Origin of the sequence: Pseudomonas koreensis (assembly GCF_024169245.1) — a bacterium.
GTDB classification, from domain to species: Bacteria; Pseudomonadota; Gammaproteobacteria; order Pseudomonadales; family Pseudomonadaceae; genus Aquipseudomonas; species Aquipseudomonas koreensis_F.
The window spans coordinates 2290071-2520756 of the sequence record NZ_JALJWP010000001.1 but is presented as its reverse complement, the minus strand read 5'-3'; the positions used below and the strand labels follow the sequence as shown (position 1 = coordinate 2520756).

The 230686-nt window shown below is 59.9% G+C and carries 202 protein-coding genes and 1 pseudogene (2 of these 203 only partly in view); 85 read left to right on the top strand and 118 right to left on the bottom strand.

The window, feature by feature from the left end; all coding sequences use genetic code 11:
* A protein-coding gene (locus tag J2Y90_RS11260) for an efflux RND transporter permease subunit (RefSeq protein ID WP_253499531.1) crosses the window boundary here: on the bottom strand, nt 1-2522 show its 5' portion. 547 nt of this gene lie to the left of the window's left edge; only the first 2522 of its 3069 coding nucleotides appear in the window; it begins with the start codon at nt 2520-2522; its stop codon lies off the left edge, out of view.
* Between the two features lie 6 nt (nt 2523-2528).
* The gene (locus J2Y90_RS11255; RefSeq protein ID WP_253499528.1) at nt 2529-3629 is read right to left on the bottom strand and encodes an efflux RND transporter periplasmic adaptor subunit; all 1101 of its coding nucleotides are present in this window, start codon (nt 3627-3629) and stop codon (nt 2529-2531) included.
* 94 nt (nt 3630-3723) lie between these two features.
* Between J2Y90_RS11255 and J2Y90_RS11250 the strand changes: the two genes are divergently transcribed.
* A complete protein-coding gene (locus J2Y90_RS11250) occupies nt 3724-4359 on the top strand; it encodes a TetR/AcrR family transcriptional regulator (protein WP_253499525.1) in 636 nt (211 codons plus the stop codon).
* A gap of 107 nt (nt 4360-4466) precedes the next feature.
* On the opposite strand, the gene J2Y90_RS11245 is transcribed toward J2Y90_RS11250, so the two are convergent.
* Nucleotides 4467-5249, bottom strand: coding sequence for a class I SAM-dependent methyltransferase (locus J2Y90_RS11245; RefSeq protein ID WP_301291642.1), 783 nt, complete (start codon nt 5247-5249; stop codon nt 4467-4469).
* Nucleotides 5250-5341: 92 nt separating this feature from the next.
* On the opposite strand from J2Y90_RS11245, the gene J2Y90_RS11240 reads away from it, so the two are divergent.
* On the top strand, nt 5342-5962 hold the full coding sequence (locus J2Y90_RS11240; protein ID WP_253499522.1) for an energy transducer TonB: 621 nt from the start codon (nt 5342-5344) through the stop codon (nt 5960-5962).
* A gap of 3 nt (nt 5963-5965) precedes the next feature.
* Here J2Y90_RS11240 and J2Y90_RS11235 read toward each other — a convergent pair whose 3' ends face one another.
* From J2Y90_RS11235 to ppc, 7 genes are all read right to left on the bottom strand, one after another.
* The gene (locus J2Y90_RS11235; RefSeq protein WP_253499519.1) at nt 5966-6658 is read right to left on the bottom strand and encodes an extensin-like domain-containing protein; all 693 of its coding nucleotides are present in this window, start codon (nt 6656-6658) and stop codon (nt 5966-5968) included.
* Between the two features lie 2 nt (nt 6659-6660).
* Nucleotides 6661-7497, bottom strand: coding sequence for an isocitrate lyase/PEP mutase family protein (locus J2Y90_RS11230; protein WP_253499516.1), 837 nt, complete (start codon nt 7495-7497; stop codon nt 6661-6663).
* Between the two features lie 31 nt (nt 7498-7528).
* Nucleotides 7529-8389 (bottom strand): DUF72 domain-containing protein, encoded by an 861-nt coding sequence (locus J2Y90_RS11225; protein WP_253499514.1) that lies wholly within the window; start codon nt 8387-8389, stop codon nt 7529-7531.
* Nucleotides 8389-8697, bottom strand: coding sequence for a hypothetical protein (locus J2Y90_RS11220; protein ID WP_042606956.1), 309 nt, complete (start codon nt 8695-8697; stop codon nt 8389-8391). Before J2Y90_RS11220 ends, J2Y90_RS11225 begins: the two co-directional genes overlap by 1 nt.
* Before the next feature lie 258 nt (nt 8698-8955).
* On the bottom strand, nt 8956-9630 hold the full coding sequence (tsaB, locus tag J2Y90_RS11215) for a tRNA (adenosine(37)-N6)-threonylcarbamoyltransferase complex dimerization subunit type 1 TsaB (RefSeq protein WP_038357838.1): 675 nt from the start codon (nt 9628-9630) through the stop codon (nt 8956-8958).
* A 93-nt stretch (nt 9631-9723) separates the two neighbouring features.
* Entirely contained in the window at nt 9724-10374 is a 651-nt protein-coding gene (adk, locus tag J2Y90_RS11210; protein WP_039762420.1) for an adenylate kinase, read from the bottom strand.
* 300 nt (nt 10375-10674) lie between these two features.
* Entirely contained in the window at nt 10675-13305 is a 2631-nt protein-coding gene (ppc, locus tag J2Y90_RS11205) for a phosphoenolpyruvate carboxylase (RefSeq protein ID WP_253499511.1), read from the bottom strand.
* Nucleotides 13306-13517: 212 nt separating this feature from the next.
* Here ppc and J2Y90_RS11200 point away from each other — a divergent pair, with 212 nt between their 5' ends.
* The 3 genes from J2Y90_RS11200 to J2Y90_RS11190 all read left to right on the top strand — a co-directional run bounded on the left by J2Y90_RS11200 (nt 13518) and on the right by J2Y90_RS11190 (nt 15466).
* Complete coding sequence (locus J2Y90_RS11200) at nt 13518-13862, top strand: pilin assembly protein (RefSeq protein ID WP_253499508.1); 345 nt, start codon at nt 13518-13520, stop codon at nt 13860-13862.
* A 355-nt stretch (nt 13863-14217) separates the two neighbouring features.
* Nucleotides 14218-14622: a DUF4398 domain-containing protein gene (locus J2Y90_RS11195; protein WP_024011747.1), complete on the top strand. Its 405-nt coding sequence runs from the start codon at nt 14218-14220 to the stop codon at nt 14620-14622.
* A 55-nt stretch (nt 14623-14677) separates the two neighbouring features.
* Nucleotides 14678-15466 (top strand): OmpA family protein, encoded by a 789-nt coding sequence (locus J2Y90_RS11190; protein WP_253499505.1) that lies wholly within the window; start codon nt 14678-14680, stop codon nt 15464-15466.
* Nucleotides 15467-15699: 233 nt separating this feature from the next.
* On the opposite strand, the gene J2Y90_RS11185 is transcribed toward J2Y90_RS11190, so the two are convergent.
* The 13 genes from J2Y90_RS11185 to J2Y90_RS11125 form a co-directional block, all read right to left on the bottom strand.
* Nucleotides 15700-16029 carry a hypothetical protein gene (locus J2Y90_RS11185; protein ID WP_253499502.1) on the bottom strand — a complete coding sequence of 110 codons (330 nt, stop codon included), beginning with the start codon at nt 16027-16029 and terminating at the stop codon, nt 15700-15702.
* Nucleotides 16026-16931, bottom strand: coding sequence for an alpha/beta hydrolase (locus J2Y90_RS11180; protein ID WP_253499498.1), 906 nt, complete (start codon nt 16929-16931; stop codon nt 16026-16028). The genes J2Y90_RS11185 and J2Y90_RS11180 overlap by 4 nt, the downstream gene beginning before the upstream one ends.
* Nucleotides 16932-17082: 151 nt before the next feature.
* Nucleotides 17083-18333, bottom strand: coding sequence for a flavohemoglobin expression-modulating QEGLA motif protein (locus tag J2Y90_RS11175; protein ID WP_166554750.1), 1251 nt, complete (start codon nt 18331-18333; stop codon nt 17083-17085).
* A 195-nt stretch (nt 18334-18528) separates the two neighbouring features.
* Nucleotides 18529-19242 (bottom strand): TetR/AcrR family transcriptional regulator, encoded by a 714-nt coding sequence (locus J2Y90_RS11170; RefSeq protein ID WP_056783159.1) that lies wholly within the window; start codon nt 19240-19242, stop codon nt 18529-18531.
* A 105-nt stretch (nt 19243-19347) separates the two neighbouring features.
* On the bottom strand, nt 19348-20850 hold the full coding sequence (lysS, locus tag J2Y90_RS11165) for a lysine--tRNA ligase (RefSeq protein WP_042606948.1): 1503 nt from the start codon (nt 20848-20850) through the stop codon (nt 19348-19350).
* Nucleotides 20851-20959: 109 nt separating this feature from the next.
* Nucleotides 20960-22055 (bottom strand): peptide chain release factor 2 gene (gene prfB, locus J2Y90_RS11160; RefSeq protein WP_099758102.1). Its coding sequence is split into 2 segments (ribosomal slippage): nt 20960-21982 and nt 21984-22055, totalling 1095 coding nucleotides; the frame shifts between segments, so codons are not numbered across the junction.
* Nucleotides 22056-22256: 201 nt separating this feature from the next.
* Nucleotides 22257-23258 (bottom strand): response regulator, encoded by a 1002-nt coding sequence (locus J2Y90_RS11155; RefSeq protein WP_116658290.1) that lies wholly within the window; start codon nt 23256-23258, stop codon nt 22257-22259.
* A gap of 48 nt (nt 23259-23306) precedes the next feature.
* The gene (locus J2Y90_RS11150) at nt 23307-24317 is read right to left on the bottom strand and encodes a chemotaxis response regulator protein-glutamate methylesterase (protein WP_253499495.1); all 1011 of its coding nucleotides are present in this window, start codon (nt 24315-24317) and stop codon (nt 23307-23309) included.
* Complete coding sequence (locus tag J2Y90_RS11145; RefSeq protein WP_253499492.1) at nt 24314-26584, bottom strand: hybrid sensor histidine kinase/response regulator; 2271 nt, start codon at nt 26582-26584, stop codon at nt 24314-24316. The genes J2Y90_RS11150 and J2Y90_RS11145 overlap by 4 nt, the downstream gene beginning before the upstream one ends.
* The gene (locus J2Y90_RS11140) at nt 26581-27264 is read right to left on the bottom strand and encodes a chemotaxis protein CheW (protein ID WP_253499489.1); all 684 of its coding nucleotides are present in this window, start codon (nt 27262-27264) and stop codon (nt 26581-26583) included. Before J2Y90_RS11140 ends, J2Y90_RS11145 begins: the two co-directional genes overlap by 4 nt.
* Nucleotides 27261-28532 (bottom strand): CheR family methyltransferase, encoded by a 1272-nt coding sequence (locus tag J2Y90_RS11135; RefSeq protein WP_253499486.1) that lies wholly within the window; start codon nt 28530-28532, stop codon nt 27261-27263. The genes J2Y90_RS11140 and J2Y90_RS11135 overlap by 4 nt, the downstream gene beginning before the upstream one ends.
* Nucleotides 28529-29065 carry a chemotaxis protein CheW gene (locus J2Y90_RS11130; protein WP_253499483.1) on the bottom strand — a complete coding sequence of 179 codons (537 nt, stop codon included), beginning with the start codon at nt 29063-29065 and terminating at the stop codon, nt 28529-28531. The genes J2Y90_RS11135 and J2Y90_RS11130 overlap by 4 nt, the downstream gene beginning before the upstream one ends.
* Nucleotides 29065-30687 (bottom strand): methyl-accepting chemotaxis protein, encoded by a 1623-nt coding sequence (locus J2Y90_RS11125; RefSeq protein ID WP_253499480.1) that lies wholly within the window; start codon nt 30685-30687, stop codon nt 29065-29067. The genes J2Y90_RS11130 and J2Y90_RS11125 overlap by 1 nt, the downstream gene beginning before the upstream one ends.
* Before the next feature lie 746 nt (nt 30688-31433).
* Between J2Y90_RS11125 and J2Y90_RS11120 the strand changes: the two genes are divergently transcribed.
* From J2Y90_RS11120 to J2Y90_RS11080, 6 genes are all read left to right on the top strand, one after another.
* Nucleotides 31434-31949: an Hcp family type VI secretion system effector gene (locus J2Y90_RS11120; RefSeq protein ID WP_007949952.1), complete on the top strand. Its 516-nt coding sequence runs from the start codon at nt 31434-31436 to the stop codon at nt 31947-31949.
* Nucleotides 31950-32084: 135 nt separating this feature from the next.
* Nucleotides 32085-34127, top strand: coding sequence for a type VI secretion system Vgr family protein (gene tssI, locus J2Y90_RS11115; RefSeq protein WP_253499477.1), 2043 nt, complete (start codon nt 32085-32087; stop codon nt 34125-34127).
* Nucleotides 34117-34860, top strand: a complete 744-nt coding sequence (locus J2Y90_RS11110; protein WP_253505124.1) for a DUF4123 domain-containing protein — start codon at nt 34117-34119, stop codon at nt 34858-34860. The genes tssI and J2Y90_RS11110 overlap by 11 nt, the downstream gene beginning before the upstream one ends.
* Entirely contained in the window at nt 34857-39764 is a 4908-nt protein-coding gene (locus J2Y90_RS26615; RefSeq protein ID WP_367399436.1) for an RHS repeat-associated core domain-containing protein, read from the top strand. The genes J2Y90_RS11110 and J2Y90_RS26615 overlap by 4 nt, the downstream gene beginning before the upstream one ends.
* A gap of 13 nt (nt 39765-39777) precedes the next feature.
* Entirely contained in the window at nt 39778-40206 is a 429-nt protein-coding gene (locus J2Y90_RS11085) for a HEAT repeat domain-containing protein (RefSeq protein ID WP_253499473.1), read from the top strand.
* A gap of 581 nt (nt 40207-40787) precedes the next feature.
* Nucleotides 40788-41813, top strand: a complete 1026-nt coding sequence (locus J2Y90_RS11080) for a hypothetical protein (RefSeq protein WP_253499470.1) — start codon at nt 40788-40790, stop codon at nt 41811-41813.
* A gap of 142 nt (nt 41814-41955) precedes the next feature.
* Here J2Y90_RS11080 and J2Y90_RS11075 read toward each other — a convergent pair whose 3' ends face one another.
* The 4 genes from J2Y90_RS11075 to J2Y90_RS11060 form a co-directional block, all read right to left on the bottom strand.
* Nucleotides 41956-42678 (bottom strand): tellurite resistance TerB family protein, encoded by a 723-nt coding sequence (locus tag J2Y90_RS11075; protein WP_253499467.1) that lies wholly within the window; start codon nt 42676-42678, stop codon nt 41956-41958.
* 342 nt (nt 42679-43020) lie between these two features.
* The gene (locus J2Y90_RS11070; protein ID WP_253499463.1) at nt 43021-43422 is read right to left on the bottom strand and encodes a type II toxin-antitoxin system VapC family toxin; all 402 of its coding nucleotides are present in this window, start codon (nt 43420-43422) and stop codon (nt 43021-43023) included.
* Nucleotides 43422-43667, bottom strand: coding sequence for an AbrB/MazE/SpoVT family DNA-binding domain-containing protein (locus J2Y90_RS11065; RefSeq protein ID WP_253499460.1), 246 nt, complete (start codon nt 43665-43667; stop codon nt 43422-43424). The genes J2Y90_RS11070 and J2Y90_RS11065 overlap by 1 nt, the downstream gene beginning before the upstream one ends.
* A 196-nt stretch (nt 43668-43863) precedes the next feature.
* Nucleotides 43864-44049, bottom strand: coding sequence for a hypothetical protein (locus J2Y90_RS11060; RefSeq protein ID WP_016771524.1), 186 nt, complete (start codon nt 44047-44049; stop codon nt 43864-43866).
* A gap of 403 nt (nt 44050-44452) precedes the next feature.
* On the opposite strand from J2Y90_RS11060, the gene J2Y90_RS11055 reads away from it, so the two are divergent.
* Complete coding sequence (locus J2Y90_RS11055; protein WP_253499458.1) at nt 44453-46081, top strand: glucan biosynthesis protein D; 1629 nt, start codon at nt 44453-44455, stop codon at nt 46079-46081.
* Nucleotides 46082-46257: 176 nt separating this feature from the next.
* On the opposite strand, the gene J2Y90_RS11050 is transcribed toward J2Y90_RS11055, so the two are convergent.
* The 3 genes from J2Y90_RS11050 to J2Y90_RS11040 form a co-directional block, all read right to left on the bottom strand.
* Nucleotides 46258-47364: an NADH:flavin oxidoreductase/NADH oxidase gene (locus tag J2Y90_RS11050; RefSeq protein WP_253499456.1), complete on the bottom strand. Its 1107-nt coding sequence runs from the start codon at nt 47362-47364 to the stop codon at nt 46258-46260.
* 265 nt (nt 47365-47629) lie between these two features.
* Nucleotides 47630-49339: a single-stranded-DNA-specific exonuclease RecJ gene (gene recJ / locus J2Y90_RS11045; RefSeq protein ID WP_253499454.1), complete on the bottom strand. Its 1710-nt coding sequence runs from the start codon at nt 49337-49339 to the stop codon at nt 47630-47632.
* 54 nt (nt 49340-49393) lie between these two features.
* The gene (locus J2Y90_RS11040) at nt 49394-49936 is read right to left on the bottom strand and encodes a YaeQ family protein (RefSeq protein WP_186532859.1); all 543 of its coding nucleotides are present in this window, start codon (nt 49934-49936) and stop codon (nt 49394-49396) included.
* A gap of 146 nt (nt 49937-50082) precedes the next feature.
* Here J2Y90_RS11040 and J2Y90_RS11035 point away from each other — a divergent pair, with 146 nt between their 5' ends.
* On the top strand, nt 50083-51282 hold the full coding sequence (locus tag J2Y90_RS11035) for a CaiB/BaiF CoA transferase family protein (RefSeq protein WP_253499452.1): 1200 nt from the start codon (nt 50083-50085) through the stop codon (nt 51280-51282).
* 221 nt (nt 51283-51503) lie between these two features.
* On the opposite strand, the gene J2Y90_RS11030 is transcribed toward J2Y90_RS11035, so the two are convergent.
* From J2Y90_RS11030 to ffh, 12 genes are all read right to left on the bottom strand, one after another.
* Nucleotides 51504-51785 (bottom strand): DUF3509 domain-containing protein, encoded by a 282-nt coding sequence (locus J2Y90_RS11030; RefSeq protein ID WP_253499450.1) that lies wholly within the window; start codon nt 51783-51785, stop codon nt 51504-51506.
* A gap of 162 nt (nt 51786-51947) precedes the next feature.
* On the bottom strand, nt 51948-52355 hold the full coding sequence (locus tag J2Y90_RS11025; RefSeq protein ID WP_253499447.1) for a response regulator: 408 nt from the start codon (nt 52353-52355) through the stop codon (nt 51948-51950).
* 117 nt (nt 52356-52472) lie between these two features.
* A complete protein-coding gene (locus J2Y90_RS11020; protein WP_253499445.1) occupies nt 52473-53846 on the bottom strand; it encodes a transporter substrate-binding domain-containing protein in 1374 nt (457 codons plus the stop codon).
* 120 nt (nt 53847-53966) lie between these two features.
* Nucleotides 53967-55376: a threonine synthase gene (gene thrC, locus J2Y90_RS11015; protein ID WP_253499443.1), complete on the bottom strand. Its 1410-nt coding sequence runs from the start codon at nt 55374-55376 to the stop codon at nt 53967-53969.
* 106 nt (nt 55377-55482) lie between these two features.
* Nucleotides 55483-56787 (bottom strand): homoserine dehydrogenase, encoded by a 1305-nt coding sequence (locus J2Y90_RS11010; RefSeq protein ID WP_253499439.1) that lies wholly within the window; start codon nt 56785-56787, stop codon nt 55483-55485.
* Between the two features lie 131 nt (nt 56788-56918).
* The gene (gene dsbC / locus J2Y90_RS11005; protein ID WP_253499436.1) at nt 56919-57650 is read right to left on the bottom strand and encodes a bifunctional protein-disulfide isomerase/oxidoreductase DsbC; all 732 of its coding nucleotides are present in this window, start codon (nt 57648-57650) and stop codon (nt 56919-56921) included.
* A 250-nt stretch (nt 57651-57900) separates the two neighbouring features.
* Entirely contained in the window at nt 57901-58797 is an 897-nt protein-coding gene (xerD, locus tag J2Y90_RS11000) for a site-specific tyrosine recombinase XerD (protein ID WP_253499433.1), read from the bottom strand.
* Nucleotides 58798-58984: 187 nt separating this feature from the next.
* Nucleotides 58985-59335 (bottom strand): 50S ribosomal protein L19, encoded by a 351-nt coding sequence (rplS, locus tag J2Y90_RS10995; RefSeq protein WP_003175895.1) that lies wholly within the window; start codon nt 59333-59335, stop codon nt 58985-58987.
* Between the two features lie 45 nt (nt 59336-59380).
* Complete coding sequence (gene trmD, locus J2Y90_RS10990) at nt 59381-60133, bottom strand: tRNA (guanosine(37)-N1)-methyltransferase TrmD (protein WP_038860625.1); 753 nt, start codon at nt 60131-60133, stop codon at nt 59381-59383.
* Between the two features lie 2 nt (nt 60134-60135).
* Nucleotides 60136-60672 (bottom strand): ribosome maturation factor RimM, encoded by a 537-nt coding sequence (gene rimM / locus J2Y90_RS10985; protein WP_016771538.1) that lies wholly within the window; start codon nt 60670-60672, stop codon nt 60136-60138.
* A gap of 5 nt (nt 60673-60677) precedes the next feature.
* Entirely contained in the window at nt 60678-60929 is a 252-nt protein-coding gene (gene rpsP / locus J2Y90_RS10980; protein ID WP_003185073.1) for a 30S ribosomal protein S16, read from the bottom strand.
* Between the two features lie 310 nt (nt 60930-61239).
* Nucleotides 61240-62616: a signal recognition particle protein gene (ffh, locus tag J2Y90_RS10975; protein WP_007967791.1), complete on the bottom strand. Its 1377-nt coding sequence runs from the start codon at nt 62614-62616 to the stop codon at nt 61240-61242.
* Between the two features lie 210 nt (nt 62617-62826).
* On the opposite strand from ffh, the gene J2Y90_RS10970 reads away from it, so the two are divergent.
* The 3 genes from J2Y90_RS10970 (at nt 62827) to J2Y90_RS10960 (ending at nt 66477) form a co-directional block, all read left to right on the top strand.
* Nucleotides 62827-63639 (top strand): cytochrome C assembly family protein, encoded by an 813-nt coding sequence (locus J2Y90_RS10970; RefSeq protein ID WP_016771539.1) that lies wholly within the window; start codon nt 62827-62829, stop codon nt 63637-63639.
* A 12-nt stretch (nt 63640-63651) separates the two neighbouring features.
* Complete coding sequence (locus J2Y90_RS10965; RefSeq protein WP_253499430.1) at nt 63652-64893, top strand: transporter associated domain-containing protein; 1242 nt, start codon at nt 63652-63654, stop codon at nt 64891-64893.
* 267 nt (nt 64894-65160) lie between these two features.
* Nucleotides 65161-66477: an MFS transporter gene (locus tag J2Y90_RS10960; RefSeq protein WP_065615857.1), complete on the top strand. Its 1317-nt coding sequence runs from the start codon at nt 65161-65163 to the stop codon at nt 66475-66477.
* Between the two features lie 89 nt (nt 66478-66566).
* Here J2Y90_RS10960 and purT read toward each other — a convergent pair whose 3' ends face one another.
* From purT to J2Y90_RS10935, 5 genes are all read right to left on the bottom strand, one after another.
* Entirely contained in the window at nt 66567-67748 is a 1182-nt protein-coding gene (purT, locus tag J2Y90_RS10955) for a formate-dependent phosphoribosylglycinamide formyltransferase (protein ID WP_003221968.1), read from the bottom strand.
* A gap of 100 nt (nt 67749-67848) precedes the next feature.
* Nucleotides 67849-68316: a preQ0 transporter gene (locus J2Y90_RS10950; protein ID WP_253499427.1), complete on the bottom strand. Its 468-nt coding sequence runs from the start codon at nt 68314-68316 to the stop codon at nt 67849-67851.
* 132 nt (nt 68317-68448) lie between these two features.
* The gene (locus J2Y90_RS10945; protein WP_253499424.1) at nt 68449-68664 is read right to left on the bottom strand and encodes a DUF1289 domain-containing protein; all 216 of its coding nucleotides are present in this window, start codon (nt 68662-68664) and stop codon (nt 68449-68451) included.
* Entirely contained in the window at nt 68661-69185 is a 525-nt protein-coding gene (locus tag J2Y90_RS10940) for a gamma carbonic anhydrase family protein (RefSeq protein ID WP_253499421.1), read from the bottom strand. Before J2Y90_RS10940 ends, J2Y90_RS10945 begins: the two co-directional genes overlap by 4 nt.
* Nucleotides 69186-69224: 39 nt before the next feature.
* Nucleotides 69225-69824 carry a CoA pyrophosphatase gene (locus J2Y90_RS10935; protein ID WP_042606911.1) on the bottom strand — a complete coding sequence of 200 codons (600 nt, stop codon included), beginning with the start codon at nt 69822-69824 and terminating at the stop codon, nt 69225-69227.
* Nucleotides 69825-69971: 147 nt separating this feature from the next.
* On the opposite strand from J2Y90_RS10935, the gene J2Y90_RS10930 reads away from it, so the two are divergent.
* The 7 genes from J2Y90_RS10930 to nagE all read left to right on the top strand — a co-directional run bounded on the left by J2Y90_RS10930 (nt 69972) and on the right by nagE (nt 78705).
* On the top strand, nt 69972-70526 hold the full coding sequence (locus J2Y90_RS10930; RefSeq protein ID WP_253499418.1) for an NUDIX hydrolase: 555 nt from the start codon (nt 69972-69974) through the stop codon (nt 70524-70526).
* Between the two features lie 74 nt (nt 70527-70600).
* Nucleotides 70601-71116, top strand: a complete 516-nt coding sequence (locus J2Y90_RS10925; protein ID WP_253499406.1) for a L,D-transpeptidase family protein — start codon at nt 70601-70603, stop codon at nt 71114-71116.
* 282 nt (nt 71117-71398) lie between these two features.
* A complete protein-coding gene (locus J2Y90_RS10920) occupies nt 71399-72130 on the top strand; it encodes a GntR family transcriptional regulator (RefSeq protein WP_065615855.1) in 732 nt (243 codons plus the stop codon).
* Nucleotides 72131-72170: 40 nt separating this feature from the next.
* Entirely contained in the window at nt 72171-73277 is a 1107-nt protein-coding gene (gene nagA / locus J2Y90_RS10915; RefSeq protein ID WP_253499394.1) for an N-acetylglucosamine-6-phosphate deacetylase, read from the top strand.
* Nucleotides 73258-74280, top strand: a complete 1023-nt coding sequence (locus J2Y90_RS10910) for an SIS domain-containing protein (RefSeq protein ID WP_253499380.1) — start codon at nt 73258-73260, stop codon at nt 74278-74280. Before nagA ends, J2Y90_RS10910 begins: the two co-directional genes overlap by 20 nt.
* Before the next feature lie 142 nt (nt 74281-74422).
* Nucleotides 74423-76936 (top strand): phosphoenolpyruvate--protein phosphotransferase, encoded by a 2514-nt coding sequence (ptsP, locus tag J2Y90_RS10905; RefSeq protein ID WP_253499377.1) that lies wholly within the window; start codon nt 74423-74425, stop codon nt 76934-76936.
* A gap of 23 nt (nt 76937-76959) precedes the next feature.
* Nucleotides 76960-78705 (top strand): N-acetylglucosamine-specific PTS transporter subunit IIBC, encoded by a 1746-nt coding sequence (gene nagE, locus J2Y90_RS10900; RefSeq protein ID WP_253499370.1) that lies wholly within the window; start codon nt 76960-76962, stop codon nt 78703-78705.
* 51 nt (nt 78706-78756) lie between these two features.
* On the opposite strand, the gene J2Y90_RS10895 is transcribed toward nagE, so the two are convergent.
* Nucleotides 78757-79053: a hypothetical protein gene (locus J2Y90_RS10895; RefSeq protein ID WP_253499359.1), complete on the bottom strand. Its 297-nt coding sequence runs from the start codon at nt 79051-79053 to the stop codon at nt 78757-78759.
* A gap of 463 nt (nt 79054-79516) precedes the next feature.
* On the opposite strand from J2Y90_RS10895, the gene J2Y90_RS10890 reads away from it, so the two are divergent.
* A complete protein-coding gene (locus tag J2Y90_RS10890; RefSeq protein ID WP_253499344.1) occupies nt 79517-85246 on the top strand; it encodes a membrane-targeted effector domain-containing toxin in 5730 nt (1909 codons plus the stop codon).
* A 98-nt stretch (nt 85247-85344) separates the two neighbouring features.
* Here J2Y90_RS10890 and J2Y90_RS10885 read toward each other — a convergent pair whose 3' ends face one another.
* The 3 genes from J2Y90_RS10885 to purL all read right to left on the bottom strand — a co-directional run bounded on the left by J2Y90_RS10885 (nt 85345) and on the right by purL (nt 90809).
* A complete protein-coding gene (locus J2Y90_RS10885) occupies nt 85345-85707 on the bottom strand; it encodes a DUF6124 family protein (protein ID WP_253499331.1) in 363 nt (120 codons plus the stop codon).
* An 888-nt stretch (nt 85708-86595) separates the two neighbouring features.
* Nucleotides 86596-86907, bottom strand: a complete 312-nt coding sequence (locus J2Y90_RS10880; protein ID WP_253499320.1) for a YqfO family protein — start codon at nt 86905-86907, stop codon at nt 86596-86598.
* 5 nt (nt 86908-86912) lie between these two features.
* The gene (purL, locus tag J2Y90_RS10875) at nt 86913-90809 is read right to left on the bottom strand and encodes a phosphoribosylformylglycinamidine synthase (protein ID WP_253499309.1); all 3897 of its coding nucleotides are present in this window, start codon (nt 90807-90809) and stop codon (nt 86913-86915) included.
* A gap of 285 nt (nt 90810-91094) precedes the next feature.
* Between purL and mltF the strand changes: the two genes are divergently transcribed.
* Nucleotides 91095-92555, top strand: coding sequence for a membrane-bound lytic murein transglycosylase MltF (gene mltF / locus J2Y90_RS10870; RefSeq protein WP_253499306.1), 1461 nt, complete (start codon nt 91095-91097; stop codon nt 92553-92555).
* An 85-nt stretch (nt 92556-92640) separates the two neighbouring features.
* On the opposite strand, the gene pdxJ is transcribed toward mltF, so the two are convergent.
* The 8 genes from pdxJ to lptF all read right to left on the bottom strand — a co-directional run bounded on the left by pdxJ (nt 92641) and on the right by lptF (nt 100999).
* Nucleotides 92641-93387, bottom strand: a complete 747-nt coding sequence (gene pdxJ, locus J2Y90_RS10865) for a pyridoxine 5'-phosphate synthase (protein ID WP_016771560.1) — start codon at nt 93385-93387, stop codon at nt 92641-92643.
* Between the two features lie 39 nt (nt 93388-93426).
* Nucleotides 93427-94116, bottom strand: coding sequence for a DNA repair protein RecO (gene recO, locus J2Y90_RS10860; protein WP_064364395.1), 690 nt, complete (start codon nt 94114-94116; stop codon nt 93427-93429).
* A gap of 118 nt (nt 94117-94234) precedes the next feature.
* Entirely contained in the window at nt 94235-95137 is a 903-nt protein-coding gene (era, locus tag J2Y90_RS10855) for a GTPase Era (protein WP_007909024.1), read from the bottom strand.
* Nucleotides 95130-95819, bottom strand: a complete 690-nt coding sequence (gene rnc / locus J2Y90_RS10850) for a ribonuclease III (RefSeq protein WP_024011703.1) — start codon at nt 95817-95819, stop codon at nt 95130-95132. The genes era and rnc overlap by 8 nt, the downstream gene beginning before the upstream one ends.
* Nucleotides 95820-95989: 170 nt before the next feature.
* Entirely contained in the window at nt 95990-96844 is an 855-nt protein-coding gene (gene lepB / locus J2Y90_RS10845) for a signal peptidase I (protein ID WP_253499299.1), read from the bottom strand.
* Nucleotides 96845-96853: 9 nt separating this feature from the next.
* A complete protein-coding gene (gene lepA, locus J2Y90_RS10840; protein ID WP_016771564.1) occupies nt 96854-98650 on the bottom strand; it encodes a translation elongation factor 4 in 1797 nt (598 codons plus the stop codon).
* A gap of 173 nt (nt 98651-98823) precedes the next feature.
* Entirely contained in the window at nt 98824-99885 is a 1062-nt protein-coding gene (lptG, locus tag J2Y90_RS10835; protein ID WP_253499296.1) for an LPS export ABC transporter permease LptG, read from the bottom strand.
* Nucleotides 99878-100999, bottom strand: coding sequence for an LPS export ABC transporter permease LptF (lptF, locus tag J2Y90_RS10830; RefSeq protein WP_253499293.1), 1122 nt, complete (start codon nt 100997-100999; stop codon nt 99878-99880). The genes lptG and lptF overlap by 8 nt, the downstream gene beginning before the upstream one ends.
* 295 nt (nt 101000-101294) lie before the next feature.
* On the opposite strand from lptF, the gene J2Y90_RS10825 reads away from it, so the two are divergent.
* From J2Y90_RS10825 to J2Y90_RS10810, 4 genes are all read left to right on the top strand, one after another.
* Complete coding sequence (locus J2Y90_RS10825; protein ID WP_042607732.1) at nt 101295-102785, top strand: leucyl aminopeptidase; 1491 nt, start codon at nt 101295-101297, stop codon at nt 102783-102785.
* Between the two features lie 57 nt (nt 102786-102842).
* Nucleotides 102843-103271, top strand: a complete 429-nt coding sequence (locus tag J2Y90_RS10820) for a DNA polymerase III subunit chi (RefSeq protein ID WP_253499290.1) — start codon at nt 102843-102845, stop codon at nt 103269-103271.
* 8 nt (nt 103272-103279) lie between these two features.
* The gene (locus tag J2Y90_RS10815; RefSeq protein ID WP_253499287.1) at nt 103280-103669 is read left to right on the top strand and encodes a DNA polymerase III subunit chi; all 390 of its coding nucleotides are present in this window, start codon (nt 103280-103282) and stop codon (nt 103667-103669) included.
* 191 nt (nt 103670-103860) lie between these two features.
* A complete protein-coding gene (locus tag J2Y90_RS10810; RefSeq protein WP_041479508.1) occupies nt 103861-106707 on the top strand; it encodes a valine--tRNA ligase in 2847 nt (948 codons plus the stop codon).
* A 57-nt stretch (nt 106708-106764) separates the two neighbouring features.
* On the opposite strand, the gene J2Y90_RS10805 is transcribed toward J2Y90_RS10810, so the two are convergent.
* Nucleotides 106765-107184: a hypothetical protein gene (locus J2Y90_RS10805; protein ID WP_253499284.1), complete on the bottom strand. Its 420-nt coding sequence runs from the start codon at nt 107182-107184 to the stop codon at nt 106765-106767.
* Between the two features lie 214 nt (nt 107185-107398).
* Here J2Y90_RS10805 and rlmF point away from each other — a divergent pair, with 214 nt between their 5' ends.
* Nucleotides 107399-108418 carry a 23S rRNA (adenine(1618)-N(6))-methyltransferase RlmF gene (gene rlmF / locus J2Y90_RS10800; RefSeq protein WP_253499281.1) on the top strand — a complete coding sequence of 340 codons (1020 nt, stop codon included), beginning with the start codon at nt 107399-107401 and terminating at the stop codon, nt 108416-108418.
* A 193-nt stretch (nt 108419-108611) separates the two neighbouring features.
* Here rlmF and J2Y90_RS10795 read toward each other — a convergent pair whose 3' ends face one another.
* The gene (locus J2Y90_RS10795; protein WP_003221909.1) at nt 108612-108893 is read right to left on the bottom strand and encodes an HU family DNA-binding protein; all 282 of its coding nucleotides are present in this window, start codon (nt 108891-108893) and stop codon (nt 108612-108614) included.
* A 395-nt stretch (nt 108894-109288) separates the two neighbouring features.
* Between J2Y90_RS10795 and yejK the strand changes: the two genes are divergently transcribed.
* Both yejK and J2Y90_RS10785 read left to right on the top strand, forming a co-directional pair.
* The gene (gene yejK / locus J2Y90_RS10790; RefSeq protein ID WP_039759184.1) at nt 109289-110293 is read left to right on the top strand and encodes a nucleoid-associated protein YejK; all 1005 of its coding nucleotides are present in this window, start codon (nt 109289-109291) and stop codon (nt 110291-110293) included.
* A complete protein-coding gene (locus J2Y90_RS10785) occupies nt 110293-110643 on the top strand; it encodes a glutaredoxin family protein (protein ID WP_253499278.1) in 351 nt (116 codons plus the stop codon). Before yejK ends, J2Y90_RS10785 begins: the two co-directional genes overlap by 1 nt.
* 83 nt (nt 110644-110726) lie before the next feature.
* Here the strand turns inward: J2Y90_RS10785 and J2Y90_RS10780 are convergent, their stop codons facing one another.
* From J2Y90_RS10780 to J2Y90_RS10760, 5 genes are all read right to left on the bottom strand, one after another.
* Complete coding sequence (locus J2Y90_RS10780; RefSeq protein WP_253499275.1) at nt 110727-111662, bottom strand: glutathione S-transferase family protein; 936 nt, start codon at nt 111660-111662, stop codon at nt 110727-110729.
* A gap of 84 nt (nt 111663-111746) precedes the next feature.
* Nucleotides 111747-112049 carry a GIY-YIG nuclease family protein gene (locus J2Y90_RS10775; protein ID WP_253499273.1) on the bottom strand — a complete coding sequence of 101 codons (303 nt, stop codon included), beginning with the start codon at nt 112047-112049 and terminating at the stop codon, nt 111747-111749.
* A 40-nt stretch (nt 112050-112089) separates the two neighbouring features.
* Nucleotides 112090-112560 (bottom strand): nuclear transport factor 2 family protein, encoded by a 471-nt coding sequence (locus tag J2Y90_RS10770; RefSeq protein WP_253499271.1) that lies wholly within the window; start codon nt 112558-112560, stop codon nt 112090-112092.
* A gap of 189 nt (nt 112561-112749) precedes the next feature.
* Nucleotides 112750-114054 (bottom strand): CynX/NimT family MFS transporter, encoded by a 1305-nt coding sequence (locus J2Y90_RS10765; protein ID WP_253499269.1) that lies wholly within the window; start codon nt 114052-114054, stop codon nt 112750-112752.
* Entirely contained in the window at nt 114044-114703 is a 660-nt protein-coding gene (locus tag J2Y90_RS10760; RefSeq protein WP_253499267.1) for a FadR/GntR family transcriptional regulator, read from the bottom strand. The genes J2Y90_RS10765 and J2Y90_RS10760 overlap by 11 nt, the downstream gene beginning before the upstream one ends.
* A 166-nt stretch (nt 114704-114869) precedes the next feature.
* On the opposite strand from J2Y90_RS10760, the gene J2Y90_RS10755 reads away from it, so the two are divergent.
* Both J2Y90_RS10755 and J2Y90_RS10750 read left to right on the top strand, forming a co-directional pair.
* Nucleotides 114870-115181: a type II toxin-antitoxin system MqsR family toxin gene (locus tag J2Y90_RS10755; RefSeq protein WP_253499265.1), complete on the top strand. Its 312-nt coding sequence runs from the start codon at nt 114870-114872 to the stop codon at nt 115179-115181.
* Nucleotides 115178-115663, top strand: coding sequence for a type II toxin-antitoxin system MqsA family antitoxin (locus tag J2Y90_RS10750; RefSeq protein ID WP_253499263.1), 486 nt, complete (start codon nt 115178-115180; stop codon nt 115661-115663). Before J2Y90_RS10755 ends, J2Y90_RS10750 begins: the two co-directional genes overlap by 4 nt.
* A 54-nt stretch (nt 115664-115717) precedes the next feature.
* Here the strand turns inward: J2Y90_RS10750 and J2Y90_RS10745 are convergent, their stop codons facing one another.
* From J2Y90_RS10745 to J2Y90_RS10730, 4 genes are all read right to left on the bottom strand, one after another.
* Nucleotides 115718-116482 (bottom strand): amino acid ABC transporter ATP-binding protein, encoded by a 765-nt coding sequence (locus tag J2Y90_RS10745; protein WP_253499261.1) that lies wholly within the window; start codon nt 116480-116482, stop codon nt 115718-115720.
* A gap of 13 nt (nt 116483-116495) precedes the next feature.
* The gene (locus J2Y90_RS10740) at nt 116496-117590 is read right to left on the bottom strand and encodes an amino acid ABC transporter permease (RefSeq protein ID WP_042607719.1); all 1095 of its coding nucleotides are present in this window, start codon (nt 117588-117590) and stop codon (nt 116496-116498) included.
* Nucleotides 117591-117600: 10 nt separating this feature from the next.
* On the bottom strand, nt 117601-118782 hold the full coding sequence (locus J2Y90_RS10735; RefSeq protein WP_253499258.1) for an amino acid ABC transporter permease: 1182 nt from the start codon (nt 118780-118782) through the stop codon (nt 117601-117603).
* Nucleotides 118783-118847: 65 nt separating this feature from the next.
* Nucleotides 118848-119879 carry an amino acid ABC transporter substrate-binding protein gene (locus J2Y90_RS10730; RefSeq protein WP_090281876.1) on the bottom strand — a complete coding sequence of 344 codons (1032 nt, stop codon included), beginning with the start codon at nt 119877-119879 and terminating at the stop codon, nt 118848-118850.
* A gap of 468 nt (nt 119880-120347) precedes the next feature.
* Here J2Y90_RS10730 and J2Y90_RS10725 point away from each other — a divergent pair, with 468 nt between their 5' ends.
* From J2Y90_RS10725 to J2Y90_RS10705, 5 genes are all read left to right on the top strand, one after another.
* On the top strand, nt 120348-121004 hold the full coding sequence (locus J2Y90_RS10725) for an alpha/beta hydrolase (protein WP_253499255.1): 657 nt from the start codon (nt 120348-120350) through the stop codon (nt 121002-121004).
* 96 nt (nt 121005-121100) lie between these two features.
* Nucleotides 121101-122579: an ATP-dependent RNA helicase RhlB gene (gene rhlB, locus J2Y90_RS10720; RefSeq protein ID WP_253499252.1), complete on the top strand. Its 1479-nt coding sequence runs from the start codon at nt 121101-121103 to the stop codon at nt 122577-122579.
* A gap of 117 nt (nt 122580-122696) precedes the next feature.
* Nucleotides 122697-123650 (top strand): ornithine cyclodeaminase family protein, encoded by a 954-nt coding sequence (locus J2Y90_RS10715; protein ID WP_253499249.1) that lies wholly within the window; start codon nt 122697-122699, stop codon nt 123648-123650.
* Between the two features lie 131 nt (nt 123651-123781).
* Nucleotides 123782-124909 carry an NAD(P)/FAD-dependent oxidoreductase gene (locus J2Y90_RS10710; protein WP_253499246.1) on the top strand — a complete coding sequence of 376 codons (1128 nt, stop codon included), beginning with the start codon at nt 123782-123784 and terminating at the stop codon, nt 124907-124909.
* 91 nt (nt 124910-125000) lie between these two features.
* Nucleotides 125001-125627 (top strand): helix-turn-helix transcriptional regulator, encoded by a 627-nt coding sequence (locus tag J2Y90_RS10705; RefSeq protein WP_253499243.1) that lies wholly within the window; start codon nt 125001-125003, stop codon nt 125625-125627.
* 84 nt (nt 125628-125711) lie between these two features.
* Here J2Y90_RS10705 and J2Y90_RS10700 read toward each other — a convergent pair whose 3' ends face one another.
* The 6 genes from J2Y90_RS10700 to J2Y90_RS10675 form a co-directional block, all read right to left on the bottom strand.
* Nucleotides 125712-126488: an ABC transporter substrate-binding protein gene (locus J2Y90_RS10700; protein WP_253499240.1), complete on the bottom strand. Its 777-nt coding sequence runs from the start codon at nt 126486-126488 to the stop codon at nt 125712-125714.
* Nucleotides 126489-126744: 256 nt separating this feature from the next.
* Entirely contained in the window at nt 126745-127197 is a 453-nt protein-coding gene (gene moaE, locus J2Y90_RS10695; protein ID WP_253499238.1) for a molybdopterin synthase catalytic subunit MoaE, read from the bottom strand.
* Nucleotides 127198-127199: 2 nt separating this feature from the next.
* On the bottom strand, nt 127200-127442 hold the full coding sequence (locus J2Y90_RS10690) for a MoaD/ThiS family protein (RefSeq protein WP_253499236.1): 243 nt from the start codon (nt 127440-127442) through the stop codon (nt 127200-127202).
* Nucleotides 127439-127912: a cyclic pyranopterin monophosphate synthase MoaC gene (moaC, locus tag J2Y90_RS10685; protein ID WP_008080206.1), complete on the bottom strand. Its 474-nt coding sequence runs from the start codon at nt 127910-127912 to the stop codon at nt 127439-127441. The genes J2Y90_RS10690 and moaC overlap by 4 nt, the downstream gene beginning before the upstream one ends.
* Nucleotides 127913-128141: 229 nt before the next feature.
* On the bottom strand, nt 128142-129536 hold the full coding sequence (locus tag J2Y90_RS10680; protein WP_024011685.1) for a PhoH family protein: 1395 nt from the start codon (nt 129534-129536) through the stop codon (nt 128142-128144).
* 338 nt (nt 129537-129874) lie between these two features.
* Nucleotides 129875-130999, bottom strand: coding sequence for a polysaccharide deacetylase family protein (locus tag J2Y90_RS10675; protein ID WP_253499233.1), 1125 nt, complete (start codon nt 130997-130999; stop codon nt 129875-129877).
* Between the two features lie 250 nt (nt 131000-131249).
* Here J2Y90_RS10675 and yaaA point away from each other — a divergent pair, with 250 nt between their 5' ends.
* The 13 genes from yaaA to J2Y90_RS10610 all read left to right on the top strand — a co-directional run bounded on the left by yaaA (nt 131250) and on the right by J2Y90_RS10610 (nt 149493).
* Nucleotides 131250-132029, top strand: coding sequence for a peroxide stress protein YaaA (gene yaaA, locus J2Y90_RS10670; protein ID WP_253499230.1), 780 nt, complete (start codon nt 131250-131252; stop codon nt 132027-132029).
* A gap of 809 nt (nt 132030-132838) precedes the next feature.
* Complete coding sequence (locus J2Y90_RS10665) at nt 132839-134155, top strand: nucleotide sugar dehydrogenase (protein ID WP_186551312.1); 1317 nt, start codon at nt 132839-132841, stop codon at nt 134153-134155.
* Nucleotides 134156-134239: 84 nt separating this feature from the next.
* On the top strand, nt 134240-135721 hold the full coding sequence (gene alg8 / locus J2Y90_RS10660; RefSeq protein ID WP_162098720.1) for a mannuronan synthase: 1482 nt from the start codon (nt 134240-134242) through the stop codon (nt 135719-135721).
* Nucleotides 135722-135756: 35 nt separating this feature from the next.
* Nucleotides 135757-136926: an alginate biosynthesis protein Alg44 gene (locus tag J2Y90_RS10655; RefSeq protein WP_024011680.1), complete on the top strand. Its 1170-nt coding sequence runs from the start codon at nt 135757-135759 to the stop codon at nt 136924-136926.
* Nucleotides 136927-136935: 9 nt separating this feature from the next.
* Nucleotides 136936-138441: an alginate biosynthesis TPR repeat lipoprotein AlgK gene (gene algK / locus J2Y90_RS10650; protein ID WP_301291639.1), complete on the top strand. Its 1506-nt coding sequence runs from the start codon at nt 136936-136938 to the stop codon at nt 138439-138441.
* Nucleotides 138438-139919 carry an alginate export family protein gene (locus J2Y90_RS10645; protein ID WP_253499224.1) on the top strand — a complete coding sequence of 494 codons (1482 nt, stop codon included), beginning with the start codon at nt 138438-138440 and terminating at the stop codon, nt 139917-139919. The genes algK and J2Y90_RS10645 overlap by 4 nt, the downstream gene beginning before the upstream one ends.
* A gap of 26 nt (nt 139920-139945) precedes the next feature.
* Complete coding sequence (gene algG, locus J2Y90_RS10640; protein WP_253499221.1) at nt 139946-141517, top strand: mannuronan 5-epimerase AlgG; 1572 nt, start codon at nt 139946-139948, stop codon at nt 141515-141517.
* 11 nt (nt 141518-141528) lie between these two features.
* Entirely contained in the window at nt 141529-142995 is a 1467-nt protein-coding gene (locus tag J2Y90_RS10635; protein WP_253499218.1) for an alginate O-acetyltransferase, read from the top strand.
* Between the two features lie 8 nt (nt 142996-143003).
* Nucleotides 143004-144128 carry a mannuronate-specific alginate lyase gene (locus J2Y90_RS10630; protein ID WP_123418168.1) on the top strand — a complete coding sequence of 375 codons (1125 nt, stop codon included), beginning with the start codon at nt 143004-143006 and terminating at the stop codon, nt 144126-144128.
* Between the two features lie 285 nt (nt 144129-144413).
* Nucleotides 144414-145979, top strand: coding sequence for an MBOAT family O-acyltransferase (locus J2Y90_RS10625; protein WP_253499214.1), 1566 nt, complete (start codon nt 144414-144416; stop codon nt 145977-145979).
* Between the two features lie 10 nt (nt 145980-145989).
* Complete coding sequence (locus J2Y90_RS10620) at nt 145990-147162, top strand: alginate O-acetyltransferase (protein ID WP_253499212.1); 1173 nt, start codon at nt 145990-145992, stop codon at nt 147160-147162.
* Between the two features lie 14 nt (nt 147163-147176).
* On the top strand, nt 147177-147833 hold the full coding sequence (locus J2Y90_RS10615) for an alginate O-acetyltransferase AlgF (protein ID WP_253499209.1): 657 nt from the start codon (nt 147177-147179) through the stop codon (nt 147831-147833).
* A 208-nt stretch (nt 147834-148041) separates the two neighbouring features.
* Entirely contained in the window at nt 148042-149493 is a 1452-nt protein-coding gene (locus J2Y90_RS10610; RefSeq protein WP_186568165.1) for a mannose-1-phosphate guanylyltransferase/mannose-6-phosphate isomerase, read from the top strand.
* A gap of 81 nt (nt 149494-149574) precedes the next feature.
* Here J2Y90_RS10610 and J2Y90_RS10605 read toward each other — a convergent pair whose 3' ends face one another.
* Nucleotides 149575-152325 (bottom strand): RHS repeat domain-containing protein, encoded by a 2751-nt coding sequence (locus J2Y90_RS10605; RefSeq protein WP_253499206.1) that lies wholly within the window; start codon nt 152323-152325, stop codon nt 149575-149577.
* Nucleotides 152326-152496: 171 nt separating this feature from the next.
* Between J2Y90_RS10605 and J2Y90_RS10600 the strand changes: the two genes are divergently transcribed.
* The gene (locus J2Y90_RS10600) at nt 152497-152961 is read left to right on the top strand and encodes a multidrug transporter (RefSeq protein WP_253499204.1); all 465 of its coding nucleotides are present in this window, start codon (nt 152497-152499) and stop codon (nt 152959-152961) included.
* Nucleotides 152962-152996: 35 nt separating this feature from the next.
* On the top strand, nt 152997-153821 hold the full coding sequence (locus J2Y90_RS10595; protein WP_253499201.1) for an SDR family oxidoreductase: 825 nt from the start codon (nt 152997-152999) through the stop codon (nt 153819-153821).
* A 106-nt stretch (nt 153822-153927) separates the two neighbouring features.
* Here J2Y90_RS10595 and J2Y90_RS10590 read toward each other — a convergent pair whose 3' ends face one another.
* The 4 genes from J2Y90_RS10590 to J2Y90_RS10575 all read right to left on the bottom strand — a co-directional run bounded on the left by J2Y90_RS10590 (nt 153928) and on the right by J2Y90_RS10575 (nt 158826).
* A complete protein-coding gene (locus J2Y90_RS10590) occupies nt 153928-154794 on the bottom strand; it encodes an efflux RND transporter periplasmic adaptor subunit (RefSeq protein ID WP_253499198.1) in 867 nt (288 codons plus the stop codon).
* Between the two features lie 10 nt (nt 154795-154804).
* Entirely contained in the window at nt 154805-155005 is a 201-nt protein-coding gene (locus tag J2Y90_RS10585; RefSeq protein ID WP_041479478.1) for a DUF1656 domain-containing protein, read from the bottom strand.
* A complete protein-coding gene (locus tag J2Y90_RS10580) occupies nt 154995-157187 on the bottom strand; it encodes an FUSC family protein (protein WP_253499195.1) in 2193 nt (730 codons plus the stop codon). The genes J2Y90_RS10585 and J2Y90_RS10580 overlap by 11 nt, the downstream gene beginning before the upstream one ends.
* Before the next feature lie 139 nt (nt 157188-157326).
* Complete coding sequence (locus J2Y90_RS10575) at nt 157327-158826, bottom strand: efflux transporter outer membrane subunit (protein WP_253499192.1); 1500 nt, start codon at nt 158824-158826, stop codon at nt 157327-157329.
* A 282-nt stretch (nt 158827-159108) separates the two neighbouring features.
* Between J2Y90_RS10575 and J2Y90_RS10570 the strand changes: the two genes are divergently transcribed.
* The 4 genes from J2Y90_RS10570 to J2Y90_RS10555 all read left to right on the top strand — a co-directional run bounded on the left by J2Y90_RS10570 (nt 159109) and on the right by J2Y90_RS10555 (nt 163500).
* On the top strand, nt 159109-160077 hold the full coding sequence (locus tag J2Y90_RS10570; RefSeq protein ID WP_024011667.1) for a LysR family transcriptional regulator: 969 nt from the start codon (nt 159109-159111) through the stop codon (nt 160075-160077).
* 413 nt (nt 160078-160490) lie between these two features.
* Nucleotides 160491-160865, top strand: a complete 375-nt coding sequence (locus J2Y90_RS10565) for a DUF6124 family protein (RefSeq protein WP_253499189.1) — start codon at nt 160491-160493, stop codon at nt 160863-160865.
* A gap of 1002 nt (nt 160866-161867) precedes the next feature.
* Nucleotides 161868-162842 (top strand): 2-hydroxyacid dehydrogenase, encoded by a 975-nt coding sequence (locus J2Y90_RS10560; protein ID WP_253499187.1) that lies wholly within the window; start codon nt 161868-161870, stop codon nt 162840-162842.
* Between the two features lie 148 nt (nt 162843-162990).
* Nucleotides 162991-163500: a DUF2165 family protein gene (locus J2Y90_RS10555; protein WP_253499185.1), complete on the top strand. Its 510-nt coding sequence runs from the start codon at nt 162991-162993 to the stop codon at nt 163498-163500.
* An 18-nt stretch (nt 163501-163518) separates the two neighbouring features.
* Here the strand turns inward: J2Y90_RS10555 and J2Y90_RS10550 are convergent, their stop codons facing one another.
* Nucleotides 163519-164421 carry a DMT family transporter gene (locus J2Y90_RS10550; RefSeq protein ID WP_253499183.1) on the bottom strand — a complete coding sequence of 301 codons (903 nt, stop codon included), beginning with the start codon at nt 164419-164421 and terminating at the stop codon, nt 163519-163521.
* A 140-nt stretch (nt 164422-164561) separates the two neighbouring features.
* Here J2Y90_RS10550 and J2Y90_RS10545 point away from each other — a divergent pair, with 140 nt between their 5' ends.
* Complete coding sequence (locus J2Y90_RS10545) at nt 164562-165437, top strand: AraC family transcriptional regulator (protein ID WP_253499181.1); 876 nt, start codon at nt 164562-164564, stop codon at nt 165435-165437.
* A 199-nt stretch (nt 165438-165636) separates the two neighbouring features.
* On the opposite strand, the gene J2Y90_RS10540 is transcribed toward J2Y90_RS10545, so the two are convergent.
* From J2Y90_RS10540 to J2Y90_RS10515, 6 genes are all read right to left on the bottom strand, one after another.
* The gene (locus J2Y90_RS10540; protein WP_253499179.1) at nt 165637-168063 is read right to left on the bottom strand and encodes a TonB-dependent siderophore receptor; all 2427 of its coding nucleotides are present in this window, start codon (nt 168061-168063) and stop codon (nt 165637-165639) included.
* Nucleotides 168064-168259: 196 nt separating this feature from the next.
* Nucleotides 168260-169249, bottom strand: coding sequence for a FecR family protein (locus J2Y90_RS10535; RefSeq protein WP_253499177.1), 990 nt, complete (start codon nt 169247-169249; stop codon nt 168260-168262).
* Nucleotides 169246-169812 (bottom strand): RNA polymerase sigma factor, encoded by a 567-nt coding sequence (locus J2Y90_RS10530; RefSeq protein ID WP_253499175.1) that lies wholly within the window; start codon nt 169810-169812, stop codon nt 169246-169248. Before J2Y90_RS10530 ends, J2Y90_RS10535 begins: the two co-directional genes overlap by 4 nt.
* A gap of 1 nt (nt 169813) precedes the next feature.
* Nucleotides 169814-170140 carry a DUF3325 domain-containing protein gene (locus J2Y90_RS10525; protein WP_253499173.1) on the bottom strand — a complete coding sequence of 109 codons (327 nt, stop codon included), beginning with the start codon at nt 170138-170140 and terminating at the stop codon, nt 169814-169816.
* Nucleotides 170140-171723: a PepSY-associated TM helix domain-containing protein gene (locus tag J2Y90_RS10520; protein WP_253499171.1), complete on the bottom strand. Its 1584-nt coding sequence runs from the start codon at nt 171721-171723 to the stop codon at nt 170140-170142. Before J2Y90_RS10520 ends, J2Y90_RS10525 begins: the two co-directional genes overlap by 1 nt.
* The gene (locus J2Y90_RS10515; RefSeq protein WP_253499169.1) at nt 171720-172025 is read right to left on the bottom strand and encodes a DUF3649 domain-containing protein; all 306 of its coding nucleotides are present in this window, start codon (nt 172023-172025) and stop codon (nt 171720-171722) included. The genes J2Y90_RS10520 and J2Y90_RS10515 overlap by 4 nt, the downstream gene beginning before the upstream one ends.
* 146 nt (nt 172026-172171) lie before the next feature.
* Between J2Y90_RS10515 and J2Y90_RS10510 the strand changes: the two genes are divergently transcribed.
* The 3 genes from J2Y90_RS10510 (at nt 172172) to fecA (ending at nt 176108) form a co-directional block, all read left to right on the top strand.
* The gene (locus tag J2Y90_RS10510) at nt 172172-172702 is read left to right on the top strand and encodes a sigma-70 family RNA polymerase sigma factor (protein WP_253499166.1); all 531 of its coding nucleotides are present in this window, start codon (nt 172172-172174) and stop codon (nt 172700-172702) included.
* On the top strand, nt 172699-173631 hold the full coding sequence (locus J2Y90_RS10505; RefSeq protein WP_253499163.1) for a DUF4880 domain-containing protein: 933 nt from the start codon (nt 172699-172701) through the stop codon (nt 173629-173631). Before J2Y90_RS10510 ends, J2Y90_RS10505 begins: the two co-directional genes overlap by 4 nt.
* A gap of 143 nt (nt 173632-173774) precedes the next feature.
* Nucleotides 173775-176108, top strand: a complete 2334-nt coding sequence (gene fecA / locus J2Y90_RS10500; protein WP_253499160.1) for a TonB-dependent Fe(3+) dicitrate receptor FecA — start codon at nt 173775-173777, stop codon at nt 176106-176108.
* Between the two features lie 305 nt (nt 176109-176413).
* Here fecA and J2Y90_RS10495 read toward each other — a convergent pair whose 3' ends face one another.
* Together J2Y90_RS10495 and J2Y90_RS10490 are read right to left on the bottom strand one after the other, a co-directional pair.
* Entirely contained in the window at nt 176414-176821 is a 408-nt protein-coding gene (locus J2Y90_RS10495; protein WP_016771629.1) for an HPF/RaiA family ribosome-associated protein, read from the bottom strand.
* A gap of 200 nt (nt 176822-177021) precedes the next feature.
* Nucleotides 177022-177969, bottom strand: coding sequence for a LysR substrate-binding domain-containing protein (locus J2Y90_RS10490; RefSeq protein ID WP_253499157.1), 948 nt, complete (start codon nt 177967-177969; stop codon nt 177022-177024).
* 135 nt (nt 177970-178104) lie between these two features.
* Between J2Y90_RS10490 and J2Y90_RS10485 the strand changes: the two genes are divergently transcribed.
* Together J2Y90_RS10485 and J2Y90_RS10480 are read left to right on the top strand one after the other, a co-directional pair.
* Entirely contained in the window at nt 178105-179481 is a 1377-nt protein-coding gene (locus tag J2Y90_RS10485) for an L-serine ammonia-lyase (RefSeq protein WP_253499154.1), read from the top strand.
* Between the two features lie 264 nt (nt 179482-179745).
* Nucleotides 179746-180063, top strand: a complete 318-nt coding sequence (locus tag J2Y90_RS10480; RefSeq protein ID WP_253499151.1) for a DUF3509 domain-containing protein — start codon at nt 179746-179748, stop codon at nt 180061-180063.
* Here J2Y90_RS10480 and J2Y90_RS10475 read toward each other — a convergent pair.
* On the bottom strand, nt 180060-180560 hold the full coding sequence (locus tag J2Y90_RS10475; RefSeq protein WP_016771633.1) for a phosphate-starvation-inducible protein PsiE: 501 nt from the start codon (nt 180558-180560) through the stop codon (nt 180060-180062). The genes J2Y90_RS10480 and J2Y90_RS10475 overlap by 4 nt on opposite strands.
* 335 nt (nt 180561-180895) lie before the next feature.
* On the opposite strand from J2Y90_RS10475, the pseudogene J2Y90_RS10470 reads away from it, so the two are divergent.
* Nucleotides 180896-181150 (top strand): annotated as a pseudogene (locus J2Y90_RS10470) (YebG family protein); the annotation flags it as partial.
* Between the two features lie 156 nt (nt 181151-181306).
* On the opposite strand, the gene J2Y90_RS10465 reads toward J2Y90_RS10470, so the two are convergent.
* Complete coding sequence (locus J2Y90_RS10465; protein ID WP_253499148.1) at nt 181307-182326, bottom strand: Glu/Leu/Phe/Val dehydrogenase family protein; 1020 nt, start codon at nt 182324-182326, stop codon at nt 181307-181309.
* 185 nt (nt 182327-182511) lie between these two features.
* Between J2Y90_RS10465 and J2Y90_RS10460 the strand changes: the two genes are divergently transcribed.
* Nucleotides 182512-183315: a transglutaminase family protein gene (locus J2Y90_RS10460; RefSeq protein WP_253499145.1), complete on the top strand. Its 804-nt coding sequence runs from the start codon at nt 182512-182514 to the stop codon at nt 183313-183315.
* A 16-nt stretch (nt 183316-183331) separates the two neighbouring features.
* On the opposite strand, the gene maiA is transcribed toward J2Y90_RS10460, so the two are convergent.
* Genes maiA through hmgA form a run of 3 tightly spaced genes read right to left on the bottom strand, consistent with a single transcriptional unit; the run spans nt 183332 to nt 186592 of the window.
* On the bottom strand, nt 183332-183967 hold the full coding sequence (gene maiA, locus J2Y90_RS10455; RefSeq protein WP_253499142.1) for a maleylacetoacetate isomerase: 636 nt from the start codon (nt 183965-183967) through the stop codon (nt 183332-183334).
* Nucleotides 183968-183979: 12 nt separating this feature from the next.
* Entirely contained in the window at nt 183980-185284 is a 1305-nt protein-coding gene (fahA, locus tag J2Y90_RS10450) for a fumarylacetoacetase (RefSeq protein ID WP_253499139.1), read from the bottom strand.
* A gap of 3 nt (nt 185285-185287) precedes the next feature.
* The gene (gene hmgA / locus J2Y90_RS10445; protein WP_253499137.1) at nt 185288-186592 is read right to left on the bottom strand and encodes a homogentisate 1,2-dioxygenase; all 1305 of its coding nucleotides are present in this window, start codon (nt 186590-186592) and stop codon (nt 185288-185290) included.
* A 163-nt stretch (nt 186593-186755) separates the two neighbouring features.
* On the opposite strand from hmgA, the gene J2Y90_RS10440 reads away from it, so the two are divergent.
* Complete coding sequence (locus J2Y90_RS10440; RefSeq protein WP_253499135.1) at nt 186756-187544, top strand: IclR family transcriptional regulator; 789 nt, start codon at nt 186756-186758, stop codon at nt 187542-187544.
* A gap of 31 nt (nt 187545-187575) precedes the next feature.
* Here the strand turns inward: J2Y90_RS10440 and J2Y90_RS10435 are convergent, their stop codons facing one another.
* From J2Y90_RS10435 to J2Y90_RS10420, 4 genes are all read right to left on the bottom strand, one after another.
* Nucleotides 187576-191025 (bottom strand): dermonecrotic toxin domain-containing protein, encoded by a 3450-nt coding sequence (locus J2Y90_RS10435; protein ID WP_253499133.1) that lies wholly within the window; start codon nt 191023-191025, stop codon nt 187576-187578.
* A gap of 152 nt (nt 191026-191177) precedes the next feature.
* Nucleotides 191178-193733 carry a LuxR C-terminal-related transcriptional regulator gene (locus tag J2Y90_RS10430; protein ID WP_253499131.1) on the bottom strand — a complete coding sequence of 852 codons (2556 nt, stop codon included), beginning with the start codon at nt 193731-193733 and terminating at the stop codon, nt 191178-191180.
* Between the two features lie 138 nt (nt 193734-193871).
* Nucleotides 193872-195239, bottom strand: coding sequence for a DUF1329 domain-containing protein (locus J2Y90_RS10425; RefSeq protein WP_253499129.1), 1368 nt, complete (start codon nt 195237-195239; stop codon nt 193872-193874).
* Between the two features lie 23 nt (nt 195240-195262).
* Entirely contained in the window at nt 195263-197056 is a 1794-nt protein-coding gene (locus J2Y90_RS10420; protein ID WP_253499127.1) for a DUF1302 domain-containing protein, read from the bottom strand.
* Between the two features lie 712 nt (nt 197057-197768).
* Here J2Y90_RS10420 and J2Y90_RS10415 point away from each other — a divergent pair.
* The 3 genes from J2Y90_RS10415 to J2Y90_RS10405 all read left to right on the top strand — a co-directional run bounded on the left by J2Y90_RS10415 (nt 197769) and on the right by J2Y90_RS10405 (nt 198806).
* A complete protein-coding gene (locus J2Y90_RS10415; protein WP_253499125.1) occupies nt 197769-198128 on the top strand; it encodes a hypothetical protein in 360 nt (119 codons plus the stop codon).
* Between the two features lie 79 nt (nt 198129-198207).
* Nucleotides 198208-198546, top strand: coding sequence for a hypothetical protein (locus J2Y90_RS10410; RefSeq protein WP_253499123.1), 339 nt, complete (start codon nt 198208-198210; stop codon nt 198544-198546).
* Nucleotides 198546-198806 (top strand): hypothetical protein, encoded by a 261-nt coding sequence (locus J2Y90_RS10405; protein ID WP_253499120.1) that lies wholly within the window; start codon nt 198546-198548, stop codon nt 198804-198806. Before J2Y90_RS10410 ends, J2Y90_RS10405 begins: the two co-directional genes overlap by 1 nt.
* Nucleotides 198807-198849: 43 nt before the next feature.
* On the opposite strand, the gene J2Y90_RS10400 is transcribed toward J2Y90_RS10405, so the two are convergent.
* The 4 genes from J2Y90_RS10400 to J2Y90_RS10385 all read right to left on the bottom strand — a co-directional run bounded on the left by J2Y90_RS10400 (nt 198850) and on the right by J2Y90_RS10385 (nt 202274).
* A complete protein-coding gene (locus tag J2Y90_RS10400; RefSeq protein WP_253499118.1) occupies nt 198850-199761 on the bottom strand; it encodes an SDR family oxidoreductase in 912 nt (303 codons plus the stop codon).
* A gap of 201 nt (nt 199762-199962) precedes the next feature.
* On the bottom strand, nt 199963-200865 hold the full coding sequence (locus J2Y90_RS10395) for an alpha/beta fold hydrolase (RefSeq protein WP_253499114.1): 903 nt from the start codon (nt 200863-200865) through the stop codon (nt 199963-199965).
* Entirely contained in the window at nt 200865-201647 is a 783-nt protein-coding gene (locus J2Y90_RS10390; protein ID WP_253499111.1) for a class II aldolase/adducin family protein, read from the bottom strand. The genes J2Y90_RS10395 and J2Y90_RS10390 overlap by 1 nt, the downstream gene beginning before the upstream one ends.
* Nucleotides 201648-201818: 171 nt before the next feature.
* Nucleotides 201819-202274: a flavodoxin gene (locus J2Y90_RS10385; RefSeq protein WP_253499109.1), complete on the bottom strand. Its 456-nt coding sequence runs from the start codon at nt 202272-202274 to the stop codon at nt 201819-201821.
* A gap of 153 nt (nt 202275-202427) precedes the next feature.
* On the opposite strand from J2Y90_RS10385, the gene J2Y90_RS10380 reads away from it, so the two are divergent.
* Both J2Y90_RS10380 and J2Y90_RS10375 read left to right on the top strand, forming a co-directional pair.
* Nucleotides 202428-202904 carry a PAS domain-containing protein gene (locus J2Y90_RS10380; protein WP_253499107.1) on the top strand — a complete coding sequence of 159 codons (477 nt, stop codon included), beginning with the start codon at nt 202428-202430 and terminating at the stop codon, nt 202902-202904.
* Between the two features lie 54 nt (nt 202905-202958).
* The gene (locus tag J2Y90_RS10375) at nt 202959-203564 is read left to right on the top strand and encodes a hypothetical protein (RefSeq protein WP_253499105.1); all 606 of its coding nucleotides are present in this window, start codon (nt 202959-202961) and stop codon (nt 203562-203564) included.
* Between the two features lie 3 nt (nt 203565-203567).
* Here the strand turns inward: J2Y90_RS10375 and J2Y90_RS10370 are convergent, their stop codons facing one another.
* On the bottom strand, nt 203568-204527 hold the full coding sequence (locus J2Y90_RS10370) for a MerR family transcriptional regulator (protein WP_253499103.1): 960 nt from the start codon (nt 204525-204527) through the stop codon (nt 203568-203570).
* Nucleotides 204528-204738: 211 nt separating this feature from the next.
* Between J2Y90_RS10370 and J2Y90_RS10365 the strand changes: the two genes are divergently transcribed.
* The 5 genes from J2Y90_RS10365 (at nt 204739) to J2Y90_RS10345 (ending at nt 207244) form a co-directional block, all read left to right on the top strand.
* Nucleotides 204739-205308: an antibiotic biosynthesis monooxygenase gene (locus tag J2Y90_RS10365; protein ID WP_253499101.1), complete on the top strand. Its 570-nt coding sequence runs from the start codon at nt 204739-204741 to the stop codon at nt 205306-205308.
* Between the two features lie 58 nt (nt 205309-205366).
* Nucleotides 205367-206077 (top strand): dihydromonapterin reductase, encoded by a 711-nt coding sequence (gene folM / locus J2Y90_RS10360; RefSeq protein WP_253499100.1) that lies wholly within the window; start codon nt 205367-205369, stop codon nt 206075-206077.
* A 72-nt stretch (nt 206078-206149) separates the two neighbouring features.
* Nucleotides 206150-206521 carry a dihydroneopterin triphosphate 2'-epimerase gene (gene folX, locus J2Y90_RS10355; protein ID WP_016771653.1) on the top strand — a complete coding sequence of 124 codons (372 nt, stop codon included), beginning with the start codon at nt 206150-206152 and terminating at the stop codon, nt 206519-206521.
* 95 nt (nt 206522-206616) lie between these two features.
* Nucleotides 206617-206913: a DUF1244 domain-containing protein gene (locus J2Y90_RS10350; protein ID WP_253499099.1), complete on the top strand. Its 297-nt coding sequence runs from the start codon at nt 206617-206619 to the stop codon at nt 206911-206913.
* A complete protein-coding gene (locus J2Y90_RS10345; protein WP_253499097.1) occupies nt 206906-207244 on the top strand; it encodes a HopJ type III effector protein in 339 nt (112 codons plus the stop codon). Before J2Y90_RS10350 ends, J2Y90_RS10345 begins: the two co-directional genes overlap by 8 nt.
* 189 nt (nt 207245-207433) lie before the next feature.
* Here J2Y90_RS10345 and trxB read toward each other — a convergent pair whose 3' ends face one another.
* Nucleotides 207434-208396, bottom strand: a complete 963-nt coding sequence (trxB, locus tag J2Y90_RS10340) for a thioredoxin-disulfide reductase (protein ID WP_042607647.1) — start codon at nt 208394-208396, stop codon at nt 207434-207436.
* A gap of 312 nt (nt 208397-208708) precedes the next feature.
* Here trxB and cysZ point away from each other — a divergent pair, with 312 nt between their 5' ends.
* On the top strand, nt 208709-209461 hold the full coding sequence (gene cysZ, locus J2Y90_RS10335; RefSeq protein WP_253499095.1) for a sulfate transporter CysZ: 753 nt from the start codon (nt 208709-208711) through the stop codon (nt 209459-209461).
* Nucleotides 209462-209501: 40 nt separating this feature from the next.
* A complete protein-coding gene (locus J2Y90_RS10330) occupies nt 209502-210701 on the top strand; it encodes a glycosyltransferase family 4 protein (RefSeq protein WP_253499093.1) in 1200 nt (399 codons plus the stop codon).
* A gap of 127 nt (nt 210702-210828) precedes the next feature.
* Here J2Y90_RS10330 and J2Y90_RS10325 read toward each other — a convergent pair whose 3' ends face one another.
* From J2Y90_RS10325 to J2Y90_RS10315, 3 genes are all read right to left on the bottom strand, one after another.
* The gene (locus J2Y90_RS10325; RefSeq protein ID WP_253499090.1) at nt 210829-211932 is read right to left on the bottom strand and encodes an NADH:flavin oxidoreductase; all 1104 of its coding nucleotides are present in this window, start codon (nt 211930-211932) and stop codon (nt 210829-210831) included.
* 193 nt (nt 211933-212125) lie between these two features.
* Nucleotides 212126-212608, bottom strand: coding sequence for a glutathione peroxidase (locus J2Y90_RS10320; protein WP_253499088.1), 483 nt, complete (start codon nt 212606-212608; stop codon nt 212126-212128).
* 123 nt (nt 212609-212731) lie between these two features.
* Nucleotides 212732-213217 carry an FKBP-type peptidyl-prolyl cis-trans isomerase gene (locus J2Y90_RS10315; RefSeq protein WP_090281801.1) on the bottom strand — a complete coding sequence of 162 codons (486 nt, stop codon included), beginning with the start codon at nt 213215-213217 and terminating at the stop codon, nt 212732-212734.
* Between J2Y90_RS10315 and J2Y90_RS10310 the strand changes: the two genes are divergently transcribed.
* From J2Y90_RS10310 to J2Y90_RS10300, 3 genes are read left to right on the top strand one after another with little or no spacing between them, the layout of a single operon-like run.
* Nucleotides 213186-213512 (top strand): DUF3565 domain-containing protein, encoded by a 327-nt coding sequence (locus J2Y90_RS10310; RefSeq protein WP_253499086.1) that lies wholly within the window; start codon nt 213186-213188, stop codon nt 213510-213512. The genes J2Y90_RS10315 and J2Y90_RS10310 overlap by 32 nt on opposite strands.
* A gap of 51 nt (nt 213513-213563) precedes the next feature.
* Nucleotides 213564-215663 carry a phosphate acetyltransferase gene (gene pta, locus J2Y90_RS10305; protein ID WP_253499083.1) on the top strand — a complete coding sequence of 700 codons (2100 nt, stop codon included), beginning with the start codon at nt 213564-213566 and terminating at the stop codon, nt 215661-215663.
* Nucleotides 215664-216569, top strand: a complete 906-nt coding sequence (locus J2Y90_RS10300; protein WP_122610824.1) for an acyltransferase — start codon at nt 215664-215666, stop codon at nt 216567-216569.
* Between the two features lie 242 nt (nt 216570-216811).
* Here J2Y90_RS10300 and cysN read toward each other — a convergent pair whose 3' ends face one another.
* From cysN to J2Y90_RS10285, 3 genes are all read right to left on the bottom strand, one after another.
* Complete coding sequence (gene cysN, locus J2Y90_RS10295) at nt 216812-218710, bottom strand: sulfate adenylyltransferase subunit CysN (protein WP_253499080.1); 1899 nt, start codon at nt 218708-218710, stop codon at nt 216812-216814.
* 9 nt (nt 218711-218719) lie between these two features.
* On the bottom strand, nt 218720-219637 hold the full coding sequence (gene cysD, locus J2Y90_RS10290) for a sulfate adenylyltransferase subunit CysD (RefSeq protein ID WP_007912374.1): 918 nt from the start codon (nt 219635-219637) through the stop codon (nt 218720-218722).
* A gap of 243 nt (nt 219638-219880) precedes the next feature.
* Complete coding sequence (locus J2Y90_RS10285) at nt 219881-220639, bottom strand: Nif3-like dinuclear metal center hexameric protein (RefSeq protein ID WP_253499077.1); 759 nt, start codon at nt 220637-220639, stop codon at nt 219881-219883.
* Between the two features lie 104 nt (nt 220640-220743).
* Between J2Y90_RS10285 and algW the strand changes: the two genes are divergently transcribed.
* The 3 genes from algW to J2Y90_RS10270 all read left to right on the top strand — a co-directional run bounded on the left by algW (nt 220744) and on the right by J2Y90_RS10270 (nt 224829).
* Nucleotides 220744-221901: a Do family serine endopeptidase AlgW gene (gene algW, locus J2Y90_RS10280; RefSeq protein WP_016770590.1), complete on the top strand. Its 1158-nt coding sequence runs from the start codon at nt 220744-220746 to the stop codon at nt 221899-221901.
* Nucleotides 221902-221991: 90 nt separating this feature from the next.
* Nucleotides 221992-224097 carry a TonB-dependent siderophore receptor gene (locus J2Y90_RS10275; protein ID WP_253499074.1) on the top strand — a complete coding sequence of 702 codons (2106 nt, stop codon included), beginning with the start codon at nt 221992-221994 and terminating at the stop codon, nt 224095-224097.
* 12 nt (nt 224098-224109) lie between these two features.
* On the top strand, nt 224110-224829 hold the full coding sequence (locus J2Y90_RS10270) for a DUF4198 domain-containing protein (protein ID WP_253499071.1): 720 nt from the start codon (nt 224110-224112) through the stop codon (nt 224827-224829).
* A gap of 119 nt (nt 224830-224948) precedes the next feature.
* Here the strand turns inward: J2Y90_RS10270 and hisC are convergent, their stop codons facing one another.
* The 7 genes from hisC to J2Y90_RS10235 form a co-directional block, all read right to left on the bottom strand.
* A complete protein-coding gene (hisC, locus tag J2Y90_RS10265; protein ID WP_253499069.1) occupies nt 224949-226001 on the bottom strand; it encodes a histidinol-phosphate transaminase in 1053 nt (350 codons plus the stop codon).
* A gap of 3 nt (nt 226002-226004) precedes the next feature.
* A complete protein-coding gene (hisD, locus tag J2Y90_RS10260; RefSeq protein WP_253499066.1) occupies nt 226005-227342 on the bottom strand; it encodes a histidinol dehydrogenase in 1338 nt (445 codons plus the stop codon).
* A gap of 125 nt (nt 227343-227467) precedes the next feature.
* Entirely contained in the window at nt 227468-228103 is a 636-nt protein-coding gene (gene hisG, locus J2Y90_RS10255; protein ID WP_253499063.1) for an ATP phosphoribosyltransferase, read from the bottom strand.
* Nucleotides 228104-228231: 128 nt separating this feature from the next.
* A complete protein-coding gene (gene murA / locus J2Y90_RS10250; protein WP_186547252.1) occupies nt 228232-229497 on the bottom strand; it encodes a UDP-N-acetylglucosamine 1-carboxyvinyltransferase in 1266 nt (421 codons plus the stop codon).
* A 22-nt stretch (nt 229498-229519) separates the two neighbouring features.
* Nucleotides 229520-229759 (bottom strand): BolA family protein, encoded by a 240-nt coding sequence (locus tag J2Y90_RS10245; protein WP_042608750.1) that lies wholly within the window; start codon nt 229757-229759, stop codon nt 229520-229522.
* A 115-nt stretch (nt 229760-229874) separates the two neighbouring features.
* Nucleotides 229875-230180 carry an STAS domain-containing protein gene (locus J2Y90_RS10240; RefSeq protein ID WP_039759362.1) on the bottom strand — a complete coding sequence of 102 codons (306 nt, stop codon included), beginning with the start codon at nt 230178-230180 and terminating at the stop codon, nt 229875-229877.
* Nucleotides 230177-230686, bottom strand: partial view of an MlaC/ttg2D family ABC transporter substrate-binding protein gene (locus tag J2Y90_RS10235; protein ID WP_129999927.1) — the 3' portion only. The gene runs 144 nt beyond the window's last position; the window shows 510 of its 654 coding nt (coding positions 145-654); its start codon lies off the right edge, out of view; its stop codon occupies nt 230177-230179. The genes J2Y90_RS10240 and J2Y90_RS10235 overlap by 4 nt, the downstream gene beginning before the upstream one ends.

The window sequence follows — 230686 nt, the reverse complement described above, 5'->3', positions numbered from 1 at the left end:
GCACGAATCGGGTCAAGCGTCGGCATGATCTGCTTGACCAGCGTCGCCGGTTGCTCCTTGCCGTAAATGTCGGCGCGCACCGTCACGTTCGGCAGGCGGTTGCGGTGCCAGATGATGCCTTCCTCGAAGCCGTATTCCAGCGTGGCAATCTGCGACAACACTACACTGCGACCGTTATCCGTCGGCACCGCGAGGCTCGGCAATAACGACAACTCAGTGCGCTCATGCACCGTGCCGCGCAGCAGAATCTCGATCAATTCGTTGTCTTCGCGATACTGGCTGACCGTCGAACCGACCAGCGAACTCTGGAGGAATTTCGCCAGATTGGCCGTACTCACGCCAAGTGCGCGGGCGCGGTCCTGGTCGATGTTCAGATACACAACCTTGCTCGGTTCTTCCCAGTCCAGATGCACATTGACCACATGCGGATTCTCGCGAACCTTGGCCGCCACTTTGCGCGCCAACGCACGGACTTCTTCGATGTGTTCACCGGTAACGCGGAACTGCACCGGATAGCCAACCGGCGGGCCGTTTTCCAAACGGGTGACCCGCGAACGCAGCCCCGGGAACTGTTCGTTGAGGGTTTCGATCAACCAGCTGCGCAGCGCTTCACGCTCTTCGATGGTTTTCGCCAACACCACAAACTGGGCAAAACTCGCCGCCGGCAGTTGCTGATCCAGCGGCAAGTAGAAACGCGGCGAGCCGGTGCCGACATAGGCGACGTAATTGTCGATGCCGGCGTGCTCCTTGAGCAGCGCCTCGAGACGTTTGACTTCGCTGGTGGTATTCGCCAGCGAAACGCCTTCGGCCAGTTTCAGATCAACCATCAACTCCAGCCGGTTCGAAGCCGGGAAGAACTGCTGCGGGACGAAACGGAACAGCATCACCGAAGCGATGAACAGGCCGACGGTCAGTACGATCACCGTCTTGCGATGCGCCACGCACCACTCCACCAGACGCCGCACGCGCTGATAAAACGGCGTGGCGTACGGATCCGGCTGACCATCGCCAGTGCCGTGTTTTGCCGCGTGAATTTTCGCCAGATCCGGCAGGAGCTTTTCCCCCAGGTACGGCACGAACATCACCGCCGCCACCCATGAAGCGAGCAAGGCAATGGTCACCACCTGGAAAATCGAACGGGTGTATTCGCCGGTGCCGGACTGCGCGGTGGCAATCGGCAGGAAGCCGGCGGCGGTGATCAACGTGCCGGTGAGCATCGGAAACGCCGTACTGGTCCAGGCATAACTCGCCGCGCGAATGCGATCGAAGCCCTGCTCCATTTTGATCGCCATCATTTCCACGGCGATGATCGCGTCGTCCACCAGCAGCCCCAGCGCCAGCACCAGCGCGCCGAGAGATATCTTGTGCAAGCCGATGCCGAGGTAATACATGCAGGCGAAGGTCATCGCCAGCACCAGCGGAATGGTCAGCGCGACGACCATGCCAGTGCGCACGCCGAGAGAGAAGAAGCTCACCAGCAATACAATCGCCAGCGCCTCGACCAACACCTGAACGAACTCGCCGACCCCGGTTTTCACTGCGGCCGGCTGATCGGAGACCTTGCGCAGTTGCATGCCGGCCGGGAGGTTTTTCTGGATCCGCGAAAATTCGCCTTCCAGCGCTTTGCCCAGCACCAGAATGTCGCCGCCGTCCTTCATCGCCACGGCCAGACCAATCGCATCGTCACCCATGAAACGCATGCGTGGCGCCGGTGGATCGCTGAAACCGCGACGCACATCGGCGATATCGGAGATGCGGAACGTACGATCGGCGACGCGGATCGGAAAGTTCTTTATCTCATCGACTGTCTGAAAATTCCCTGAAACGCGTAGCTGCAAGCGCTCGCTGCCGGTCTCGAAGAACCCCGCCGTGGACACCGCGTTCTGTTCCTCCAGCGCCTGCTGCACCGCCTCTAGCGGCAGGCCCAGCGTGGCGAGTTTGACGTTGGACAGCTCGACCCAGATCTTCTCGTCCTGCAGGCCGAGCAGTTCGACCTTGCCGACGTCCTTGACCCGTTGCAGCTGGATCTGGATGCGGTCGGCGTAATCCTTGAGCACGGCGTAATCGAAGCCGTCGCCGGTCAGCGCGTAGATATTGCCGAAGGTAGTGCCGAACTCATCGTTGAAGAACGGCCCTTGAATTCCCGGCGGCAGGGTCTGGCGGATATCACCGACCTTCTTGCGCAACTGGTACCAGAGGTCGGGGATGTCTTTGGAGTGCATCGAGTCGCGGGCAATGAACGTGACCTGGGATTCGCCGGGGCGGGAGAACGACATGATGCGTTCGTACTCACCGGTTTCCATCAGCTTCTTTTCGATGCGTTCGGTGACCTGGCGCGAGACTTCCTGCGCGGTCGCACCGGGCCAGCGGGTCTGGATGACCATCGCCTTGAAGGTGAACGGCGGGTCTTCGCTCTGGCCAAGTTTGGTGTAGGACAACGCGCCGACAACGGCGAGCAAAAGCATCAGGAACAGTACGATCTGGCGATTACGCAACGCCCATTCGGAGAGGTTGAAGCGCATCGGGGCTTACTCCTTGTTCGCCAGATTGACCACACGGTTGGCGCGATCCACCGGCCGCACCTGCTGGCCGTCGAGCAACACGTGAACGCCGGCAGCCACCACCCAGTCGCCGGCGCTCAGGCCTTCGAGCACTACCACGCTTTTCTCGCCGAACGGGCCGACCCGCACCGGGGTTTTCTTCAACGAGTTGTTGCCGTTGACTACCCATACGTAGGTGGCGCCGTTTTCAGCGGTCAGCGCGGAAAGCGGAATGGACAGCGAAACACTGTCGGCCGCTTGCACGAACACCCGGGCGCTCTGCCCCAGCTCGGCCGGGACTTTGCCGCTGGTGAACGAGATGCGCGCGGCGAAAGTGCGCGAGCGCGGATCGGCGGCTGGCGACAGCTCGCGGATCTGCCCAGCGAAGCGTTGATTCTGCTGCGCCCACAACTCTACGGAGACCGGCTGACCGACCTTGAAGCGGCCGAAGCTTTGCTCCGGCAGGCTGATCAGGACTTCGCGCTCGCCGTCGGTAGCGAGAGTGAACACGGTTTGCCCGGCGGCGACCACCTGGCCGACTTCCACCGAACGCTTGGCCACCACGCCATCCTGTGGCGCACGCAGCACCGCGTAACTGGCTTGGTTGGTCGAAACGTTGAATTCAGCTTTGATTTGTTTAAGGCGGGCTTCGCCGGAGCGGTATAGATTTTCCGCGTTGTCGTAGGCCGAGCGGCTGACCATCTGCCGCTCCATCAGGGTTTTGTAGCGATCGCGCTCGGCGCGCACCAGGTTCAGATTGGCCTCGGCGGCGGCGACCTGAGCGCGGGTGGCCTCCAGTTGCAGGCGCACATCTTGCGGATCGAGTTCGGCCAAGGGCTGATCGGCTTTGACGCGCTGGCCTTCGTCGACCAGTCGTCGGCTGACTTTGCCCCCGATGCGAAACGCCAGATCAGGCTCATAACGCGCGCGAACCTCGCCCGGATAGCTTTCCATCGCCTGCGCCGAAGGCTCGGGTTGCACCACCATGGCCGGTCGCACGGTGACTTTGGTCACCTCTTCCTGACCACATGCCGATAACAGGAACGCCAGACTGGCTGGCAATGCAAAGGACAACGCATGGCGGAACATGGTGACGGACCTTTCGCGAATGAGGCTTGGAATATTTATACTGGCGGGTATGGTATTAATAGCAAACTCACCAGTCCAGTATTAAAAGCGAAGAATGTCGAACAATCTTTCAGCTCCAAACGGCCCGGGCCGACCCAAGGATCTGGCCAAGCGCCAGGCGATCCTCGACGCGGCGAAAACCCTGTTTCTCTGTCATGGCTACGCCAACACCAGCATGGACGCGGTGGCCAGCGAGGCCGGCGTGTCAAAGCTGACGGTCTACAGCCATTTCAACGACAAGGAGACGCTGTTTTCCGCCGCCGTCGTCGCGAAATGCGAGGAGCAACTGCCGCCGCTGTTCTTCGAATTGCCGGAAAATATCCCGGTGGAAAACGTCTTGCTGAACATTGCCCGGGGCTTCCATCAACTGATCAACAGCGACGAATCAGTGAACCTGCACCGCCTGATCATGGCGCTGGGCAGTCAGGACCCGAAGCTGTCGCTGATCTTCTTCGAGGCCGGCCCGGAGCGGGTGGTCAATGGAATGGAAGGTTTGCTGGCGAAGATCCATGCGACCGGCGCGCTGAGCATCGACCAGCCACGCAATGCCGCCGAGCACTTCTTCTGCCTGATCAAAGGCGCGGGGAATTTTCGTTTGCTGTATGGCTGTGGCGAGCCGCTGACGGGTGAGGCGGCGGAACGGCATGTGCGGGAGGTGGTGGGGTTGTTTATGCGGGCGTACAAACCCTGACAGTTTTGCGGTGCTTGTGCAGACCGCTTCGCGAGCAGGCTCGCTCCCACATCGGAATGCATTTCAACTGTGGGAGCGAGCCTGCTCGCGAATGAGGCGACTCGGTTTCAGGGCTTCAGCGCTTTCTTCGGATAAATGTCATACCGGCTCGATTTGCCATCCAGCGCATGGCTCGGTTTCGGCCCTTCGATGCACGGTGCCTTGCGCGGGCGCTTAACGACGACCCGGTGCGTGGCCAGGGCCAGCGCCGCTTCGAGCAAGGCCGGTGCATCCGGGTCATCGCCTACCAGCGGTCGGAACAGGCGCATCTCTTTCTTCACCAATGCGGTTTTCTCACGATGCGGAAACATCGGATCGAGATAGATCACCTGCGGCGGCTCCCCTTCCCAGCTGCGCATCACTTCGATGGAGTTGCCCTTGAGCAATTTCATCCGCGCCACGATCGGCGCCACGTCGAAATCTTCCGCCGCCCGCGCCAAGCCGTCCTCGAGCAGTGCGCCGATCAGCGGCTGACGCTCGATCAGGCTCATTTCACAACCGAGACTGGCCAGTACAAATGCATCCTTGCCCAACCCCGCCGTAGCGTCGAGCACGCGCGGGCGCACGCCTTGGGCGATGCCGACAGCTTTGGCAATCATCTGCCCGCTGCCGCCGCCATACAAACGACGATGCGCCGCACCGCCCTCGACAAAGTCGACCCGCACCGGCCCCGGGGCGTCCGGGCCGAGCTGCTGCAACTGCAAACCCTGCTCGCCGACCTGCAAGGCGAACTCACCGTCGGCCTCGCCGAGCGGCAGGCCGAGACGTTCGGCCCAGTGTTCGGCTTGCGTTTGAAACGCTGGGGCGAGGGCCTGGACATGGATGCGGCAGGCCGCGGGTGACTCGATCATGAAAAAACGCTCAAAAAAGTTAAGGATCGACAAAAACCGCCGATAAACCATTCAACGCGCATTTTGCCAGAGCTGAGCGTCAACCGAAAAAAATGTCAGGCATTCTTCCCACATCGATTGGCTACGTTTCGCCCCATGGCGACTTCAGCCGTCATAACACTCAAGCACTGAGCGGCGTCAGTCACCTGTGGCAGGATTTCTTTGCCCAGGCCCTGGCCGAACAGACGAGTGAAGTGGTGCCTGCCTGTGGCACGTTTCCACCGGTAGACCTGAACAGCCCGGAAGAACCGACCGTTGGCAGCGAACTGCACGCGCACATCGTCAGCCAGCGCGAGTGCGATGTGGTGGAAACCGAAGTTCGTCCGCCAGAGCCGCTGTTCCTGCCGATCGCCGAATTTGAAATGGAGCTGCTGGACAAGCCGTTCCCGCCGTTCCCGCCTGAAGAAATCAAAGCCCAGCAAGAGCAACAGGACTTCGACAGCAGTTGGGTGCGCCCGATCGTGATCAACAATGGCCAGCCGCTGCCTGAACCAGGCCCCGCTCCGCAGAAACGTCCACTGTACCTGCCGATCGCCGAGTTCGACCTGGACTTGCTGCAGAAGCCATACCCGCCGTTCCCACCGGAAGAAATCGTTGAACAGCAGAAAGCCCTGGACTTCGATAACGGCTGGGCTCGCCCTATCGTTCTGCAGAACCTGCGTCTCGCCGCCTGATCCTCAGCGACACACGCTCCAGCGCCCGACATCGACATGAAAGTGATTGCGATGGGCAGCGTTGTAATCCGGGCTCAACACCACACTGAATGACTCACAGGCGCCATCGCGCAGCTGACGCAGAAATTGTGCGTCCTGATTCTGTTTTGGCCAGTCCTTGAGTACGCTGATCGTGCGTCCGTCAGCGAGGCGGAAGCCGGCGATGTCCAGCGCGTCGGCACTGGCGTGTCGACTGAGCGCGCCGCTCTCACGGTTGTAGACATTGCGACAGGCAAAGCTGCCGAGATGGTCGACCCGCGTGATCTTCTGGCCGTAAACTGATTGCGCCGCCGGTTGCAGGGTGTGGTGTTCGAACATGGCGTACGAAACTGCGAGGGGGCAACTGGCGATGAAACTGCTGCTCAGCGCCACTTCACCGCCCTGCACACGCAGAGCGCCGATCAGCGGGCACTTGGCACCGGGGCTGTCGGCCTGGCGGCTGACGCGCAGATCCGAGCTGCCCAGCACCTGTGCGCACAGCTCAGGATCGCTGCGCAGGCGCATGAGTTTGTAACCGGTCAGCCAATTGGGCGCGGCTTTTACGTCCAGCGGTGCCCAAGGGTTCCACTGCGGCGGCACGTCCAGCCAGCCATGCCAGACACTTACCGCGCCACCAGCGATCGCGAGCAACACCCCCCAGAACAGCCAGCGCCCCATGCTCAGTCCTTGAAGAACTGATTGGCCTTGGCGTACGGCATCGACTGCGACGTAAAGCCAAAGGTGCCGGACTGCTGGATTTCTTCAGCCGCGCGGAAGAACTCGCCGAACGCCGCCAGCGCCAGCGCCGACCCGGTGCTGATCCGCCGTACGCCCATTTCCTCAAGCTGTTGCACCGTCAGTTTCAAACCACCGGACATCAATACATTGACCGGTTTCGGCGCCACCGCTTGCACCACTGCGCGCACTTCTTCGGCGGTGCGCAAACCCGGTGCATAGAGCACGTCGGCACCCGCCTCGGCGAACGCCTGCAAGCGGCGAATGGTGTCATCAAGATCCGGGTGACCGTGCAGGTAGTTTTCCGCGCGAGCGGTGAGGACAAAGGGAAACGGCAGCGTGCGCACCGCCGCGACGGCGGCTTCAATGCGCGCCACGGCGTGTTCGAAACAATAGATCGGCGCGTCCGGACGCCCCGTGGCATCTTCGATCGAACCGCCCACCGCGCCCGCCTCGGCTGCGCGTAAAAGACTCTGTGCGCAGACAACCGGGTCATCGGCAAAGCCGTTTTCCAGATCCACCGCCACCGGCAGATCCGTCGCTGCGACGATCGCGCGGACATTGGTCAGGGTCTCTTCGAGACTCAACGCGCCATCGGCCTTGCCCTGAGAAAACGCGTAACCGGCGCTGGTGGTGGCCAAGGCCTGATAACCCAGACTGGCGAGCATCTTCGCCGAGCCGGCATCCCACGGATTGGGAATCACAAAGATTCCCTGGCGATCATGCAGGGCCTTGAAGGCCTGGGCTTTACGCAGTTGCGCTTGACTGGCTTGGACGTTCATCGACGGGCTCCGGGGCAGAAAAAAACCCGCCTCAGAGCAAGCCAAGCTGCTCGGCGGCGGGTTCTCTGTATAGCTCAGGCAGCGCGGGCAAGCCAGGCAAACGTTGCATCAGCTGAGCGTGAAAACGTTGCGCCAGTTTCGCTGCCAACAGGTTGTCAGCGGTGTGCAGGAAGATGTACGGCGTGCGCCCCTCTTCGATCCATTCAGCAATCTTCGCCACCCACGGCACGAGAAACGCATCGTTGGCCTCAAGCTCGGGATGGCCGATGAAGCGCACCTGTGGAAACTGCGTGAACGCTGCCGGACGGGTCGGCACTCGCGGCTTCTTCGATTGCGCGTGGATCACCGAAGACTCAGTCGACAAGCAACTGAACAGCGCACGCGGGTCGAGGCAGATGCGCTCCACGCCGCGATCCAGCAGCAGACGATTGAGCAGGCGCTCGCTCTCGCCTTTGGCGAAGAATTGTTCATTGCGAACTTCCACCGCGAGCGGGCAATCCAGCGCATCGATGAACGCCACCAGTTCCGGCAGACGCTGCGGTGTGAAGCTTTTCGACAGTTGCAGCCACAGCGGCGAAACACGCTCACCAAGGGGTTTTAGCAATTGCAGGAAAGTTTCGGCAGCGGTCAGTTGCTCGCGCAGATCGCCGCTGTGGCTGATGTCGCCGGGAAATTTGGCGGTAAAGCGAAAGTGCGCGGGCATGATCTCGGCCCAGCGCTGCACAGTGGCTGGCGACGGACTGGCGTAGAAGGTGGTGTTGCCTTCAACCGCGTTGAACATCTGGCAGTAGAGAGCGAGAAAATCGGAGGTTTTTGCGTCTACCGGATACAGATACTCGCGCCAGGCATTTTCACTCCAGGACGGGCAGCCGAGGTAGTAAGGCAGATCCATCAGATATACAGATCGAGGCCCAGCACGTCCGCATCCCAATCGACAAAACCGGCGGTGCTCAGGTAGCTGGCCAAGGCCATCGCTACGCTTTTCTTCATTGCGCGGTGGTAGATCATGTCTTGCTGACGGGCAGGCAGGTTGCTCAGACGTTGCGCGGTGGCTTGGGCAGCACGAGCGGCCATTTGCTCTTCGCTCGGAAATTCCAGCTCGCCGTCGATGATGTCGACGGACTCATCCAGCGCCGCATTGCCTTTGCGCGGCTTGCGCTTGATGGGATAGGACTGAGTGGAAACGCCGTCTATACGCATAATGTCATGCCCGGTATCGATGATGGCAATTTAGCGGCACTTGACCGACTTAGCAAACCGCCGAGTGATAACTAGAACACAGAAAGCGCAAAAGGTTTTAAGCGAGGGGGTAGAAACTGACGATTGGCGATATTTGTATGTGACCAGCGAACCTGTGGGAGCGAGCCTGCTCGCGAAGAGTCCAGCACATTCAACATATGCATTGACTGACCAGAAGCCTTCGCGAGCAGGCTCGCTCCCACAGGAGAAAGTGTCGTGTCAGCGGGCTTTCGGGGTGGCGACTTTATCGCGCAGGTAAACCGGTTGGGCGTCATCCGCCGGGATCGATTCGCCGCGCTCCCAGGCGAAACGCGCCAGCGTCAGCAGGTCTTCGGCGTGGGGCAACATGCCGGCGTCGGAGCCGCTCAGATTGACCGCAATGCGCTCACCATAACCCCAACCGGTTCCGGCACCGAACCAATCGCCACTGGCGTCAGCCGGCAGCGCGGCGACTTCCGGCGGCAGCACGGCTTCGGCGCCGACCAGACGCATCTCCCCTGCCGTCTCGCGATAGCAGCCCCAATACACCTCATCCATCCGCGCATCAATCGCAGCCGCCACCTGGCTGACGCCATGCTCACGCAAGGCACGCTGCGCCAGCACCGCAAGATTGGATACCGGCAACACCGGACGATCCAGCGCAAAGGCCAAACCCTGCACCACACCAATGGCAATGCGCACACCGGTAAACGCGCCCGGGCCACGGCCGAAAGCAATCGCGTCGACCGCTTGCAGCGTGGTGCCGGCATCGGCGAGCAATTGCTGGATCATCGGCAGCAGCTTCTGCGCGTGCAGGCGCGGGATCACCTCGTAATGGCTCGTGACCTTGCCGTCATGCAGCAAGGCAACGGAGCAAGCTTCAGTCGCGGTGTCCAGGGCCAGCAAGGTGCTCATCGATGTTTCCAAAACAGGGGTGGGAAAAAGTGCGTCAGTATAAACAACAACGGCCCGCAAGCGGGCCGTGGATGATGCGTCTGTTCAGACTTTTCAGCTCAGCGCGGCCAGCACCTTGGCGGTGATCGCATCGACCGAACCCACGCCTGGAATGTGGCTGTACTTCGGCTTGCCGCCGTTCTTCGCGGAAAGGTTCTGGTAGAACTCCACCAGCGGCTTGGTCTGCGAATGGTAGACCGACAGGCGATGACGCACGGTTTCCTCGGTGTCGTCCTTGCGCTGCACCAGCTCTTCGCCGGTGATGTCGTCCTTGCCTGCCAGTTTCGGCGGGTTGTAGACGATGTGGTAAACGCGGCCGCTGGCTTCGTGAACACGGCGACCGGCGATGCGCTGGACGATTTCTTCGTCTTCAACAGCGATTTCCACCACAGCGTCCAGTTCGACACCGGCAGTGACCAGTGCTTCCGCCTGCGGAATGGTGCGCGGGAAGCCGTCGAAAAGGAAACCGTTGGCGCAATCAGGTTGAGCGATGCGGTCCTTGACCAGCGCGATGATCAGGTCATCCGACACCAGGCCGCCGGCATCCATGATGCTCTTGGCTTGCACGCCCAGTGGAGTGCCGGCCTTGACCGCAGCACGCAGCATGTCGCCGGTGGAGATTTGCGGAATGCCGAATTTCTCGGTGATGAACTTTGCCTGAGTACCTTTACCGGCCCCGGGAGCTCCCAGCAGAATGACGCGCATCGATGTGCTCCTCAATTTTTTATATAAAAGCTTTACAAAACAAAGGATTCGCTCGTAACCGGCGGATCCTGAAAATACGGGTCGTGGCCGCACAAACGGCCAAAGGCTGATCAAGATACACAGCAGGCTGCGCCCACACAAGACGCCAAAAGTCGGAGAAACCGACGCCCGCCGTGACCTCGCGACGCGGTAACCCAAGTCGCAACCCCAACATTAACTGTCGCCTCGCGGCACTTTCCTACGCCAAGCGTGGCGGCATCCGATCCTCATCGCGAATGCCGCCTGACGTGATCAGCAACCTTAGCCGGTATTGCGCAATCCGGCGGCAATCCCCGCCACAGACACCAGCAACGCCTGTTCCACCGGGCTGCCCTGCTCGACTTCCTGCTGCCGCGAACGCGCCAACAACTCCGCCTGCAACAGATGCAGCGGGTCGAGGTAGGTATTGCGCAAGCGGATGAATTCGAGAGTGTCCGGGCTGTGCGCCAGCAGCTGCGACTGCCCGGTCAGGCCGAGCACCACCGAGCACGCCTGCGACAATAGGTCGCGTAACTGCGCGCCCAACGGCAGCAGATCGGCCTCGACCAGACGCTCGTCGTAGGACTGCGCAATATCCGCGTCGGCCTTGGCCAGAACCATCTCCAGCATATCGATGCGGGTGCGGAAGAACGGCCACTGCTCGCGCATCTGCCCGAGCAATTCGCCCTCGCCGCGCTCCAGGGCCTTGCTCAGCGCTGTCTCCCAACCGAGCCACGCCGGCAGCATCAGCCGCGTCTGGGTCCAGCCGAAAATCCACGGGATCGCCCGCAGGCTTTCGATTCCGCCGGCACGGCGCTTGGCCGGACGACTGCCCAAAGGCAAACGTCCCAGTTCCTGCTCCGGGGTCGACTGACGGAAATACTCGACGAATTGCGGATTTTCCCTCACTACCTGGCGGTAAGCGCTGACCCCGTCGGCCGCCAATTCGTCCATCAGGTGCCGCCATTCAGGCGTCGGCGGCGGCGGTGGCAGCAAGGTCGCTTCGAGCACGGCGGCCAGATACAGATTGAGGTTTTGCTCGGCGATGTCTGGCAGGCCGAATTTGAAACGAATCATTTCGCCCTGCTCGGTAGTACGGAAACGCCCCGCCACCGAACCCGGCGGCTGCGACAGAATCGCCGCGTGCGCCGGGCCGCCGCCACGTCCCACGGTGCCGCCGCGACCATGGAACAACAATAGTTCGACTTGCTGTTCACGGCAGATTTCCACCAGCCGCTCCTGCGCGCGATATTGCGCCCAGGCCGCAGCGGTGGTGCCGGCATCCTTGGCCGAGTCGGAATAGCCGATCATCACTTCCTGCGGACCTTGCAGGCGCGCGCGATAGCCCGGCAACAGCAACAGACGCTCCATCACCGGCCCGGCGTTGTCGAGGTCGGCGAGGGTTTCGAACAACGGCACCACACGCATCGGCCGCAGCACGCCGGATTCCTTGAGCAACAATTGCACCGCGAGGACATCGGAAGCCGCGCCAGCCATGGAGATCACGTAGGAGCCCAGCGACGCAGCGGGCGCGGCGGCGATCTCCTTGCAGGTGTTGAGCACTTCAGCGGTATCCGCCGACGGTTTGAAATGCGCTGGCAGCAACGGACGACGGTTGTTCAGCTCCTCGGTGAGGAAGTTGATGCGCTGTTCTTCGTCCCAGTCCTCATAGCGGCCGAGGCCGAGGTAATCGGTGATTTCCGTCATCGCCGAGCTGTGCCGCGTGGAATCCTGACGCACATCGAGGCGCACCAGGAACAGGCCGAACGTCACCGCCCGACGCAGGCAATCGAGCAACGGCCCGTCGGCGATCACGCCCATGCCGCATTCGTGCAGCGAGTTGAAACACAGCTGCAGTGGTTCGAGCAGATCGCGATTGTCATTCAGCACATCGGCGGTTGCCGGGGTCGGCGCGGTCAACGCGGCGTGTGCCCAGTTGCGCGTGGCACGCAGGCGTTCGCGCAATTGCTTGAGCACCGCGCGATAGGGTTCGGCGCTGTCGCCAGCCTTGGCCTTGAGCGCGTCGCTGGCCTGTTGCATCGACAACTCGGCAGCAAGATGATCGACATCGCGCAGGTACAAATCAGCGGCCATCCAGCGCGCCAGCAGCAAGACTTCGCGAGTGACGGCGGCGGTGACATTGGGGTTGCCGTCACGGTCGCCGCCCATCCACGAGGCGAAGCGGATCGGCGCGGCTTCCAGCGGCAAGCGCAGGCCCGTCGCGGCGAACAGCGCCTGATCGGCCTTGCGCATGTGGTTGGGGATCGCCTGCCACAACGAATGCTCGATCACCGCAAAGCCCCACTTGGCTTCATCGACCGGGGTCGGCCGGGTGCGGCGGATTTCTTCGGTGTGCCAGGCTTCAGCGATCAGCCGTTGCAGTTTGGTCTGGATCTGCTCGCGCTCGGCACTGGTCAGGTCGCGATGATCCTGTGCGGCCAGTTGCGCGGCGATCGCGTCGTACTTCTGGATCAACGTGCGTCGCGCCACTTCGGTCGGGTGCGCGGTCAGCACCAGTTCGATTTCCAGCCGCGCCAGTTGCCGGGCCAGGGATTCGGCGCTGTGCCCTTCGCTGCGCAAGCGCGCGAGCAATTCCGGCAATACCCGCGACTCGAACGGCGCCGGCTGCGACTCCTCGCGGCGATGGATCAGTTGATACTGTTCGGCGATGTTGGCCAGGTTGAGAAACTGGTTGAAGGCCCGCGCGACCGGGAGCAATTCGTCTTCGCTCAATTGATTGAGGCTGGCGCTCAGTTCAGCGTCCATCGAGCCACGCCGGTCGGCTTTGGCGCCCTTGCGAATCTGCTCGATCTTGTCGAGGAACGCCTCGCCGTACTGGTCTCGAATGGTGTTGCCCAACAGCTCTCCGAGCAGGTGAACGTCTTCGCGCAAGCGTGCATCAATATCGGTCATCAGCAGTTCTCCAGCGGTAATCGGGGACAGCGCAGAAATGAATGCTTTGCCAGAGAGTGCCGCTCTGCGCCGCTTCTTACAAGCAGGCGACGAATCGACTTAAACCTTGCGCGCGAAAGCCAGTCTCAACAGTAAGCCGTACGACGGCCCGCTGCCGGCGCTGCCGGACACTCACCCAGGCCTGCGATCAGCAGGCGCGAAATGAGGTCATCATGAAAATTCGTGAACTCGCCCAGCATTGGGAAGAAAACGCCAAAGGTCGCCTGACCGACACCGGCTACACGATTTACCTGGATGTGGAATCCGCTGCTCGCCTGGCGGCGATTGCCGAGATGTATCCCAAGCGCCATCCCGAAGAACTGCTCGGCGAACTGATCGGCGCTGCGCTTGAGGAGTTCGAAGCGAGCCTGCCGTATGTGAAGGGCTCGACTGTGGTGGCGACGGACGAGGAAGGTGACCCGTTGTATGAGGATGTAGGCCCGACCCCGCGTTTTCTGGCCTTGTCGCGTCGACATCTGCATGACTTGTCCTCGGCTGAGAACAAGCAGAAGCACTGACCCGACACACATCAGACTGTAGGAGTGAGCCTGCTCGCGATGGCGATTTTCAGCTACCACATGTGTGGCTGACACGCCGCTATCGCGAGCAGGCTCACTCCTACAATGGATGGTGTACATCCTGAATATTTACCCCGCGCGTACCGCTTCCGACCGTCAAAGTTCCCGTCCCAGAGCCTTGTCCAAACGGTCAATTTAATTTTTGGCGATAGGCCATCTTTTCTGAACTTTTCAAAAAAGCCGCCGGTCGGAACTGGTAACCACGCCTGGAACGAGCGTTTCAATTCGCGTCAACAAGCGATGCTTTCGGCTCCTCTGCCAGGATGGATTCAGTTGTATTTTCAGGAGATGCCTAATGGAGTTGAAGACCATGAAAACCCAAACCTCGTTTTCCCACCTGCGCGGTCTGAAACTGGCCGCTCTGGCCATCGGCACCAGCTTCGTGCTGGCCGGTTGCGCGGGTAACCCACCGACCGAGCAGTACGCCGTGACCCAATCGGCCGTCAACAGCGCTGTCAGCGCTGGCGGTACCGAGTTCGCTGCTGTGGAAATGAAGCAGGCTCAGGACAAACTGAAACAAGCTGAAATCGCCATGCACGACAAGAAGTATGACGAGGCCCGTCGCCTGTCCGAACAGGCTGAATGGGACGCTCGCGTCGCTGAACGCAAGGCTCAGGCCGCCAAGGCCGAACAGGCTGTGAAGGATTCCCAGAAAGGTGTTCAGGAACTGCGTCAGGAAAGCCAGCGCACTGTGCAGTAAGCGCGCATCCCGACCGCAAAGCTGAAACTCTTACCGATAGAAAGGACGACAAATTATGCGTAAGCAACTGATGATTCCCGCTCTTCTGGCCGCAAGCGTTGCACTGGCTGCCTGCTCCACCCCGCCTAACCCGAACCTGGAACAGGCGCGCACCAACTACGCGGGCCTGCAGGCCAACCCACAGGCGAGCAAAGTCGCAGCACTGGAAACCAAAGACGCCAGCGATTACCTGGACAAGGCCGACAAGGCCTATCTGGATAAACAAGACGCGGCCAAAGTTGACCAGCTGGCTTACCTGACCAACCAGCGCGTGGAAGTGGCAAAGCAGACCATCGCTCTGCGCACCGCTGAAAACAACCTGAAAAACGCCGCTGCACAGCGCGCTCAGGCTCGTCTGGATGCCCGTGACCAGCAGATCAAACAGCTGCAGGACAGCCTCAACGCCAAGCAGACCGATCGCGGTACGCTGGTGACTTTCGGTGACGTGCTGTTCGCCACCAACAAGGCGGATCTGAAGTCCAGCGGTCTGGTGAACATCAACAAACTGGCGCAGTTCCTTCAGGAAAATCCGGATCGCAAAGTGATCGTCGAGGGTTACACCGACAGCACCGGCACCGCGAGCTACAACCAGTCGCTGTCCGAGCGTCGCGCGACTTCCGTGCAGATGGCTCTGATCAAGATGGGCGTCGATCCTTCGCGCATCGTCGCTCAGGGTTATGGCAAGGAATACCCGGTAGCGGATAACGGCAGCGTCTCGGGCCGTGCGATGAATCGTCGTGTGGAAGTGACCATTTCCAACGACAACCAGCCGGTCGCACCGCGTTCCTCGGTGAGCTCTAACTAAGCTTCACCCGGTAACGCAAAAGCCCCGCCTGAGTGATCAGGCGGGGCTTTTTTGTGAGTGCTGACATTGCAGCCCCTCACCCCAGCCCTCTCCCGAGGGAGAGGGAGCCGAATTGTGCCGTGTTCAAAACTTGTGTTCGACGCAATGGATCAGGTCGGCGTAGCTCAAACAAACACCTCGGTCAGTCCCCTCTCCCTCTGGGAGAGGGTTAGGGTGAGGGCTGGGCCTGCAGATCACTCCTCCAGCTTCTGCGGGCTCTCTTCGCCCATGCAACGCACGGCTTTCTTCTGCGCATTGACCAACACCCCGGTCAGGCCTTTCTGCTCGGTATCGAACAACACCAGCACACCATCAATACACTGCGCCACTTGCGGCGCCGGAGTCAGCGAGACTTTGTAGTCCTCGCCCGGCACGGTCTTGAGCATGGTGAATTCGCTGAGCAGCAACGCATCCTCCGGCTTGGCGAAATGCAGATAGCCGTAGTACCACAGCGCTCCGACGGTGCCGAGGATGCTGCAGATACCGGTGATGATCAGCGGGATGGCGTTGCGTTCTTCAGTCATTGCGGGGTCTCATCTTCATTATTCGGAGGCGGCGGATAGTTGGGGATTTCGCCGAGGCGGCGCAGGCCGTCGAAGTGCTCGGGATCGTCGAGATAGCGCAGCATGACCTGGCGCCACACCGGGTCGCCGAAGGTTTGCACATGACCACCACGGGTCAGTTGCAACACGCGCGGTGGCGGCGCTGCCTGATACAGACGAATGCCGTTGGCCATCGGCACCAGCGGATCGTCGATGCTGTGGAAGATCAGCTTCGGCACGCCAGTCAGCTGCGCCATCGAGTTGATTGCGCTGTCGCCGTCGGGTACCAGCCACGACAGCGGCACCTGCAATGGCCAGGTCAGCCATGAAGTGCTGAGGGCGAACTGGCCGACACTGCGATAACTGGCCGGCACGCCATCCAGCACCAGGGCCTTGAGCTGTTTTTGTCGCTCAGGATGCTGCGCCAGCCAATGCACTGACATGGCGCCACCGAGACTCTGCCCGAGCAGCACCAACGGTTTGCCTTTGACCTCGGGCGCGTTGTCGAGCCAGGCGAACGCCGCATCGATGTCCTGATAGATCGCCGGCAGGCTCGGCTTGCCCTCGGACAAACCGTAGCCGCGATAGTCAACCAGCAGCACCTGATAGCCGTTCTTCGGCAACCACCAGCTCCCACCCAGATGCATCGGCAGATTGCCGCCGTTGCCGTGCAGATGCAGGACCGTGCCTTTGACCTCGACGCCAGATTTGGCCGGCAGCCACCAGGCGTTGAGTTTCAGGCCGTCGGCGGTGGTCAGCGTGACAGTGCGGTATTCGAGTCTGGCTTTGTCCGGGGTAAAAATCTGGCCCGGTTCGGGGTAGAACAGCAGCGAACTGCAACCGCCGAGGGTCAAGAGCAGGCAAAGGATGCCGAGGATTCTCATCCGGTGAAACCTCGCAAAGAAGGTAGGGTTTCAGGTAGATCGTTCCCACGCTCCGCGTGGGAATGCATCCCGTGACGCTCCGCGTCACAGCGGACGCAGAGCGTCCATGGCGGCATTCCCACGCGGAGCGTGGGAACGATCAGCGGTAGGGTTAAAGGATATTGGAATAATCCGCCTCAATCCGGTCCAGGCTCAAATGGTTGAGGAAGTTGGAGAAACACATCCACGCCGACAACGCATTCAAATCGCGGAACTGGTCCGGCAGGTACTTCGGCGGCACCACCAGCCCTTCATCCACCAACTGGCGCAAAGTGCGCATGTCTTCCAGCGTGGTCTTGCCGCAGAACAACAGCGGAATCTGCTCGAGCTTGCCTTTGCGCACGGCCAACTGAATGTAGTTGTAAACCATGATGAAGCCCTTGAGGTAGGACAAGTCTTTGGTGAATGGCAGACCGGTCGGCGTCGAGCCACGGAAAACCCGGCTGGCGTTGCCGTAGCTTTCGGCCATCTCGAAACCCTGCTCGCGGAAGAATTCGTAGATCTGCAAGAAGTCCGCGCCCTCCTCGACCATGTGTATCGCACGGGTGCGGTTGGTCAGTTTGCGCAGGCGACTCGGGTAGGAGGCGAAGGTGATGATTTCCATCAGGATCGCCAGACCTTCCTGCGTTACCGTCGACGAGGGCGGGCCTTTCGACAGGAACGTACAGATCGGCTGGTTCAAACCGTTGAGCGTGGTGCCGACATGCACCAGGCCTTCGTGGACTTCCAGTGCGCGCACGTCGCGGTCATTGAACAGCGCGTCGGTGCGGATCTTGATGTAGTCGGCGCCCGCTGCGGCGTCGGCGACGATGCCGTCGGACTCGAACACGCGAATGGTTTCCTCGGCCTCGCCGAACACCTTGTTGAGTCGGGTTTGCAGCAGGTGCACCGCGTCTTTGGCGGTAAGGATTTTCGGCTCGTCCTTGAGGTCGCCGCGCCCGTCGATGTTGTTCAGGTAGTCGGACATCATCAGGCCGAGGTCGGCCAGGGTCGGGTCACCGGCGTGGAAGGCATCGGACGCCGCGCCGTACAGTTCTTGCGAGATCAGGCCGAAATCCTCGGTGCCGCGCGCTTCGAGCATGCGCACCACCATGCGGTATTCCTTGCACATGCGCCGCATGATCTGCCCGACAGGGTTGAACTGTCCCAGTTGGCGGGTGATATCGCGTTCAATGTTCTGGAATTCCAGCTTGACCTGGCTCGAATCGAATGACAGCGGACGGTTGAGGTAGTAGTCGCGATCCACCGCCGGCATTTCCTTGCCCTTGGCCTTGAGGAAACCTTTGCGCACGTTGTCGTCCCACTTGACCGCATCGAGCACGCGGATCGGCGTCTGCGCCAGCACAATGCGATCGGACAACATGCGTATCGTCTGCTGGTAATCGTCCACCCGAAACTCCTGTAGAAAACGTGACGCGTTGAATGACTGGGCGCGGACTCCCTGTAGGAGCTGCCGAAGGCTGCGATCTTTTGACCTTGGTCTTCTCAAAGCAGATCAAAAGATCGCAGCCTTCGGCAGCTCCTACAGTGTGATCGGCGTCAGACGGATGACATTGTGTTAGACCGACGCCAGCACCAGGTGCATATACCGCGTCAGAATCCCGAGCATGTCCTCTTCGGCCAAAGGCTCGGCGTCGTTAAGCAGGCCCTGATATTCCATCCGCCCGATAATCGCCGTCAACACCTTGGCATCCTGCTGCGGTTCGCGCGAGCCCAGTACCTGAAACAACTGGCAAGTGCCCTGCAACAGAATCTGCTGATGCGAGCGCACCAGAATCGCCAGGCGCGGGTTGAGCAGCGCCTCCTGGCGGAAAGCCTGTTCGGCCATCAAATGCTCGCGGCGGTTGATCAATTGCCGGTGCACGTAATCGGCCATCAGCCGCGCAATGTCATCGGCCAGTTGCGAGCGCGACTCCGGGCTGCCGTCGGCGCTGACCACCATTTCGCGCAACAGACCTTCGTTGTTGATCCACAACTTGGCCATGTACGCAGCGCTGCGCTCCACATATTGGGCGAAGGTATCGGTGAGCAGGTCATCGATATCCTTGAAGTAATACGTGGTCGCCGACAGCGGCACGCCGGCTTCCGCCGCGACCGCACGATGGCGCACGGCCCGCACGCCGTCGCGCACGACAATGCGCATCGCGGCGTCGAGAATGTCCTGGCGACGCTGCTCACTGCCCTGTCGGCTGGCCTTGCGGCCCTGGTACTGAACACTTTCAGCGACCGCAGTGGCGATACCCGCTGCACCTTCTTGAGCTATTGCACCCATCACGACAGCACTTCCTCTGCTATTTGCAAATTAACCAATTGATACATTTGTACCAGACAGGCAATAAAAAGCCGCCTGTTTTAGGCGGCTTTTCAACTGAAACGTTTACGCTTGCGGTCGCATGTGCGGGAACAGGATCACATCGCGGATCGACGGCGAGTTGGTCAGCAACATCACCAGACGATCGATGCCGATACCTTCACCGGCGGTTGGCGGCATGCCGTACTCCAGCGCACGGACGAAGTCGGCGTCGTAGTGCATGGCTTCGTCGTCGCCGGCATCCTTGTCGGCCACCTGCGCCATGAAGCGCTCGGCCTGGTCTTCGGCGTCGTTCAACTCGGAGTAGGCGTTGGCGATTTCACGGCCACCGATGAACAGCTCGAAGCGGTCGGTGACGTTCGGGTTGTCGTCGTTACGACGGGCCAGCGGCGACACTTCGAACGGGTACTGCGTGATGAAGTGCGGCTGCTCCAGCTTGTGCTCGACCAGTTCTTCGAAAATCATCACCTGCAGCTTGCCCAGACCTTCGAAGCCCAACACCTTGGCGCCGGCCTTCTTGGCGATGGCGCGGGCCTTGTCGATGTCGTTCAGGTCATCGGCAGTCAGCTCAGGGTTGTACTTGAGGATCGAGTCGAACACCGATAGACGCACGAACGGTTCGCCGAAGTGGAACACCTTGTCGCCATACGGCACGTCGGTGCTGCCCAGCACCAGCTGCGCCAGCTCGCGGAACAGTTCTTCGGTGAGGTCCATGTTGTCTTCGTAATCGGCGTATGCCTGATAGAACTCCAACATGGTGAATTCAGGGTTGTGACGGGTCGAAACACCTTCGTTACGGAAGTTGCGGTTGATCTCGAAGACTTTCTCGAAACCGCCAACCACCAGACGCTTCAGATAAAGCTCAGGGGCGATACGCAGGAACATTGGCAGGTCGAGCGCATTGTGGTGGGTCTCGAACGGCTTGGCCGCGGCGCCGCCGGGAATGGTCTGCAGCATCGGCGTTTCGACTTCGAGGAAGTCGCGCTTCATCAGGAAGCTGCGGATGTGCGCGATCACTTGCGAACGCACGCGGAAGGTCTGGCGCACGTCTTCGTTGACGATCAGGTCGACGTAACGCTGACGGTAGCGCTGTTCGGTGTCGGTCAGGCCGTGGTGCTTGTCCGGCAGCGGACGCAGCGATTTGGTCAGCAGGCGCACGCTGGTCATTTCAACGTAGAGGTCGCCCTTGCCGGAACGCGCCAGAGTGCCTTCGGCAGCAATGATGTCGCCCATGTCCCAGGTTTTCACCGCGGCCAGGGTTTCTTCAGGCAAAGTCTTGCGGTTGACGTAGACCTGGATGCGCCCGGTCATGTCCTGGATCACCATGAACGAGCCACGGTTGAGCATGATGCGACCGGCTACCTTGACCGGGATTGCAGCCTCTGCCAGCTCTTCCTTGGTCTTGTCCGCGTACTGTTTCTGCAAGGCATCGCAGTAGTTTTCGCGGCGGAAGTCGTTCGGGAAGGCATTGCCCTTGGCGCGCTCGGCAGCAAGCTTTTCCTTGCGCAGGGCGATCAGGGAGTTTTCTTCCTGTTGCAGGGCTTGCGGGTCGAGTTGTAGGTCGCTCATGTCTTTAAGTATTCCATCAGGTTCGTTGCCCCCGGGCCCTGCGGCCCGGGGATCGCCAGCAGGCTGGCTCCTACAGGGATCGAATCGCTCGATCCTGTGTTGGCGTCTGTTACAGGCCCGATTTCAGGCTGGCTTCCAGGTACTCATCGATGTCGCCATCGAGCACCTTGTCGCAATCGCTGCGTTCGATGTTGGTCCGCAGATCCTTGATCCGCGAGGCATCGAGCACGTAAGAGCGGATCTGGTGACCCCAGCCGATGTCCGACTTGGTGTCTTCCAGCGCTTGCGAGGCGGCGTTGCGCTTCTGCATTTCCTGCTCGTACAACTTGGCCCGCAGCATTTTCATCGCGGTGTCCTTGTTGGCGTGCTGGGAACGTTCGTTCTGGCAGCTGACCACGGTGTTGGTCGGTACGTGGGTGATACGTACGGCCGAGTCGGTGGTGTTTACGTGCTGACCACCGGCACCGGAGGAACGATAGGTGTCGATCCGCAGGTCTGCCGGGTTGATTTCGATTTCCACCTTGTCATCGATCTCTGGCGAGACGAAAACGGCGGAGAACGAAGTGTGGCGACGGTTGCCGGAGTCGAACGGGCTCTTGCGCACCAGACGGTGCACGCCAATCTCGGTACGCAGCCAGCCAAAGGCGTATTCGCCCTTGATGTGCACGGTCGCGCCCTTGATCCCGGCGACTTCGCCGGCGGACAGTTCCATGATGGTCGCGTCGAAACCGCGTTTGTCGGCCCAGCGCAGGTACATGCGCAGCAGGATGTTGGCCCAGTCCTGCGCTTCGGTACCGCCGGAGCCGGCCTGGATGTCCAGGTAGGCGTTGTTCGGGTCCATTTCATGGCTGAACATGCGGCGGAATTCCAGCTTGGCCAGATTTTCCTCGAGACGGGCCAGCTCGGCGACGACATCGCCCACTGCGCCTTCGTCGTTCTCTTCGACGGCCATGTCCAGCAGGTCACGGCAATCGGCCAGACCGCCGTTCAGTTCGTCGAGGGTGTCGACGATCTGCGCCAGCGCGGCACGCTCGCGGCCCAGTTCCTGGGCGTATTCAGGTTTGTTCCAGACACTCGGATCTTCAAGCTCGCGATTGACTTCGGTCAGACGCTCATGCTTTTGATCGTAGTCAAAGATACCCCCGAATAGTTTCGGAGCGCTCGGACAGGTCCTTGATGGTGTTCAGGATCGGGTTAATTTCCATGACGGGCAGCACTCGTTGGCGAACTTTTGAAAGCCGGCGAGTATAACGTAAACAGGCTGTCGCGGCAGCCCGTGTGGCGGGTGTGGGGGTGATTCACTTGACACATTCTCACTGTAGGAGCTGCCGAAGGCTGCGATCTTTTGATTTTGCTTTCAAGATCAAAAGATCGCAGCCTTCGGCAGCTCCTACCAGGATCGCGGGCTATTCGATCCCGACCTGATTGCGTCCATTGTTCTTCGCCAGATACAAGCCGCGATCCGCCGCCGAAATCAGCAGCCGGCAATCACTCCCCGCCTGCGGCACCATGGTCGCCAGACCGATGCTGATGGTCAGACTGGAGCCTTCGGCCGGTGTGTTATGCGGGATCTTCAGCGCCGCCACGGTCTGGCGCAGCTTCTCCGCCAACAGCCGCGCGCCGCCCGGTGAGGTGTTCGGCAGGACCAGCACAAACTCCTCGCCGCCATAACGCGCCGGCAGATCCGACGGTCGCGCGCTGGCCTCGCGGATCGCCGTGGCAACCTTGCGCAACGCTTCGTCGCCTTCCACGTGGCCAAAACTGTCGTTGTACGACTTGAAGTAATCGACGTCGATCATCAGCAATGACAGCTGCGTCTGATCGCGCAGCGAACGGCGCCACTCCAGTTCAAGGTACTCGTCAAAGTGGCGGCGGTTGGACAGGCCCGTCAGGCCGTCGGAGTTCATCAGCCGTTGCAGCACCAGATTGGTGTCGAGCAATTGCTGCTGGCTGACCCGCAGCGCGCGATACGCCGCGTCGCGCTGCAGGAGGGTCATATAGGAACGCGAGTGGTAGCGGATCCGCGCAACCAGTTCGATGGTGTCCGGCAGCTTCACCAGATAATCGTTGGCACCGGCAGAGAACGCCGCGCTCTTGATCAGCGGGTCTTCCTTGGTCGAGAGGACGATGATCGGGATGTCCTTGGTTGCCGGGTGATTGCGGTATTCACGCACCAGGCTCAGGCCATCGAGGCCGGGCATCACCAGGTCCTGGAGGATCACCGTCGGTTTGATCCGCACCGCCTGGGCGATGGCCTGCTGCGGGTCGGAGCAGAAATGGAAGTCGATGTTTTCCTGATCCGACAGCCCACGGCGCACCGCTTCGCCGATCATCGCCTGATCATCCACCAACAACACCATAGCGGCGTTCTCGTCGGTTTTAATGTCGTCGATCTGTAAATCATTCATGAGCGGTCACCTGAGTACTGCGGGGGCCTGGATTGCCGATCAACCTGTTCATTTGGGGAAAATCTCCAGCAATCGTGGCGCTATCTTTTCCAGCGGGCGGATTTCCACCGCGGCATCGATCGCCGCGGCAGCCTTGGGCATGCCGTACACCGCACTGCTGTGCTGATCCTGGGCGATGGTCAAATAACCCTGCTGGCGCATGAGCTTAAGCCCTTGCGCACCATCGCGCCCCATCCCGGTCAATAAAACCCCGACGGCGTCACCGTTCCAGTAACTGGCCACGCTCTCGAAAAATACGTCGATCGAGGGCCGGTAGATCTCGTTGACCGGTTCGGCGGTGTAGGCCAGCGTGCCGTTTTTCAACAGGCGAATATGGTGATTGGTCCCGGCCAGCAACACTGCGCCACTCTGCGGCGGCTCGCCTTCACGGGCCAGACGCACATCGAGGCCGCTGGCGCTGGCCAGCCATTCGGCCATGCCGGAGGCGAACACCTGATCGACATGCTGCACCAGTACGATCGCCGCGGAAAAATCCTTCGGCAGGCCTTTGAGCAAAACCTCCAGCGCCGCCGGCCCACCCGCAGACGAACCGATCGCCACCAGCCGCTGGCGTGACGGCGAACTGCGCGGCGAACTCGGCGTGGGGCGCGAACGCGGCGCCTTGTCGCCGATCAGCCAGCCGATGTTGAGTATCTTGCGCAGTAACGGCGCCGCCGCCTCCTGAGCATTGCCGGCGCCGATCGCCGGGGTATCGACCACGTCCAGCGCGCCGTGGCCCATGGCCTCGAACACGCGGTGCACATTCTGCTGACGATCCACCGTCACGATGACGATTGCACACGGCGTCTCGGCCATGATCCGCCGCGTGGCTTCGACGCCGTCCATGATCGGCATGATCAAGTCCATCAGAATCAGGTCCGGGGTGTTTTCGGCGCAGCGTTGCACCGCCTCGGCGCCGTTGCCGGCAACCCAGATCACCTGATGCGCCGGCTCGAAAGCCAGCGCTCGGCGCAAGGCCTCCACCGCCAGGGGCATGTCGTTGACGATTGCGATCCTCATGCCCGCGCTCCCCCAATGAGCTCGACCACTGCATCGAGCAGGGCGTCGTCATGAAAACTGGCTTTGGCTAGATAATAGTCGGCGCCGGCGTCCAGTCCACGGCGGCGGTCTTCTTCGCGATCCTTGTACGACACGACCATCACCGGCAGCGATTGCAGACGGTTGTCGCGGCGCAACAGGGTGACCAGCTCGATGCCGTCCATGCGCGGCATGTCGATGTCGGTGATCAGCAGATCGAAGTTCTCCGAACGCAGCGCGTTCCAGCCGTCCATGCCGTCCACCGCCACCGCGACGTCGTAGCCGCGATTGAGCAGCAGTTTGCGTTGCAGCTCGCGCACGGTCAGCGAATCGTCGACCACCAGTACCCGTTTGCGCGCCGCTTCTGCGGCCTGGTTGCCGTGGCGAGCAATGCGCTCCAGACGCCCGGTATTGAGCAGCTTGTCCACCGAACGCAGCATGTCTTCGACATCGACGATCAGCACCACCGAACCATCATCGAGCAGGGCCCCGGCGGAAATGTCCTGAACCTTGCCCAGACGCTCATCCAGCGGCAACACCACCAGCGTGCGCTCACCGACGAAACGCTCGACCGCCACGCCGTAGATTGCCTCGCGCTCGCGGATCACCACGACTTTGAGGGTAGCGCCAGCGTTCTGACTGGCCGGGCGATTGAGCAACTGACTCGCCGCCACCAGGCCGACATGGCGGCCCTCGTGCCAGAAATGCTGGCGACCTTCGACCTGCACGATGTCTTCGGGGGCCAGATCGCACATGCGTTCGATGTGCGCGAGCGGGAACGCATAGGCTTCTTCGCCGACCTCCACCACGAGGCTGCGCACCACCGACAAGGTCAGCGGTACCTCCAGGTGGAAACGGCTGCCCTCGCCCGCCGTCTGTTCCAGCACCACGGCCCCACGCAATTGGCGAACCATGTGCTGAACAGCGTCCAGACCGACGCCGCGGCCGGACACTTCGGTGACTTTGTCACGCAAGCTGAAACCCGGCAGAAACAGGAATGTCAGCAGCTCCTCTTCGCTCAATTGCGCTGCGGTTTCGGCTGGGGATAACTGCCGCTCGACGATGCTGCGGCGGACTTTCTCCAGATCGACGCCATTGCCGTCATCGCTCAATTCCAGCACCAGCAGCCCGGCCTGATGGGAGGCGCGCAGGCGGATCAGACCCTCTTCGGGCTTGCCCTTGAGCAGGCGTTGTTCCGGGGTTTCGATGCCGTGATCGACGGCGTTGCGCAGCAGATGCGTGAGCGGCGCTTCGAGCTTCTCCAGCACGTCACGATCGACCTGGGTTTTCTCGCCTTCGATCTCCAGGCGCACTTGTTTGCCGAGGCTGCGACCGAGGTCGCGAACCATGCGCGCCTGTCCGCCCAATACGTCGGCGAAGGGGCGCATGCGGCAGGCCAGCGCGGTGTCGTAGAGCACTTGCGCGCGCTGACTGGCTTGCCAGGCGAACTCGTCGAGTTCGGCGTTTTTCTCGCTGAGCAGTTGCTGCGACTCGGCGAGCAGGCGTCGCGCATCTTCCAGCGCCTCCAGAGCTTCCGGGCTCAGCGCATGTTCTTTCAGGTGAACGTTGAGGTTTTCCAAGGCGCGCAGGCCGTTATTCTGCATGCGTTTGAGCCGCTGCATGGTCGCCAGGTGAGGTTTCAGCCGCTGGGTTTCCACCAGCGATTTACTCGACAAATCGAGCAGGCTGTTCAGGCGTTCGGCGGTGACGCGCAAGACGCGTTCGCCGCCTTCGGTGGTTCGTTTGTTTGGGCGCGGAGTCGGCTCGGCGGGCTCGTCAACAATCGGTGCAGATGTTGTTGGAGCTGGCTCGATCTGCAACTCGGCCATCGGCGGCGTGGCAACCACAGCGGCAGGTGCCGACGGATCGAGCAGACGCCCCATCAACGCCACATAGGCTTCAATGTCGGTGGGTTGCGGCGCGTTGGCCGGCGTGGCGATGCGCATTAGCAGGTCGGTGCCCTGCAACAACGCGTCGATGTGTTCGGGGCGCAGCAATAATCGGCCCTCCTGCGCGCTGACCAGGCAATCCTCCATGACGTGGGCGACGCTGACGCCGCTGTCGATACCAACGATCCGCGTCGCGCCCTTGAGCGAATGCGCCGCGCGCATGCACGACTCCAGTTGATCGGCCTGGGTCGGATTGCGTTCCAGCGCCAGCAGCCCGGCGCTGAGCACTTGAGTCTGGGCCTCGGCTTCGAGGCTGAACAGTTCGAGCAGAGAGGCGTCGCGCATTTGCTCGGGGGTCATGTCAGGCTCCGGGTCACGGCGGACAACAACTGTTCTTCGTCCAGCCAGCGCAGGCTGCGACCGCGATATTGCAGAACGCCACGGGTGTACCTGGCACTGGTCTGCGCACCGGGCTGCGACGCGGCATCGAGGATGCGTTCGTCGATGGCATGGATGCCGTCCACCTCATCCACCGGCACCACCACTGGCCCGCCGTGTGCGGCGATGATCAGCATGCGCGGCATGACTCGTCCGCCGCCGACCGGCGCAACGCTGCCGTCAAGGTCAAGCAATTCCACCAGCGACAGGCACGCGACCAGTGCGCCACGCACGTTGGCCACGCCGAGCAAGGCGCGCGAGCGCTGGTGCGGCAGCGAATGAATCGCCTGCAGCGGCGCGACTTCAACGAGGCTGCGCGTCGCCAGTCCGAGCCATTCCTCGCCGAGACGGAACATCAGCAAAGAGCGGGTCTTGACGTCGGTTTCGACCTTGCTGACCACCGCGTCGCGCTGGTCCTGCTGCAACGAATAGCGGTCGAGCAGGCGCGTGGCGGCGGCGGAATACACCGAGCAGTTGCGGCAATGGATGTGCTCTTCCAGCAACGGGCAGGACTTGTCGCCGTGGATGCCGATGCGGTTCCAGCAATCGTCTATCGCCTGGGCGTCTTCGTGGGTGACGTTCAAGGTGTCGGACCCGTTCATCGTTTACGCTCACTGTCGGCGGTGCGCCCGCTGCGGGCGGCGCGCTCCTGCAATCGTCGGGCACCCGCCGAGTCGCCCTGGGCCTGCAGCAACGCGGCCAGGTGCATCAGCGCTTCGGGGTGTTGCGGTTCGAGGTACAAGGCCTTGCGGTAATAACCCTGGGCTTCGAGGCTCAGCCCGGCGACATCGCTGAGCAGGCCGAGCCAGTAGAACACCTGCGCCACCGGTTCATGACTGCGCAGATACTGTTCGCACGCGGCACGGGCCTCGGCGCTTTTGCCTTCGTTGGCCAGTGCAGCAATCTGCGCCAGCAATGTCGCGGCGTCCGGGTCGGCGGTTTTTTTCGTCACTGGCAAAGCGGTCACGGCGGCAAACGGACGGCTGCGCACTGGCGCTGGCGGCGTGCTGCGCAGTGGTTGGCTGACCGGCACGGCGAGCGGTTTGGGCGTCGGCAGCGGTTCGGGGTGCGGCTCGCTGTGACGGCTGAAGGCAAACGACTGCGCGATACCGATCGAGCGCATGCCCAAGCGCCCAAGCAGGCTGCCCTCCGCCGGGCCGATAAACAGCACGCCGTCGACATGGGTCAGGCGCTTGAGCACTTCGAACACCTGCTTCTGGGTCGGTTGGTCGAAGTAGATCAGCAGGTTGCGGCAGAACACGAAATCGAATGCAGGCTCGCTGGCCAACAGCGCCGGATCGAGCACATTGCCGACCTGCCAGCGCACTTGTTCACGAACGTATTCGTTGACCCGGTGGCCATCCTGCTCAGGCATGAAATGCCGCTCGCGAAACTGCAGATCCTGCCCGCGAAACGAATTCTTGCCGTAGACAGCGCGGCGCGCCTTGTCCACCGACAGCGGGCTGATGTCCATGCCGTCGACCTTGAACTGATGCGGTTTGAGCCCGGCATCGAGCAAGGCCATGGCGATCGAATAGGGTTCTTCACCGGTCGAGCACGGCAGGCTGAGGATGCGCAATGCGCGCATGTTGTTCAGTTCGGCGAGACGCTGGCGGGCCAGTTTGCCCAAGGTAGCGAAGGATTCCGGGTAACGGAAAAACCACGTCTCCGGGACGATCACCGCTTCGATCAGCGCCTGCTGCTCATCCCGGGAGCTTTGCAACAGTTGCCAGTATTCGTCGGCATGGGCAGCCTGGGACAGCGTGGTGCGCTGGCGCACGGCACGCTCGATGATCGCCGCCCCCACCGAGGCGACATCGAGGCCGATGCGTTCCTTGAGGAAATCGAAAAAGCGCTGATCACCATTCATGGCAGCGCCTCAAGCTGCGCCGGATCGCGCGGCGGATCGGGGAACAGCAAGCTGCGCACGGCGTCATCTAGCAGGTCATTGACCCGCACCCATTGCAGCAAGCCCTGCGCATCTTCGCGCACCGGGCCGAGGTACGGCGCCGCGCGGTTGTCGAGCCCGTAAGGCTGGAAGTCTTGTGGATGACAGCGCAGCGTATCGGTGGCCTGCTCGAGAATCAGTCCGAGCCATTGCATTCGCTGCGAGTCGTCCGGCTGGTAATTGACCAGCACCAGCCGCGTGCTGGTACGCGCCTCGGCGGGCTGGCCAAAAGTCAGCGCGCTGAGATCGATCACCGGCACCACCGCGCCGCGATAGGCGAACACCCCAGCCACCCAATGCGGCGCTTGCGCAATCGGCTTCAATGGCAGGCGCGGCAGCACTTCGGCCACTTCAGTAGCGCGCAGGGCGTAGCGTTCGCTGCCGATGCGAAACAGCAAAAACAGCGCCTGCTTCGCCACAGGCGCGGTGCCACGTTTGGCGATGATTTCGCTCATCAGACTTTGAATCGCGAAACGCCGCTGCGCAGGCCGACGGCCACCTGGCTCAGTTCGTCGATGGCGAAACTGGCCTGACGCAGCGATTCGACGGTCTGGCTGCTGGCATCGCCCAACTGCACCAGCGCATGATTGATCTGCTCGGCACCGGTGGCCTGGGCCTGCATGCCTTCGTTGACCATCAGCACCCGTGGCGCCAGCGCCTGAACCTGATGGATGATCTGCGACAGCTGCTCGCCGACCTGCTGCACTTCCGACATCCCCCGGCGCACTTCTTCGGAAAACTTGTCCATGCCCATCACCCCGGCCGACACTGCCGACTGGATCTCGCGGACCATTTGCTCGATGTCATAAGTGGCCACGGCGGTCTGATCGGCCAGACGCCGGACTTCGGTGGCGACCACGGCAAAACCGCGACCGTACTCGCCAGCCTTCTCGGCTTCGATCGCTGCGTTGAGCGACAGCAGGTTGGTCTGATCGGCGACCTTGACGATCGTCACCACCACCTGATTGATGTTGCCGGCCTTCTCGTTGAGGATCGCCAGTTTGGCGTTGACCAGATCAGCCGCGCCCATTACCGAGTGCATGGTGTCTTCCATGCGCGCCAGGCCTTGCTGGCCGGAGCCGGCGAGCACCGAGGCCTGATCGGCAGCGGTGGACACTTCGGTCATGGTGCGCACCAGATCGCGCGAGGTCGCGGCAATCTCGCGAGAGGTTGCGCCGATTTCGGTAGTGGTCGCTGCAGTTTCGGTGGCGGTGGCTTGTTGCTGCTTGGAGGTAGCGGCGATCTCGGTCACCGAGGTGGTCACCTGCACCGAAGAACGTTGGGCCTGGGATACCAGTGACGTCAGCTCGGTCATCATGTCGTTGAAGCCGGTTTCGACAGCACCGAATTCATCCTTGCGATCAAGGTTCAGGCGCGAACTGAGGTCGCCGGTGCGCATGATGTCGAGGATGGTCACGATGCGGTTCATCGGCGCCATGATTGCGCGCATCAACAGCAGACCACAGAGGCCGGCGGCCAGTACCGCGACGAGCAGGGAAATGACCATGCTGACTTTGGCCGTTCCGACCGCGTCGTCGATGTTGGCCATAGCGGTATCAGCGACGACTTTGTTTTCGCCGATGATGTCGTTGAGTTTCATCCGCCCCGAGTACCACGCCGGGGTCAGTTTTTCGTTGAACAGCTTGATGGCATCGGCTTCCAGATTGCGCTTGTGCAAGTCCAGCACCGCATCCTGAATCTGGATGTAGGTATCGTGGTACTTCTCGAACAGGGCGAATTCGGATCGGTCTTCATCGGTGGCCATGGTTTTGCGATAGTTGGCCATCTGCTCCTGCAGACGCGCCTCGAACGCCTTGTAGTCCGCCGCGTCTTCGCTGGAAATGCCCTGGCCTTCCTTGAGGCCGAGCAGCTCCTGGGTCTGCAAATAACTGTCGACCCACGCGCCGCGAATCATCGAGCTGTAATAGACACCGGGGATGGCGTCGTCGCGCACGCTGTTTTCACTGGCCTCTATCTTCAGCAACCGCGAATAGGACAGCACCACCATCAACAGCATGATGGCGATAATCACCGCAAAGCTCGCCAAGATGCGTTGGCGCAACGTCCAGTTCTTCACAGTGAATCCTCGTGCCTGATCGAAATGCGGGGAGTATAGCCGAGGGCGGTGTTTCATTTATAAGACGCTTTATAACCCGCGCCTCCGGCAGGTTTCGCGGACAAACTCGATTCGGGCAACGCACTGATCCCCTGTAGGAGTGAGCCTGCTCGCGATAGCGGTCTACCAGTCGCTGATGTTTTGCCTGAACGGACGCCTTCGCGAGCAGGCTCGCTGCCACAGGTTTCGCGGATGAACACGAATTCGGGGCAACACACAAATCCCCTGTAGGAGTGAGCCTGCTCGCGATAGCGGTGTATCAGTCGCTGATGTTTTGCCTGAACAGGCGCGATCGCGAGCAGGCTCACTCCTACAGGTTTCGCGCATGAACTCAGCTCTCAGGCAATCCATAAATCCTTGTGGGAGCGAGCCTGCTCGCGAAGCAGACACCTCGGTCCCGGCAAATGTCCAACTGCGCAAGAAGTTGCGCAGTAGGTCGTAATATTCCAGAGGTAAATTGTCCTGCAGCCCACGCCGGGCAAGCCCTGCAGCCAAGTGCGCAAGAAGTTGCGCAGTACTGCGCAACTTCTTGCGCACTTTCTCCCGGATCTCAGGGCGAAAAACCTGCCAATTCTCGATTCACTGCCTCAAAGCCCCCGTCCCCCGGGCACCTCTCCAAACCTGGCACGCTCCTTGATAACCCTCAGCCACCCACCGGGCGATTTCGCCTCCGGGCACCCTAACTTTATCCGCAAGGAGAGCACCCCATGGCAACACCAGCGTACATGTCGGTTACCGGCGAAAAACAAGGCCTGATCACTGCCGGCGCTTTCACCGCCGACTCCGTTGGCAACACCTACCAGGAAGGCCACGAAGACCAGGTTATGGTTCAGGCTTTCACCCACGACGTGATCATCCCGCGTGACCCGCAATCCGGTCAGCCAACCGGTCAGCGCGTGCACAAGCCAGTTGTGATCACCAAGGTCTACGACAAGGCTTCGCCACTGCTGCAAGCAGCTCTGACTTCCGGCGAGCGCATGAGCGAAATCGTTATCCAGTGGTACCGCACTTCGGCTCAAGGCACCCAAGAGCACTACTACACCACCAAACTGGAAGACGCGATCATCGTCGCCATCAACAACAAAATGCACAACTGCCAGGATCCAGGCAACGCGCACTTCACCCACCTGGAAGAAGTGCAGTTCACCTACCGCAAAATCACCTGGACCCACGAAGTATCCGGTACTTCGGGTTCCGATGACTGGCGTGCTCCAGTCGTTTAATTACGGCTGACCGTTACACGCATCGGCCAGCTCTGCTGGTCGATGTTGTTTACGCCCCTCCAGAATTTCGCGTACGTTGAGCCGCTTTTTTTGCGGTCGTCGACGAGCGCCGCTGTACAGCACGAGGAACAAGGGATGTTCGCGCCGGCCAATGAAACCCACTTTGCCCTGACCATCGAAGGGCTTTCCGCCGACTTTCAGGTGTTTACCCTGCAAGGCCGGGAAGCCATCAGCCAGCCTTTTGTCTTTGAGGTGGAACTGGTCAGTGAGCAGCCGTCGCTGGACCTCGAAACCCTGCTGCACAAACCGGCCTTTCTGCAGCTGTCGCCTGACGGCAGCGGCATCCATGGCCAGATCTACCGCGCCGCGCAAGGCGATTCCGGCAAGCGCTTGACCCGTTATTCGGTGACCTTGCGCCCGCAACTGGCGTACTTGGCGCACCGCATCAACCAGCGCATCTTCCAGAACCTCAGCGTGCCGAAAATCATCGGCATGGTGCTGGAAGAGCACGGTATTCAAGGCAACGCCTACGAATTCAAGACCGGCTCGATCTATCCCGAGCGCATCTACTGCGTGCAATACGACGAGTCTGATCTGCACTTCATCCAGCGCCTGTGTGAAGAAGAAGGCATTCACTTCCACTTCCAGCACAGCGCCAACGCGCACAAGCTCGTTTTCGGCGATGACCAGACGGTGTTCCCGAAACTGGCACCTGTGCCCTACCAGCAAGACTCCGGCATGGTCGCCAGCAACCCGGTGATCAAGCGTTTCGACCTGCGCCTGGAAACCCGCACCAGCCGCACCACCCGTCGCGACTACGACTTCGAAAAACCGCGCCTGACCCTGGAAAGCGAAAACCGTGGCGACGCCCTACCCGACCTCGAAGACTACGATTACCCGGGCCGCTTCATCGACCGCGAGCGCGGCAAGCACCTGGCCAAACGCGCCCTCGAACGCCATCGCAGCGACTTCCAATTGGCCGAAGGCAAGAGTGATCAGCCACTGCTGGTCAGCGGCCACTTCCTCGCCCTGACCGAACACCCGAAAGCCAAATGGAACGACCTGTGGCTGCTCACCGAAGTCCGGCACGAAGGCAAGCAGCCGCAGGTGCTCGAAGAGTCGGTGACCAGCGACACCACCGCGCTGAAAGATGATTTCCATCAGGGCTACCGCAACCGCTTCCAGGCCACGCCGTGGGACGTGCCCAACCGCCCACCGCTGCGCCATCCGAAACCGCGCATCCTCGGCAGCCAAAGCGCGGTAGTCACCGGCCCCAAAGGCGAAGAAATCCACTGCGACGAATACGGCCGGGTCAAAGTCCAGTTCCACTGGGATCGCGAAGGCCAAGCGGACGACAAGACCAGCTGCTGGCTGCGCGTCTCATCCGCCTGGGCCGGCGCCCAATACGGCGGCATCGCCATCCCGCGCATCGGCATGGAAGTGCTGGTCACGTTCCTTGAAGGCGACCCCGATCAACCGCTGATCAGCGGCTGCCTGTACCACAAGGAAAACACCGTCCCCTATCCACTGCCGGCGAACAAGACCCGCAGCACCTTCAAGACCCTGAGCTCAATGGGTGGTGGCGGCTACAACGAACTGCGCATCGAAGACAAAAAAGGCCAGGAACAGATCTACCTGCACGCCCAGCGCGACTGGGACGAAAACATCGAGCACGACCAGAAGATCCGCGTCGGCAACGAACGCCACGACACCGTCGAACAGAACAGCTACAGCGAATTCAAGGCCGAAGAACACCACACCGTTTACGCCGACCGCAAAGTCGAAACCCGCGCCAACGACCACCTCACCGTCGGCGTCAACCAGCACATCAAGATCGGCACCGGCCAGTTCATCGACGCAGGGCAAGAAATCCACCTGAGCAGCGGCATGAAAGTGGTGATGGAGGCTGGTGCGGAACTCACGCTGATCGGCGGCGGCAGCTTCATCAAGATCGATGCCGGCGGCGTGACCCTGAGCGGGCCAGTGATCAACATGAACTCCGGTGGTAGCCCCGGCAGCGGCACCGGCGCCGCCCCGCTGATGCCCGGTGTGTTGAAACAGGCGGATGCAGACAAGGCTGGCCAGGTCCTGACCCCGGCGCAAATCAACACCCTCAAACGCAACGCGCCGTTCTGTGAAGAATGCGAAAAATGCAAGGCAGGTGCCTGTGCCATCTGAACGAATCACCCCCAAGGACTGGCTGGCGCAACAGCCACTGCAAAGCGGCGAGCGCCTGTACCTGATCATCAGCGCCGCCAGCGACGCCGACGCACTGAAAACCCTGTACCTCACCGAACCCACCGCCCAGCTCCTGCCGATCTGGGGCGGCACGCCCTACTCCACCTGGCAACCGGTGATGCCCTACCTCACCGAACTCAAAGCCAACTCCGCCTTCCTGCCCTGGATCGCCGAAACTGATGCGCTGGACTGGGGCTGGCTGGCGACATCGCGTTCAGCACCGAACGAAGTGTTCGAACATCTGCGCAGCCTGACGCAGGTGAAGATGCCGGACGGCACTGAAGTGTTTTTCCGGTTTTGGGATGGGCGGCATATTTATCCGATTCTGCGGGGGCTTGGGGAGAAGGCTGGAGAAGTGCTGCCGGTGTTTGAGCGGTATCTGATTAATGGACAAGCGCTGGAAGTGGGCACGCGGGTGGTGCCGAAGGTCAGGGACTGGCCGTGGTGGGAGGTGCCGAAGGGGTTGTTGGAGGGGTTGATGGCAGAAAATCCATCCACCGTTATCGGCAACATGCTGCAGTGGTTGCAGGAGGAACACGCCGATCTGTATTTCTCCTTTCCCGAATCGAACCTGAAACAAAAAGTGGCGCGCTTTGTTAAACGCACGCCACTCACGGAAGAAAATTTTACCGGGCTGTTGAAGGCCTATCTGGAAAAAGAGGTGGTGGTATGACCCCATTGGATACGATTGCTCATGTCACCGCTCAACAGCCTGACTTCAACAAGGTCATTGCAGAGTTCAAGAACTGCCTGAAGGATTATCGGTCCACCGCCAGATTCATACCTGGCCTGGAAATGGAGCAGCAATTTCAAGTCGGTGACGAGGTTAAAAAACCCGTTGCGACGGGCGACAAAACCAAACCGGTTTACTTCGCCACTTGTCCCGAGAATGGAAAACTCACACTGATTCATAGTTTCGAATCGGCGCGATTTGTGCCGATTGGCAATACTCCAGTGGTTCTGACGCCTGTCGACTCGAAGAACAATCCCGTCGGGCAACCCATGCGCAAAACAATCGGCCCGACCGGGATTGAAGTCGTTAGCGACCTGAAGCCACGTCAGCTCTACCGAATTACTTTCTACCCCGACCTGACGAGCGCGGACAACGAGCGTCTATTCAAATCCTACGACGAAGTCATCGGCGATCTGAGCAAGTGGTTGTCCTCGGAATGGACAACTACATGCCTGCCTTTGTGGAAGGAGCATAACAACGCGTCGATAGCTGGCCGTCTCTGGCAACAATTGCAATCGGAGTGGGATGGTTTCTGGAAATTCGTCATGGGAATCTGGGGCGATATCAAGTCGCTGTTCAAGCTTGTTACTCACCCCCGTGAAAATTACGAAACACTCAAGGAGTTTTTCACCGACGAAAACATCAAGAAAATCTACAACTCCTCAACTGAAGCACTTCGCACCAGTTTCTTGATAGCGAGTGACGAGCCATTGTTGTGGGTTTATGTCGCTGCGGTTTGGGCATGGACGACTTTACTGCCACCGCAGACTCGCACAGAAGTGCTAGCCAGAGTGAAGTCTGAAATAAGTTATATCGTCCTCGGGATCATTTTTACCGGCGGGCTGGGGGTTGCATTACGCGCCAGTGCGAAAGCGGTCAAGGGCACATTGCAGGCGCAAAAAGCGATCAACCTGGTTGAGAAGCTAACGGCCAAGCTTATTGAGATCAGCAGGATACGCTCCAAGTCCCATGCGGATGCCGCTGCCGCGGTGAGATTTCATGGCAACGGCGTAACCAACTCGGGCAAAAAAGCAGTGGCGACTGTCGCCGATCACACGCCTGCACAAACGGCAACAGCTCCGAAGCGCCCTTCGCCTGCGACAGGAGGCAAAGTCGAAAACGACGCGCAAATTCACGCACGAAACAAAACCCAGAACGAAACGCGCCTGGAACAGCAGGAGAACATCGACAACGCGCCTAAACAGTCAAAAAACCCGGCTGATGAACCCGCACAATGCGTCGACAAAACCTGCTCCAACGGTGACCCCGTCTCCATGGTCACGGGTGAGGAGCTGCTGAAACTCACCGACGGCGAACTGGGCGGTCTCTTACCGCTGGAATGGACACGTCTCTACCGCAGCAGTGCTGTTGAAATCGACAACCGTATGGGGCCAGGCTGGAGCCACTCGTTGTCTCATCGCTTGCTTATCGATGACGAAGGCGTGCTGTGGACAGACAATGAAAACCGCCAGACCCGTTTCCCAAAGCCGACCGAGAAACGACCGGCCATCACCAATAGCCTCGCTCAAGCGGCCATTTTTCTGGGGAATGCACCCGGAGAGCTGGTTCTCACGCAAGCAGGGCCAAAGCCGCGGTTCTATCATTTCCGTGCAGAACGGCTGACCACCATCAGTGATTCGTATGAAAACCAGGTGCATATCAGCTATGACTTGGTCGGTCGCATTCAACGTATCGACAATGGCTCCGGTCGCGCCTTGCTGCTGCGTTACGACGACCGCCATATCATTGCCGTGGACCAACAGCAGCAACGCTCGGAGTATGACGATTCCGGTAGACGGCAGGATCCGTGGCTGACTTTACAGACACTGGTTTCCTACGAGTACAACGCTCGCCATCAACTGGTGTCGGCAACCAATGCTGCAGGCGAAACCGAGCATTACCGCTATAACGAACAACATGTAATCCTCGAGCGTCAATTGGCCGGTGGTGCCCGCTTCTTCTGGGAGTGGGCGCGAGAAGGCAAGCTGTCCCGCTGCGTCCGTCATTGGACAAACTACTTACCCTTGGAAACACGCTATGAGTGGGACGACAAAGGCACGGTCACGGTTCATAACGCCGATGGCAGTGAGCAGGTTTACATACACGATGAAAATGCGCGCCTGATCAGCGAAATCGGTCCGGACGGCGCAGAAACGCAGAAAGCCTACGACGATCAGGGTCGTCTGATTGCTGAAAAGAATGCATTGGGCGCCGTCACAGAGTATCAGTACAACAATGCCGGCCGTTTGCTGGCCGTGATCCCCCCGGAAGACGAGCCCACGCTTTACAACTACTACAATGGCCAACTGATTGAGGTCAGACGTGGCCAAGCGCGTTGGCAGTATGACTACAACCGACAAGGCGATATCACCCAACAAATTGATCCGTTGGGTAATGAAACCCAATACAACTATGACCCCCAGGGCCGCTTGGTAGAGATCCGTCACCCCGACGGCAGTCGTCATCACTTGGGCTGGAACAACCTCGGCCAGTTGTTGGAAGAGCGCCTGCCGGACGGCGGTCAACGAAAATACCGCTACGATGCCCTCGGCCGGCAAATCACTCGCCAGGACGAATTCGGCGCGATCACCCAATACCAATGGGATGCCGTCGACCGCCTCACTCAGGTCACCCTGCCCGGCGGCGCCACACGTGCGTTTACCTACAACCCGTATGGCCGCGTCACCGCAGAGCGTGACGAGCTCGGCCGCATCACCCGCTACGAATACGCCGACAACCTGCACCTCGTCAGCCGCCGCATCAATCCCGACGGCAGCCAACTGCGCTACCGCTACGACAACTCGCAACTCAACCTCACCGAGATCGAGAACGAGCGCGGCGAACGCTATCAACTCGATTACCACCCGAACGGCCTGATCCAGCAGGAAACCGGTTTCGACGGCCGACGCACCGCGTACGAATACGACCTCAACGGCCAACTGCTGAAGAAAACCGAGTTTGGCGAAGACGGCAGCGAACTGGTCACCGAATATCAGCGTGATGCCGCAGGCCGTTTGCTGGTCAAGACCTTGCCCGATGGTGAGGAGATTCATTACAGCTACGACGCACTGGGTCGCCTGGTCAACGTCGACGACGGCCATTGGCCGCTCGCTTATGAATACGACGTGCAAGATCGCTTGATCACCGAGCATCAAGGTTGGGGCACCACGCGTTACGCATACGACAACGTCGGCCAACTCAGCCACTGCCGTCTGCCGGATGGCTGCACGCTCGATTACCGTCATTTGTCCGGTGGACGCCTGAGCAGCATCGACCTCAATGGCTCACGCCTGACCAGCCACCAGTTCAACGCCGGTCGCGAACAACAGCGCCAGCAAGGTCTGTTACTCAGCCAATACCAATACGATGAACAGGGCCGCCTGCAAGCGCACAGCGTCAGTCAACGTGACAAAAATGTGCTCCAGCGTCGCTACACCTACGACGCCAACGGCAATCTCGCCGGCATCAATGACAGCCGTAAAGGCAATCGCAGCTACCACTACGATCCGCTGGATCGCCTGATCAACGTACGTGGCGCAACACCCGAAAGTTTTGCCCATGACCCTGCTGGCAACCTGCTCGGTCAAACCGATATACCTGTTGCCAACCTCGCCAACGTCAAAGGCAACCGTCTGCTGATGCAGGGCGACCGTCACTATGACTATGACGCTTACGGCAACCTGATCCGGGAGCGGCGCGGAGCCGGCCAGAAACTCGTCACTGAATACCGGTATGACTGCCAGCATCGCCTGGTCGGCGTAAGACTGCCGGGCGGCAGCACGGCGTCCTACAAATACGACGCCTTTGGCCGCCGCATCGAGAAAACCGTCGACGGCCATACCACTGAATTCCTCTGGCAAGGCGAACGATTGATCGCCGAAAGCGCACAAAATCGTTATCGCAGCTACATCTACGAACCGGGCACCTTCCGCCCGTTGGCAATGCTCGACGGCGAAGGCCCGCTAAAAGCGGCCCCGTTTTACTACCAACTCGACCACCTCGGCACCCCTCAAGAACTCACCGACTACAGCGGCGAAATCATGTGGTCCGCGAGGTACCGAGCGTACGGCAACCTCGCGGCGCTGGATGTCAGCGAAATCGATAATCCGCTGCGCTTCCAAGGTCAGTATTTCGACGCCGAGACAGGGTTACATTACAACCGCCACCGCTACTACAATCCGGGCACTGGGCGTTTTTTGACCCCCGATCCGATCAAGCTTGCGGGTGGGTTGAATAGCTACCAGTACGTGACGAACCCTACGGGGTGGGTGGATCCGTTGGGGCTGAACACCTGTCCTGGCGCAGGGGACGAACCTAAAGGTAAGAGGCCCGATGATTCGGAAAAAGCTGAACACGACGAAGGAAAAGCGCCACCTGATCCATATAATCGCCCATACGCCGGGGCACTGCCTGCCCAGATGCAAGATAAGATTCTGTTCGGCACGCGCAGCCCGAACAGTAATAAGCCGATTGGGGGGCATTCCTCTGAAGTTTTAAAATCCCCAAAACACGAAATGACCGTTGTACAGACAAACGCAGACGGTACGATAAAAGTTCAAGACTTCAAAATGGTTCTTGTACGAAAAGACGGTACCGTCGGTATGTCAGCCAAGAAAGGCGGAAAACATACACTAGCCCCAGAAACCTGGAGCAACGACAAGATACTTTGGGTTACAGATGAAGTAGCCGCTACACCCGGTGTATTCATGCGGGAAGTTGACGGCGTTACAACCACCCTACACACCAAAACGGTTGACGGTGTGAAGTGGCAGGTTTTAAAGGACGACGGAGTCATTACGTCTTCATTTCCTGCAGGCGACGCGCCTATGTCACCATCAACTTAAGTTGAGATAGCGAATGAACAGCAAAATTTACGAAGAGTACAATCACTGGCTTGGGCAGAATGAAGACTCCAATTGGAACGAGTACATAACGGAGCAAGTAGCTAAGGGAGTATTGAAAAAATTCAACGCGGAAGATTGGAAACTTTTGCACGACACTATTCTCTCTATGGAGCAATATTGGCAAGAGCGAAGTGCTGCGGCACTGGGTGAATTGCGGTCAGCAGATGCCATAGAGATTTTAAAACTACTTCTTGACTCCGAATCTATCGAGGTATCTATCGCCGCCGCCTCAGAGCTAGACTGGACAGAAACACCAATTGAAACAAAATATGCCGAAAAAATACAAAATATAATTGACCAACTGCCGCCAGAAGAAATCGACTATTATCCAGAGCTGTACAACCTTTTGGAAAAAGCTAAAAAATCAGATAAAAATCAATAAGAGCCAGTCTGGACATACAGGGACAGATTTATTTTCCATTGAAATAAATCCGCCCCCAATTGTCGCAATGCCCTATCAGAGAAAATAATGTTAGAAAAAAAAACAAAAAATCATACTGACTGGCGAAGATGCTCTGGAAGCACTCGCAAATATTGAATTCATCTTGATTTCTCTACATAAAATGGGAAGTTACTATAGCGACAAATCGGTTGAAGAATACCGGAAAGCTACAACTGAGTTCATTGACGATGAAAACGTAACTCAGCGACTAGCAAAAATCAGAACAATTATCAGCAAAAATTTTGACTCAACTCTTGGTGAGGATGACATGGATGACATAGAGCGTCATATGGAAGGAATTGAGTTCTGGAAGCCTTGACTGATTAGTTGTACGAAGAAATCTGCTGGGCCGCCTGATAAGCATGGAAGGCGCGATACTGAGACCTGCAAGGCCACTGTCAAATTAAAAATCCCCAATCAAGAATAATGAAAAAAAACAGAAAACTTACGCTCAACGCATAATCACCCGATCAAATCTCTGCGATCACTCTCACGGATTAAATAACCAAAGGACTGTTATCTTGAAACACTTGAGCCGCACTCTCGCCTTGCTTCTAGCCTTCACCTTCTCCCTGAGCGCAATCGCGCTGTCACTTCGATCCGAACAACGTCCCGACGGCACAACTGCCTTGTTGCTCACAAACGAAGCCAGTCCAGAACGGGCTTCCAAGCTCAACCAAGACCCGGCGGTTCGCTCTGCACTCGTTAATTTTTTTGGGTACCAAACCGGAAGTTACACCAATGACAATACGATGATCGTGCAGCAGGTTCTTGAAGCGCTCGACTCGCAGATGGCCACGTTTGTTGATGGCGTGCCTCCCGGCAGAAAAATGATCACCGCCATGGACGACGGTAACAACGGATTCGAGCGCGGCGCATTACTGTTGGACGACAAGGGGCATTTGCTCGCCGTAGGATTGGTCAATGGCCACTGCACCGTCAAGTCTCGTGAGGAAGCATTGACTTGTAACGATGCGCCGGAAACAGTGCTGACTATTTTCCAGCCAGAAGGCGCCAAGAAGGCTGACGCTGACTCTTTGGTCTCCTGGAGTAAGCAGTTGCCTCCTATGATGGCGCTGTGGGCGGAGAGTGATGACCCAGAACGCCGAGCCGCTGCGCAGAAGATTGCCCACGTTGAGTACATCGTGACTCAGCCGAAACAGGGAGCCTGGTCTGCGGCTCAATTACCTTCCGATTTTCCAAAAGCGATGCTGGCATTGCTTCCGCAGCGAGCTCACCTGATTGGCGCTGGCGCTCACGGTGTATTTACGACACCGGGTATGGAAGGCACACCAATTGACGGTGATTGGGACAAAATAGCCGGACGCCCTCAGCATGAATATGAGGTCATTCTCAGGACTTTTACCGAATACGCGGATGTTATCGACTTCTATCAGCAGCATGCGAAGGACGCGGAAGTCAGCGGCAACGAGCGCAAAGCACTGGTTGAGGGTCACATTGATGGTGGTACCTATAAAATAGAAATCACCAATAGAAAAGAAGCCGGCACAGTGATCACGTTCTCCGCTTGGCGGCAGGAGGTTTGATTCGCGCTTCCTGCAGCAGCCAGACAGCTGTGATCACAGGCGCAAAAAGCAGATCTTTCTAACCGCGCTCAACTGTCGCTTTCCTCCAGTCCGCAGGCAAAAAAATCGCAGCCTAACACTGCGATTTTTTTAAACGATAACTTTAAGCCCCCGCCAACCGCACCTGCCTCTCCAACTCCACCTTCAACCCCGGCTCCAATTTCAACTGCCGTGCCAGTTCATCCAGATAACTCTTCTCCATGAAATTATCCTCATCCACCAGCATCACACTGGCGATGTACATCTCCGCCGCCATTTCCGGCGTGCTGGCCGCGCGGGCGACGTCGGTGGGGTCGAGGGGTTTGTTGAGTTCGGCGTGGAGCCAGTGTTGCAGCTCCTGGTCGTTGTCGAGTTTGGTGAATTCGCCTTCGATCAGTTCGCGCTCGCGCTCGTCGATGTGGCCGTCGGCCTTGGCGGCGGCGACCAGGGCTTTGAGGATCGCCTGGCTATGTTCTTCGACTTGCGCGGGTGGCAGGCGGTCGAGAGTTTGTGGTTCGCGTTGTGGCGCGCTGCCTTTCTGGGCGTTGTAGTTGCCGTAGGCCTTGTAGGCCAGCACGCCCAGCGCGGCGAGGCCGCCGTAGATGGCGACTTTGCCGCCGACCTTGCGGACTTTTTTGTTGCCGAGCAGCAGGCCCATCGCGCCCGCGGCCAATGCGCCGCCGCCCGCGCCGGACAGCAGGCCGCCGAGGCCGCTGGAGCCAGACGAGCCACCGAGCAAGCCGCCAAGTCCGCTGGCAGCCGATTTGTTGGAAGCGCCGCCAGCCTTGTTCTGCAGCATTTCCTGCCCGGATTTGAGCAGTTGATCGAGCAATCCACGGGTGTTCATGTTCCGTCTCCAAACAAGGGTTATCCGGATCTAAGGCCCTCAGCCTAGTTCGAAAGTGCCCGAACCCGCCCCGCGAGTGTGCTTCGAGATGTTGCTCGCGCTCGGGATTGAACTGCGCAGCTGACCTGGGGAAAACCGATTTTGCACTTCAGTCCAGCGAAAAATGTCCGCCGCCGCGGTTATGGCAAGGACATGGCCATGTTTGGGCTGGCGTACAACACCACGGTTCGGCATGTGATGTTCAAGCGCTAAATGCATCGCGAGCAGGCTGACTCACATCAGGTACAGACATCCCAAACCGGGGGAGTTCCGCTGCTCGCGGTTGGCAACCGGGCTGAGCATTCAGGAGGGTGTGATTAACTGGACCGAGGGGAAGTAATTGCGATACCGCTTGGAATCCCGAGTTAACAACGGGAGCTTCTTTACCGCTGCATGTGCACCGATAAAGAAATCAGCCAGCACGTTGTGTTTTCCACCACCCACTTTTCGATAACGTACGAACGCCTTGCCGGCAAGAAAAAGCGCAGGTCGCGGAATTTCCTGGACGACCAGCCCTAGCTGGTTAACGACTTCATCCAAGGTTTCGAATGAAGAGAACGTCTGGGACAGTTCTGCGTAAACAACCGGGTTGATTACTAAATCGTGGATCAATGACTGAGACCGAAGCTGCTGAATCGACCATTCAGCCCACACGGGATCGTCCTCCAGAACATCGATCAATACGTTGGTATCGACCAATACCATCAATCATCCCCCCGGAGTAATGCCATCAAGTCATCCGTCCGCCATTTGATATCTGCCTTGCCACGAACTGCGTCAAACCGATCCGGTGTGTTTGGTTGACCTGGATCGTGTCTGGCGCTGTGCAAAACCACTTCACCCTGCTCATTGACGCTGAACTCAATAGCCGACCCCGGCGTCAGGCGCAAGGCGTCGCGTATGGGTTTGGGAATAGTGACTTGGCCCTTGCTGGTCATGGTTGTCGTCATATCGTGCTCCTTGAGTATTACTCGTGCCATCAACGTAATACCTGCTATCAGAATCCGCAACCGCCGCTTATCGTAGGATCATTCTCCTCGAATTGACGGAAACACCTTCTAAGAGGTCGCTCCATTGCACCGTGGTGTTCCACAGCATGTAGGACGTAGAAAAGGACGGACTTCACAGTCCGTCCTTTTTTTCAGGTTAAAACCGCGAAACACTGCGCATCGCATCCACCAGATAACGCATGGCGATCCGGTCACTCTCTGACAGCTCTCGATAACGCTCCACCAATTTCAATTCCTCGGAGTTGAGGCGGCGTCTTCTGCGCCCGCCGCCCAAGCAAGGGAAGATGCCCAACATTTCGGTGATGCCTTGTATTTTTGCCATGGACGATGTCCTTCTCTATTGAGTCAAGAAACTGCTGAACCTCACATCGCCCTGCCTCTTCGAGCAGCGTCGTGTGCCCCGCCGGCACGAAGGCTTGTATCCGGTCTTGCCCATAGAATAGGAATTAAATCGGCGTTGAAAAGTGGTTTTTAGAGTAATTAATCGAAAAAAGCAGATATGCCCTCTAAATCAGAGAGCCCTGTCAGAAAAATTACAGACATGTCTTGTTTCATTGCCAGATGACGCGATGCAAACAAGGCTTTTTGCCCGACAATCGAACCGATTAAGCTAGCGGGCATCTGTTTATAGTCCGTTGCGTTTGGCCGAAGGCATGACCGAACCGTAATTTCCGATCCGACACGTGCCAGGAACGGCGCGGGATTGCACACGACAGGTTGTATTTATGCACCGCAGGAATTTGCTCAAAGCGTCCATGGCCATTGCGGCCTATACCGGTCTTTCCGCGTCGGGCCTGTTGGCCGCTCGCGCCTGGGCGGCCAATGGTGGCGCCGCTGATGGCGAGGCCCAGGCCTTCGATTTCGAGTCGCTGAAGCGTCAGGCCAAGCAGCTCGCTGGCAATGCCTATCAGGATACGAAACAGGTGTTGCCGCCGACCCTGGCGTCTATGACTCCACAGAATTTCAACGCGATCCGCTACGACGGCGAGCATTCCCTGTGGAAGGAGAACAAAGGCCAGTTGGACGTGCAGTTCTTCCACGTCGGCATGGGCTTCCGTCAACCGGTGCGCATGTACAGCGTTGATCCGAAGACGCGCATGGCCCGCGAAGTACATTTCCGCCCGGCGCTGTTCAACTACGAGAACACTTCGGTCGACACCCAGCAGCTCAAGGGCGACCTGGGTTTTGCCGGTTTCAAACTGTTCAAGGCGCCGGAGCTGGATCGGCATGACGTGGTGTCGTTTCTCGGCGCCAGTTATTTCCGGGCGGTTGATGCCACTGGCCAATATGGCCTCTCCGCACGCGGCCTGGCCATCGACACGTACGCGAAGAAGCGCGAAGAGTTTCCCGACTTCACCAAGTTCTGGTTCGAGACGCCGGACAAGAACGCCACGCGCTTTGTGGTCTACGCCCTGCTCGACTCGCCGAGCGCCACCGGCGCCTATCGCTTCGACATCGATTGCCAGGCCGAGCGCGTGGTCATGGAAATCGACGCGCACATCAACGCTCGAACCACCATCGAACAACTCGGCGTGGCGCCGATGACCAGCATGTTCAGCTGCGGCACCCACGAACGACGCATGTGCGACACCATTCACCCGCAAATTCACGACTCCGATCGCCTGGCCATGTGGCGCGGCAATGGCGAGTGGATTTGCCGGCCGCTGAATAACCCGGCAACGTTGCAATTCAACGCGTTCGCCGACAAGGATCCGAAAGGCTTCGGCCTTGTGCAAACCGACCACGAATTCGCCAACTATCAGGACACTGTCGACTGGTACAGCAAACGCCCGAGCCTGTGGGTAGAACCTACAACCGCCTGGGGCGAAGGCTCTATCGATCTGCTGGAAATTCCTACAACCGGCGAGACGCTGGATAACATCGTCGCGTTCTGGACGCCGAAGAAACCCGTGGCTGCCGGTGATTCGCTGAATTACGGTTACAAGCTGTACTGGAGCGCACTGCCACCGGTCGGCACACCACTGGCACGGGTGCACGCAACGCGTTCGGGCATGGGCGGCTTCACCGAGGGCTGGGCGCCGGGTGAACACTACCCGCCGGTCTGGGCGCGGCGTTTTGCCGTGGACTTCACCGGTGGCGGCCTGGAGCGCCTGCCACAGGGCACCGGGATCGAGCCGGTGATCACCTGTTCCAACGGCAAGGTGCAGGACTTCAGCGTGCTGGTGCTGGATGACATCAAGGGTTATCGGATTCTGTTCGATTGGTACCCGACCAATGACAGCGTCGAGCCAGTGGAACTGCGCCTGTTCATTCGCACCAACGATCGCACGCTGAGCGAGACCTGGCTGTACCAGTATTTCCCGCCGGCGCCGGACAAGCGTAAATATCCTTGAGGTTATAAGGCGGCTGTTCTGGCGTCATTCGCGAGCAGGCTCGCTCCCACAGGGGTCCGCATTCCTATTGTGGGAGCGAGCCTGCTCGCGAAGAGGCCCGCCTGACAACGCAAGCTTGTGCCGAATAGAAAAGCCCCGACCATCACTGGTCGGGGCTTTTGCGTTCCGGCCTTCAATCAATCACGCAAATCCGACTCATGAATCGGCTGGTCGCGATGGGTCGCGCGCTGATACTGCGCCGGCCATACCGCTTTGCGCCCGCCCAGATCATCATCGGCGTGCAGCGGCCAGTACGGATCACGCAGTAGCTCGCGGGCGAGGAAAATGATATCGGCCTGACAGGTGCGAAGAATATGCTCGGCCTGCGCCGGCTCGGTAATCATTCCGACAGTGCCGGTGGCAATGCCTGACTCTTTGCGTACGCGCTCGGCGAAGCGCGTCTGATAACCGGGCCCGACCGGAATCTCCGCATTGGCCGCAGTCCCGCCCGACGACACATCGATCAGATCCGCGCCAAGGGCGTGCAGACGCCGCGCCAGCTCCACGGTCTCATCCGGATTCCAGCCGTCTTCAACCCAATCGGTCGCCGAGACGCGAACGAATACCGGCAGTTCTTCCGGCCACACCGCCCGCACCGCTTCGGTGACCTGCAGCACCAGACGGATACGGTTCTCGAACGAACCACCGTACTGATCGCGGCGTTGATTGCTCAGCGGCGAAAGAAACTGATGGAGCAGATAGCCATGCGCGGCATGCACCTCAACCACGCTGAAACCGGCCGTCAGCGCGCGTTTGGCCGCATCGACGAAGGCCTGGATCACTTCAGCGATCTGCCCTTCATCCAGCTGTTTCGGCTGCGTATGCTGCGGATCGAAAGCAATCGGCGATGGCCCGACCGGGGTCCAGCCGCCATCTTCAGGTTTGACGCTGCCATGCTTGCCAATCCACGGCCGGTGGGTGCTGGCCTTGCGCCCGGCATGGGCCAGTTGAATACCGGCGACCGCGCCTTGGGCGGTGATGAAGCGGGTGATGCGTTGCAGCGGAGCGATCTGTTCGTCATTCCACAGACCGAGGTCTTCGGCGGTGATGCGCCCGTCGGCGGTGACCGCCGTGGCTTCGGTGAAAACCAGCCCGGCACCGCCCACCGCGCGGCTGCCCAAGTGCACCAGATGCCAGTCGTTGGCCAGGCCGTCGACGCTGGAGTACTGGCACATCGGCGACACGGCGATGCGGTTAGGCAAGGTCAGTTGGCGAAGGGTAAAGGGTTCAAGCAGCAGACTCATGGGGCACCTCTCGAATCAGTGGGCAGGCTCCAGGGTTCTGTTTGAAAAGTCGACGAGTGACAGAAAAAGGGTGCAACACCCGCCCCCGCGGGCAAAAATTCGACAAGACGTCACAAGGCCAATCAAGCAGTGCTTAGAGCCTAGTCGACAACCGGGGATGAAGGAGGGTTCAGAGTAATTCAGTGTGTGAGGACGCTTCGCGAGCAGGCTCGCTCCCACATGTGGAGTACATTCCCTGTGGGAGCGAGCCTGCTCGCGAATGGCGTCAACGCGGTTGGATGTGAGCAATCATCAACTGCACAGTCTCGTTGCCGCGAAACTCGTTAACGTCAAGCTTGTAAGCCAGTTCAACCCATTGAATCGTCGGGTTCGGCCAGATATCCCGATCGATCCCAAACGCGATGCCATCGAGTTTCACCGAGCCGCATTCGCTTTTCAGCACCACTTTCAAATGCCGTTCGCCAACCACGCGCTGCTCGACCAGCTGAAACACGCCATGAAACAGAGGCTCGGGAAAATGCTGACCCCACGGCCCGGCGTGGCGCAAGGCGCGGGCCAGTTCGAGGTGGAACTCTTCGATGGCCAGCGTGCCGTCCGACAACATACGCCCGGTGAGGTCTTCCTCGCGAAGTTGCCTACGCACTTCGGCGTCGAATGCCTCGGCGAACAGCGGAAAATTCTCCTGCGGCAAGGTCAGACCAGCGGCCATCGCGTGACCACCATATTTGGCGATCAGGTTCGGATGCTGTGCCGCAACCACGCTCAGCGCATCGCGGATATGGAAACCTTGCACTGAACGCCCGGAGCCCTTGAGCAAACCCTCACCGGCATCGGCGAAGGCAATGGTCGGGCGGAAATACCGCTCTTTCATGCGCGAAGCGAGAATGCCGATCACGCCTTGGTGCCACTCCGGATCGAACAGGCACAAACCGAACGGCATCGATTCGACCGGCAGATCCTTGAGCTGCGCCAGCGCTTCACGCTGCATGCCCTGCTCGATGGATTTGCGATCCTGGTTCATGCCGTCCAGTTGCGCAGCCATTTCCCGAGCCAGATTGGCATCAGCGGTGAGCAGGCATTCGATGCCCAGGCTCATGTCGTCCAGGCGCCCGGCGGCATTCAGACGCGGGCCGACGATAAAACCCAGGTCGGTGGAAGTGATCCGCGCCGCATCACGCTTGGCGACTTCGAGGATCGCCTTGATCCCCGGCCGCGCCCGACCGGCGCGAATCCGCTCCAGGCCCTGGTGTACCAGAATGCGGTTGTTGGCATCCAGCGGCACCACGTCGGCGACGCTGCCCAAGGCCACCAAGTCAAGCAGTTCGCCGATGTTCGGTTGTGGTTTGCTCTCGTACCAGCCGAGGCTGCGCAGGCGCGCGCGCAAGGCCATCAATACATAGAAAATCACCCCGACGCCGGCCAGTGCCTTGCTCGGAAATTCGCAGCCCGGCTGGTTCGGATTGACCAGCGCATCGGCCTGCGGCAGTTCATCGCCGGGCAAGTGGTGGTCGGTGATCAGCACCTTCAGTCCGGCACGCTTGGCCGCCGCGACGCCTTCGACGCTGGAAATACCGTTGTCGACGGTGATCAATAATTGCGGTTCACGAGTCAGCGCAACTTCGACGATTTCCGGGGTCAGGCCGTAGCCGTATTCGAAACGGTTGGGCACAAGATAATCGACATGTGCCGCGCCCAGCAGGCGCAAGCCGAGCACACCGACGGTGCTGGCGGTGGCGCCGTCCGCATCGAAGTCGCCGACGATCAGAATGCGCTGGCGTTGCTCCAATGCCGTCACCAGCAGGTCAACCGCCGCATCGATGCCTTTAAGCTGCTGAAACGGGATCAAGCGCGCCAGACTTTTGTCCAGCTCCGCTTCCGATTGCACGCCCCGCGCCGCGTACAGGCGGGTCAGCAGTGGCGGCAGATCACCGAGGAAAGGCAGCGTGGCAGGCAGTTGACGAGGTTCGATACGCATGGGGCGACGGAGGCTTCTCTTTGATTCGTGGGAAATATCAGCGGTGTCGCGACCTCAGCCGCGCTCACCTTGCAACCATTGCAACTGGACTTCGTGCTGACCGCGGTCGTCGGTGACGAAGATCGTGCCTTCGCTGATCATCACGTCCCACTTGATGACGCGCGGCATGTCCTTGGCCAGGGTTTCCAGCACTTCTTGCGGGACGGAGGCGATGTTGACGTTTTTCAGGTTCTTGATTGCCGGGATCACCTTGGTTTCCCACACGCGCAGGCTGCCGTAGGCCAGCAGGCTGGTGCGTTCGGTACGGCGCGAGCACCAGGTCAGGCGGTCGGCATCCGGCTGGCCGACTTCGATCCAGTGCAGGACGCGGTCATCCAGGCTTTTTTCCCACAAGGCCGGTTCATCCACGTCTGACAGACCACGGCCGAACGACAGCTGCTCGTTGTACCAGAGGGCGTAGGCCAGCAGCCGCACGGTCATGCGCTCTTCAGTCTCCGAAGGGTGACGGGCGATGGTCTGCTTGACGCTCTCGTAGACACTGCGGTCGAGGTCGGTGAGGTTCAGTTCAAATTTGTACGTAGTGGACGGCTGGGCCATGAACGGGCTTCTTGATACGAGGAAAGTCGGCAAGTCTAACCGATGGCACAGGCAATCATCGAATTGATGGCAATCAAGCTGCGGCGTCTGACAGCCGGCTATGTTAAAAACCTGTATTCGCTCAGCCTTGTCCTACAGGATTTCGCATGCCGTTCACCAGCAAACCGCTCTCGGGTCTGAAAGTCATTGAATTGGGTACGCTGATCGCCGGGCCGTTTGCCTCGCGCATCTGCGGCGAGTTCGGCGCCGAAGTGATCAAGATCGAATCGCCGGAGGGCGGTGATCCCCTGCGCAAATGGCGCAAGTTGTACGAAGGCACCTCCCTGTGGTGGTTCGTCCAGGCGCGCAACAAGAAGTCGCTGACCCTCAACCTCAAACATCCCGACGGTTTGGCCATCCTGAAACAACTGCTGGGCGAGGCCGACATCCTCATCGAGAATTTCCGCCCCGGAGTGCTGGAAAAACTCGGCCTGAGCTGGGAAACCTTGCATTCGCTGAACCCGAAACTGGTGATGGTGCGCCTGTCCGGTTTTGGCCAGACCGGGCCAATGAAGGATCAGCCAGGCTTCGGCGCGGTTGGCGAGTCCATGGGCGGCCTGCGGTACATCACCGGTTTCGAGGATCGGCCGCCGGTGCGCACCGGGATTTCCATCGGCGATTCGATTGCCGCGCTGTGGGGCGTGATCGGTGCACTGATGGCGCTGCGTCATCGCGAGGTCAACGGCGGACTCGGCCAAGTGGTCGATGTCGCCCTGTATGAGGCGATTTTCGCGATGATGGAAAGCATGGTGCCGGAGTTCGACGTCTTCGGTTTCATCCGCGAACGCAGTGGCAACATCATGCCGGGCATCACGCCCTCTTCTATCCACACCAGCGCCGACGGCAAGCATGTGCAGATCGGCGCCAACGGCGATGCCATCTTCAAACGTTTCATGCAGGTGATCGACCGCGAAGACCTTGCCAATGACCCGGCGCTGGCGAGCAATGACGGGCGTGACAGTCGCCGCGACGAGCTCTATGGCGTGATTGATCGCTGGGTCAATTCGCTACCGCTGCAAGGCGTGCTCGACCTGCTCAACCAGGCTGAGGTGCCAGTCAGCCGAATCTTCAGCGCCGAGGACATGTTCAACGACCCGCAATACCTGGCTCGGGAAATGTTTCTGCATGCCAAGCTGCCGGACGGCAAGGACTTCAAAATGCCCGGCATCGTCCCGAAACTGTCCGAAACGCCGGGTTCGTCCGAGTGGGTCGGACCACAGCTTGGCGAACACAACGCGCAGGTGCTTGGCGAACTGGGCTACGACGCGGCGCAAATCGCTCGGTTGCGTGAAGACGGAGCCATTTGAGCACCACGGGCGCGCTGGTTTTCGAGCAAGCCGCTACGCAGTGAGCAAACGCCAGGCAAAAAGAAACCCCGAGAAGTGGGGAGACGACTCGGGGTTAAACGTGGTCTGCTTCGAGACCCGTAGCAGCAAGCGACAAGCACCGGAGCACAATGCTTGATCCTGCTGTTATGGGGTCTGACTGACAGGGATGCAGGAAGGTTCCCACAAAAAATATTTCATCTTTACAGGACAGGACGCTTGTCCAGAGCCGCATTGCGCAACGCCGCGATGACGCAGGGTTCCAGCCGTCCCTCGGCGATCATGACGTCACGGTGCAGCCCGTCCACCACGTCAGTCAGCAAGCGCTTGTCGCTCAACTGGGCCTGATTGAATTCGCGTTCCACTACAATTGCGCCGCTGCTGTTCTTCAGCGTCACCAGACATTCACCATGGCTGCCGCGAGGGGTCAGCGTCACCTGATACGGGCTCAGAGCCTCACCGAGCAATAGACTGATACTTTCCATCTCGATCTCCACTCAATAGTCCGAAAACACAGTGCCTGGGGCGTGTTCACATTAAATGACCACCGGCCCGAGAAGAAAGTTCTGCCTGTCGCGACCCAATCGTACGGGGCCGCGTCTGACAAAGCATGCACGGCGAAGATGACAGAAAAATAACCGCCGGGCTCAGGCCTCGACGAGCTCCGGCGGCGATATCAGATAATTGTCCAGCAGCGCTCTCATCAACACTGCCGAGACCGGCGTTTGCAGACGCCCCAGCAGGCGCAGGCGTCGTTGTTGCAGCACGGGCTCGAGGTCACTCAACAGGCTCTGCGCGACCGCGCCCAGCAGGATCAATGCACGCGCCTCGTGGTGCGCCGCCAGGTGATGAATCAGGGCCAGGCCATCACCTCCCTTGAGTTGCGGATCGCAGATAGCAATATCGACCGCACCGCGATGGCCCAGCGAACACAGAGCTGAGGCTAACGAAGGCGCGGTCAGCACGTCGTAGATACCGATGGCGTTGAGCATCTGATGCAACGCCATCAGCTGGAACGGGTTGGGTTCAAGAATCAGGACTTTAAGCGAGCGCATGGGCGACCTCTGGAGCGATCATCGCGGACTCTCACCGCAGTTGTCGTTCACTCTAGGGCAGGCGTCTTAAGCCTCCCATCAGAAAAGTAGCCGCGTCTTGCAGGACATTTCCCATCTTTACTGCAGACAGCGACACCCGCTTTCGGACTTGCGCTGCGTGATGTCGGTCCAGCCGCCCAACAAGCCGCGCAATTTACCGTCACCGCTGTAAAACGGCACGGTCCACTGATAGACCTCGCGCGGCCCGCCATTGAATACCAGCTGTCGTTTGCTGAAGCGCGACTTGCGGGTTTGCAACTGCGCGATGAATTCGTCGTGCAGCATCCGGGCGGTGGTTTCAGGAAATGCATCGACCTCGATCAGCAGGCGCCCCTGCATCTGATCCAGGCGCACTGACAACGCCTCCTCGTAACTGCGATTACAGATGATCAGGCGCCCTTGCAGATCCCGGACGAACACCGGATCCGGCATCGAATCGATCAGGGCGTGCTGGAACGCCAATTGATCGCCCAGTTCCTTTTCCGCTTCGCAGCGCAATTTGATCACGGCCGCCAGGCGCCTGTTCCAAACCAATGACAGTATTCCGAAAACGCCGATCACCCCCATCGCCCAGCATCCCCACTCGACCAGTTGCTGCCAGATCGATGGCACGGGCGCCGGCGAAATTCCTTCCAGCCATTTAAGACGGATCGCCCGTAACTCCGCAGCAGGGAAAGCCTCCAGCGCCTTGTTGAGAATACTCAGCAGCTCCGGCATGCCTTTTCGTACAGCGAGGTGATCGGCTTCCCACTTGCCCTCCACCAAGCCGCCGACCTTGAGCATGCCCAGCGGATAGAGCTGCGCGCCGATTTCGTTTTCGATCGTGGCGTAGGCCTCACCACTTTCGACCAATGCCCGGGCTTCGGCATAAGTCTTCACCGAGCGTATTTCGATCGCTGGATAATCGCGCCGAATCACATCTTCCAGCGCGTGGCGAGCCGGCAGCACTACGACGCGTTTTGCCAATTGCTCGAAAGACTCTATGGTCGGTGCACCGCCATGCCCGACGAAAACCCAGCCGGCGCCGCCGAACGCATGGCTGAAATCAAGAAACAGCTTGCGATCATCGCTCATGGCCAAGGTCGTGCTAATGTCCGCGACCCCGCTTTGCAGGCGTTCGAGCATATGATCGGTGGAGAATGATTCCTGATGCTCGAATTGCAAACCGGTCATCGCGCTGACGTGTTTGAGTACGTCGTTGTTCAGGCCGCTCCACTGTCCGTGCTCGTCCTGAAACAGGTACAGCGGATATTGCACCGACGCCACTGTTACTTTGGGGTTGTCACGGATCCATTGCCGCTCGTGCGCATCCAGTTCGACAGCCTGCACATTGACTGCCGCATTCGCCTGATCGAGCGCCATTTGCGCCGCCACTCCGTTGTGCATCCAGCCCAGCATCGCCAACAAAAACAACCAGCCCAGTGCCGGTTTCAAACCTCTGTAAAACAGCATTGCCATTTCCTTCGTGATCGACTCACCCGTCCTTCGTGGGTGAAAACCCGAGCAGTGTGGCAGCAGAAACAAAAAAGCCCGTCAGGAGACGGGCTTCAAAATGTGACAGCTTTTGCAGGCTTAGAGTGGCTTGCCACGGTTGCCATGCTGACTGACAAAGGCTTGCACGGCTTTCAGGTCGTTTGGTAGCACCGTACAGCGCTCGTTTCTCTCAAACAAATCAGAAAGATGTGCAGGTAGTTCGAGCGCTTTTCCTACACCCGCTTTCTCCACTGCCTCGGGAAACTTGACCGGATGGGCAGTCCCCAGAATCACCATCGGGATGTCCAGACTGCGACGGCATTCGCGCGCGGCTTTCACACCGATCGCCGTATGCGGATCAAGGACTTCACCGCTCTGCTCGTAGACTTCGGCAATGGTTTCGCAAGTCTGCGCATCGTCCACCGCCAGCGAGTCGAACAGTTTGCGCGCTTCGGTCCAGCGCTCTTGTTCGACGCTGAAGCTGCCGTCCTTTTTGAACGAGCCCATCAGGCTGGCAATCGCCGCACCGTTACGACCGTGCAGGTCGAACAGCAGTCGTTCGAAGTTCGACGAAACCATGATGTCCATCGACGGCGACAACGTCGCGTGCAGGGTTTCCTTGACGTACTGGTTGCCGCTCATGAAGCGGTGCAGGATGTCGTTGCGGTTGGTCGCGACGATCAACTGATTGATCGGCAGACCCATGTTGCGCGCAAGGTAACCCGCGAAGATGTCGCCGAAGTTGCCGGTCGGTACCGAGAACGACACCGAACGCGCCGGACCGCCCAACTGCAGGGCTGCATGGAAGTAGTAGACGATCTGGGCCATGATCCGCGCCCAGTTGATCGAGTTCACCGCCACCAGACGCGTGCCTTTGAGGAAGCTCTGGTCGGCGAAGCTGTTCTTGACCATTTCCTGGCAGTCATCGAAGTTGCCTTCGATGGCGATGTTGTGGATGTTCTCGCCGAAGATCGTCGTCATCTGCCGACGCTGTACTTCAGACACGCGCTGGTGCGGATGCAGGATAAAGATATCGACGTTTTCGCAGTGCTTGCAGCCTTCGATAGCCGCCGAACCGGTGTCACCGGAGGTGGCACCGACAATCACCACGCGCTCGCCGCGCTTCGCCAGCACGTAATCGAGCAGACGGCCGAGCAGTTGCAGGGCGAAGTCCTTGAACGCCAGGGTCGGGCCGTGGAACAGCTCCAGCACCCACTCGTTGCCGTTCAGTTGCCGCAATGGAGCAACGGCGCTGTGGGCGAACACACCGTAGGTTTCTTCGAGAATCTTTTTGAAATCGGCATCCGGGATGCTGCCGGTGACGAAAGGACGCATCACTCGGAACGCCAGTTCGTGATACGGCAGGCCGGCCCAGGAAGCGATCTCTTCCTGAGTAAAACGTGGCAGGTTTTCCGGGACGTACAGACCGCCATCGGTCGCCAGACCGGCCAGCAGGACGTCTTCGAAATTCAGGGCCGGGGCCTGGCCGCGAGTACTGATATATCGCATTTTTTTCAAACCTTCGGTTTGAGCTGCAAGCTGCAAGCTGCAAGTCGCAAGTAAAAGCCAGACTGCTTCTCTCTTGCCGCTTGCAGCTCGAAGCGTGCCGCTGCTTTTAGTTCAAATGTTCGACACGGATCCGTACAACCGGGCCGTCGACGCCAGCCAGTGCTTCCAGCGCAGTGATTGCATCATTGATACGCTGCTCGACCACGCGGTGGGTCAGCAGGATCATCGGCACCAGGCCGTCATGCTCTTCGACTTCCTTCTGCATGATCGATTCGATATTGATGCCGCGCTCCGACAGGATGCTCGCCACCTGAGCCAGCACGCCCGGATGGTCCTTGGCCTGAATGCGCAGATAATAAGCGCTTTCACAGGCTTCGATCGGCAGGATCGGATGCGCCGACAGCGAGTCCGGCTGAAAGGCCAGGTGCGGCACACGGTTTTCCGGGTCGGAGGTCATGGCGCGAACCACGTCGACCAGATCGGCGATCACCGAGGAAGCGGTCGGCTCCATGCCGGCGCCGGCGCCGTAGAACAGCGTCGAACCGGCGGCATCACCGTTGACCATGACGGCGTTCATCACCCCGTTGACGTTGGCGATCAGGCGATCGGCCGGAATCAGTGTCGGGTGCACGCGCAACTCGATGCCGGCGTCAGTGCTGCGCGCCACACCGAGGTGCTTGATGCGATAGCCCAGCGCTTCGGCGTAGTTGACGTCGGCAGTGGTCAGTTTGGTGATGCCTTCGGTGTACGCCTTGTCGAATTGCAGCGGAATACCGAAGGCAATCGACGCCAGAATGGTCAACTTGTGTGCGGCATCGATGCCTTCGACGTCGAAAGTCGGATCGGCTTCGGCGTAACCCAGGGCTTGCGCTTCGGCGAGCACGTCTTCGAACGTACGGCCCTTCTCGCGCATTTCGGTGAGAATGAAGTTGCCGGTGCCGTTGATGATCCCGGCAACCCAGTTGATGCGGTTGGCAGACAGGCCTTCACGGATCGCCTTGATCACCGGAATGCCACCGGCCACTGCTGCTTCAAACGCCACGATCACGCCTTTCTCGCGTGCCTTGGCGAAAATCTCATTACCGTGAACGGCTATCAGGGCCTTGTTCGCGGTGACCACATGCTTGCCATTCTCGATGGCCTTGAGTACCAGCTCGCGGGCAACGGTGTAGCCGCCCATCAGCTCTATGACGATGTCGATCTCAGGGTTCGTGGCCACTTCGAAGACATCGTTGGTAATCGCAATACCGGTCGTCTGGAACTGAGGCTTTGGCGTGCGCGTGGCAATTTGTGCCACTTCGATTCCACGCCCGGCACGACGAGCAATTTCCTCGGCGTTGCGCTGAAGTACGTTGAAGGTACCGCCACCGACGGTCCCTAACCCACAGATGCCTACTTTGACCGGATTCACTGTGAACTCCCCATGAAACGGCCGACGCAGGGTCGGCCGGAAAACAACCGCGTGCTCGCGGCTCTCTGTTGATGGCCCGGCGCTGTTGCTGCCGGACCACGATCGTCAACGGCTGCCCGCGACGATGCGAATTACTTCGCGCCCAGCGCCAGTTTGGCGACTTGTGGCGCAGGCTGGTAGCCCGGAATGACTTGTCCATCAGCCAAAACGATGGCCGGTGTACCGTTCACGCCGATCGACTGACCGAGCGCAAATTGCTTGGAAACCGGGTTATCGCACTTGGCGGCTTTGATTTCCTTGCCATCGACCATTTTGTCCATGGCGGCTTTCTTGTCCTTGGAGCACCACACCGCCTGCAACTGCTCGTCACCCGGCGAATTCAGGCCCTGGCGCGGGAACGCCACGTAGCGCACTTCGATGCCGCGCTTGTTCAGCTCGGGCACTTCAGCGTGCAGTTTGTGGCAATACGGGCAGGTGGTGTCGGTGAACACGGTGATGTGCGATTTGGTTTCGCCCACGGCCGGGTAGACCACGGTTTCGGCGACCGGAATGGCATTGATCAGTTTGGAAATGCCCAGTCGTTCGGTCTTCTCGGTCAGGTTGACCGGTTTACCGTTCTCGAGCTGGTACAGGTTTCCCTGAACGATGTACTGGCCATCGGCGCTGGCGTAGAGCACGCGGCTGCCTTTGAGTTTGACTTCGTACATGCCGGGCAACGGGCTGGCATTGATGCTTTCGACCGGAACCTCGAGTTCGAGTTTTTCCAGGCTTTGACGAATGGCTTTGTCGGCCGCGTCATCGGCGACGGCAAAGGTGCTCACCAGCGCAATGGCGGCGGTGACGAAAATCTGGGTCAGACGCATGAGTACTCCTGAGGGCGGGCCAATGAAACGATCAGAACGCCCGTGCGAAACACCGGGTCATAACCGTCCATCGTGCAAACCGGCAAAGCCTAACACATAAGGCCGCGAGGGCCGAATGCGCCTGACACAAGACATCGATCTCACTCCGTAGGAGCTGCCGAAGGCTGCGATCTTTTGATTCTGGCTTCTGTAAACGAAAGCAAGATCAAAAGATCGCAGCCTTCGGCAGCTCCTACACAGGGTTTCGTGTTCAGCCGCGAGGATGGTGTTTGGCGTGCAGGTCCTGCAAGCGGGCGCGGGCGACGTGGGTATAGATCTGCGTGGTGGACAGGTCGCTGTGCCCGAGCAACATCTGCACCACGCGCAAGTCCGCGCCGTGGTTGAGCAGATGCGTGGCAAATGCGTGGCGCAACGTGTGCGGCGACAGCGATTTGCTGATCCCGGCGACCTTGGCCTGGTGTTTGATGCGATGCCAGAACGTCTGCCGGGTCATCTGCTCGCCGCGCTGACTGGGAAACAGCACATCGCTGGGGCGCCCACCGAGCAATTCGCTACGGCCATCACGCATATAACGCTCGACCCAGACAATCGCCTCCTCGCCCATCGGCACCAGGCGTTCCTTGCTGCCCTTGCCCATCACCCGCAAAACGCCCTGGCGCAGATTGACCTGCTCCAGGGTCAGGCTGATCAGTTCGGTCACGCGCAAACCACAGGCATACAACACTTCCAGCATCGCGCGGTCGCGCTGGCCGATGGCGTCACTGAGATCCGGCGCTTTGAGCAGCGCTTCGACATCAGCTTCCGACAGCGACTTGGGCAAAGGCCTGCCGAGTTGCGGCATGTCGACGCGCAATGTCGGATCGACGTGGATCAGCTTTTCCCGCAGCAGATAGCGATAAAAGCCCCGCACCCCGGAGAGAAATCTCGCCGTCGAGCGTGGCTTGTAGTTTTGCTCCAGGCGCCAGGCCAAGTGATCGAGGATCAACTCGCGACCGGCATTGATCAGCTCGAGGTTCTTCTCCTGCAACCAGCCGTTGAACAGCGCGAGGTCGCTGCGATAGGCGTCGCGAGTGTTGTCGGACAGGCCTTTCTCCAGCCATAAAGCGTCGAGGAATTGATCAATCAGCGGATGGTCGATGGCAGGCATGGATGCTCGGGGCAGGCAGCTTTCGAGCTGCGCGCAAATGGACAGTGAAGGGGCGCTAGTCTTTCATAGCCGGCCAGTTCAAGAAACAGGCAGCTTCATTGAGCGCGGCGTGTGAGATTGAACCGGTAAATTCCAGGCAACAAAAAAGCAGCCCGTAGGCTGCTTTTTTCTGCATCGGAAGCTGGGCTTAAGCCAGTTTTTCCTTGATGCGAGCTGCTTTACCCGACAGGTCGCGCAGGTAGTACAGCTTGGCTTTACGTACGTCACCGCGACGTTTCACAGCCATGCTGTCGATCTGCGGGGAGTAGGTCTGGAAAGTACGTTCTACGCCAACACCGTTGGAGATTTTACGAACGGTGAACGCACTGTTCACGCCGCGGTTGCGCTTGGCGATTACAACGCCTTCGAACGCTTGCAGACGGGAACGATCGCCTTCCTTCACTTTCACCTGAACGACAATAGTGTCGCCTGGGGCGAAGGTAGGGATTTCTTTGGTCATCTGCTCTGCTTCGAGTGCAAGGATGATTTTGTTGGTCATGCTGTGCTCCTAAGGTAAATCGTTCGATCTACCATCGATACGTTGTTAACTATCGTCCCGCTCGCGGATGTATTCCTCGAGCAGCTTCTTCTCTTCTCCAGAAAGCGAGCGGCTTTCCAGAAGATCGGCGCGTCGTTCATAGGTCCGACCAAGGGACTGCTGTAAACGCCAACGCCGGATATGCGCGTGATTGCCACTCAGCAACACGTCGGGAACACGCTGATCCGCATACACCTCCGGTCGGGTGTAGTGCGGGCAATCCAGCAGACCATCCGTAAAGGAATCTTCCTCAGCGGAATCCGCATGCCCTAAAGCTCCAGGCAGCAGTCGTGTAACCGCATCGATCAGGACCATGGCCGGCAGCTCGCCGCCAGACAGTACATAGTCGCCAATCGACCACTCTTCATCGACATGAGCCTCAATAAAGCGCTCGTCAATGCCTTCGTAACGGCCGGCAATCAGGATCAATGCATCCGATTGTGCCAGCTCGCGTACCGCCGACTGAGTCAGTTGACGGCCTTGGGGGGACAGGTAAATCACCTTCGCCGCCTCCCCGGCTGCTGCCTTGGCCTGGGCCAGAGCATCTTCCAGGGGCTTGATCTTCATCACCATGCCCGGACCACCGCCAAACGGGCGATCGTCCACAGTGTGATGCCGATCCGTCGTGTAATCTCGCGGATTCCAACAGGTCAGCTGCAAAAGCCCCTGTTTGACCGCACGACTGGTGATGCCGTAATCGCCAATGGCGGAAAACATCTCGGGAAACAGACTGATCACTTCTACGCGCAAGTTAGCCACGTTCAGAAGTCCGCGTCCCAATCCACCTTCATCTCGCCCGCTTCCAGGTCGACGGCCAACACGCATTGCTCCGTATAGGGCAACAGGCGTTCGCGATCATCCAGGCTGCCAGCGCAAGGCTTGACGACCATTACATCATTGGCGCCGGTTTCCAGAAGATGATCGATTTTCCCGAGCAGTTGCCCAAGCGTGTCGATGACCTTCAGACCTTCCAGCTGGTACCAGTAGTACTCGCCTTCGGTCAATTCAGCGAACAGGTTGCGCGGCACGCAGATCTCATAACCGGCCAGAAGACGAGCTTCTTCACGATCATCGAGACCCTTGAGCTTGGCGACCAGGAACTTGTCGCTCCCGCGTCCACTGACCAGCTCGACCTGTTTGACATTGCCTTCGCGCTTGAGCGTCCAGGTTTTGTACTGCAACAGGTTTTCAGTCGGATCAGTAAAGGAATAAACCTTCACTTCGCCGCGAACGCCATGAACAGAATAAATTTTGCCAATAACGATCAAATCATCGGCAGGGGCTGGCGTCGCGTTCATATTGCTCAGGCCGCAGCCTTGGCAGATTCCTTCAACAACTGAGCAACGCGCTCAGAAGGTTGTGCACCAACGCTCAGCCAGTAGGCAACGCGCTCTTGGTTCACGGACAGACGGATTTCCTGACCACGGGCAACAGGGTTGAAGAAGCCAACCTGTTCTTTGTGGGAGCCGTCACGCGGGTTACGCGAGTCGGTTACGGTCAGGTGGTAAAACGGGCGCTTTTTGGAGCCGCCAAGGGCAAGACGGATTGTTAGCATGTGAACATCGTTCCTGTAGTCGGTGCTGCAAATCTAAATGCACAGCGGGCATGGGTGCCCGAAAGGCCGCATATTCTAAGGAATATCCGGACTTTTGCAAATGCCTTTTTCCGGCGCCCATGGCATGCCGTGCAGATTTGCATAGAGAGCCGTCGATGAAAACGGCCAGTCAGCTCCCGCCGAGTGCGGGTTTGCTGTTGATCCTGCTTCCTTGCAGGGTCTGCGCCGGTGCGACGACCGGCGCGGATCTTGTGCCCGCCTTACCCATTTCTCTCGCCATATATAAGAAGAATGGATCAGACAGAACGTCTTACATCTTCGGCATGCCGCCGCCGGGCAACATACCGCCCATGCCGCGCATCATTTTTGCCATACCGCCCTTGGCGGTGAATTTCTTCATCATCTTCTGCATCTGCTTGTGCTGCTTGATCAAGCGGCCGATGTCCTGCACCTGCGTGCCGGAACCCATGGCGATCCGGCGCTTGCGCGAACCGCTGATCAGCTCAGGGTCGCGGCGCTCGGCCGGGGTCATGGAATTGATGATGGCTTCCATCTGCTTGAACTGCTTCTCTGCGGCGTTCTGGGCATTGCCCATCTGCGACAGGTTGACGCCGCCGATGCTCGGCAGTTTGTCCATGAGGCCACCGAGGCCGCCCATGTTCTTCATCTGTTGCAACTGATCGCGGAAGTCTTCGAGGTCGAAGCCCTTGCCCTTCTTCAGCTTCTTGGCCAGTTTGTCGGCCTTGTCCTTGTCCAGCGTCGCTTCGGCCTGTTCGATCAGGCTGAGCACGTCACCCATGCCGAGGATCCGCGAGGCGATACGCTCAGGGTGGAACGGATCGAGCGCTTCGCTCTTCTCGCCCATACCGATGAACTTGATCGGCTTGCCGGTGATGGCGCGCACCGACAGCGCGGCACCGCCACGGGCGTCGCCGTCGACCTTGGTCAGGATCACACCGGTCAGCGGCAGCGCATCGCCGAAGGCCTTGGCTGTGTTGGCGGCGTCCTGACCGGTCATGGCGTCGACCACGAACAGGGTTTCGACCGGGTTGATCGCGGCGTGCAGCGCCTTGATCTCGCCCATCATCTCTTCGTCGATGTGCAGACGACCGGCGGTGTCGACGATGACCACGTCGATGAATTTCAGTTTGGCTTCTTTAATAGCCGCGTTGGCGATGTCGACCGGCTTCTGGCTCAGGTCGGACGGGAAGAACGTCACGCCGATGTCGTTGGCCAGGGTTTCCAGCTGCTTGATCGCCGCCGGACGGTAGATGTCCGCCGACACGACCATGACCGACTTCTTCTTGCGCTCTTTAAGGAAGCGCGCCAGCTTGCCGGCAGTGGTGGTTTTACCCGCGCCCTGCAGACCGGCCATCAGAATCACGGCGGGAGGAACGGCGCTCAGGTTGAGGTCTTCGTTGGCCGCGCCCATCAGGCTTTCGAGTTCGGCCTGGACGATCTTCACGAACGCCTGGCCCGGCGTCAGGCTGCGCGACACCTCGGTGCCGACAGCGCGCTCCTTGACCGAATTGACGAAGTCCTTGACCACCGGCAACGCGACGTCAGCTTCGAGCAACGCCATGCGCACTTCACGCAGGGTGTCTTTGATATTGTCCTCGGTCAGCTTCGCCTTGCCGGTGACATGGCGCAGCGTCTGCGAGAGACGGTCGGTTAAGTTTTCAAACATTGCGCGATCCTTTCAGGCCCTGTACGAACCGGGATAATGGCGGCCCAGACCGGAATCAACATGTGCCCGGCGAGCCTGCGGCGTGGGCAGGTCGCAGATTATAGCGAAGACTGCGGCCGGCGGACACCTCGCCGTCAGCTTGCGGAGTCTTTCGTGCCGTGGCGGTTCTATGCCAAACTCAGCGCCTTTCGGGCTCGCCTAACAGGATTTATGCTCCCCTTGTCACCCAGTTTGCTGACCACCCTCGCCGCCGCCCTGCTCTACGCCGCTGCGACCGTCTATCAAAGTACCCGCCTGGCCACCGGCGCCAAGGCGAACAAGCGCCTGCTGGTCAGCCTCGGCGTGTTCGCCGTGCTCGCCCACGGCGCCAGCCTGCTCACTCATTTATTGACGCCGATCGGCCTCGGCCTGGACTTTTTCAGTGCTTCGAGCCTGATTGCCGCCGCAGTCATTGCCCTGACCCTGCTCGCCTGCTCGCGAATCCCGGTGGAAAACCTGCTGGTGTTGCTGTTCCCGCTCGGCGCGATCACGGTACTGCTGGCGCAGTTCGCGCCGACCGGCACGGTGCAGATCATCGATGAAGAGCCGGGCATCCTCGCCCACATTCTATTGTCGATCCTCGCCTACGGCATGTTTACCATCGCGGTGTTCCAGGCGTTGCTGCTGTTGGTTCAGGACCATCAGCTCAAGCACAAGCACCCGTCCGGGCTGATCAAGAACTTCCCGCCGCTGCAAACCATGGAAAGTCTGCTGTTCGGCTTTCTCTGGGCCGGCTGGACGCTGCTGTCGCTGTCGCTGATTTCCGGCTGGCTGTTCGTCGAGAACCTGTTTGCCCAGCATCTGGTGCACAAGACCCTGCTGGCCTGTCTGGCGTGGATCGTCTTCAGCGTGCTGTTGTGGGGGCGCAACCGTCTCGGCTGGCGTGGCCACAAGGCGATTCGCTGGACCCTCGCCGGTTTCTGCCTGCTGATGCTGGCGTACTTCGGCAGCAAACTGGTTCGTGAATACATTCTGCACATCTGACGGGCGGCATAAATGGACGGTTTGCCCATAGGGCCGATGCTCGCGGTATTTGTCCTGCTGATTTTATGGTCAGGGCTGTTTACCGCCGTCGAAATCGCGCAGCAGCACCTGCTCGCGCAACGTGTTGCCTCGCGCGCCAGCGATAAGCCGCTGGCGAAGCTGAGCTTCCCGCTCGACAGCCTGATCCTCTGCAACACCCTGTGCCGCGCCCTTGCGGTGATCATCGCGACGCTGTTGGCGATTTTCCTCTGCGACGAAAACGGCCCCTGGGCGGCGTGCCTTGGCGCCGGCGCCATTCTGCTGGTATTTGCCGATTATTTTCCGCGCACTGTGGCCCGGCGCCATCCCGAAGCCGTGCTGGCGTTCGGCAATGCTTTGCTGATGGTGCCGATGAAAATCGTCTACCCGCCCGCCTGGCTGTTCAGCCGTCTCAGCGCTTTGCTGATGACGCCGTTCACGCGCAAGGCTCAGGTGGTGCAACAGAGCGAGGACGAGATGCCAGCCGATCACGATGATGATCCCGAACATCCGGTCCGCGCCCACCCGGTGTCGGGCATTCATGCGCTGGACAACATCACGGTCAACGACATTCTGGTGCCGCGCAGCGACGTCGATGGCATCAACCTCGACGACTCGATCGAAGAGATCATCGAGCAACTGCGCGAGAACAAGCGCACACGCCTGCCGGTGTTTCACAGTGATATCAATCAGGTCGAGGCGGTGCTTAACACCCGTCAGATCGGCCATTTGCTCAGTAATGGCGGACTGACCCGCGAGGCGCTGCTGGCCGCCAGCTACGAGCCGTACTTCGTCCCGGAAAGTACGCCGTTGCAGCTGCAACTGCTGAACTTCCACAAGCAGCAGCGCCGCCTCGGCATGGTCGTCGATGAGTACGGCGAAGTGCTGGGCATCGTCACCCTTGAAGACATTCTCGAAGAGATCGTCGGCGAATTCGAAAGCGAGCACAGCCTCGACAATCCGCATATTCATCCTCAGGCCGACGGGCGCATGGTGATCGATGGCGCCGCGTCGATTCGCGACCTGAACAAGTGCCTGGGCTGGCATCTGCCGAGCGACGGGCCGAAGACGCTGAACGGGCTGGTGACTGAAGCGTTGGAGACGATTCCTGAAAGCGCTGTCTGTCTGAAGATCGGGCGTTATCGCCTGGAGATTCTCGAGACCGAGGAGAACCGGGTGAGCAAGGTGCTGATCTGGCTGACTTCATCGGTGCCTGCTTTAGTGCCTGCCCGATAGAAGATCAAAAGATCGCAGCCTTCGGCAGCTCCTACCCTGCGATCTTTTGCGCTTGTTCGATTGTTAGCCCCCTTCCTATAATCGAGGCGCTTACCCAAGCGCCGTCGCTCCCTGTGCTTACCCGGCACTATCCGGATCCCGACTGTTTCCGCTGCAAACCGACGACTGTTCCTACTCGAAACAGCGCTCGCGCCCTACCCCACATCCCTGGGTGTTCGACCATAATAATTCGCTCCACTGGAGCTCATGACTGTCAGGGATCACCGCATGACGACCCATACCGCTTACAGCGAAACCGCGCCTGCCCAGCCGACCAATTCTGCCACCCGCGTGGCCACGGCCAGCTTTATCGGCACCGCTATCGAGTTCTACGACTTCTACGTTTACGCCACTGCTGCGGCGCTGGTGATCGGGCCGGTATTCTTTCCGCAGACCTCCGGCACGGCGCAGATGCTTTCGGCATTTCTCACTTTTGGTATCGCCTTCCTCGCCCGACCGCTGGGTTCGGCACTGTTTGGCCACTTCGGCGACCGCATCGGGCGCAAATCGACACTGGTTGCCTCACTGCTGTTGATGGGTGTGTGTACAACCTTGATCGGCGTCTTGCCGGGTTACGACAGCATTGGTGCCTGGGCGCCGATTCTGCTGTGTGTGCTGCGTTTCGGTCAGGGCCTGGGCCTCGGCGGCGAATGGGGCGGCGCGGCGCTGCTGGCCACGGAGAACGCGCCGAAGGGCAAACGCGCGTGGTTCGGCATGTTCCCGCAGCTCGGGCCATCGATTGGTTTTCTGGCGGCCAACGGCCTGTTCCTGACCCTGGCGATGACCCTGGATGACGAGCAGTTCCGCAGTTGGGGCTGGCGCATTCCGTTTCTGCTCAGCGCGGCGCTGGTGATGGTCGGCCTGTATGTGCGCCTCAAGCTGCATGAAACGCCGGTATTCGCCAACGCGATCGCCCGTCAGGAACGGGTGAAAGTGCCGCTGGTCGAGTTGTTCAGCCAGTATTGGGCGCCGACCCTGCTCGGTGCGGCGGCGATGGTGGTCTGTTATGCGCTGTTCTACATCTCGACAGTGTTCTCGCTGAGCTACGGCGTGTCCACGTTGGGTTACAGCCGCGAGACTTTCCTCGGCCTGTTGTGCTTTGCCGTGTTGTTCATGGCCGCAGCGACGCCATTATCCGCCTGGGCCAGCGACCGTTACGGGCGTAAACCGGTGCTGATCATCGGTGGCGTGCTGGCGATTCTGTCCGGATTTCTGATGGAACCGTTGCTGACCCAGGGTTCGACCTGGGGCGTGGCGCTGTTTCTGTGCATCGAGTTGTTTTTGATGGGCGTGACGTTCGCACCGATGGGCGCGCTGTTGCCTGAGCTGTTTCCGACCCATGTGCGTTATACCGGCGCTTCAGCGGCGTACAACCTGGGCGGCATCGTCGGGGCCTCGGCGGCGCCGTTCTTTGCGCAGAAACTGGTGGCGATGGGTGGGTTGAGCTATGTCGGCGGGTACGTGTCGGCGGCAGCGGTGTTGAGTTTGATTGCGGTGCTGTGTTTGAAGGAGACGCGCGGCAACGACCTGAATCGTGTCGCTTGATAGATAGCTATCGCGAGCAGGCTCACTCCTACAGGGGAACGCATTCCAAATTGTAGGAGTGAGCCTGCTCGCGATCGGCGCGACGCGGGTTACAGCTCTACAACAACCGCCTGAGCAGCACGAGTCGCCTTGGCACGCGCAGCCTCGATCGACTCATCCCGCGCCAGCGCCACGCCCATGCGGCGCTGGCCGTTCACTTCTGGCTTGCCGAACAGGCGCAGCGCCGTGTCCGGCTCGCTCAGCGCAGCGCCCAGGTTGGCGAAAGCGGTCTGGGTCGACTGCCCTTCCACCAGAATCACCGCCGAAGCCGACGGGCCGAACTGACGAATCAACGGTACCGGCAGGCCGAGAATGGCGCGGGCGTGCAGAGCGAATTGCGACAGGTCCTGAGAAATCAGCGTCACCAGACCGGTGTCATGCGGGCGCGGCGAGACTTCGCTGAACCACACCTGATCGCCTTTGATGAACAACTCGACACCGAACAGACCACGACCACCCAGCGCTTCAGTCACAGCTTTGGCAACGCGTTCGGACTCAGCCAGAGCAATCGGGCTCATCGCTTGTGGCTGCCAGGATTCCTGATAGTCGCCCTTCTCCTGTCGGTGACCAACCGGTGCGCAGAACGTTGTGCCGCCAATGTGGCGCACGGTCAGCAGGGTGATTTCGTAATCGAAATCGATGAAGCCTTCGATGATCACCCGACCTTTGCCGGCGCGACCGCCCTCTTGCGCGTAATCCCAGGCTTTCTGCACGTCATCGGCGCTGCGCAGCAGGCTCTGGCCCTTGCCCGACGAACTCATTACCGGCTTGACCACGCAAGGGAAACCCAAGTCCTGAACGGCTTTGCTGTAATCCTCGAAGGTGTCGGCAAAATGGTACGGCGAGGTCGGCAGGTCGAGCTCTTCGGCGGCCAGACGACGAATACCTTCACGGTTCATGGTCAATTGCGCCGCACGCGCGGTCGGGATCACGGTGAAGCCTTCGGCTTCCAGCTCGACCAGCGTGGCGGTGGCGATGGCTTCGATTTCCGGCACGATGAAATGCGGCTTCTCGGCTTCGATCACTGCACGCAGGGCAGCGCCGTCGAGCATGTTGATCACATGGCTGCGATGGGCGACTTGCATGGCCGGCGCGTTGGCGTAGCGGTCGACAGCAATCACTTCAACGCCCAGGCGCTGCAGTTCGATTACCACTTCCTTGCCCAACTCACCACAGCCACACAGCAATACGCGGGTCGCGGTTGGCGACAATGGAGTTCCGATACGGGTCATCTCAGGTCCTCAAAGGAAGCGGATCATCGAGGAAAGCCACGCAAGTGCGCTTTCCATGGGGAGAAAGCGCGGCATTTTACATGAACCCGAGGGTTTGGCTTCAGCTGGCGACAGCCTGTTTGCGATCACGCCAGGCCATGATCAGCCAGACGGCGGTGACGCCGGCGAACTTCGAGGCCAGCGCGGTGATGATCACCGGCGGCGTCAAGGCGTCGATCATGCCGAAAAAGATAAAGGAATCCAGCGGAATGCTCAGTGCCGAACTGATCCACAAACGGTCGCGCAACGGCCGTTTGGTGATGCTGAACACCAGCCAGTCGATGCATTCGGAGACCGCGAACGCCGTAGCGCTGGCCAGCGCGATGGAGGGGTCGGAGGTGATGTACGAGAGCACCAGCGCCGCCAGCATCGCCACGATCGCGCCATGCCCGAAGCGCGTCTGCACCATGTCGCGCAGCACGAACACCAGCCCGCCCCAGGCCGACCAGATGATGTCCAGGTGCGGTGCGGTGGAAAAGGCGAAGTTGATCAGCACGACGCTGCTGATGTAGGCGATGAGGAAGATCATGGAGGCGGCCTGTCGATTTGGCGCACAGGTTACTTGAGTGCCCTGAAAAGCAAAAGATCGCAGCCTTCGGCAGCTCCTACATTTGGAAATGCGTTCCCCTGTAGGAGCTGCCGAAGGCTGCGATCCTTTGATCTATCGGCTCGGCGTCTTGCCAATCATCCAAACCAACCCACTCGCCTTCGCCCGCTCATGACACGACCCCAGCACCACCCGACGCTCGTCATTGCTCATGCGGCCCCAGCGGGTGATCTCCTCGACCGTACGCTGGCAGCCGGTGCAGATATCATCTTCATCCAGCGCGCAGATATTCACGCATGGCGAGGCGACTGGTCGTTCGATGGTGGTCATTCTTCCTGCTCGACCAGATCGCGGGCGTAACGCTGCGAGTTATGCACATAGTGCGCGGCGCTGGCTTCGAGCATCTTTTTCTGCGCCTCAGTGAGTTCGCGCACGACCTTACCCGGCGAGCCCATCACCAGCGAACCGTCGGGAATTTCCTTGCCTTCGCCGATCAGCGAATTGGCGCCGATGATGCAGTTCTTGCCGATTTTCGCGCCGTTGAGAATCACCGCGTTGATGCCGATCAGGCTGTAATCGCCGACCGTGCAACCGTGGAGCATGGCGTTGTGGCCGATGGTCACGCCGGTGCCGATGGTCAGCGGATAGCCCATATCGGTGTGCATCACCGTGCCATCCTGCACGTTGCTGTTCCTGCCGATGAGGATCAGTTCGTTGTCGCCGCGCAACACGGCGTTGAACCAGACGTTGGCGCCCTCTTCCAGGCGGACCTTGCCCACCAATACGGCATTGGGCGCGACCCAGCTCTGCGGATGGGTTTCGACACGGGCGTCGCCCAGGCGGTATTTCATCTCGTTTTCCTCGGGGCTCACGGCCGTTCGAACGACGGCTCAAGTATCGATAAAGCTTTTCGGCGGTTGGTGCAGGCTGATTTTGGCGTCATAGAGCAGGTTGATCAACTCGACGATCATGATCGCCGTCAGCCCCCAGATCTTGTACTCGCCGAAGCGATAGCTCGGCACGTACCAGCTGCGGCCTTGATAGTCGATGCGATGAGTGTGCTCGCGGGGATCTTTGCGGAAGAATTCCAAGGGCACGCTGAAGACGGCGGCGATTTCGGCATCATTGGGTTGGTATTCGACAAAGTCGGGAATCACGCCGACATACGGCGTTACCTTGATACCGTGCAGGGAAATCAGCGGACTCAGCGGGCCGATGACTTCGACCAGCCCCGGCGGCAGGCCGATCTCTTCTTCGGCTTCGCGCAGCGCGGTGAAGATCAGGTCCGGGTCCTCCGGGTCGCGGCGCCCACCGGGGAAGGCGACTTCGCCACCGTGGGTCGAAAGCCCGCTGGCGCGCAGGGTCAGGACCAGTTCCGGTTCGTCACTGCGGGTGATCGGCACCAGCACGGCGGCTTCGGGGAAACGTGCGTCGGTCTCCAGCGTGCGCGGTGTGTGGTTGCTTACCCTATGCAGTAGCTCGTCCAGCATGAGTGTTCTCGATCGGTGCCTTGCTCCGCATCATGCACCAATCAAAGCGAGCGCCCAAGCCCCCGAAACCCGTCGTGTCGCGAAACGACAACTTGCCGACCGGCCCCGCTGCACGCCAAGATAGGCGCAGCATTCAGGAACCCGAGCATGAAATTTTGCAGCCACTGCGGTAACCCGGTCACCCAGCGCATTCCCGAAGGCGACTCGCGGCTGCGATTTGTCTGTGACAGCTGTCAGACCATTCACTACCAGAACCCCAATATCGTTGCCGGTTGCGTGCCGACCTGGGGCACGCAAGTGTTGCTCTGCCGCCGCGCCATCGAGCCGCGCCTCGGTTACTGGACACTGCCCGCCGGTTTCATGGAAAACGGCGAGACCATCGAGCAGGCGGCCATCCGCGAGACCGCCGAGGAAGCCTGCGCCCGGGTGCGCAACCTGAGCATCTACACGCTGATCGACGTACCGCACATCAGTCAGGTGCACGTTTTTTTTCGCGCCGAACTGGCCGATCTCGAGTTTGCCGCCGGCCCTGAAAGCCTTGAGGTGCAGTTGTTCGACGAAGCCGACATTCCTTGGGACGAACTGGCTTTCCGCACGGTCGGGCGCACCTTAGAATGCTTCTTCGCTGATCGGCGCGTCGAGAAGTATCCGGTTCGTTCGGAATCGATCCCGCCACTGGTGCAGCCGGTCATTGTTGGCTAGAAGATCAAAAGATCGCAGCCTTCGGCAGCTCCTACCTAAAACCTGATTGCGTCACTCCCTGGGGAATCGTTTCAATGCGCTGGTTGCTTGCCCTGTTCTGCCTGTCGTTCGTCAGCGTTTCGCAAGCGTCATTCGTGACCACCGTGACGCCGTCGGATACCCCCCTCATCGAAAAGGTCCTGGTCCTCAAGTCAGCCCACCAACTACAGCTGATCGCCGACGGCAAGCCGCTGAAGACCTATCGCGTGTCCTTGGGCAAGGGGGCGAAGAAAGGGCCGAAACTGATCGAGGGCGACAAACGCACACCCGAGGGTTTCTATTGGATCGACTGGCGCAAGACCAGCGAGAAATTCAACCTGTCGATGCACATTTCCTACCCGAACATCAGCGACGCCGCCCGCGCACGCCGTGAAGGTGTCGAGCCCGGCGGAATGATCATGATCCACGGCACCCCGGACTCGGCAGACAACCCGGAGCAGCTGTTCCACACCCTCGACTGGACGGATGGCTGCATCGCCATGCGCAACGTCGACATGCGTGAAGTGTGGAATCTGGTACCGGACGGCACGATGATCGAAATTCGCCCGTAACCTCGACCGCTGGTCACCCGTAAAAAAATAAATCAAAAGATCGCAGCCTTCGGCAGCTCCTACAGGGGTGATACCACTCCGAATTGTAGGAGCTGCCGCAGGCTGCGATCTTTTGCTTTTCATGGGCCACCACTAATACCACTTTAAACACCACCCCCTCAATACCGCCAATCCATAGGGTTAGAGGCCATTCACCTGCGTTGACATGGTATTCAAGTGGTATTAGTTTCCGCCCCACAAGCGAGCCACAACAATCCTATACTCGCGGCGGAAACGACCTACATGAACGACCTCCAATCCCTACGTCCTGACGACGCCCAGCCGACGCCGCTGTACTTGCAACTGGCGCGCAATCTGGAAGCGGCGATTCATGCCGGACAGTGGAAGGCCGAACAGGCGATGCCGTCCGAGCGCAACCTCAGCGACCAGCTCGGCATTTCCCGGGTCACCGCGCGCAAGGCTTTGGAAGTCTTGCTCGACCAAGGCCTGATCCGCCGCCTGCAAGGCTCCGGCACGTTCATCACCCCACGCCTGGAACAACCGCTGTCGCGTCTTTCCGGCTTCAGTGAAATGCTGCGTTTGAAAGGCTTCGTACCCAGCTCGAAATGGCTGGAGCGGGAAATCACCCTGCCGACCCACGAAGAACTGATCCGCCTCGGCCTGTCGCCGAACGACAAGGTCGCGCGCATGAAGCGTCTGCGCAAAGCCGATGACACGGTCATGGCGATCGAGATGAGCACCCTGCCCGCGTCGATCATGCCCAAACCGCAAGCGGTGGGGGATTCGCTCTACGAATACCTTGACGGCATCGGTAAACCCATCGTCCGCGCCCTCCAGCACATCCAGGCGATCAACGCCTCTGACGAGTTCGCCGCACTGGTCGGCATCGCCCCCGGCACCGCCATGCTGCTGATGACCCGGGTCGGCTATCTGGAAGACAACACGCCGATCGAAGTCACCGACACCTATTGCCGCAACGACTACTACGACTTTGTTGCAGAGCTTCGTAGATAAAGAGCCGCGCCGTTAAGCGCGGCCCCAAGCGAGAACGAAAATGTCCGAAGACAACATCCTCACCGCCAGCGGCTGGATTCGCGGCCGGCTGATTCACGAACATGGCAAGGTCGTGTCGATCGACGGCGTGCCCTGCGATCCGGCCGATAACGATCTGCCTTATCTGCTGCCGGGTTTCATCGACCTGCATGTGCATGGCGGCGGTGGCAAAGACATCATGGAAGGCGCCGAGGCCTTCGAAACCATCAGCAAGACCCATGTGCGTTTTGGCACGACCTCGCTGCTGGCCACCACCATGACCGCGCCGAGTGCGGAGATCTCCAGCGTCCTCAAAGAGGTAGGAGAATTCTGCGAACGGCGTCCGAAAGGCGCCGCGCGAGTGCTTGGCGTGCACCTTGAAGGCCCGTACATCAACCCGGGAAAACTCGGCGCTCAACCGAACTTCGCCCACACCGCGTTGATGGCCGAAGTCGAAGAATATCTGGCGCTGGCGCCGATCCGCGTCATCACCATTGCCCCGGAAATCGCCGGTCACGATGCGTTGATCCGTGAACTGAGCAGCCGTGGCATTCGCATGCAGATCGGCCACACCCTCGGCAGTTACGAGGAAGGCGTCGCTGCATTGGCTGCCGGTGCGACCAGTTTCACCCACCTCTACAACGCCATGAGCCCGCTGCATCACCGCGAGCCCGGCATCGTCGGCGCGGCACTTGCCCATGCGCAGTACGCCGAGCTGATCCCCGATCTGTTGCACGTGCACCCTGGCGCCATTCGCGTGGCCCTGCGTTCGATCCCGTGCCTGTATTGCGTCACCGACTCGACCGCCGCCGCCGGCATGCCCGACGGTGAATACAAGCTCGGCAGCCACACCGTGACCAAATGCCTGGGCGGCGTGCGCCTGCCCGACGGCACGCTGGCCGGCAGCACCCTGACCATGGATCAGGCCCTGCGCAATCTGGTGAAGATCGGGTTGCCGATCGCCGAGGCCTCGCAACGTCTGTCGCAATTTCCCGCCGATTACCTCGGCATTACCGAACGCGGGCGCCTTGCCCCGGGTGCCTGGGCCGACTGCGTGCGGCTCGATCGCTCACTCACACTGACCGCCGTCATGGTCGAAGGAGAAGACATTGACTTCAAAAATGCTTGAAGAGGCGCTGTCCTCGTTCGAGGCTGTGCAAGCCCAACTGCAACAGCTCGACGCGCCGATGATCGAGATCGCCGGGCGCCTGCGCCGGCAGCCACCGCAAGTGGCGATGACCGTTGCCCGTGGCAGCTCCGACCACGCCGCGAGCTACTTCGCCTACCTGACCATGCAGCAACTGGGCTTGCCGGTAGCCTCATTGCCGATGTCCGTGGTGACCATGCAGCAAGCGCCGTTGAAAGTCAGCGGTCAGGTCGCGTTCGCGTTTTCGCAGTCGGGACAGAGCCCGGATCTGGTCAACAGCCTGCGCCTGTTGCGCAAGCGCGGCGCGCTCAGTGTGTCGATGGTCAACGCCGCCGATTCGCCACTGGAAGCGGCCTGTGAATTCAGTCTGCCGCTGCTTGCCGGTACTGAAAGCAGCGTCGCCGCGACCAAGAGTTTTATCGCCACCCTCAGCGCCAGCGCGCGCTTGATCGCGCACTGGAAAGAAGACAGCGAATTGCTCGAGGCCGGCAACGCCCTGCCTGAAGGTTTGCGCGAAGCCGCAAAACAGGACTGGAGCGTTGCCATCGAAGCGCTGCGCGATTGCGAGCGCTTGATGGTGATCGGCCGTGGCGCCGGTTTCGCCATCGCCCAGGAAGCGGCGTTGAAATTCAAGGAAACCTCGGCGATTCAGGCCGAAGCGTTCAGCAGCGCCGAAGTCCGTCACGGGCCGATGGCACTGATCGACGAACACTATCCACTGCTGGTCTTTGCCCCACGCGGCGCCGAGCAGGCTGGCCTGCTGAGCCTCGCGGCAGAAATGCGCCAACGCGGCGCCCGGGTACTGCTCGCCGCCCCGGATGACGTCAGCGAACGCGACCTGACCCTGACCCGCGCCGAGCACCCGGTCCTCGACCCGATTCTGGCAATCCAGAGTTTCTACGTGATGGCCGCAGGCCTGGCCGTGGCGCGGGGCATGGACCCGGATCAGCCGCGCCATTTGAGCAAAGTGACCCGCACGCACTGACCGCCGAAGTCCGACCTGTAGGAGCTGCCGAAGGCTGCGATCTTTTGATTTTGACGTAGCCAAAAACAAGATCAAAAGATCGCAGCCTGCGGCAGCTCCTACGGGGGGCATCGAACCGAGATTCAACTGATGAGACCCAGCCATGCCCGACAACAATAAAGAGCTGACCCTCAGCGCCCCGCTCAGCGGCCCCGTGCTGACGCTCGCCAACGTCCCGGACGCAGTGTTCGCCAGCGGCGCGATGGGCGACGGCATCGCCATCGACCCGCTCAACGACACGCTGTATTCGCCCTGCGCCGGCGTGGTCATCCACGTCGCGCGCAGCAGCCACGCAGTGACCGTGCGCGCCGACAACGGCGCGGAAATCCTCCTGCACCTGGGCCTCGACACCGTTGAGCTGAACGGCGAAGGTTTTGCCATGCTGGTCAAGGAGCGCGATCGCGTCAGCCTCGGTCAACCGCTGTTGCGCTATGACCTGGACAAAGTCGGCCAGCAGTGCAAAAGCCTGGTCAGCCTGCTGATCCTGACCAACAGCGCGGATTTTCAGGTGCGGCCGATCACGCTCAAAGCGGTGAAAGTCGGCGAGCCGTTGCTGCACATCATCGCGCGCAACGTTGTCGCGGCGAATACCGAAACGCTAGGCGGGCCCGAAGCTCATGGCCAGGTGCGCGTCGCTCATCGCGGCGGTTTGCATGCGCGCCCCGCTGCGCTGATCCGGCAAACCGCGCAGGGTTTCAATAGCCGATCGCAGCTGCATTTCGCTGGCAAATCGGCGCCGTGCAACAGCTTGATCGGTTTGATGGGGCTGGCGATCGGCGAGCAGGATGAGGTGCAGGTCAGTTGTCAGGGCCCGGACGCCGATGCCGCACTGCAAGCCTTGCTCAGCGCATTGGCCACGGCGCTGCCGGACGACCATCACGCGCAAGCGCCGGTCAGCACTGCGGCGCTGAAACGCCCGGCCGAGGCTGGGGTGTTGCACGGTGTTTGCGCGGCGCCGGGGCTGGTCGCAGGGCCGTTGTTTCGCTTGAGCGCAATCACGTTGCCGGCGGATGCGGGCAATCACGATCCGCTGCAACAGCAGCAGATTCTTGAAGCGGCATTGAACGCGGTGCGCAGCGAAATCGCTGCCACCCTCGCCCAAGCGAAAAAACACAAGAACGCCGATGAAGAAGCCATCTTCGCTGCGCACATGGCGCTGCTCGAAGACCCGGCTCTGCTCGACGCCGCGCAGCATTTCATCGAACAAGGCACCGCAGCGACGCACGCCTGGAGTCAGTCGATCGATGCGCAGTGCGACATGCTGCAAGGCACCGGCAGCCCGCTGCTGGCCGAACGCGCCAACGATTTGCGCGACCTCAAGCAACGCGTCCTGCGTGCCCTGCTTGGCGAAGCCTGGCAATACCAGGTGCCGGCCGGCGCAATCGTCGCCGCTCACGAACTGACGCCATCGGATCTGCTGCAACTCAGCGCGCAAGGTGTCGCCGGGTTGTGCATGGCCGAAGGCGGCGCCACCTCGCACGTCGCGATTCTGGCGCGCGGTAAAGGCCTGCCGTGCATCGTCGCTTTGGGTGCGCAATTGCTCGATCAACCGCAGGATCAGCCCGTGGTACTCGACGCTGACGGCGGTCGTCTTGAACTGTCCCCGAATGCGCAACGCCTGGCCGACGTGCAACAGGCGCAAATCGAGCGCCAGCAGCTTCGCGAAAGTCAGCAAGCCAAGGCGCATTGGCCCGCCGAAACCCGCAATGGCGTGCACATCGAAGTGGTCGCCAATGTCGCTTCCAGCGCGGAAGCGGCCGATGCCTTTGCCAACGGTGCCGATGGCGTCGGCCTGTTGCGCACCGAGTTTCTCTTCGTCGATCGCCAGATTGCACCGGACGTCGAAGAACAACGCAGCGCCTATCAAGCGGTCATCGATGCCATGGGCGACAAGCCGGTGATCATCCGCACCATCGACGTCGGCGGCGACAAGCAACTCGACTACCTGCCGCTGCCCGCCGAAGCCAACCCGGTGCTCGGCTTGCGCGGTATTCGTCTGGCCCAGGCGCGCCCGGACATTCTTGATCAGCAACTGCGCGCGCTGCTGCAGGTCAAGCCGTTGTCGCGTTGCCGGATTCTGTTGCCGATGGTCACCGAGGTCGACGAGTTGCTGCACATCCGTCAGCGCGTTGATGACTTGTGCCTTGAACTGGGCATTGCCGAGCGCCCGCAGATCGGCGTGATGATCGAAGTTCCCGCCGCCGCGCTGCAGGCCGAACAACTGGCCGAGCACGCCGACTTCCTCTCGATCGGCACCAACGATCTGTCGCAATACACCCTGGCCATGGACCGCGATCACGCAGGTCTAGCCGCCCGCGTCGACGCCTTGCACCCGGCGCTGCTGCGCCTGATCGCCATGACCTGCGAAGGCGCGGCGGTGCACAAACGCTGGGTCGGCGTCTGCGGCGCCCTCGCCTCCGACCCGCTGGCGACGCCGGTGCTGATCGGCCTGGGCGTCACCGAGCTGTCGGTGAGCCCGGTGCAGATCGGTGAAATCAAGGACCGCGTGCGCCAGCTGCACGAAGCCGAATGTCAGCGCCTCGCCCGTGACCTGCTCAAGTTGAGCAGCGCCGCAGCGGTGCGTGAGGCCTGTCATCAACATTGGCCACTGCGCTAACAAAAACAACAAGGACCAACGCCATGTACCAACTCTTCATCGAAGGCCTGCAACGCCTCGGCCGCGCGCTGATGCTGCCAATCGCGATCCTGCCGATCGCCGGCCTGCTGCTGCGCCTGGGTGACACCGACCTGCTGAACATCGCGATCATTCACGATGCCGGGCAAGTGATCTTCGCCAACCTGGCGATGATCTTCGCCATCGGCATCGCCGTCGGTTTCGCCAAAGACAACAACGGCACCGCCGGCCTGGCCGGGGTGATCGGTTATCTGGTGATGATCTCCACGCTCAAGGTGCTCGATTCGACCATCAACATGGGCATGCTCGCCGGGATCGTCAGCGGCCTGTTGGCCGGCGCGCTGTACAACCGCTTCAAGGACATCAAGCTGCCGGAGTATCTGGCGTTCTTCGGTGGCCGGCGTTTCGTGCCGATTGTCACCGGTTTCGCGGCCGTGGGGCTGGGCGTGCTGTTCGGTTATATCTGGCCGCCGATCCAGCAGGGCATCAATGCGTTCGGCGCGCTGATGATGGAAAGCGGCAGCCTCGGCGCCTTCGTCTTCGGCGTGTTCAACCGCCTGCTGATCGTCACCGGTCTGCACCACATCCTCAACAACATGGCGTGGTTCGTCTTTGGCAACTTCACCGACCCGACCACTGGGGCACTGGTGACCGGCGACCTATCGCGTTATTTTGCCGGCGATCCGAAGGGCGGCCAGTTCATGACCGGCATGTTCCCGATGATGATCTTCGGCCTGCCGGCGGCATGCCTGGCGATGTATCGCAATGCCCTGCCGGAACGGCGCAAGGTCATGGGCGGGATTTTTCTGTCGATGGCTTTGACTTCGTTTTTGACCGGGGTGACCGAGCCGATTGAGTTCGCCTTCATGTTTCTCGCACCGCTGCTGTTCCTTCTGCATGCGCTGCTGACCGGGCTGTCGATGGCGATTACCAACGGCCTGAACATTCATCTGGGCTTCACCTTTTCCGGTGGCTTCATCGACATGATCCTCGGCTGGGGCAAGTCCACCAATGGCTGGTTGGTTGTACCTGTCGGTCTGGCTTATGCGGTCATTTATTACCTGGTTTTCGACTTCTGTATCCGCCGCTTCAACCTGAAGACGCCGGGGCGTGAAGACGTGGCCACGGCCGAAAAAGCTGTGCTTTCGGAAACCGAACGCGCCAGTGCTTACATCAAAGCGTTGGGCGGCGCAGAGAATCTGCTGACCGTCGGCGCGTGCACGACCCGACTGCGCCTGGAAATGGTCGATCGCAACAAGGCCTCGGACGCCGAGCTGAAAGCGCTGGGCGCAATGGCCGTGGTGCGCCCGGGCAAGGGCGGCAGCTTGCAGGTTGTTGTGGGGCCGATGGCGGACAGCATTGCTGATGAGATTCGCCTCGCCATGCCGGCATTGGGCCGAGCGGTCATCGCTGAGACTGTTGCGCTTGTCGATGAGCCGAAAGCCGTTTCGGTCTCGGGTCCAGAAGCTCAGCAATGGCTGAATGCACTGGGCGGCGGCGACAACGTGCTGCAACTGGATTGCATTGCCATGAGCCGGATTCGCTTGTTGCTGGCGGATAGCAAGGCCCTGTCCGACGCGCAGTTGAAAGAGCTGGGTTGTCAGGGTGTCAGCCAGTTGGAGGGTGGGGTTTGGCACTTGTTAGTAGGTGACAAAGCTGCGAGTTTGAGTGGAGCACTTCAAGCTCTGCTCAATCGTAGTGAACCAAGTGCGAGGGTTTTACCCGCAATAAAAGTCCAACAGCCTTACTGACCCATGAAAAGCCGCCGGGCTATGAAGCTCAGCGGCTTTTTCAATCGGCAGTTACTTTGCTGCAACAACGGCAAACGTACGAGTAGATGACATACCAGCGCTTCCTTTGGCCATAACCGAATGAGCACCCAGCATCAGACTCGTCAGGAGAAAATCCCAGCGTCCTGCAGCACTGACAACTACTTGTCCCCTCAAAACAGCAGCGTCGAAGATTTCAACTTTTTCTCCAGCAGCTGCAACCCCGCTCAATTGCACAGAAGTTGCCGAGGTGGCGCCACCGTCGGGAATCTCTCCCTTATCGTCTCTAACAGACGTGATTACTGGCACAATTTTTTTTTCAGCAGACATAGTCAAGTTCCTTCTTACCGGTTCTGGATGGAAGGCTTATGTGACAGGAGTTGGAGGTATCGCGCCACTGTCAGAAATTACAGGTTAAGGGGTGTTTCCGATGAACGGTCAATGCCACATCTGCCACTGGGGTGGGAGCGCAGCGACCGTTCGACGCAGTCGAACACAGCGAGAGGAGGTGCAGCGAAGGACCCCGAGCCTGCGAGGGCCGAACGCAGGAGCAAGCGTTTTTTGCTTACTTTTTTAGGGGCGCGGTAAAAAGCGAAATCAAAGGATCGCAGCCTTCGGCAGCTGCTACAGCTAATGCGAACAACCCGGAATCAGGTCATTTAGCAAACGTCATCGCTGACAAACCGGCTGGGTGGAGGGATCCACTCGGGCAGACGCTATAACTATGTACCACCATCGTCGCGGACACGGTCCCCATGCTGAGGTCTTTTCCACCAGCATGAAGACGATGCCAATGAACTCAAACACCGCCCCCTCGGGCGAAGAAATCAGGGGCGATCTCAATCAGATCGCTCACCATCTGTTCAAGATCGAAAAGCCGCTACTCGCCGAGAGCCTCCCTACTACCGAACAGGCCTATCTGAAACGTGTGAACGGTTTGCTGAAAACTTACCGCGAGCACTATCTGCAAGCCAGCCGCGCGCTTTACCAGTCCCTGCACGGCGCCGACTTGAACAGCGTGGTGGGCCAGAAGCTGCTCGCCACGCTCAAGACCCAACTGTTGGCGCAGTTGCAAAACATCGACCAGCGCGAGCGGATTGATGGCAAACCGGCCAAATCTTTCCTCATCTACGATGCCGGCTTCACCGCCATCGAGAACGAGGCGCGTCAGGCCGTCAAGGATCGCCTGCTGTCCGCCGAGGCCGGCGCCTTGCTGGAGAAACTGGCACTGGCGCCGATGCTGCGCCCCGCAACCTACGCATTGCAGTTCAGTTATCAGGCAACCACCGTAGAACTGGCGGGGGCCTTCGTTATCACGGAAAAAAACAGCTCGCCAGTCAGTGATTTGCTGACCGAGCAAAATACCGGTTTCGCGGTGCTGTTCACCCCGGTGAGGGGCATCGAGTTCTTCAATTCTCTGGCTGAGCTGGACGGGCATTTGCTCAAGTGTCTGAAGCACGACGCCGATCGCGACGGCTTCCTGCAGATGCTGCCCGCGAGCTATCACGGTGTCGGGGCGGCAGGCATCTGGCCGCTGGAGCTGTCACCGATTGATAGCACACCGCTGTTTGAACACATCTACGAGGCATTGATCGAAAAGCGCACGCAGGATATCGAACGGGCATTGAGCCTCATCGATAACCCGCAACACGACGCGGGCCTGTTGCGCACAGCACTTGATCTGGCCATCGCCGGCGCCTTGCCGGATCTCACACCGCGTCTGGCGCTCCAGGCGCAGGCGCTGTTCGAACGCCAGCTGTACCTGAGCGCACCGGATTGGTATCGCAGCGCGAGCAGCGCTCGCAAGGCCGAGCTGGCGGGGCACCTGAATCGATATGAACAGGCCCGCCAGACCCTGTTGCAATTGATCGGAGCCGCCGCCAGCCCGCTGACGCTGGCTCGTCACCAATGGCTCGAGCGCCTCAGCGATGAGCTTGAAATCGATGACCTCGAACCCGAGCACCTGACGCTCAAGACCAAACGCCACGTGAGTGGTTTCGGTGTATTCGAGCACCGCCGCAATCTCATCGAACTGGCCCTGCTCGGGCCGCACACCGGTGACGAATTGACCGGTTCCACTTTCCTCCGTGCCACGACCCTGAGTTACAAGGACGCGCCGCTACCCGAAGCCTACGTGGATGTCACGCCGGCCTGGATTGTTCAGCAAGCGCTGACCCTGCAACCGCGAATCGACTTCAACCAGGTGCAGCAACGCCTGCATGGCCTGCCCGCCTTCAGTCTGGCCGTCGCCGACATGCTTGATCAGCGGATCGTTGCATCGGCCTACACCGCCAGGCTGCAGAGCGACCTGCTGGACAGTGACCTGCAACTGATCCAGCAACTGCGTGCCGGTAACGATGCTCGCCTGCGAGCCGCGACACTGACCTTGCACGGTGCACAACTTCTGGATCTCTGGGTGTTGCGCCAGTCCGACGCTAAAGGCGCCCTCCAGCGGATATTGCTGTGTACGCCGGATGCGCCGGACAACAAGCGGTTCCGTGCTTTCGACAGCGAGCGTGCCTGTCAGGCGCACATTCTCGGCTGGGCCAAACACAGCGAGGATACCGAAGGCATGGTCGCCTATCTGGTCAGCCGCGCGCCGCTGCGCTTTCGCCACAGCATGCAGAAACTGTTGTCCGGCCTGAGTTTCAAACCCGAGGCTGAGGAATACACAAAACTCACATTCGCCAACACCGGGCCGCATAGTGACTGCCTGCGGGCAATGACTGTGCATGTACTGGCTACGCGCACCGATGACTACGACTTCAGCACCCCGCTGTGGTACCGCTCGACCAGCACAGCCAACCGCAGGAAGCTGTCGACACTGGCCGAAGAAGCCGAAGGTACCCTGCAAGCATTCAACGCGCATACATTGTCGGGCAGCGGGTTTCCACCGTTCGACACCTATGTACACGAACAGGCGAAAAAAGCCCTGAATGCGCTGCTCAAACGTCCGGCCAACGACGTCGATCCGGATACCGTATGGGCGTACTCACAGAGCTCGGTGGTGCCTTCGTGGACCGCCGCACCGATGACTTATACCCGCCTGTATCGCGATGGCTACCCGGACAGCTTCGGCCTGATCGATCCCAAATTCTCTCGTTCGGCACGCTTCAAAGGCCCGGACGGCGTTGATTTGAGTGCGCTGACCGCGCAAAACGTTGCACGCTCTGTCACCGGCGTATGGATCGGCGAACGTTACACCAACAAGGTTCGCGCCGAGCTGCAAAGCTCCGCCAGCCGCGGATATGGCTTCAGACGCAACACGACGCTGGCGGTAATCCAGCGGCAAATGCGCGGCGCCGCCCTCGAAAGCCAGTTGAAAGGGCACATTACCCAAGCCGATCAACAATGGCTGGAAAAGAGCATCGCCAGCATGGGCGACAGCTCCGCCAGCAAGCGCAACGAATTCATGCTGCACCGGCTGATGATCGACGGTGAATGGGTCATCGACACCTGGCTGTTCAGCCACGGCAACGATCCGGTGCTGCTTTACACTCCCGAGTCGCCGGACGGCATCGGTTTCCGCGAAGCCAGGCTGTTCAACTACCTGCTGAAACAGCAGCCCGGCATGATCGAATACCTCACCAGCCGGGTCTCGGTGCAATCGCGAACCCGCGTTCGCACGTTTCTCGAGACGGCGAAAAAACGTTTACCACAGGAACTCGACAAGTCCACGCCCAGCGAGGCGCATTACGATTCAACGCGTTCCGTGGCGCCTGTCAGTGACTTGCGCTACGCCCTTTACGACATGAAGTTGCAACGCAAGATCGACGACGTCCACGCGACCACCGTCAATCGCAACGAGATGATCATGGGGTTGCTCTGGACGTGCGTCGAGATCGTTACCGCCATCGCAACCATGCCCTACCCTCTTTTAAGCCTGAGCAGCGGTCTGCTGCTGGCCTTCAAGGACGCCATGCTCGCGCTCGCCGCTTACCAGCGAGGCGACAACGGTGCCGCGCTGCAGTATCTGGTGGGTTACCTGTTCAACAGCGCCGGCGCGTTGTTGACCGATCTGCGCCCGGTTGTGCGCTCACTCAGGTTCCATGTGAAAAGTGCGCGTCTGAGCACCGCCGGAAGCCGTGCAGAGCAAGCGCTGAAGTTGATCGCGCCGCTGGAATCCGATACCTCTCTGACACAAGGTCTGCGCCCGGTGTTTTTTGACGGGCGGGCCCTGTGGGCCCCGGACAAGCCCGATGCCTTGGGTCGCTACTTGTTGCATCGCCCTGACCCGAATACCGGCCGTTTGCTGTCGACCGGTATTGTGGTCGTGCCCAATGCCGATGGCGTGCTGGTGCGCAGCGGTGTGGCCGGCGGAGCCCCGAAGTACGACGCCGTATCGGAAACACCCGGCCCCCATAAAGATTACGGTGTTCCGACCAAATACCATGCGCGCATCGAAGCGGCCATGAACCCGGAGACAAGGCTGCAACTCGTGAAACGAGCCGAGGACTACATGGCCCACCCCAATACGATCCTCGCTGGCGCGGTCGATGAACTTGGCACTACCCGCAGGGTATACCTGAGCCAGGCGGCCAAACTGACCACGGACGCCAAGCTGCATTTCGCAGATCTGGCTGCCCTCCCCGCCCGGACTGAGGTCGCTTCTGTCGGCGCGGACACCTCCTTTACGCAGTTGCTCGCCAGCGAAGCCTTCACCGGCAAGAATCTGGTCATCGGCGCCCGCCCTGGATCCATCGCGAGCAAACAGGTGCTGATCACCTACATCGACGCGCTGATCGCCAACGGCTTCAAGCGTCTTTATCTGGAATATCTGCCGGGGGATGTCTTTGCCCTCAAGCTGGAGAAGTTCAACCAGGGCAAGTCATGGCGGCACATCAAAAAGCATCTGCAAGCTGTGGATAAGGCCCTCGGTCATGAAGCCGACGCGGCATTCTCCTATCTGGCACTGGTGCGCAAGGCCCATGAAAAAAACCTGAAGATCGGTGCACTGGACGCCTCCACCTGCTATGAGCTGGACGATGTCCTGCTGATGTCGGACGTCTCGCCGCTGACCCCACGCAGCAATGAGGTCAGAAACTTCTATTCGCACCAGGTCATTGCCGACGATGTTGCCGATGCACCGGACGAACGCTGGGTAGCACTGGTGGATGACTCGCGCATGACCACCTTCAACGGCACGCCAGGTCTGGCGGATCTGCACGACGCCGTTGCCGTGCGCATTGAAGACATCGGCCTGAACCAGCCCACACGGGTCGGTCTGGATTCGCCAGGTTCAATCGCCGGGGACACAACGGCGAGGGGCGACTATCTCGTGCAAACGCCGACCCCGTACAAAGCTCCCCCACCGGTCACAACGCCAGAGGCAACTGCCGCCGTTGTCGATCATTTCAGCGACTACGACATTGCACCCTCACTGCGTGACGATATCGCGCAGATGTTAAATAAACCCTACTCCCTGGATTCAAACTACCGCCCGGTCGCGTCGAATGAGCAAACGGCCTACGACGCCTTCATTTCCATGCGTGAGCGTCTGGAAAAAACTGCCAGAGACACGTTCGCCGATTACATCCCTCCCGAAGCGCCGGTCCTGCCGTCGCTGACGTCCGATACTACGTTCGAAGCTTTTTTAAAACAGCTGTCCGATCAACGCTTGAACCTGCTGATTGGCGAAGCACATGCAGGTGTATCGAGCAAAGCGCTCCTGAAAAAGCACATGAAGGCGCTCAAGCAAGCCGGTTACGACACACTGTACGTGGAGCACCTCTTGACCGATGTGCACCAGGCCGATCTGGATATCTTTCGTCAGACCCAACGCATGCCGGAGAGGCTCAAGAATTATCTGCACCGTCAGGATGCAGGGCACATGCCTACCTATAAAGGCAGCGATACGTACACCGAGCTCTATCAGACGGCAGCCAAGTACAACATTCGAATCAGGGCGCTCGATTGCACAGCTTCTTACCACCTGAAGGGCATTTATGACCCGGATATCTCCCGAAACGAGATGTTCAGTTATTTCGCAACCCGAGTGATCGAGGCTGACCAGCTTGCCAACGGGCCGCATAAATGGGTTGCACTCATCGGCAACTCCCACACCAATTACAACCTGGGTGTGCCGGGTCTGGCGGACACCCTGTCTGCTGTCAGTCTCCACGTGCGTGACACCGCTCCTGAACTGGCCAGAGGTGTCCACCGCGGCACAGCGGAAATCCTCGCCGATTCGACTGAAAAGGGCGGAACCAGCCAGCGCGCGGTGCAAAGTGATTTTCTTATCAAAGTCGCTGTTGCCGGACAGAAAAAACCTTCCCCGGCGCCGTCGGTCAGTCGCAGCAAACTGACCCACCCCGGTATGTTCCTGATTGAATCTGAAGGCACGAGCGGAACCCGTCTGGTGCATAAATCCAAAACCGGTGAAATTGTTGTCACGCCGATCCAGGTCAATGACAAAGGCTTGTTGTTCGTTGACCGTTGGGAGAAGAAAGATCAGGTGTTCAAGTACCTGCGGACGCTGATCGAGATGCTTGAAACAGATGTGAAGTTGACGCAGGTGAAATAACGCAGGTTCGCTTGTACGTTGTGTGCAGAACCACTGGGTCTGAAAGCCCAGTGGTTTTTTTATGGCCAAGAGCAAGCGAACTGCGAGCGGCCGGAGTTTCAGACTTGCGAATCGACCCGATCCAGCGCCCGATTCACCGCCAGCTCCGCGAGCATGATGATCTGCTGGATCGCCAGCGCCGTATTGCGCTGCGGCCGCCCCAGTTGATCGGCGAAATCGCTGGCCAGGGTGTTGGCCGAAGCGAGTGATTCACAGGCGTGGGCCAGCAGGGTTTCGGTGTCGATTTCGGGCTGGACGAGGAACATGGTGCTGGGCGGGTGCGCCTTGCTCGGCTGCGGGCACAGGTAAAAATCCAGGGCACGCTTGATCGCTTCGCGGTTTTTGGCGAGGTCGTCGGCGCGGATGGTTTGTTCGAGGGGGGTTGTGGGTTCGAGGGGTGGGTCGGGGACGATTTTATCCACAATGCTTCTCCTGCTGATGCTGATGGGCAGCCATCGATCGCCGGATCTCACGCGGCGAATGGGTGGCAGCTATGTGCGAGGTGAGATCCACCGGAGCAGGCAACCGGCCAGACCGAAGTCTGCCCGCACACAGCCGCCATAAAACAGGCAGCAGATTGAGCTGGCGCCAATTATCGTGGTGCTGGCGCCAGTTGCAAGCTATCCGGGGATCTCACTCCCGGTCGCTGATTCGCAGCGACGGGAAAAGACTAGAGATCGCACGTCCGACGGACAACCTGAAAACGTTGTGGGAAGGTTCTGGTCATTTGTACCGGATTTAAACAATCTCAAGTTCTCGGGCGCCTGGATGGGCCTCATCGCGAGCAGGCTCACTCCTACAATGGGATCGAGTACAACCTCAAGAAACAGGTCGGATGTCAGGCCGCCTTCGCGAGCAGGCTCGCTCCCACAGAAAAGCAAAGCAGCGCAGCTGCCCGCGGCAAAGCCGCCCCACTCAACAATGAGCGTTAGCTCGAGTGCTTTTGATCTTGATCCACGGGCGACGTCGGAAGGCTGAGTGGAGGGATTGATCCGGGCGTGGGAGCGCAGCGACCGTCTGGCGCAGCCAGACACAGCGAGAGGAGGTGCAGCGAAGCAAACCGGAGGCGCTGCGCCCGGATCGATCCCGCAGCGAAGGAACCCGAGCCTGCGAGGGCCGAACGCAGGAGCTAGCGTTTTTTGCTTACTTTTTTAGGCGCTTGTAAAAAAGTAAGTCGCCGTCAGGCGAAACCGCCAGCAGCCGCTACCGAAGCAACGGATATTCACCCAAATCAACATAAAACCAAGACCAACAAAAAACCCGCAGACAATCACTCATCTGCGGGTCTCCCGTCCAAGCAGCAAAGAAGATCAGAAATCCTCCAGCCGCCACACCTCATAAGCCGGCGTCTCATACGGATGACTGAGCTTCAACGCCGCCACAACAGCCACAATCAACTCATCCGCGACGACAAGCTCAACCTTCCATTCCTCAACCCGCTCGACCTGCCCCGCCTGACCGATAAACGGTTGACTGCCGTCCAACGGTCGAAACTGGCCCAGACCAAGCACCTGCCAGGCACAGTGGTCATAGTCACCGATCCGCCCACCACCGGCGGCGAACACAGCCCCTTTGACCAACTCGACATGGCTGTCAGGAACAAAAAAGGCGAGCTTGTACACAGACCTTAGTTAACCCAGACGCGAGCGTTACGGAACATGCGCATCCACGGCGCGTCCTCGTTCCAGTCCTCCGAACGCCACGAGTTCTGCACCGCGCGGAACACTCGCTCCGGGTGCGGCATCATGATCGTCACGCGACCGTCACGGCTGGTCAGACCGGTGATCCCGCGCGGCGAGCCGTTCGGGTTGGCCGGGTAGGCTTCGGTGACCTTGCCGTGGTTGTCGACAAAACGCATCGCCACGCAACCGGACAGATCGGCTTCCAGCAGCGCTTCTTCGCTGGCGAACTCGGCATGTCCTTCACCGTGGGCGATGGCGATCGGCATGCGCGAACCGGCCATGCCCTGCAGGAAGATCGAGTTCGACTCCTGGATCTGCACCATCGCCACCCGCGCTTCGAACTGCTCGGAGCGGTTGCGCACGAAGTGCGGCCAGAACTCGCTGCCCGGGATCAGCTCGTGCAGGTTGGACATCATCTGGCAACCGTTGCACACGCCCAGCGTGAAGCTGTCGTTACGTTCGAAGAAGCCCTGGAACGCGTCGCGGGCGCGGCTGTTGAACAGCGCCGACTTGGCCCAGCCTTCACCGGCGCCGAGCACGTCGCCGTAGGAGAAACCACCGCAGGCCACCAGGCCTTTGAACTCGTTGAGGTCGACACGACCGGCGAGGATGTCGCTCATGTGCACGTCGATGGCGCTGAAACCGGCGCGGTCGAATGCGGCGGCCATTTCCACCTGACCGTTGACGCCCTGCTCACGCAGCACGGCAACCTGTGGGCGAATGCCTTTCTTGATGTAAGGCGCAGCGATGTCCTGATTGACGTCGTAGCTGAGCTTGACGCTCAGGCCCGGGTTGTCTTCTTCCAGCAGCGCGTCGAATTCCTGCTCGGCGCAGTCGGCGTTGTCACGCAGACGCTGGATCTGGTAGCTGGTCTCGGCCCACTGACGCTGCAGCAGACGACGCTGGCCTTCGAACACGGTGTCACCGTTGAAGGTGATGTTGATCTGGCCATTGTTGATCGGCTGACCGATCACCGACACACAGTCGCCCAGACCGGCGGCGCTGAACTGCGCGAGGATGTCCGGGGTGGCGTCCTGGCGAACCTGGATCACCGCGCCGAGTTCTTCGTTGAACAGGATCGCGGCGATTTCCGACGCGGATTCGGCAACGCTGTCCAGGTTCAGGCTCAGACCGCAGTGGCCGGCGAAGGCCATTTCCACCACGGAGGCCAGCAGACCACCGTCGGAACGGTCGTGGTAGGCCAGCAAGTGACCGTCGGCGTTGAGGCCCTGGATCACGGCGAAGAAGGCCTTCAGGTCTTCGGCGTCATCGACGTCCGGCGCGTGCCGGCCGAGTTTGCCGTGGACTTGCGCGAGGATAGACGCACCCATGCGGTTCTGGCCGCGACCGAGGTCGATCAGGATCAGGTCGGTGGTGCCCTTGTCCATGCGCAGTTCCGGGGTCAGGGTCTGACGGATGTCAGCCACTGGCGCGAAACCGGTGACGATCAGCGACATTGGCGAGGTGACGGTCTTGTCTTCGCCGTTGTCGTTCCAGCGCGTGGCCATGGACATCGAGTCCTTGCCCACCGGAATGGTGATGCCCAGCTCAGGGCACAGCTCCATGCCGACCGCTTTCACGGTGTCATACAGACGCGCGTCTTCGCCCGGGTGGCCGGCCGCCGACATCCAGTTCGCCGACAGTTTGATGTCGGAGAGCTTGTTGATGCGCGACGCGGCAATGTTGGTGATGGTTTCGCCGATGGCCATGCGGCCCGATGCCGGCGCGTCCAGCAGAGCCAGCGGAGTACGCTCGCCCATCGCCATGGCTTCACCGGTGTAGACGTCGAAACTGGTGGCGGTGACGGCAACGTCGGCCACCGGCACTTGCCATGGACCGACCATCTGGTCACGGGCAACGAGGCCGGTGATGGTGCGGTCGCCGATGGTGATCAGGAAGCTCTTGCTCGCCACAGCCGGGTGATGCAGAACGCGCTCGATGCTTTCGGTGATGTCGAGGTTCGACGGATCGAAGTCATCGCCCAGTTCGGCTTCGCGAACCACCGAACGGTGCATGCGCGGCGCCTTGCCGAGCAACACTTCCAGCGGCATGTCCACCGGGTTGTTGCCGAAGTGGCTATCCGTGACAGTAAGCTGCGGTTCGGCAGTGGCTTCACCGACGACGGCAAACGGGCAGCGCTCGCGTTCGCAGATTGCCTGGAAGCGCTCGAAATCTTCAGGACCGACCGCCAGCACGTAACGTTCCTGGGATTCGTTCGACCAGATTTCGTGCGGGGCCATGCCCGGCTCGTCATTAGGGATGTTGCGCAGTTCGAAACGGCCACCGCGGTCGCCATCGTTGACCAGTTCCGGGAAGGCGTTGGACAGACCGCCCGCGCCGACGTCGTGGATGAAGCTGATCGGGTTCTTGTCACCCAGTTGCCAGCAGCGGTCGATGACTTCCTGGCAACGGCGCTCCATTTCAGGGTTTTCACGCTGTACGGAAGCGAAGTCGAGATCCGCCGAGCTGGTGCCAGTGGCCATCGAGGAAGCGGCGCCGCCACCGAGACCGATCAACATCGCCGGGCCGCCGAGCACGATCAGCTTGGAGCCGACGACGATCTCGCCTTTCTTGACGTGCTCTTCACGGATGTTGCCCATGCCGCCAGCGAGCATGATCGGCTTGTGGTAGCCGCGCACTTCGTCACCATGCGGGGTGCTGATCGACTGTTCGAAGGTACGGAAGTAGCCAGTCAGGGCCGGACGACCGAATTCGTTGTTGAACGCCGCGCCGCCGAGCGGGCCTTCGATCATGATGTCGAGCGCGGTAACGATGCGCTCAGGCTTGCCGTACGGCACTTCCCACGGCTGTTCGAAGCCCGGAATCTGCAGGTTCGATACGGTGAAACCGGTGAGGCCAGCCTTTGGCTTGGCGCCACGACCGGTTGCACCTTCGTCACGGATCTCGCCGCCGGAACCGGTGGATGCGCCCGGGAACGGGGCGATCGCGGTCGGGTGGTTATGGGTTTCAACCTTCATCAGGATGTGCACCGGCTCCTGCACCGCGCCGTACTGGCGGGTTTCAGGGTTCGGGAAGAAGCGGCCGGCAACGTTGCCGACGATCACCGAAGCGTTGTCCTTGTAAGCGGACAGCACGCCTTCGCTGTGCATCTGATAGGTGTTCTTGATCATGCCGAACAGGCTTTTTTCCTGGCTCTGGCCGTCGATGTCCCAACTGGCGTTGAAGATCTTGTGGCGGCAGTGCTCGGAGTTGGCCTGGGCGAACATCATCAGTTCGATGTCGTGCGGGTTGCGCTTGAGACCATTGAAGGCGTTGACCAGATAGTCGATCTCGTCTTCGGCCAGGGCCAGGCCCAGCTCGGTGTTGGCCTTTTCCAGCGCGGCGCGGCCGCCACCAAGAATGTCGATGGCGGTCAGCGGCTTCGGCTCGGCGTGGCTGAACAGACCGGCAGCCTGCTCGAGGTTGGCCAGCACGATCTGGGTCATGCGGTCATGCAGGGCGTCCGAAATCAGCCGGGCTTCGGCTTCGCTGAACTGGCCGGCGACGTAGAAGGCGATACCGCGTTCCAGGCGCTGGATCTTGCTCAGGCCGCAGTTGCGGGCGATGTCACTGGCCTTGCTCGACCACGGCGAGATGGTGCCGAAACGCGGCAACACCAGAAACAGACGACCGGCCGGCTCTTGAACCGGAACACTTGGGCCGTACTTCAGAAGGCGCGCTAGCACCTGCTGTTCGTCGCCGGTCAGGACGCCGGTGACTTCGGCGAAGTGAGCGAATTCAGCATACAGGCCACTGACAGCTGGAACCTTCTGGCTCAGTTGCTCAAGGAGTTTGCTGTGGCGAAAGGCAGAAAGGGCAGGAGCGCCGCGCAGGATCAACATCTTCGGGACAGCCTCGGGAAGGGGTGTGCTTTGAGGCCGTGCATTCTAGCCTAAACCGACCTCAACATCACCCGAAACGCTACGCACGGTTGCACTCGGGGGGCAATCTGTGTTTCTGCCTTCGGGGTCAGGTAAATCGAGGGTTTCAGCGCGGCTTATTTTTACTGTAACAAAATGCCCTGAGGCCCCGTATTCAAGGGATTTCGTTCGGTTTTGTGATCGCTAGCAGACTAGGCCTACGCTGTCGAGATATGGCGCCCGTGGCCGTTTGCGTATACTGCGCAGATGTTTTTCCCAACGGCTTTGCGTCCGCGATACGCCAAATGGCTGATCGCAACCGGACTCTTCCTGATGCTCGGTGGTTGTGTTGATAAACCCAACACACTCGAGCGCGTAAAGGAGGACGGTGTGCTGCGCGTGGTTACCCGCAACAGCCCCGCCACCTACTTTCAGGATCGCAGCGGTGAAACCGGCTTCGAATACGAGCTGGTGAAGCGCTTTGCCGACGATTTGGGCGTCGAGCTGAAGATCGAAACTGCCGACAACCTCAATGACCTGTTCAATCAGGTCGGCAAGCCCAACGGCCCGGTGCTCGCGGCGGCCGGGCTGGTCAGCAGCGACGAGCGCAAGAAGCAGGTGCGGTTCTCCCACTCCTACCTTGAAGTCACTCCGCAGATCATCTACCGCAATGGCCAGTCGCGGCCCACCGATCCGGCGGATCTGGTCGGCAAGAAGATCACCGTGCTCAAGGGCAGCACTCACGCCGAGCAACTGGCCGAGCTGAAACAGAAATATCCCGGGATCGAATACGAAGAATCCGACGCGGTTGAAGTGGTCGATCTGCTGCGCATGGTCGATGAAGGCCAGATTGACCTGACGCTGGTCGACTCCAACGAAGTGGCGATGAATCAGGTGTACTTCACCAACATCCGCGTGGCCTTCGATCTGGGTGACGCGCGCAGCCAGAGCTGGGCGGTTGGCCCGGGCGAAGACAACAGCCTGCTCAACGAAATCAACGCTTACCTGGACAAGGTGCAGAAGAACGGCACCCTGCAACGCTTGAAAGACCGCTATTACGGCCACGTCGATGTGCTCGGTTACATGGGCGCCACGACATTCGCCCAGCACTTGCAGCAACGCCTGCCGAAATACGAACAGCACTTCAAGAATTACGCAAAGAAAGAGAAAGTCGACTGGCGCCTGCTGGCGGCCATCGGTTATCAGGAATCCCTGTGGCAGCCGACGGTGACGTCAAAAACCGGCGTGCGCGGCCTGATGATGCTGACCCAGAACACCGCGCAAGCCATGGGCGTGTCCAACCGCCTCGATCCCAAGCAAAGCATCATGGGCGGCGCGAAGTACCTGGCTTATATGAAGGACCAGCTCGACGATTCGATCCAGGAACCGGACCGCACCTGGTTTGCTCTGGCGGCGTACAACGTCGGCAGCGGCCATCTGGATGACGCGCGCAAACTGGCGGCGAAGGAAGGCCTGAATCCGGACAAGTGGCTGGACGTGAAAAAGATCCTGCCGCGCCTGTCGCAGAAGCAGTGGTACAGCAAGACCCGCTACGGCTACGCCCGCGGCGGTGAGCCGGTGCATTTCGTGGCGAACATCCGGCGCTACTACGACATCCTGACCTGGGTGACCCAGCCGCAGCTGGAGGGCGATCAGGTAGCCGAGGGCAACCTGCATGTGCCGGCGATCGACAAATCGAAACCGGCGCAAGAGCCCGCCCCGCTCTAAAAGCAAAAGATCGCAGCCTTCGGCAGCTCCTACAGGTGTACACATGTCCCTGTAGGAGCTGCCGAAGGCTGCGATCTTTTGATCTTCAACCCTTCAAAGCGGCCGCGAGAATCAGCGCTTTCATTTCGGACACGGCGGACTTGAACCCGACAAACAACGCATGCGCCACCAGCGCGTGGCCGATGTTCAGTTCGTTGATGCCTTTGATCGCCGCCACGGCTTCGACGTTGTGGTAATGCAGGCCATGCCCGGCATTGACGATCAGCCCCTGGGCCAGACCGAATGCCACGCCATCAGCGACACGCTTGAGCTCTTCAGCCACTTCGGTGGGGGTCTCGGCATCGGCGTAACGCCCAGTGTGCAGCTCAATGGCCGGCGCTCCGACGCGCTTGGACGCAGCGATCTGGCGCTCGTCGGCGTCGATGAACAGCGACACTTCGCTGCCGATTTTCGACAACCGCTCGACCGCAGCTCTGATGCGCTCCTCCTGCCCCGCTACATCCAGACCACCTTCGGTGGTCAGTTCCTGACGGGTTTCCGGGACCAGGCAGATGTGCGCCGGGCGAATGCGCTCGGCAAATGCCATCATTTCTTCGGTGACGCCCATTTCGAAATTCATGCGCGTTTGCAGCACATCCTTGAGCAGCAGCACATCGCGCTCCTGAATGTGCCGGCGATCTTCGCGCAGGTGCACGGTGATACCGTCGGCGCCCGCTTCTTCTGCATCCAGCGCTGCCTTGACCGGATCCGGGTAACGCGTGCCACGGGCCTGACGCAGGGTGGCGACGTGGTCGATGTTCACGCCGAGAAGAATGCGATTGCTGCTGGTCACGGATGCGCTCCTGAATTGAGAGATTCGGCGCACAGCATATCAGGGCTTGCGAAACAGCTCGCGACTGACAAGCGGACGCCCGCCCAAATGCACCGCCAGCGCCTGGCGCATCAGACGCTTGGCGGCAGAAAGTGCACCGGGCGCCGACCAGTCGGCTTCGGCCATGGCCAGCAGTTCAGTGCCGTTGAACAGGCCCGGCTGCAGCAGATAAACCCGCTCGAGTCCGGCGTCCACTTGCAACCGGTAGAGACCGTCCGCAGCGACGGGCTCACCGTGAATATCGGTGTTCATGGAAAAGCCGTAGCCGAGATCATCAAGCAATCGCCATTCGAAGGAGCGCAGCAACGGTTCCAGTGGTCGACCTTCGGCCAAGGCCAGCAGGGTCGCGGCATAATGGTCGAACACTCCTGGGTGCGGATCTTCCGCGGGCAGCAGTCTAATCAGCAATTCATTGAGATAGAGACCGCTGAACAGCGCCTCGCCATTGAGCCACGCCGAGGTGCCGGAGCTCTCCATGCGCCCGACATTCTTCAGCTCACCCTTGCCGCGGAATTCAACCTCCAGCGCCACGAAGGGCCGTGCCAGTGTCCCGGCCTTGCCCCGCGCACTGCGCAACACCGCCCGCAGCCGCCCTTGCGGCGTGAGGAAATCGACCAGCGCACTGGTTTCGCGGTAGGCACGCGAATGCAGGACGTAGGCGGGTTGGGCGGGTGGTGGGGTTTGCGACATGAATGTAGTTTCCCGGTCGGGATTGCAAAAAAGATCGCAGCCTTCGGCAGCTCCTACAATGTCTTGTGTACACCTGTAGGAGCTGCCGAAGGCTGCGATCTTTTGATCTTCGAGTCGATTACAGGTCGCCATAACCCAGCGAACGCAGCGCGCGCTCGTCGTCGGACCAGCCGCCCTTCACCTTGACCCACAGGTTGAGCATGATCTTGGAGTCGAACAGCAGCTCCATGTCCTTGCGCGCTTCGGTGCCGATGCGCTTGATGCGCTCGCCCTTGTCGCCAATGATGATTTTCTTCTGGCCGTCACGCTCGACGAGAATCAGCGCGTGAATGTGCAGGGTCTTGCCCTGTTGCTTGAATTCTTCGATTTCGACGGTGATCTGGTACGGCAGCTCGGCACCCATCTGGCGCATGATTTTCTCACGTACCAGTTCGGCGGCAAGGAAACGGCTGCTGCGGTCGGTGATCTGGTCTTCCGGGAAGAAGTGATCATTCTCCGGCAGGTGATCGGCGATGACCTTTTCCAGTGCGTCGAGATTGTGCCCATGCTGCGCGGAAATCGGGATGATCTGCGCGTTCGGCAGCTGTTCCTGCAACCAGCTCAAATGCGGCATCAGCTCGGCTTTGTCTTCGATCCGATCGGTCTTGTTCAGCGCGACGATCAGCGGGCCGGTTACGTACTGCACACGTTCGAGCACCATCTGGTCTTCGTCGGTCCACTTGGTGCGGTCAACGACGAAGATCACCACGTCGACGTCTTTCAACGCCGCCGAAGCGGTTTTGTTCATGTAACGGTTCAGGGCCTTTTCGCCGCCCTTGTGCATGCCCGGGGTGTCGACATAGATTGCCTGCACATCGCCCTCGGTCTTGATGCCGAGCATGTTGTGCCGCGTGGTCTGCGGCTTGCGCGAAGTGATCGCAAGCTTCTGCCCGAGGATGTGATTGAGCAGCGTCGACTTGCCGACGTTGGGACGGCCGACGATGGCAACATAGCCACAGCGAGTTGCGTTTGTATCAGTCATTGCCATTCTCCACGCCCAGGGCAATCAGTGCTGCAGCGGCCGCTACCTGTTCGGCGATACGACGGCTCACACCCTGACCTCGGCTTTTTTCATTCAGTAAGACCACTTCGCATTCGACGAAGAAGGTTCGGCAGTGCGGTTCGCCCTGGATATCCACCACTTCGTAGCGTGGCAGTTCGCAACCGCGCGATTGCAGATGTTCCTGCAAGCGGGTTTTCGGATCCTTGTTGGTGTCGACCAGCGTCAGGCCTTCGAACTCGCCGGCCAGCCAGGCCAACACGCGCTCGCGGGCGACGTCCATGCCGGCATCGAGGTAGATTGCGCCGATCAGGGCTTCGAGGGCGTCGGCGAGAATCGATTCACGGCGAAAACCGCCGCTCTTCAGTTCACCAGAACCCAGACGCAGATAATCACCGAGGTCGAAACCGCGAGCCAGTACGGCCAGCGTCTCACCTTTCACCAGGCGTGCGCGCAAACGCGACAACTGGCCTTCGCGGGCCAGCGGAAAGCGATCGAACAGCGCCTCGCCAGCGACGAAATTGAGGATGGCATCACCGAGGAATTCCAGACGCTCGTTGTTGCGCCCGGCAAAACTGCGGTGCGTGAGGGCCAGCAGCATCAGCTCCTGGTCCTTGAAGGTGTAACCGAGCTGGCGCTCGAGACGGCTTAGAGAAACGCTCACGGTTTACCCACGCTGAGTTCGTGGCTGGTTTCCACTGCCACCGCCGGGGTACGGCGCAGGCCTGGGACAATTAACGCTGTGTTCAAAAATTAGATCCTGGCGATTGCGAAGCCGATTGTGCCGGCTCCAGAAATGCATTCGGCGCTGTGGTCAACAGCGCCGTGTGTAATTTACTTGATCAGGCCGACCCGCGAGAAATTCGGCAGGTGGCTGAGTTTCGGCTCCGGCCAGCTCATCCAGACCGCGAAGGCCTTGCCGACAATATTCTTGTCGGGAACCATGCCCAGCAGATCCTTGGGAATGTTCGGATCATCCCAGTAGCGGCTGTCGTTCGAATTGTCGCGGTTGTCGCCCATCATGAAGTAGTGCCCGGCAGGCACCGTCCACGAACGATCCGGAGTGGCGCGGTAGCGGCTCATTTCCTTGCGGATCAGGTGCTCGGCTGCGCCGAGTTTTTCCTGATAGAGCTCAGCGCTGCCCAGCGAACCCGCTTCGGCGCCGACCATCTTCTCGGCAATCGATTCGCCGTTGACGAACAGACGCTTGTCGGCGGTATAACGCACCGTGTCACCCGGCAGGCCAACCACACGCTTGATGTAGTTGACGTTCGGGTCGCTCGGATAGCGGAACACCATGACATCGCCGCGCTGCGGGTCACCGACTTCGATGACCTTCTTGTCGATCACCGGCAGGCGGATGCCGTAGGAAAACTTGTTCACCAGAATGAAGTCGCCGACGTCCAGGGTCGGTTTCATCGAGCCGGACGGAATCTGGAACGGCTCCACCAGGAACGAACGCAGCACCATCACAATGAACAGCACCGGAAAGAACGACTTGCCGTATTCGACCAGCAGCGGCTCTTTGTTCAGTTTCTCGACCACCACAGGCTCGGGCTGGCTGACACTGCCTTGATAGGAGGCAATGGCAGCCCGCCGACGCGGTGCCAGGAACAGCAGATCAAGCAACGCCAACAGGCCGCAGACGAACACGGCGATGACCAGCAACAGCGGGAAATTTAGCGACATAGGACCTGATTATTCCAACCTGAGCACGGCGAGGAAGGCTTCCTGTGGAATTTCCACGTTGCCGACCTGTTTCATGCGTTTCTTACCGGCCTTCTGCTTCTCAAGCAGTTTCTTCTTACGACTGACGTCACCGCCATAGCATTTGGCCAATACGTTCTTTCTGAGCGCCTTGACGGTTGTCCGGGCTACGATCTGACCACCGATGGCGGCCTGGATCGCCACGTCGAACATCTGACGAGGAATCAGTTCTTTCATCTTCTCGGTCAACTGGCGACCTTTGAAGTGCGAATTGTCACGGTGCACGATCAATGCCAGGGCATCGACCTTGTCGCCGTTGATCAGCACGTCCAGTTTCACCAGATTAGCCGATTGGTAACGATCGAAATGGTAGTCCAGCGAAGCATAGCCGCGGCTGGTGGATTTGAGACGGTCGAAGAAGTCCAGGACCACTTCGTTCATCGGCAGGTCGTAGGTGACTTGCACCTGATTGCCGAGGAACAGCATGTCGACCTGAACGCCGCGTTTCTCGATGCACAGGGTGATGACGTTGCCCAGGTGCTCCTGCGGTACGAGGATATTGGCGCGTACGATTGGCTCGCGCATGTCCTCGATCGCCGACACATCCGGAAGCTTCGACGGGTTGTCGACGTAAATCGTTTCACCGGTTTTCAGCACCAGCTCGAAAATTACCGTCGGCGCAGTGGTGATCAGGTCCAGGTCGTACTCGCGCTCGAGGCGCTCCTGGATGATTTCCATGTGCAGCATGCCGAGGAAGCCGCAACGGAAGCCGAAGCCCAGGGCGTCGGAGCTTTCCGGGGTGTACTGCAGCGACGAGTCGTTCAGGGTGAGCTTCTGCAGTGCTTCGCGGAAATCCTCGAAGTCGTCGGAGCTGACCGGGAACAGACCGGCGTAAACCTGCGGCTGGATACGTTTGAAGCCCGGCAGCACCGGCACATCAGGAGTGGAGCTGAGGGTCAGGGTGTCACCGACCGGCGCACCGTGAATGTCCTTGATGCTGGCGATGATGAAGCCCACTTCGCCGGCCTTGAGGTCAACGGTAGCGGTGTGTTTCGGGTTGAACACGCCAACGCTGTCGACCAGGTGCACCTTGCCGGTGGACTTGACCAGAATCTTGTCGCCCTTCTTCACCCGGCCATGGCGGACACGTACCAGGGAGACAACGCCCAGGTAGTTGTCGAACCAGGAGTCGATGATCAACGCTTGCAGCGGATCTTCGATGTTGCCGGTCGGCGCGGGAATGGTGTGGACCAGACGCTCGAGCACTTCGTCGACACCCAGGCCGGTCTTGGCGCTGCAGGTGACGGCGTCGGTGGCGTCGATGCCGATGATCTTCTCGATCTCGTCCTTGACGCGATCCGGCTCGGCCTGTGGCAGGTCGATCTTGTTAAGCACCGGCATGACCTCGAGGCCCTGCTCGATGGCGGTGTAGCAGTTGGCCACGGACTGGGCTTCCACGCCCTGCCCCGCATCGACCACCAGCAAGGCGCCTTCGCACGCGGCCAGGGAACGGCTGACTTCGTAGGTGAAGTCGACGTGACCCGGGGTGTCGATGAAGTTCAGCTGGTAGGTGATGCCATCTTTGGCTTTGTAATAGAGGGTAACGCTGTGGGCCTTGATGGTGATCCCGCGTTCACGCTCAAGATCCATGGAATCCAGTACCTGGGCTTCCATTTCACGCTCGGCCAGGCCGCCGCACATCTGGATGAAACGGTCAGCCAGCGTCGACTTGCCATGGTCAATGTGGGCGATGATGGAGAAATTGCGGATATGACTCAAATCACTCACGGATCAACACTCAAAAAGGCTGCAGGCTTGGCCCGCCGAAAAATAGCCGGGAATTGTACCTGATACACGGCGCAAGCGTCACGTTCGCCTGTCACCCGGATCGCATGCAAAAACGCCCCGGTCTGTTGGCCGAGGCGTTTTCGAGGTTCAAGGCAAAGATGAACACATGTTCATCAACCGGCCCTGCGCAGCAGCCAGACACCCGCCAGCGCACACACGCCGGCCGGCACCAGCACCGCAAACAGCGGCGAGAAACCGAATACCAGACTGGATGGACCCAGCAGATCCTGGACGATGCGGAAAGTGAAACCCACCAGCACGCCGGTGAAGACCCGCTGACCGAGGGTCACCGAACGCAGCGGACCGAAGATGAACGAGATCGCCATCAGCACCAGCGCCGCGGTCACCAGCGGCTGCAACACCTTGACCCAAAATGCCAGCCAGTAACGGCCGTTGCTGAGGCCTTGCTCGGCCAGATAGTGGATGTAGCCCCACAGACCGCTGATCGACAGAGATTCCGGGGCCATGACCACGGTGCTGAGCAGTTGCGGGCTCAACGCCACGTCCCATTGCTCGCTCGGGGTATTGACGACTTCAGTACTGCGCTCCTTGAACAGCGTGGTGGCAACGTCGGTAAGCTGCCACTTGCTGCCGTCGAACTCGGCCTTTTTGGCGAAGCTGGAGCTGAGCAGATGGCGCTCCTTGTCGAAGTGATAACGCGTCACGCCATACAAGAGACCGTTCGGCTGCACGGCGTTGATATGGATGAATTCTTCACCCTGACGGTGCCACATACCGTGCTTGGCGCTTTGCGCATCGCCGCTGCCCTGGGCCAGCGAGCGATTGGCCTGAGCCATACTCTCGGTGGCTGGAGCGACGTATTCGCCGATGAGCACACCGGCGAGCATCAGCACCAGCATCGGCTTCATGACAGCCCAGACGATACGGCCGATCGACACACCAGCAGCACGCATGACGGTCAGTTCACTGCTGCTGGCCAGACTGCCGAGACCGATCAGGCAGCCGATCAAAGCGGCCATCGGCAGCATTTCATAGAGGCGGCGCGGTGCAGTCAGCAATACGAAACTGAGCACATCGACCAGAGTGTAGGTGTCGCTGACGTCGCCCATTTCATCGATGAAGGCAAACAGCGTCGCCAAACCGAGGATGATCGCCAGTACAGCGATGATCGCCATGAACACGCTGCTGCCGATGTAGCGGTCGAGTTTAACCACGGGCCACCTCCAGCGCGGCGCTGCGACGGCTGGCCAGCTTCAGGCGCATCGGCTCCCAATAGAGCAGGCCGAGGCCGATGAGCAGGAAGATCGCGTGCACCCACCACAGCCCAAGGGCCGGCGGGATCTTGCCTTTTTCGAGGGCGCCGCGGGCGGCAATCAGGATGGTCAGGTAAGCCATATAAAGAAGAATCGCCGGCAGTAGCTTGAGGAAACGCCCCTGACGCGGATTCACCCGCGACAGCGGCACCGCCATCAGGGTCACGATGAACACCAGCAACGGCAGGGACATGCGCCATTGCAGTTCGGTTTTCGAACGGATGTCATCACTGCCCCACAGGGACGAGGTCGGCATCGCGTCACGGTCGGTGACTTCTTCGCTGACGTCCGGCTTGGGCAGCAGCACGCCGTAGGTTTCGTAATGAATGGCACGATAGTCGGCCTGACCCGGGCTGCCGTCATAGCGGTAACCGTTATCGAGGATCAGGTAGCGATTGCCGTCGGGGCGAATTTCCTGACGGCCCGATTCGGCAACCAGCACGGAAATACCGCGATCCTTTTTATCGGCGCCGAGGTTCTTCTGCGAGATGAACACGCTGCCGAGATTGACGCGGTCGTCGCTCAGGGTTTCGGTATAGGTCACCCGCGTGCCGTCACGCAATGCCTGGAAGCGGCCCGGTTCGAGGGTATCGAACTCGGTCAGCGCGTCCTGCTTGTTCAGCAACAGCTGAAACTGGTTGGCGCCCTGCGGAGCCAGACCGAGGCTGAGCCACGCCACCACCAGTGCCACCAGCGTCGCCGGAAACAGGGTCATGCGAAACAGCTTCTGCTGACTCATGCCGGTGGCCGAGAGCACGGTCATTTCGCTTTCGAGGTACAGGCGACCGTAGGCCAGCAGGATCCCGAGGAACAGGCCCAGCGGCAGAATCAGTTGCAGGAACCCCGGCAGACGAAAGCCCATGATCAGGAACAGCGAGCCCGGATCGAGCTGACCGGCCGCAGCCTGCGCCAGGTATTTGATGAAGCGACCGCTCATGATGATGACCAGCAGCACGGCACTTACGGCGCTGAGGGTCAACAGGACTTCGCGGGACAGATAACGGAAGACGATCAAACCAGACACTCCAGGGTTGTCAGGCTAAGGCGGCCAAACAAGCAAACACATCGACCGGCCCGCCATGCAGAGCGGTCGAAAAAAGATGCGGCATTATCCTGTGATTGGGTGCGCCTGTCACTGCGCACACTCATCCATCGCTGTAATCCTTTGCTGAGGGTTGTCAGGCGCGGGGAGCGAGGTTCAAACTGCGGCCCTTGTCGCAGGCTTTGGCCTGCGCCTCTTCTATTTATAAGCAGGCGATTGCGGACAACGTCGAACGCCTGCATGTTGACCATTCATTAGGGATCCGGACATGGAACTGGTTGTAAAAAGCGTTAGCCCAGAAACGTTGAAAACCGCCACCCTGGTGGTTGCCGTCGGCGAAGGCCGCAAACTCGGTGTCGCCGCCAGACTGGTCGACGAGTCGAGCGGCGGTGCGATCAGCACCGTGCTCAAGCGTGGCGACCTGGCCGGCAAGGTCGGTCAAAGCCTGCTGCTGCACAGTCTGCCAAACCTGAAAGCCGAGCGCGTGTTGCTGGTCGGCGTGGGCAAGGACGAAGAACTGGGCGACCGTCCGTTCCGCAAGATCGTTGCCGGCATCCTCAACACCCTCAAAGGCCTGGGCGGCGGTGATGCCGTGCTGGCGCTGGATGAAGTCATCGTCAAAGGTCGCGACAGCTACGGCAAGACCCGTTTGCTGGCAGAAACCCTGGTCGACGGCGGCTACACCTTCGACCAGTTCAAGAGCCAGAAAGCCGAACCCCGCGCCCTGAAGAAAATCACCCTGCTGACCATCAAGGCTGCGCAGGCCGAAGTGCAGCGCGCCGTGAACCACGCCACCGCAATCGCCAACGGCATGGCTTTCACCCGCGATCTGGGCAACCTGCCGCCGAACATCTGCCACCCGACGTTCATGGGCGAACAGGCCAAGAACCTGGGCAAAGAGTTCAAGGATCTGAAAGTCGAAGTGCTCGACGAGAAGAAGATCAAGTCTCTGGGCATGGGCTCGTTCTACGCCGTTGGCCAGGGCAGCGCCCAGCCGCCGCGCCTGATCGTCATGCAGTACAACGGTGGCAAGAAATCCGAGAAGCCGTACGCGCTGGTCGGCAAGGGCATCACTTTCGACACCGGCGGCATCAGCCTGAAGCCGGGCGCCGGCATGGACGAAATGAAGTACGACATGGGCGGCGCTGCCTCTGTGTTCGGTACGCTGCGTGCGGTGCTTGAGCTGAAACTGCCGATCAATCTGGTGTGCATCCTCGCCTGCGCCGAAAACATGCCGAGCGGCAACGCGTCGCGCCCGGGCGACATCGTTACCACCATGAGCGGCCAGACTGTGGAAATCCTCAACACCGATGCCGAAGGCCGTCTGGTGCTGTGCGATGCGCTGACCTACGCCGAGCGCTTCAAGCCACAAGCGGTGATCGACATCGCCACTTTGACCGGTGCTTGCGTGGTGGCCCTGGGCGCCCATACTTCCGGCCTGCTGGGTAACAACGACGAACTGATCGACCAGTTGCTCAGCGCCGGCAAGGCTGCCGACGACCGCGCCTGGCAACTGCCGCTGTTCGATGAGTATCAGGAGCAACTGGACAGCCCGTTCGCCGACATCGCCAACATTGGCGGGCCGAAGGCCGGCACCATCACCGCCGCCTGCTTCCTGTCGCGCTTCACCAAGAACCTCAACTGGGCGCACCTGGATATCGCTGGCACCGCGTGGACCAGCGGCGGCAAGGACAAGGGCGCCACCGGCCGTCCGGTTCCCCTGCTGACCCAGTACCTGCTGGATCGCGCCAAAGCCTGAACCTGCTGAGGGGCGGCGTTGCTTCATGGCGACGCCGCTCGCTGCTCTGGAACCGCAATGACCAAAGTCGACTTCTACATCCTGCCTAGCGCCGATCCTTCGGCGCGCCTGGATTTTGCCTGCAAGCTCACCGAGAAAGCCTGGCGCATGGGCCATCGCATCTACCTGCACTGCAGCGATGCGAGCCAGCGGGACGATCTCGATGCGCGCCTGTGGGCCTTCAAGGGCGAAAGCTTCGTGCCCCACGGCCCTGCCGACAGCGAACCGGACGGCTTGATCGTGCTGGGACTCGGGGGCGACTGCGGCGAGCATAAGGATCTGCTGGTCAATCTCGACCTGAAAGTCCCGGCCTTCGCCAGCAAGTTCGCCCGAGTGGCGGAAGTGGTGGTGGAAGACCCGACCATCCGAGCGGCGGCGCGGGAGAGTTTCCGCTTCTATCGCGAACAGGGCTATTCTCTGCAAGACCACCGTTTACAGCGACTCTGAGCATTCCAATGGACACTCCGAAACCGCAACAGAAATCCGCACACCTGTTGGATGATCTTGAATCGATCCGCCAGTTGCTCGGCGATGACAACCTGCAACCGCCGCTCTTGACCGATACGGTCGATGACAGCGAACAGGAACAGATTCCGATGCTGTTCGATTCCGTCGGCAACCAGCCGGCAGCTGTCGAGCCGCCGCCAGTGCCGACCCCGCCAGCCCAGGCAGTCGCGCCAATCGACAAAGGCCCGGACGCCTTGCTGCATCTGGACAGCGAACTGCGCGTCGCCGCGCAATTGATCATGCAAGACGTGATCGACGATTTCGCCCCGCACATCGAAACCGAAATCAAACGTCGCCTGGATGCGCGGATGGAGCGGCTGCTCAGCCAGTACGAATAACGCACCCCGTGTAGGAGCTGCCGCAGGCTGCGATCTTTTGACCTTTTTTTAAAGACAAGATCAAAAGATCGCAGCCTTCGGCAGCTCCTACATTTAGATCTCCGCCAGACCTCCCCCGCTCGCCCTCGGCACCATGCCCCGCTATACTTCCCGGCTTTTCCTGAATAAATGCCAATAGGGTCCCGCCGCGCATGGATAAGACCTACCAGCCGCACGCCATTGAAACTTCCTGGTACAAGACCTGGGAGTCCGAGAACTACTTCGCCCCGCAAGGCGCGGGCGAGTCCTACACCATCATGATCCCGCCGCCGAACGTCACCGGCAGCCTGCACATGGGTCACGGCTTCAACAACGCGATCATGGACGCGTTGATCCGTTTCCGCCGCATGCAAGGTCGCGACACCCTGTGGCAACCGGGCACCGACCACGCCGGTATCGCTACGCAGATGCTGGTGGAGCGCCAACTCGAAGCCCAGGGCCAGAATCGTCACGATCTGGGTCGCGAGAAATTCCTCGAGAAAGTCTGGGAGTGGAAAGATCAGTCCGGCGGCAACATCAGCCGGCAGATCCGTCGCCTCGGCTCGTCCGTCGACTGGAGCCGCGAGCGCTTCACCATGGACGACGGCCTCTCGGAAGCGGTTAAAGAGGCTTTCGTGCGTCTGCATGAAGACGGCCTGATCTACCGCGGCAAGCGCCTGGTCAACTGGGACACCAAACTGCACACGGCGATTTCCGACCTCGAAGTGGAAAACCACGAAGAGAAAGGTTTCCTGTGGAACCTGAAATACCCATTGGCCGACGGCGTAAAAACCGCCGAGGGCGATGATTTCCTGATCGTTGCCACCACCCGTCCGGAAACCATGCTCGGCGACTCCGCCGTCGCGGTTAACCCGAACGACGAGCGCTACAAAGCGCTGATCGGCAAATTCGTCGAGCTGCCCTTGGTTGGCCGCCGCATCCCGATCATCGCCGACGATTATTGCGACCCTGAATTCGGCACCGGCTGCGTGAAAATCACCCCGGCCCACGATTTCAACGACTACGAAGTCGGCAAGCGCCACAACCTGCCGCTGCTGAACATCTTCGACAAGAACGCCAACGTGCTGCCTGCCGCGCAGGTGTTCAACCTTGACGGCACGCTCAACGAAAGCATCGACGGCAAGATTCCGGCCGAGTTCGCTGGCCTGGAGCGTTTCGAAGCGCGCAAACAGATCGTCGCCGCGTTCGACGCTGCCGGCCTGCTGGTGAGCGTCAATGATCACAACCTGAAAACGCCAAAAGGCGACCGCTCCGGCACCGTCATCGAGCCGTGGCTGACTGACCAGTGGTACGTGTCGACCAAGCCTTTGGCCGAGCCGGCGATTGCTGCCGTTGAAGACGGGCGCATCCAGTTCGTGCCCAAGCAGTACGAAAACATGTACTTCTCGTGGATGCGTGACATCCAGGACTGGTGCATCAGCCGTCAGCTGTGGTGGGGCCACCGGATTCCGGCCTGGTACGACGAGTCGGGCAAGGTCTACGTCGGCCGCGACGAAGCCGAAGTGCGTGCCAAGCACAACCTCGGCCCGGACGTTGCGCTGCAACAGGACAACGACGTCCTCGACACCTGGTTCAGCTCCGGCCTGTGGACATTCTCGACCCTGGGCTGGCCTGAGCAGACCGAGTTCCTGAAAAAATTCCACTCCACCGACGTGCTGGTCACCGGTTTCGACATCATCTTCTTCTGGGTTGCCCGGATGATCATGATGACCATGCACCTGATGAAGAACGAAGACGGCACGCCGCAGGTTCCGTTCAAGACTGTGTACGTACACGGTCTGGTGCGCGACGGCCAGGGCCAGAAGATGTCCAAGTCCAAGGGCAATGTCCTGGACCCGCTGGATATCATCGACGGCATCGACCTGGAAACCCTGGTGCAGAAGCGCACCTCGGGCCTGATGCAACCGAAACTGGCGAAGAAGATCGAGAAAGCCACCCGCGAAGAATTCGCCAACGGCATCGAAAGCTATGGCACCGATGCCCTGCGCTTCACTTTCTGCTCGCTGGCGTCCACCGGTCGCGATATCAAGTTCGACATGGGCCGCGTCGAAGGCTATCGCAACTTCTGCAACAAGATCTGGAATGCCGCGCGCTATGTTCTGGACAAGGGCGAAGACTGCGGCCAGAACGGTGAAGCGTACGAGCTGTCACTGGCTGATCGCTGGATCATCTCGCAACTGCAACGCACCGAAGCCGAGGTGACCCGCCAACTGGATCAGTTCCGTTTCGACCTCGCCGCGCAAGCGCTGTACGAGTTCATCTGGAACCAGTACTGCGATTGGTACCTGGAACTGTCCAAGCCCGTGCTGTGGGACGAGAATGCGCCGGTCGAACGTCAGCGTGGCACCCGTCGCACGCTGGTTCGCGTGCTGGAAGTAGCACTGCGTCTGGCGCACCCGTTCATGCCGTTCATCACTGAAGAAATCTGGCAGCGCATCGCGCCGCTGGCCGGTATTCAGGGCAAGACGATCATGCTGCAGCCTTGGCCGGTGGCCAACGAAGAGCGCATCGATCCGGCGGCGGAAAACGACATCGAATGGCTCAAGGAACTGATGCTCGGCACGCGCAACATTCGTGGCGAGATGAACATCGGCCCGGGCAAGCCATTGCCGATTTTCCTGAAGAACGTCAGCGCTGACGACCAGCGCCGCCTGACCGAGAACGAAGCGCTGCTCAAGAAGCTGGCGCGCCTGGAATCGATCACCGTACTCGCCGCTGGCGAAGAAGCACCGCTGTCCGCCACCGCACTGGTCGGCGAGATGGAAGTGCTGGTGCCGATGGCCGGCCTGATCGACAAGGGCGCGGAACTGGCGCGTCTGGACAAGGAAATCCTGCGCCTGCAGGGCGAAGTCCAGCGGGTTGGCGGCAAGCTGTCCAACGCCGGTTTCGTTGACAAGGCCCCGGCCGAAGTCATCGAGAAGGAACGCGCCAAACTGGCCGAGGCCGAACAGGCCCTGGGCAAACTGGCCGAGCAGCATGCGCGGATTGCCAGTCTGTAAGGGCAAACCGCAATAAAAAAGGGAGGCCAATGGCCTCCCTTTTTTATGACAGGTGTATTACTCCGGGCATGATTCGCCATTGGGTAGCATGAGGCCGACAATGACGAATGACAGTGGTGAGGTACCGATAACAGACTTATCTCGTGTTACGACATAGCTCACAAGCAGCGACCCGTTCCCCTGGGCATGGCCAAGGATTGGTTTGATCAATGTTTCGTAAGGTTCAACGTTGAATTGTAGTTTTTCCGTGCCCTGTTTTACGGATTGGGTGAAAGTGGCTCTCGTCCCTGCAATGGGCTCCGTGCCGTTGACATCTGAACAGGCTTGAGATGTAAGGGCAACTATGTCGCCCACCATCACTTCCGGAGGAATTTTGATATCAACGAGAATGCCTTTAACGGGACTCGGATCACTTCCACAATTGATAATTCCTGGCGGGTTGGCACTTGGAAAGGTCGCTTTACTTAGTTGAATCATCTCAATCACTCCCTGAAGAATCTCCGGCTGGAGAAGATGCTGCCAGTAAAGCCGCATTCCACAAGTGCGCCTACTGTCATATATGACAGGTATCCAAGACCGATTTGGAATCAACAGGTGCGATAGTTATACCTTTTTCACTCGTTTACTCGGGTACCGTTTAGATGTGGGACAATACCCGCCACTTTCAGCCATACCCGAATCGACCACGCCCATGAACGCCCCCCGCACACCCAAACCTGCGCGCAGGAAGCCTGACTCCGCGACCCCGGCCAAAGCCGTTGAGCCGCGTGAAAAGGCCAGCCTGCACCCGCGCAATCGCCATCAGGGTCGCTACGACTTCCCGGCGCTGATCAAGACCACGCCGGAACTGGCCAGGTTTGTGATCACCAACCCGTATGGCAAGGAAAGCATCGACTTCGCCAGTCCCGATGCGGTGCGCGTGTTCAACCGGGCGCTACTCAAATCGTTTTATGGCATTCAGCATTGGGACATCCCGGCAGACTATCTTTGCCCTCCGGTTCCGGGGCGTGCCGATTACGTTCACTTTCTTGCGGATCTGCTGGCGAGCATGAACGACGGCAAGGTGCCGCGCGGCGCGATCGTTAACGTGCTGGACATCGGCATGGGTGCCAACTGCGTTTATCCGCTGATCGGCAACAGCGAATACCGCTGGCACTTCCTCGGCTCGGAGATCGACCCGACAGCCGTGGCGGCGGCGCGAGCCATCGTGCAGTCCAACGATCTGAGCAAGGTGATCCAGCTGCGCCAGCAGGAAAACCGCAAGCACATCCTCATCGGCTTACTGGAGCCGGGCGAGCGCTTCGACCTGACCATGTGCAACCCACCGTTCCACGCTTCGATGGAAGAAGCGACCAAGGGCAGCGAGCGCAAGTGGCGCGCTCTGGGCAAGGCTGATCCGAAACGCAAACTGCCGGTGCTGAACTTCGGCGGGCAATCGGCGGAGCTGTGGTGTGAAGGCGGAGAAGCGCGCTTTGTGACGCAGCTGATTGCCGAGAGTGCGAACTTCCAGCACAAGGTGTTGTGGTTCAGCACGCTGGTGTCGAAAGCTTCGAACCTGCCGGCCATTGAAACCGCGCTGAAGAAGGCCGGTGTGCTGGAGAGCCAGGTGGTGGAGATGTCGCAGGGGCAGAAGCAGAGCCGCTTTGTCGCCTGGACCTTCCAGACCAAGTCCGAGCAGCAGATCTGGCGGCGCGAGCGCTGGGTGCGCTAGCACAGCGGATTCCCCCTGTGGGAGCGAGCCTGCTCGCGAAAGCGGCCTGTCAGTCAACTTTAATATCGACTGACCCACCGCTTTCGCGAGCAGGCTCGCTCCCACATTTGCCCGCGACTTGACCGTCAAATCGCAGACACAAAAAAACCGTGCCCCGGATCACTCCGAAGCACGGTTTTTTTATCGCTGCGTCTTACTTGTTCACAGCGTCGGTCAGGCCTTTGGCCACAACCAGCTTGATCACTTTCTTGGCAGGGATTTCGATGGCAGCGCCGGTCGAAGGGTTACGGCCAGTGCGGGCAGGACGCTCGGTCACTTTCAGCTTGCCGATACCTGGCAAGGTGATTTCGCCGCCGTTTTCCAGCTGATCGGCAACGATTTGGCCCAGTTGGTCCAGAGCGTTACGCGCGGTGGTTTTCGGCGCGTCGATAGCTTCAGCGATGTCGGCGATCAGTTGGTCTTTAGTAAGAGCCATGTAGTGTTCCTTCCCTATCAAATTCATATGGATTGCAGAGTGCAGTGTCAGCCATCGAGCCCGATCTTCTGGATCTGGCACCCTCGGCGATTACCACGACGAGTCGGGTTATAGATGCCGAAATCAGGGTTTGGTTCGACCTGACAAATGCTGAATGCACGCTTAACGCAGTGACTTCGCGTAAGACCGCGCAAAACTAGCACAGCGACAAGGAAATATCCGCCTCTAGCTACCCATTTGGTCAGCTTTATTGCGCTAAATCGGTAAAAAATCGCATAAGGCCGGGCGCGCGCCCCGGTTTTGCCGTGCAACCCGCGCCAAAACCAGTGGTTGCGGTACACTGAGCGCTTTTTCGGGGGAGCCTGCCTTCCTCCCTTCCAACAGCCGAGAAGCCCATGCCGATCCGTCATTGCATCGTCCACCTGATCGACAAAAAACCCGACGGCACGCCCGCAGTTCTGCACGCCCGTGACTCTGAACTGGCCGAGTCCGCCGCCATCGAAAACATGCTTGCCGACCTCAATGAAAGCTACAACGCCAAACAGGGCAAAGCCTGGGGCCTGTTCCATCCGGAATCCGGCGCGTTCCCCTTCAGCGGCTGGCTGAAGGAGTACATGGAAGGTGGGCGTGACTTCACCGCATTCAGCAAAGTCGCCGTCGAGCATCTGCAGAAGCTGATGGAAGAATCCAACCTGTCGGTGGGTGGCCACGTGCTGTTCGCCCACTACCAGCAAGGCATGACTGACTACCTGGCCATCGCCCTGCTGCACCACAGCGAAGGTGTGGCGGTAACCGACGAGCTCGACGTAACGCCTTCGCGCCATCTGGACCTTGGCCAATTACATCTGGCAGCGCGGATCAACGTTTCCGAATGGCAGAACAACAAGCAATCCAAACAGTACATCTCGTTCATCAAGGGCAAGAACGGCAAGAAGGTCTCGGAGTATTTCCGCGACTTCATCGGCTGCCAGGAAGGCGTAGACGGCCCCGGCGAAACGCGCACGCTGCTCAAGGCCTTCAGTGACTTTGTCGAGAGCGAAGACCTGCCGGAAGACTCGGCCCGCGAGAAAACCAAGACCCTGGTCGATTACGCCAGCAGCCAGGCCAAACTTGGCGAACCGATGGGCCTTGAGGAGCTGTCGGAGCTGATCGACGAAGAACGCCCGAAAGCCTTCTACGATCACATCCGCAACAAGGACTATGGCCTGTCGCCAGAGATTCCGGCAGACAAGCGCACCCTCAATCAATTTCGCCGCTTCACCGGCCGCGCCGAAGGCCTGTCGATCAGCTTCGAAGCGCACCTGCTGGGTTCGAAGATCGAATACGACGAAGAGAACGGCACCCTGATCATCAAAGGCCTGCCGACTTCGCTCACCGATCAGTTGAAGCGGCGTAACTGATGCTCGGCAATGTGCTGAAAAAGGTCGCCCTGGTGCTGCTGGTGGTCGTGGTCTATCAGAACTGGGGCAAGATCGAGCGCGTGTTCAATCCCTCGCAGATGCTCTCGCAGCAGACGCAGGCGCAGGCCAATGTCGTGCTCTACGCCACCGACTGGTGCGGCTACTGCAAGCAGACCAAACGCTTTCTCGACAGCAAGGGCATACCGTTCAAGGAGTTTGATATCGAGAAGGATGCCGATGCGCGCAAGGCGTACGAGGCATTGGGTGGACGCGGCATTCCGCTGATCGATGTGAACGGCACGTTGATTCGCGGGTTCGATCCTGACGAAATCCTCGCAGCCCTGAAATAAAATCAGGATCAAAAGATCGCAGCCTTCGGCGGCTCCTACATGAGATCGGTGTAGGAGCTGCCGAAGGCTGCGATCTTTTGCTTTTAGCGCGCTTCGATGCGGAAGCCGAAGCGTGGAAAGTGCACATGCACCACGCCGCCACGTTCGTCTTCACGGCGAATGATCAGCTCTTCACTGCCAGCAAACAGCAACTCACCCAGCACCGGATCAACCCCGTAATCCGTCGCTGCAATCGCCACTTGCTGCCCCGCTTGGAACCCGTTCGGATCAACGAACTGCTCATCCGGCAATACAGCTGGCGTCGCGTTACGCGCTACCTCTAATGCCTCGGCGGAAGACATCTCGCTTGCCGCCCCATGGCCGAGCCCCATCACCCGACCCAGCCACGCCGCAACCGCCGGATACTCATCCACCAGCGGCGCCGTCACGTGGGTCGCCTTGAGGAACCATAGCGGATGGGCCAGGGCGAAGTCGGCAATCGATGGTTCGCCAAACAGGAAGTCACCCTGCTCGCGCTGCAACTGCTGCTCCAGCCGCGCCATGATCGTCGGCCACTGATGCTTGGCCTGCTCGGCGGACAGACGCGTGGCGCTGCCGCCGCTGAACAAACCGGCACGATCGGCGAGAAACGCCTTGATCGCTTCCGGCGGCAATTTGCCGAAACGCACGGCCACCGACTCCGGCTGGAATACGAGGCTCACCGCGTGTTGAAACACCACCGAGTCGGCCCACGCAGCAAAACTGGCGCTGGTCATCTCCTGGCCTTCGGGGAAGAACGCCGGCAGGGCTTTTTCCTGTTCCAGGCGTCGAGCGATCAGTGCGGTGTCGCAATAAATGTCTGCGCCAATCTGCAGCACCGGCGTCTTGCGGTAGCCACCGGTCAGGGCGGTCAGATCAGGCTTGGGCATCACCGGCGAGATATGCACCGAACGCCAGGACAGGCCTTTGAAACCCAGCAGCAGGCGGGCCTTTTCGGCAAATGGAGAGGTCGGGTAATGGTGCAGAATCAACTCGGACATGCTCGGCTCCGCCGCTGGAAAAGTGAATCCGCAGCTTAGCGTGCATTACCTGACAGGCCTACAGATCTGCCTGATGGGAACCAATCAGTCAGATTGATAAGACGCGACGAGGCATTCCTTGGCGCTCTTGCGCAGCTTCTTGATCAGCCGTTCCTGGCGCAAAGCATCGCTTTTGTCGCGGCACAATTCGGTGTAGACCAACGCCATCGCCGGGCTGGAGAGAAAGAACCGCGCCCCCTTGCCGCTCTGGTGCTTGGCGAAACGCCGCACCGGGTCGTCGCTGATCCCGCAGTACAACGAGCCATTGGCAGCACGCACGAGGTAAACGAACCAGGATTTGCACACTGGTTCGGCAGCGTCGACGGATTTTTCGCTTAGGCTGGTCACTTCGGGATATGAACGTGTAGGAAAACAGGCGGCGATCTTATCAGCGCCCGGCCTGAAATGCCTTCAGTCCCTTGCGCGCCTGCGCCCGCACGGCGTTGCGTACCAACGGCGTCCAGCCCAGCAGCAGGCCTTTGAAACCCAAAGCTTGACGTGACCAGCGCCACAGATCGAAGTGATCGTGGTGCTCGCAGATCTTGCCATCCCGGAACACGAAGCGCGCCTGGATATCGTTGACCACGACGTTGCCGGTCTGGCTGAACAGGTAAGTCGCCACCCAATGCGCGCCACCGGTGCGCTCATCGGCGCGGACGTTGTCGAAGGTTAACGAGAAGTCTTTGGCGCGGGTGGTGAGCATGCGCCACATGTCGCCGGCATCGCGCCCGTGCAGCTCGCCGAAGGCCGGGTCGCTGAACACCACATCGTCGGTGTAGCAGGCGGCCATGGCTTCTGCGTCAAGGCGCTGAAAGGCTTGGTAGAAGCGGTTGATCAGGGCGCTGTGGGCTTCGCTCAAGGCAATCTCCAAAGAAATAGGTACAGATTGCCAGCACCATAATCCGCCGCGCGAAGAAACACTATCGGCAATACGCAAAACCCTTGTGGGAGCGAGCCTGCTCGCGAAGGCAATTCAACATTCAACATCTATGTTGATCGAAACACCCTTTCGCGAGCAGGCTCGCTCCCACATTTGCAACCAGTGCATTCAGATCTTCTCGCTTTGCACCTGCACATACAATGCCCGCCCGGCACCCAGCCCGGCCAGGATCGCACCGGCGCCGATAATGCCGAAGATCCAGCCCAGCGCATTCCAGCCGCCGGTCCAGTCATGCACCACGCCCACGGCGAACGGCCCCATCGACGCCAGCGTGTAGCCAAAGCCCTGGGACATGCTCGACAGGTTCGCCGCGACATGGGCATCGCGCGAACGCAGCACGATCAGCGTCAATGCCAGACTGAACGTTCCGCCCTGCCCCAGCCCGAGCAGAATCGCCCAGCCCCACAGACCTTCGATCGGTGCATAGAGGCAGCCGAACAGGCCGGCCAGGGTCAGCGCCATGACTACCACGATCGCCAGACGCTGATCCTTGCCACGGGTCGCCAGCCATGGCGCGGCCAGCGAACTGGCCAGTTGAATGATCACCGAACCGGACAGCACCAATCCTGCCTGCGTCGGTGTCAGCCCGCGCCCGATGAGGATCGACGGCAACCAGCCGAAGACGATGTAGGCCAGCGACGATTGCAGGCCCATGTACAAGGTCACCTGCCAGGCCAGCGGGTCACGCAGCAAGCCGCGCACGCGATAGGCGACGTTGTGTGCGCCATGTTTGGAGCCGACTTGTGGCAGCCAGAAAACCGCCGCCACCAATGCTGGAATCACCCAGAAGCCCAGGCCCATCGCCCAACTGTTGCCGAAGTGTTCACTCAGCGGCACGGTCGAACCCGCCGCCATCGCCGCGCCCAGACACAGGGCCATGGTGTAGACGCCGGTCATGGTCCCGGCGTGTTTGGCGAAGTCGCGTTTGACGATGCCCGGCAGCAGCACGCCAACGATACCGATACTGGCACCGCCGAGGACGCTGCCGGCGAACAAGCCGATCTCACCGAAATTGCTGCGCAGGATAATCCCGCCGGCCAGCGTCAGCAGAATCCCCAGCACCACCCGTTCAGCGCCGAAACGTCGCGCCAGGATCGGCGCCAGCGGCGCGAACAGGCCCAGGCACAGCACCGGCAACGTGGTCAGCAAGCCCGCCTGTGCCGCAGACAGTCCGAGACTTCTAGAGACCTCGCTAAGCAGCGGCGCCATGCTTGACAACGCCGGACGCAGGTTCAATGCCACCAGAATCAGCCCGAGCAGCAACAGCCACGGGCGTTTTACCAACGGATGGCTTTGCTGCACCTGCTCGTCATCAGCCTCGGCATCGATCAGCAACTCATCCAGCTCGGGGGTGCGTTTCGACGCTGTGGATAACTCAGTGCGGGACATGGTTTTCTCGGTTTCAAGGTTCATTGATCAACTGCCTCGACAAGGCTTTGGCCCGTTCCGGGTCGCGTTGCTCGACCGCATCGAGCAAGTCGATATGCAAGTCGAACACTTCCTGGCGGCGCGGGGAGATATTCAGGGTCTGGCGCAATTGCGCGCCGACGATGCTGGAGAAATAGCGATACAGCTCGCTGAGGGTCGGGTTATGCGCGGCGTCGACCAGACGCCGATGGAACACCAGATCGCAGGCGATGTAGGTGTCGAGATCGCCGTGGTAGTGACTGCCACTGGTACCGAGCGCTTCGCGCAGTGCCGCCAGATCCTCATCGGTACGGCGCAACGCCGCCAGGCCGATGGCCTCGACTTCAAGGATGTGCCGGGTTTCCCGGGCCTGCTCCAGGGAACAGCGGGACAACGCCTTCAGCGTATCCAGCGGATCAACCACTGCACGCAGATAACTGCCGTCGCCCTGACGAATTTCGATCAGCCCGGAAAACGCCAGAACGCGCATCGCTTCGCGCACCGTGTTGCGGCTGATGCCCAGCTCGGCGCACAGCTCAGGCTCCGTCGGTAGCCGCTCTCCGACCTGCCACGCACCGCTGTTGATGCGCTGACGCAGTTGGTCCAGCGCCTGATCGACCAAGGATCGCTTGATCAAGGGGAAAATTTCGGACATGAGCCTCACCTTTTCATCCAATCATAGGATGAATTTTCCGACATGTTAGTCAGACCCATGTAGGACGGCAACCACCTAGGGTCAATCGGAGACACATGGCGCGGCATTTTCGATTGGTCAAAATTACCCTTTAAGGGTAATTTCAGGGACAGGGTTTTGGCTTCTTATGGAAAAGAACACACCCCATTACGACTTGGCGGTGATCAAGGCGGAAGTCAGGAGACTAGGCTGGAGGGCATTTACACACTCAGCAAGGAAAACCGGTTCCGAGATGGAGCTGACACTTGCAGACATGCAGGAAGTCGTCTTCATGCTGCAGCGCAACATGCTCTACAAGTCGATGACTACCTATGACAACCACCATATCTGGCAGGACGTCTATCACATCAATTCACATGGTCTGGAGATTTACATAAAGGTGTCATATCACAATTACAGACGCCCGCCCGTGATCTCCTTCAAGGAGAACAAATCATGAATACGCAACAGTGCTTCAGTTGCGGTGCCTCTGAAGGAATGGTGCATTTCGAAGGTCGAGGCGAAACGGTGAGCGTAAAGGGAATGGAGCGCCGAGTTGAGGACCTGTCAGGTTGGGAGTGCCTGAAGTGCGGAGAAGTCGAACTCGATGAGGTGTGCGGGCAGCGCTACTCGGACGCATGCGATGAGCTCGTTATCGCCAGCAGAAGAATGATCGGCAACGAATTGAAAAAAATTCGCCGGAAACTGCATCTGACACAAAAGGAAACGGTGCAATTGCTGTCCGGCGGTGGACACAATGCATTTTCACGTTACGAACGCGGCGAGGTACTACCGCCGAAGGCGTTGGTACTGCTCATGCGTCTGCTGGACCGCTACCCAGACTTGCTGGCAGATGCCAGAGTCTTGGCAGAAGGCGCTGATTTGAGAGGAGCATTTACGTTCACCGAGCACTTAACGCGCCAATCTCTAACCGCTTCCTGACCTCCCAAAACAACCAACCCGACACATGGCCGGGTTGGTTTTATACATCCGCCATCAATGCAAAATCTGACTCAAGAACAACTTGGTCCGATCATTCTGCGGGTTATCGAAGAAGTCGTTCGGCGCCGCCTGTTCAACGATCTCGCCCTTGTCCATGAAGATCACGCGGTTGGCCACGGTGCGGGCGAAGCCCATTTCGTGGGTTACGCAGAGCATGGTCATGCCGTCTTCGGCCAGGCCGATCATGGTGTCGAGAACCTCTTTGACCATTTCCGGATCGAGTGCTGAAGTCGGTTCGTCGAACAGCATGATTTTCGGCTTCATGCACAGGGCGCGGGCGATCGCCACACGCTGTTGCTGACCGCCGGACAGTTGCCCCGGATACTTGTGCGCCTGCTCCGGAATGCGTACGCGCTCCAGGTAATGCATGGCGATTTCCTCGGCCTTGCGCTTGGGCATCTTGCGCACCCACATCGGCGCCAGGGTGCAGTTCTGCAATATGGTCAGGTGCGGGAACAGGTTGAAGTGCTGGAACACCATGCCGACTTCGCGGCGGATCGCTTCGATCTGCTTGAGGTCGTTGGTCAGTTCCACGCCATCGACGACGATGCGGCCCTGCTGGTGTTCTTCCAGACGATTCAGGCAACGAATCGTGGTGGATTTACCGGAACCCGACGGGCCGCACAGCACGATGCGCTCGCCCTGCCTGACGTTGAGATTGATGTCTTTGAGTACGTGAAACTGGCCGTACCACTTGTTCACGCCCTGCATCTGGATGATGCCTTCCGGATCCACAGGCTTTTTGATTGCTTCGCTCATTTACAGAGAACTCCTAACGCTTGTGGCCAGTGTCGAGCTTGCGTTCCAGATGCATGGAATAGCGCGACATACCAAAACAGAAAATCCAGAACACCAGGGCGGCGAACACGTAGCCTTCAGTGGCCATGCCCAGCCATTTCGGGTCGGCGGCGGCTTGCTTGACGCTGTTGAGCAGGTCGAACAGGCCGATGATGATCACCAGGCTGGTGTCCTTGAACAGCGCAATGAACGTGTTGACGATGCCCGGAATCACCAGCTTCAGGGCTTGCGGCAGAATCACCAGGCCCATCGAACGCCAGTAACCGAGGCCCATCGCCGCAGCCGCTTCGTACTGCCCTTTGGGAATCGCTTGCAGACCGCCGCGCACCACTTCGGCGACGTAGGCCGACTGGAACAGGATCACGCCAATCAGCGCCCGCAGCAGTTTGTCGAAGTTCATGCCTTCGGGCAGGAACAGCGGCAGCATCACCGAGGACATGAACAACACCGTGATCAACGGCACGCCGCGCCAGAACTCGATGAACGTCACGCAGACCACACGAATCGCCGGCATGTTCGAACGCCGTCCCAGCGCCAGCACGATGCCCAGCGGCAGCGCTCCGGCGATACCAACCGTGGCAATCACCAGGGTCAGCATCAGCCCGCCCCACTGGCTGGTCGGTACGGTGGTCAGACCGAACCCGCCGTGCAACAAGGTGAAGGCGATGATCGGGTACAGCACCAGGAAGCTCAGGCCATAGACCGCTTTACGCGGCATGCGCGAGATGAACAGCGGTGCTGCGCCGATGACCGCCAGCCACACGGTCAGGTCGACGCGCCAGCGTAGTTCGGTCGGGTAGTAGCCGTACATGAACTGGCCGAACCGCTGCTGAATAAACACCCAGCAGGCGCCTTCCTTGGTGCAGTCGGCGCGGGTGGTGCCAACCCAGTTGGCATCGACGATGGCCCAACTGAGGATCGGAGGTACCACGAGATAAATCAAGTAGAACGCAAACAGCGTCAGCAGGGTGTTGAGCCAGCTGGAGAACATGTTCGCGCGCATCCACGCCACCACGCCGATGCTGCTGTTGGGTGGAGGCATGTCGGGTTTGAAAGTATGAGTGCTCATGCGCTTTTCCTTACCGCTCGATCAGCGCAATGCGCTTGTTGTACCAGTTCATCAGCAGGGAAATGCTGATACTGATCGCCAGGTACACGCTCATGGTGATGGCAATCACTTCGATGGCCTGCCCGGTCTGGTTGAGCACGGTGCCAGCGAACAGCGACACCATCTCCGGATAACCGATACCGGCGGCCAGCGAAGAGTTTTTCGCCAGGTTGAGGTATTGGCTGGTCAGCGGTGGAATGATCACGCGCAGGGCTTGCGGGATGATCACCTTGCGCAGGGTCGGGCCGTTGCGCAGGCCGAGGGAGCGCGCCGCTTCGGTCTGGCCATGGCTGACCGACTTGATCCCGGAACGCACGATCTCGGCGATGAACGCTGCGGTGTACACCGTGAGTGCGAGGGTCAAGGCCAGCAGTTCCGGGATCAGCACCCAGCCGCCGACAAAGTTGAAGCCCTTGAGCTCAGGCAACTCCCAGTGCAGCGGAGCGCCGAAGATCAGCGCGCACAGGGTCGGGATCACCAACAGAATCGCCAGGCCAGTCCAGAACTTGTGGAACGGTACGCCGGTTTCTTCGAAGCGCTTGTTGGCCCAGCGGCACATCAGCACGATGCCGCCGATCGCCAGCACGATGCTGATCACGAACGCCCAGAAGCCGTCCGCAGCCAGTGCGGCCGGCATGTTCAGGCCACGGCTGCTGACGAAGAAGGTGTCGCCGAAGTTGTGGCTGTTGCGCGGTCCCGGCATGGTCAGGAACACCGCGAAGTACCAGAACAGGATCTGCAGCAGTGGCGGAATGTTGCGGAACACTTCCACATACACCGTCGCCAGTTTGGCGATGATCCAGTTCTGCGACAGCCGCGCCACGCCGACGATGAAACCGAGGATCGTCGCCAGAATCACGCCGATAAAGGTCACCAGGAGGGTGTTGAGCAGGCCGATGACAAACACCCGCGCGTAGCTGTCCGCTTCGGTGTAGTCGATCAGGTGTTGAGCGATGCCGAACCCGGCACTGCGCTCCAGAAAGCTGAAACCGGAGGTGATGCCCCGGTGCTGAAGGTTGGTTTGCGTATTGTCGAACAGGTACCAGCCAAGCGAGACCACCGCCACAACCGTGATGATCTGGAATAGCCACGCACGCACTCGTGGATCGCTGAGGCTGAGCCTCTGCTTTGGTGCGCCGATAGAATTTTGCATGAAGTGCCCCGAAAGAAATGGAACAGAACATCGCCCGGCGGTTGGCCCGCCGGGCGATAGAACCATTAGCGCACTGGTGGTGCGTACTGAATGCCGCCGTTGTTCCACAGGGCGTTCAGGCCACGGTCGATTTCCAGCGGAGTGCTCTTGCCGAGGTTTTTCTCGAAGATTTCACCGTAGTTGCCGACTTGCTTGACGATCTGCACAACCCAGTCTTTCGGCAGTTTCAGGTCTTTGCCGTATTCGCCGTCAGCGCCGAGCATACGGGCCACGTCCGGGTTCTTGGTCGACTTGGCTTCAGCTTCGACGTTCTTCGAAGTGATGCCGGCTTCTTCGGCATTGAGCAGCGCGTAGCCAACCCAACGCACGATGGCCAGCCACTCGTCGTCGCCGTTACGCACGACCGGACCCAGTGGTTCTTTGGAAATGGTCTCCGGCAGAACTACGTAGTCCTTAGGCGAGGCCAGCTTGCTGCGCTGGGCGAACAGCTGGGACTTGTCGGAGGTCAGCACGTCGCAACGACCGGATTCCAGCGACTTGGCGCTTTCATCGGAGGTGTCGAAGGTGATCGGGGTGTATTTCAGACCGTTGCCACGGAAGTAGTCGGAAACGTTCAGCTCGGTGGTGGTACCGGCCTGGATGCAGATGGTAGCGCCGTCGAGCTCTTTGGCACTTTTCACGCCCAGCTTGTTGTTCACCAGAAAGCCGATGCCGTCGTAGTAGGTGATGAAGCCCGGGAATTTCAGGCCCATGCCCGCGTCACGGGAGCTGGTCATGGTGGTGTTGCGCGACAGGATGTCGATCTCGCCCGATTGCAGCGCGGTGAAGCGCTCCTTGGCGTTCAACTGGCTGAACTTGACCTTGCTGGCATCGCCGAAAACGGCTGCGGCCACAGCGCGGCAGACGTCGGCGTCGATGCCGAGGATCTTGCCGGTCGCATCCGGTACCGAGAAGCCCGGCAGACCGTCGCTCACGCCACACTGCACGAAACCTTTTTTCTGTACCGCATCCAGGGTTGCACCCGCCTGAGCGAACCCGCTGACGCCGAGTACTGCTGCAGCAGTCACGACCGCCAGAGTGGATTTCAACATCTTCATTCAAACCTCCAGTTTTGCTCTTGTTGTGTCGGAGCTTGAGCCCTGTCGCACCCTTTTGAGGCGTTGTTGACCCGTGTTGGCTTTTTTTGGGGTCAACCGACGTAAGACCTTCGCTATGAGTCTAGTAGGAGAAAATCCACATCATGGATCACTCACTTCTCACCAATCGGCCGAACGGGCTGTAGCCCTTTCACGTTCGCTAAGCCCGTAGCGGCCATTGGCGAACATCCATCACCGGATTCGTTGCTGTCCCATCGCGCGACGTAGACTGATAGTGTTACCGACACGCGTAGGACGCTTCGTACGGAATCCTCCATAGCAAAGGCCGTACCACACCGCTTGCCAAAGTGATTGCGCGACACGTCAATAGCTAAACTTGTAACCTTGCGACATCTTGTTAACGGATCAACCGGGCGCGCACTTCAATCACGCACTCAATGAGAGCGCCCGCACATTTTTGGAGCAGACATGACCGAGCCCTTGATTCTTCAGCCTGTAAAGCCCGCAGATGCCTGCGTAATCTGGCTGCACGGCCTCGGCGCCGACCGTTACGACTTCCTGCCGGTCGCCGAGGCGCTGCAGGTAACTCTGCTGAGCACACGTTTTGTGCTGCCCCAGGCACCCACCCTTCCAGTGACGATAAATGGCGGATATGCCATGCCCAGCTGGTACGACATCAAAGCGATGAGCCCGGCGCGGGCGATTGACCGTGACCAGTTGGAAGCGTCGGCAGATCGCATCATCGAACTGATCGAAGGCGAGCGCGCCAGCGGAATAGACGCCTCGCGGATTTTTCTTGCCGGGTTTTCGCAAGGCGGTGCGGTGGTGCTGCATACCGCATTTGTGAAATGGCAGGGGCCGTTGGGTGGGGTGCTGGCGTTGTCGACATATGCGCCGACCTTCACTGACGAGATGGAGCTTTGCGCCAGTCAGCAGCGAATTCCTGCGCTGTGTCTGCACGGTCAGTTCGATGGGGTGGTGCAGAACTCGATGGGGCGCAGTGCCTATGAGCATTTGGTGAAGCATGGTGTCACCGTGACATGGCAGGAATACCCAATGGAGCACGAAGTGTTACCTGAAGAGATTCGCGACATCGGCGTCTGGTTGAGCGAACGCCTGCGCTGATTGGCGACCAATCCCTGCCCTTTGATCCCTCCTACTACGCCGCGCCCAATTCTTGCATTACACTGGCCGGCGTACATTCCTTAACCAATTGATGAGATGACCGTGCTCAAAGCACTCAAGAAGATGTTCGGTAAAAGCGAGGCTGAGCAGCTCGCGCCAGTTTCCAGCGCGCCGTCGCACGCCCCCGGTCATCGCACCGATGCCCCGCAGGCCGACCGCCCCGCTCCCGCAGCCACACCGAAGCCAGAAGAAAAACCCGCTACGGCCGCGCCAATTGCCGTCGAGCCTGCGCGCAGCGAAGCGCCGAAACCGGCCAGACCGCGTCGCGAACCGAAGCCCAAGGCACCGGTAATTCCATGGAAACTCGAAGACTTCGTCGTCGAGCCACAGGAAGGCAAAACCCGCTTTCACGATTTCAAGCTTGCTCCGGAACTGATGCACGCCATTCAGGACCTGGGCTTTCCGTATTGCACGCCGATCCAGGCGCAGGTGCTGGGCTTCACCCTCGCCGGCAAAGACGCCATCGGCCGCGCGCAGACCGGCACCGGCAAGACCGCCGCGTTCCTGATCTCGATCATCACCCAATTGCTGCAGACGCCGCCGCCGAAAGAGCGCTACATGGGCGAACCGCGCGCACTGATCATCGCGCCGACCCGCGAGCTGGTGGTGCAGATCGCCAAGGACGCCGCCGACCTGACCAAGTACACCGGCCTCAACGTGATGACGTTCGTCGGTGGCATGGACTTCGACAAACAGCTCAAGCACCTCGAAGCGCGCCATTGCGACATTCTCGTTGCGACACCGGGCCGCTTGCTCGACTTCAACCAGCGCGGCGACGTGCACCTGGACATGGTCGAAGTGATGGTGCTGGACGAAGCCGACCGCATGCTCGACATGGGTTTCATCCCGCAGGTTCGGCAGATCATTCGCCAGACACCGCCGAAGTCCGAGCGCCAGACCTTGCTGTTCTCCGCGACCTTCACCGAAGACGTAATGAATCTCGCCAAGCAATGGACCACCGACCCGGCCATTGTCGAAATCGAAATTACCAACGTCGCCAATGAAAACGTCGAGCAGCACATCTACGCCGTGGCCGCAGCCGACAAATACAAACTGCTCTACAACCTGGTCAACGACAACGGTTGGGAGCGGGTCATCGTCTTTGCCAACCGCAAGGACGAAGTGCGCCGTATCGAAGAGCGCCTGGTGCGTGATGGCATCAACGCCGCGCAGTTGTCCGGCGACGTGCCGCAGCACAAGCGCATCAAGACCCTGGAAGGTTTCCGCGAAGGCAAGATTCGTGTGCTGGTGGCCACCGATGTCGCCGGTCGCGGTATTCATATCGACGGCATCAGCCACGTGATCAATTTCACCCTGCCGGAAGTGCCGGACGACTACGTGCACCGCATCGGCCGTACCGGTCGCGCGGGCGCGGACGGTGTATCGATCAGCTTCGCCGGTGAGGACGACTCCTATCAGTTGCCGTCCATCGAAGAAAAGCTCGGTCGCAAGATCAGCTGCGAAACGCCGCCGACGCATCTGCTGCGCGCAGTTGAGCGCAAGCGCCCGCAGTAAAGCGCAAGAAATGAAAAAGCGCAGCCGGAAACGGACTGCGCTTTTTTTATGCCTGAAGGTTGCCCAACAAAACTAAAAGTCCATAATGGAAAAATAAGTTTAGTTTTGGAGCGCGAAATGTCCAGTACGCCGTATGTGATCGATCAAGCCCACGCCCGTGAACTGCTGGCCCGAATCGATGTGCCGCAGATCCTGCGCCAGCTGTTTCGCGATCTCGCCTGCGGTAACGCCGTGCAGCCAGCTCAGCAATTGGTGGAGTTTCCGCAAGGTGCCGGCGATTTCATCAATTATCTGGGCGTGCTGGCCAAGGACGGCGTATACGGCATGAAAACCTCGCCGTACATCGTTCGCGAGCAGGGCGCACTGGTGACGGCCTGGACACTATTGATGTCGATGAAAACCGGCCAGCCGCTGCTGCTCTGCGATGCCGGTGAGCTGACCACCGCCCGCACCGCCGCGACCACGGCTGTAGCGGTTGACGCTCTCGCGCCGTTGAATGCGCAACGACTGGCGATCATCGGCAGCGGCAAGGTCGCTCAGGCGCACCTGCACTACGTCAAATCGTTGCGCGACTGGCAGAGCATTAGTCTGTATTCGCCATCGCTCAAGGAAGATGCCGAAACACAAGCCGTGTTGAAGGCCATCGCGCCGTCACTGAAGATTGCCGACAACTGCAAGACCGCCATCGCGGAAGCCGACGTGATCATGCTCTGCACCTCATCCGCCGGCCCGGTCATTGATCCCGCAGCATTGAGCAAACCGGCCCTGATCACCTCGATCAGCACCAACGCCCCACGCGCCCACGAGGTGCCACCGCAGAGTCTCAACGACATGCAGGTGTTCTGCGACTATCGTCTGACCACGCCGGGGTCGGCGGGTGAGATGTTGATTGCCGCCGAACAGCATGGATGGCACAAGGAATCGATTGTGGGCGACCTGGCGGATCTGCTCAGCGACAAAGTACCGAGGCCCGATTACCAGCGGCATGTGTTTTTCCGCTCGATCGGTTTGGGTCTGGAAGACATTGCCTTGGCCAATGCCGTTTATCACCTCACCACAAATCCCTTGTAGGAGTGAGCCTGCTCGCGATAGCGGTCTGACATTCGATATTGATGTCGGCTGATCGACCGCTATCGCGAGCAGGCTCACTCCTACAGGGGGCGGCGTCATTTCTGGATATCGCGTACACACCGGAGAGTTTCATGAACCACGCAGATTTCATCATCATCGGCGGCGGGATTGCCGGCGCTTCCACCGGGTTCTGGCTGGCGCCGCACGGCAAAGTGATCGTGCTCGAGCGTGAAACCCATCCCGGCTATCACTCCACCGGTCGTTCCGCCGCGCTGTACACCGCTGCCTACGGCACCGCACAGGTACGCGCTTTGACCCAAGCCAGCCGCGCCTTCTTCGACCATCCTCCAAGCGGTTTCTGCGAGCATCCGCTGCTGACCCCGCGCGGCGAAATGACCGTCGACTTCATCGGTGATCCTGCAGAACTGAACAATCAATACCTCAGCGCCAAAGCCACCGTGCCGCAGATGCAACTGCTCAGCGCCGACGAAGCCTGCGCACGCCTGCCGATCCTGCGCCGGGACAAAGTCCATGGCGCGATCTACGACCCTTCGGCCTGCGATATCGACACCGACGCGCTGCATCAGGGCTACCTGCGCGGCATCCGACGCAATCACGGCGAAGTCCATACCGATTGCGAAGTGCTCGGCGTGAGCCGCGATGCCGATGGCCTGTGGATCGTGCAGACCAATGGCGAGACATTCAGCGCACCGGTGCTCATCAACGCCGCCGGTGCCTGGGCCGACAGGATCGGTGCCCTCGCCGGTGCGCAGCCGCTGGGGCTGCAACCGAAACGTCGCGCTGCATTTATCTTTGCCGGCCCGGAAGGCGTGGATATTCATCACTGGCCGATGCTGGTCAGCCTCGACGAATCCTTCTACATGAAACCCGACGCCGGCATGTTCCTCGGCTCGCCGGCCAACGCCGACCCGGTCGAACCGCACGACGTGCAGCCGGAAGAACTCGACATCGCCATGGGCATTTATCAGATCGAAGAGGCCACCACGCTGACCATCCGCCGCCCGACTCGCACCTGGGCCGGTCTGCGCAGTTTCGTGGCGGACGGTGATCTGCTCAGCGGTTTCGATTCAAAAGTGCCGGGGCTGTTCTGGGTCGCCGCGCAGGGCGGTTACGGTATCCAGACGTCGCCGGCGATGGGACAGGCCAGTGCGGCGCTGGTGCGCGGTGAGCCGTTCCCAGAGCACCTGCAGCAATTCGGCCTCGACAGCGCCATGCTCTCCCCCGCCCGCCTCGCTTGAGCGCGCCTGCGGATGACTCACTGAAAAGATTGCGGCACACTCGCAGCGCCCCGGCACAAGGGGCGCTGACGCTGCCTGGAGCTCCACTGTCATGACCGCCCCCGAATTCGACCCGGCGCTGGATAACTTCCGCGCCATTGCCGACGCCATCGCCACGCTGTTCTTTCCCCATGCCGAAGTGGTGCTGCACGACCTGCGCACGCAGAAGGTCGACTACATCGCCAACAACCTGTCCAAGCGTGAGATCGGCGACGACTCGTCGCTGGATGACATGCTCAGTGACGATGTCAGCGACAGGAACATCGGCCCGTACGAAAAGCTCAACTGGGACGGTCAGAAGATTCGCAGCCTGAGCACTGTGCTGCGCGACAGTGAAGATCGACCGCTCGCAGTGCTGTGCATCAATCTGAATATTTCCCTGTTCGAGAACGCCAAAGCGGCGCTGGACCTGTTTCTCTCGCCGAGCAAACTGATTCCGCAGCCCGACTCACTGTTCCGTGATGACTGGCAGGAACGCATCAACACCTTCCTCCACGCGTGGCTGCGCGAGCGGCAGTTGAGCCTGAATCTGCTGACCCGTGATCACAAACGCGAACTGGTGCTGGCGCTGCACGCCGAGGGCGCGTTCAAGGGCAAGAGCGCCTCGAACTACGTGGCCAATGTGCTGAACATGGGGCGGGCAACGGTGTACAAGCATTTGAAGGAATTGAAGGGCTGAAAATCAAAAGATCGCAGCCTTCGGCAGCTCCTACAGGAGAACGCATTCCCATGTAGGAGCTGCCGAAGGCTGCGATCTTTTCTATCAGTCACCGTAGATGTCGGTCTGGAAATACTTCTCGGAAATCTTCTGATACTCGCCACTCGCGCGAATCCCGTCGATGGCGCTGTTCAACTGGCTGACCAGCTCGGCATTACCCTTGCGCACCGCAATCCCCGCGCCCTCGCCAACATATTTGGGATCTTTCAACTCCGGCCCGACAAACGCATAACCCTTGCCACGCGGCATTGACAGGAAGTCATTGAGCGGAATGGTATCGGCGAAAATCGCATCGAGGCGCCCCGCCGCCAGGTCCATGTAGATTTCTTCGTTGTTGCTGTAGCGCTTGACGTTGATGGCTTTGGGTTCGAACACCTCGGTGGCGAAACGATCAGTGGTGGTCGCACGCTGCACACCAACATTCTTGCCTTTGAGGCTGGCGTACTGATCATCGACGCTGGCGCCTTCCTTCATCACCAGGCGCGAGGACGTGAAGTAATACTTGTGGCTGAAATCCACTGACTTCTTGCGATCTTCATTGATGGTCATCGACGACAGCGCCATGTCGATCTTCTTCACTTTCAGCGAAGGAATCAGCCCATCGAACTCGCCTTCGACCCACACGCACTTGACCTTCATCTGCGCGCACAGGGCATTGCCGATTTCGTAGTCGAAACCGACGATTTCACCTTTGTCGGTTTTCGATGCGAACGGCGGGTAAGCCGCTTCGATGCCGATACGCAGGGTTTTCTCGGCGGCGAAGGTGCTGGAACAGGCCAGCAGGCTGAGGACAAGGCCGGTGATCAGGGGGAGTTTCTTCATGTTCGTTCTCTCGCGGGTTGTTGTTGGTTTGGCAAGAAGAGCAGCTAATAAGCGGCAAGACAGAAGCTGTTTTTGTACTTGGAAATCCATACTGGACTCTCAGGTACAAATCGTCAATTGGCCTTAGCGATGTGTCAGCGAGATTTTGGGTAATGCAGAAGGCGTCATCGCGAGCAGGCTCACTCCTACATTTGGAATGCGGTCCCCTGTAGGAGTGAGCCTGCTCGCGATAGCGGATTTGAAGACACTACAGCACTTACTTCTTCCAGCGATCGGCGGCAGCATGATCACTGTCGCGCCCTTCGACCCAACGCGGTCCATCGCTGGTGTTTTCTTTCTTCCAGAACGGCGCGCGGGTTTTCAGGTAGTCCATGACGAAGGCGCAGGCATCGAACGCGGCCTGGCGGTGGGCGCTGGCAGCGCCGACGAAGACGATCGGCTCGCCCGGCTCCAGCGCGCCGATGCGGTGCAGCACTTCCAGCTTCAGCAGCGGCCAGCGCTGCTCGGCTTCGACAGCGATCTTGCCGAGGGCTTTTTCGGTCATGCCCGGATAGTGCTCCAGGAACATTCCCGCCACGTCGAGACCATCATTGAAGTCGCGCACATAACCGACAAAGCTCACCACCGCGCCAACGCCAACATTGGCCGCGTGCATCGCATTCACTTCACTGCCTGGATCGAACGGCATGGCCTGCACGCGAATCGCCATGTTCAGCCTCCGGTCACGGTCGGAAAAAACGCCACTTCGTCGCCATCGACCACGGGCTCGTCGAGCTGGCAAAGATCCTCGTTGCGCGCGCACATCAGATTCTGCTCGCTCAACACCTCGGCGCCGTCACGTTGCGCGAGCAGTGCGCGTACGTCATCGACGGTGGCAAAATCACCTTCAACCGTTACCGAATCCACGCCAAGCGCTTCACGGTAACGGGCAAAAAACTTCACGGTCAGGTTCATGGCTGCTCCGCCTGGAAGTGGCCGCTCTTGCCGCCGACTTTTTCCAGCAGACGCACGCTTTCGATAGTCATGCCTCGATCGACGGCTTTGCACATGTCGTAGATGGTCAGGGCGGCGACGCTGGCGGCGGTCAGCGCTTCCATCTCTACGCCGGTCTGCCCGGACAGCTTGCAGCGGGCGACGATGCGTACGCTGTCTTCGCCTTCGGCGCTGAGTTCGACTTTGACGCCCGTCAGCATCAGCGGATGGCACAGCGGAATGAGATCGCTGGTTTTCTTCGCCGCCTGGATCCCGGCGATGCGCGCCACAGCGAATACGTCGCCCTTGGGATGACCACCGCTGACAATCATCTGCAGGGTTTCGGGGAGCATGCGCACCAGCGCTTGAGCCGTCGCCTCACGGAACGTCACGGCTTTTTCAGTGACGTCGACCATGTTGGCGCGACCTTGGGAATCGAGATGAGTCAGCACGGGATTACTCCTGATCAGGAGCGTGGATTGTAAACCTGTGGGTCAGATATCCGCACGCACGAATATGGCGTTCTTGGTGTAGGAGCTGCCGAAGGCTGCGATCTTTTGACTTTGATTTTTAAAAAAACAAGATCAAAAGATCGCAGCCTTCGGCAGCTCCTACATTGGGATCTGCGTAAGGCATAAAAAACCGGGCGGCTTTAAGGGCCGCCCGGTCTTGTGGGAAGGGTTACAAATGCGATTCGGCGTATTCGGCCAGGATCGAGCGAGGCACCCCTTGCAGGGTGATGTGCACACCGTTGGGGAAATCCTTGAAGCGTTCGGTCAGGTAGGTCAGCCCGGAGCTGGTCGCGGACAGGTAAGGGGTATCGATCTGTGCCAGGTTGCCCAGGCACACCACTTTGGAACCGGCGCCGGCACGGGTGATGATGGTCTTCATCTGGTGCGGCGTGAGGTTCTGGCATTCGTCGATCAGGATCAGGCTCTGCTGGAAGCTGCGACCACGAATGTAGTTGAGCGATTTGAACTGCAACGGCACTTTACTGAGGATGTAATCGACGCTGCCATGGGTGTTTTCGTCATCCATGTGCAAGGCTTCGAGGTTGTCGGTGATGGCGCCCAGCCAAGGCTCCATTTTTTCCGCTTCGGTGCCGGGCAGGAAGCCGATTTCCTGGTCCAGACCCTGCACGCTGCGGGTGGCGATGATGCGGCGATAACGCTTGCTGACCATGGTCTGCTCGATCGCAGCGGCCAGCGCCAGAATGGTTTTACCGGACCCGGCAGCGCCGGACAGGTTAACCAGATGAATGTCCGGATCAAGCAACGCGTACAGCGCCAGACTCTGATAGATGTCGCGCGGCTTCAGGCCCCAGGCCTCCTGATGCAGCAGCGGTTCCTGATGCAGGTCGAGGATCAGCAGTCTGTCTTCCTGGATTTCCTTGATCCAGCCGACAAAGCCCTGCTCGTCGATGATGAACTCGTTGATGTGCACCGCCGGCAGGTTGTCGATCAGTTGCACCTGATGCCAGGTGCGGCCGTGGTCCTGACGGGTTTCGACCTTGCTCACGCGGTCCCAGAACGAGCCGGTCATGTTGTGGTAGCCGTTGGGCAGCAGGGACACGTCATCGACCAACTGGTCGGTGCTGTAGTCCTCGGCGTCGATGCCACAGGCGCGCGCCTTGAGGCGCATGTTGATGTCTTTGGTGACCAGCACCACTGGCTTCTGCGGGTCACGGGTGTGCAGATCGATCAACTGGTTGATGATTTTGTTGTCGTTCAGGTGCTCGGGCAGAATCAGGTTCGACTCGGCCTGCTTGCTCATCAGAATTGACAGCAAGCCCTTCGGCCCGCCCTTGCCACGCTGGATCGGCACGCCCAGCTCGACGTCTTCGGGGGACGCATCGCCCAGGGTCTTGTCGATCAGGCGGATTGCCTGGCGGCATTCGGCGGCTACGCTGTGATGGCCGCTTTTGAGCTTGTCCAGCTCTTCCAGCACGGTCATCGGGATGGCGACGTGGTGTTCTTCGAAATTCAGCAGGGCATTTGGATCGTGAATCAATACGTTGGTATCGAGTACATACAGGATTGGCTGGTTGGAGGAAGGGCTGCGTCCGTGATCATCCATACTCGGTCACCTATGTGGGAGCCATTCGACGCAATACCTTGACAGTGCTGCGCCTCGAGGTGACTGCCGAATTCATCCACGAGGGCCTGGATGAACTGCACACAATAGGAGTCTGGGAAGACGCCACCTGTGTTGCAGGTTTCGGCGGTCTGTCTTCGTAATACTCCAAAACCGATGACATAAAAAAGCTCTTTGACGGTTTTTTTAAGTTTATTTTGCAGAGTGACGAAAAGCCCTTGGCGGACTCCCCGTACCCCGCTAAAGTCGGAAGTCCGCCTGCAGCGAATTCCTCCTGAAAATCACCCCAAGTCCAATGTTTCCGGGCTTTTTCTCATTTCTCAACGAAACGCGTCCTGACAGTCTTCCCAGCCGATGCCGCTCTGCGCAGTCTGGGTGATCAGCCACGGCAGCGACGTCTTCACCGCATCCTGTTTCATGTTGAAATTGATCACCCCGTGACGCCACAGCAGCATCAGGGTCAGCACCCGCTGCGCGCTTGCCGGGCCCTTGAGCTTGCCGGCGCCGTCCTGAGCATCAATGTCCCACAGCGCTACTTGCAGGCCCTGGCTATTGAAAAAACCTTGCGCGTCACTGCGGCGCTGGCCATCCGGCGGACGGAACAGCGGCACGTAGTTTTCCGGCAACTTGTTCTTCACCAGATCAGCGCTGCGCCGCACCGAATCCTGCCAGTCCTGCCAATGGCTGTGGGAGCGGAATTCCCAACCCTGCACGCCCACGCACTGCCGGGAAAAGCTTGCCTGCAGGCTGCTGACCGAACGGCCCGCGAGTCGCGCCTGAATATCCTTGCCCAGAACAAAGAACGTTGCGCTCAGATTGGACTTGCGCAGGTACTCGGTCAGCCAGTCGGTGTTGTCCGGTTGCACGTTGGCGGCGCTGTCGAAGGTCAGCAGAAACAGCCGGTCGTGCATGTCTTCGCCGTTACGTTCGTAGTCGCCGAAACGATCGAATTCATTACTGGTTTGCGGTGACAGCGCGGCCTTGCGCATCAGCTCGTCGAGGTACTGCAAATGGAAGATCCGGCTCGGCTCGGCCCACTTGGTGTAATAGCTGTCGTCGCTGACCACGAACTTGGCCGCCTGCTCGCGCAGGGTCGGCAAGTCTTCGACGAGGAAGCAGAACGAGGCGTCCTGATCGCAGCTTTGCTGGGCGTGATTGTAGCTGGCGAGCAGACGCTGCCAGAGGCGCTGGCGCAACTGGTTGACCGCATCGATATTGACCGTGCGCAGACCCAGGCGCTGGGCCAGTGCCGCTTCGTCGATGGACTCGGTGCCGAGCAGGCCGCGAGCGAACATGAGGATTTCCGCCCGCGACGCAACATCGAACAGGGTCGGATTGCTCAGTTGCTCCGGCCAGGTCGTGCGATCCAGCGTCGCCGCATCGCCGGGCGCCGCCACGGCCGCGAAGCTCAGCAGCCACGCGGTAAATAAAAGAACAATGCGCAAAGGGATGTCTCCGTAACAAAACCCGCGCGGCACTATAGCTGATAAGCCACGACGCTGATCCCTGTAGGAGTGAGCCTGCTCGCGATAGCGATAGAACAGTCACGACAATGCTGAATGTCAGACCGCAATCGCGAGCAGGCTCACTCCTACAGGGGAATGCGCTCGGCCGTCGATCACCTATCACGCTCATAGCTGGAGTCAACAAGGACAACCCCCTAGAATCGCCCCCACGATCAAAGGAGACGACTTCATGCTGATGGTGATTTCCCCCGCCAAGACCCTCGACTACGAAACACCGCCGGCGACCCAGCGCTTTACCCAGCCGCAGTACCTCGACCATTCGCAGGAATTGATCCAGCAACTGCGCGAGCTGAGCCCGGCGCAGATCAGCGAGTTGATGCACGTGTCCGACAAGATCGGTGGCCTCAATGCCGCGCGTTTCAGCAGCTGGACGCCGGCCTTCACACCAGAGAACGCCAAGCAGGCCCTGCTTGCATTCAAGGGTGATGTTTACACCGGCCTCGACGCGCAGTCATTCAGCGAGGCGCAATTCGATTACGCGCAGAAGCACCTGCGCATGCTCTCCGGCCTTTACGGCCTGCTGCGCCCGCTGGACCTGATGCAACCCTATCGCCTGGAGATGGGCACCAAACTGGCCAACGCCCGTGGCAAGGATCTGTACGCGTTCTGGGGCACGCGCATCAGCGAATGGCTGAACGAAGCGCTGGCCGATCAGGGCGATGACGTGCTGCTCAACCTTGCATCCAACGAATACTTTTCCGCGGTCAAGCGCAGCGCCTTGAACGCGCGGATCATCAACACCGAGTTCAAGGATCAGAAGAACGGCCAGTACAAGATCATCAGTTTCTACGCGAAGAAAGCGCGCGGCCTGATGAGTCGTTTTGTGATTCAGGAACGCATCAACGATCCGGCTCAGCTCAAGCAATTCGATGTGCAGGGTTATCGCTACAGCGCCGAGCATTCGAAACCCGACAATCTGGTGTTTTTGCGCGACCACGCCCCGGAATAAAGCATGCCCTTTGCACGACTCTTTTCACGATGAGTCGTGCAGTCCGCCCGAAGTCAAAATCCCCTCGCTACATATCGCCAATTTCATGGCGCCAATAAAACCACACCCTGTTTTCTAATTTTAGTTTCACTCGACACTGAAGTTTTTTTTCAGTAGTGGCACTTAAATTTTTTACCGGTAGTGGCACAAAACTATCGACCCCGGTTTCACCCCGATCAGTAAAGGGCGAAATGGTTAGTGCTATCAATTTGCACCCAGTGCCATCTTCATCAATATTTCAAAAAATTTCGACCGGCACGATGAGCGGGCTGGAACTATGTCCAAATGCGTTGCTCATACCACCGGTAACGATTCTCGCCGAGTTTGTACGAGATAACTTACGCAGAGCAGATAGCCATGTAACCAAGTTGTCACAACAACTTGCCTGAGTGACTAACGAGTCTCAAAACAATCGAAGGACAGGAGATACGCACCATTAATATCCCCTACAAAGGCCAAGGCCGCGCCCCTATAAACGTGCTCGCCTGAGCACCTAACTGCTTGATTTACCGGCTCCCTACCGGACGTCGAGCAGGCTACACGACTGCACTAGAGTCTTCCCGCACGGAAGATCGGCTGCATAACAGGGCAAGTCATAACAACAAGGCCTAGTTGCGCACTTCTTGAGTGCACTTATTAGACACTCGGAACTTTGTATGCCTGCACACGGCATTGTGGCGCCTGTAAGCCGCACTTCCGAGTGCACTAGTGACCGCTGAACACCATTAACTCCGGCCTTCTAAGGCCTGATATATACAGAGGTAATTGCGATGCGCATCAGCATATTTGGTTTGGGTTACGTTGGCGCAGTATGTGCCGGTTGCCTGTCTGCACGGGGCCATGACGTAGTTGGCGTCGACGTTGCCAAAGACAAGATCGACATGATTAACGCCGGCAAATCGCCGATTGTTGAACCGGGCCTGGGCGAACTGCTGCAACAGGGTATCCAGACCGGTCGTCTGCGCGGCACGACCAACTTCGCCGAGGCGATTCGTGATACCGACCTGTCGATGATCTGCGTCGGCACGCCAAGCAAAAAGAACGGCGACCTGGAACTGAACTACATCGAGGCCGTTTGCCGCGAGATCGGTTTTGTCCTGCGTGAAAAAACCACCCGCCACACCATCGTCGTGCGCAGCACCGTGTTGCCAGGCACCGTGGCCAACGTGGTCATCCCGATTCTGGAAGACTGCTCGGGCAAGAAAGCCGGCGTCGATTTCGGCGTTGCGGTCAACCCGGAATTCCTCCGCGAATCCACCGCCATCGCTGACTACGATCAGCCACCGATGACCGTTATCGGCGAGTTCGATACCGCCTCGGGCGACGTTCTGCAATCGCTGTACGAAGAACTCGACGCACCGATCATCCGCAAGGACATCGCCGTTGCCGAGATGATCAAGTACACCTGCAACGTCTGGCACGCGACCAAAGTGACCTTCGCCAACGAGATCGGCAACATCGCCAAAGCCGTCGGCGTCGATGGTCGTGAAGTGATGGAAGTGGTCTGCCAGGACAAGACTCTGAACCTGTCCCAGTACTACATGCGTCCGGGCTTCGCCTTCGGCGGCTCGTGCCTGCCCAAAGACGTACGTGCGCTGACCTACCGCGCCGGTTCCCTGGACGTCGAAGCACCGCTGCTCAACTCGCTGATGCGCAGTAACGAATCGCAAGTGCAGAACGCTTTCGACATCGTTGAAAGCCATGAAAAACGCAAAGTCGCCCTGCTCGGTCTGAGCTTCAAGGCCGGCACCGACGACCTGCGCGAAAGCCCGCTGGTCGAACTGGCGGAAATGCTGATCGGCAAGGGTTACGACCTGAGCATCTACGACAGCAACGTCGAGTACGCCCGTGTCCACGGTGCGAACAAGGACTACATCGAATCGAAGATTCCGCATGTGTCGTCCCTGCTCAACTCCGACTTCGACTCGGTCATCGACAACTCCGACGTGATCATCCTCGGCAACCGCGACGAGAAATTCCGTGCGCTGGCCCAGGAAGCACCACAGGGCAAGCAAGTCATCGACCTGGTGGGCTTCATGTCCAAGGCCACCAGCGCCGGTAGCCGCACCGAAGGCATTTGCTGGTAAGGCTGCAGCAAGCCTCAAGCTTCAGGCCGCAAGCAAAGCAACACGCTTGCGGCTTGAAGCCTCCATCACCTTCGGATGACGGTTATGACCAAGCTCAAACATTTTTTTCTGCAATCAGCCGGCTGGCTTTTTTATCTCAGTCTGCTGATGGGCCTGGCCTTGATGCTGCCCACGTCCACATTCGACTCCGAGTCGAAGGACTTCATTTTCCTGATTGGCGCCGTGGGTATCTGGCGCTACTCGATGGGTGCAACGCACTTTGTGCGCGGCATGATTTTTCTCTACATCGTTTACCCGCACCTGCGTCGCAAAGTACGCAAGCTGGGTAAAGCGGCCGATCCGTCGCATGTGTTTCTGATGGTCACCAGCTTTCGTATTGACGCGCTGACCACAGCGCAGGTCTACAGCTCGGTGATCCGCGAAGCCATCGACTGCGAACTGCCGACCACCATTGTCTGCTCGATCGTGGAAATGTCCGACGAGCTGCTGGTCAAGGCGCTGTGGGCGCGGATGAATCCGCCGGAGCGAGTCAAGCTCGACTTCGTACGCATTCCCGGTACCGGCAAGCGCGATGGTCTGGCGTTCGGTTTCCGCGCGATCTCCCGTCACCTGCCGGACGACCGTGCCGTGGTGGCCGTGATCGACGGCGACACCGTGCTCGGCGAAGGCGTCGTGCGCAAGACCGTGCCGTGGTTCCAGCTGTTCGGCAATGTCGGCGGCCTGACCACCAACGAGTTCTGCGAAGTGCGCGGCGGCTACATCATGAGCGAATGGCACAAGCTGCGTTTCGCCCAGCGCCACATCAACATGTGCTCGATGGCCCTGTCCAAGCGCGTGCTGACCATGACCGGTCGGATGTCGGTGTTCAAAGCCTCCGTGGTGACCAATCCGGAATTCATCGCCGACGTTGAAAGCGACTCGCTGCAACACTGGCGTCTGGGGCGTTTCAAGTTCCTTACCGGTGACGACAAATCGAGCTGGTTCAGCCTGATGCGTCTGGGTTACGACACCTTCTACGTGCCGGACGCCGCGATCAACACCGTTGAGCACCCGCCGGAAAAGAGCTTTATCAAGGCCAGCCGCAAGCTGATGTTCCGCTGGTACGGCAACAACCTGCGCCAGAACTCGCGCGCACTCGGTCTGGGTATCCGTCGCCTCGGCGCGTTCACCTCGGTGGTGCTGTTCGACCAGCGCGTGTCGATGTGGACCTCGCTGCTCGGCTTGACCGTCGCACTGATCGCCAGCTTCAAGTACGGCACCGCGTTCATCCTCGTGTACCTGCTGTGGATCGGTATCACCCGCCTGATCCTGACGCTGTTGCTGTCGTGTTCCGGCCACCGCATCGGTCCTGCTTACCCGGCGATTCTGTATTACAACCAGATCGTTGGCGCCCTGGTGAAGATCTACGTGTTCTTCCGCCTCGACCAACAATCCTGGACTCGCCAGCCCACATCCCTGACCCGTGATCTCGCCAGCTTTCAACGTTGGTTCAACACCTGGTCGTCTCGGACCATGACCTTCTCCGCCGGCAGCATTTTTGTCGCCGTGCTGCTGATGATGGTCTGACCCGCTCCTATTGAATTAACAAGGAAATCGCCCCTATGAATACCGCCGTCAACGTCAACGTAGTGCATGAATCCGAAGCCCAGCGCCAGCACGCTCGCGTGAAAATCCCGGCCAAGCTGCGTTTCTTCGGCCCTGACCGGACTCCGCTCGAAGCGCGCGTCCTCGATCTGTCGGCCGGCGGCCTGGCGTTCAACGCCGGGCAGATGCCGCTGACCATCGGCGAGGTGTACAAGGCACGTCTGCAATTCGTCATCGACAACCTCGGCCTGGCCATGGACGTTGAACTGCAGGTGCGTTCCTTCGATCGCGCCACCGGCCGCGCCGGCTGCCAGTTCCAGAACCTCGAGCCGCAGGACATTTCCACCCTGCGCCACCTGATCACTTCGCACCTGGCCGGCGACATCGTCAGCATCGGCGAAGTGCTGGCGACCCTGCAGCGCGACAACTTCACCAAGGCGCGCAAGAACAAGACCAATGACACCGGCATGACCCCGTTCGGCCGTCTGAAAGCCGTGACCTTCAGCGCCGGTATTTTCGCTGTTGGTCTGGTCGCTGCCGGTTTCATCTTCAAGTCGGTGTACGGCATGTACTTCGTCAGCCACGCCCAGGCCGGTCTGGTCAGCGTGCCGGGGATGAACATCACCATGCCGCGCGACGGCACCGTGCAGAGCCTGGTCAAGTCCGACGGCGTTGCCGCCAAAGGCGCACCGCTGGCGACCTTCAGCACCAGCATGCTCGACGTGCTCAAGGGTCATCTGGCCGAAGATCAACTGGCCCCGGCCAAGGTTGAAGAACTGTTCGGCAAGCAAATGACCGGCACCCTGACTTCGCCGTGCGACTGCACCGTGGCCCAGCAACTGGTGGCTGACGGTCAGTACGCGAGCAAGGGCGACGTGATCTTCCAGTTGGTGCCGCGCAACACCCAGGCCAACGTTGAAGCACGCTTCTCCTATCGCCAGTTCGGCGACGTGCGTCCGGGTACGCCTGTGAGCTTCCAGATCGCCGGCGAAGACAAGACCCGCACCGGCAAGATCGTCAGCAGCACCAGCCTGAAAAGCGCCGACCTGTCCTCCGATATCCGCGTGCAGATCCAGCCTGACGAGCCGCTCGACAGCAGCCTCGCCGGCCGCCCGGTGGAAGTGAACAGCGACCGTGGCCCGAACCTGAACTGGCTGATCGACAAAGCCATGGCTGCCGGTCTTTAAGTCGAGGACATGCCTGTGACTACGCATAACTTGAACACACCGCCGACCCTGTGGGAGCGAGCCTGCTCGCGAAAGGGCCAGCGCGGTCTGTCTGAAGTACCGAGTCGACTGCTTCGCGAGCAGGCTCACTCCTACATGGGAACAGTGTGTGCCCTGGCATTGGCGGTGAGTCTGGCCGGTTGCGCCGGGCTGCCCGATCAGCGTCTGGCCAACGAAGCGCTCAAGCGTGGCGACACCGCCACCGCTGCGCAGAATTACCAGCAACTGGCCGATCTGGGTTACAGCGAGGCGCAAGTCGGCCTGGCCGATATCCAGGTCGACAGCCGCGACCCGGCGCAGATGAAACAGGCCGAGGCGACTTACCGCGCAGCGGCCAGCGTTTCGCCGCGTGCCCAGGCACGTCTCGGTCGCCTGCTGGTGGCCAAGCCTGGCTCGACCGAAGCCGAACACCATGAAGCCGAAACCCTGCTGAAGAAAGCCGCCGCCAATGGCGAAGGCAACACGTTGATCCCGCTGGCGATGCTGTATCTGCAATATCCGCACAGCTTCCCCAACATCAACGCTCAGCAGCAGATCGATCAGTGGCGCAAGTCCGGTTACCCGGAAGCCGGTCTGGCGCAGGTGCTGCTGTATCGCACCCAGGGCACTTACGACCAACATCTGGATGACGTGGAAAAAATCTGCAAGGCCGCGCTCAACACCACCGACATCTGCTACGTCGAACTAGCCACCGTTTACCAGAAGCGCGGCCAGGCGGACCAACAGGCCGAGCTGATCAAGCAGATGCAGGCCGGTTACAGCCGTGGCACCGTCACCGCGCAGCGTGTCGATTCCGTGGCCCGTGTGCTGGCCGATTCGACCCTGGGCAAGACCGACGAAAAAACCGCGCAGGCGTTGCTCGAACCGATCGCTCCAGGCTACCCGGCGTCGTGGGTGACCCTCGCCCAATTGCTTTACGACTTCCCCGAACTGGGCGACGTCGACCAGATGATGAAGTATCTGGACAATGGCCGCGCCGCCGACCAGCCGCGCGCCGAACTGTTGCTGGGCAAGGTCTACTACGAAGGCAAAATGGTTCCGGCTGACGCGAAGGTTGCCGAGGAACATTTCCAGAAAGCCGTGGGCCGCGAAGTCGCCGCCGATTACTACCTCGGTCAGATCTACCGTCGTGGCTACCTCGGCAAGGTCTATCCGCAGAAGGCTCTGGACCACTTGCTGACCGCTGCGCGCAACGGCCAGAACAGTGCCGACTTCGCCATTGCCCAGCTGTTCTCCCAAGGCAAGGGCACCAAGCCTGATCCGCTGAACGCTTACGTATTCAGCCAACTGGCCAAGGCCCAGAACACCCCGCAAGCCGATGAACTGGCAGCGACCCTTGAGGCGCAACTGCCGCCCGAGCGCCTGCCCGAAGCCCGCCGCCTGTTGCAACAGGAACAGGCCAGCCGTGGCGCCCTGAACTCGAACACGCTGCAACTGCACGCCCTGCAAGAAGAAGACGGCGAGGAAAAACTATGAAGCTGAACCCATTCGTGAAGGCCGGTATTGGCCTCACCTTCGCGCTGATCTGGTCTTGCCCGACACTGGCTGCGATGACTGAAAGCAAGAACTTCGGTCTGGAAGTGAAACTCACCGGTCAGTCCGAAGACGACCGTGACCTCGGCACTGCCGGTGGCGGCGACGTCAACGGCGTGGGCCTCGACCTGCGTCCGTGGATCTACGGCGAAAGCGGCGCGTGGAGCGCCTACGCGATGGGTCAGGCCGTGACCTCGACCGACATCATCGAGACCGACACCCTGCAGCAGTCCGACGGTGCACAGACCACCGACAGCGGCGATCGCGAAACCAAGAAGAACTACCTGGCGATGCGCGAGTTCTGGGTCGGCTACAGCGGCTTCACGCCCTACCCTGGCGAGATCCTCAAGTTCGGTCGTCAGCGTCTGCGCAATGACGACGGCCAATGGCGCGACACCAACATCGAAGCGCTGAACTGGACCTTCGACACCACCCTGCTGCGCGCCAATGCCGGTGTCGCCGAGCGTTTCAGCGAATACCGCACCGACTTGAAAGAGCTGGCACCGAAAGACAAGGATCGCCTGCATGCCTACGCCGACGCCGCTTACCAGTGGACACCGGGGCAGTGGGTCGGCATTCGCGGTCATCATGCCCACGATGACGGCAAACTCGATTACGCCGAGCCGGGCGTGCCGCGTGATTCGCTGGACAAAACCCAGAACGGCGACATCAGCTGGATCGGCCTGACCGCCGACAGCGACGCCTACAACTGGCGCAACACCAACACCGTCAACTACTGGGGCAGCATCACCGGCATGAGCGGCGACCGTGACACGGTCAACGCGCTGAACGCCGACGGCACGCGCCCGACACAAGCCAAGCGCAGCGATGACATCAGCGGCTGGGCCGCCGATGTCGGCGTGCGTCTGCGCCTCGATCCGCAGTGGCAAGTCGGCGGTGCCTACGCCCGCGCCAGTGCCGATTACGAACAGAACGGTCTGGAGAGCAACCGCTCCAACTACACCGGTACCCGTTCGCGCGTGCACCGTTTCGGCGAAGCGTTCCGTGGCGAAATGAACAACATGCAGACCGCCACTCTGTTCGGTTCGTGGATGATCAACGACGAGTACGACGCCAGCCTGATCTACCACAAGTTCTGGCGTGTCGACGGCAACAAGCCGGTCGGCAGCAACGGCATCAACGCGGTGGAAAACAACACCGACGACGTCACCGGCGCAATCCTCTCCAGCACATCCTTGCCGCTTGAAGATGGCAACAAGGACCTGGGTCAGGAAATGGACCTGGTCGTCACCAAGTACTTCAAGCAAGGCCTGTTGCCGGCGGCGTTGAGCCAGTCGATCGACGAGCCTTCGGCACTGGTGCGTTTCCGTGGCGGTGTGTTCAAACCGGGCGACGCCTACGGCAGCCAGGTTGATTCCTACATGCACCGCGCATTCATTGACGTGATCTGGCGCTTCTGATGCAAACCGCCAAGGGAGTGCCCGACATGATCAGCACCAGAACAGGCTCACTAAGCCTGCTGGCCGGCGCGATGCTGCTGGCCAGCGCCGGCGCCTTCGCCAATGTTGAACCGGCCAAGCCTGCGACCGTGGCCAAGGAACTGCAACAGGCCAAGACCTACACCGTCAGCAGCGCGCCGACCGAGGCGCTGCAACTGGCCAAGCCGACACTGCCCGACCTGTCCGGCTTCACCGCCGAAGCCGCTGCCGCGAAGATCGTGCGCAGCAAGCCGGGCAAGATCAGCGTGCGCCGGATGATGCAGGAAAACGCGCTTAAGGATTTCATCGGCGGCGATAACAAGATGGCCGAATGGGTTGTGCGTCAGCACGGCATTCCGCAGGCGATCTTCATCGACGACGGCTACATGAACCTCAAGGATCTGGCGAAAAAACTGCCCAAGCAGTATTTCAGCGAGACCTCACCGGGCGTGTACCTGGCCAAATTGCCGATCGTGGTCGGCGAGAAAGGCATCCTCGAAATCGACGGTCAGACCCAGGAACTGCGCCTGTCCCAAGAGGCCGGTTCGTTCCTGGTCAACGACGGCAAATTGTTCGTGCGTGACACCAAAGTCACCGGCTGGCGCGAGAAGGACAACGGCCCGGCAACCTTCCGTTCGCCGAAGGAATTCCGTCCGTTCCTGCTCGCCTGGGGCGGCACCGAGACCTACATCGTCAACAGCAAGATGGCCAGTTTCGGTTACGCCAACAGTAAGTCGTACGGGGTGAGTATTTCCCAGTACACGCCGAACATGGCCAAGGTTCTCAAACGTCCCGAGCCAACCGGCTGGATCGTCGGCTCCGAGTTCTCGGACATGTGGTACGGCTTCTACTGCTACGAAACCCGCGACTTCGTGGTCAAGGGCAACACCTACAAAGACAACATCGTCTACGGCATCGACCCGCATGACCGCTCGCACCGTCTGATCATTGCCGAGAACACTGTTTACGGCACGAAGAAGAAGCACGGGATCATCATTTCCCGTGAGGTCAACGACAGCTTCATCTTCAACAACAAGAGTTACGACAACAAGTTGTCGGGCCTGGTGATCGACCGTAACAGCGTCAACAACATCATTGCCTACAACGAGATCTACAAGAACCACACCGACGGCATCACGCTCTACGAGTCCGCCGACAACCTGCTGTGGGGCAACAAGGTCATCAGCAATACCCGTCACGGCATCCGTATTCGTAACAGCGTGAACATCCGCCTGTACGAAAACGTTGCCATGACCAACGGCCTGACCGGTATCTACGGCCACATCAAGGACCTGACCGACACCGACCGTGACATCAAGCTCGACCCGTTCGACGCGCAGGTGTCGCTGATCGTGGTCGGTGGCGAACTGGCGGCCAACGGCAGCGGCCCGCTGTCGATCGATTCGCCGCTGAGTGTCGAGCTGTATCGCGTGTCGATGCTGGCGCCGACCAAGTCCAGCGGCATCAGCTTCAACGGCATCCTCGGCGAGCGCCAGGATGAAATTCTCGATTTGCTGGTGCGCCAGCAGAAAGCCGTGCTGATCGACCCTGTCGAACGCCAGACCGAAATGCAGGACTGAGGATAATTTTTATGCACCCACACATGATCAAACTGCTCAGCCTCTCGGCCCTGACCCTCGGCATTCTCGCTGCCGGCAACGCCCGCGCCGACGCTGACGGCGCAAGCGTCACGCCACCGAAGTTCACCGCCGAGCCGTGCTGCAACCTGTGCCCGGCGGCCCATGATGCGAAGAACTACACCACGCGTTATCAGCAGAACTTCACCACGCTGGTACAGGCTCAGGGCGACTGGCTGTTCCGTACCCAGGAAGACCTGCGCACCGAGTTCAACACCACGCCAGCAGGCTACAAGCGTCTGCAGCAGTTGCACGATGCGTTCAAGAGCAAAGGCGTGGAGCTGGTGATCGTCTACCAGCCGACCCGTGGCCTGGTGAACCGCAACAAGCTCAACCCGCAGGAAAAAGCCGCGTTCGATTACGAGAAAGCGCTGGGCAACTACAAGACCATGCTTGGCCGTTTCGCCAAGATGGGTTACGTGGTGCCGGACCTGTCGCCGCTGACCAACGAATCGCTGCCGGACACCCTGCCCGCCCACGATTTCTACTTCCGTGGCGACCAGCACTGGACGCCATACGGCGCTCAGCGCACGGCAAAAATCGTGGCGGAAAAGGTCAAGCAGATCCCCGCTTTCGCCGACATTCCCAAGCGTGAATTCGAGACCAAGAAGTCCGGGCGCATGGGCAAGACCGGCACCCTGCACAACATGGCCGGGCAACTGTGTGGCACCAGCTACGCGATCCAGTACATGGACCAGTTCACCACCGAGCCGAAAGGCGAGGCCGGTGACGGCGACCTGTTCGGCGATTCCGGCAATCCGCAGATCACCCTGGTCGGTACGTCGCACAGCGGCAAGAACTATAACTTCGCCGGTTTCCTCGAAGAAGCCATCGGCGCCGACATTCTCAACGTGGCCTTCCCCGGCGGCGGTTTCGAAGGTTCGATGCTGCAGTACCTGGGCAGCGAAGAATTCCAGAAGACCCCGCCGAAGATTCTCATCTGGGAATTCTCGCCGCTGTATCGCCTCGACCAGGAAACCATCTATCGCCAGATGATGGCGCTCCTCGACAACGGTTGCGAAGGCAAAGACGCGCAGATGTCCGCCAGCACCACGCTGAAGCCGGGCAGCAAGCAAGAACTGCTGGTCAACAGCAAGAACCTGAACCTGCAGAACGCCAGTCATCAGGTCGACATCCGCTTCGCCGACACCTCGGTGAAAACCCTGCAAGCCACCCTCTGGTACATGAACGGTCGCCACGAGGACATCAAGATCGAGAAACCGGAAACCTCCGACACCGACGGTCGTTTCGCCTTTGAGCTGCGCACGGACGAAGACTGGGCCTCGCAAAACCTGCTGGCGGTCGAAGTCCAGGGTCCTGAAGCCGGACCTGGCGCCGCGCCACAAAAAGTCGAAGCGAAAATCTGCAAACGCAACGTATTCCCGGGCGTCGGTCAACAGACCGCGCAGCTCGGGCAATGAGGTCTGCTATGCGAAATCCGAAACTGAAAAACCTGTTGGCACCGACACTCCTGAGCCTGGCGATGTTCGCCGGGGCAACTCAGGCTGCCGCGCCATTGCGTCCACCGCAGGGCTACTTCGCCCCGGTGGATAAATTCAAGACCGGCGACAACAGCGACGGCTGCGACGCGATGCCGGCGCCGTACACCGGTCCGCTGCAATTTCGCAGCAAATACGAAGGTTCCGACAAGGCTCGCGCAACGCTGAACGTGCAGTCGGAAAAAGCCTTTCGCGACACCACCAAAGACATCACCACGCTGGAGCGCGGCACTGCCAAGCGCGTCATGCAGTTCATGCGTGACGGTCGCCCGGAGCAGCTCGAATGCACGCTCAACTGGCTGACCGCGTGGGCCAAGGCCGATGCGCTGATGTCCAAAGACTTCAACCACACCGGCAAGTCGATGCGCAAATGGGCGCTGGGCAGCATGGCCTCGTCGTACATTCGCCTGAAGTTTTCCGACTCGCACCCGCTGGCCCAACACCAGCAGGAAGCGCAGCTGATCGAAGCCTGGTTCAGCAAAATGGCCGATCAGGTGGTCAGCGACTGGGACAACCTGCCGCTGGAAAAAACCAACAATCACTCGTACTGGGCTGCCTGGTCGGTGATGGCCACCGCCGTCGCCACCAACCGCCGCGACCTGTTTGATTGGGCGGTGAAGGAATACAAGGTTGGCGTCAATCAAGTCGACGCCGATGGCTTCCTGCCTAACGAACTCAAGCGCCAGCAACGCGCCCTCGCCTATCACAACTACGCCCTGCCGCCGCTGGCGATGATCGCCAGTTTCGCCCAGGTCAACGGGGTCGATCTGCGCCAGGAAAACAACGGCGCACTCAAGCGTCTGGGTGATCGTGTGTTGGCCGGCGTGAAGGACCCTGACGAGTTCGAAGAAAAGAACGGCAAAAAGCAGGACATGACCGACTTGAAAGAGGACATGAAATTCGCCTGGCTCGAACCGTTCTGCACGCTCTACACCTGTGCGCCGGACGTGATCGAGAAGAAACGCGACATGCAACCGTTCAAGACCTTCCGCCTTGGCGGCGACCTGACCAAGGTCTACGACCCGTCGCATGAAAAGGGCAACAAGGGTTCTTGAAAGGCGAAAAGCAAAAGCCCCTCACCCTAACCCTCTCCCGGAGGGAGAGGGGACTGACCGAGGTGCTTTTGAGAAATCCGCCGACCTGAAATACCGAGTCGATCTCCATTTTTGAAAACCATGGAGATCAGGCTCCCTCTCCCTCCGGGAGAGGGCGGGGGGTGAGGGGCGCGGTCTGAAGGCCAGCCCAGACCTCAAGCAAACACTGTGTCACCCCTCCACTACCACGGGGGGTTTGGGGGGGCTTTGGCCCTTGACTGTTGGTTCAAACATGGAGAGATCGGGATGGTATTTTCATCCAACGTGTTCCTGTTTCTGTTCTTGCCGATCTTTCTCGGCTTGTACTACTTGAGCGGGCAACGCTATCGCAACCTGCTGCTGCTGATCGCCAGCTACGTGTTCTACGCCTGGTGGCGGGTGGACTTCCTCGCGCTGTTCGCAGCGGTCACGCTGTGGAACTACTGGATCGGCCTCAAGGTGGGTGCCGCCGGTGTGCGGACCAAACCGGCCCAGCGCTGGCTGCTGCTCGGCGTGGCCGTCGACCTGTGCATCCTTGGCTACTTCAAGTACGCCAACTTCGGTGTCGACAGCATTAACGAAATCATGACTTCGTTCGGTCTCGAGCCGTTCATCCTCACTCACGTGCTGCTGCCGATCGGTATTTCGTTCTACATCTTCGAATCGATCAGCTACATCATCGACGTGTACCGTGGCGACACGCCGGCCACGCGCAACCTGATCGACTTCGCAGCGTTCGTGGCGATCTTCCCGCACCTGATTGCCGGCCCGGTTCTGCGTTTCCGCGACCTCGCCGACCAGTTCAACAATCGCACGCACACCCTCGACAAGTTCTCCGAGGGCTGCACGCGGTTCATGCAGGGTTTCATCAAGAAAGTCTTCATCGCCGACACCCTCGCCGTGGTCGCCGACCATTGCTTCGCCCTGCAGAACCCGACCACGGGCGACGCCTGGCTCGGTGCGCTGGCGTACACCGCGCAACTGTATTTCGACTTTTCCGGTTACAGCGACATGGCCATCGGCCTAGGCTTGATGATGGGTTTCCGCTTCATGGAAAACTTCAAGCAGCCGTACATCAGCCAGTCGATCACCGAGTTCTGGCGCCGCTGGCACATCAGCCTGTCGACCTGGCTGCGTGACTATCTGTACATCACCCTCGGCGGTAACCGCAAAGGCACGCTGATGACCTATCGCAACCTGTTCCTGACCATGCTCCTGGGTGGTCTGTGGCACGGCGCGAACATCACTTACATCATCTGGGGCGCCTGGCACGGCATGTGGCTGGCGATCGAAAAAATGCTCGGTCTGAACACTTCGCCGCGCAGCCTCAACCCGATCCGCTGGGCACTGACCTTCCTGCTGGTGGTGATGGGCTGGGTGATCTTCCGTGCCGAGAACCTGCACGTTGCCGGGCGCATGTACGGTGCAATGTTCAGCTTCGGCGACTGGTCGCTGTCGGAACTCAATCAGGCCAGCCTCACCGGTCTGCAAGTGGCAACCCTGGTGGTGGCTTACGTGACCCTGGCGTTCTTCGGCCTGCGTGATCTGTACACCAATCAGCCGCCAGCCAAGACCAAACCTGCAGTCAACGTCGAGGCCGATGGCCCTGCCACTGCGACCCCGGGAATGATCAAGGCAGCGCCTGGTGAAAATCCGGCGAGCATCCATGAACCTGGCTACACCGTCGGCGTCGAAGCCCAGGTGCAACCGGCCTACTGGACCGCGGACTGGTCGCGCTACGTGATGCGCGGGCTGATTCTGCTGTTGTTCATCGCCTCGATTCTCAAACTTTCGGCGCAAAGCTTCTCGCCGTTCCTTTACTTCCAGTTCTGAGGGATCTGACATGACCCGCTCATTACGCATCTTCTACATCACCCTGTTCCTGGTGACGCTGTTGGTCCTCGGTCTGTGGTCGGTTCGCAGCTTCTTCGGCTTCAGCACCAACGCCGACGCGACGGTGCTCAACGGCCGCTGGACCAAAGCGGTGGAAACCCACTACGACGATGAATTCCCGATCAAGCGCCTGGGCACCAACCTCTGGGCCGCGCTGGATTTCAAACTGTTCAACGAAGGTCGTCCGGGCGTCGTGCTCGGCCGCGACCAGTGGTTGTACAGCGATGAAGAATTCAACCCGATCGTCAACGAAGAGCAGAACCTGCAGGGCAACTACGCGCTGGTCGAAGGCGTGCGCCAGACCCTGAAAGAGAAAGGCGTGAAGCTGGTGATGGCGATCGTGCCGGCCAAGGTGCGTCTGTACCCGGAGCATCTGGGTGAAGTGAAGCCTTCGAGCATTCACCAGAATCTGTATCAGGATTTCCACGCCCGTGTCGCTGCCGACAAGATCCTCGCCCCCGACCTGCTCGGCCCGCTGCAACAGGCCAAGCAGAATGGTCAGCAAGTGTTCCTGCGCACCGACACCCACTGGACCCCGGAAGGCGCCGAAATCGCAGCCAATACGCTGGCCAAGACCATTGCCGAGAAATTCCCGCTGAGCGGCGAGCCACAGCGCTTCGTCACCACGCCAGCAGAGAAGGTCACGCACAAGGGCGATCTGCGTCTGTTCCTGCCGCTCGATCCGCTGTTCGAAAACATGATGCCGGCGCCTGAGCCTCTGCTCAAACGCAACACCGTGGCCGCCGAGCAGCCTGCCGGTGACGACGCCCTGTTCGCCAACAGCGAAGTACCGGTGGCACTGATCGGCACCAGCTACAGCGCCAACCCCAACTGGAACTTCGTCGGTGCGCTCAAACAAGCGCTGCACAGCGACGTCGTCAACTACGCCGAAGACGGCCACGGCCCGATTCTGCCAATGCTCAGCTACCTGAAAAGCGATGACTTCAAGAACAGCCCGCCACAAGTGCTGATCTGGGAGTTTCCTGAACGATATCTGCCTGTGAACAACGAAATCGGCGACGCCGACCCACAGTGGGTCGCAGAGCTCAAACAAGCCGGCGCCCGCCAACAAAACGTAGCCATCAACACTAAATCCGAGACGCCCGATCGGGCGCAAAACTGAAAGAGAGGTACACCATGACTTTCACTACTACTCCTCGTCGTCTCGCTAAAAGCTTCGCACTGGTTGCTGGCCTCAGCGTGCTTTCCGTCCCAGCCTTCGCCGGTGGCGATGCTGCACTGTACGGCCCGACCGCGCCGAAAGGCTCGACCTTCGTACGTGTCTACAACGCCAGCAACGCTGAAGTCAGCGCCACTGTCGGCAGCACCAGCCTGAGCGATATCGCGCCACTGGCCAGCAGCGACTTCAGCTTCATGCCGGGCGGCGACTACAGCGCCAAGATCGGCAGCCAGACCCTGCCGGTGAAACTCGCCGGGGACCACTACTACACCCTGGTCAACAACGCTTCCGGCGCGCCGCAACTGATCGAAGAACCACCGTTCAAGAACAAGCAGAAATCCCTGGTGCGCGTACAGAACCTCAGCGACAAATCGCTGACCCTGAAAACCGCCGACGGCAAGACCGATGTGGTGCCGAACGTGGCTGCCAAAGGTCGTGGCGAACGTGAAATCAACCCGGTGAAAGTCAGCCTGGCGCTGTACGAAGGCGACAAGAAAGTCGGCGACATGAAACCGGTCGCGCTGGAGCGTGGTGAGGCAGCGGTGCTGTACGTCACTGGCAACGGCAGCAACCTGTCGCCAGTCTGGGTGAAACGTCCGGTGTCGACTCGCTAACCCTTTTCCCGCAGAGACGCTGATCCCTGTAGGAGCTGTCGAGTGAAACGAGGCTGCGATCTTTTGATTTTGAAGATCAAGATCAACAGATCGCAGCCTTCGGCAGCTCCTACAAGGGATGCGGCGTCTTCGGACACGAGACAAAAACAAGAGTGAAACGACACAACGTTCGTTGCTCTAACCAAATTGATTTTATGGAGTAAACAATATGATTCCGGTGATCTTGTCAGGTGGTAGCGGTTCGCGTCTGTGGCCTCTTTCGCGCAAGCAATTCCCCAAGCAATTCCTCGCCCTGACCGGCGAACACACCCTGTTCCAGCAAACCCTCGAACGCCTGGTGTTCGAAGGCATGGACACGCCGATCGTGGTCTGCAACAAGGAACACCGTTTCATCGTCAACGAGCAACTGGCTGCACGCAATCTGGAATGCCAGCGCATTCTGATGGAACCGTTCGGCCGCAACACTTCGCCCGCCGTGGCCCTGACCGCGATGATGCTGGTCAATGAAGGCCGTGACGAACTGATGCTGGTCCTGCCGGCCGACCACGTGCTGGAAGACCAGAAAGCCCTGCAACGCGCCCTCGCTCTGGCCACCGTCGCGGCGGAAAACGGCGAAATGGTCCTGTTCGGTGTGCCGGCGACCAAGCCGGAAACCGGCTACGGCTACATCAAATCCACCGCTGATTCGCTGCTGCCCGAAGGCGTCAGCCGCGTCTCGCACTTCGTCGAAAAACCGGACGTCAAGCGTGCCACCGAGTACGTCGAATCCGGCGGTTACTACTGGAACAGCGGCATGTTCCTGTTCCGCGCCAGCCGCTTCCTCGAAGAACTGAAAAAACATGATCCGGATATCTACGACACTTGCCTGCTGACCCTTGAGCGCAGCCAGCAGGACGCCGACACCGTGACCCTGGACGAAGCCACCTTCGCCTGCTGCCCGGACAACTCCATCGACTACTCGGTGATGGAAAAAACCCAGCGCGCCTGCGTGGTGCCACTGTCCGCCGGCTGGAGCGATGTCGGTTGCTGGTCGTCGCTGTGGGAAGTCAACGAGAAAGACGCCAACGGCAACGTCAGCAAGGGCGACGTGGTGATTCAGGACAGCAAGAACTGCATGATCCACGGCAACGGCAAACTGGTCTCGGTAATCGGCCTGGAAAACATCGTCGTGGTCGAAACCAAGGACGCGATGATGATTGCTCACAAGGACAAGGTCCAGGGCGTCAAGCAGATGGTCAACACCCTCAATGCCCAGGGCCGCAGCGAAACCCAGAACCACTGCGAAGTCTATCGTCCGTGGGGCTCGTACGACTCGGTGGACATGGGCGGGCGTTTCCAGGTCAAGCACATCTCGGTCAAGCCGGGCGCGTGCCTGTCGCTGCAGATGCACCACCACCGCGCCGAACACTGGATCGTGGTCAGCGGCACTGCCGAAGTGACCTGCGACGAGAACGTGTTCCTGCTCACCGAAAACCAGTCGACCTACATCCCGATCGCCTCGGTGCATCGCCTGCGCAACCCGGGCAAGATCCCGCTGGAAATCATCGAAGTCCAGTCGGGTTCGTACTTGGGTGAAGACGATATCGAGCGTTTCGAAGATATCTACGGCCGCTCCACCCCGATCGAACGCGGCGTGTCGGTGAAAACCATCGCGCAGTAATCCCCCGCTGACACAAGAAGCCCTCGTCCAGCCCGTTGCGTCCCCTATCCGCAGCGGGCTGGGCGGGGGCTTTTTTTTCATCTAGCCGAGGGCGGAGTTTCGACGAGGTCTGTTCATCCATTTATCTTCAGCTGTGGTGCCATCAACCGCATGAACAGCCTCCAACGGCGGAGCAAAAGCGGCAGCCATCAGTTTTTGCGCCCATGAGCTTGGTGCTGTGCGCTGCTCCGGGAACTGGGCTTGATTCCCCGCAGGAACAGGTAGGTTAAAAGACTGAAAATCTACAGTTGGCGTAGTTAAAGAAACTGCCAACGGCACATTGACGGGTGTGCTTAACATTTTGTGTTGAACACGCGTCTGTGCCTCTGAAATATTCATCACCTTGCCCATGGCAACACTCGCCGCCCCAAGCAGCTGTACGGCAGGATTGGAGGCGTGCATCAACAACTCCCCACCGACCTTGAACCCCTTGGCTACAGCCCCCCGTCTGGCAGCCAATACGTCGGGATTTTCCACAGGGCTGTTAAAAGCAACCGATAAGGGTCCCATCACTCGACTGGTAACCTCCTCTCCCACTACCTGACTCATTGCTGACGAAACCAGCTCGCCGGAGTGATAAAGCACCGCACCGGAGGGAGATGCCGTATTCGTTCGGGCAGCAGCAATAACGTGCGCCTGATGGGTGTTGAACAGCGAGTTATCCTTGGCACCAAGTTCAGCCAGGGCTATCGGTATTTCGTTGCGATAGGCCTGAACATCGGGGTTCGGATCATGCTCAAAGAAACGTCGAACAGGCTGCATGCCCGAAGCCTGTACCGGATTCACCAGTCCTTGATCCGCCAGATCGTGATAGCGCCGATCCCTTGATACGCGTTGCGCCTTATCCGGGTCACGGCCGTCACTGTCTCGATAGACCACTGGGCTGTTGCGCATCGCCCGGTAGCGGTTATGGCCGTCAACGGCCCCCGCCGGATCTGGATTCGGCCACCGTTGCAACCACGGTATGTAATAGCGATACCCATAATAGTAAAGCCCGGTTGCGTCGAGCTCTTTGCCCGAATAGCGCACGGTCTTGTAGCTGACCTCGGGCTCATCGGCCCACGCCGTCGCACCGAACGGATAGAAATGCTCGCGGCTGATCAGCTGCGCATCAGCGTCCAGCTCAAGACTGAGCGACCCCAAATGATCGCTGAAACTGTATCGGCAGACATCGTTGACGCCCGTCGGTGGCGGGCTTTCCCAGTGCAGAACGCGGACGCTGTTGAGTCCGGTCTGCACGGTGATCACCTGCAGGCTCTGCCGAGTGCCGGTGTCCATGCGCAACTCCAGCGCCGGCAGGTAACGGACGTCTGCGAGCAGGTTGCGTGCGCTGGTCAGGGATAACCTCGTTTTGCGTACACGCCGATCGGCGCCGTCGTAGAGATAGCTTTCGCAATCATCAGCGCGTGAATGTCGTTGCACGGCCACCACCGAATCCAGCTGATTACGCAGATTCCACCGCAACTGGCGTCCCTGATCCAGCAACAGCAAATTGCCTCGCGCATCGAATGCTGCGCCGATCTCTGCCTCATCAGGCGGCTCACCATTACGCCAAGGCAGGCAACGATTGCTGTAGCGCGCCGCCTGCAGTTGGTGCCCGGGACTTTGGGCGCCAACGTGAACCAACTCGAGCAGATTGCCGCCAGCATCATAGCGAAAGTCCTGAGTGTAATTGGCCACCGCTGTCGGTCCACCACCGGCAGCGCCGGCCTCCCAGCCAGTGGCATGGATCAATTGGTAGAGACTGTCGTATCGGTAACGACTGACCGGCTCGATGCGCTGATTGGCGAACCAGCGCACAGACAATGCCTGGTCTTCAATGCTCAGTACATTGCCCATCGGGTCATAGGCATACAGCAGGTGTTGCAATACGCTGCCCGACCGATCCTGAGCATGGCGCGTAATCAGACGGCCGTCTTCGGGACGGTAGCTCAGTGCGGTCAACACACCATTGCCCGCCAGTTCCCGGGTGACCTGACCTTCGGCGTTGTAGCGAATATCGCTGACAACAGGATGGTCTTGAGTCTGAAGCCTGAGCCGTAGATCAACCCCGCGTAACCGACCGTCGAGCGTCAGTGCGAACGTCTGCCGGTGGCCACCGGCGTCGAGCTGTGCGAGCACAGGTCCCAGCGGGGCATAGCGCCATTGCGTGGTTGCCCCCGGTTCGGGTTCGAGCAGTTTCTGCCGATCGACCAAGGCTTGCGGCCAATCCGGGGCAACCGGTTCAAGCGTGAAGTGACGGATGTTTTCGTTGCACTGGCCGGTGATTGCGAATTGCTCGAACAGCACGCTGCCGGCCGGATCGTCGTGTCGAATCAATTGACCGAGCTGATTGCGCAGCGCGTCGCCCGCGCCGGGGCGACCATAGGTAAAACGCTCGGCACACCGTCGAGGCACGCCAGTGCCCTGTTCGAACATCGCGAGCGGGCGCAGCGAGTCGTCGTATTCAATATCGCGGCATGTGCCGCGGTTGTCCCAGCTGTACAGCAGCTCCCCAGCCAAACCCTGCAACCGGACCTGGATTCCCGCATCGGTACTGTCCGAGCACAGCGGGATATCGTTCAAGGCATGGACAGCGGTGAGACTGGCAGGCGCCTGCGGATCAATCGCTTGCAGCGCCCAGAGTCGGGCATCCCATTGTTTGAGCGCACGCCCGCCAGCGTCACGCCACGTCCGCTCGATCCTGGGCTCGCTTGCCACGGAGGCGTCGTTGCGCCAGTAATTGACCGTGAGGATGGCCAAGCCGCGCGGATCGTTCACGGCAAGCATCGGCGTTCTGCTGTGGATACCCATGGTTCTTTCGCCTTCCCTGCGTGCCCTTTGTCCATCAGAGCAAAGGCGCGTCGGGACGCCAACTGTCAATAATTACAGTCCCGACCAACGGTGCGTTGTTGACTGTCACGAATATCCATTGTGCGAAGCCTTCGGTAGGATGGGGTGCATTCATCCACGGAGCGTTCACGCATGTTCATCGGCATCTTGCTGGTCATCACCTGGCTCGTCCTGCTGCTGCGCTATCCGGCCAAGGCCTTGCCGGTATCGGTGGCCGCCGTTATCGGCCTGGGCTGCGTGGCGATGTGGGTGCTGTGGCTGGACAACCGCGAGATCAAGCAACTGGCGCGCCTGGAACTGCGCATTGCCTACGCTCCCGAACAATGCCCGGCCGATCGTCCGCTGCAATTGAAAATGAACAACGGCAACGATGTACCGCTGACCGAACTGCGTTGGCGCATCGCTGCGTATGCGCCGGGCGATACGGTCAACCTGGCCGACAATCAATACACCGCGCCACGCTATCGCGGCCCCGGCGAACTGCAGGCCGGCGCGACCTGGGAAGACTGCCTGCCGCTGCCGCCGCTACGCCCCGGCTATCGCCCGCAAACCCTGGAGTTCCGTGCCGAGCATTTACAGGGTAGTTTCTCCGACTGATCCCCTCCGTTGATTTTTTGCACAAGGAATGCGCCATGCCCGTTGCGTTGATTACCGGTTGTTCCAGCGGCATTGGCCGCGCCCTCGCCGACGCGTTCAAAGCGGCCGGCTACGAAGTCTGGGCCAGTGCGCGCAAAACCGAAGACGTCGCTGCGCTCAGCGCCGCCGGTTTCAATGCCATCCAGTTGGACGTCAACGACAGCGTCGCGCTGGAGCAACTCTCCGAGCGTCTCCACCAGCAACATGGCGGCCTCGATGTGTTGATCAACAACGCCGGTTACGGCGCCATGGGGCCGTTGCTCGACGGCGGCGTGCCGGCCATGCAGCGCCAGTTTGAAACCAATGTGTTCTCGATTGTCGGCGTGACTCGTGCGCTGTTTCCGCTGCTGCGTCAGACCCAGGGCCTGGTGGTGAATATCGGCAGCGTTTCCGGTGTGCTGGTCACGCCATTCGCCGGCGCCTACTGCGCTTCAAAAGCGGCGGTGCATGCGTTGAGCGATGCCTTGCGCATGGAACTGGCGCCGTTCGGCATTCGCGTGATGGAAGTCCAGCCCGGGGCGATTCAATCGAGTTTTGCCAAAAACGCCGGGCACGAGGCCGAACAATTGATCAACGAGCAGTCGCCGTGGTTTCCGCTGCGTGAGGGCATTCGCGCGCGGGCCAAGGCGTCGCAGGACAAGCCGACACCAGCCAATGAGTTTGCCGCCGGGGTGCTCAAGGCTGTGCAGCAGAGCAAACCGCCACGCTTGATCCGCATCGGCAATGGCAGCCGCGCATTGCCGTTGTTGGCGACGTTGCTGCCCAAGGGTTTGCTGGAATCGACGTTGATGAAGCGCTTCGGTTTGCGCGCAAAACTCTAGGACCGAGTCGTGCCCTTCGCGAGCAAGCTCGCTCCCACACATGTTCTGCGTCACACCGAAGCCCTCTGTGGGAGCGAGCCTGCTCGCGAAGAAGGCGACTCGACTTTCAGAGGTTCGCAGCAGTCTGCTTCACCACCACCGTGCAAGTAATCCCCGCCGCCAGCAACACGCCCTCCGGCACCTCATCAATGTGAATGCGCACCGGCACGCGCTGCGCCAGGCGCACCCAGTTGAACGTCGGGTTCACATCAGCAATCAGCTCGCGACTTTCCGGGTTGTCGCGGTCGTAGATGCCGCGGGAAATGCTCTCGACATGGCCCTTGAGCACTTCGCCGCTCATCAATTGCATATCGGCTTTGTCACCGACTTTCACATGCGGCAGTTTGGTTTCTTCGAAGAAGCCGTAAACCCAGAACGAATTCATGTCGACCACAGCCATCTTCGCCTCGCCGATGCGTGCATAGTCGCCACGATGCACATTGAGGTTGGTCACGTAGCCGTCCACCGCCGCGCGCACTTCGGTACGTTTGAGGTTGAGTTCGGCGGCCTCCAGCTGCGCCTGGGCGTGTTGGTAATCGGCGAGTGCGGCGTCGGCGATGTTGCTGGCGTCATCGCGGTTCTCTTTGGAGATCACCAGATTGTCGAGGTCGGCGCGGCGGTGGGCGTTGACCTTGCGCATCTCCCAGGTCGACTTGCGCGAAGCCACCAGCGACTGCGCTTGCCTGACCGCGATGCGGTAGTGCTCAGGGTCGATGCGCATCAGCAGATCGCCCTTCTTCACCAGTTGATTGTCATGCACCGGCACCTCGACCACTTCGCCAGTGACGTCGGCGGCGACGTTGATGATGTCGGCGCGCACGCGGCCATCGCGAGTCCACGGCGTGTTCATGTAGTGCTCCCACAACGTGCGGCCGATCCAAAGCGCCAGGGCCAGCACGAGCAGGGTCGCGAGCAGGCTGAAAAACTTTTTCATCAAGATGTTCTCAACGGTAGACAGTCAGCGCCATGGCGCCGAACAGACAGGTAAACAGGCTCAGACGCAGCAGCGCCGGGTGCCAGAAAAAACGGTACAGGTCGAACCCCGAGAGGAAGCGGTCCAGCGCCCAGGCCAACCCGGCAGCAACGAAAAACATCAGGGTCATGGTCGGCATGTACACGCCGTGGAACGCAATTTCACGAGGCATGGGCAAGTCCTTCAGGCCTGGCGGGAGCGAATTCGGCAAGGGGTGATTGCGGGTCGAGCAACGAGGTGCGGATGAAGTGCAGATAGCTCTTCACCCGCCGCAACGCGGAGGTATCGAAGTGCGGCGCGAACGGCTCATCGGTGGCGGCGACGCGGCTGATCGCGTGATCGACCGCCACCAGCGCGCGCTCGAGGTTGCTCGCGTTCGGCTGCAGAAACAGGCGCACCAGCGCGCGCCCCATCACGCGGATTGCCTGGCGCCACGGCTGCGATTCGGCATAGGCCGGGTGCACCGGCAGGATCGCCTGCTCCTTGCGCAACTCGATGATCGCGTGACCGACTTCGAGCACCACGAACATCCAGCGCAGCAGACTCTTTTGTACCTTCGGCTGCCCCGTCGCGAGGCCGTACGCCTGATGCAGCAGATCACGGGTGCGGCTCTCGAAACTCGAGGCCAGGCCCTTGAGTTTGCCGCTGATCGCATAGACCACTTGCCCACGCAGATCCTGCTCCAGGCGCTGCCATAACCAGCGGCTGTTCGGCGGCAGAATAATCGCCCCCGCCGCCGCACACACGAGCATGCCCATGACCATGGCGATGTAGTCGTTGATGAAGGTGTAGGGGTTGTAGATCGTCAGGTTGTCCGGCACCGAACCGGTGCTGAAAAAAATCAGCAGGCCCAGCCCGACACCGGCGTACTGCGGCCGCGAGGCGAGGAACGAACCGAGCACGATCACCGGTGCGAGCATTACGCAGAGCAAGGGGAAGCCGTCGATCCACGGGAAGATGAAAAACATCTCGACGAAGCCGACCAGCGCACCGAGAAAAGTCCCGCAGGCCATCTGAAACGCCATGCGTTTCGGGTTCGGTGTAGCCGCAGACAAACCGACAGTGGCGGCGGCGATCAGGGTCATGGTCGCGCCGCTCGGCCACGCGGTCGCGACCCAGTAACTGCCCAAGACGATCAAGATGAATGAAGCACGAATGCCTGACGCAGCCGCCGCCCACCAGTTGGTTTGCGGGGTGAACGGTTCGTCCCAGCGTTCGCGTTCGTGACGGTGATCGGCGAGGGACGCGTGGGTCTGGGCATAACTGTGCAAGTCGTCAACGAAGCGGTAGAGCAATTCGTAGGCGGTGTGAAAATCCAGTTGTTCAGCTTCGCTCGGACCTGTGCCCTGAAAGATCCCGCGCAGGGTGCGCACCCGCGTCGGCAAGCCGTCCTTGTAGATCGAAAGCGCGGTGGCCAAACGTGCCGCGTCAGGGCTGGTCAGGGCGCGACCGCTGAAGCCGTCTAGCACTTCGGCGAGATCCTGCAGACCCGGTTTGATTGCCGCCACGACATGTTCTTCGCCATTGCCGCGCAGGCGTTCAAGCAACTGATGCAAGGCGTTGAAGCGCGTGGTGATGCCCATGAACTCGCTGTTCAAACGACTGAGGCGACCGTTGCGCCGGCGCATGTGCGGGTCTTCGAACACGGTCACGCTGCGCAGTCCTTCCAGGCCGACGGCTTCGGCAATGAAGCGCACGTTGCTGGCTTCGAAGGCCTCGGCTTTGCCGCGCCCGCGCAAGCCGTCGGTGACGAACAGGGCGAACACACCGAAGCGCTGATACAAGGCGTTGCGCATCGCTGCGCTGGCGGTCTGCGGCAGAATCGCGGCGCTGATCAGCGTCGCGCAGAGAATCCCCAGCGAGATCTCCAGCACCCGCCACACCGCGGCCATGAATGCGCCGTCGGGATGCGCCAGCGCCGGCAATCCGACCATCGCCGCGGTGTAACCGGCAAGGACAAAACCATACGCGCGAAAGTTGCGGCAACGGGCGGCACCGGCCGAGCAGATGCCGACCCAGATCGCCAGCGAGCCGAGAAACAGCTCGGTGTTCTGCGCAAACAAAGCGATCAGCGTGACCATCATCGCCGATCCGGCCAGCGTGCCGAGGAAGCGATAGAAACTCTTGGCGAACACCTGGCCGCTCTGCGGCTGCATGACGATGAACACGGTGATCATCGCCGTGCGCGGCTGCGGCAATTCCAGACGCATCGCCAGCCACAGGGTGAGAAACGCGGCGAGCAACACCTTGAAGATATACACCCAGGTCACGCCATCGCTGCGTGCCCAGTCAAAGAAACCGCGACGCCATTCCAGAGAGTGCAGCCAGCGCAGGGGTGCGGGCAAGGAGGTCATTGAAAATACTCAGGCATGCAATGCGGACTCGAAACCTGTGGGAGCGAGCCTGCTCGCGAAAGCGGCGTGTCACGCAACATGTTCATTGACTGATACGCCCTCTTCGCGAGCAGGCTCGCTCCCACAATGGATGCTGTGTTCAACGCAGCAGCGCCGGGGTTTTCGGGGCTTGGGTCTGCTCGGCTGTCGGCACGTCATCACCGGCACCGAGGCCGCCCCCCAAGGCAGTCACCAGCTCGGCATGCGTACTCAACCGCGCCGCCTGGACCTGCTGCTGCACTTGCTGCTGTTTGAACAGCAAGGTCTGCGCATTCAGCACATTGAGGTAATCGGTGAGCCCGCGTTGGTAGGCGATCATCGCGATGTCGTAGGTCTTCTGTGCTGCGGCCACGGACTCGGCGGCGAAGTCCTGCTGCTTGTCCATCGACTCGCGGCGGATCAACTGATCGGAAATGTTCTTCAGCGCGTTGATCAGCGTCTGGTTGTAATGCGCCACGGCGATGTCATAACCGGCCGCCGCTTCGCCCAATTCGCCGCGCAATCGGCCACCGTCGAAGATCGGCAACGAGATCGCCGGGCCGACGTTGTAGTTGAGTTTCTTGCCGCTCAAAAACTCCAGCGCCCCACCGCCGGTGGCCATGTAGCCGAGGCTGCCGACCAGATCGACGTTGGGGTAAAACCCGCCGTGGGCGACATCGATGCCGCGTGCCTGCGCAGCCACTTGCCAACGACTGGCGACCACGTCCGGGCGCTGGCCGAGCAGTTCGGCGGGCAATGCCGAGGGCAACTTCAATGGCGCCGCGAGGGACAGCGTCGGCCGTTGCAGTTGCGCAGCAGCGCCCGGGCCCTTGCCGGCCAACGCAGCAATCTGGTTGCGGCTCAGAGCGATTTCCTCGTCCAGCGCATCGAGTTGGCGATGGGTTTCCGGCAACGGCGTTTCGGCCTGGCTGACTTCGAAGTGCGTACCAATGCCACCGCTGAGACGTTTCTGCGCCAGATCGAGAATCTGCTGTTGTTGCTCGAGCGTTGCAGCAACGATGTCGCGTTGGGCGTAATGCAGCGACAACTCGATGTAGGCACGGACGATGTTGTTCTGCAGTTCCAGCTGCGCCAGTCGCGCCTCCGCCACGCTCACATGCGCCAGATCCACCGCCCGCTCGCTGGCATTGCGCTCGCGGCCCCAGAGGTCGAGGGCGTAGCTGAAGCCAAGCGCGGCGTTGTTGTCCCACGTGGTGGTGTTGGCCAATTCGCCGGGGCCGTAAAACTGATCGGTCGGCCAGTTGTGGCGCTTGAGGCTCGACTCGCCATTGATCTGCAACGCCTCAGCCGCTTCGGCAACACCGGCCATGGCCTTGGCCTGACGCACCCGCGCGGCGGCCATGGCCATGCTCGGGCTGCCCTGCACGGCGAGGTCGATCCAGCGATTGAGTTGCGCATCACCAAACGCCTGCCACCATTGGGCGGTGGGCCAGTGGGCGTCTTTGGCGGCCTCGGCAATGGCCGCGTCAGTGGCCAGTGAATCGGCCTCCAGCGCCTCGCCGTGTGGGGCAATGCCTTGGGTAGAGATGCAGCCGCCGAGAGCCAGGGTTAAAGCCAGAACACTGAGCGGCAAAAGCGCTCTGTTGATGTGACGCGGCACAGCTGCGAATTCCTGAGAAGAGGATAAGGCGGGTCGGGGTCCCTGTAGGAGCTGCCGAAGGCTGCGATCTTTTGATCTTGCTTCCCTTAAAACAAAATCAACAGATCGCAGCCTTCGGCAGCTCCTACCCAGGGACCGGCGCAATTCTATGGAGGTGCCTCTGCGGCGATAAGCTGGGATTTCTGTGAATCTTTGTTACGGTTAACGAGATAATCCCTTGGTCGGGGGTCTCAGCCTCCGAAACTTCGTGTCACAATTTGCCATCTCCCTTGAGAGCACCCCATGGACACTTTGCAAAACATGCGCGCCTTCAGTTGTGTTGCCGAAGCGGGCAGCTTCACCGCCGCCGCCGTGCAACTGGACACCACCACCGCCAACGTCTCGCGCGCGGTCTCCAACCTGGAAGCCCACCTGCAAACCCGCCTGCTCAACCGTACGACCCGGCGCATCGCCCTGACCGAGGCCGGCAAACGCTACCTGCTGCGCTGCGAGCAGATCCTCGCCTACGTTGAGGAAGCCGAAGCGGAAGCCAGCGACGCCCACGCGCGCCCGGCCGGCCAGCTGAAAGTGCACACCATGACCGGCATCGGCCAGCACTTCGTCATCGACGCCATCGCCCGCTACCGCAAGACCCACCCCGACGTAACCTTCGACCTGACCCTGGCCAACCGCGTGCCGGACCTGCTCGACGAGGGCTACGACGTCTCGATCGTGCTCGCCAGCGAACTGCCCGATTCCGGCTTCGTCTCGCAGCGCCTGGGCATCACCTACAGCATCGTCTGCGCCTCGCCGGCCTACGTGAAAGCCAACGGCGCCGCACAGAAACCCAGCGACCTGCTCAACCACGCCTGCCTGCGCCTGGTCAGCCCGGTGATCCCGCTGGAGAAATGGGCCTTCGACGGCCCGGACGGCCAGGAAACGGTCACCATCAACAGCTCGCCATTTCTGGTGAACTCCGCCGACGCCATGAAAACCGCCATCACCAGCGGCATGGGCGTCGGCGTGCTGCCGGTCTACGCCGCCATCGAAGGTTTGCGTAACGGCACACTGGTGCGGGTCATGCCGAACTACCGCTCGCAAGAACTGAACCTGTATGCGATCTACCCGTCGCGGCAGTACCTGGATGCGAAGATCAAGACCTGGGTGGAATATTTGCGCGGATCGTTGCCGGAGATATTGGCGGCGCATCAGGCGGAACTGGTCGCGTATGAATTGAGCGGGAGTCTGGCTGGCGCGCGCGTCGCCACCTGACTTTAAACACCGCTGACTTCGTGTAGGAGCTGACGAGTGCAACGAGGCTGCGATCTTTTGATCTTGCTGTTTAAAAATCAAAAAATCGCAGCCTACGACAGCTCCTACATGGACGCGTTTACAAGGAAGTTTCCGACAGGTTTTGCAGGTTGTCCGTCGGAAGTGCGCTGGCTAGGATTTGGTGGTTGCTGACGAATCAGCGACCGGGTCTGGAAAACCCGCAGGATCACAGCACATGACATAATGCCGCGCTCTTTCAGCGCCGATATTCAGTTATGGCGGCTGTACGTGGGAGACCTTCGGGTCTGCCGGGTTTGATCCTTTGCCGGTTTTTCCAGTCCGCGTACAGCTGCCACCCCTTTCGCCTGGAAAACGAAATATGGCAGCTCCATTAATCCAAAAGGATCTTTGCCATGTTCAAACCCACACCCAATCCCCCCGAATCCGAAAGCACCTCACCCTACCAATCCCCCGACTCGAAAAAACTCCACGACGCCGCCGAGCGTGCGCTGGATCACTACCTCAAACCCTCCGCCAGCACGCAGCAAAGCCACAGACCCAGCACCATGTTCCAGGTCGCCCCCGACCAGGACAACGAAAGCCTGCTGGCCCACGCCTGCGAATCCCTGGCCTCGGCCAGCATCATGAGCAGCGACATCGCTGCCTACGTCGACAGCCCACAGCGGCACACGATATTGGCCATCCAGCAGGTAATCATGCTGGCGGAACTGGCGGTGAATCGGGTGCTGGATAATTACGAAATCCACCAATCCCCGACACACAGCTGACCCCGTGGGAGCGAGCCTGCTCGCGAAGGCTTGGGCGCATTCAACATTCCAGGTGTCAGATCAACCGCTTTCGCGAGCAAGCTCGCTCCCACAATTCTGGATCATGTACATCAGCAAGATATGAGTCGGCTGCCAGGCCGCCTTCGCTGGCAAGCCAGCTCTCACAGGGACAGGGTGAATCTGGCAGAGATGGGTTGGCTATGAGGACGTCATCGCGAGCAGGCTCACTCCTACAGTTTGAATCGAGTACATCAGCGAGAAACAGGTCGGCTGTCAGGCCGCCTTTTCGAGCAGGCTCGCTCCCACAAAACAGCAAAAGCAAAAGCAAAAGATCGCAGCCTTCGGCAGCTCCTACAGTTGGATTGGGTACAACCGCAAGAAACAGGTCGGCTGTCAGGCCGCCTTCGCGAGCAGGCTCACTCCCACAAAACAGCAAAAGCAAAAGCAAAAGATCGCAGCCTTCGGCTGTTCCTGCAGTTGGATTGGGTACAACCGCAAGAAACAGGTCGGCTGCCAGGCCGCCTTCGCGAGCAGGCTCACTCCTACAAAAGCAAAACCAAAGCAGCGCAGCTGCCCGCGGCAAAGCCGCCCCACTCAACAATGAGCGTTAGCTCCAGTGCTGTTGATCTTGATCCACGGGCGACTTCGGAAGGCTGAGCGGAGGGATTGATCCGGGCGTGGGAGCGCAGCGACCGTCTGGCGCAGCCAGACACAGCGGAAGGAGGTGCAGCGAAGCAAACCGGAGCCGCTGCGTCCGGATCGATCCCGCAGCGAAGGAACCCGAGCCTGCGAGGGCCGAACGCAGGAGCAAGCCTTTTTGGGTACTTTTTCGGCGTCTGGAAAAAGTGCCTCGCCGTAAGGGCGAAACCGCCAGCCGCAACACCGCAAAAACGGATATTCACCCAAACCAACCAAGGCATGGCCGGCCCAGAGGCCGCCAAGACAACCCGAGCGAGAAAATGTTAGCGTGCTTGCAATCAAGCCCCGACGAGCCCAAACCCAATGAAAAAAACAGTCCTGGCCTTCAGCCGCATCACCCCGCCCATGATCGAACGCCTGCAAGAAGAATTCGACGTCATCGTCCCAAATTCAAAGAACGGTGACATCAACGCCCAGTTCAACGAAGCCCTGCCCCACGCCCACGGTCTCATCGGCGTCGGTCGCAAACTCGGCCGCGCGCAACTGGAGTCCGCGACAAAACTCGAAGTGGTTTCAAGCGTCTCGGTCGGCTACGACAACTACGACCTCGACTACTTCAACGAACGCGGGATCATGCTCACCAACACTCCCGACGTGCTCACCGAAAGCACCGCCGATCTTGCCTTCGCGCTGATCATGAGCAGCGCCCGCCGCGTCGCCGAACTCGACGCCTGGACCAAGGCCGGCCAATGGCAGGCCAGCGTCGGCGCCGCGCTGTTCGGCAGTGACGTGCACGGCAAGACCCTCGGCATCGTCGGCATGGGCAACATCGGCGCCGCCGTCGCCCGACGCGGTCGCTTCGGCTTCAACATGCCGATCATCTACAGCGGCAACAGCCGCAAGACTGAACTGGAACAAGAACTCGGCGCGCAGTTCCGCAGCCTCGATGAGCTGCTCGCCGAAGCCGATTTCGTCTGCCTCGTAGTACCGTTGAGCGAGAAGACACGCCATCTGATCAGCCATCGCGAGCTGGCGCTGATGAAGCCCAGTGCCATTCTGGTCAACATCTCGCGCGGCCCGGTGGTCGACGAACCGGCGCTGATCGAAGCCTTGCAAAACAACCGCATCCGTGGCGCCGGGCTGGACGTCTACGAAAAAGAACCGCTGGCCGAATCTCCGCTGTTCCAGCTGAAAAACGCCGTCACCCTGCCGCACATCGGCTCGGCCACCACCGAGACCCGCGAAGCCATGGCCAACCGAGCCCTCACCAACCTGCGCAGCGCCCTGCTCGGCGAACGTCCGCAGGATCTGGTCAATCCGCAAGTCTGGCGCGGCTGAAAAGAGCGCCAGTGCACTGTTGCGCTGGCGCTTCACTTACTCTTCGTACATAACTTGCAACCGAACAAAAAAGCCAGACCAAGCAACTGCACTATAAGCTCTCGCGACTTATCAACTTATTGATTGATCGCCATGGAGAGCAAGTTCCGTGAATATCCTGACCACCGACAAACTCATTCGTTACAGCAAAGTAATTCTGATGGCTTATATAAGTTTCTTTGGCCTGCTGGTAATGATTCACAACTTCACCGACTACGAGTCCAACTACACTTACGTCGCGCACATCCTGAGCATGGACACTACCAATGCCAGCGAAAACATCATGTACCGGGTGATTGACTCGCCCATGATCCATCACCGGATCTACTGGTTCATCATCACCATGGAAGTCACTTATACGGTGCTTTGCCTGATCGGCACTTACCAGTTATATCGCTACGTCGATGCATCGGCCGCGGAATTTCATGAAGCCAAGAAGTTTTCGATCATGGGCATATTGGTTGCCATCTTCATTTACTACGTGTGCCTGCAAACGGTCGGCGTCGAATGGTTCGACATGGACACTTCGCAATCATGGAATGCCAAGGACTGGGCAAGACATATTGTCGACTTCATCTTCCCGGTGATGATTTACATCACATTGAAAGTTGAGCGCTGAACAGCAGCGCCCGTTCTATCAGGCCAACTTCCCCTGCCCTGCTGACAACAGCGTTTTCGGTTTACGAAAAACCAACACGTTGCCCAGCATCACCAACACCAGCCCGACCAGCGCCGGCGCGGTCCATTGGTAACCTTCGGCAAATGCCGACACGTTCAGCGCCACCACCGGAAACAGCACTGTGCAGTAAGCCGCACGCTCCGGGCCCATGCGCCCGACCAGCGTCAGGTACGCGGTGAAGCCGATCACCGAGCCGGGAATCACCAGATAGAGCAACGCGCCGACATAACGTGGTGACCAGTCCATCTCGAACGGGATGCCTTTGAGCAGACACCACACCGACAACATCGCCGCGCCATAGGCCATGCCCCAGGCGTTGGTGGTCAGCGGTCTCAACCCTGCTCTCTGTTGCAAGCTCGAAAGCATGTTGCCGGCCGAAAAACACAAGGTTCCGCACAACGCCAACCCGAGGCCGAGCAGGGTTTGCGGAGTAGCCTGATGCCCAGCCAGCTCCGGCCAGAACAACAGTCCCAGACCGAACAGCCCGAGCGCGCCGCCCATCAATACATTGCGCGCAATGCGTTGCCCGAAGAAAACCCGCGCATTCAGCGCGTTCCACAGCGTCGCGGTGGAAAACACCACCGCCACCAGCCCACTGGGTATCCACTGACTGGCGGTCAGAAAGCACATGAAGTTGATGCAGAACAGGCACAGGCCCTGCAAGACGCAGATGAGGTGCCCACGACGATTCATCGGTTGCAGGCGTCGGCTAAGCAGCAGCAACGCAAACAACACCAATGCAGCCAGGCCGAAGCGATAGACGATCGACACCGGAATCGCCACCACGCCCAATTGCCATTTCAGCGCAATCCAGGTGGTGCCCCAGATCAGCACGGTCAGCAGGTATAACGACAGATTCATGGCAAACACTCCTTAAACAGGTCTTGAGTGTCTGCCTCCGCCATCCCTCGACGCTTGCACAATCTTGCGCTTTTGTCAGCCAGCAGGCTGGCAGCGTCGCCTCTACGGAGTAGGATGCGAGTCGTTGGAGAGAACCGCACATGGCCGCAATCGACACCCTGCAAGTCTTTCAAGCCCTCAACCGCTCGCCGAATGCACGTCTGGTGCACAGCGCCGAGCTCGGTGACGGCTTGTCAGCGGCCTTGTGGACCAACCACCACGACGCTCAGGAATACGAAGCACCGAGTCATCACACGCTGTCCTGCTACATCGCCGGCGGCACCGGCACATTCCGGCGCGGCCATCCGGGCCACAAGGGCGGGCCGGACAAGCTGTGCATCCTGCCGGCCGATCATGAATCGGGCTGGGTGATCAACGGTGATATTCGTCTGGCGCACCTGTATTTCAGCGCCGAACAATTCGCCCTCGGTTGCGTCACTTTGCTGGACCGCGAGCCGCGCGAGATGCAATTACGCGAACAGACTTTTCTCGAAGATCCGCAGCAGGCGCAGCGCTTTCGGCAGTTGCTGAACCTGAACTGGCAAGAGCCGGCCGAGCGCTTGCTGACCAGCAGCCTCGCCCACGAATTGATCAGCCACACCTTGCTCAGTCAGGTGGGTGCGCGACAGGGCTTGCGCTTGAAGGGCGGGCTGGCGCCGCATCAGCGCCGGCAATTGGTGGAGTTCATCGACAATCAGTTAGCCGAGCCGATCAGCCTCGGGCAACTGGCCGGGCTGTGTGCGTTGTCGGAATACCACTTCGCGCGGATGTTCCGCACCAGTTTCGGCCTGCCGCCGCATCAATACGTGCTGGCGCGCCGGCTGAGCCGCGCGCGGGAATTGTTGCGCGGGACGGTGTTGCCGCTGGGCGAAATTGCGCTGGCGAGCGGGTTTGCCAGTGCCAGTCATTTTACTAATCGGTTCAAGCAGGTTTTGGGCGGGACGCCGGGCGAGTATCGGCAGGCGTTATTGCGGTAACCCCATTCCCCTCACCCCAGCCCTCTCCCAGAGGGAGAGGGGGCCGACCGAGGTGTCTTACGTTGTAGATCGACCTGAATGACCGAGTCGATTATGGATTCGGTGAAGATCGACCACGTCGGCGGAATTCTCCAATATCCCCCAATCAGTCCCCTCTCCCTCCGGGAGAGGGCTAGGGTGAGGGGCTTTTGACGTTGACTCAAAACTCCAGCGTGCTGGAAAGCGAAACCTGCCGCGAATCCCCTATCGAGACAAAGAAGCGGCTCGCCGACGAGGTGTAATAAGTGCGGTCAAACAGGTTCTTCACGTTCAACTGAAACTTGACCCTCTGCCCCTCGACCATGGTGTCGTAAGTGGCAAACGCATCCGCCACGGTATAGCTCGGCAGATCGAAATCATTCACCGCATTCCCTGCGCGCTCGCCGACATACCGCGCCCCCGCCCCGACCCGCAATTGATCACCGCCAAACACATTGCCGAAGTCGTACACCGCCGACAGCGAGCCGGAATTCTTCGCTACGTTTTGCAGGCGCTTGCCTTTGTAGTCCGGGTCTTCGGTGACTTCGGCATCGGTGTAGGCGTAGCTGCCGATCAGGTTCCAGTGCTCGCTGAGTTGCCCGCTGACATCGACTTCCAGACCGCGTGAACGCACCTCGCCTGCCGCGCTGTAAATCGTCGTCGGGCCTTCGGAGTTGGCCACCAGCACGTTGCGTTTCTTGATATCGAACAACGCGATGTTGCCGGTAATGCTGCCCGGCATATCCAGTCGCGCACCCAGCTCCCACGACTTGGCTTCTTCCGGCGCAATGCTGCCGTCGAGTACAGTGCTGCTGCCGCTCAGCGGGGCGATGGTCGAGTTGGGTTTGAACGATTCGGTGTAGCTGCCGTAGAACGACAAGGCATCGGTGTAGCGATAGACCAGGCCCGCGCGCGGTACCCACTTCTGCCCGTTGCTGTCGGTGTTGGCCTTGAACGGCACGCCTTTGCCGGCGTACTGGTCGTACTCCTGAAACCGCCCGCCGGCGACCAGAATCCACTGTTCATTGAGATGAATCGAGTCCTGCAGGAACAGCGAATCGCTGCGCAGTTTATCGGTCTGCGCGCTGTCGGGGGCGCTCACGGTGGTGCCCATTACTTCGCGGCCATACACCGGATTGAGATAGCTGAACGTACTCAGGCTTTTCTGCCGGATCAGATCCTCGCGATAGATTTTGCGGTACTCGTCGTCGACGCCAAACACCAGATCATGCTGCATGCCCAGTACATTCACTTTGCCTTCGAGGCTGGCGGTGGTGAAACGGTCGGTGCTGATCGCATTCCGGGTGCCGTCCATGCTGCGCGTCAGTGTGCCGTTGCGGGTATTTATCGCGGTGACACGAACCTGACTGGCATCGTAGGTTTCGCGGTTCCAGCTGTAGCCAAAGTGGGCTTTCCAGTCGTCGTTGAGTTCGTGGTCGGCTTCGAAATGGTACAGATCCGAGCGCCCTTCCATGTCGTTGAACGGCTCGTCGAGACGCTCTTTGCGCGAGATATCCAGTGGATGGTTGGTACGCGGATCAATCAGCGTGCCACGGTCGAACGGCGTGAGAAATTCGCGGTGCTCGTAAGCAAACAACAGTTTGGTGCGCTCGCCGTACCAGGCCAGCGACGGCGCGAACAGGCTCTCGCGGTGGGTGCCGAAGTTGCGCCAGTAATCTTCGTCTTCATGATCGACGATCATGCGATAGGCGAAGCCGGAGTCGCCCAGCGCGCCGGTACTGTCGAAGGCGCCGCCGCTGCCGTTCTTGCCGTCACCGTAGGTCGAACCACGCAGGGTCAGAGCGTTGTACTGGGTCAGTTCCGGCTTCTTGCTGACCAGATTGACCACGCCGCCCGGATCCTGAATCCCGTAAAGCAATGAGGCCGGGCCCTTGAGCACTTCAACGCGATCGACCGTGGCGTTCATGCCACGGCCCTGCACCAGCGGCATGCCGTCGCGCATGATCGAGCCATTGCGATTGTCACCGAAACCGCGGGTCATCACCGAGTCCTGCGTACTGCCCAGGGTGTTGCCCTGGGTGATGCCGCTGACATTGGCCAGCGCATCGTCGAGATTGCGCGGCGCCTGATCACGAATGACCTGCGCGGGGATGACATTGACGGTCTGCGGGATCTCTTGCAGCGATGCCGATGAACGCATCACCGAACTGGTTTCTGGCGGCTGATAACTCAGCGATTCATCGCGCGTCGAGGTGATCGTTGTAGCGCCGAGATTGAGCGCACCTTCGGTCGGCGCCGGCTCAAGCGCGAGGGTGTGGCTGTCAGTGCGGCGGAAGCTCAGGCCGGAATTGCCGAGCAGGCGTTGCAGGGCCTGCTCGGCGCTCATCTGGCCGTTGACGGCCGGAGCATTGAGGCCGTACGGCGCTTCGTCGGTGTAGACCACGCTTTGCCCGGTCACGCGGCTGAAATCGCTCAGGGCTTGCGGCAACGGTTTCGCGGCGAGGGAAAAATTGTACTGCTGCGCCTGATTGCTCACCGCTTCAGCGGCCAGCGCCACACTCACCGGCAACGCTGCCAGCGCGGAAAAACTCAACGCCGACATGCCCAACCACTGTTTGACCGAACCGGATTTTGCCCTGGACTTCATTGCTCAATGACCTGTGTAGAACCGCAACGGAATGCGAATGGCTCGCAGTTTCAGTCACTACACGGATGGGGCTCGGGGTTACCTCACCATAAAGTGAAAATAATTTTGAAGATCAAAAGATCGCAGCCTTCGGCAGCTCCTACAGGGGAAACGCATTCCAATGTAGGAGCTGCCGAAGGCTGCGATCTTTGCTGCCTCAACGCAGAATGATCAACTGCCCCAACACCCGATGCTGCTCAAACCCCAACACACCCTGCAGCGAATTGAGCACCGCCTGCGGATCCTTGCTCGGAAAGCTGCCGCTGACCTTGCGCGCCGCCAGCTCATCGTTGAGCAGCACAATCCGCCCCGGGTAATAGCGGCGCAAATCCTCCACCACATCAGCCAGCGTGGTCTTGTAGTAAGTCAGCCAACCCTGGCGCCAGGCCAGTTGTGCATCGCTGTCGACGGTATGCAGTTTTTCCGCCGTGCCGTCGGCGTAGGCAACTTGCTGGCCGGCCGTGAGAATCTGCTGTTCGCCACGCTCACCCGCCGTCACCGCGACACGCCCGGACAACACCGTGACCTGCGCTCCGTGAGGTTGCCGACGCACTTGGAACCGGGTGCCCAGCACTCGAGCCTCGCCCTGCTCCGCCGCCACCACAAACGGATCGCCGGTGTGGGTGACGCTGAAGAAAGCGGCGCCTCTGATCAATTGCACACGGCGCTGACCGTGGCTGAAATCCACGGCAATCGCGCTGTCGGCATCCAGCGTCACTTGCGACTGGTCGGCCAAGGTCACCGTGCGAATTTCGCCGGGCGCCGAGACATGATCAGCGCGCAGATCGTCGAGCCAGCGCTGCGCTTGCCACCCCGTGCCGAGGCTGACCATCAGCAGCAGACACGCGGCCATCGCCAGCGCTCCAGACCAACGCAACAACGGCGAACGACGCGGGGCATCCATCGCCTGCAGATAACCTTGCAGCGCGCCCGCATCTTCATCAGCCAGGGTACGCGCCGGGCTTTCGCTGAGCTCCCAGATCACCTGCGCCTGCGCATACGCCTCGGCATGGGCCGGATCGGCGCGCAGCCACTGGCTGAAGGTCAATTGATCGCCCGTGCTCGGGCGGTCATGCAGCAGGCTCAGCCAGGCCAGCGCGGCCTGCTCCTGAGCCGGGGTCGGTGTGATCGGGTTGGATGGCTTCACGGTGCTTTCCCTGGCAGACGTGGCGCGGGGTCGCGCAGGCTGGCCTTGCAGGCTTCGAGGGCGCGCATCATATGTTTTTCCACGGCACTTTGGGACAGACCCATGGCCTTGGCGATTTCGGCATACTTGCGCCCGTGAATGCGATTGAGCAGAAAAATCTGCCGGGTGCGTTCGGGCAAGGCGCGCAACGCCGCTTCGACATGGCGCAGATCATTGCCGGCTTCGAGCGCGGCCTGGGGTTCGCTGCCGTGGCTGTCGGGCTCGTCCGGCTGCCAGCCTTCGTTGACCCGCGTGCGCGTGCCTTCACTGCGCAAATGATCAATAGCGATATTGCCGGCGCAGCGCAGCAGATAGGTGCTGAGTTCTTCGACCTGGACCAGCGGCCGGCGCCAGAAGCGCAAAAACAGATCCTGCACCAGATCCGCCGCCGTCGCCCGACAACCGACACGCCGGCTCACCAGCGCTTCCATTTTCGCACGCTGGGACAGAAACACCTGAAGAAAATGCGCACGCGCGCCACGCGCTTCATCATCACGCGATTCCGGCGGCAGACCGATCAGCACTTCAGCACTGCGCCCATGCCGCAACCGGGCTGGCCAACAGGCTCAACCCCGCCAGTGCCAAGGCCAGACGCGGGCGATACGGCAGCAACAGCACCAGTGCCAAAGCACTGAGCATCAGCACCGCGAACCAGTCGACCAGACCGAAACTCCAGCCATTGACCGCGACCGCCGCCCACAGCGAAAGCGCCAGCAACAACCATCCCGCCAACGCCAGACCCTGACGGCGGCGCGTCGACGGTTTGGCGCCGAGCAATTCGGCATGATGGCGAGGCATCGACAGACACAATGCGGTGAAGCCGGCGTAGGTGAGTAACAGGGCCAGCAGCATCAGTTGGCACTCTGTTCAAGGGTAATCGACCGAGGCGATGACTTTACTTTGCGCACACTGACGTCGCTGCCTGCACGCTGCATCTTGCGCGCAGCCCAGCCGAGAAAAATCCCGGTCACAAGGCAGGTCAGATCAAATCCGGCCAGTGCCCAGTCGCGCTGCATCAGGGTCGCGCCAAGATTCCACGGCGTAGTCAGCGCATTGATCAGCGGCACGGCGATAAACAGCGCGGCGCCGAGCGTCAGCTGCTCGATCCACGCTTGGCGTCCCGGACGCAACACCGCATGCACCAGGCTCAGCCCCCAGGCAAGGAAGAACGCATTCACTTCCCAGTCGGCCCGTCCCGTCAGACTCACCGGCAACAACCGATTGGCCAAAAAGAATACCGCCACCGCCGACACCAGCCCGGCCATGCTGGCAATATTCAGCACTTCGACCAAACGCAACTCGAACGGCAGCGCTGCGCTTTTTGCGTGCTTGAGCTGACGCTTGCCCAGCCAGATCACCAGCCCGGTGCCGATCATCGCCGTGCCGGCCAGTCCGCAGATGAAATACAACCAGCGCAACAGCGGCCCGGCGAAATGGCCCATGTGCAAACCATAGAACGCGCCACCCATCGCCATCGCCATGGGTTGATCGGGGGTACTGCTCAGAAGCTGCCCGGTGACGCCGTTGAACGTCACCGCCCGGCCGAAATCATGCACCACCCGATCGCCCGCGCGGGACAGCACCACCGTGGCGCTGGCATCGCCCGGATTGCTCACCGACAGGCGCGCGGTGTGGCCGCCCGACCATTGCTCGCTGGCCTTGGCAAGTAGCGGCGCCATGGCGGTCAACGGCGCGGCGATCTCAGCACGTTCCGGCGTCTTCGAGGCGGGAAAGACTTCGTCGTAAAACTTGCGCACGTCACTGCCGTAAGAGGCAACGATGCTGGCGGGCATGACCATCGACATGAAAATCACCAGGCTGCTGTAGGTGATCATCAAATGAAACGGCAGCACCAGCACACCAACGGCGTTGTGCCCGTCGAGCCAGGAACGCTGGCCCTTGCGCGGGCGGAAGGTGAAGAAGTCCTTGAAGATTTTCTTGTGGGTGATGATGCCGCTTATCAACGCCACGAACATCACCATCGCGGCGATGGTCGCCAGCCAGCGCCCCCACGGATAAGGCATCTGCAACTGGAAGTGGAAGCGGTAAAAGAACTCGCCACCCATGCTTTCGCGGCCCTGTACTTCGGCCCCGCTCTGGGCGTCGAGGGTTCGGGATTCGAAACGGCCGCGCTCGCCGGGTTTGCCCGGCGCCTGTTGCCAGCGCACGGTGAGGCCGGGATCGCGGGCATCGGGCAAATCGATCAGCCAGCGCGAGGCACCGGCGGCATGTTGCTGCAGATAGTTTTGCGCCAGGGTCAGGCTGGCTTCGGCATCGAGTGGATGCGCAGCTATTTCCGGCTGCATCCAGTGGCTGATTTCGTCTTTGAAGTAAGCCAGCGTTCCAGTGAGAAAAATCGCGAACAGCAACCAGCCGAACACCAGCCCGGCCCAAGTGTGCAGCCAAGCCATCGCCTGCCGGAAGCCCTCTTTCATGCGAGCCCCAGACCGCGTGCGGCGCCGGAAATGGTGGCGAGAATCACGCTCGGAACCAGCAGGCCGACCCACGCTGACCACGCGCTGCGGCAGGCAAAGCACCAGAGCACCGCGACCAGATAGACCAGAAAGGACACGGTCATGCCGGTCACCACCGCTTCGGCGCGGTTCAGCGGCAGCCACAACGTCAGGGTGACACTGGCCAGCGCCGCGACCAGATAGCCGCCGAAAACCGCCGCCAGCACCCGTGAGGTGACAGCCAGACGATAGGACATGGGAAGCGTGGTGAGTTTGCCTTTCATGTTTCGACCCTGAAACCAAAAACGCCCGGCCGACAAGCCGAATCTACAGGCAAGCAATATTAATGATAAATATTCTCATACGCAAAAGCATCTGATTGCCGGACACCGTCGCCAGCCCCTACAATGCGAACCGTTCTTGTTCTCTAATGCGCGTTCTCTACGCAAACTTTGCGTCCGGAGTCATTTCGTTGCCGCCCGCTCATCCCGTCGAATCGCTCTATCACGCCCATCACAGCTGGCTCACCGGCTGGCTGCGGCGCAAGCTCGGCTGCCCGGACAGCGCGGCGGATCTGGCGCAAGACACGTTCATTAAAGTGCTGAGCGCCCGCGAACCGCCGGTGATCATCGAACCGCGCGCCTTTCTCACCACGCTGGCCAAACGTGTGCTGTTCAACCACTACCGGCGCCAGGATCTGGAACGCGCCTACCTCGAGACGCTGGCGCAAATGCCCGAAATGGCCGCGCCGTCGGAAGAGCACAAGGCGATCATCCTGCAGACGTTGATCGAACTCGATGAGCTGCTCGACGGTTTGCCGCGCCCGGTCAAACGCGCATTCCTGCTCGCGCAGATCGATGGGCTGACTTATCCACAGATCGCCGCCGAACTGGGTATCTCGATAGCCACGGTCAAACGCCATCTGAATAAAGCAGCAATGCGCTGCTATTTCGCACTGTGAATCCCGCGCCGGATTTCTCCGCGCAGGTCGCCGAACAGGCGGTGCACTGGCTGCTGGAAATGCAGCAGGGCACGCTCACCCCGCGCCAGCAACAGGCCTGGCAACAATGGCTGGATGCGCACAGCGAACACCGCCGAGCGTGGGAACACATGCAACGGGTCAACCAGCGCTTGCGCGGCGTCTCGTCGCCGTTGGCCCACGCCGCATTGAACGGGCCGAAGTCCGCCAGCCGTCGTCAGGCGCTGAAAATGCTGCTGATTCTCGGTGCTGGCTCAGCGGCGACCTGGGGCCTGCGCGAGCACACGCCGCTGCCGTCGCTGCTCGCCGATTACCGCACACCGGTCGGGCAGCGGCGCAAGATTGCCTTGGGCGGTGCCAATTCCTTGCAGCTCAATACCGCCAGCTCCGCCGATGTCGATAACGCACAGCGTTTGATTCGTCTGCTCGAGGGCGAAATGCTGTTGAGCGCTGCTAATGCATTCGAAATACGCACGGCGCACGGCGTGCTGAAAACCCAGGGCGCGCGCCTTAATGTGCGGCAGTTCGCCGATCGCACGCAGATCGCCCTGTTTGAAGGGCGAGTCGAACTCACCGCCAAGCAGCGCGCGCCCCTGCTGCTGCCGGTCGCGCGTCAACTGAGTTTTACTGCCGGCTCCGTCAGCGAGGCCAAGCCGCTGGACGCCAACAGCGGCGCCTGGACCGACGGCATGCTGGTCGCTGCGCATATGCGCCTCGGCGATTTCCTCGAAGAGCTTGGCCGCTACCGCCGCGGCCAGTTGAGTTGCGACAGCAAAGTCGCCGATCTGCTGATTTCCGGAACGTATCCGCTGGATGACAGCGAGCGGATTCTCGACCTGCTGCAGATCAGTCTGCCGGTGCAAGTGAAGCGCTTTACCCGTTATTGGGTGAGCGTTGAAGCGCGGGTTTGAACAGCAAGATCAAAAGATCGCAGCCTTCGGCGGCTCCTACAGAAGGCTGCGATTTTTGATTTTAAAAAAAATGAGCCGTTTTTCAGATCTGGCGTGACAGAGAAGGAAAGCCCCCTTGATTCCACCTTCTCAGGATCATCCACATGCAGCCCACCCGCCTTACGCCCCTGGCCCGCAGCCTGCGCAATCTGCTGCTCGGCGCCAGCCTGAGTTTTACCGGCCTGCCCGCCGCACTGGCCGCCGAAGCCAAGGTTTATCACATCGCCCCGGCGTCGCTGGAAACCGCGCTCAACCAGTTTGGCCGTGAAGCCGGCGTGCTGATCTCCTTCGGCTCGCAAGTCACCAGCGGTGTGCAAAGCCGTGGTCTGGAAGGCAATTACACGACGCAGCAAGGCCTCGATGCCTTGCTCGAAGGCACCGGCCTGCAAGCCCGCGCCGAGGGCGACAATGCCTTCAGCCTGCAACCGCTGGGAGACGCCGCGCTGGAGCTGGGCACTTCGACGGTGGTCGGCGACTGGCTCGGCGATGCGGCGCAAGTCAACGTCTTCGAACACCCAGGCGCACGCGATGTGATCCGCCGCGAAGAATTCGAACGCCAGGGCGCGACCCAGGCCCGCGATGTGCTCAACCGCATCCCCGGCGTCAATGCGCCGGAGAACAACGGCACCGGCAGCCATGACATGGCGCTGAATTTCGGCATTCGCGGTTTGAATCCACGCCTGGCCGCGCGCTCGACAGTATTGATGGACGGCATCCCGGTGCCTTTCGCGCCGTACGGGCAACCGCAGCTGTCGTTCGCGCCGATCAGCATGGGCAACATGGATGCCGTGGACGTGGTGCGTGGCGGCGGCGCGGTGCGATACGGTCCGCAGAACGTCGGCGGCGTGGTCAACTTCGTGACCCGGGCAATCCCCGACGAGCCGACGGTCAAGGGTGGTTTCCAGACTGAAACCAGCCCGTCGTCGAGCCACGACGGTTTCAAGACCAGCGCCAATCTGCTGGCCGGCGGCACCAACGTCAACGGCCTGGGCGGCGCCTTGCTGTACTCCGGCACCCGTGGCGGTGACTGGCGTGAGCACAGCGATACCGAGATCGACGACCTGATTCTCAAGGGCAAATACCAGCTCGACGAAGCCAACAGTTTCAACGCCATGGCCCAGTATTACGAAGGCAAGGCCGACATGCCCGGCGGCCTCAACGTCGCCGATTACGATGCCGATCCCTATCAGTCGACGCGCCCGAAAGACCAGTTCTGGGGGCGCCGGACGATGTTCAACTTCGGCTATCGCTATCAGGAAGATCGCCGCGAGTTCACCGCCAACACCTTCTTCACCAAGACTTTGCGCAGCGGTTATCTGGATCAGGGCACGTTCCTTTCGCTGTCGCCACGCGAATATTGGGTGCGTGGTCTGGAAACCCGTTTCGCCCAAGGCTTCGACCTGGGTCCGAGCAGCCATGAAGTCGGCGTCGGCTACCGCTACATCAACGAGGCTGGCCACGAACTGCGCTACCGCACGCCGATCAGCGCCAACGAATACCCGACCACCAGCAGCCGCAACGACCGCGACACCCGTGGTGGCACCGAGGCCAATGCGTTCTTCGTCGACGATCGCATCGACATCGGCAAATGGACCATCACCCCAGGCGTGCGCTACGAGATGATCGAGTCGCAGCAGACCAACAACCTGACCAACGTCAAATACAAGGGCGACTACAACACCGCGCTGCCGGCGCTGAACGTGCTCTATCACCTGACCGATAGCTGGAATCTGTACGCCAACACCGAAGGCTCGTTCGGCAGCGTGCAGTACAGCCAGATGCCCAACCGCGTGAGCAGCGGCGAAGTGAAACCGGAAAAGGCCCGTACCTGGGAACTCGGCACGCGTTATGACAATGGTGCCCTGCGCGCGGAAATCGGCGCATTCCTGATCAACTTCGACAACCAGTACGAAAGCAATCAAACCAACGATTCGGTGATCGCCCGCGGTGAAACCCGTCATCAAGGCATCGAGACCAGCGTCAATTACGCGCTTGATGATCTGAGTCCGGCGCTGGCCGGGTTCGATGTCTACGCCACGTATGCTTATGTCGATGCGACCATTCGCGAAGACGGGCCGAACAAAGGCAACCGCGTGCCGTTTTCCTCCAAACACAAAGGCACGATTGGCGTCGGGTATACCGAAGGGCCGTGGAAGCTGAATCTGGACAGCAGCTTCCAGAGCGATCAGTTTGCCGACAACGCCAATACCTCGAAGGAAAGCGCCGACGGCAGCACCGGCAAGATCCCCGGTTACATGCTGTTCAGCAGCCGCGCTGGATATGACTTCGGACCGCAACTGTCGGATTTGAATGTGGCGGTGGGGGTGAAGAACATCTTCAACACGCAGTACTTCACGCGCTCGTTCGATGACAACAACAAGGGCAAGTACGTTGGCGAGCCGCGGACGGTGTATGTGCAGACTTCGGTGGCGTTCTGAGCCGTGATCGGTTGAAGATCAAAAGCCCCTCACCCTAACCCTCTCCCAGGGGGAGAGGGGACTGATTGGGGGATGCTCGATAAATACGCCGACCGGAAAGTGCCGTACGGAATCCATAATCGACTCGGACTTTCAGGTCGACGTACTTCTGCAGACACCTCGGTCGGCCCCCTCTCCCTCGGGAGAGGGCTGGGGTGAGGGGCCACGATCTCAAACCCTGCCGCGAAACAACCAACACCCCAAACAAAAAAACGGGCCTGCATCAGCAGGCCCGTTCTCCTTTGGTTACTTGTGAAATCAGCGCATCAACTGTTGATCGCTGCCTGTTCGTTCTCGTCAAATTCTTCCGCCAACAGCTTGTCGTTGGCCTTGCCGGTGAATGGCACTACAGCGGCGCGTGGCTTACCTCGCAGTTTGCCGAACAGATGATCCAGTTTGTGCTCGAGTTTCTCGGCAGCACCGTCGATCGCCTGTTCCAGCGAATCGGCTTTGTGGGTCACGGAAATCGGTTGGTGGCCTTTAGGCCGCGCTTCCAGTTGGCAGCGCAAGTCATGGGGACCTGGTTTTTCGCCGTTCTCGTCGCTCAGGTGGACTTCGACACGGGTCAGGTCTTCTTCATAACGGTCGAGCGTGCTCTCAATAGTTGTACGTACCCACTCCTCCAGTCGCTTACTGCTTTGAATATGGTTATCGCTGTTGACTTGGATTTGCATAGTTCATCCCTTATTTCAGCTAGCTCGCTGGAGGCCTTGAAGTGAATATCCTGACCTCCTGGTTACAACAATCGGCCCGAGCGCCGAACATTTCAACCCCTGAAAAAAGAAAAATATTCATTCGCAAAAAAAGCCGGACAACCGAGCAAAGCGCTGCTAAGGTCGGGAGTTGGATCGCCTCGCCTCGCGGCAAAATCCGCTCACATCTGCTGCTCATTCAGCGGGTGCTGACTGCGAAAAATCCCCGCCTCCTCCACCAGCCAGTCATGCACAGCACGCACGCCCGGATGACTCAACGCCCCCGGCGCATACAGCAGCACATAGCGTTTATGGTTGGGCACCGACAAGCCGAACGGCACGATCAGAGTGCCGCGCTCCAGCTCATCGTTGAGCAGCGTGCGCCGGGCAATCGCTACGCCCATGCCGGCAATCGCCGCTTCAATGGTCAGGTGATTGCGGTTGAAGGTGTGGCCGCGGCGCACGTCGGCGCCTTCGAAGCCGATCGCGTTCAAGTAGAACTCCCACTCTGCGTATTCGTAACTGCCACGCCAGGCGGTGATGTCGTGCAGCAACGGGAAATGCACCAGATCCGCCGGACCGTGCAACGGCGGTCGCCCACGCAGCAGGCTCGGCGCGCACACGGGGAAAATCTGCTCATCGAGCAAGGCTGTGGATAACAACCCGGGGTAACTGCCATCGTTGAGATCGATGGCCAGATCGAAATCGCCTTCGTGCAACGGCACGCTGCTGTCCTCCGCCACCAGGCGCAACTGGATGTCCGGAAAGCGTTGCTGCAAGCGCGGCAAGCGCGGGGTCAGCCACTTGCCGAGAAACGACGGGATTGAACGCAACCGCAGAGTCCCGCTGATCATCCCGGCGTCCAGTCGGCGCAGTTCCGCGTCGATGCTGCCATAGGCTTCGTTGACGGTGATCGCCAGCCGCTGCCCCTGCGCACTCAACTCAACGCCGCGCGCGCGCCGATGAAACAGGCGAAAGCCCAGGCGTTCTTCCAATTGGCGAATCTGCTGGCTGACCGCGCCCGGGGTGATGTGCAGCTCTTCGGCACAACGGGTGAACGACAGGTGCCGCGCCGCACAGGCAAACACCTGCAGCCAGACGTAGGTCTGGGCATGCAATTGACGACTCATTGTTTAGTCCTGCTAAAGGCTGTCTTAGGAGGTTTCGTTGGTCACCTCGGCCCGAGCGAGGCAGTATCGCTGACATTGCGCTTGTCCGACAAAAAATGGCAGCGATTCCTACTCCATTGCTTGTGAGGGTTTAGCATGGCTATCAGTGTTTTCGATCTATTCAAAGTCGGTATCGGCCCGTCCAGTTCCCATACCGTCGGCCCGATGCGCGCAGCGGCGACCTTTGCCCAAGCCCTGTTTGACCAGCATCTGCTCAATGACGTGCGACGGGTGGAGATTCGTTTGTACGGCTCGCTGTCGGCCACCGGCGTTGGCCATGCTACCGACCGCGCGACCGTCATGGGCCTGATGGGCGAGTGGCCGGACAGCATTGATCCGTCGACCATCGATCCACGCATCCAGCAACTGCGCGAAACCGGGCAACTGTGCCTCGCTGGTCAGCGTTCGATTGCTTTCAATTGGCAGAGTGATCTGCTGCTGCTCGACGAGAGCCTGCCCTACCACCCCAACGCCATGTCGCTGACCGCCTTTGGCGAAAGCACCGAGTTGTTCACGCAGACCTATTACTCGGTGGGCGGCGGTTTCATCGTCGAAGCGGCTGAAGCAGAGTCTGGCGTGGCGCCGACCAGTGACGTGGTGTTGCCGTACGACTTTTCCAGCGCCGCCGAACTGCTCGCCCTGTGCAAACAACATAATCTGCGCGTGTCCGAATTGATGATGGCCAACGAACGCGCCTGGCGCAGCGACGCCGAGATCCGTCAAGGTCTGCTGCATATCTGGTCGGTGATGCGTGAGTGCGTCGAACAAGGCCTGCGCCACGAAGGCATCCTTCCCGGCGGTCTGAAAGTGCCGCGCCGCGCCGCGAAACTGCACCGCAGCCTGTTGGAAATCGGCAAACCGAATGTGATCAGTTCGACCCTGTCGGCGATGGAATGGGTCAACCTCTTCGCCCTCGCCGTCAACGAAGAAAACGCCGCCGGCGGGCGCATGGTCACCGCGCCGACCAACGGCGCCGCCGGAATCATCCCCGCCGTTCTGCACTACTACATGAGATTCAATCCGGATGCGTCTGACGATGACGTCGTCGCGTTCTTTCTCGGCGCGGCCGCCGTCGGCATTTTGTGCAAGAAAAATGCTTCTATCTCCGGCGCCGAAGTCGGCTGTCAGGGCGAAGTCGGTTCAGCTTGCGCCATGGCTGCCGCCGGCTTGGCCGACGTGCTCGGCGCGACGCCGGAGCAATTGGAAAACGCTGCCGAAATCGGCTTGGAACACAACCTTGGCCTGACCTGCGATCCGGTCGGTGGTTTGGTGCAAGTGCCATGCATCGAGCGTAATGCCATCGCGGCGGTGAAGGCGATCAACGCCACGCAAATGGCCCTGCGCGGCGACGGCAATCACTTTATTTCCCTCGACCGTGTGATCCGCACCATGCGCGACACCGGCGCCGACATGCACGACAAATACAAAGAAACTTCGCGGGGCGGGCTGGCGGTGAACTGGGTGGAGTGCTGATCGGCCGGACTGCACCGTCAGCGATCATCGCCCCGTTCCTGCCCCGAAAACGCGCCATTAAAAAACGGCGAGCCCCGAGGCTCGCCGTCTTTTGCACCGTGTTCATTGTTCGACAATTTTTCCGGCATGCGCCTTGCTACATCACTCTTGAGGCAAACGGACATTGCAAACCTCAGCGAACGAGATGCCAGTGGTCTGGTGTTGCGAACCAAATCGGATCATGGCCGGTCAACAACTTCACGTTCAATCAGGCGGTGACGCATCATGGACAACCCATTTCAAATCATTACCGATGCTTTTGCGCCGGACTATCAGATCAATCTGAGCATTCAGGGCCTGGACGGCAGCATCATGCTGACCCTGTCCAACGCCGGCCGCATCGTGGCCAAGCGCATGATCAGCGCCGAACAGCGCAACGACCCCGAGCGGTTGAAACGGCTGGTGCAGAGCATCCAGTTCGGCATCGCCATCGAACAGGGCCACAGCGCCATGTCAATTCTCGAAGCCATGACCAGCGGCGCCGGGCTGACCCCGCCACCGCCTCGCGTCAAAGGCCAGCCGGGCCAGGCGGCGAGCCTTTAAAGCTCGCCCTTCTCCACTTCAGGATGTTCGCTGGAGCCCGTGCCGATCTTGCGCTGCGGGTTCTCGATCTTCACTGAAGGGAATTGCGATGAGGCGTAACGCACCACCAGGATCGCGAACGCCAGCAGCAGAATGCCGCCGCAGAGGTAGATGATGCCCATGTCCGGCGGGTTGTGGTGCGAGACGTTGGAGATCAGCAGGCGCGTCAGTGCGGTGATCGCCACGTAGATCAGGAAGCGCACCGGCATGTGGTTGGTCTTGAAATAAATTCCGACCATCGCGCCCAGTTCCAGATAGATGAACAGCAACAGAATGTCATCGATCTTGATGTGCCCGACTTCGAGCATGCCGAGAAACTCCATCACCGCTGCCCACGCCGTCACCGCACCGATGGCGAACAGCGCCAGGTAGTGAAAGGTTTCGACGAACAGGTTACCCAGCGACTCGGCCAGTTGATGCACGTTACGCCGCAGTTTCTCGGCCCAGTTGATTTTCACGATGAGTTTCCTTAGCCCGTATCGGGCGGATGATGCGTATCGCACGTGACGGTTTTGCGCGCGCGCCTTGTTGCAATGGTTTTCATGCAGGTTCAGGGCCACGCATCATGGCGATCCGCCGCAAATCCCGCGCCGTGGCGTTTGGTCGCACCGCTGGAGTTTCTGTGGGAGCGAACCTGCTCGCTATAGCAGCGACACCGTCCCCTGACAAACGCCAAATCCGGTCTACATTGAAAAGCCACTACCCATGGCGCAGGGATTCGCTTATCCTTTTCGCTGTATATGGATACAGTAGTCGTCAAGACAACTTAACGTGAAGGCATGTGAGGTGGTGAATGGCCGTCGAAGTGGTATACCGCAGCAGCCGAGATCTGGAGCGCTTGTTCATGGATAAAGCCGAAGCTGATCGTCATGACAAAATGCTCGAACTGGCCGAATATCTGGCCGATGTGCTGCAAAAAGCCGTTCCGTCCCTGACCGAACAGCAAGTGGAAGAAGCCGGGATCTACATGGCGAAGAATCGCGATGTGTTCGCCCGGGCGTTCAAGAGCCAGCCTGATGCGCTGTCAGAGCTGATCAATGCGCCGGCCGAGCCTGTGGAAAAGACCGAAGTCGCAGAAGCTGACGAGGCGCCTGCGAAGCCAGTCAAAGCAGCGAAAGCGCCGAAGTAATCAGAAAGATCGCAGCCTCCGGCAGCTCCTACATTCCGATTGTAGGAGCTGCCGAAGGCTGCGATCTTTTGCTTTTCAGCGATACAAGACCTTTTCGGCCAACTCATCCGCCACTCGCGCCGGCGAACGTTTTTCCGCCTGGGCGTGCGCGAACACTTCAGTCAGCCGCGAACTGATTTTCGACAAGTGCGCCGTGATGGTCGGCAATTCCTCACCGCGATGTTTCAGCGAAACGTAGATGAGCCCGCCGGCATTGATCACATAATCCGGCGCATAAAGAATCCCGCGCCGTTCCAGTTGATCCGCCACGTCCAGATGGGAAAGTTGATTGTTCGCCGAGCCGGCAACTGCCGAACATCGTAGCTGAGACACTGAATGACTGTTGAGCACACCGCCCAACCCGCACGGCGCAAGAATGTCGCAAGGCGTGCTGAGCAGCGCATCGTTGGCGATCGGGTGGGCATTGAGCTGTTCCATCGCCAGTTGCACCTTGCCGTGGTCGATGTCACTGACCAGCAACTCGGCGCCGGCAGCGTGCAGTTGCTCGGCCAGCGCATAACCGACATTACCAAGCCCCTGAATGGCGATGCGCAAACCCTCGAGGTTGTCGCTGCCCAGGCGCGCCATTGCCGTCGCGCGAATTCCGGTGAACACACCCATGGCGGCATGCGGTGCCGGGTCGCCTGCCGAAGTGGTGCTGGTAACGTGGCGGGTCTGCTGGGCGATGCAGTCCATGTCCGCCACTGAAGTACCGCTGTCGATGGCGGTGATGTAGCGGCCGTCGAGCTGCTCAATGCAACGACCGAAAGCTTCGAACAACGCGCCGCGATTCTCGACATGGATCGGCCGCACGATTACCGCCACCCCACCACCCTGCGCAAGGCCGGCGAGTGCCGCTTTGTAGCTCATGTTTTGCGCCAGGCGAATGGCGTCCTCGACAGCGGATTCGTCGTTGGGATAGGCAAGGTAACGGCACCCGCCCAGGGCAGGCCCCAGATGGCTGTTATGAATGGCAATGACCGCCTTCAACCCGCTAACCGGGTCCACGCTCAGGTGCAGCGATTCCAGGCGAGTGCTTTGCATGAGAGCGAACATCGACAGGCTCCCCGAATCACTTCTTGTAGAACGCCAGTATAGGCTTGCCCCTGAAAATTGCTGGCGCGCGCCGGCATGAGCCGCCGAGCGGACAGTGTCAGGCGGCTATAACTCGCACTCAGGACGTCAGCCACTGGACGAACAACCCGGACGGGGCTAAAACGAGGCATTGGAGGGAGATTTAAATGAGTCCGCGCCAACGCTTTTTCGACTGCCTGCACCGCTCGCCGCCAGCCCTGCTGGAAGCTGCGCTGTGGATAAGTGCCGAGCACGACAAAACCCTCGAACCCGAAGCCTGGTTGCGCACGTTCAAGGATCTGCAATTACGGGTCAGCTATGGCCTGCCGATGCTGCCAGTCAGCGAACTGGCGCAACCGCTGGTGCGGCGCATGGTCGACATCGGTTTCGCCCAGGATGATTTTCTGCCCCTGCGTCCACAGGCGGCGCTGCTGGATCGCGTATTGCACACCCAACGCGGGCAGCCGCTGGCACTGGCGCTGATTGCGCTGGAGTTGGCCCACGGCCTGGAGATTCCTCTGGTCGGGGTGAATTTCCCCGGGCATTTTCTGCTTCGGGTTCCCGGTGCCGATCATTTGCTCGACCCTTGCGGCGGGCGGCGGTTGTATCCCAATGACTGTCGCGAATTGTTGCAGCGCCAGTACGGGCCGAACATGCAGCTCAGCGCCGAGCATCTGCTGACGGCAACGCCGGTGCAGATGCTCCAGCGTCTGTCGCGCAACCTGCGGCAATTGCACTTGACCCACGACAACTTCATCGCCGCGCTGATCGACGCGGAACGGGTACTCGAACTGGGCGGCGCCAAGGCCGCCGACTACATGGCTCGCGCCAGCTTGTATCAACGGCTGGATTGCCCCAACGCCGAGCGCTTCGATCTGGAGCACGCGCTGTTGCTCAGCGAAGACCCGATCCAGCGCCTGCGCCTGACCGAGCGCCTCGGCCACCTGCCGCCCAACTCCGTCGTCCATTAACCGCTCCCACAGGGGGTTACGGAGTATCTGGCTGATTGGCTGGATGCGCCTTGATGAACGCCGGATGTTCATCCGCCAACGCAGCCACACGGCGGATTTTCGGATACGCCTCGAGGCTGACATTGAACCGCTCTGCCGCATACAACTGCGCAATCAGATACACATCCGCCACGCACGGCCACTCGCCAAAACAAAAACCACTGTCACCGATCAACTGCTCCACCGTCGCCAGCCCTTGGCTGATCCAGTGACTGATCCACTCCACCACCTGCGCCTCATCCTGCCCCGACTGGCGCAGGCGATTGAGTACGCTGACGTTGTGCAGCGGATGCACATCGCAGCCGATCACCGCTGCAACACCACGCACCTGCGCACGTGCGACAAGATCATCCGGCAGCAACGGCACCTGTGGATAACGTTCTTCCAGGTATTCGATGATCGCCGGCGATTGAATCAGCACCGCGCCGTCATCGGTGCGCAGCGCCGGCACCCGGCCCTGCGGATTGATCGCCAGATACGCCGCCTGCCGATGCTCGCCACCCGGCGGTGCGATCAGGTTGACCGGCAGCGCCTGGTAATCGAGCCCCTTCAACGCCAGCGCAATCCGTACCCGGTACGACGAAGTGGAACGGTAATAGGTAAAGAGATCCATGAGCCGCTCCTGTCAGCGCGCCGCAATCACGATGCCGCGACATTCGCCGAAGCCGATCGGGGCGAAACCGTCGCGGGCGCAGCGCGCGCGCAGGATGATTTCGTCACCGTCCTCGAGGAATTTGCGCACCTCGCCGGAGGCCAGTTCGATCGGTTTCTTACCGCCCTCGGTGATTTCCAGCAGGCTGCCGAACTGCCCGTTTTCCGGGCCAGACAGCGTGCCCGAACCGAACAGGTCACCGGCCTGCAGCTGGCAACCGTTGACGCTGTGATGCGCGACCATTTGCGCCACGGTCCAGTACATGTAACGGGTGTTGCTCAGTGTCAAACGATGAGCCGGCAAGTTCTGCTCGCGCATGGTTTCGGTACGCAGCAGCACCTCCAGTTCGATATCGAAGGCGCCGCCGTCCTGATCGCGCTTGTCGAGCAGATACGGCAGCGGCTGCGGATCACCGTCAGGGCGCGCCGGTTGCGCGGTGCGGAACGGCTCGAGTGCTTCTGCCGTTACCACCCAGGGCGAGACGCTGGTGATGAAACTCTTCGACAGAAACGGCCCGAGCGGCTGGTATTCCCAGGCCTGGATATCCCGTGCCGACCAGTCATTGAGCAGACAGAAACCGGCGATGTGCTCGGCGGCGTCGCCGATGGCAATCGGCTCGCCCATCTCGTTGCCCGGGCCGATCCAGATGCCCAGTTCCAGTTCGTAATCCAGACGCGCACACGGGCCGAATACCGGCTCGGTCTGCCCGGCCGGCAGGGTTTGGCCTTTCGGCCGGCGCACCTCGGTGCCCGACGCTCGCACCGTGGAGGCGCGACCGTGGTAACCGATCGGCACGTGCTTGTAGTTCGGCAGCAGCGGGTTGTCCGGGCGGAACAGTTTGCCAACGTTCTGCGCGTGCTCGATGCCGACATAGAAATCGGTGTAATCGCTGATCCGCGCCGGCAGGTGCATCTGGCAATCGGCGGCAAGTGGCAGCAGTTTCGCGCCCTGCGCTTCGATAGCACCACGCTGCGTACTGCCTTCGCTGAACAATTCCAGCAGGCGTTCGCGCAGAGCAGCCCTGGCCTCACGGCCGAGTTCGAAGAACGCGTTCAACTGCCCGCCATGCATGGCTTCCACTGCACTGCGTGCGACACCGTCAAACAGACCGGCCTCAAGCGCGACTTGCAAATCGAAGATGTGCTCGCCGATCGCCACGCCCGCACGGGGTGTCGAACCGTTCAGGCTGAACACGCCCAGCGGCAGGTTCTGCAAGGGGAAATCGCTGTGACCATTGGCCGAAGCGACCCAGCTGCGGGTGATGGAATTCTGCGTCATGGGTTATCTCCGGGTCGGGTCGAACGTGGCGGGCAGCGTCGCCCAGCAAGCATCGTAAGTGGATTGCAGTTGCGGGCAGTCGAGGGCGAAGCGGCTTGGGCGCAGCACCTGACTGGTCTCGAACATGAAGGCCATGGTGTTGTCGATCTTCGCAGGGGCAAGTTCGGCATTGATCGCTTTGGTGCAGGTTTCGCCGTCGGGGCCGTGAGCACTCATGCAGCTGTGCAGCGACGCGCCGCCGGGCACGAAGCCTTCTGCCTTGGCGTCGTATTCGCCCTGGATCAGGCCCATGAATTCGTTCATCAGGTTGCGATGGAACCACGGCGGCCGGAAGGTGTTTTCGGCAACCATCCAGCGCGGCGGGAAGATCACGAAATCAAGGTTGGCCAGACCGTGCACGCTGGTAGGCGAAGTCAGCACGGTGAAGATCGAGGGATCGGGGTGATCGAAACTCACCGTGCCGATGGTGTTGAAACGGCGCAGGTCGTATTTGTACGGCACGTTGTTGCCGTGCCAGGCGACCACATTGAGCGGTGAGTGATTGAGTTCGGTGGCCCATAACTGGCCAAGGAATTTCTGCACCAGAGTGGTGGGTTGTTGCAGGTTTTCGTAGGCGGCGACCGGCGTGAGGAAATCCCGCGGATTGGCCAGACCGTTGCTGCCGATCGGCCCCAGATCCGGCAGACGCAGCGGCGCACCATGGTTCTCGGCGAGGTAACCGCGCGCCTGCGGATCAAGCAGTTCGACGCGGAATTTCAGGCCACGCGGCAGCACCACGATCTCCAGCGGCGCAACTTCCAACACCCCCAGTTCGCTGGCGATGCGCAGCCGGCCCAGTTGCGGCACCAGCAGCATTTCACCGTCGGCGTTGAAGAACACACGCTCCATCGAACGATTGGCGACGTAGTTGTAAATGCTGATGCCTGACGGTTTTTCGGCGCCAGCGTTGGCGGCCATGCTGACCAGGCCATCGATGAAGTCCGTCGGCTCGGTCGGCAGATCCAGTGGATTCCAGCGCAGACGATTGGGTGTCACTTCACCCAACGATCCGCCCGCCAATTGCCGCTCCAGTTTGACGAACGCCGGATGATTGGCCGATGGCTGAATCCGGTACATCCAGGTCCGCCGCGCTTCACTGCGCGGCATGGTGAACGCGGTGCCGGAGAACAGTTCGGTATACAGGCCATACGGGGCTTTTTGCGGGGAATTCTGGCCAACGGGCAGCGCGCCGGGCAACGCTTCAGTGCTGAATTCGTTGCCGAAGCCTGACTGATAAGCCAAGGCCTGCGCGGTTGAATCGAGGTTCATGGAGCCTCCTGAACAGGGAGTCGGCAGTGGCCAGCCGCTCTGGCTCAGAGGTCTCGGCACGCCGGGGTTGTTATTATCGTAATCTGATTACGCATAACGTAATTTGCTCGCTATCCAGCGTCAAGCTATAAAGACGCCCATTCGAACCGGAACCGCCAGCCCCATGGAAAAAACCAGCGACAGCAACGGCAAACAGAAAGTCCGCTCCGCCGAGGTCGGCACCGACATACTCAAGGCCCTCGCCGAGTTGTCACCGTCGACCTCCCTGTCGCGTCTGGCCGAACACGTGCAGATGCCGGCGAGCAAGGTGCATCGCTATTTGCAGGCACTGATTGCCTCGGGATTTGCCGAACAGAATGCCGCCACCAACCACTACGGTCTCGGTCGCGAGGCATTGCGCGTGGGCCTGGCCGCACTCAATAGCATGGACGTGCTGAAAGTCGCCGCCCTGCCGCTGTCCGAGTTGCGCGATGACCTCAACGAAACCTGCTTCCTCGCGGTATGGGGCAATCAGGGCGCAACTGTTGTGCACATCGAACCGGCGGTACGTGCGGTGACGGTGGTCACGCAATTAGGCTCGGTGTTGCCGTTGCTCAGCTCTTCGACCGGGCTGGTGTTCAGCGCCTATTTGCCGCATCGCGAAACCGACGAGTTGCGCGAGCAGGAAGTTGCTGTTGGCAATCATCCGCTCAAAGACGAAAAAACATTTGCAGCGCTGTGTGAACAGATCCGCGAACGCGGTCTGCATCATGTTCACGGTTTGTTGATGCCGGGAGTGGACGCACTTTCTGCGCCGGTGTTCAACGCCGTCGGCCAGGTCGCTGCAGTACTGACCATCGTCGGCCCGACTTCGCTGTTTCACGCCGACGAAAACGGCCCGGCGGCGCAGCGGTTATTGGCTGCGACGCGGGCCGTGAGTTGGCGGATGGGGTATGAAAAGTCAGCGTATTGACTCATGAAAAAACAATATGAGTGCTGAAAACTCAGTGGACGGTTGTTTTGCTCAATGCCGAATCGGCGCTTTCCATCAGCGTGTTGAAGAAGCCGACCAGAACTTCTTTCGGTGTGTCGTGGCCAGTGTAATAAGTCGCCAGTTCCGCGACCGTACGCGCATCCTTGAATAAACTCAGGAACGATCTTTGCGCCTGGTTGGCTGTTTTGACAGGGGCGCCCGCCGCTGCGGCCTTGCCCAGCGTCACCAGCCCGATCACCATGTCTTTTACATGGCCCAGCGCGGCGGAGTAATCACCACGCCTGTGCGCCTGTGCGCCGTCGTAAAGGCTTTTCATCATCTGAACGGCCACTACCACCGTGCCGATCGGAGGTACCAGCAGGCTCACAATGCTCGCGGCTTTCAGCACGTTATCGTAAATGAGACCGGCGATCATCTCGTTCAAGCTGGTGGTGCGCTCATCGATATCGCTGAGCACGCGCCGAACATGTTCATCATGAAAAGTATACAGGTCGGGCAGTTTGGCCCGGTTCTGCGTGCGGATCACCGGCTTGTTATCAAGCGTCGCGGCAAGGTCGTCAAAGTAATCGTTGATCACCTTTTGATCAACGAGCAGTATCCGCTTGATGTAGTACTCCCTGAACGGGCCCTGGCGAAAACGAATCGAGGGAATAAACTCCGCTATAGGTCGAAAGCTGACAAGATCGGGAGCGTCAGGTGTATAGAGCAAGTCAAAGAATCCCGACGATAGTTTAATGCGGAATATATAGACACCGCCCACCGTACGGTCCCAGGCTGTCGTTAAACCCAAGTTGTGAATATTGAACTTATATAACCCTTCATCCCCCTCGCTGACGCTATCTGTGATCCGTTGATAACCGCCGCTTTCCTTGAGACTGTTAACCACCCGCTGAACAGCAGCAAAAACGTCATTTGACAACCTGCCACTGATGAAATCAGCAAAGGCATTGCAATGCATTTCACAACGAACTTTCCGAGCATGCACAGCACGTTTGAACGCATAGTCGGGATGTGTCTTGTCCAGGTATTGCGCTTTCAGCATTGCGGAATAGCGATCGCCCGCGCGGAACGTTTTCGACAGCGATGACAGATCGCGAATATCCAGTTTATCGATGGCCGGGTGGCCATTCAGCAAATAATATCGGGGACTGAACTTGGTTTCATAGGCAGGATCTACCGCGTAAAATGCGAGCCCTTCGATCAGGAGATCAGTGACGCTTTTGCGAAACTCTTCGGTCTGCACGATTATCCGGTCAGGATCAACATCAACCTGCATTCCACGTGCGCGCAGAATCTCTTCGATGTGGATTTTCACCGAGTCATAAGTGAATTGCTCGAATGGAGGAAAGCCGTTGTCTCGGGTATCAACGGTCGAGAGTGCCTTTAATTCGGTCTGTAACCGGGTATAGCGCTTGCGGCCCTCGAACCCCAGTGCTCGATAACCTACCGGCGCAATCGCCTTGTGCAGGGCTAGCTCTGCGCGATAAGCGACATTGACATAGTCAGCCAATGGCGCTTTGGCATCCAAGTACAAATCCGCCTGGGTGGCGTCCAGTTTGTAACGATAACCATGGCCGCCAAGCGAGACACCCATCTCGTGCAGATAGGCGGGATGAATCAATAATGCCGCGTATTCACGGTCCGCAGACAAAGCAGATTCAACCGAGGTGTTCATATCGAACACATTGGCAAACTTGCGGAAAATGAACGCACCGTCAGCGGTAGGCAAAAACACCAGATAGCCTGAATATCCTTGCGCAGTAAAAACCAGAACCTCCTTCAACGCTGGCCCGCGCCAGAATTTCAAGCCGCGAATCTGGACCGAGGCATCGTTGGCGAGCGCGCGAGCAATGACTTTCGCATCCGTGTCGTTTAACTCACCCGACTGACGAGCGATAAACAGTGCGAACTCCATCAGACTGAAAAGATAGTCACGATAAGCAGTCTGATAATGCCCGGAAGGATAAGGTGCAAGATCGTTTACATAATCCAGACGCAAGTTTCGATTCTCTAACCATTGCTCAAGCGCATAGGCAGTAAAACGGCTTCCGCTTGGCAAGCCGACAATATTCAATTTGGCTTTGTAAGCGTTGTCATGCAGACCGAAGACCATGAACTCAGTGAGCGTTCGCGACTCTTCCTGTTCAATGCTGCGACCTGCAATTTGCAAGGTATACGAGCTCTGTACAGTGATTGCTTCCGGATCAAGCGTTTCGCCCAGCACCCTGTCTGCCCACTCGGAAAACGTACGCAGTACGTAATCCTTGAACGAGAAGCATGCGTTGTAGGCCGTTTGAAACCCGACCTGATATTGATCCTTCGAGTCCTCTAGTTCGCTGTAGCGTTTTTGAACGGCGTTGCCAGCATTCTTCACCCAATTCGGCCACTCTATACGCTTCAATGCAGCCCACAACAACAGGAAGCGGGTGTCCAAGCCATAACGCAGCACATGCATGCGTTGATTATCCTGCAGCACCGACATCAGCGTACCTTCCAGTTGATCACGGCTTTCCAAGAGCGACGATACGCTTTCCAGCTGACCTTTGAGATGCGCCTCAGCACAATAGGCATGCGGACCTTGCGTGGCTTTGAGGTACTGTATCTGACTGCTGTCCACGGACAATCGAGCTTGTAGCTTGCTATGCAGGTCGGTGTTTTTTTCGAAAAATTCGAAGCCGTTTTCCGGCGTGTGCATGAGGTAACCGGTTGACTCATCAACCAGCGTCATTCCTGTATCCGAACGCTCGGCGTTGTCGAGGACGAAACAGGGCTGCAGCGATTCGAGATAATCCCGCCCTCCCCGCAGGTTGACTTCATACATTCCCTGGCCGCTCTCCGAGTCGAGCAGCCAAGCGAAACGCTCGCCCCATTGCACATCAAAGTTGTTGGCCATGACCGACAGCGACAACTCTGCACTTGTGAGCAAGCCATAAGCCTGGACAAACGCCTGCTTATTGGACAACGCCGCGCTGTCGCCATGTGGGGGATGCACCGCAGCCGCCCAAAACCTTTGCAGCTCGGTTCGCAGTTTTTTTTCCAGTCCCGCAGAGGCGAATTCAATCAAATCCTCAACAATCAAAAGATTCAGCCCGCTGACTTTGAATTGATCATTCAGCGTATCAGGCAGAAAAAAAACTCCGTCACCGCCATGGATGTAGGCAGGCGTCACATTGTTATTCAGACAATGAAAAACCACTTCATGAAGCGTACCCGTCGGGCGGTTTTTGCTGGCAGGAAAAGCATTGTCCGTATTGACATAGACCTTATCGATATCAATGCTCTTACCTAAACGCTTCAATTCGCTTTCGAGCATATTACCTAGAATAGTCCGAACAGTCGGAATATTATCGATAATTGCATAAAGGTCGGACTTGGCCCGACTCGCCTTCTCCCACTCATCAGTCCAGGAAACCAGCTCAGCAAAAGAATTGCGCATCAAACTTTTGAATAACTTACTCACAGCATGTCCTTGCTTGATTATCCAGAGCTGCGTATTGCAGCCACTGCAGATAGTTGCAAGGTAGATCTTTTTTCAACTAACCAAAAGCGCCAATGCTTTACAAACCATGCACAACAAAAAGACATAACAACGCCAACACAACCATAACTTTCCTAGCCCAATATACCCATTGCCTTTGCCCTCGCTACAGCTTGGGTCCTGCGTTCCACACCCAACTTACCGTTAATTCGTCTGGCATGCGTCTTGACCGTATGTAACGATATATAAAGTTGATCGGCAACTTGCTGATTCGAAGCACCTTGTGCAATCAACACAAGCACTTCGCGTTCCCGGCGACTAAGGCCTGAGGAAGGGCCGTCACCCTCAGGTTGCGAAGTCGCAACTGCCATGAGCGGCCCTGTAACTACATGACCCCGGCGCAATTGCCACTCCCGCATGGCTTGATGCAGAAAACAGCGCTCGGCCAGCATCCGCGCGCGCTGTAAAGCTTGCTGCGCCATTGCACTGCTGCCCTGCGACTCGGCCAGCTGCGCAATGACCAGGAGTAACTCAGTCTCCATCGTCAGCATGCCCTTGGCCTGGGCCCTTTTTAACAATGTTTCTACCGTCGGCAGAGTGTTGTCGCAGGGATTCGACTGTGCATTCGCGCAGGCCAGCAGATATTCGATACGGGTAATCAGCTCGAAGGTGGCAGGAGGTGCCTGCAGGGCACAAGGGCCGCGGTAATGCCGTAACAGCCGGCTCAACGCCTCCTGCACCCGTTGCGGCCGGCCCTGCTGCAACCAGAACTGGCTGCTGACCTGCAACACGACACCGCGATAGACCGTATCGGGAATCTGTCGCTGCTGCATGACCCTTTCGGCCTCGCGCAGGCGTTCAAAAGCGCGGGCATAATCGCCTCGATTGCCGGCCAGTTGCGCCTGCCCCAAGTAACCATACAAGACGCGTTTGTCTTGACTGCGCAAGCAATCTTCAAGGCCGCGGCTGAACAGATCCGCAGCCTGCGCTTCAAGGCCCATGCACAGCGCCAGCCGTCCGCGGCGCAGCGCAATCCGGCCCAGCAGCGGCGTGGGTACCATGACGCGCTGGCGCAGCAAGTGCTCGATGTCCACCAGTAGACTTTCGGCGCGCAATGGCGCTCCTCGCTGCTCGAGCCATTGCGCATGGTCAAGCTCGAGCAACCCTTCGAACAGCAGGGAGCCGTGCGCACGCGCCAGGCACAGAGCTTCACGGTTGAGGGCATGGGCCTGATCGAGTTCACCGCACAGTAACGCCTGCTGGGTCAGTGCCGACAGGCACATCGAACGCGCCTGCCAGGCATCGGCAGCCAACGCCGACAACGCCTCCTGAAAACAGACGCGCGCCGGCTCCATCTGCCCTTGCAGGTGCCAGAGCCAGCCTTGTTGTGCTTGCCAGCGTGCCAGCAATTGCTGCTCCAGCTGCGCTGTCGGCTGTGGCATGAATCGGGCAAGATGGGCCAGGCATTGCCCGGCGTGTTCGAATCGGCCGGCGAACAGCAACGCCCCCGTGACCAGCCCGATCAACTGCGGTGTCATCAGGGTCAGCTGCTGGCTTTGACTCTCATGCAAGCGCAACAGCAGGACCACGATCTGGTCTTCGAACAAATCTTCGAAGCTCAAATGCTGCAACAGGCTTACGGCGGTTTCGTACTCCTCGGCCAACAACGCCTGCTCGAACGCTGCTCGCCAATCCTGCGTCGCGGTGAACCACTGACAGGCGCGCCGGTGCCAGGAACGCGCACACGGCCAATGTGACTCCTGCATGATTCGCGACAGCGGGCTGAACACCTGTAGCCAGTCAGCGGATTGTTGCCATGGCTCGATAAAGCAGCCCAGCACTTGCAGATCATGCAGCAGCTGCGCGCCTTCACCGGGACCGAACAAATGCTCGCATAACTGCGCGTTGAACCGCGGCAGGTGAGCCAGAACTCGCCATGCCTCATCCTGCTCCGGCGTCAGGTTGCTGAACAGTTCGTGCTGCAGGTAATCGAGCAGAGTGTCGACACGCTGCTGCGGCTGCAGGTTTTGCGACCAGTCGCATTTTTGCAGGAGCGCCATGCGCGCACCCGCACACCAACCGCCGGTACGCTGGATGATACGAGTAGCGACACGGTCCGCCTGGTCTGGCGGCAAAGGGCACAACACCGATACAACTTCATCGTGCGTCAGCGCGAGGCTGGCGTGCTCGGATTCGTAGAGTTCGTCATCGAGCAACAGGCGCGGCCAGTTGCACTGCGGCCGGCGGCGAGTGCTGATCCACCAGGTGATTGCCGGGCTGCTGACCGTCAGCAAACGATCCAGTAGCGCATCCAGCGCCGGATCCGGCAGACGACTGTAATCGTCGATAAATAGCGAAGTCGGCCTCGACCAATCTGCCAGCTCCGCCATCAGTTGCGTAACGTCGAGGCCTTCGACGAGCCCGAGCGCCCGAGTCAGACGCAAAGAGAATTCCTCGGGGTTGAGCGCAACTCCCGCCAGCGGTAGCCAGATTGCCTCGCACTCCGGGCGCACTTGCAGAAGACATTCGGTCAGCAGTGCGGTTTTTCCACTGCCTGCGGGCGCACACAACAGCCTGACCCGCGCGCTTGATGCCAGCAACGGTTCGCTCAAGCGAGCGCGAGGCTGATGATGTGAAGAAAGCCTGGGCACAAATCCGGGTCGATTCAGGCATGCTGTCATGGCGGTCATCGGGTGAGCCTTCTTATCGTTGTGCGCTCACCCTAGCCCTCTACCGCGAGCTTGTTGACGAGTATTCAGCACGCTGATTGATGACCATAAAAAAGGCGACCGTGCGGTCGCCTTTTGTCCAGCGGTGTTGAAGAACCGTTAGCGCACGCCCTCGGCGCGCAGGGCCGATGGGGTGTAGTCGGCGGCCTTGGCTTCAAAGCCGAATTCGAAGCTGTGCTTCTCTTCGTTTTTCATGCCCAACGCAATGTAGCGGCCGGCGATGATGTCGTAGAGCGCTTCCAGCGTGTAGGCCTGGGCCTGATGATCGTAGTAGTACTGCGCGTGTCCTTCGGCGACGCGCCACAGTTGCCCGCGGCCGTCGTAATGATCGGCCAGTGCCACTTGCCAGCTGTCCTCGTCGATGTACATGTGGCGCTTGGCATAGATGTGCCGCTCGTTCGGTTTCACTGTGCCTATCACTTCCCATACCCGGTGCAGTTCGTAGCGGGTCAGGTCCTGATTGATATGCCCGGCCTTGACGATGTCGTCGTACTTGAGCTTCGGCGAATCAAGCTTGTAGCTGTTGTAGGGAATGTACATTTCCTTCTTGCCGACCAGTTTCCAGTCGTAGCGATCCGGCGCGCCGGAGAACATGTCGAAATTGTCGGAGGTGCGCAGGCCATCGGCTGCGGTACCCGGGCCGTCATAAGCCACTTGCGGCGCGCGGCGGACCCGGCGCTGACCGGCGTTATAGATCCACGCCAGACGCGGTTCCTTCACCTGATCGAGGGTTTCATGGACCAGCAGCACGTTACCGGCCAGCCGCGCCGGGGCGGTCACCGATTGCTTGAAGAAGGTCAGCACGTTGGCGGCTTTTTCCGGGTCGATGTCCTTCATCAGTTGCGGCACGGCGATCTCTTCCTCGAAGCGGATCGGCGTGTAGCTACCATTGGTCTGCGGCGTGACCTGGGTGATGATCCGCCGCAAATTGCCGCCGTGATAGCGGGTGATGTGATTCCACAGCACCTCGACGCCGTTCTTCGGAATCGGGAAGGCGTAGTAGCGGTTGCCGGTGAAATTGGCCAGACCGTTGCCGTCGTTGATGGCGTTGACGTTCAGCGCGCTGCGCTTGGCCGACTCGTAGATTTCCGCCGGCGCGCCCACGGTGCGGTGAGTTGGGTAAACCGGGATCTTGTAGGTTTCCGGGTAGCGTTTGAACATCGCCACCTGGCCATCGGAGAGCTTGCTTTTGTATTGCTCGACGTTCGCCGCAGTGATGGTGAACAGCGGTTTTTCGTTGGCGAAGGGGTCGGCGAGGAAGCCTTTGCTGTCGACCGCGCCAGCGTTTTTCGGAATGCCGCCGGTCCACGCCGGAATCGATCCGTCCGCATTACCGGCCTTCTCGGCACCGAGCGGGGTCAGGCTGGTGCCGAGTTTGTTCGCTTCATCCGGCGACACCGCCGCCATCACGTTGGCCGCCAGCAGACTCAAGGCCAGCACGCCACATTGCAGAATCATTTTGCGCATTGCAGTCATCCTTCTCGGGCAGATCAGAAGTTCACGCCGAAGCTCAGGGCCACGAAGTCACGGTCTTCGAGGACGTTGTAATCGCCACCGAAAAAGTCGGTGTAACTGAGGCTCGCGGTGTAGGTGTTGCGGTAGTCGGCATCAACACCGAAGCTGATGGCTTTAGCGCCTTCGTTGAACAGGCCGTTGGGGCCGTAACCGGCGACGTCGTGCGACCACGACAGGTTGGGCTTGAGGTTGATCCCGCCGATGACGTTGGCGTAATCGAGAATTGCCCGGGCGCGATAGCCCCACGATGTCGAGGTAACGAAACCGTCGGTGTCGCCGCCGAAACCGTACTGGCCGTAGACCGAATCTCGGCCATAACGCAACTCACTGCGTGACTCCAGACCACCGACATGCACCACCGCCGCTTCGCCGACCACGGTCAGGCGCTCGGCGCCCAGCACCTGGTCGAAGAAGTGCGTGAGGGTGCTCTGGATCTGCGTGACTTCCTTGCGCCGGTAGCCTTTGTTGTCCGCACCCGGTGACGTGGCAAGTGGCGATGCGGTGCCGCCGGCAATAGGGTTGACCAGTGCCAGGGTGAGATCGTTGGTGTTGACCTGCACCGGCGCGTTCGGCCGGTAGCTGATCTCACCGGTCCACGCGGTGCCGGTCGGCAGAGTGGTTGAGAAACTGGCGCCGTACAGGCGAATGTCTTCCGGGTATTCAAGGTAGTACTGACCGCGCCCCAGCATCACGCTTTGCGCCAGCCCCGCACCGCTGCCGGGCGCGAGGCCATTGGCGATACCGACCATGCCAGGCAACGCCGCGAGTGTCGAAAGTCCGGCCGTGGTGGTGCCGACCGTTGGCGTACGACTGTGGTAGTTCATGAAGTAGAGTCCGTATTCGGTGTCTTCGCCGAGCCAGCGCAGCGCCGTGCCCCACTGCCCGGAATCCCGCGCGTCGCGATCGCCGCCACGGGGGATCACCACGCCTTCGCGGGTGACCTGAATGCCTTGGCCGAACGCGGTGGTCAGTGGCACCAGTGGCGCCACCGCCGGACTGCCGACGGTGTAGCCGTTGTTGCAACCGTCCGCCGCTACATCGACGCCGAAGAACGTGCCGCAGTTGTCGAGAACGGTCTGGTCCCATTCCAGTTGATAGAAGCCTTCTACCGAGAGCTTGTCGGTCAGGCTCTGCGAACCGAACAGCATGTTCACCGGGATCAGGCCTTCCTTGATCTCCGCACCAGGACGCCGGAATGCCGAGACGTCGATCGGGTTGATGCTGTTGATCGAGTTGCCGATGAAGGTACTTTCGCCCCAGCTCACCACCTGCTTGCCGGCCCGCACGGTCCCAGGCAAATCGGCGATGGCGTAGTTGTGATAGACGAAGGCATCGAGAATCTGCGCACCGGAAGACTTGGCGCCCTCCTTACGACCGCTGTCGCTGATCTGTTTGAACTCGCGGTCTTCGTCCTTGAGTTCGAAGTCGTACCAGTATTTGCCACGGACGAACACGCCGGTGTCGCCGTATTTCAGTTCGAGGTCGTGGATGCCCTTGAAAATTTTCGAGAAGGTCTCGCCCTTCTTGAAATTCAGGCGCCCGTCGTCACCGGTGGAGGATTGTCCGCTGCCGCCATTGACCGTGCCGACCAGCGAACTGTCGGCATCACGCAGGCCCCAGCTCGCGCCGATCGACAGTGACGAGTCGAAGGTGCCCTCGATTTCGCCGATGTTGAAGGCAACCGCGTGTGCCTGGGCGCAGCAACCCAGAGCTACCGCAGCGGCCAGCGCCTGCGGTGTGAAGATGGCGCGCATTGTTGTTTTTGTCATGCGTCTTCCCCGGTGAGTGACAGAAGACCCCACCCTACTGCCGGGGAAAGCGGTCGATAAGCGCACCAAGGAGGTATTTGCGTTGTCGCTCGAAAGGATGAATGACCTTGTACGGCGGGGCCTGGGGCGGGTCATGGGCTGGCTGGATGGCGCATCATCAGCGCCATGCATGGGCACACGACTGTTGCGCGCCCCGTAACAGTGCATGTCTGGAATCGGTATTTTTCCTACGGACTCAAGCCCGTATTCTGAGCCCGCTTTCCCGACCCAAGTCGGAAAGCACGAAGCCCGCTACGCTGGATGCGTGAGCGACTGGCTACAGATTCTGGATAAATCGATGTTTTCGGTTTGCCGCCCCGCTGTTCACTGACGTTGATTTGTAGCTCCTTGATCCAACGTCTTACCTTGGCCGCTGCGTTTGCAGCGGCCTTTTTTATGGGCGTTTAAAAGGGCGGAAAAGCAGTTCTGCAAGATCTTCCGACTCTTGCGTCGGAGATTTCCTAGCAGCCCGGACGAATTCGCTGTGCACGGTTAGCAGCCCGCGAAAATCCTTTCAACACAACGCCCTGTTACTGACGGGCTTCTCGGATTTTATAACCGTCACTCTGAGGTAACTTGAAACACCTCAACCATTCGCTGGTGACACGGATGTCATCGCCACCCGTGCGCACTTTTCGAGCGAGTGAAAACGCACATTCAAAAGGACATGAATATGCAAAAGCCTCCACCATTGGAACTGGACGCCTTACATATCCGGGAGTTTGCCCCGGACGCAGCAGAGCAACAGCGCCAGCGTGACATTGCCGAAGCGGTGCGCCGGGAGCAGGAAGAAATCCGCGCACGCGAACAGGCGCGTCTGGCCGCGTTGGCAGAGAAACAGCGTCGCGAGGCCGAACAGGCTCGATTGGCGGCTGAGACCGCGCGCCTGAATGCTGAGGCAGAAGCTCGGGAGAAAGAGCGGATGGCTGCGTTGAAAATCGCCCAGGCCGAGGCACAAGCCAATGCTGAAGCAGCGGCGCTGGCCCATGCGGCAGAACAGGCTCGGTTACAGGAGGAAAGGAGCTGGACTTGAACCCTATCCTGGTCGAAGGCTGGGATCGATTCATCATCAGTGGACAACAGCCATTGTTTCACCGGAAGGAACGGACATCGTGAAATTACATATTTCAAAGTTTCCGCAATCAGCTGCCAATGACGTAATGCTTGATCGCCTGGAGCGAATAGCTCGTGGAGAACTCGAAGCTACCGACACTGACAAACGTTTCTACACTCACGAAATAAGGGAGTTCGAAAGATTCAGAGCTTTAGGCTTTGGTGATACCGAGATGCCAGAGATCGGGTCACCGATCTGGAATAACGTACATACGGCAACGTTGGAAGATTTCCAGTTGAAAGACGATCCCACACTTCTCTACACGCCCGAAGCACTGGCTGCAGCAATGGAGCAGGAAGAACTTGATTACCAGAAATTGCTGAAGGAGATGTGGTAATGAGCACCGTAGAGATGATTGTTAAAAATGAACCTCTGGATGACATAGTCACTGTGTTCGCGTTACTTCAGGCAACGCCACATCTGGACATGATGATCAGACGGCACAATCGAGACCTGATCAAGGAGTATGGATCCCTGGAAGCATCGTACTCTCGGCTCTTCGCTGCCGGAATTTTGCTGGAGGGAGAAAAGGGCCTGGCTATCAAAGGACCTAACTGGACGCCGCCCAAGTTCATGACAGAAAAAAGATACATTTGAAAACTGGAGCCACCAGGCACGAGGGCTGGTGGCTCCGTTATCTTCAAATCGAATACTTCTGCAAATTCGCCATCATTTCCTTCAGCGCTTCAATATTGTCCTTCGGATGCGCCGCCCCTTCGAAGTCACAAATCTGCTGCCAGTGCGCCGCCACATCCTCCGGCGAGAACCCTTCGCGCGGATCGAAACCGGCACCGAGGCTGCGTTCCCAGCGCACCTTGCCCATCCAGCCACCACCCACTTCGAACAGCCCGGAAGTTTCCTGGCATTGCGCGCTGGCCAGATACACCACCAGCGGGCTGACCAGTTCCGGTTTCAGTTGCTCGAACACTTGTGGCGGGATCAGGCCTTCAGTCATGCGTGTGCCGCCGGTGGGGGCGATGGCGTTGACCAGAATGTTGTTCTTGCGCCCTTCGATCGCCAGGGTGCGGGTCAATCCGTAAAGCCCGAGTTTGGCCATGCCGTAGTTGGACTGACCGAAGTTGCCGTAAATGCCGGACGTCGACGCGGTGAAAATCACCCGGCCGTAGTTTTGCTCCCGCAGATGCGGCCATGCGGCGCGGGTCACTTTATAGGCGCCCTCGACGTGGACGCGATAGACCAGATCCCAATCGGCGTCGTCCATCTTGTGAAACGATTTGTCGCGCAGGATCCCGGCGTTGTTGACCACCACATCGACACGGCCGAAGACATCGAGGGCGTTCTGCACCAGTTTGTCGCCATCAGTGACCGAGTCGTGATTGGCCTCGGCAATACCGCCAGCCTCGCGGATTTCCGCCACCACGCGGTCAGCGGCCGAGGCGTTGGCGCCCTCGCCCTGTGTCGAGCCGCCGAGGTCGTTGACCAGCACCCTGGCGCCTTGCTTGGCGAACAGCAGCGCATGCGCACGTCCGAGGCCGCCACCGGCGCCGGTGACAATCACGACTTTATCTTCGAAACGCACGGGTTCATTCATCGCAGCAACTCCAGCAGGCCAGTATTGATCCTGAGTGTCAGGCACAGGGCTTTGAGTCACAACGAACACGGCTGGGGCTGAATGGTGCGCGATAAGGTTGCGCGATGATAAAGACGTCAAAAGATCAAAAGATCGCAGCCTGCGGCAGCTCCTACACAAATCCAATGTAGGAGCTGCCGAAGGCTGCGATCTTTTGATCTGTCAGGAGTACGCCACTTTGAGCGGAGGAAATACCAGGCGATCACGAAACGCCAGATAGTGCTTGAGCACCTGCGCCGGGGCTTCGGTTTGCGGGTAGTGGCCAATACCCGGCAACAAGACGGTGTCTGCATCAGGGATGAGTTCGCGATAACGCTCAACCATGTGCACACCGGAGATCGGATCGACTGCGCCGTCGATCACCCGCAAGGGGATGTCGCCACGCTGCATGGCCGTTACCCAACGCTCACGTTGAGTACGACGCTCGGGGATGTAAGTAATCAACTTGTGCAGGATGCGCGGGCCACGGTTGCTGTCGACCAGACTCCAGTAATCATCCAGTTCGCTTTCACTCGGCTGGGTCTGCGGGCCGAAAATCTGCCGGAAACCTTTGACCAGGGCCTCACGGCTGAATGCGCGGCCAAGCAACCAGCCAATCGGGCTGAGCAGCAATTTCTGCATCAGTAACGGCCGGTGGGTTTCCGGAAACAGACCGCCATTGAGGAACACGCAACTGGCGACGTCTATGCGTTTTTCGTAATGCCGGGCGAGCAATTCCTGAGCAACGCTGTCGCCGTAGTCGTGAGCGAGAACATGCACCGGCTGTTCGACCTGCAGATGGGCGAGCAACGCCTGTTGCAGATCGGCCTGTTCCAGCAGGCTGTAGGTGTGATTGCGCGGTTTTGCCGAATCGCCGAAGCCGAGCATGTCGCAGGCGATCACCTGATAACGCTGCGCCAGTGGTTGCCACAGATAGTGCCAATCCCAACTGGCGGTGGGGAAACCGTGAATCAACAACAGCGGCTCACCCTGTCCCGCCACCCAGTAATGGATCGTCTGGCCACGAAAAACAAAGGTCCGGCTGCGCTTGCGCCAGATACACAGGGGAATCTCGGCAAGTGCCATTAGAATTTATACCCCGGATCCTGTAGATCGAGTTTGCGCAGCAGCGCCGGCCACGCCAGCGCGCCGCCCATGCCCTGTGCGCTCTTGGTGACGCCGGCAATCATCGCCTTGGCGCCCGCGAGAATCTGCGGTTCGATGGCGATCAGTTCCGCCCCGCCGGTTTGCGCCATGACCTGGATATCGCAGGCACGCTGGAAGGTGAACATCATCAGAAAAGTGTCAGCGATAGTGCCGCCGCAAGTCAGCAAACCGTGGTTGTGCAGCATGAGGAAACTGTTGTCGCCGAGATCGGCTTGCAGGCGCGCCTTTTCTTCATGATTCAGCGCCACGCCCTCGTAGCCGTGATAAGCCAGACTCGACAACACAAACAGCGATTGCTGACTGATCGGCAACACTCCCTGCTTTTGCGCCGATACCGCAACACCCGATGCGGTGTGCGTATGCAGCACGCAAACCACATCGTGACGGACCTCGTGAACAGCGCTGTGGATGGTGTAACCGGCAGGGTTGATCTCGTAAGGGCTGTCCATGAGCTTGTTGCCGGCCTGATCGACTTTCACCAGGCTGGAAGCGGTGATCTCGTGGAACATCAGGCCAAACGGATTGATCAGGAAATCTTCGGTGCCGGGCACCTTGGCGGATATGTGGGTAAAAATCAGATCGTCCCAGCCGTGCAGCGCGACCAGGCGGTAACAGGCGGCAAGGTCGACGCGGGTTTGCCACTCGGCAGCGCTGACCTGGTCTTTGATATTCGGCGACGATTGGACGGGGGCTACGCTCACTGTATGCACCTCTGCGTTCTTCTTGTTCTGCTCGTGTCAGCAGTCTAGTCAGGCGCAGGGCATCGCGTAGTTGCATTGGCAGCCAGCTTGATGACTGAACGAGTCAGTCGGGCAAACAGCCTGGAGCCGTTCCCAGGAACAACGCTTGCAAGGTGCAAAGATTTTGAGGGATCAGCCCTTGAGCGCTGCAATCAATCGCGCCAGCCAGGGCTCGGCATCGGTTTCCGGCGTCACGCTTTCGCTGGCGTCGATGCGCAGCATTTCCTGCACCTCGTTCACCCCCAGTTCGGCAAACAATTCCCGCATCTGCTCGCCACCGCCGCAGAAGGTGTCGCCATAGCTGGCATCACCGAGGGCAATCACCGCACCGGGCAGGCCGCGCCAGGCAGCGGGCAATTGATCGCGAATCGACGAATACAACGGTTGCAGGTTGTCCGGCAGTTCGCCCATGCCAGTGGTCGAAGTGACGGCCAGAAGGGCCTCGGGGCCGAACGCCTGAATATCGGCCAGCGAGGCGCGGGAGTTATGGAAGGTTTCAAAGCCGGCGGCTTTCAGCAGATTCTGGGCGTGGCGGGCGACTTCTTCGGCGGTGCCGTAGACCGAACCGGAGAGGATGGCGACTTTCATCAATCTGATCCTGAAACTGAAAAAAAGAGCCGCGATAGTAACAGCCCACGCGCCGCCGTTGCGATCAGCCCTCACTGCACGCTGATGAACTATAGACAGTCCGCACCTTTCTTCTAGAATGCCTGCCACTGACACAACGGAAGGGATTCTCGGATGATCAATGCCAGTCTGCTGCAAATGGTGATCAACGCTTCGAACGATGGGATCGTGGTGGCGGAAAAAGAAGGTGAGCAGGACAACATCCTGATTTACGTCAACCCCGCTTTTGAACGGCTGACCGGCTATAGCAGCGAGGAGATCCTCTACCAGGACTGTCGCTTCCTCCAGGCTGGAGACCGCGACCAACAAAGCCTGCAGTTGATTCGCGAGACATTGCGTGAAGGCGGTTCCTGCCGGGAAATCCTGCGTAACTATCGCAAGGATGGCACGCCGTTCTGGAACGAATTGTCGCTGTCGACGGTGAAAAATGCCGATGACGGGCAGACTTACTTCATTGGTGTACAAAAGGATGTGACGGTTCAGGTCAAGGCACAACAACGGGTTGCGCAGCTCGAAGCACAGGTTGCAGCTCTGCAAGGTGAACTCGCGGCATTGAAAGCGACGAACGGCGCAAACAAAACCGCGAACTGATGGTCATTAACTACAATCACCAATGACTTAGTAACTATCCACTTCGAGTTAACCATGCAACGCGACGCCCTCCTGACCCAGGACGAGCTGGATTTTATCCAGACCATGCAGCACAACCCGCAACTGAATGTGCGGGATGCGACGTCGAGTCTGCTGGTTAATGGTGGCTCGCAGATCCGTGATCTGCTCACTCGCCTTGCGGCGCACGAGCAGGTGACGATCCAGGCCAATTTCGAAAATCAGCAGATGACCTTCCCTTTGCACTTGGTGGAAGACGAATTTCACGCGCTGCATCTGCGTCTCGGCGTGCCGAGCATCTACGAAGACGGCCCGATGGTGCGCCCGTGGCGCCTGATACTTGAAGAGCCGGTGGCGCTGGAAAACGCCAAAGGCCAGCCCGGAGCGTTGTGGGTCCACGAGGTTTCGCACAAAGGTGTGCTGCTGGAAGTGCGCAACAAGACCAAACCGCCGAAAAACTTCGCTCTGTGGTTCAGCCCTTCCGGTTATGAGCGTATATCCCTGCGCGGCCATTTCGAACGTGAAACCGAGCAAGGTTTCTACGCCTACGAGCTGAGCCAGACTGACGCCGATGAAACTGAACGCCTGCGCCAGTTCATCCTGCAGCAACATCGCCTGACCCACCCCGCCCTGCACGCCTGAGCTTCAGGTATCCAGTTTGCCTGCCATGAATTGCTTCATGCGTTGGCGCATTGTCGCGCCCTCGTTCCCAAGGCACGCCACTGCCGAGCCGGCCAGGCTGTCTTCAGCCAGTTCGGAGGCGTCGCCGGCCAGCAGCAACTGACAATCCAGGCTTAGCGCCAGACGATTCAGGCGCCGGGGCAGCTCTGGCCCAGGGGCATGATTTGAAAACAGCACAAGTGCGTCAGGTTTGACCTTTTCGCAGACCAACGTCAATTCATCGAAAGGCTGGCCGGTGGTCAACACCCGCACGCCAGAGTCGTTGCCGCTGAGAAACAGCGCCGCTACCAGCAACTCAAGCTCTCTGCATTGCCCTGCGAGTGCGCTGACTATCACCCGGCGCGGTTGCGCGCCGCGCAACATGACGATGCGCTGCAGCACGCGCGCCCTGAGAAAACCGTCGAAGAACAACCATTCGCTGGTTTGCCCGAAGGACTCTTGTCGCTGAAGTAACTGCCGCCACAACGGCATGATGATGGCTTCAAAAACCACTGCCAGCGTGTACGACGAGAAAATCTGCCCGTAGACGCGATCCAGCTGCTGGTCGTCGAACTCACTGACGGCCTGCTGAATCTGCTCCTGCCATTGCTTGTAATCGGCCTGCACATGGTCATCGGGGATGAAGTTTGCCAGGACCTTCAAAGGCTCTGTCTTCGCCAGAATCTTGCCGACCTTGCTCACGGCCACACCGCGATCGATCCAGTCGACGATGCTGCGAACGCGCTCGATATCGTTCATTGAGTACAGACGATGCCCGCTTTCGGTGCGGGTTGGCTGGATCAGACCATATCGACGCTCCCAGGCGCGCAGGGTCACCGGGTTGACGCCGGTCAAGCGCGCCACTTCGCGGATAGGGAACAGCTCTTCGCGCGCAAGCATGCCGGGTACTGTCGAAGCCGGGCGAGTGTCCGTGATTACAGGCATCTGGCGATCAACTTCCATGTCGGTTCATTGGATCCCATTTTAAACATGATGGACTGGATAGGTTCAAGTAATGATCTACGACGAACGTGGCTGGTTTAATCGGCAAAATCAGGAATAATCCTTGCTTGTTGTAAAGCGCAGGCCTCTACCCCGGCCGGCGTCAGGCGAAGCTCTTATCCGGAGTGACGCACTCGAAATACGGAGATACAAAATGTCTACTTCCCCCGTCACGCTGATGGTAGCGCGTCGCGTCGCCGATGGCCGTTATCACGATTTGATCGCCTGGCTGCGCGAAGGCGAACAGTTGGCTACCGACTTTCCCGGCTACCTCGGCTCCGGCGTCCTTGCGCCACCGCCAGGCGATAACGAATTCCAGATTATTTTCCGTTTCGTCGATGAGCAGACGCTGCATGCCTGGGAATACTCTGCGTCGCGCACAGCCTGGCTGAACCGAGGCAGTGATCTGTTCGAGCATCCCAAAGAACATCGCGTCAGCGGCATTGAAGGCTGGTTTGGTGCTGCCGGCCAACGCCCGCCGCGCTGGAAACAGGCCGTGGCGATCTGGCTGGCGTTTTTTCCGGTCTCGCTGATATTCAACTTTGCCCTCGGCCCGCTCCTCGCTGAGTTGAGCCTGTTGCCGCGCATATTGATCGGCACGGCGTGCCTGACACCGTTGATGGTGTATTTCTTCATTCCATTGTCGACGCGCCTGCTGACGAATTGGTTGAACAGCACGCCGACCAGGCCATTGGCTGGCGCACCGTCGGCGCAGAATCGCTGATCTGCAGCGGGCGGCGAGCCTGTTATAGTTTTCGCTTCAACCGCGATGCGAGCCGCCCATGCCAGATTCCCCAGCCCCGATTCTCATCACCGGCGCCGGCCAGCGCGTCGGTTTGCACTGCGCGCAGCGCTTGATCGAGGATGGCCACTCGCTGATTTTCACTTACCGCACCGAGCGACCGGGCGTGCAGGCCCTTCGCGATCTTGGTGCGACAGCGCTGTTCGCGGACTTTTCCAGTGAGGCAGGAATACTGGCCTTCATTGACTCACTGAAAGCCCACACCGACAGTTTGCGCGCCATCGTGCACAACGCCTCCGAATGGCTGGCGGAAACCCAGGGCAGCGAAGCAGAAGCCTTCAATCGCATGTTAAACATTCACATGCTCGCGCCCTATCTGATCAACCTGCACTGCGCCGGGTTGCTGCAGCGCTCGACGCCAGCCGACATCATCCACATCAGCGACGACGTCACCCGCAAAGGCAGCCGCAAGCATATCGGTTATTGCGCCACGAAGGCCGGCCTCGACAGCCTGACCCTGTCGTTTGCCGCACGCTTTGCGCCCACCATCAAGGTCAACGGCATCGCCCCGGCGCTGTTGCTGTTCAACCCCGACGACGACGCAGCGTACCGCGCCAAGGCGCTGGCCAAATCGGCGCTGGGCATCGAGCCCGGCAGCGAAGTGATCTACCAGAGCCTGCGTTATCTGCTCGACAATCCCTATGTCACCGGCACCACCCTGACCGTCAACGGCGGACGGCACGTCAAATAGGCCGTCCCGCTTCGGCTGCGAGTCGAGTAAGATCCACCAGAACGCCTGCAATAGACTGGACGGAGCAAATCAATGCCACAACTTCAACCGGGAATGGCGCGCATCCGGGTCAAGGATCTGCGCCTGCGCACCTTTATCGGCATCAACGAGGACGAAATCCTCAACAAGCAGGATGTGCTGATCAATCTGACCATCCTGTACGCGGCCCAGGAAGCGGTGCGCGACAACGACATCGACCACGCGCTGAATTACCGCACCATCACCAAGGCGATCATCGCCCACGTCGAAGGCAACCGCTTCGCGCTGCTCGAACGCCTGACGCAAGAATTGCTCGATCTGGTGATGACCAACGCATCGGTGCTGTACGCCGAAGTCGAAGTCGACAAACCCCACGCGCTGCGCTTCGCCGAGTCGGTATCGATTACGCTCGCGGCGAGTCGCTAGCTTCAAGCCTCAAGCCGCAAGCTGTAAACTTTGCTCACAGACACCCATCTTGCAGCTTGAAGCTTGCCGCTCAAAGCTGTCTCGAAGAGACCCCCATGACTGATCAACAACGCCTGGAACTCGAAGCCGCCGCCTTTCGCCGACTGGTCGCCCACCTCGACAGCCGCAAGGACGTGCAAAACATCGACCTGATGAACCTCGCCGGGTTCTGCCGCAACTGCCTGTCCAAGTGGTACAAGGCTGAAGCCGACCAGCGTCAGATCGAGGTCAGCCTCGATGACGCCCGCGAAGTGGTGTACGGCATGCCCTACGCCGAGTGGAAAGCCCAATACCAGCAAGAAGCCAGCGCCGAACAGCAAGCGGCGTTCGCCAAAGGTAAATCCAATGACTGATCTGAACACCCTGCGCGCCAGCCTCAAGAGCGGCGAACACGCTTTTGCCGATACCCTGGCATTCATCGCCGCCGGTTACGACTACCAGCCCCAGGCGTTCAACAACGGTGGCGTGGATAACGCCGCCGGGCAGAACGAAGGCTCGTGCAAGACGCTGGGCCTGGCCCTGCTGGAAGGCTTGGGCGATGAAGAAGCGCTGCTGGCGTTCGGCGAACATTACCGTTCGGTGCTGGCGACGCCTGAGGGCAGCGATCACGGCAATATTCGCGCGTTGATCAAGCACGGCCTGGCTGGGGTAAAGTTCACCGCGCAGCCACTGACCCGCCGCTGATCCCAACAGCCCCACAGAATCCCTGTGGGAGCGAGCTTGCTCGCGAATGCGGTCTGAAATTCAACATTAATGTCGACAGAAATACCGCCTTCGCGAGCAAGCTCGCTCCCACATTTGAGTTGTGGTAGTTCGGAATATGGCGCACAAAAAAACCGGCCAATCTGGCCGGTTTTTTTATGCCCCGCGGTCTTAGAACGTGGCGTTCTGCAGGCCGTCCAGGTATCGCTCGGTGTCCAGTGCCGCCATGCAACCGGCGCCAGCCGAGGTGATGGCCTGACGGTAGACGTGGTCAGCCACGTCGCCAGCAGCGAAGATGCCTTCGACGCTGGTGGCCGTTGCATTGCCTTCACGGCCACCGTGCACCACCAGGTAACCGTCTTTGAGGGTCAACTGGCCTTCGAACAGCGACGTGTTCGGGGTGTGGCCGATGGCGATGAACACGCCGTCGACTTTGATCTCGTCGAAGCTGCCATCGTTGTTACGCAGGCGCGCACCGGTGACGCCCATGTTGTCGCCGAGGACTTCGTCCAGATTGGCGTTCAGCTTGAGGATGATCTTGCCTTCGGCCACACGGGCGTTGAGCTTGTCGATCAGGATCTTCTCGGCGCGGAAGGTTTCGCGACGGTGGATCAGGGTCACGGTGCTGGCGATGTTGGCCAGGTACAGCGCTTCTTCCACCGCAGTGTTGCCGCCGCCAACCACGGCGACCGGTTTGTTACGGTAGAAGAAACCATCGCAGGTCGCGCAGGCCGACACACCTTTGCCCATGAACGCTTCTTCCGAGGGCAGGCCCAGGTAGCGGGCGCTGGCGCCAGTGGCGATGATCAGCGCGTCGCAGGTGTATACGGCGCTGTCGCCGGTCAGGGTGTATGGCTTGGCTGCGAAGTCCACGGCGTTGATGTGATCGAAAACGATCTCGGTCTCAAAACGCTCGGCGTGCTCGCGCATGCGCTCCATCAGCACTGGGCCGGTCAGACCGTGCACATCGCCCGGCCAGTTGTCGACTTCGGTGGTGGTGGTCAGTTGACCGCCGGCCTGCATGCCGGTGATCAGCAGCGGCTTGAGGTTGGCACGGGCCGCGTAGACCGCAGCGCTGTAACCGGCAGGGCCGGAACCGAGAATGATCACTCGCGAATGACGGACTTCAGACATGAATCTGCTCCTGTTGGCCGGCCATGAAAAATCTGGCGCGGACGCCGGACGGCCGGCGGAATAAAAAAGGACCGTGGACACCTTGGGGAAGGCTTGAACTCGACAGTCCTGGAAAAAGTTGGGTGCAGCGTATCGAGGGGGGCAAGATTAAGGAAATACGGTTTAACAATCCAGCTCATAGGTGGTCTCTATGCCGAGACGCTGACGAGAAAAACCTCTTTGTTACAGTGAATGTCGATTGCTCTGCCACGCTTTCGCCGCTGTGACAAAGCCGGTAACGTCGGCGCGTTTTCCCTTGCTTCGGAGCACCTTATGCCCGCCCCCGTTCTGTCCGGCCCGCAATACCTGCGCGAAGGCCTCAAACTGGTCTTGAGCCCGGGCTTGCGCCTGTTCGTGTTGCTGCCGCTGGCGATCAACCTGGTGCTGTTCGTCGGATTGATCTATCTGGCCGGCCACCAGTTCAGCCTGTGGGTCGATACGCTGATGCCGTCGTTGCCTGAATGGCTGAGTTTCCTCAGCTATATCCTCTGGCCGCTGTTCGTGGTCCTGGTGGCCTTGATGGTGTTCTTCACGTTCACCATGCTCGCCAACATTATTGCCGCCCCGTTCAACGGCTTCCTCGCAGAGAAAGTCGAAGTGGTGGTGCGCGGTACCGATGATTTCCCGGCGTTCAGCTGGGGTGAACTGATCGCGATGATCCCGCGCACCCTCGCCCGGGAAATGCGCAAGCTCGGCTATTTCCTGCCGCGCGCCATCGGCTTGTTCATCCTCTCGTTTATCCCGGTAGTGAACATCGTCGCCGCGCCGCTGTGGCTGTTGTTCGGCGTGTGGATGATGGCCATCCAGTACATCGACTACCCGGCGGACAACCACAAACTGGGCTGGAACGAGATGCTCGCCTGGCTGCGGCAGAAGCGCTGGCAAAGCATGAGCTTTGGCGGGATCGTCTATCTGGTGCTGTTGATTCCAGTGGTGAACATCCTGATGATGCCGGCGGCGGTGGCCGGGGCGACTCTGTTCTGGGTGCGTGAGCGTGGCGCCGAGAATCTGGTGACGCAGCACTGACTGCGTCACAAATCCATCATCCGAACGTCACAACGTCGACATGGCCTCAGCCGACACTGAGGTCATGACGACAGCTCTACACATCACTCTCATCTGCGAAACCTTCCCACCGGAAATCAACGGCGTGGCCAATACCCTTGGCCGCTTGTGCGAAGGATTGCGCGCGCGCGGGCATCAAGTGGAAATGGTGCGTCCGCGTCAGGCCAGCGATCCGCAGCGCAGCGAGGACGATGCCCTGTTGCTGTGCCGCGGCTGGCCATTGCCGGGCTATCCGGGCCTGCAATGGGGCCAATCGTCGATGCATAAGCTGCTGCGGCGCTGGAAACGACACCGCCCGGATGTGCTGTATATCGCCACTGAAGGGCCGCTCGGGTTGTCGGCATTGCGTGCGGCACGGCGCCTGGGGATTGCGGTGGTAAGCGGTTTCCACACCAACTTTCAGCAGTACACCAGCCAGTATGGCCTCGGTTTGCTGACGCGGATGCTCACCCATTATTTGCGCTGGTTTCACAATCGATCGGCGTTGACCCTGGTGCCAAGCGTCAGTCAGCGTCTGGAGCTGGAGCGGCGGCACTTCGAGCGCTTGGCGCTGTTGTCGCGGGGAGTGGACAGCCAATTGTTTCACCCGAGCAAACGCCAGAACGCGTTGCGTGAGCAATGGGGACTGTCCGAGCAGGATATCGCTGTGATTCACGTAGGACGTCTCGCCCCGGAGAAAAATCTGGGGCTGCTCAAACGCTGCTTTGGCACCCTGCGGGAAACTTATCCACAGCGCCACCTGAAACTGATCGTGGTGGGAGATGGCCCGCAGCGTTCAGCGCTGGAAAAACAATTGCCCGAAGCGATTTTCTGCGGCGCACAGCGTGGGGAAGCACTGGCGGCGCACTATGCGTCAGGAGATGTGTTCGTGTTTCCCAGCCTGACCGAGACTTTTGGCAATGTGGTGCTGGAAGCACTGGCCTCTGGGCTTGGGGTAGTGGCTTATGATCAGGCAGCGGCGGCGCAACATATTCGCCACGGCTACAACGGCGTGTCAGCCATGCCCGGCGATGAGCAGGCGTTTTGCGAAGCGGCGGTGTGGTTGCTGGAAGAGAATGAGCGCTTGCGCTGTGTAAGGCTGAATGCGCGGCAGCATGGTAGTCGCCAGGGCTGGGGAGCGATTATCGAGCAGTTCGAGGGGTATTTGCGCGGGGCTTGTATCGGGGAGCAAGTGATTCCTCGGGCGCAGACACAGCCTTAGATTTTCGTCGACATAAAAACAGCTTTCGCGAGCAGGCTCGCTCCCACATGGGCACCGCATTCCGTCATATGAAATGCGATCAAGGGTGGAAGCGAGCCTGCTCGCGAATGGTTCGAACTGGCGCCGCTTAGACCAAGGTCATCAACGCCTCTCGGCTGAACGGCAAGATATCCTGCTCACGCCCTTCGCGGACTTTCTGCGCCCAGTCCGGATCGACCAACAGCGCACGGCCAACCGCCACCAGATCGAACTCCTCTTTGTTCAGGCGCTCCAGCAGATTTTCCAGGCTGGCCGGTTGTGCGACCTTGTCGGTGTTGACCATGAACTGCAGGAACTCGCCGTCCAGGCCAACGCTGCCGACGGTGATGGTCGGTTTACCGGTCAGCTTGCGCGTCCAGCCAGCGAGGTTCAGATCCGAACCGTCGAATTCAGGCTCCCAGAAGCGGCGGGTCGAGCAGTGGAAAATGTCCACGCCAGCGTCGGAGAGAGGCTTGAGAAACTCGCCCAGCGCCTCAGGGGTCTGCACCAGACGCGCGGTGTAATCCTGCTGTTTCCATTGCGAGAAGCGGAAGATGATCGGGAAGCCTTCACCGACCGCCGCGCGCACGGCTTGAATCAATTCGATGGCAAAGCGCGAGCGGTTCGCCAGGCTGCCACCGTATTCGTCGGTGCGCTGGTTGCTGCCTTCCCAGAAGAACTGATCGACCAGATAGCCGTGGGCGCCGTGGATTTCCACGCCGTCCATGCCGATGCTCTGCGCATCTTTGGCAGCCTGAGCGAACGCAGCGATCACGTCCTGGATGTCCTGTTTGGTAATGCCGTGCACCACGACCTGACCGTCCTTGAGTTTTTCCGACGGACCGTAGCCCGGCACGCTGGCGTCCGGCTCGGTGCCGAGGCGGCGTACGCTGCCGACATGCCACAGTTGCGGGACGATCTTGCCGCCTTCGGCATGCACGGCGTCGACGACCTTTTTCCAGCCGGCCAGCGGCGCGTCACCGAAGAATTGCGGCACATTGGGATAGCCGTTGGAGGCGATGTGGCCAACGGTGGTGCCTTCGGTGATGATCAAACCAACCCCAGCGGCCGCGCGCCGGCGGTAGTATTCAATGACTTTGGAATTGGGCACGCCGCCCGGCGAGAACGAGCGGGTCATTGGCGCCATCACCACGCGGGTCGGCAGTTCGAGGGCACCGAGGTGAAATGGTTTGAACAGGGCTTGAACGGGCATCGGGAGGCTCCAGGGCGATCGCTTTATGACGGCGATAATATGGAGAGCCGGAGCCTTTGAACAGCATTATTGATTTGGGTGATTAACCATCAAAAGATTGAAAAGCAAAGATCGCAGCCTTCGGCAGCTCCTACACGGGATTGGTGGTTCCCTGTAGGAGCTGCCGAAGGCTGCGATCTTTTGATCCTGCTTTTCAGCTCAGCGCTTTTTCAATCGCATGCACGATGGTCGGATCATCCGGCGCCGTTCGCGGCGAGAATCGCGCCAGCACGCGGCCATCCTTGCCGAGCAGAAACTTCTCGAAATTCCAGGTGATGTCACCGGGAAACTCGGCGCCCTCGCCTGCCAGCAGACGATACAACTGATGCCGCTCGTGGCCGTTGACTTCGAGCTTGCTCGACAACGGGAACGTCACGCCATAGTTGAGACTGCAGAACTCCTGGATTTCCTTTTCCGAGCCTGGCTCCTGTCCGGCAAACTGGTTGCATGGCAGGCCCAGCACAGTAAAGCCTTTGTCTTTGTATTGCTGGTAGAGGTTTTCCAGTGCTGCGTACTGGGGGGTCAAGCCGCATTTGGAGGCTACGTTGACCACCAGCACGACTTGGCCCTTGAACGGCGCCAGCGGTAGCTCCTGACCATCCAGGGCTGTCAACTTAAGGTCGTGAAAAGCACTCATGCCGAACTCCAGGATTCTCGTGTTCTACTCGAAACAGCCACTTGGCGAGGCCACCAAGGACAGCCGCGGACTAAAAAGGCGCCCACAGGCGCCTCTCCAGTACTCGAAGCTTAGCGCAGAAAATCAGTGGTGATGGCCACCTTCGCCATGGACGTGACCATGAGCGATTTCTTCCTGGCTGGCGTCACGGATATCAACGATCTTCACCTGGAAGTTCAGGCGCTGACCGGCCAACGGGTGGTTGCCGTCAACGGTGACGTCGTCGCCGTCCAGGTCACGGATGGTGACGATCTGCATCTGACCGTCCGGCGCCGAAGCGTGGAACTGCATGCCGACTTCCAGCTCGTCAACGCCTTCGAACATGCTGCGGCTCAGGGTGCTGACCAGCTCGGCGGCGTATTCGCCGTAAGCGTCTTCCGGCTCAACGGCGACTTTCAGCTCGTCACCGACGGCTTTGCCTTCCAGGGCTTTTTCCAGGCCCGGGATGATGTTGCCTGCGCCTTGCAGGTAGACCAGCGGAGCGCCGCCGGCGGAGCTGTCGATGACCTCACCAGCGTCGTTGGTCAGGGTATAGTCGATGGAGACAGCCTTATTGGCGGCGATCAGCATGGGGCGAGACCTTTTGCATAAGAATATAGAAAGGCCAAGTTTAGCGAAGCAATCGCTTGAAAGCGACCACAACCCGGACAAACGGGTTTCGACCATCACGGGCTTTCACCAGGACGAAGACGGCCATTGGGTGGTCGAGCTTTCCTGTGGCCACACCCAGCACCTGCGCCATCAGCCGCCGTGGCAAACCCGCGCCTGGGTCCTTGATCCGGCGCAACGTATTGAAAAAACAGGTCAACCCTTTGCCTGCGGTTGGTGTGCACAGGGCTCGGTTAGCGCTAACCTTGGCGACTGAATTTCGGTAGTCGGCCAGACATAGGCTGACACCCTTGCATAGAGAATTCCCATGCAAACTTTTTTTATCGCCCCCACCGATTTTGGCGTGGGTCTGACCTCCATCAGCCTCGGGCTGGTGCGCACGCTTGAACGCGCCGGCCTCAAAGTCGGCTTCTTCAAACCGATCGCCCAGCCGCACCCGGGCGACACCGGTCCCGAGCGTTCCACCGAACTTGTGGCGCGCACCCACGGTTTGAAACCGCCGCAACCGTTGGGCCTGGCGCATGTCGAGCGCATGCTCGGTGACGGTCAGCTCGACGAGTTGCTCGAAGAAATCATCGCTCTGTATCAGCAAGCGGCGGTCGGCAAAGACGTGCTGGTGGTCGAAGGCATGGTGCCGACGCGCAGCGCCAGTTACGCCGCGCGGGTCAATCTGCATCTGGCCAAGAGCCTGGATGCCGAGGTGATTCTGGTTTCGGCGCCGGAAAACGAAGTGCTCGCCGAACTCTCTGGTCGGGTCGAGCTGCAGGCGCAATTGTTCGGCGGCCCGAAGGATCCGAAAGTCCTCGGCGTGATCCTCAACAAGGTCAAGACCGACGAGAGCATGGAGGCCTTCGCCACGCGGCTGAAGGAGCATTCGCCGTTGCTGCGCAGCGGTGACTTCCGCCTGCTCGGCTGCATCCCGTTCCAGCCGGAACTCAACGCGCCGCGCACTCGCGACGTCGCCGACCTGATGGGCGCGCAGGTGCTCAACGCTGGCGATTACGAAACCCGGCGCATGAACAAAATCATCATTTGCGCGCGAACCATGCGCAACACCGTCGAGCTGCTCAAGCCCGGCGTGCTGGTGGTGACGCCGGGTGATCGCGACGACATCATCCTCGCCGTCAGCCTTGCGGCGATCAACGGCGTGCCGCTGGCCGGCCTGCTGCTGACCAGCGACACCCTGCCCGATCCGCGCATCATGGACCTGTGCCAAGGCGCGTTGCAGGCCGGCTTGCCGGTCTTGTCGGTAAGCACCGGCTCGTACGACACCGCTAACCTGCTCAACGGCCTGAACAAGGAAATCCCCATCGATGACCGCGAGCGCGCGGAGATCATCACCGATTTCGTCGCCAGCCACCTCGACGCCAACTGGCTGCATCAGCGCTGCGGCACGCCACGGGAAATGCGCCTGTCGCCGGCAGTGTTCCGCTATCAATTGATCCAGCGTGCGCAGGCGGCAAACAAGCGCATCGTCCTGCCAGAAGGCAGCGAGCCGTTCACCGTACAAGCGGCGGCGATCTGCCAGGAACGCGGGATCGCTCGCTGCGTATTGCTGGCCAAACCTGCAGACGTCGAAGCCGTCGCCCGGGCGCAAGGCATCGTGTTGCCGCCGGGTCTGGAAATTCTCGACCCGGACCACATCCGCGAGCGCTACGTCGAACCGATGGTCGCCCTGCGCAAAAGCAAAAGCCTCAACGCACCGATGGCCGAGCAGCAGCTGGAAGACACCGTGGTGATCGGCACCATGATGCTTGCGCTGGACGAGGTCGACGGGCTGGTGTCCGGGGTGATCAACACCACCGCCAATACCATCCGCCCGGCCCTGCAACTGATCAAGACCGCACCGGGCTGCACGCTGGTGTCGTCAGTGTTCTTCATGCTCTTTCCAGAAGAAGTGCTGGTCTACGGCGACTGCGTGATGAATCCACACCCGAGCGCTGCCGAACTGGCAGAGATCGCCCTGCAAAGCGCTGACTCGGCGGCCGCATTCGGTATCACTCCACGGGTGGCGATGATCAGCTACTCCAGCGGTGAATCGGCTCGCGGTGAAGAAGTCGAGAAAGTCCGCGAGGCGACTCTGCTCGCCCACGAACAACAACACTCGCTGCTGATCGACGGTCCGCTGCAGTACGACGCTGCCGCCAACGCCGACGTCGCCCGACAACTGGCGCCGAACAGTCAGGTCGCCGGACGCGCCACGGTGTTCGTCTTCCCTGATCTGAACACCGGCAACACCACGCACAAAGCGGTACAACGCAGCGCCGATTGCGTCAGTCTCGGGCCGATGCTGCAAGGCCTGCGCAAACCGGTGAATGACTTGCCGCGCGGCGCGCAAGTCGATGACATCGTCTACACCATCGCGCTCACCGCGATTCAAGCCGCCAACCGACCTATGGATGTGTAAATGCTGGATTTTCTACCCGCACCCGTGCGCGGCGTGATCGCCTCGCTGCTGTTGGCGCTCAACACGATTCTGCTCTGCTCGTTCCTGTTCTGCGTGGCGCTGGTCAAGGCCCTGCCGTTTGCCTTTACCCAGCGCATTGCCGGTTGGCTGATGAGCCACACCCACGAGGCGTGGATCAGCAACAACAAGGGCTGGATGAATCTGGTACGACGCACCCGCTGGCACCTCAGCGGTCTGCAAGGTCTCGACTATCAGCACTCGTACCTGATCACAAGCAATCACCAGAGCTGGGTGGATATTCTGGTTCTGCAATACGTGCTCAACCGCAAGATTCAACCGCTGAAGTTCTTCCTCAAGCAGGAGCTGATCTGGGTGCCGGTGATTGGCCTGGCCTGGTGGGCGCTGGGCTTTCCATTCATGAAGCGCTACTCCAAGGCCTACCTGGAAAAACACCCGGAGAAGAAAGGCAAGGATCTGGAGACCACGCGCAAGACCTGTGCAAAATTCCGGCATAACCCGGTGGGGATTTTCAACTTCGTCGAAGGCACACGCTTCACCGAAGGCAAGCATGCGCAGCAGCAGTCACCGTTCAAGTACCTGCTCAAGCCCAAGGCTGGCGGGATCGCCTTTGTGCTCGATGCGATGGGCGAACAGCTGGAATCGATCGTCAACGTGACGATTCACTACCCGGCCGGGCGTCCGGGGTTCTGGGATTTGCTGTGCGGCAATGTGCGCGATGTGGTGGTGCACTTTGAAGAAATCAAAATCCCGCCAGCGTTCATCGGCAAGAACTACGACCAGGACGGCGAGTACCGTTTGCAGTTTCAGGGCTGGATCAACCAGCTGTGGCTGGACAAGGATGCGTTGCTGGAGCAGATGCACCGCGAATATCCACCCAAACACTGACCCCTGTGGGAGCGAGCAGGCTCGCTCCCACAGGGGATCGTTTGATCGTTCCCACGCTCCGCGTGGGAATGCAGCCCGGGACGCTCCGCGTCCCTGCCGAAGCGGACGCGGAGCGTCCAATGAGGCATTCCCACGCGGAGCGTGGGAACGATCACCCGGCACAAAAAAAGCCCGCCGATGATTGCTCATCGACGGGCTTTTTCTTGCCGCTTGAAACTGGAAGCTTGTCGCTGCTTCAGTGCTTAGATTGCGCCACGCTGACGCAATAGCTCCAGCACTTGCTTGACGCTTTCTTCCAGACTCAGCGACTGCGTATCGATCACCAGATCGGCATTGAGCGGCACGTCGTACGGGAAGGATTCGCCCGGGATGTTGTCGCCGCCAGCGGCATACAGACCTTGCGGGTCACGCTCGGCGCAGACGGTTGGCGAGGCCTGCACGTAAACCGTCAGCAAGCGATCCTTGCCGATCAGCTCCTTGGCCTGCTCGCGACCTTCAGCACTTGGTGCAACGAACGCAGCCAGGGTCAGCAGGCCCGCTTCGTTGAACTGACGCGCTACATGCGCGGCACGACGCCAGTTCTCGGTGCGACCGGCGCGATCCTGCGGCAGACCTTTGTTCAGATCCTGACGCAGGTTCTGGCCATCGAGTACAAACACCGCGCGGCCCATGTCGAACAGCTTGCGCTCGACCGCATAAGCCAAGGTGCTTTTGCCCGCGCCCGACAGGCCGCTGAACAGCACAGTCGCCGGTTGCTGGCCGAAGCGTTGGGCACGCTCTTCAGTGGCCACGTGGGCCAGTTTGCCGTGGTGCGTGGCGGTGCCATGAGACACAGGCTGGGCAACGATCATGCCGGCGCCGACGGTGCCGTTGGTCAAGCGATCAATGACGATGAATGCGCCAGTGGTGCGGTTGCTTTCATAACCATCGAGGGCGATCGGCGCGTCGAGCGCGATTTTCACCTTACCGATTTCGTTGAGCTGCAACGCGCTCGCCGGGCCTTCTTCCAGAGTGTTGACGTCGACCTTGTTAACGATGCTGGCGATCGAGCCCGGCACGTAACTGGTGGCGCGTTTGATGTCGTATTTCTTGCCCGGCAGCATCGGCTCTTCAGCCATCCACACCAGCATCGCTTCGAAGCTGTCGGTCACCGGCGGTACGTTGTCGGCATGCACCAACAGGTCGCCACGGGAGATGTCGATTTCGTCTTCCATGGTCAGCGTTACCGCCTGACCTGGACCTGCGTGCTCCAGTTCACCTTCGAAGGTGACGATGGATTTCACCCGGCTGCTCTTGCCCGACGGCAGCACCACGACTTCGTCGCCCTTGTGCACGATGCCGCTGGCCAGGGTGCCGGCGAAACCACGGAAGTTCAGGTTCGGGCGGTTGACGTACTGCACCGGGAAACGCAGATCGGTGAAGTTGCGATCGCCCGCGACTTCGACGGTCTCGAGGATTTCCATCAGCGACTGGCCGGTGTACCACGGCGAGCGCTCGGACTTGTTCACCACGTTGTCGCCCTTCAGAGCAGACATCGGCACGAAGTGCATGCTGGTTGGCTTCATCTTCAAGCCTTCAGCGAACTTCAGATAGTCAGCCTTGATCGACTCGAACACGCCTTCGTCGAAGTCCTTCAAGTCCATCTTGTTGATGGCCACAACGATGTGTTTGATCCCCAGCAATGAGGCGATGAAGCTGTGGCGACGGGTCTGGGTCTGCACGCCGTAACGGGCGTCGACCAGAATGATCGCCAGATCACAGGTGGAGGCACCGGTGGCCATGTTGCGGGTGTACTGCTCATGGCCGGGAGTGTCGGCGATGATGAATTTGCGCTTGGCGGTGGAGAAATAGCGGTACGCGACATCGATGGTGATGCCCTGCTCACGCTCGGCCTGCAGGCCGTCGACCAGCAATGCCAGATCGATGTCGTCACCGGTGGTGCCGGATTTCTTCGAGTCGCGGGTGATCGCTTCGAGGTGATCCTCGTAGATCATCTTCGAGTCGTGCAGCAGGCGCCCGATCAGGGTGCTCTTGCCGTCGTCGACGTTACCGCAGGTCAAAAAGCGCAGCAGCTCTTTACGTTCGTGCTGGCCCAGGTAGGCGAGGATGTCCTCGCTGATCAAATCAGATGCGTGCGACATGACAACCCCTTAGAAATAACCCTGACGTTTTTTGTCTTCCATCGAGCCTGCGCCATCGTGGTCGATGACCCGGCCCTGGCGCTCGGAAGTTCGCGTCAGGAGCATTTCCTGGATGATATCCGTCAGGCTTTCGGCCTCGGACTCCACCGCGCCCGTCAACGGGTAGCAGCCAAGGGTGCGGAACCGCACTTTCTTTTTCACGATGCGCGCTTTGTCTTCATCGGACAGGTGTTCGAGGATGCGCTCGTCGTCGATCATGATCAGCGTGCCGTTCTTCTCGATCACTTCGCGTTCGGCGGCAAAATACAGCGGCACGATCGGGATGCCTTCGAGATAGATGTACTGCCAGATGTCCAGCTCGGTCCAGTTCGACAGAGGGAACACACGGATGGATTCGCCCTTGTTGACCTTGCCGTTGTAGACGTTCCACAGCTCTGGACGCTGGTTTTTCGGGTCCCAGCGGTGCTTGCTGTCGCGGAACGAGTAGACGCGCTCTTTGGCGCGGGATTTCTCTTCATCGCGACGGGCGCCGCCGAACGCTGCGTCGAAACCATGCTTGTCGAGTGCCTGTTTCAGGCCTTCGGTTTTCATGATGTCGGTGTGCTTGGCGCTGCCGTGGGTGAACGGGTTGATGTTCTGCGCCACGCCATCGGGGTTGATGTGGGTGATCAGGTCCAGGCCCAGTTCTTCGACCATCTTGTCGCGGAACTTGTACATCTCCTGGAATTTCCAGCGGGTGTCGACGTGCATCACCGGAAACGGCAGTTTGCCCGGGAAGAACGCCTTGCGTGCCAGGTGCAGCATCACGGCGGAGTCTTTACCGATGGAGTACAGCATCACCGGGTTATCGAACTCGGCGGCCACCTCGCGGATGATGTGGATGCTTTCCGCCTCCAGCTGTTTCAGATGCGTCAGTTTGTCGACCATGGCTACTCACGAAAGCTTTCTTATGAACGGCCAGCGGGCCGTGTTCGAGCGGGGAATCCTAGCACAGCGACCTCTTCTAATCAGGACGCCAACTAGATCGAAAGGGTATATGAATATGCCCACTCGTTTGGGCGCGCCGGCCCATGCAGGAGCTGCCGAAGGCTGCGATCTTTTGATTTTGTTTTTAAAGATCAAGATCAATAGATCGCAGCCTTCGGCAGCTCCTACACAGCGAACGATGGGTCAGATCGGGTTGGGGCAATCGATGAAGATGTGCTCAAGGGCAAAGCGCTTCGCCAGATACTCGCCCAGCGCCTGCACGCCGTAGCGTTCGGTGGCGTGGTGGCCAGCGGCGATGAAGCTGATGTCATTCTCGCGGGCGCTGTGGAAAGTCTGCTCGGACGCCTCGCCACTGATGAACAGGTCGACCCCCGCCGCCACGCCCTGATCGATATAACCCTGGCCGCCACCGGTGCACCAGCCGACGCGGCGGATCATGCCGCTGCCTTCGATCAACAGCGGCTCGCGACCCATGACTTCCTGCACCTTGCGCGCGAAATCCCGCGCAGTCATTGGCTCATTCAGCGAACCCACCAGCCCGACGACTTTCGGATTGCTCGGGTCGAGCGGCCCTTCGACAGTGATGTCGAGCTGACGCGCCAGTTGCACGTTGTTGCCGACGTCCGCGTGCAGATCCAGCGGCAGGTGGTAGGCGAGCAGGCTGATGTCGTGCTTGAGCAGGGTCTTCAAGCGGCGCTGCTTCATACCCGTGACGCAGGGGTTCTCGCCTTTCCAGAAATAACCGTGGTGGACCAGGATCAGATCGGCCTCGGCTTCCACGGCAGCGTCCAGTAGAGCCTGGCTGGCGGTGACGCCACTGACGATGCGCATCACCTGCGGGCGGCCTTCGACCTGCAAACCGTTGGGGCAATAATCGGCGATTTTCGCACTGGCCAGGTAACGGTCGGCTTCTTCGACGAGGGTGCTGAGGGCTACGGCCATGAAAGACTCCTAAATATCCCGTTCAGAGGCGCGCGCGGCCTCGTATAATGCGCGACATTATGGGCGGTCTGACCTCGCCTGCAACCTTTCCAGGAACGTGCTTAATGCTCAAGGCGCTGCGTTTTTTTGGCTGGCCGCTGTTGGCCGGTGTGCTTATCGCTCTGTTGATTATTCAGCGTTACCCCGAGTGGGTCGGGCTGCCGAGCCTCGACGTCAATCTGCAACAGGCGCCACAGACAACGATCGTGCAACAGGGGCCGGTGTCCTACGCGGACGCGGTGGGTATCGCCGCGCCGTCGGTGGTCAACCTGTACACCACCAAGGTCATCAACAAACCGGCGCATCCCTTGTTCGAGGATCCGCAGTTCCGCCGCTTCTTCGGTGACAACTCGCCAAAACAGAAGCGCATGGAATCGAGCCTCGGTTCCGGGGTGATCATGAGCCCCGAAGGCTACATCCTCACCAACAACCACGTCACCAGCGGCGCCGACCAGATTGTCGTGGCGCTGAAGGATGGTCGCGAAACACTCGCACGGGTGATCGGCAGCGACCCGGAAACTGACCTGGCCGTCCTGAAAATCGATCTGAAAAACCTCCCGGCAATCACCGTCGGCCGCTCCGACAGCATTCGCATCGGCGACGTCGCGCTGGCCATCGGCAACCCGTTCGGCGTCGGCCAGACCGTGACCATGGGCATCATCAGCGCCACCGGGCGTAATCAGTTGGGGCTGAACAACTACGAAGACTTCATCCAGACCGACGCGGCGATCAACCCGGGCAACTCCGGCGGTGCGCTGGTCGACGCCAACGGCAACCTCACTGGCATCAACACGGCGATCTTTTCCAAGTCCGGCGGCTCGCAGGGCATTGGTTTTGCCATTCCGGTGAAACTGGCGATGGAAGTCATGAAGTCGATCATCGAGCACGGTCAGGTAATTCGTGGCTGGCTGGGCATTGAAGTGCAACCGCTGACCCAGGAACTGGCCGAGTCGTTTGGCTTGTCCGGACGCCCGGGAATTGTCGTCGCCGGGATTTTCCGTGACGGCCCGGCGCAGAAGGCCGGCCTGCAACTGGGCGACGTGATCCTGAGCATTGACGGCGAGCCGGCCGGCGATGGCCGCCGTTCGATGAACCAAGTGGCGCGGATCAAACCGACTGACAAGGTGACGATTCAGGTCATGCGCAACGGCAAGGAGCTGAAGCTGACCGCGGAAATCGGGCTGCGGCCACCGCCGGCACCGGTCAAAGAAAAAGAAGAATAAAAAAATGTTTTCGCGCGAGCGGCGCGAATAACAGACATTCTCAACGGGCATGTTATATTGTTTCAATTCTGACAATTGGAACAACATAACATGTCGTCTCGAAAAAAGGCTTCGCTGCTGGGCCTCACCCTGGGGTTGCTCTGCGATCCCGCCTTCGCCGATGAACTGCAACCCGTTGAGCTGGAAGCCATCAGCGTCACCTCCGACTACGAATCACCGACTGGCCCGGTCAGCGGCTATCGCGCGACCCGCTCTGCCAGTGCGACCAAAACCGACGCGGCGATTCGCGATATCCCGCAAGCCATCAGCGTGGTCCCGGCCAGTGTGCTTTCGGATCTGGGCAGCACCAGTGTCGAGCGCGCGCTGGATTTTGCCGGCGGCGTGTCGAAGCAGAACAACTTCGGCGGCCTGACCCTGTACGAATACAGCGTGCGCGGCTTCACCACGTCCGAGTTCTACAAGGACGGCTTCAGCGCCAATCGCGGCTACCCGAGCACGCCGGACGCGGCCAACATCGAGCGCATCGAAGTTCTCAAAGGCCCGGCCGCCAGCCTGTACGGCAGGGGCGATCCCGGCGGTACAGTGAACATCGTCACCAAGAAACCGCAGCCTGAAGCGTTCACCACCCTGCAAACCAGCGCCGGCAGCTGGGATCGCTATCGCACCGCGCTGGACGTCAACACGCCCCTTGATGAACAGGGCGATGTGCTCTCGCGCATCAATCTCGCGGTAGAGGACAACCACAGCTTCCGCGACCACGTCGACAGCCAGCGGGTCTTCGTCGCGCCCTCGATCAGTTGGCAGTTGAACCCGGACACCTCGCTGCTGGTGGAAAGCGAAATCGTCCGTCACAACTCGACGTTCGATCGTGGTGTAGTGGCGCCGAACAATAAATGGAGCGGCGTATCCCGTTCGACGTTCCTCGGCGAACCCGACGACGGCAATATCGACAACCACAACAACCTGCTCCAGGCCACGCTTGAGCACCATCTGAACGACAATTGGAAACTGCGTCTGGCGAGCCACTACAAGGAAGGCAAACTCTGGGGCGACGCCTCGGAACAACGCGCGCTGAACGCCGACGGCCATACGGTCAATCGCCGCTTGCGCGAGCGCGATACGAGTTGGCACGACAGCATCACCCAACTGGAATTGCGCGGTCTGTTCGACCTCGGCCCGTGGCAGCATGAATTGCTGATCGGCACCGAGTACGAGAATTACCGCAAGGACGAACGCGTCACCACCGTCGCCGGCGGCCCCTACGCCATCGATATCTATAAGCCGGTTTACGGCCAGCCGAAACCCAACGGCGCACGCTCGGGCACTGACTTTTTCGAACACGTCGAAAGTCATGCGCTGAACCTGCAGGACCAGATCGTCTTCACCGACAAACTGCGCGGCATGCTCGGTGCGCGCTTCGAGCACTTCGATCAGCGCATCGACGATCACAGCCGTAACGCCAAGAGCGAGCAGCTCCACGACGCACTGACCCAACGCGCCGGCCTGCTCTATCAACTCACGCCGAACACTGGCCTGTTCGCTAACGCCTCGACCTCGTTCAAACCGAACAACGGCCTGGATGCTTCGGGCAAATCCTTCGATCCGGAAGAAGGCGTCGGTTACGAAGTGGGGATCAAGAACGAGCTGTTCGATGAGCGCGTAAGCAGCACCCTCGCCTTCTTCCACATCGACAAGGAAAACGTCCTTGCTCTCGATCCGGGGACCGACACCAGCCGCGCCATGGGTAAGGCGCGCAGTCAGGGTTTCGATTGGCAGGTCACCGGGCAAGTAACCGATGCGGTGCGGGTCATCGGCGCCTTCGCCTACATCGACGCCGAGGTGACCAAGGGCGACGCGACCATTCCCACCGGCAGCCGCATCCTCGGCGTGGCCAAACGCAGCGGCAGTGTGCTGGGTGTGTATGAGTTTCAGGATGGCCGTCTGCGCGGTTCAGACGTCGGTGCAGCCTTCACCTACGTCGGCGATCGCTCGGGCGAATCCGGCAGCGACTTCGAATTGCCGGCCTACCAGACCGTCGACTTGCTCGCGCATTACAAGGCCAGCGACAACGTCACGGTGGGCCTGAACCTGAACAATATCTTCGACGAGAAATATTACGAGCGCTCCTATAGCAACTACTGGGTCAACCCCGGCGAACCGCGCAATTTCACCGTCAGCCTGACACTCAACCTGTAAAAGGACGTCACCATGCACTACGGCAAATCCCTTCTGCTCATCGCTGCGCTATTCACCGCTCAGGCGTCGGCCCACGGCCTGTGGACAGAGGAACGACGCGGCAACATCGAAGTGGTCTACGGTCACGGCGCTGAAGACAACGCCTTCAAGGCACAGAAAATCAGCGGCGCATGGGCTTATGACGCGAGCGGCAAGATGATCCCGGTCAGCGTCGAGCGCCTGGCCGACCACGCCCGACTGAAACCCTTGAAGCCACCGGCGGTGATGGCCGTGGCGCTGAACAATGGCATGTGGTCGCAGACGGCGGACAAGAAGTGGATCAACGAAGGACGCAGCAAAGTGCCCGGCGCCACCGAGGCTACGCAGACATTCAAATACAGCCTGGCGATCTATCAGCCGGGGGCAAAGTTGCCGAAGCTTGATCAGATCAAATTGCTTATTGTGCCGGAGGTCGATCCGATGACCGTGGGGCCAGGCAAATCGTTGCCGGTGCGGGTGTTGCTTGATGGCAAACCGGCGGCGGGAGTGAAGTTGTATGGCGACTATCGCAGCGCGCCGAATACGCTGAGCACCGAGACCGACAAGGATGGCCGCGCGCAGGTGCTGGTGAGGAACGAAGGGTTGAATGTGATTGCGGCGCAGGTTGAGGTGCCGGTGAAGGACAGTGTGGATGTGGATAGTCGAGGGTTGTTCAGTTCGCTGACGTTCCTCGGTGAGCCGCATCACGAATAAACGCTACAAATCCCCTGTAGGAGTGAGCTTGCTCGCGATTGCGCCGGGTCAGCCAACATCAATGTTGAATTTCCCTCCGCTATCGCGAGCAGGCTCACTCCTACAGAAAGCAGAGCTGGTCAGAGATCCCCAAGCCCATCGATCAGCGCCTGATTCTGCTCCGGCGTGCCAATCGAAATCCGCAAGAACTGCGCAATCCGCTCCTGCTTGAAGTGCCGCACGATCACGCCCTGCTCGCGCAGTTTCGCCGCCAGCCCCGCTGCATCGTGCTGCGGATGCCGGGCGAAGATGAAGTTGGCCGCCGACGGCAGCACTTCAAAGCCCTTGGCCTGCAACTGCGCCACCACCCACTCGCGGCTCTCGATCACCTGACGACAGGTCTTGTCGAAATACTCGCGATCTTCGAAAGCCGCCGCCGCACCGACAATCGCCAGACGATCCAGCGGATAGGAGTTGAAGCTGTTCTTGATCCGCTCCAGCGCCTCGATCAGATCGGGGTGCCCTACCGCCAGACCGACACGCAGACCGGCCAGCGAACGGGACTTGGACAATGTCTGCGTCACCAGCAGGTTCGGATAACGATCCACCAGACTGATCGCGGTTTCGCCGCCAAAGTCGATATAAGCCTCGTCCACCACGACCACCGAATCCGGACTGGCCTTGAGGATCTGCTCGACCGCGTCCAGCGCCAGCAGGCAGCCGGTCGGGGCGTTCGGGTTAGGGAAAATGATTCCGCCATTCGGTTTGGCGTAGTCGGCCGGGTTGATCTGGAATTGCGCATCCAGCGGCACCGCGTCGAACTCGATTCCATACAGCCCGCAGTACACCGGATAAAAGCTGTAGCTGATGTCGGGGAACAGCAGCGGCTGATCGTGTTGCAGCAGACCGTGGAAAATGTGCGCGAGCACTTCGTCCGAACCGTTGCCGAGGAACACCTGACTGGTTTGCACGCCGTAGTATTCGGCCACGGTGTTTTTCAGCAGATCACTGTTCGGGTCCGGATACAGGCGCAGGTTGTCGTTGAGCTCGGCTTGCATCGCCGCCAGCGCTTTCGGCGACGGGCCATAGGGGTTTTCGTTGGTATTGAGCTTGACCAGTCTGGTCAGCTTCGGCTGTTCGCCCGGCACGTAGGGCACCAGATCCTTGACGAACGGGCTCCAGAATTTACTCATCGCTCAGTTCTCCTGCCCTTTCAGAAAGTCTTGGTCTTTGATGCGGTATTCGGCGCTGCGCGCGTGGGCGCTCAGCGATTCACCACGGGCCAGTACCGATGCAGTCTTGCCCAACTCCGAAGCACCGGCCTCGGAGCAGAAGATGATCGACGAGCGCTTCTGGAAGTCGTAGACACCCAGCGGCGAGGAGAACCGCGCAGTGCCGGAAGTCGGCAACACGTGGTTCGGACCGGCGCAGTAATCGCCCAACGCTTCGGAAGTGTGGCGGCCCATGAAGATCGCGCCAGCGTGACGAATCTGCGGCAGCCAGGCTTGCGGATCAGCGACCGACAATTCCAGGTGTTCCGGCGCGATACGGTTGGCGACTTCGATGGCCTCGGCCATGTCGCTCACCTGGATCAGCGCACCACGGCCATTGATCGAGGTCTCGATGATGGTTGCGCGGTCCATGGTCGGCAGCAGTTTGTCGATGCTCGCGGCCACCTTGTCGAGGAACTCGGCGTCGGGGCTGACCAGAATCGCTTGCGCGTCTTCATCGTGCTCGGCCTGAGAGAACAGGTCCATGGCAATCCAGTCCGGATCGGTCTGGCCGTCGCAGACCACAAGAATTTCCGAAGGGCCGGCGATCATATCGATGCCGACCTGGCCGAACACATGGCGCTTGGCGGTGGCGACATAGATATTGCCCGGGCCGACAACCTTGTCGACACGCGGCACGCTTTCGGTGCCGTACGCCAGTGCGGCAACCGCTTGCGCGCCGCCGATGGTGAACACACGGTCGACACCGGCGATACAGGCAGCGGCCAGCACCAGCTCGTTGATTTCACCGCGCGGGGTTGGCACGACCATGACCACTTCGGTCACGCCGGCGACCTTGGCCGGAATCGCGTTCATCAATACCGACGACGGATACGAAGCCTTGCCACCTGGCACATACAGACCGGCGCGATCCAGCGGCGTGACTTTCTGGCCGAGCACCGTGCCGTCGGCTTCGGTGTAGCTCCAGGAATCCTGTTTCTGCTTTTCGTGATAGCTGCGCACCCGGGCGGCGGCTTTTTCCAAGGCCTCGCGCTGTGGCACGGTGATGCGGGTCAGGGCCAGTTCGAGGCGCTCGCGCGGCAGGATCAGGTCGGCCATCGAGGCGACTTCGAGGCCATCGAACTTCTGGGTGAACTCGACCAGCGCCGCGTCACCGCGCTCGCGCACAGCCTTGATGATGTCGAGCACGCGCTGATTGACCGAGTCGTCAGACACACTTTCCCAGCTCAGCAGATGATCCAGATGATGCGCGAAATCCGGGTCAGCAGCGTTGAGTCGGCGAATTGCAGTGGTTGCGGTCATAGCGAGAGCCTCATAGGAATGGCAAATAACTCAGGCGCCCGAAACTAGCATTCGATCCGCTTGGGCACCTGAGAATTCTGGCTATGAGGCGGATAGACGGCGCGGCCTTGGGCCACGCAGGTAGATCAGCCGCGGTGTCGCGATTGCACTGCGTTGCGCAGGGTGTCGATCAACGCCTGGATTCGGGCGTGTTGCATTTTCATCGAAGCCTTGTTGACCACCAGGCGCGAGCTGATCGTGGCGATCAGTTCCTGGGGCTCCAGGCCGTTGGCGCGCAGGGTATTGCCGGTGTCGACCACGTCGATGATCTTGTCGGCCAGACCGATCAGCGGCGCCAGCTCCATCGAGCCGTACAGCTTGATGATGTCGACCTGACGGCCCTGCTCGGCGTAATAACGCTTGGCAACGTTGACAAACTTGGTCGCCACACGCAGACGGCCCTTGGGCTCGGCCGCGCCGATCTTGCCGGCGGTCATCAGCTTGCACTGAGCGATCTGCAGATCCAGCGGCTCGTACAGGCCCTGGCCGCTGTATTCCATCAGCACGTCCTTGCCGGCGACGCCAAGGTCGGCCGCGCCATGCTCGACATAGGTCGGCACATCGGTGGCACGCACGATCAGCAGACGCACATCGTCCTGGGTCGTGGGGATGATCAGCTTGCGGCTCTTGTCCGGATTCTCGGTCGGCACGATGCCCGCTTCAGCAAGAAGCGGCAGGGTGTCGTCAAGGATGCGGCCCTTGGACAGTGCGATGGTCAACATGGGAAACGTCAGTCCTTATCAAGGTACTCATGCCCGGTCGCAATCGGCGCCGGACACACATCGAGGGTGCGCACACCCTCGACTCGAAACGAATTCAGTGGACACGTCCGTGTGTCCCGATGCAGCGATCAGCCCGGAACGCGACGGATCTTGGCGCCGAGCATCTGCAGTTTTTCTTCGATGCACTCGTAACCACGGTCTATGTGGTAGATGCGGTCGATCAGCGTATCGCCTTCGGCCATCAGTGCCGAGATCACCAGACTGGCCGAAGCCCGCAGGTCGGTCGCCATCACAGGCGCGCCCTTGAGGATTTCGGTGCCGGTGACGATCGCGGTGTTGCCTTCGACCTGGATCTTGGCGCCCATGCGGTGCAGTTCGTAAACGTGCATGAAGCGGTTTTCGAAGATCGTCTCGATCACCGCACCGGTGCCTTCGGCAATGGCGTTGAGCGAGATGAACTGTGCCTGCATGTCGGTCGGGAACGCCGGGTACGGCGCGGTGCGCACGTTGACCGCTTTCGGGCGTTTGCCGTGCATGTTCAGCTCGATCCAGTCTTCACCGCAGGTGATTTCCGCACCGGCTTCACGCAGCTTTTCCAGCACCGCTTCGAGGATGGTCGGATCGGTGTCCTTGACCTTGACGCGGCCACCGGTAACGGCAGCGGCGACCAGATAGGTGCCGGTTTCGATACGATCGGGCATGACCTTATAGAAAGCCGAACCCAGACGCTCGACGCCATCGATGGTGATGGTGTCGGTGCCGGCGCCGGAAACCTTGGCACCCATGGCGTTGAGGAAGTTCGCCAGGTCGACCACTTCAGGCTCACGGGCGGCGTTCTGCAGCACGCTGCGGCCCTTGGCCAGAGCAGCAGCCATCATGATGTTTTCGGTACCGGTCACGCTGACGGTGTCGAAGAAGAAGTGCGCGCCGCGCAAGCCACCTTCAGGCGCCTTGGCCTTGATGTAGCCGCCTTCGACGTCAATGATTGCGCCCATGGCTTCGAGACCACGGATATGCAGGTCGACCGGACGCGAGCCGATGGCGCAACCGCCAGGCAGTGCCACTTCGGCTTCACCGAAACGCGCGACCATCGGGCCGAGCACAAGGATCGACGCACGCATGGTTTTCACCAGTTCGTACGGCGCGATCAGGGTCTTGATGGTGCGCGGGTCGATTTCGACGCTGAGCTTCTCGTCGATCACAGGCTCAATGCCCATGCGCCCGAACAGCTCGATCATGGTGGTGATGTCGTGCAGGTGCGGCAGGTTGCCAACGGTGACCGGGCCATCGCACAGCAAGGTCGCGGCCAGGATCGGCAGGGCGGAGTTCTTCGCGCCGGAAATGCGAATCTCGCCATCAAGACGAGCGCCACCGGTAATAATCAATTTATCCATTAGTATCTCGACGCCCTAGGGCTCAGGTGCGCTCGGCCCAGGCCGCGCTGCTGAAAAATTTCATAGTGACCGCATGGATGCTGCCATCGACGATCCATGGGTTCAAATGGGCATAGACCTGCTGCTGACGCTTCACCGGGCTCAACGCCGCCAGTTCATCGCTGATCACGTTCAGCTGGAAGTTGCAGCCTTCGCCTTCAACTTCTACCAGCGTTCCTGGCAGCTTTCCTTCAAGGAAGCTCTTCACTTCTACGGCCTGCATGCTCAACCTCAATCGGCGCCCTGTGCGCACGGGTCGGACATCATACAAAAAAGCCCCGCGCCTGCGAACCCCGCAACGCAGGACTCTGACGGGGGGCTTCTTTATAGATGAGGGTTCAGGGGTGCGCCAACAGCTCGGTCAACTCGCTGACCTGAGCGATTTCGCGCATGTCTTCGGGCATCGCACGGATGCTGACGGCCTTGCCGGCCGCCTGAGCATCACGCATGAAGCACAGCAGCAACGACAGGCCGACGCTGCTGGACTTCTGCACCGCCGAACAATCGATCACCAGCGCCGACGCCTTGCTCGACTTGATCAGCGCCTGCCCTTCCTTGCGCAGGTCGGGCCCGGTGCGGTAATCCAGCACGCCGCTGAGCACCAGCTCGTCGACATCACTCATCCGTACGGCCGCCTCACTCATTGCGCTGGCTTCGCGGCGGCTTTGTCGGTTTCCTGCTTGGCCTTGGCCACTTCACCGGCCCAGCCATCGATGGTCTTGTCCAGATCGTTGCCATTGCGCTGCATGGCGTCGGCGAACTGGTCACGGAACAGCTTGCCGATGTTGATGCCGTTGATGATCACGTTGCGCAGCTTCCACTCGCCGCCGATCTTCTCAAGGGTGTACTGCACCGGATAAATCGCACCGTTGCTGCCCTTGACGGTCATGTTGACGCTGGTGCGGTCGCCCGATTCATCTTTGGCCGGGTCAACAGTAATACCCTGGTTGTTGTATTCCAGCAGAGCGTTGCCGTAGAACTGGAACAGACCGCGCTTGAAGTTCTCCTGAAAACGCTGCATCTGCTCAGGCGTGGCCTTGCGCGAATACTTCACGGTCATGATGCTTTTGGAGATGCCCTCGGCATCCACCACAGGGCCGACGATGCTGTTCAGCGCCGCATAGAAATCCTGCGGATCCTGCTTGTACTT

What these genes read in the sequence shown, in the direction of transcription:
- J2Y90_RS10610 (WP_186568165.1), top strand. Translation starts at nt 148,042, where the DNA reads ATGATTCCGGTGATCTTGTCAGGTGGTAGCGGTTCGCGTCTGTGGCCT.
- ptsP (WP_253499377.1), top strand. Translation starts at nt 74,423, where the DNA reads ATGCCCGACAACAATAAAGAGCTGACCCTCAGCGCCCCGCTCAGCGGC.
- J2Y90_RS10380 (WP_253499107.1), top strand. Translation starts at nt 202,428, where the DNA reads ATGATCAATGCCAGTCTGCTGCAAATGGTGATCAACGCTTCGAACGAT.
- cysN (WP_253499080.1), bottom strand. Translation starts at nt 218,710, where the DNA reads ATGTCGCACGCATCTGATTTGATCAGCGAGGACATCCTCGCCTACCTG.
- cysZ (WP_253499095.1), top strand. Translation starts at nt 208,709, where the DNA reads ATGCCCGCCCCCGTTCTGTCCGGCCCGCAATACCTGCGCGAAGGCCTC.
- J2Y90_RS11170 (WP_056783159.1), bottom strand. Translation starts at nt 19,242, where the DNA reads ATGGGTGCAATAGCTCAAGAAGGTGCAGCGGGTATCGCCACTGCGGTC.
- J2Y90_RS11030 (WP_253499450.1), bottom strand. Translation starts at nt 51,785, where the DNA reads ATGGAAAGTATCAGTCTATTGCTCGGTGAGGCTCTGAGCCCGTATCAG.
- J2Y90_RS11065 (WP_253499460.1), bottom strand. Translation starts at nt 43,667, where the DNA reads ATGACGACAACCATGACCAGCAAGGGCCAAGTCACTATTCCCAAACCC.
- J2Y90_RS11225 (WP_253499514.1), bottom strand. Translation starts at nt 8,389, where the DNA reads ATGGATCTGCCTTACTACCTCGGCTGCCCGTCCTGGAGTGAAAATGCC.
- J2Y90_RS10400 (WP_253499118.1), bottom strand. Translation starts at nt 199,761, where the DNA reads ATGAATGAACCCGTGCGTTTCGAAGATAAAGTCGTGATTGTCACCGGC.
- J2Y90_RS11050 (WP_253499456.1), bottom strand. Translation starts at nt 47,364, where the DNA reads ATGAGTCTGCTGCTTGAACCCTTTACCCTTCGCCAACTGACCTTGCCT.
- J2Y90_RS10560 (WP_253499187.1), top strand. Translation starts at nt 161,868, where the DNA reads ATGAAAAAAACAGTCCTGGCCTTCAGCCGCATCACCCCGCCCATGATC.
- rimM (WP_016771538.1), bottom strand. Translation starts at nt 60,672, where the DNA reads ATGAACGCGACGCCAGCCCCTGCCGATGATTTGATCGTTATTGGCAAA.
- recJ (WP_253499454.1), bottom strand. Translation starts at nt 49,339, where the DNA reads ATGCGTATCGAACCTCGTCAACTGCCTGCCACGCTGCCTTTCCTCGGT.
- J2Y90_RS10625 (WP_253499214.1), top strand. Translation starts at nt 144,414, where the DNA reads ATGGTATTTTCATCCAACGTGTTCCTGTTTCTGTTCTTGCCGATCTTT.
- J2Y90_RS10595 (WP_253499201.1), top strand. Translation starts at nt 152,997, where the DNA reads ATGCCCGTTGCGTTGATTACCGGTTGTTCCAGCGGCATTGGCCGCGCC.
- J2Y90_RS10270 (WP_253499071.1), top strand. Translation starts at nt 224,110, where the DNA reads ATGCACTACGGCAAATCCCTTCTGCTCATCGCTGCGCTATTCACCGCT.
- J2Y90_RS10275 (WP_253499074.1), top strand. Translation starts at nt 221,992, where the DNA reads ATGTCGTCTCGAAAAAAGGCTTCGCTGCTGGGCCTCACCCTGGGGTTG.
- J2Y90_RS11155 (WP_116658290.1), bottom strand. Translation starts at nt 23,258, where the DNA reads ATGAATGATTTACAGATCGACGACATTAAAACCGACGAGAACGCCGCT.
- J2Y90_RS10405 (WP_253499120.1), top strand. Translation starts at nt 198,546, where the DNA reads ATGAGCACCGTAGAGATGATTGTTAAAAATGAACCTCTGGATGACATA.
- yaaA (WP_253499230.1), top strand. Translation starts at nt 131,250, where the DNA reads ATGCTGATGGTGATTTCCCCCGCCAAGACCCTCGACTACGAAACACCG.
- J2Y90_RS10570 (WP_024011667.1), top strand. Translation starts at nt 159,109, where the DNA reads ATGGACACTTTGCAAAACATGCGCGCCTTCAGTTGTGTTGCCGAAGCG.
- J2Y90_RS10820 (WP_253499290.1), top strand. Translation starts at nt 102,843, where the DNA reads ATGACCAAAGTCGACTTCTACATCCTGCCTAGCGCCGATCCTTCGGCG.
- mltF (WP_253499306.1), top strand. Translation starts at nt 91,095, where the DNA reads ATGTTTTTCCCAACGGCTTTGCGTCCGCGATACGCCAAATGGCTGATC.
- J2Y90_RS10365 (WP_253499101.1), top strand. Translation starts at nt 204,739, where the DNA reads ATGTCTACTTCCCCCGTCACGCTGATGGTAGCGCGTCGCGTCGCCGAT.
- rplS (WP_003175895.1), bottom strand. Translation starts at nt 59,335, where the DNA reads ATGACCAACAAAATCATCCTTGCACTCGAAGCAGAGCAGATGACCAAA.
- J2Y90_RS10890 (WP_253499344.1), top strand. Translation starts at nt 79,517, where the DNA reads ATGAACTCAAACACCGCCCCCTCGGGCGAAGAAATCAGGGGCGATCTC.
- J2Y90_RS10415 (WP_253499125.1), top strand. Translation starts at nt 197,769, where the DNA reads ATGCAAAAGCCTCCACCATTGGAACTGGACGCCTTACATATCCGGGAG.
- J2Y90_RS10940 (WP_253499421.1), bottom strand. Translation starts at nt 69,185, where the DNA reads ATGAAATACCGCCTGGGCGACGCCCGTGTCGAAACCCATCCGCAGAGC.
- J2Y90_RS10925 (WP_253499406.1), top strand. Translation starts at nt 70,601, where the DNA reads ATGCGCTGGTTGCTTGCCCTGTTCTGCCTGTCGTTCGTCAGCGTTTCG.
- J2Y90_RS11040 (WP_186532859.1), bottom strand. Translation starts at nt 49,936, where the DNA reads ATGGCCCAGCCGTCCACTACGTACAAATTTGAACTGAACCTCACCGAC.
- J2Y90_RS10520 (WP_253499171.1), bottom strand. Translation starts at nt 171,723, where the DNA reads ATGAAAGAGGGCTTCCGGCAGGCGATGGCTTGGCTGCACACTTGGGCC.
- J2Y90_RS10615 (WP_253499209.1), top strand. Translation starts at nt 147,177, where the DNA reads ATGACTTTCACTACTACTCCTCGTCGTCTCGCTAAAAGCTTCGCACTG.
- ppc (WP_253499511.1), bottom strand. Translation starts at nt 13,305, where the DNA reads ATGACCGATATTGATGCACGCTTGCGCGAAGACGTTCACCTGCTCGGA.
- maiA (WP_253499142.1), bottom strand. Translation starts at nt 183,967, where the DNA reads ATGGATCTCTTTACCTATTACCGTTCCACTTCGTCGTACCGGGTACGG.
- J2Y90_RS10330 (WP_253499093.1), top strand. Translation starts at nt 209,502, where the DNA reads ATGGCCTCAGCCGACACTGAGGTCATGACGACAGCTCTACACATCACT.
- J2Y90_RS10375 (WP_253499105.1), top strand. Translation starts at nt 202,959, where the DNA reads ATGCAACGCGACGCCCTCCTGACCCAGGACGAGCTGGATTTTATCCAG.
- lysS (WP_042606948.1), bottom strand. Translation starts at nt 20,850, where the DNA reads ATGAGCGACCTACAACTCGACCCGCAAGCCCTGCAACAGGAAGAAAAC.
- J2Y90_RS11150 (WP_253499495.1), bottom strand. Translation starts at nt 24,317, where the DNA reads ATGAGGATCGCAATCGTCAACGACATGCCCCTGGCGGTGGAGGCCTTG.
- tsaB (WP_038357838.1), bottom strand. Translation starts at nt 9,630, where the DNA reads ATGAGCACCTTGCTGGCCCTGGACACCGCGACTGAAGCTTGCTCCGTT.
- folM (WP_253499100.1), top strand. Translation starts at nt 205,367, where the DNA reads ATGCCAGATTCCCCAGCCCCGATTCTCATCACCGGCGCCGGCCAGCGC.
- J2Y90_RS10590 (WP_253499198.1), bottom strand. Translation starts at nt 154,794, where the DNA reads ATGAAAAAGTTTTTCAGCCTGCTCGCGACCCTGCTCGTGCTGGCCCTG.
- J2Y90_RS10740 (WP_042607719.1), bottom strand. Translation starts at nt 117,590, where the DNA reads ATGAGCACTCATACTTTCAAACCCGACATGCCTCCACCCAACAGCAGC.
- J2Y90_RS10465 (WP_253499148.1), bottom strand. Translation starts at nt 182,326, where the DNA reads ATGTTCGCTCTCATGCAAAGCACTCGCCTGGAATCGCTGCACCTGAGC.
- J2Y90_RS11245 (WP_301291642.1), bottom strand. Translation starts at nt 5,249, where the DNA reads ATGATCGAGTCACCCGCGGCCTGCCGCATCCATGTCCAGGCCCTCGCC.
- J2Y90_RS10310 (WP_253499086.1), top strand. Translation starts at nt 213,186, where the DNA reads ATGGAGACAGCCTTATTGGCGGCGATCAGCATGGGGCGAGACCTTTTG.
- J2Y90_RS10655 (WP_024011680.1), top strand. Translation starts at nt 135,757, where the DNA reads ATGAATACCGCCGTCAACGTCAACGTAGTGCATGAATCCGAAGCCCAG.
- J2Y90_RS10245 (WP_042608750.1), bottom strand. Translation starts at nt 229,759, where the DNA reads ATGCAGGCCGTAGAAGTGAAGAGCTTCCTTGAAGGAAAGCTGCCAGGA.
- pta (WP_253499083.1), top strand. Translation starts at nt 213,564, where the DNA reads ATGCAAACTTTTTTTATCGCCCCCACCGATTTTGGCGTGGGTCTGACC.
- J2Y90_RS10815 (WP_253499287.1), top strand. Translation starts at nt 103,280, where the DNA reads ATGGACACTCCGAAACCGCAACAGAAATCCGCACACCTGTTGGATGAT.
- J2Y90_RS10620 (WP_253499212.1), top strand. Translation starts at nt 145,990, where the DNA reads ATGACCCGCTCATTACGCATCTTCTACATCACCCTGTTCCTGGTGACG.
- algG (WP_253499221.1), top strand. Translation starts at nt 139,946, where the DNA reads ATGATCAGCACCAGAACAGGCTCACTAAGCCTGCTGGCCGGCGCGATG.
- J2Y90_RS11180 (WP_253499498.1), bottom strand. Translation starts at nt 16,931, where the DNA reads ATGAGAATCCTCGGCATCCTTTGCCTGCTCTTGACCCTCGGCGGTTGC.
- hisD (WP_253499066.1), bottom strand. Translation starts at nt 227,342, where the DNA reads ATGACCGCAACCACTGCAATTCGCCGACTCAACGCTGCTGACCCGGAT.
- J2Y90_RS10805 (WP_253499284.1), bottom strand. Translation starts at nt 107,184, where the DNA reads ATGATTCAACTAAGTAAAGCGACCTTTCCAAGTGCCAACCCGCCAGGA.
- xerD (WP_253499433.1), bottom strand. Translation starts at nt 58,797, where the DNA reads ATGCCTGCCATCGACCATCCGCTGATTGATCAATTCCTCGACGCTTTA.
- J2Y90_RS10285 (WP_253499077.1), bottom strand. Translation starts at nt 220,639, where the DNA reads ATGGCCGTAGCCCTCAGCACCCTCGTCGAAGAAGCCGACCGTTACCTG.
- J2Y90_RS10425 (WP_253499129.1), bottom strand. Translation starts at nt 195,239, where the DNA reads ATGCGCAAAATGATTCTGCAATGTGGCGTGCTGGCCTTGAGTCTGCTG.
- J2Y90_RS11035 (WP_253499452.1), top strand. Translation starts at nt 50,083, where the DNA reads ATGCCGTTCACCAGCAAACCGCTCTCGGGTCTGAAAGTCATTGAATTG.
- purL (WP_253499309.1), bottom strand. Translation starts at nt 90,809, where the DNA reads ATGTTGATCCTGCGCGGCGCTCCTGCCCTTTCTGCCTTTCGCCACAGC.
- era (WP_007909024.1), bottom strand. Translation starts at nt 95,137, where the DNA reads ATGACTGATACAAACGCAACTCGCTGTGGCTATGTTGCCATCGTCGGC.
- J2Y90_RS11130 (WP_253499483.1), bottom strand. Translation starts at nt 29,065, where the DNA reads ATGAGCGAAATCATCGCCAAACGTGGCACCGCGCCTGTGGCGAAGCAG.
- J2Y90_RS10930 (WP_253499418.1), top strand. Translation starts at nt 69,972, where the DNA reads ATGAAATTTTGCAGCCACTGCGGTAACCCGGTCACCCAGCGCATTCCC.
- J2Y90_RS11195 (WP_024011747.1), top strand. Translation starts at nt 14,218, where the DNA reads ATGGAGTTGAAGACCATGAAAACCCAAACCTCGTTTTCCCACCTGCGC.
- hmgA (WP_253499137.1), bottom strand. Translation starts at nt 186,592, where the DNA reads ATGAACCTCGATTCAACCGCGCAGGCCTTGGCTTATCAGTCAGGCTTC.
- lepB (WP_253499299.1), bottom strand. Translation starts at nt 96,844, where the DNA reads ATGTCGCTAAATTTCCCGCTGTTGCTGGTCATCGCCGTGTTCGTCTGC.
- purT (WP_003221968.1), bottom strand. Translation starts at nt 67,748, where the DNA reads ATGACCCGTATCGGAACTCCATTGTCGCCAACCGCGACCCGCGTATTG.
- J2Y90_RS10320 (WP_253499088.1), bottom strand. Translation starts at nt 212,608, where the DNA reads ATGAGTGCTTTTCACGACCTTAAGTTGACAGCCCTGGATGGTCAGGAG.
- J2Y90_RS10300 (WP_122610824.1), top strand. Translation starts at nt 215,664, where the DNA reads ATGCTGGATTTTCTACCCGCACCCGTGCGCGGCGTGATCGCCTCGCTG.
- J2Y90_RS11145 (WP_253499492.1), bottom strand. Translation starts at nt 26,584, where the DNA reads ATGACCCCCGAGCAAATGCGCGACGCCTCTCTGCTCGAACTGTTCAGC.
- J2Y90_RS10735 (WP_253499258.1), bottom strand. Translation starts at nt 118,782, where the DNA reads ATGCAAAATTCTATCGGCGCACCAAAGCAGAGGCTCAGCCTCAGCGAT.
- J2Y90_RS10630 (WP_123418168.1), top strand. Translation starts at nt 143,004, where the DNA reads ATGCGAAATCCGAAACTGAAAAACCTGTTGGCACCGACACTCCTGAGC.
- J2Y90_RS10485 (WP_253499154.1), top strand. Translation starts at nt 178,105, where the DNA reads ATGGCTATCAGTGTTTTCGATCTATTCAAAGTCGGTATCGGCCCGTCC.
- J2Y90_RS10480 (WP_253499151.1), top strand. Translation starts at nt 179,746, where the DNA reads ATGGACAACCCATTTCAAATCATTACCGATGCTTTTGCGCCGGACTAT.
- J2Y90_RS10345 (WP_253499097.1), top strand. Translation starts at nt 206,906, where the DNA reads ATGACTGATCTGAACACCCTGCGCGCCAGCCTCAAGAGCGGCGAACAC.
- J2Y90_RS10730 (WP_090281876.1), bottom strand. Translation starts at nt 119,879, where the DNA reads ATGAAGATGTTGAAATCCACTCTGGCGGTCGTGACTGCTGCAGCAGTA.
- J2Y90_RS10945 (WP_253499424.1), bottom strand. Translation starts at nt 68,664, where the DNA reads ATGACCACCATCGAACGACCAGTCGCCTCGCCATGCGTGAATATCTGC.
- J2Y90_RS10420 (WP_253499127.1), bottom strand. Translation starts at nt 197,056, where the DNA reads ATGACAAAAACAACAATGCGCGCCATCTTCACACCGCAGGCGCTGGCC.
- J2Y90_RS11075 (WP_253499467.1), bottom strand. Translation starts at nt 42,678, where the DNA reads ATGAACACCCGTGGATTGCTCGATCAACTGCTCAAATCCGGGCAGGAA.
- hisC (WP_253499069.1), bottom strand. Translation starts at nt 226,001, where the DNA reads ATGAGTAAATTCTGGAGCCCGTTCGTCAAGGATCTGGTGCCCTACGTG.
- rlmF (WP_253499281.1), top strand. Translation starts at nt 107,399, where the DNA reads ATGAACGCCCCCCGCACACCCAAACCTGCGCGCAGGAAGCCTGACTCC.
- algK (WP_301291639.1), top strand. Translation starts at nt 136,936, where the DNA reads ATGCCTGTGACTACGCATAACTTGAACACACCGCCGACCCTGTGGGAG.
- J2Y90_RS10240 (WP_039759362.1), bottom strand. Translation starts at nt 230,180, where the DNA reads ATGAGTGAGGCGGCCGTACGGATGAGTGATGTCGACGAGCTGGTGCTC.
- J2Y90_RS10715 (WP_253499249.1), top strand. Translation starts at nt 122,697, where the DNA reads ATGTCCAGTACGCCGTATGTGATCGATCAAGCCCACGCCCGTGAACTG.
- J2Y90_RS10825 (WP_042607732.1), top strand. Translation starts at nt 101,295, where the DNA reads ATGGAACTGGTTGTAAAAAGCGTTAGCCCAGAAACGTTGAAAACCGCC.
- J2Y90_RS10440 (WP_253499135.1), top strand. Translation starts at nt 186,756, where the DNA reads ATGGAAAAAACCAGCGACAGCAACGGCAAACAGAAAGTCCGCTCCGCC.
- J2Y90_RS10960 (WP_065615857.1), top strand. Translation starts at nt 65,161, where the DNA reads ATGACGACCCATACCGCTTACAGCGAAACCGCGCCTGCCCAGCCGACC.
- fecA (WP_253499160.1), top strand. Translation starts at nt 173,775, where the DNA reads ATGCAGCCCACCCGCCTTACGCCCCTGGCCCGCAGCCTGCGCAATCTG.
- J2Y90_RS10370 (WP_253499103.1), bottom strand. Translation starts at nt 204,527, where the DNA reads ATGCCTGTAATCACGGACACTCGCCCGGCTTCGACAGTACCCGGCATG.
- J2Y90_RS10350 (WP_253499099.1), top strand. Translation starts at nt 206,617, where the DNA reads ATGACTGATCAACAACGCCTGGAACTCGAAGCCGCCGCCTTTCGCCGA.
- folX (WP_016771653.1), top strand. Translation starts at nt 206,150, where the DNA reads ATGCCACAACTTCAACCGGGAATGGCGCGCATCCGGGTCAAGGATCTG.
- J2Y90_RS10750 (WP_253499263.1), top strand. Translation starts at nt 115,178, where the DNA reads ATGAATACGCAACAGTGCTTCAGTTGCGGTGCCTCTGAAGGAATGGTG.
- J2Y90_RS10385 (WP_253499109.1), bottom strand. Translation starts at nt 202,274, where the DNA reads ATGAAAGTCGCCATCCTCTCCGGTTCGGTCTACGGCACCGCCGAAGAA.
- yejK (WP_039759184.1), top strand. Translation starts at nt 109,289, where the DNA reads ATGCCGATCCGTCATTGCATCGTCCACCTGATCGACAAAAAACCCGAC.
- J2Y90_RS11185 (WP_253499502.1), bottom strand. Translation starts at nt 16,029, where the DNA reads ATGACTGAAGAACGCAACGCCATCCCGCTGATCATCACCGGTATCTGC.
- J2Y90_RS11140 (WP_253499489.1), bottom strand. Translation starts at nt 27,264, where the DNA reads ATGAACGGGTCCGACACCTTGAACGTCACCCACGAAGACGCCCAGGCG.
- J2Y90_RS11255 (WP_253499528.1), bottom strand. Translation starts at nt 3,629, where the DNA reads ATGTTCCGCCATGCGTTGTCCTTTGCATTGCCAGCCAGTCTGGCGTTC.
- trxB (WP_042607647.1), bottom strand. Translation starts at nt 208,396, where the DNA reads ATGTCTGAAGTCCGTCATTCGCGAGTGATCATTCTCGGTTCCGGCCCT.
- J2Y90_RS10540 (WP_253499179.1), bottom strand. Translation starts at nt 168,063, where the DNA reads ATGAAGTCCAGGGCAAAATCCGGTTCGGTCAAACAGTGGTTGGGCATG.
- cysD (WP_007912374.1), bottom strand. Translation starts at nt 219,637, where the DNA reads ATGGTCGACAAACTGACGCATCTGAAACAGCTGGAGGCGGAAAGCATC.
- J2Y90_RS10950 (WP_253499427.1), bottom strand. Translation starts at nt 68,316, where the DNA reads ATGATCTTCCTCATCGCCTACATCAGCAGCGTCGTGCTGATCAACTTC.
- ffh (WP_007967791.1), bottom strand. Translation starts at nt 62,616, where the DNA reads ATGTTTGAAAACTTAACCGACCGTCTCTCGCAGACGCTGCGCCATGTC.
- J2Y90_RS11175 (WP_166554750.1), bottom strand. Translation starts at nt 18,333, where the DNA reads ATGTTGTCCGATCGCATTGTGCTGGCGCAGACGCCGATCCGCGTGCTC.
- J2Y90_RS11230 (WP_253499516.1), bottom strand. Translation starts at nt 7,497, where the DNA reads ATGAACGTCCAAGCCAGTCAAGCGCAACTGCGTAAAGCCCAGGCCTTC.
- J2Y90_RS11020 (WP_253499445.1), bottom strand. Translation starts at nt 53,846, where the DNA reads ATGCTGTTTTACAGAGGTTTGAAACCGGCACTGGGCTGGTTGTTTTTG.
- J2Y90_RS10745 (WP_253499261.1), bottom strand. Translation starts at nt 116,482, where the DNA reads ATGAGCGAAGCAATCAAAAAGCCTGTGGATCCGGAAGGCATCATCCAG.
- J2Y90_RS10785 (WP_253499278.1), top strand. Translation starts at nt 110,293, where the DNA reads ATGCTCGGCAATGTGCTGAAAAAGGTCGCCCTGGTGCTGCTGGTGGTC.
- J2Y90_RS10725 (WP_253499255.1), top strand. Translation starts at nt 120,348, where the DNA reads ATGACCGAGCCCTTGATTCTTCAGCCTGTAAAGCCCGCAGATGCCTGC.
- J2Y90_RS11200 (WP_253499508.1), top strand. Translation starts at nt 13,518, where the DNA reads ATGAAAATTCGTGAACTCGCCCAGCATTGGGAAGAAAACGCCAAAGGT.
- dsbC (WP_253499436.1), bottom strand. Translation starts at nt 57,650, where the DNA reads ATGCGTCTGACCCAGATTTTCGTCACCGCCGCCATTGCGCTGGTGAGC.
- J2Y90_RS10460 (WP_253499145.1), top strand. Translation starts at nt 182,512, where the DNA reads ATGAGTCCGCGCCAACGCTTTTTCGACTGCCTGCACCGCTCGCCGCCA.
- moaE (WP_253499238.1), bottom strand. Translation starts at nt 127,197, where the DNA reads ATGGCGATTCGCGTGCAGGCCATGCCGTTCGATCCAGGCAGTGAAGTG.
- J2Y90_RS10635 (WP_253499218.1), top strand. Translation starts at nt 141,529, where the DNA reads ATGCACCCACACATGATCAAACTGCTCAGCCTCTCGGCCCTGACCCTC.
- J2Y90_RS10495 (WP_016771629.1), bottom strand. Translation starts at nt 176,821, where the DNA reads ATGCAAATCCAAGTCAACAGCGATAACCATATTCAAAGCAGTAAGCGA.
- J2Y90_RS10490 (WP_253499157.1), bottom strand. Translation starts at nt 177,969, where the DNA reads ATGAGTCGTCAATTGCATGCCCAGACCTACGTCTGGCTGCAGGTGTTT.
- J2Y90_RS10665 (WP_186551312.1), top strand. Translation starts at nt 132,839, where the DNA reads ATGCGCATCAGCATATTTGGTTTGGGTTACGTTGGCGCAGTATGTGCC.
- J2Y90_RS11220 (WP_042606956.1), bottom strand. Translation starts at nt 8,697, where the DNA reads ATGCGTATAGACGGCGTTTCCACTCAGTCCTATCCCATCAAGCGCAAG.
- J2Y90_RS10525 (WP_253499173.1), bottom strand. Translation starts at nt 170,140, where the DNA reads ATGCTGCTGGCCCTGTTACTCACCTACGCCGGCTTCACCGCATTGTGT.
- J2Y90_RS10600 (WP_253499204.1), top strand. Translation starts at nt 152,497, where the DNA reads ATGTTCATCGGCATCTTGCTGGTCATCACCTGGCTCGTCCTGCTGCTG.
- recO (WP_064364395.1), bottom strand. Translation starts at nt 94,116, where the DNA reads ATGTCGCAAACCCCACCACCCGCCCAACCCGCCTACGTCCTGCATTCG.
- J2Y90_RS10705 (WP_253499243.1), top strand. Translation starts at nt 125,001, where the DNA reads ATGACCGCCCCCGAATTCGACCCGGCGCTGGATAACTTCCGCGCCATT.
- J2Y90_RS10515 (WP_253499169.1), bottom strand. Translation starts at nt 172,025, where the DNA reads ATGAAAGGCAAACTCACCACGCTTCCCATGTCCTATCGTCTGGCTGTC.
- J2Y90_RS11070 (WP_253499463.1), bottom strand. Translation starts at nt 43,422, where the DNA reads ATGGTATTGGTCGATACCAACGTATTGATCGATGTTCTGGAGGACGAT.
- thrC (WP_253499443.1), bottom strand. Translation starts at nt 55,376, where the DNA reads ATGCGATATATCAGTACTCGCGGCCAGGCCCCGGCCCTGAATTTCGAA.
- J2Y90_RS10545 (WP_253499181.1), top strand. Translation starts at nt 164,562, where the DNA reads ATGGCCGCAATCGACACCCTGCAAGTCTTTCAAGCCCTCAACCGCTCG.
- J2Y90_RS10965 (WP_253499430.1), top strand. Translation starts at nt 63,652, where the DNA reads ATGGACGGTTTGCCCATAGGGCCGATGCTCGCGGTATTTGTCCTGCTG.
- J2Y90_RS10325 (WP_253499090.1), bottom strand. Translation starts at nt 211,932, where the DNA reads ATGCCCGTTCAAGCCCTGTTCAAACCATTTCACCTCGGTGCCCTCGAA.
- J2Y90_RS10430 (WP_253499131.1), bottom strand. Translation starts at nt 193,733, where the DNA reads ATGACCGCCATGACAGCATGCCTGAATCGACCCGGATTTGTGCCCAGG.
- J2Y90_RS11055 (WP_253499458.1), top strand. Translation starts at nt 44,453, where the DNA reads ATGCACCGCAGGAATTTGCTCAAAGCGTCCATGGCCATTGCGGCCTAT.
- J2Y90_RS10780 (WP_253499275.1), bottom strand. Translation starts at nt 111,662, where the DNA reads ATGTCCGAGTTGATTCTGCACCATTACCCGACCTCTCCATTTGCCGAA.
- J2Y90_RS11060 (WP_016771524.1), bottom strand. Translation starts at nt 44,049, where the DNA reads ATGGCAAAAATACAAGGCATCACCGAAATGTTGGGCATCTTCCCTTGC.
- J2Y90_RS11190 (WP_253499505.1), top strand. Translation starts at nt 14,678, where the DNA reads ATGCGTAAGCAACTGATGATTCCCGCTCTTCTGGCCGCAAGCGTTGCA.
- J2Y90_RS10810 (WP_041479508.1), top strand. Translation starts at nt 103,861, where the DNA reads ATGGATAAGACCTACCAGCCGCACGCCATTGAAACTTCCTGGTACAAG.
- J2Y90_RS10920 (WP_065615855.1), top strand. Translation starts at nt 71,399, where the DNA reads ATGAACGACCTCCAATCCCTACGTCCTGACGACGCCCAGCCGACGCCG.
- murA (WP_186547252.1), bottom strand. Translation starts at nt 229,497, where the DNA reads ATGGATAAATTGATTATTACCGGTGGCGCTCGTCTTGATGGCGAGATT.
- J2Y90_RS11135 (WP_253499486.1), bottom strand. Translation starts at nt 28,532, where the DNA reads ATGAATGGTGATCAGCGCTTTTTCGATTTCCTCAAGGAACGCATCGGC.
- J2Y90_RS10510 (WP_253499166.1), top strand. Translation starts at nt 172,172, where the DNA reads ATGCGCGTTCTCTACGCAAACTTTGCGTCCGGAGTCATTTCGTTGCCG.
- J2Y90_RS10700 (WP_253499240.1), bottom strand. Translation starts at nt 126,488, where the DNA reads ATGAAGAAACTCCCCCTGATCACCGGCCTTGTCCTCAGCCTGCTGGCC.
- J2Y90_RS10315 (WP_090281801.1), bottom strand. Translation starts at nt 213,217, where the DNA reads ATGCTGATCGCCGCCAATAAGGCTGTCTCCATCGACTATACCCTGACC.
- nagA (WP_253499394.1), top strand. Translation starts at nt 72,171, where the DNA reads ATGTCCGAAGACAACATCCTCACCGCCAGCGGCTGGATTCGCGGCCGG.
- J2Y90_RS10765 (WP_253499269.1), bottom strand. Translation starts at nt 114,054, where the DNA reads ATGAACCTTGAAACCGAGAAAACCATGTCCCGCACTGAGTTATCCACA.
- J2Y90_RS10550 (WP_253499183.1), bottom strand. Translation starts at nt 164,421, where the DNA reads ATGAATCTGTCGTTATACCTGCTGACCGTGCTGATCTGGGGCACCACC.
- J2Y90_RS10755 (WP_253499265.1), top strand. Translation starts at nt 114,870, where the DNA reads ATGGAAAAGAACACACCCCATTACGACTTGGCGGTGATCAAGGCGGAA.
- J2Y90_RS10690 (WP_253499236.1), bottom strand. Translation starts at nt 127,442, where the DNA reads ATGAACCTGACCGTGAAGTTTTTTGCCCGTTACCGTGAAGCGCTTGGC.
- J2Y90_RS10795 (WP_003221909.1), bottom strand. Translation starts at nt 108,893, where the DNA reads ATGGCTCTTACTAAAGACCAACTGATCGCCGACATCGCTGAAGCTATC.
- J2Y90_RS10605 (WP_253499206.1), bottom strand. Translation starts at nt 152,325, where the DNA reads ATGGGTATCCACAGCAGAACGCCGATGCTTGCCGTGAACGATCCGCGC.
- algW (WP_016770590.1), top strand. Translation starts at nt 220,744, where the DNA reads ATGCTCAAGGCGCTGCGTTTTTTTGGCTGGCCGCTGTTGGCCGGTGTG.
- J2Y90_RS10935 (WP_042606911.1), bottom strand. Translation starts at nt 69,824, where the DNA reads ATGCTGGACGAGCTACTGCATAGGGTAAGCAACCACACACCGCGCACG.
- J2Y90_RS10895 (WP_253499359.1), bottom strand. Translation starts at nt 79,053, where the DNA reads ATGTCTGCTGAAAAAAAAATTGTGCCAGTAATCACGTCTGTTAGAGAC.
- tssI (WP_253499477.1), top strand. Translation starts at nt 32,085, where the DNA reads ATGTTCGCGCCGGCCAATGAAACCCACTTTGCCCTGACCATCGAAGGG.
- J2Y90_RS11250 (WP_253499525.1), top strand. Translation starts at nt 3,724, where the DNA reads ATGTCGAACAATCTTTCAGCTCCAAACGGCCCGGGCCGACCCAAGGAT.
- J2Y90_RS10585 (WP_041479478.1), bottom strand. Translation starts at nt 155,005, where the DNA reads ATGCCTCGTGAAATTGCGTTCCACGGCGTGTACATGCCGACCATGACC.
- J2Y90_RS10760 (WP_253499267.1), bottom strand. Translation starts at nt 114,703, where the DNA reads ATGTCCGAAATTTTCCCCTTGATCAAGCGATCCTTGGTCGATCAGGCG.
- J2Y90_RS10565 (WP_253499189.1), top strand. Translation starts at nt 160,491, where the DNA reads ATGTTCAAACCCACACCCAATCCCCCCGAATCCGAAAGCACCTCACCC.
- J2Y90_RS10580 (WP_253499195.1), bottom strand. Translation starts at nt 157,187, where the DNA reads ATGACCTCCTTGCCCGCACCCCTGCGCTGGCTGCACTCTCTGGAATGG.
- J2Y90_RS11085 (WP_253499473.1), top strand. Translation starts at nt 39,778, where the DNA reads ATGAACAGCAAAATTTACGAAGAGTACAATCACTGGCTTGGGCAGAAT.
- hisG (WP_253499063.1), bottom strand. Translation starts at nt 228,103, where the DNA reads ATGTTGACCATCGCACTGTCCAAGGGCCGCATCCTTGACGACACCCTG.
- J2Y90_RS11235 (WP_253499519.1), bottom strand. Translation starts at nt 6,658, where the DNA reads ATGGGGCGCTGGCTGTTCTGGGGGGTGTTGCTCGCGATCGCTGGTGGC.
- J2Y90_RS10710 (WP_253499246.1), top strand. Translation starts at nt 123,782, where the DNA reads ATGAACCACGCAGATTTCATCATCATCGGCGGCGGGATTGCCGGCGCT.
- rhlB (WP_253499252.1), top strand. Translation starts at nt 121,101, where the DNA reads ATGACCGTGCTCAAAGCACTCAAGAAGATGTTCGGTAAAAGCGAGGCT.
- J2Y90_RS11240 (WP_253499522.1), top strand. Translation starts at nt 5,342, where the DNA reads ATGTCAGGCATTCTTCCCACATCGATTGGCTACGTTTCGCCCCATGGC.
- J2Y90_RS11120 (WP_007949952.1), top strand. Translation starts at nt 31,434, where the DNA reads ATGGCAACACCAGCGTACATGTCGGTTACCGGCGAAAAACAAGGCCTG.
- nagE (WP_253499370.1), top strand. Translation starts at nt 76,960, where the DNA reads ATGTACCAACTCTTCATCGAAGGCCTGCAACGCCTCGGCCGCGCGCTG.
- J2Y90_RS11025 (WP_253499447.1), bottom strand. Translation starts at nt 52,355, where the DNA reads ATGCGCTCGCTTAAAGTCCTGATTCTTGAACCCAACCCGTTCCAGCTG.
- adk (WP_039762420.1), bottom strand. Translation starts at nt 10,374, where the DNA reads ATGCGCGTCATTCTGCTGGGAGCTCCCGGGGCCGGTAAAGGTACTCAG.
- J2Y90_RS10645 (WP_253499224.1), top strand. Translation starts at nt 138,438, where the DNA reads ATGAAGCTGAACCCATTCGTGAAGGCCGGTATTGGCCTCACCTTCGCG.
- J2Y90_RS10395 (WP_253499114.1), bottom strand. Translation starts at nt 200,865, where the DNA reads ATGGCACTTGCCGAGATTCCCCTGTGTATCTGGCGCAAGCGCAGCCGG.
- J2Y90_RS10970 (WP_016771539.1), top strand. Translation starts at nt 62,827, where the DNA reads ATGCTCCCCTTGTCACCCAGTTTGCTGACCACCCTCGCCGCCGCCCTG.
- alg8 (WP_162098720.1), top strand. Translation starts at nt 134,240, where the DNA reads ATGACCAAGCTCAAACATTTTTTTCTGCAATCAGCCGGCTGGCTTTTT.
- J2Y90_RS10680 (WP_024011685.1), bottom strand. Translation starts at nt 129,536, where the DNA reads ATGGATGATCACGGACGCAGCCCTTCCTCCAACCAGCCAATCCTGTAT.
- rpsP (WP_003185073.1), bottom strand. Translation starts at nt 60,929, where the DNA reads ATGCTAACAATCCGTCTTGCCCTTGGCGGCTCCAAAAAGCGCCCGTTT.
- J2Y90_RS26615 (WP_367399436.1), top strand. Translation starts at nt 34,857, where the DNA reads ATGACCCCATTGGATACGATTGCTCATGTCACCGCTCAACAGCCTGAC.
- fahA (WP_253499139.1), bottom strand. Translation starts at nt 185,284, where the DNA reads ATGACGCAGAATTCCATCACCCGCAGCTGGGTCGCTTCGGCCAATGGT.